This is a genomic window from Burkholderia sp. KBS0801 (assembly GCF_005937855.2).
GTDB classification, from domain to species: domain Bacteria; phylum Pseudomonadota; class Gammaproteobacteria; order Burkholderiales; family Burkholderiaceae; genus Burkholderia; species Burkholderia ambifaria.
On the sequence record NZ_CP042177.1, the window covers coordinates 1242453 to 1471049 of the forward strand.

The following is a 228597-nucleotide window of genomic DNA, read 5'->3' on the forward strand; positions in this document are numbered from 1 at the left end:
CGATCCGCTGAACGCGATCGTGGGCCCGCGCCCGATCGGCTGGATCTCTTCCCGCGGCAGCGACGGCACGATCAACCTCGCGCCGTACAGCTTCTTCAACGCATTCAACTATCGTCCGCCGATCATCGGCTTTTCGAGCACGGCCGCGAAGGACAGCCTGCGCAACGTGCAGGAGACCGGCGAGTTCGTCTGGAACCTCGCGACGCGCGATCTCGCCGACAGGATGAACCAGACCTGTGCGGCCGTGCCGTACGGCGTCGACGAATTCGAACTCGGCGGCCTGACCGCGATCCCGTCGCGCCTCGTGAATGTGCCGCGCGTCGCGGAAAGCGGCGTCAACTTCGAATGCAAGGTGACCGACGTGATTCCGCTGCGCGATCACCAAGGCGTCGCCACGCCGGCCACGCTGGTGCTCGGCGAAGTCATCGCGGTGCACATTCGCCACGACCTGCTGAAGGACGGCATCTTCGACACGTTCGGCGCGGGCATCATTCTTCGCGCGGGCGGCCCGTCGGCCTACGTGCACGTCAGGCCCGACAGCCGCTTCGATATCGCGCGCCCCGACGCGTAACCCATCGCGCCGGCACGAGCCGGCAAGCGTCCCGAATCCACTGAGACCCCGCCGAGATCCCGGATTTCGCGGGGTCTCGTGCTTCGTATCGTCCGACATGATCGACGCCGAGCGAGACCGGCGCGGCCTCGATCCAAAAGCTCCCAGCCGTTGACGCATCGCAGCACACGCGGCCTTCATTCACCGCGCCGGCGGCGCCGATCGCCCGCCGAAACCCGCCATGGCAAATCTGCTCACCGCAATCGAGCGGCTTGGTCATCGACGTCGCGCGCCGCGAGGCATAGATTTCCAAGGTTGGCGTGCTTATCCGTGCGCCAGCCCGCGCGTGAGCCGGCAACCGGCCGCGCGTTTCCAACAGCGTGAGACACAATCGAGCGTGGAGACGACACGATGAGCCTGTCAGAGCCATTGCGTCTGCATGTGCCGGAGCCCACCGGGCGTCCGGGCTGCAGGACGGATTTTTCCTATCTGCATCTATCGCCGGCCGGCGCGGTTCGTCGCCCGCCGATCGACGTTGCTCCCGCGGACACCGCCCATCTCGCCCGCAGCCTCGTGCGCGTGCTCGACGACCACGGCGCGGCCCTCGGCCCATGGGCGCCGGACCTCGACGATGCGCGCCTGATCGCCGGGATGCGCGCGATGCTGAAGACGCGCATCTTCGACGCGCGCATGATGATCGCGCAGCGTCAGAAGAAAATCTCCTTCTACATGGTGAGCCTCGGCGAAGAGGCGATCGGCGCCGCGCACGCGATGGCGCTGCGTCACGGCGACATGTGCTTCCCGACCTATCGCCAGCAAAGCATCCTGATCGCGCGCGACGTGCCGCTCGAACGGATGATCTGCCAGCTGATGTCGAACGAAGGCGACCCGCTGAAGGGGCGCCAGCTTCCGGTGATGTACTCGGACCGCGAAGCCGGCTTCTTCTCGATCTCCGGCAATCTCGCGACGCAGTTCATCCAGGCGGTGGGCTGGGCGATGGCGTCGGCGATCAAGGGCGACACGAAGATCGCGTCCGCTTGGATCGGCGACGGCGCGACCGCGGAAGCCGACTTCCACACCGCGCTGACGTTCGCGCACGTGTATCGCGCGCCGGTCGTGCTGAACGTCGTCAACAACCAGTGGGCGATCTCGACGTTCCAGGCGATAGCGGGCGGCGAGGGTACCACCTTCGCCGGGCGCGGCGTCGGCTGCGGCATCGCTTCACTGCGCGTCGACGGCAACGACTTCCTCGCGATCTACGCGGCATCGGCCTGGGCCGCGGAACGCGCGCGCCGCAATCTCGGCCCGACGCTGATCGAATGGGTCACCTACCGCGCGGGCGCGCATTCGACGTCCGACGATCCGACGAAATACCGGCCGGCCGACGACTGGGCCCATTTCCCGCTCGGCGATCCGATCGCGCGCTTCAAGCAGCATCTGATCGCGAAAGGCATCTGGTCGGACAGCGCGCACGATGCGCTCACGGCCGAGCTGGAAGCCGAAGTGATCGCCGCGCAGAAGGAAGCGGAGAAGTTCGGCACGCTGGCCGACGACCGGATTCCGTCGCCGGCCTCGATGTTCGACGACGTGTACAAGGAGCTGCCCGCGCACCTGCGCCGTCAGCGTCAGGAACTGGGAGCGTGATCATGGCGCAACGGGAAACGACGACGGCATCGGCGCAGCCGATGACGATGATCCAGGCGCTGCGCTCCGCGATGGACGTGATGCTCGAGCGCGACGGCGACGTGGTGGTGTTCGGGCAGGACGTCGGCTACTTCGGCGGCGTGTTCCGCTGCACCGAAGGGCTGCAGGCCAAGTACGGCAAGTCGCGCGTGTTCGATGCGCCGATCTCGGAAGGCGGGATCGTCGGCGCGGCGGTCGGGATGGGCGCGTATGGATTGCGGCCGGTCTGCGAGATCCAGTTCGCGGACTACTTCTATCCGGCGTCCGACCAGATCGTGTCGGAAGGCGCACGGCTGCGCTATCGCTCCGCGGGCCAGTTCACCGCGCCGATGACGATCCGGATGCCGTGCGGCGGCGGCATCTACGGCGGCCAGACGCACAGCCAGAGCCCGGAGGCGATGTTCACGCAGGTCTGCGGGTTGCGCACGGTGATGCCGTCGAATCCGTACGATGCGAAAGGGTTGCTGATCGCGTCGATCGAGAACGACGATCCGGTGATCTTCCTCGAGCCGAAACGGCTGTACAACGGGCCGTTCGACGGCCATCACGAGCGTCCGGTCACGTCGTGGCTCAAGCATCCGGGCAGCGTGGTGCCGGACGGCTATTACACGGTGCCGCTCGATACGGCGGCCGTGGTGCGGCCCGGCAACGACCTGACGGTGCTGACGTACGGCACGACCGTGCACGTGTCGCTCGCCGCGGCCGAGGAGACCGGCATCGACGCGGAAGTGATCGATTTGCGCACGCTGTGGCCTGTCGACCTCGACACGATCGTCGCGTCGGTGCGCAAGACCGGCCGCTGCGTGGTGGTGCACGAAGCGACGCGCACCTGCGGCTACGGCGCGGAACTGGTATCGCTCGTCCAGGAGCACTGCTTCTACCATCTGGAAGCACCGGTCGAGCGGACGACGGGCTGGGACACGCCGTATCCGCACGCGCAGGAATGGGCGTATTTCCCCGGCCCGGCCCGGGTTGGCGAAGCATTGCGACGCGTGATGGAGGCCTGAGATGGGGATTCATGTGATCAAGATGCCGGATATCGGCGAAGGGATCGCCGAGGTCGAGCTGGTGGCCTGGCACGTGGAAGTCGGGCAGACGATCAAGGAGGACCAGCCGCTCGCCGACGTGATGACCGACAAGGCCGCGGTGGAGATTCCGTCGCCGGTGGCGGGCAAGGTGCTGGCGCTCGGCGGCCGGATCGGCGAGATGATGGCGGTCGGCAGCGAGCTGATTCGTGTCGAGGTCGAAGGCGACGGCAACCTGAAGCCGGGCGCGAAGGCACGCGATGCCGAAGCGGATGCGACGCCGCGTCCGGCGGCGGTCGACACGCCTGCCAGGTCATCGAAAGTCACCGAAGCCACCGAAGCACGTCACACCGCTGAGCGTGCACCGGCCGAGCCGCGTCGCGCGGAACACGCGGCGCCGCCGCGCGCGGCCTTCGCGCCCGGCGAACGGCCGCTCGCGTCGCCGGCGGTGCGCCAGCGCGCCTGGGACATGGGCATCGAGCTGCGCTACGTGCGCGGCACCGGCGAGGCCGGCCGGATCCTGCATGCGGACCTCGATGCGTACGCACGCACGGGCGGCACGGCGGCGGGTGGCTCGCAAGCGCGCGGTTACGACGAGCGCAATGATGAAACCGAGGTGCCGGTGATCGGCCTGCGCCGCGCCATCGCGCGCAAGATGCAGGAAGCGAAGCGCCGCATTCCGCACTTCAGCTACGTCGAGGAGATCGACGTCACCGAGCTCGAATCGCTGCGCAGCGAGCTGAACCGACGCCACGGCGACGCGCGTGGCCGGCTCACGCCGCTGCCGCTGCTGATCCGCGCGATGGTGATCGCGCTGCGCGACTTCCCGCAGATCAACGCGCGCTACGACGACGAAGCCGGTGTCGTCACGCGTTACGGGGCGGTGCACATGGGCGTCGCGACGCAGACGGACAGCGGCCTCACGGTGCCGGTGCTGCGTCATGCGGAAGCGCGCGACGTGTGGTCGATCTCGGCGGAAATCGCGCGGCTCGCCGACGCCGTGCGCGCGAACCGCGCGCAGCGCGACGAGCTGACCGGCTCGACGATCACGATCTCGAGCCTCGGCGCGCTCGGCGGCATCATGTCGACGCCGGTCATCAACCATCCGGAGGTCGGCATCGTCGGCGTGAACCGGATCGTCGAGCGGCCGATGATCCGCGACGGCGCGATCGTCGCGCGCAAGCTGATGAACCTGTCGTCGTCGTTCGACCATCGCGTCGTCGACGGCGCGGACGCGGCCGAATTCATCCAGGCCGTGCGCGGGTTGCTCGAGCGCCCGGCGCTGCTGTTCGTGGAGTGAGTGCGATGCCGAACGAACACACCACGCTGCTCGTGGTCGGCGGTGGGCCGGGCGGTTACGTCGCCGCGATTCGCGCGGGGCAGCTCGGCATTCCGACGGTGCTGGTCGAGCGCGAACGGCTCGGCGGCACATGCCTGAACATCGGCTGCATTCCGTCGAAGGCGCTGATCCATGTCGCCGACGCGTTCGAGCAGGCGTGCGCGCAGGCCGGCGAAGGCATGCTCGGGATTCGCGTGCGCGCGCCGGAGATCGACATCGCGAAAAGCGTCGCATGGAAGGACGGGATCGTCGACCGCCTCACGCGCGGCGTCGGCGCGCTGCTGAAGAAGCACGGCGTGCGCGTGCTGCAGGGCGACGCGCGCGTCGTCGACGGCAAGACGGTCGATATCGTCGCCGGCGGCCACACGACGCGCATCGCATGCGAACACCTGTTGCTCGCGACCGGTTCGGAACCGGTCGCGCTGCCGTCGATGCCGTTCGGCGGGCACGTCGTATCGTCGACCGACGCACTGTCGCCCGCGTCGTTGCCGACGCGGCTGGTCGTCGTCGGCGCCGGATACATCGGGCTCGAACTCGGGACCGTCTATCGCAAGCTCGGCGTCGAGGTCAGCATTGTCGAGGCGGCGGAGCGCGTGCTGCCCGCGTACGACGCGGAACTCGCGAAGCCGGTGGCCGATTCGCTCGCGCGGCTCGGCGTCGGCTTGTGGCTGGGCCACACGGTGCTCGGTTTGGCGAGCGACGGCGCGGTGCGCGTGCAGGCGCCCGACGGCGCGCAGAAGACGCTGCCGGCCGATCGCGTGCTGGTCGCGGTCGGCCGCCGGCCGCGCGTGGACGGCTTCGGGCTCGAAGCGCTGCCGCTCGATCGCAACGGCCGCGCGCTGCGCATCGACGACGCATGCCGGACCTCGATGCGCAACGTGTGGGCGATCGGCGACGTCGCTGGCGAGCCGATGCTCGCGCATCGCGCGATGGCGCAGGGCGAGATGGTGGCCGAGCTGATCGCAGGGCGGCGCCGCAAGTTCACGCCCGCATCGATCCCCGCGGTGTGCTTCACCGATCCCGAGGTCGTCACGTCCGGCTGGTCGCCCGACGATGCGAAGGCGGCCGGCGTCGACTGCATCAGCGCGTCGTTCCCGTTCGCGGCGAACGGGCGCGCGATGACGCTGCAGGCGACCGACGGTTTCGTGCGCGTCGTCGCGCGGCGCGACACGCATCTGATCGTCGGCTGGCAGGCGGTCGGGCGCGGCGTGTCGGAACTGGCCGCGGCGTTCTCGCAGTCGCTCGAGATGGGCGCGCGGCTCGAGGACATCGGCGGCACGATCCACGCGCATCCGACGCTCGGCGAAGCGATGCAGGAGGCGGCATTGCGCGCGCTGGGACACGCGTTGCACGTGTGAACGGGCGGCGGCGTCCGTTGCCATCCGTCGCCGTCCGGAGCATCGCTGCGGCGCCGATCCGGACGACTGGTGCGATCGCGCTCGAGCGTGCGCGCCTCGCGGGTCGTTGTTGACCCTCTCGCGTGAACCGTTCATCGTGTCGGTATCCCGTCCGATTCATCGGCTTCGAACGGGCGGCTCCGGCGCGATGCGGCATTGGGATGTTCAGCGTACGCGCGGCTGCCGCTCACGGCTGGCCTGCACCGGCCATACACGGAACAACCGCACATGAAACTGCTGCTCGTCGGCGCGACCGGACTCGTGGGGCGCCACGTCCTCGACCTCGCGCTGGCCGACGCGCGGGTGGACCAGGTCGTCGTGCTCGCGCGCCGGCCGTTGTCGCCGCATCCGAAGATGCGCGCCGTGACGGTCGACTTCGATCACCTGCCCGAGGCGGCCGACTGGTGGCAGGCCGACGCGGTGATCTGCACGCTCGGCACCACGATGCGGGTCGCGGGCTCGCAGGCCGCATTCCGCCGCGTCGATCACGACTATCCGCTCGCGGTCGCGCGTCTCGCGCACCGGTCCGGCACGCCGACCTACGTGCTGAATTCCGCGCTCGGCGCGGACCCGGCGTCGCGCATCTTCTACAACCGCGTGAAGGGCGAAGTCGAGCGTGCGCTCGCGGGCATCGGGTTCACCTCGCTCACCTGCGTCCGGCCGGGCCTGATCGGGGGCAGCCGCGACGAGTTCCGGTTCGGCGAACGGATGATGGCGCTGGCGCTCGGTACCGCCGGGCCGCTGTTGCCGCCGAAGTGGCGCGTGAATCCCGCGCCGCGCATCGCCCGCGCGCTGCTCGATGCGGCGATCGATGCGCGCCCGGGCGTGCATGTCATCGGATCGGAACGGCTTGCGTGAACCGGCGCGGGCGACGTGCCGCCGACGTTGCGGGACGGATGAACGAACGGACGTCAGAAAGAAGAACGCGTCCGGTGCTTCGCCGTCGCCGCCGTCGCGAGGCGTCGCGAGCTGGAATTCGACCGTATGGCTCAGCTTGCTCGCGAGCAGCCTGCGCATCTTGTTGACGGCAAGTGGAAGCAATGACCAATCGACGCTCCGATGCACTTGCACCCGCAAGACTGTTTCGTCATACCAACCGATTGCACGAACACGGCGTGCACGCTGACCTACGATGAAGACATCGCGTCCTTCGTCTGCCGAACCGTGTGTACTCACTACCGCGCCCCCGATGAAGACCCGGGCATCAGCGAGCTGAAGCTCGGCATCGGCGACCTGTTTCGCCGCGATCCGTGGGAACCCGACGTGTATCCCGATTACGCGGCGCCCATCGCGCGTGCCGACGGCGACGGCCTCGCGGTCGTCAGCGCGGTGTTCGGCTTCTGGCCGAAGTTCATGCAGCCCGTGCGTCTCGACGAGAACGGCCGCAAGCGAAAGAAGCTCGATACGGTGAACGCGCGCGCGGAAACGGTCGGCTCGTCGCGGCTCTACAGCACCGCCTGGCGCAACGGCCAGCGTTGCCTGATTCCGGTGCGCTGGATCTTCGAGCCGTGCTACGAGACGGGCCGCAACGTGTGGCACCGGATCGGCGTCGACGGCTGGCAGCCGTGCTGCGTCGCCGGTATCTGGCGCAGCTTCGTCACCGCCGACGGCCGCGAGCGAATCGGCATGACGATGCTCACGGTCAACGCCGACGATCACCCGGTGTTCGCGCGCATGCATCGGCCCGGCGACGAGAAGCGGGGCGTCGTGATCCTGCGCCGCGACGACTACGACGCATGGCTCCACGCACGCGACGTCGAGGCCGTGCGGCGCTTGCTGACACTCCTTCCCGCCGACGACCTGGTGGCCGAGCCCGAGCAGGCGTCGCCCGCCGGCACCTGAGCTTTCATTTTTCCTACGTCCAGCCAGCGACTCGCAGGTCGCACGTATGCGGTTTTCCGACACGATTTCATAAATCGTCGGATACCGGGTAATCCCCGATATCACCCAAGTTGTATATACAAGATCATCCACTGGCAATGTCGGCACACGTCGTGCCGCTTGCGCGCCAGCGTGCAGACCGTGCGTGCGTGGCGCATGCCGGCGATCCACGGCGCACCGCATCCCACGAGCCGAACGGGCATCTCGTCAAAACCATTTGTGATCCTCAGTATCTTGGAGATTTTCTCGTGTCAACGAATCCCAGTGGAAAAGCCGGCGGCCTGATCGAGGTACGCTCGATCGATTTCATTCCCGACGCCGAACGCCACGGCGGGCTGCTGAGCCAGTTCACGCTGTGGCTGTCGGCGAACATGCAGATCACGGCCATCGTCACGGGGGCGCTCGCGGTCGTGCTCGGCGGCGACGTGTTCTGGTCGCTGGTCGCGCTGCTGCTCGGCCAGCTCGTCGGCGGCGCGGTGATGGCGCTGCACGGCGCGCAGGGGCCGCAGCTCGGTTTACCGCAGATGATCTCGAGCCGCGTACAGTTCGGCGTCTACGGCGCGATGATCCCGATCGTGCTCGTGTGCCTCATGTACATCGGCTTTTCCGCCAGCGGCTCGGTGCTTGCCGGGCAGGCCGTCGCGCAACTGCTGCACGTCGACGACGCGGCCGGCATCCTGCTGTTCGCGGCCGTGATCGTCGTGCTGACGGTGTTCGGCTATCGCGCGATCCACTTCGTCGGCCGGATCGCGAGCGTGGTCGGCATCATCGCGTTCGTGTACATGTTCGCGCAGCTGTTCGCGAACCATGACGTCGGCGCGCTGCTCGCGAACAAGCACTTCTCGCTCGCGAGCTTCCTGCTGTCGATGTCGCTGTCCGCGTCGTGGCAGATCGCGTTCGGCCCGTACGTCGCCGACTATTCGCGCTACCTGCCGCGCTCGACGTCGTCGGTCGCCACGTTCCTCGCGGTCGGCCTGGGCGCGGTGATCGGCGCGCAGGCCGCAATGGTGTTCGGCGTGTTCGCGGCCGCGCTGGCCGGCAACCAGTTCGCACACCACGAGGTGTCGTACATCGTCGGTCTCGGCTCGACGGGGGCCGTCGCCGCACTGCTGTACTTCAGCATCGCGTTCGGCAAGGTGACCGTGACCACGCTCAATGCCTACGGCAGTTTCATGTCGATGGCGACGATCGTCAGCGGCTTTCGCGGCAAGCATGCGGTGTCGTCAAAGAGCCGTCTCGTCTACATCTTCGGGATGATCTGCGTGTCGACGCTGATCGCGCTCGCCGGCCGTCATTCGTTCCTGAAGGAATTCACCGCGTTCATCCTGTTCCTGCTCGCGTTCTTCACGCCGTGGAGCGCGATCAACCTGGTCGACTATTACTGCTTCACGCGCTCGCGCTACGACGTGCCGGCGCTGTCCGATCCGGATGGCCGCTACGGCCGCTGGAACAGGATGGCGATCACGATCTACGTGGTCGGCATCCTGGTGCAGTTGCCGTTCATGTCGACGCACATCTACACGGGCGCGCTCGTCGACGCACTCGGCGGCACCGACATCTCGTGGATCCTCGGTCTCATCGTGCCGGCCGTGCTGTACTACGTCGGTGCGCGTGCGTCGCGACGCAGCATCCCCGAGCGTCTGATCCTGCCGCTCGAGCGCGGCGAGGTTCAGCACTGACGCATCGTTTCGCCCGTCGGGCTGGCCTTCCGCCGGCCTGAGCGGCTCCGCCGCGCCGAACCCGGCGCCACCGGAAGCCGCGCTGCACACACCTTCGTTATCCGCGATGCCGGCATGGCAGACCACCGTGCCCGGCATCGCTCCATTCTCTTTTCATTGAATAGTATGACTAAGCAAATGAACGCGCGAGACAATCGTTCCCGGGCGCGATCGGCGCATGCCGGTCTTCGCGTGGCCGTCGCGGCCGCATGCATGGGTGGATCGGGCGCCGCGCTCGCGCAGGACGGCGTCACGCTGTACGGCGTGATCGACGAATTCGCGCAGTACGTGAATACCGGCAACGGCTATACCGCAGCGATCGGCTCGGGTGGACAGTGGGGCAGCCGCTTCGGGATGAAGGGCGGCGAGGATCTCGGCGGCGGCCAGAAGATCGAGTTCGCGCTCGAGAACGGCTTCAACCCGAACGACGGTTCGCTCGCAAGTTCGGGCAGCATGTTCAATCGCCAGGCGTGGGTCGGCATCGCGGGGCAGTGGGGCAAGGTACGCGCGGGCCGCCAGAATTCGCCGCTGTTCAACGACCAGGGTGGGCAGGATGCGTTCGGCGGCGTCACGCAGGCGTCCGGCATGGACAACCTGACCGTATTCGCGTTCCGCACGAGCAATACGCTGTCGTACCAGAGCCCGGAGATCGGCGGCTTCCAGGGCGGGTTGTATTTCGGGTTCGGCGATGCGGGCGGCGTGCGCTCGGCGGGCTCCAGCCGGCAGTTCGACCTGACCTACGAGCACGGGCCGTTCGCGGCGTTCGTCGCGGGGCAGTGGCTGAAGAGCACGACCACGACCGATCGCACGATCATGGCCGGCGCATCGTACGCGATCGGCAAGGCAACCGTGTACGGCGGTTTTTCGGCGGTGAAGTGGGCCGATCTCGGGATCGATTCGCGCGTGTACGGGTTGTCGCTCAAGTATCAGGTCAATCCGGCGAACTATGTCGCGCTCGGCTATGCGTATCTGCATGACCAGACGTCGCAAGGCAACAACGCGGACCAGCTCGGGCTGATGTACGAATACGACCTGTCGAAGCGCACGAGCTTCTATGGCGCGCTGTCGTACCTGCGCAACCGCAACCAGGCCGGCTACACGCTCGCGGGCGCGGCGAATCCCGGCCTGCCGCTCGCGTATCCGGGCGCGAATGCGCGCGGCGTGCAGCTCGGCATCGTTCACCGCTTCTGACGGTGTATCGGGCGCCGGGCCGTGCGGGCCGGCGCCTGCCTCCTTCCTTTCGCGCAGGCGCGCAAGCGCGCGCCTACGTCCCCAGCCGTTCCGCGAGCGAGTGCTGCTGCATGCAGCGCTCCATCGCGTCGAGGAACGCGTGCTCGGCCGCGTTCATCTTGCGGTCGCGATGCCACAGCAGGAACACGTCGACGTCGACGAGGCCGTCGTCGGGCGGCAGCCGCCACAGCCGTTGCTGCGCGATGTCGTCGCGCACAATGTGCTCGGGCAGGCAGCCGATCCCGTAACCGGCGAAGATCAGCCGCCGCACTTCCTCGAGGCTCGGCGACGACGCGACGATGCGCCCGGTGAAACCCTTCTGGTCGCGGAACACGGTGAGCGGCGACAGGCTGTCGCCGATCTGGTCGCTCGTGAACGATACGAAGTTCTCCGCGAGCAGATCCTCCATTCGCAACTGCGTTTGCCCGAACAGCCGGTGATGGCGGCCGCAGTAGATCGCGTAGCGCTGGCGCAGGAAGCAGCGCATCTCCAGCTTGTCGTGCGGCGTGCGGCACAGCCCGAGCCCGGCGGTGGCCGTCTTCTGCAGCAGCGACGACAGGATGTCCGACGAGCGCATCACTTCGATCTGCAGATCGATGCGCGGATACGCGCGATGGAAGTCGGCGAGGAATGCGTCGTAGACGGGCGACTCGATGCGGCTCACCGTCAGCAGCCGGATCGAACCGGTGAGGTCGGCCGTGCTGTCGTCGAGTTCCGTTTCGAGCCGCGACACGCCGCCGTAGATGTCGCTCGCGATCCGGTACACGGCTTCGCCCGCGGGAGTGGGCGCGAAGTGCGCGCCGCGCCGCTCGATCAGCTTTCGCTCCAGTGTGTCTTCCAGCCGCCGCAGCGCCTGGCTCACGGCCGGCTGCGTCACGTGCAGGCGCGCGGCCGCCCGGCTCACGCTGCGTTCCTGCATGATCACCAGATAGGTGCGCAGCAGGTTCCAGTCGAGGCGGTCGTTGAGGAAGGGCGTGAGGTCGGCGCGCATCGGGTCTCCGGGCGAAGCATCGGGGCGGTCATTAGCTGGATTTATACGCTGAATAATAACTTGAAATTTGACTAATGATTTGCGGTCGCCGATAAAGGAGGGGCGCCGCACCGTGCGGCGCGAGGCCGCGACAGACGGCCGGCCACCACGATATCGCGCGTGCCGCGGCGCGCGTCAGGAGCCCGCATGACCCAGTCCCTTCCTTCCGCCCGCCAGCCGGCGCGTGCCGCGACGGCCGCGTTCGTCGGCACGATGATCGAGTGGTACGACTTCTACATCTACGCGACCGCCGCCGCGCTCGTGTTCGGCGAACTCTATTTCCCGTCGCATGACCGCTTCGTCAGCACGATGGCGTCGTTCGCGACGTTCGCGGTCGGCTTCTTCGCGCGCCCGCTCGGCGGCATCGTGTTCGGCCATCTCGGCGACCGCATCGGCCGCAAGAAGGCGCTGATGACGACGCTGATGATGATGGGCGTCGCGACCGTGTGCGTCGGGCTGCTGCCCGACTATTCGCAGGTCGGCATGCTCGCGCCGGTGCTGCTGATCGTGCTGCGCGTCGTGCAGGGGATCGCCGTCGGCGGGGAATGGGGCGGCGCGGTGCTGATGGCGGGCGAACACGCGCCGCAGGGCCGCCGCACGTTCTTCGCGTCGTTCGCGCAGCTTGGCAGCCCGGCCGGGCTGATCCTGTCGCTGATCGCGTTTCGCGCGGTCACGTCGATGGACAAGGCCGATTTCCTCGCATGGGGCTGGCGCCTGCCGTTTCTCGCGAGCTCGGTGCTGCTCGTCGTCGGCATCCTGATCCGGCTCGGCGTGAACGAGTCACCGGAATTCGCGCGCGTGAAGGAGGCGAACCGCACCGTGAAGCTGCCGGTCGCCGAAGTGCTGCGCTCCGCGTCGGGGCTCGTGCTGCTCTGCATCGGCGCGAACACGATCGGGATCGCGGGCGTCTATTTCACCAACACGTTCATGATCGCGTACACCACGCAGTACGTCGGCGTGTCCCGCTCGCTGATCCTCGACAGCCTGTTCGCGGTCGCGATCATCCAGTTCATCGCGCAGCCGCTCGCCGCTTGGATCGCCGAGCGTATAGGCGGCGTGCGTTTCCTGAAGATCGCCGCGCTGCTCGCGATGCTGTCGCCGTACCCGATGTTCATGCTCGTGCAGGGCGGCACGTCCGGGTCGCTCGTCGCCGGCATCGCGCTTGCGGTCGTGTGCATGGCCGGCTTCTATTCGGTGATCGCCGGCTTCGTGAGCGGCGTGTTTCCCGCGCACGTGCGCTATTCGGCGATCTCGCTCGCGTACCAGGTTTGCGGCGCGATCGCGGGCGGCCTGACGCCGCTCGTCGGCACCTGGCTCGCGCATCGCTTCGCGGGCCAGTGGTGGCCGCTCGCGGTGTTCTACACGTGTCTCGCCGGCATCTCGCTGCTTTGCATCGTCGCGCTCGACGCGCGACGCGCGGGGCGGCCGGCCGCGGCCGAAGCGCTCGGCTCGCACTGACCCTCGACGAACGAATTCATCGGAGTGCAAATGAAAGACCTGCTGGAAATCGACGGTGCCCGCCTGTGGCGGAGCCTGGCCGACATGGCGCGCATCGGTGCGACGCCGCGCGGCGGCGTGCGGCGCCTCGCGCTGACCGACGACGACCGGCGCGGCCGCGACCTGTTCGCGCAGTGGTGCCGCGACGCGGGGATGACGGTAAGCGTCGACGCGGTCGGCAACCTGTTCGCGCGGCGCGACGGCGCCGATGCGCAGGCCGCGCCGGTGCTGATCGGCAGCCATCTCGACACGCAGCCCGAAGGCGGGCGCTTCGACGGCGTGTACGGCGTGCTCGCCGGGCTCGAAGTCGTGCGCACGCTGAACGATGCGGGCATCGTGACCGACAAGCCGCTCGAGATCGTGTCGTGGACCAACGAGGAGGGCGCGCGTTTCGCGCCGGCGATGCTCGGCTCGGCCGTGTTCACGGGCGCGCTGCCGCTCGACGACGCGCTCGCGAAGCAGGATGCCGAGGGCATCACGCTCGGCGCCGCGCTGGACGCATGCGGCTGTCGCGGCACGCGCGCGCCGGGCGGCGCGGTCGACGCGTATTTCGAAGCGCATATCGAACAGGGGCCCGTGCTCGAGGCGAACGGCACGACGATCGGCATCGTCACGGGCGGGCAGGCGATCCGCTGGCTCGACGTGCGCGTGACGGGCGTGGCCGCGCATGCGGGCACGATGCCGATGCCGTATCGCAAGGACGCGTATTTCGCGAGCGCGCAGATGGCGCTCGAACTGGAACGCATCGTCGCCGGCCACGCGCCGCGCGGGCTCGCGACGATCGGGCAGGTCGGCATCCGCAACGCGTCGCGCAACACGATCGCCGGCGACGTGACGTTCACCGTCGACCTGCGCCATCACGACGATGCGCAAGTCGATGCGATGGAGCGCGCGCTGCGCGACGCATGCGCGCGCGTGGCCGCTGCGCGCGGCGTGCAGGTCGCGATCGATACCTGCTGGCGCAGCCCCGCGACGCCGTTCGACCGCGGCTGCGTCGAGCTGGTCGCGCGGGCCGCGGAGGCATTTGGTTATACGAACGAACGGATCGTCAGCGGCGCCGGTCACGATGCGATCCTGCTCGCGCGTCGCGTACCGACCGCGATGGTGTTCATCCCGTGCGTCGACGGGCTGTCGCACAACGAGGCCGAGGACGCGCTGCCCGACGACGTGACGCGCGGCACCAACGTGCTGCTCAACGCGGTGCTCGCGCGGGCGGGCGTCGCGACGCGCGTGGCGGCAGCGGCAGCCGCGCACGATGCATGACGCGACGAATCGACGAGGACCGACGATGAAAACCTATTTCCACCCCGAACAGTTGCTGCACCATCCGCGCACCTACCTGTCGCGCGGCAGGATGCGCGAGCCGCAGGAAGTGCCCGAGCGCGCGGCTCGGCTGGTGGCGGCGGTGCGTTCGCTCGACTTCGACGTGCGCGAGCCGGCCGACCGCGGCACCGCGCCGATCGCAGCCGTGCACGACATGAACTACCTGCGCTTTCTGGAGGAAGCGCACCGTGACTGGAAACGGATGCCCGACGACTGGGGCGACGAAGTGATGTCGAACGTGTTCGTGCGCGATCCGAATCCGCTGCGCGGCGTGCTCGCGAAAGCCGCGCGCTATCTCGCCGACGGCAGCTGCCCGGTCGGCGCGAACACGTGGCGCGCCGCGTACTGGTCGGCACAGAGCGCGCTCGCGGCCGCGGCGGACGTCAACGACGGCGCGCGCGACGCGTACGCGCTGTGCCGCCCGCCCGGCCATCACGCGCGCCCCGATGCGGCCGGCGGCTTCTGCTACCTGAACAACGCGGCAATCGCCGCGCAGGCGCTGCTCGGCCGGCATCGGCGGGTCGCGATCCTCGATACCGACATGCATCACGGGCAGGGCGTGCAGGAGATCTTCTACGGCCGCGACGACGTGCTGTACGTGTCGATCCACGGCGACCCGACCAATTTCTATCCGGTCGTCGCCGGCTACGAGGAAGAGACGGGCGCGGGGCCCGGCGACGGCTACAACCTGAACTTGCCGATGCCGCACGGTGCACCCGAGTCGACCTTCTTCGAGCGACTCGACGACGCGCTGCGCGCGCTCGCGCGGTTCCAGCCGGATGCGCTCGTGCTCGCGCTCGGCTTCGACATCTACAAGGACGACCCGCAATCGCAGGTGGCCGTCACGACCGACGGGTTCGGCCGGCTCGGCGGCGCGATCGGTGCGCCCGGCTTGCCGACGGTGATCGTGCAGGAGGGCGGTTATCACCTCGAGAGCCTCGATGCGAATGCGCGTGCGTTCTTCGGCGGGTTCGCCGCCGCGCGCTGATACGTCGAGAAGGCGGCCGCCATGCGCGGCCCGTCAGCGACAACGCCCGCGTCGGCATCCCGGCGCGGGCGTTGTTCAATTGGGGTGCCGCGTATCGGCACCCTGCGGATCGCGGTGCGCTTACGAGTTCGCGGCAACCGGCGCGCGACGGCGTTGCATCCTCTGCATTGCGACCAGCGCGAGCCCGGCGGCGGCGATCAACCCGCCGACGAGCGGCACGGCCGCGTAGCCGAAGCCGGCCGAGATCGCCGCGCCGCCGGCTGCCGCGCCGAGCGCATTGCCAAGGTTGAACGCGCCGATGTTGACGGCCGACGCGAGGCCGGGCGCTTCGTGCGCGGCACGCATCACGCGCATCTGCAGCGGCGGGACCACCGCGAACGTCGCGACACCCCACACCAGCAGCGTGGCCGCCGCGCCGACATGCGTGCGGGCGAGCAGCGGGAACCCGGCCATCGTCACGATCAGCAGCACCAGGAAGCCGATCAGCGTGGCGTCGAGCGAGCGGTCGGCGAGGCGGCCGCCGGCGATGTTGCCGATCGAGAAGCCGACGCCGATCAGCACGAGCATCGCGGTCACGAAGCCGGGCGTCGCGCCGGTCACGTGTTCGAGCGTCGGGGCGACGTACGTGTAGAGCGTGAACATCGCGCCGGCGCCGAGTACCGTGGTCGCGAGCGCGCCGAGCACGACGGGGCGCGTGAGCACCGACAGTTCGGCACGCAGGTTCGGCATCTTGCCGGCCTCGCCCCTCGGCAGCGCGGCGAACAGGCCGGCGATCGCGATCAGGCCGAGCGCGGCGGTGGCCGCGAACGACATGCGCCAGCCGATCATCTGGCCGAGCCAGGTCGCGGCCGGCACGCCGCCGACGTTCGCGATCGTGAGGCCCATGAACATCGTCGCGACCGCGCTGGCCTGCCGTTCACGCGGCACGAGGCCGGCCGCGACCACCGAGCCGAGCCCGAAGAACGCGCCGTGGTTCAGGCTCGTGACGAGTCGGGCGAGCAGAAGCGTCGTGTAGTCGGGCGCGATGGCCGACAGCAGGTTGCCGATCGTGAAGATCGACATCAGCGCGATCAGCGCCGAGCGGCGCGACCAGCGCGCGAGCAGCAGGGTCATCAGCGGCGCGCCGACCATCACGCCGATCGCATACGCGCTGATCAGCATGCCGGCCTGCGGAATCGACACGTGTACGCCGTCGGCGATCACGGGCAGCAGGCCCATCGGCGAGAACTCGGTCGTGCCGATGCCGAACGCACCGGCGGCGAGCGCCAGCAGCGGCAGCGCGGCGCTGCCGCCCGGGCGGGGAGGAGAAGAGGTCGTGGGGTTCACGCGATGCGCTCCTGTAAGCATTGGGCAACGGCATCGGCCGTTGTGCACAGGGTGAAGTGTGCCTGCATGACTTTTGCGGGAAAAGCCGCATCCGGGCGAAATTATCTTGATTTCATGTCAACAATGCGGGGTTGGGGGGGCGCGGCTGGCAGCGTCAGGCCGCTCGGGCGACGGGGTAGGCCCCCGGCCCGTGCTGACGCAAATGCACGATCCCTCCCGCCGATCCTGCACCGAAGCGCTCCCGGACAAAAAAAGCCCCGGTCACAGGGGGACCGTGACCGGGGCGAGAAGGCATCCTCTCTTTGGCACGAGGGTTGGATGCGGGCGCAGTATATTTCGGGGCATAACGATTCGAAATGACGTTAAACGGTCGTTTTTGGCGTCAATTTAAAAATAGCGACGCGGCAGCGCCGATTGTCATGAATCTGAAAGAATTTTCGTGCGTTCCAGCCGATGTTTACGTGGGATGACGGCGAAGCCGGCCGTCGTCACGCGACGCTACGGAATCCGTCGCAGGTGCGCCGGTTGAGTTCGCCGGCGCTCGGTCAATCCGCGTGGCCGGCCGCGTCGCGCACGGCATCGAGAAACCGTGCGACGACGGGGGAAGCGGGCGCCGCCGCGCCGTCGAACACGAACTCGATGTCGAAGCGGCTCGCGAGTTCGTCGAGCGCGACGAGCCGGACCGTGCGCGGGCACGTCGGCGACGCGCTTTCCGGCACGAATGCGCAACCCATGCCGGCCGCGACGAGCCCGATCAGCGTCGGGATATCGCTGCCGACCTGCGCGATGCGCGGCGTGAAGCTCGCGCGTTCGCACTGCGCCATCAGGAAGCGATGGTGCGCGGCGGAGCGCTGCGCGTCGAACCACACGAACGGTTCGTGCGCGACGTCGGCGAGCGTGCGCGGCGCGTGAAAGCGCCCGCCGGGCGGTGCGGGCATCGCCAGCACGAAGCGGTCGCTCAGCAGCCGCACGCCCGACAGATGCGGTGCCTCGTCGCGGCGCCACGCCATGATGCCGCCGTCGAGCTGGCCGCGCATCAGCGCCGCCGCCTGCTCGGCCGACAGCATCGGCGCGATCGACAGCTTCACGTCCGGACACGCGTCGCGAAACGCCTTGAGCACGTTCGCGACGACCGGCAGCGGCAGGCAGTTCGGCAGCGCGCCGAGCCGCAGTTCGCCGAGCTGGCCGGCGGCGCTGCGCAACGCGCGTTCGCGGCTGTCCTGCAACGTCGCAAGCAGGCCCGTCGCATCGTCCAGGAAACTCGCGCCGGCCGCCGTGAGCGTGACGCCCGTCGTGCGGCGGATCAGCAGCGGTGTCCCGATCGCGTCCTCGAGCTCGCGGATCTGCCGCGACAGCGCAGGCTGGACGATGCCGGCCGCGCGGGCGCCGGCCATCACGCTGCCGGCTTGCGCGACCGCCACGAAGTAACGCAGGTGACGCAGTTCGATCTGGCGCATGCGGTGTCGGCTCCGGTTTCGATTCAGTTGGTATGCCTGTCAAGCATAACAATGGTTATCCGTTGGTATTGGAAAGCATGGCCCGCGTGCCGTACGATGGGCACCGTTGCCGGGCCTGTTCACAGGCCGCGTGCGTTTCCCTTGTCCCCACCGTGTCCCGCACCATGCCGCTTCATATCCCGACCCCCTACATCCGTTCGCAAATCGCGTCGCGCCGCCTCGGCACGAACATTCGGCTGAAGCTCGACGCGCTGCAGCCGTCCGGTTCGTTCAAGTTGCGCGGCATCGGCGCGGTTTGCGAAGCGCGGCATGCGGCCGGCGCGCGCCGGTTCGTGTCGTCGTCGGGCGGCAATGCGGGCATCGCGGTCGCGTATTGCGGTCGTGAACTCGGTGTGCCGGTGCTCGTCGTCGTGCCGGAAACCGCGTCGGCCCGCGCGCGCGAGCTGATTCGTGTCGAAGGCGCGGAGGTGATCGTGCACGGCGCGAGCTGGGTGGAGGCGAACGCGTTCGCGCTGGCGGCAGTCGGCGCGCAGGACGCGTTCGTGCATCCGTTCGACGACCCGGTGCTGTGGCAAGGGCACGCGACGATGATCGACGAGATGGCGCTGACCGGCCCGAAGCCCGACGCGGTCGTGCTGTCGGTCGGCGGCGGCGGGCTGCTGTGCGGCGTGCTCGAGGGGCTCGCGCGCAACGGCTGGCACGACGTGCCGGTGGTCGCGGTCGAGACGGAGGGCGCCGACAGCTATGCGCGCTCGGTCGCGCACGGGCGCCCGGTCGAATTGCCGGCGATCACGAGTATCGCGACGACGCTCGGCGCGAAGCGGCCGTGCGACGCGGCGGTCGAATGGGCGACGCGGCATGCGATTCATCCGGTCGTCGTGTCGGATGCGCAGGCGGTGGCGGCGTCGTTGCGGTTCCTGGACGAGCACCGGATCGTCGTCGAGCCGGCGTGCGGCGCGGCGCTGGCCGCGCTCGAGCAGTCGGTGCCGGTGCTCGCGTCGGCGTCGGACATCGCGGTGATCGTGTGCGGCGGCGTGACGGCGACAGTCGAGCAACTGCAGACGTTGAACGCGACGTTGCGGTAACGCGCTGACGCCCCAGCCTACGTCACGCGGCGCAGCGGGACGACGCTGCAGAAGAAGCCGTAACGGCGCCTGTGCAGTCAGTTCGCGGCGGGCGCGCTGGCGCCGGACGGCGCGGACGAGGCGAGGGGAGCGGCAGCCGCCGGCGCAGGCGCTTTGTCTGCTGCCGTCGAAGCGGCGCTCGACGCCACAGGTGCGGATGCCGCGGATACGGGCGTAGCCGATACCTGCGTTGCGGCCACCGTCGTGGCAGCCACAGGCGTCGCAGCAGCCGGCGTCGAAGCAGCAAGCGTCGAAGCAGAAGCGGGCGTCGGAGCGGCAGACGCAGGTGCTGAAGCCGGCACCGGACCCGAAGCCGGCGCGGCCCCCGGCACGACCCCGCGCATCGCCCCCGGCGCGACCACGGCCGATGCCGGTGCGGGCACGGCCGGCACGACGGGCGTGCCCGGCGTCGGCGCGACGCTCGGCACCGACAGCGGCACGGGCGCCGCCGGCGGCGTCGGCACGACGGGCGTCGTCATCTTCATCGGCTCGCCCTGCGGCGTCGGCGCGGGTTCGGGCAGCGGCGCGACGGGTTCCTTCTCGGCCGCCTTCACGGTGGCGCGGTCGCGGCGGGCGGGATCGATCTTCAGGAAATGCTCGACCAGATTGAAGAAGCGCTCGTAGAACACGCCGGCGGGAATCGTCTCGCTCGCGGTCTTCACGAGCGCGTCGTCGCTCGAGCCGATCGGCAGCGACAGCGACCCGAACACGCTGAGCCCGACGCTGGCCGACGTATTCGACTTCTTCAGCGTGTAGCGGTCCTGCACCGCGTTCACGTACGCGATGCTCGACGTGCCGTCCGCGTTCGCGTCCGCGCACACGACGTGAAACTCGATCACGACGTGCATGTCGTTGTTCGGCTGGAAATTCTTGCTGCCGTCGACCGCATCGTTGCGCGACGACGACACGACATAGCCCTGGCTCAGCAGCGCGCGACGCGCGGCCTCGCAGGCCGCGTCGGATTTCGAGCGAAAGGTGTGCGCATACGGGCTGCTCGTCGCGTCGAACTGTTCCTGCTGGTAGATCGGCTTGGGCGGCGACGAGCACGCCGCCAGCACGGCCGCGGCCGCGAGCGCGCACGAAACGGAAAACAGGCGAAATCGGTTGTGCATGGCGTCTTTCAAAAGGCTCGGCGAAATACCGTGCGGGGCGGCGGGCGCCGCCCACGCGATGCCGCGCAACGGCTGTGCCGGTGCACGGCGCTTGGCAATCTCGTATGGCCGGGGCGTCATTATAGTTTCGTTTGATGTCGCGCTTGCTTCAGCCGGCCGGCGCCGGCGGCGCGACGGCGAGCAGTTGCGACACGAGCGGATGGTGTTCGCCGCGCCGCGAGCGGATCGCGTGGATTTCCTCGGTCACGTCACCCCCACGGCCGAGCCGGCGCAGCCCGCGCAACAGCGACGCGTCGTTCGCGCCGAGTTCGCTGAGCGGAAACACGCCGAGGCCGCGGGCCGCGAACACGGCCATCAGCGCGCTGTCCTCGAATTCCCCGGCCACGCGGGGCATGATCCGTTCCCGTTCCAGCCACAGGTCCAAGCGTGCGCGCAGCGCCGAATGGGCGGTCGGCAGCAGCACCGGCAGCTCGGCGAGGCAGTGGGGGAAGCGCTGCCGCGCGGCGGGCGTGACAAGCGCCGCGGGGCCGTACCAGTCGACCGGCGACGCGACGAGCCGCTCGCTCGTCACGCGCAGATTCGACCCCGAAGGCGCGCCCTGTCCGGCCAGCACGAGATCGAGATGATGCAGCGCCAGTTCCGCGAGCAGCGCGTCGTGCTCGCCCTCGTGACACAGCAGCCGAAGCGTGGGCGTGTCGAGCACCGGCGCGAGGATCGCATGCGCGGCCAGCTTCGAGATCCCATCCGCGAGACCGACCGCAAGCCGAACCGTCGGCTGGCTGGCCGCCGCGCGTACTTCGTCGGGGATCAGCCGGCCCATCTCGAAGATGACCTCCGCGCGTGCATACGCGGCTTGGCCCGCGTCGGTCATCGTGACGCCGCGCCCGGCCGGGCGCAGCAACTGGTGGCCGAGCGACTTCTCCAGGTCGCGGACCTGCGCGCTGATCGTCTGCACGGCCATGCCGAGCCGCTCGGCGGCGCGCGCGAAGCCGCCTTCCTTCACGACGACCCAGAAATAGTACAGATGGCGAAAATTCAGCATCGAATCGATATTTCGGAAAAAACGAACCAAAGATCAGATTCTCGCTGATTTTTCCGAAGCGATGGAAGGCCTATCATCGGACTTTCCAACATTCGAATCGGCCCTATTCATGGACTATCTGCTGACGCTTGCCGCCGACCCCGCCGTCTGGGCCGCGCTCCTGACGCTCGTCGTGATGGAAGTCGTGCTCGGCATCGACAACCTGATCTTCATCTCGATCCTCAGCAACAAGCTGCCGGAAGCGCAGCGCGCCCGCACGCAGCGCCTGGGCATCGGGCTCGCGCTCGTGATGCGCCTCGCGCTGCTCGGCAGCGTTGCGTGGATCGCGAGCCTCACCGAACCGGTGTTCACGCTGTTCGATCACGCGTTCTCGTGGCGCGACATGATCCTGCTGTCGGGCGGCCTGTTCCTCGTGTGGAAGGCGACCACCGAGATCCATCATCACGTGTCGCATGACGCCGACGGCTCGGGCGCGTCCGGCGGCGCGGCCGGCCTGACGGTCTGGGCCGCGATCGGCCAGATCGTGATGCTCGACATCGTGTTCTCGATCGACAGCATCGTGACCGCGATCGGCATGACCGAGCACGTGCCGATCATGTTCGTCGCGGTGATCGTCGCGGTGAGCGTGATGCTGTTCGCCGCCCAGCCGCTCGCACGCTTCATCGACCGCAACCCGACCATCGTGATGCTCGCGCTGTCGTTCCTGGTCGTGATCGGCATGACGCTGATCGCGGAAGGTTTCGGTTCGCACGTGCCGAAGGGTTACATCTATGCGGCGATGGCGTTCTCGGCGTTCGTCGAGGGTATGAACATGCTGGCGCGTCGTGCGAAGGCCAAGCGCGCGGCACGCGGCGAAGCTCACTGAGCAAGCGGGCGGGCGAGGGCCCGCCCTCGATTCGGAATTCTCAACGAAAGGAGAAACGCGATGAAATGTCCGGTCTGCAAGACACCCGACCTCCTGATGGCCGAGCGCCAGTCGATCGAGATCGACTACTGTCCGACGTGCCGCGGCGTGTGGCTCGATCGTGGCGAACTCGACAAGCTGATCGCACGCGAAACCGGCGAGGTGCCGGCACGCCGCGACGAGCCGCCGGTGCGGCACGACGCACACGCGCCGCGCGGGCGTGACGACGGCTGGGGGCGCGACGGCCGCCCGCACGACGACCGTTACCGGCGCGACGGCCAGCGTCGCAAGAAGTCGATGTTCGACCTGTTCGATTTCGATTGAACGCGACGGCGCGCGGCTATCACGCCGCACGTTGCAAAAAGCCCCGCCAGGTGTGATGCCTGGCGGGGCTTTGTCATGCGCGTGACGTGCTGAACACGCGCCGGCGCTTACGCGTTGCCGGCCGTCACGTCGATGCGGCGCGGGCGCGTTTCCTCGCGGCGCGGAATCGTCAGCGTGAGCACGCCGTCGCGCAGGCTCGCATCGATTTTCGACGTGTCGAGATCAGGGCTCAGCACGAACGTGCGCACGAAGCGCGGCGCGCGGACTTCGGCATGGCGCACGCGCAGGTCGGCCGGCGTGTCGATGCGCGTGTCGGCTTCGATCGTCAGCGTGTTGTCGTGCACCTTCACGTCGAGGTTCTCGCGCGGCACGCCGGGCAGGTCGGCGCGCAGCGTGACGCGCCGCGCGTCCTCGACGATATCGACGGCCGGCGTGAGCGCGGGCCCGCGTGCGGCTTCCGCGGCTGCCGCGTGGATGGCACCGTTCCGGCGTTCGGTCACGTTCTGGCTCTGGCTCGTATTCATGTCGTTCTCCTGAAGGTTACTGAACGGTGATCGCACGCGGCTTCGCTGCCTCGCGCCGGCCGACGCGAATCAGCAGGCAGCCGTTTTCATAGCGGGCGCTGACGTTGTCGGCGTCGGCGTTCTGCGGCAGCTCGACGACGCGACGGAACGCACCGTGAAAGCGCTCCTGCGCGTAGGTGCGCAGGTCGTCGCCGGCGTCGTGCGGCACGGGCTTGCGCTCGCCGCTGATCGTCAGCAGGTCCTTGTCGATCGATACGTCGAAGTCGGCCGCGGCCATGCCGGGGGCGAATGCGACGATCTCGATCGCGTCGTCGGTCGCGCCGACGTTCAGCGCGGGAAACGCGTTCGGCCGCACCGCGCGGATGCCGGCCGGATGCTCGCCGAACAGGCTCGCCACCTGCCGCTGCACGCGGGCGAATTCGTCGAACAGGTCGTAGCCGTAATGGATGCCGCTCATGAAGGTCCTCCGGAACATGAGTGCGAAAGACGCGACGACGCGACGCCGACGGCGTGTGCGATGCGCGGTTTTCCGCTGAGTCGAAACGGGGGCAGTGCGCGTGACGGGCACTGCCTGGCAACGGGTAATTAGAGGTCGCCGCGGCGGTTTTCAAGAGGGAAATTGCAACCGGCATCAATGCGTGGCGATGCGAATCGATGCGACAATCGTCGCGCTATCCACAGACCACGGAGACGGGACGGAAATGGACATTCAACGCATCGCGATCGTCGGCGCCGGCGTGATCGGCGCGAGCTGGGCGGCTTTCTATCTGTCGCAGGGCTTCGACGTCGTCGCGACCGATCCCGCGCCGCAGGCCGACGCGCGGCTGCGCGACGCACTCGCCGCGTTTCTCGGCGAACGCGCCGCCGAACTTTCCGCGCGGCTGTCGTTCGACGCCGATCTCGTGCGCGCGCTCGACGGCGTCGATTTCGTGCAGGAGAACGGCCCCGAGCGGCTCGACCTGAAGCGCGCGTTGTACCGGCAGATGGACGACGTGCTGCCCGCGCGCGTGCCGATCGCGTCGAGTTCGTCGGGCCTGAAGATGTCGGAGATCCAGACCGCGTGCGACAAGCATCCGGAACGCTGCCTGATCGCGCATCCGTTCAACCCGCCGCATCTGATTCCGCTCGTCGAGCTGGTCGGCGGCGACGCGACCGACCCGGGCGTGATCGCGCGCGTGAAGGCGTTCTACGACGCGCTCGGCAAGCAGACGATCGTGCTCAACAAGGAAATGACCGGCCACGTCGCGAACCGGCTCGCCGCCGCGCTGTTTCGCGAGGTGTATCACCTGGTAGGCGAAGGCGTGGTGAGCGTCGCCGATGCGGACAAGGCCGTCGCGTGGGGCCCGGGCCTGCGCTGGGGGCTGATGGGGCAGTGCCTGACCTATCACCTCGGCGGTGGCGCGGGTGGGATCGCGCACTTCCTCGAACACCTGTCGGGGCCGATCACGACGTGGTGGGACGACCTCGGCACGCCGTCGTTCGATCCGGCCGTCGATCGCAAGCTGAACGACGAACTGCGCGCGATCCAGGGCGAGCGTTCGATGCAGGAGCTGGCGGCCGAGCGCGACCGGCTGCTCGTCGAGCTGATCGACGCGCGGCGGCGCAGCTTCCTGCCCTGAGCGCTCGCTACAGTTCGGCGGCCGCCGCGATCAGCGTCGCCTCGAGCGCGAGCGTCGAGCGTGACGCAGCCGCGGGCCGGTCGATCACGTATTCGAGTTCGCCGAGTTCGGGCAGCCCCGCGTCGAGCCGTGCGAGCCCGGCCGGAATCACGTAGCCGGCGAACGCGCTGACCCCGAGCCCCGCGCTCGCGGCCGCGCGCAGCACCGCGATGCTGCTGCTCACCACGGCGATCCGGTAAGGGCGGCTGACTGCCTCGAGCGACTCGAGCACGCGGCGGCGCGACACGCTCGGCTCCGGATGCAGTGCGAGCGGCAGCACGGTCTCGTGGCCGGTGATCCGCGAATCGGGGCCAGTGCACCAGTACAGCGGTTCGCTGCGGATCACGCGGCCGCGCCGGCTGCCCGCGACGCGCTTCGCGAACACCAGATCGTGGCGGCCTTCGTCGAGCGCATCGAACAGGTCGCCCGACAGCCCCGTCGAGATCGCCAGCTCGACATCCGGATTGCGCTGCACGAAGCTCGCGAGCGCGGCCGTCAGGTGCGCGCTCGCGAAATCCTCCGACATCGCGAGCCGCACCTTGCCCGACAGCGGCGGCCCGCACACCGACGTGACGGCCTCGTCCATCAGTTCGAGAATGCGCACCGCGTAGCGGAACAGCGCGTCGCCGTGCTGCGACAGGTGCACGTTGCGAGTATCGCGCTCGAACAGCGGCCGGTCGAGCAGCTCCTCGAGGCGGCGGATGTGCTGGCTGACGGTCGACTGCGACAGGCTCACGCGCTCGGACGCGGCGGTGAAACTGCCGGACTGGGCGACGGCGACGAAGCTGCGCAGCAACTCGGGCGGTAAGGGACGCATTGCTAAATCCACTGAATCGGTTTCGACAACTTCATAAATGGCCGGATTTTGCGGCGCTAGTATCGGATCACGCGCTGGTGCGGCCCATGCAAGGGGGCACATCGGACGCGTAGCCCGTGTCGCGCCGCCAGCTCCATCGGTCAGTCTAAGCCATCCGGCGTCCGGCCCGAAACCGCATCATCCCATCGACCGCCCGAGAACGCGCTCGCACGACGAGCCGCCGGGTCGCGGCGCCCCGCCGCAGGAGACAGACTGTCCGCGCCCGGGACCGGCGTGCGGGCCTGGCTTCCGCACGCGTCAGGCGCCCGTCACGAAGAGACTGGAGACGACTTATGATCATCTACGGAACCGCGCTGCTGGCGTTCTGCCATCTGGCCGGGCTGTTCCTCGGCGACCTGCTGGGCGCCGCGATCGGCGTGAAGACCAACGTCGGCGGCGTCGGCATCGCGATGCTGCTGCTGATCTGCCTGCGCCTGTGGCTGCACCGGCGCGGCTGGCTGCCGAAGGAGACCGAGGCGGGCGTCGGTTTCTGGGGCGCGATGTACATCCCGGTCGTCGTCGCGATGGCCGCGAACCAGAACGTCGTCGCCGCGCTGAAGGGCGGCCCGGTCGCGCTGCTGGCCGCCGTCGGCGCGGTCGCGATCTGCGCATGCTGCATCGCGGTACTCGTGCGCACCGGGCGCGACGACACGGCCTTCATGGGCGTGCCGCAATTCGAAGAACAGTGAAGGAGGCCGCCATGTTGCAGATGCTCGAAAAAACCGTCGCCCACAACGGGCTCGTCGCGTCGTTCGCGCTGGTCGGCCTGATCATGTGGGTGTCGTCGATCGCGTCGCGCAAGCTCACGTTCGGCCGCGTACACGGCTCCGCGATCGCGATCGTGATCGGCCTTGTGCTCGCCTATGTCGGCGGCGCGTTCACCGGCGGCGAGAAGGGGCTCGCCGACGTGCGGCTGTTCGCCGGTGTCGGCCTGATGGGCGGCGCGATGCTGCGCGATTTCGCGATCGTCGCGACCGCGTTCGAAGTGCAGCCGACCGAGGCGCGCAAGGCCGGCCTCGTCGGCGTCGTGTCGCTGCTGCTCGGCACCGTGCTGCCGTTCATCGTCGGCGCGAGCATCGCGCGCGCGTTCGGCTACACCGATGCGGTCAGCATGACGACCATCGGCGCGGGCGCCGTCACCTACATCGTCGGCCCCGTCACGGGCGCGGCGATCGGCGCGAGCTCCGACGTGATCGCGCTCAGCATCGCGACGGGGCTGGTCAAGGCGATCATCGTGATGGTCGGCACGCCGGTCGCGGCCAACTTCATGGGCCTGAAGACGCCACGCTCCGCGATGATCTTCGGCGGCCTCGCCGGCACCGTCAGCGGCGTGAGCGCGGGCCTCGCCGCGACCGACCGCCGGCTCGTGCCGTATGGCGCGCTTGTCGCGACGTTCCATACGGGCGTCGGCTGCCTGCTCGGCCCGTCGCTGCTGTTCTTCACGACGCGCGCGCTGGTCGGCGCATAGCCGCCGCCTGCGATTCGGGCGGGCCGCGCGCGCAGCCGGTGTGCGCGGTTTCGGCCGCGCCGAATCCATCGCGGCGCCCTCTGAGTCGCATTCTTCAACATCATCAATCGACGGCGGCGCCAGGCTTAGAATGCCGCTGGACCATCGAAGCGGGAGAACTGTTCATGACGGGATGGAATCACGCGCGGCAGGCGCGCGATGCACGCCTCGCGGCCGGCGCGGCGTACGCGCAGGGCAAGCGGGTCGATGCGCGCGACACCGTCGCGTTGCTCGAAGCGGTGCTGCGGCCCGGCGACCGCGTTTGCCTCGAAGGCGACAACCAGAAACAGGCCGACCTGCTCGCGACGGCGCTCGCCGACGTCGACAACGCGAAGATCCACGACCTGCACATGGTGCAGTCGGGTGTCGTGCTGCCCGAGCATCTCGACGTGTTCGAGCGCGGCATCGCGAAGCGTCTCGACTTCGCGTATTCGGGCCCGCAGTCGCAGCGGATCGCGAAGCTGCTGTTCGGCGGCAAGATCGCGCTCGGCGCGGTGCACACGTATCTCGAGCTGTTCGCTCGCTACTTCATCGACCTCACGCCGCAGGTCGCGCTGATCGCGGCGGTCAGTGCCGATCGTGACGGCAACCTCTACACCGGCCCGAACACGGAAGACACGCCGACCGTCGTCGAGGCCACCGCGTTCAAGGACGGCATCGTGATAGCGCAGGTCGACCGCATCGTCGACAAGGTGCCGCGCGTCGACATTCCCGGCGACCGCGTGCATTTCGTCGTCGAGGCCGGCCGGCCGTTCTACGTCGAGCCGCTGTTCACGCGCGACCCGGCCGCGATCACCGAAACGCAGATCCTGACCGCGATGCTCGCGATCAAGGGCATCTACGAACCGTACGGGATCAGGCGCCTGAACCACGGGATCGGCTTCAACACGGCCGCGATCGAGCTGCTGCTGCCGACCTACGGCGCGAAGCTCGGGCTCAAGGGCAAGGTCTGCACGCACTGGGCGCTCAACCCGCACCCGACGCTGATCCCCGCGATCGAGTCGGGCTGGGTCGAGCAGATTCACTGCTTCGGTTCCGAAGTGGGGATGGACGACTACATCCGCGCGCGCTCCGACGTGTGGTTCACGGGCCCCGACGGGTCGCTGCGCTCGAACCGCGCGTTCTGCCAGACCGCGGGCCTCTATGCGTGCGACATGTTCATCGGCTCGACGCTGCAGATCGACCTGGCGGGCCATTCGTCGACGGTCACGGCCGAGCGGATCGCCGGCTTCGGCGGCGCGCCGAACATGGGCAGCGACGCGCGCGGCCGGCGTCATCCGAGCGAGCCGTGGCTGAAGGCCGGCGCGCAAGCCGACCCCGACACGCCGGCGGCGCTCAGGCGCGGCCGCAAGCTGGTCGTGCAGATCGGCGAGACGTTCGGCGACAAGAACGTGCCGATGTTCGTCGAGAAGCTCGACGCGCTGAAGCTCGCCGACAAGCTGCAGCTCGACCTCGCGCCGATCATGGTCTACGGCGACGACGTCACGCACATCGTCACCGAGGAAGGGATCGCGAATCTGCTGATGTGCCGCGACAAGGATGAGCGCGAGCACGCGATCCGCGGCGTGGCCGGGTATACCGAGGTCGGCCGCGGCCGCGACCGCCGGATGGTCGAGCGGCTGCGCGAGCGCGGCGTGATCCGGCGTCCGGAGGATCTCGGCATCGATCCGCTCGACGCCGACCGCCGCTGGCTCGCCGCGCGCTCGATCAAGGATCTCGTGCACTGGTCGGGCGGCCTCTATGCGCCGCCGGCCCGGTTCCGCAACTGGTGAGGAAGAGGGCATGGAACAGTTGAACTACCGCTTCACCGCGCGCGAGCGCGCGCAGGGCGAACGGGCCACGGCGCTCGTCGGCGTGGTCGCGTCCGGCAATCTCGAGGTGCTCGTCGAGCGCGTGCTGCCGGGCAATGAATGCGAGATCGACATCCGCACCGCGGCGGTCGGTTTCGGCGCGGTGTGGCAGGCCGTCGTGTCGGACTTCGTCGAACGGCGCGCGCCGGGCGGCCTGAAGCTGTCGATCAACGACGGCGGCGCGCGGCCCGACATGGTGTCGCTGCGGCTCGCGCAGGCCGTGCGCGCGATCGAGGGGGACGCATGACGACCGACATGATTCATGACGCGCCCGCGTTCGTCGCGAACGGCGCGAGCTGGTACGAAGCGTCGGCGCGCCAGCGCGTCGACGGGCTGCTCGACGCGGGCAGCTTCACGGAATTTCTCGGGCCGGGCGAACGCGTGACGAGCCCGCATCTGCCGCTGTTCGACCTGCCGCAGCAGTTCGACGACGGGATGGTGGTCGGCCACGGCCGGCTCGATGGCAAGCCGGTGTTCGTCGCCGCGCAGGAAGGCCGCTTCATGGGCGGCGCGTTCGGTGAAGTGCACGGCGCGAAGCTCACGGGGCTGCTGCGGGCGGCGCGCGAAGTCGGCACGCCGGTGCTGATCCTGTTCGATACGGGCGGCGTGCGGCTGCAGGAAGCGAACGCGGGCGAGCTCGCGATCGCCGAGATCATGCGGGCGCTCGTCGACGCGCGTGCGGCCGGCGTGCCGGTGATCGGACTGATCGGCGGACGCTCCGGCTGCTACGGCGGCGGCGGGCTGCTCGCCGCGTGCTGCTCGGCGCTCGCGGTGTCCGAGCAGGGGCGCATCAGCGTGTCGGGCCCCGAGGTGATCGAGACCAATCGCGGTGTCGAGGAGTTCGACGCGAAGGATCGCGCGCTGATTTGGCGCACGATGGGCGGCAAGCATCGACGGCTGATCGGCGGCGCGGATCGTTACGTGGCCGACACGCCCGACGCGTTTCGCGCGGCGGCGCTCGAGCTGCTCGAGCGTGCGCCGACATTCGACGTGGCGATGCTGCGCGCGGAGCAGGCGCGTCTCGAAGCCCGCGTCGAACGGTTCGGTGGCTGCAAGGACGCGCTCGACGTGTGGCGCGCGCTCGGCGCGGACACGCCCGAAGCGATCCCCGGGTTGCCCGACGACGAATTCGCGAAGCTCGCCGACCAACTGCAGGAGCAGAAATGAAACGACCCTCACGCTCACTTCGTTCGCTGTCGACCGGAGTTGGCGCTTCAGCGCTTACTCCGGTCCCATGCATGGCTCCCCCCGAGGGGGCGCCTGCCTTCCCTGGGGCGGCCCGGCGGGAGGCAGCATGACGCTCGATGAAGTCCTGACCTCGCTGTTTCCCAAAGGCCATTCGATTACGCGCAGCGGCGGCCTGCTGACGGGCCACGCGCAGCCGACCGGCACGCGCGTCGACGTGATTGGCGTGGCCGACCGCTTGCCATTCGGCATCGACGAAGCGCTGACGCTCGCGTCGCAGGTGCTCGACACGATGGAGCGCGGCGGCGACACGCCGATTCTCGTGCTCGTCGACAGCGACAGCCAGCGCATGAGCAAGCGCGACGAACTGCTCGGCCTGAACGAAGGGCTGTCGCATCTCGCGAAATGCCTGATGCAGGCGGAGCTCGCCGGGCACCGGACGATCGGCGTGCTGTACGGCCATACGGCCGCGGGTGCGTTCATCGCGACCGCGCTCGCGACGCGTACGCTGCTCGCGGTGCCGGGCGCCGAGCCGGAGGTGATGGACCTGCCGTCGATGTCGCGCGTGACGAAGCTGCCGATCGACGTGCTGAAGGAGATGGCGCGCTCGACGCCGGTGTTCGCGCCGGGGCTCGACAATCTCGTGAAGATGGGCGCCGTCGACGCCGTGCTCGACCCGGCCCGCGCGCTCGACGCGCAGGTCGGCGAATGGCTCGGCAGGCCGGCCGAGCGCGGCGATGGTCGTGCGGCGCGCGGCCGGCCGGTCGCGGCCGACGTCGCGCGTCGCGTCGAGGCACTCGCGCGTGCCGCACGCTGACACACCGCTGCGCCGCCACACGCTCGTCACGCTGACGGCGGCCGGGTGGGGCGCGGCATGGGCGCGCGATCCCGCGCTGGCGGCCGATCCGCTCGTGCAGGCGTGGGCCGCGACCGGCCGGCCGCTGATCGTGCGCCGCGCGTCGCCCGACGAGGCCGACGCGGGTCGCATTCCGCTCGGCTTGCCGCTGCCGCCTTCCGCGGGCAAGCGGCGCATCGCGCTGAACGTCGCCGCCGACGCGGTGGCGGCCATCGGCCCATTGCCTGCGCTGGCCGACGTGCTCGCCGTCGCACCTGACGCATGGCACGCGACGTTGCGCGAGCTGGACGCGCTCGGCGCGCGCTGCGGCGTGCCGGGCCGCGTGTTCGGCAGCCTCGCGTGGCAGGCGCTGACGGGCGAGCGCTACCTGAGCGCGTCCTCCGATCTCGATATCGTGTTTCCGCTGCCGGCCGCCGCGTCGCTCGCCGCGCTGCTCGACGGCCTGGCGGCGCTGGATGCGCGTGCGCCGATGCGTATCGACGGCGAACTGCTGCGCGACGACGGCGCCGGCGTGAACTGGCGCGAACTGCATGCGCGGCTGCCCGAAGTCGCGGTCAAGACGGCGATCGCCGTCGAATTGATGTCCGCCGACGCATTCACGGGAGGCGAGCGATGAGTGCGGGAGCCGCCCGCCGCGCAACGGCGCCGTCCGACGCCGAGCGCATCGCCGCGCTGGCCGAGCACAGCCTCGTGCTCGAAATCGACACGTATCCGAAACCGGGGCTCGTCAGTCACGTCGACACCGGCAGCCATGCGGACATGGACGCCGCGACGTTCGCTCGCAGCGCGGCCGTGCTGCGGCCGTATTTCGCGGAGCTCGCCGAAGCCGGCGCGCGCGACGCGGACATGGCCGTGCTGCGCAAGATCGGGCTGCGCGCGGAGCACGCGATGCTCGCCGCGACCGGCGGCGTCAACACGCATCGCGGCGCGATCTTCGGGCTCGGGCTGCTGTGCGCGGCTGCCGGCCGCCGCACGGTGCCCGGCACGGCGGCATGCGCGATGACGCTCGGCGCGTTCGTCGCGCGGCGCTGGGGCGCCGAGATTCTCGGCGGCCCGCGGCTGCCCGACAGTCACGGCGAGCGTGCGAGCCGCCGTTACGGCGTCGGCGGCGCGCGTCGCGAGGCGGCCGACGGGTTCGCGACCGTGTACGGCGTCGGGTTGCCGGCCCTGCGTCGCGCGCGGCGCAGTGTCCCGGGCGATCCGGAAGCCGCGCGTGTCGACGCGTGCTTCGCGCTGATCGCCGCGCTCGACGATACGAATCTGCTGCACCGGGGCGGGCAGGCCGGACTCGACTTCGCGCGAGCCACGGCACGCGCGTTCGTCGCCCGCGGCGGTATACGCGCCCGCGGCTGGCGCTTGCGCGCGGCGGCCGCGCACCGCGCGTTCGTTGCCCGCCGGCTGAGCCCGGGCGGCGCGGCCGACCTGCTGGCGATGAGCGTGTTCGTCGATGCGCTCGAAGGGGACGAGGAGGCGCGATGACGCTTGCGATCCTGTGTTCGGGGCAAGGCGCGCAGCGCGCCGACATGTTCGAGCTGACCGGCGCGGTGCCGCAGGCCGATGCGCTGTTCGCGCACGCCGGCCGGCTCCTCGGCGACGATCCGCGCAACTGGGTCCGGCACGCCGAACCGGACGCGCTGCACGAGAACCGCGCCGCGCAGCTCCTCTGCACGCTGCAGGCGCTCGCGGCGGCCGCGTTGCTCGATACTGTGTGGCCGCGGCGTCGCTGTGTCGCGGGATACAGCGTCGGCGAAGTCGCGTCGTGGAGCGTCGCAGGGATGATCGATCCGCACGACACGCTGGATCTTGCCGATGCACGCGCGCGCGCAATGGACGCCGCGAGCGGCGGCGATGAGCGGATGGCGTTCGTGCGCGGGCTGACGCGCGCGCGGCTCGCGCAGCTCTGCGACGGACGCGATGCCGCGATCGCGATCGCCAATCCCGGCGACGCGTTCGTCGTGGCCGGGCGGCAGGCCGACGTCGCCGCGGTGGCCGACGACGCCGCCCGCGACGGGGCGCTGCGAGTGGCGCCCGTGTGCGTGCGGATCGCGTCGCACACGCGCCGGCTCGCGGCGGCGGTCCCCGCGTTTCGCGCATCGCTGGCCGCCGTGAACGTGCGCCGGCCACCGCCCGGGACGCGACTGTTTTCGGGGATCGATGGCGCGTCGGTGCTCGATGTCGGCGCGGGGCTCGACAAGCTCGCGCGGCAGATCGCGGAGCCGGTCGAGTGGGCGGCTTGCCTCGCCGCATGCGTCGAGGCCGGCGCGACCGCGTTTCTCGAACTCGGCCCTGGTCGCGCACTGGCCGAGATGGCGGGTGGAGCGTATCCGGCGCTGCCGGCGCGCAGCGTCGCGGATTTCCGTTCCGTCGACGGTATCGCGAGCTGGCTCGCGCGCATCGCGGCCGGCTGACCGGCGGCGCGCAAGCGTCGGCAAGCGCCCCGCAGGCACTACGCAGCCACCGCGCAGCCACACGCAGCCACATGCAGCCACACGCAGGGTGCCCCGCACGGCGTCCCACAAGCGCCCCGACAACGCGGCAAATCGACTCGGAAACCGCTCGGTTAGATAGCCATTCCGCCGCGGGTGTTGCGCCGGCGCAGCACCCTTTCAGCAGGTGCTTGCCACGCGAATTGGCGTCGCTACAATGGCGCCCGCCATGAGACCAGCCGCCTTCCTCCTCGCCGCGCTCGGCTGCGCGGCGAGCGCCCACGCCAGCCCGATTCCGTCCGACGCCGCGTCGGTCGGCACGTACTTTTCGTATGACAATGCGGCGGCCGACGCGACCGTCGACCTGATCGGGCAAGCGCAGCGCCGCGTGCTGCTGGCCGGCTATGCGTACGTGCCGCCCGCGGTCGCAGCCGCGCTGCGTACGGCGCGCTCGCGCGGGATCGAAGTGCGGGTCGTGCTGGTGCGTTCGTCGCGTGCCGGCAAGTACAGCGGCGCAGGCTATCTGAAATCGGCCGGCATCGATGTCGCGATCGACTCGCGCCACGGCGATCCGGCGCCGCGCTTCGTGATCGTCGACGACAGCGTCGCGCTGACGACGCTGTCCGACGATGCCGCCGCGCGCGCGGAAACGGTGAACGTGTTCCAGCGCGCGCCGGAGCTCGCGCAATCGTACGCGCAGTCGTTCTGGCGGCTGTACCGGCAGGCCGGCGGCCTCTGACCGGCGAGCCCGCCCGGGCGAACTCCACCGTCCCTTTCCGCGCGGCCAGCCCCGGCCGCAATCCGCACGCCACCGACGCCGGTGTGACCCCGCTTGCATCGGCGCGTCCGATGAACCATGCTCGTTGGACAGGCGCCGGCGCGGGTATCACGCATGCGGCGCCACGCAGGGAGCCGATCGTGACCGAGTGTTTTGCCGATCGCGCCGACGCGGGTCGCCGGCTTGCGGACGCGCTGCACGACTATGCGGGGCGTCGCGACGTCGTCGTGCTCGCGCTGCCGCGCGGCGGCGTGCCGGTGGCATACCAGGTCGCGCTGGCGCTGCACGCGCCGCTCGACGTGCTGGTCGTGCGCAAGCTCGGCATGCCGTCCGATCCCGAATTCGCGATCGGCGCGATCGCGACCGGCGGGGCGATCCATCTGCAACACGCGGCGATTCGCGCGATGGGCGTGACCGATGGCCAACTGGCCGACGTGATCGCGCGCGAAACCGTCGAACTGGAGCGCCGCGACGCGCTGTATCGCGGCGGCCGGGCGCCGCTGCCGGTCGACGGCCGCGTCGCGATCGTCGTCGACGACGGCGTCGCGACCGGCGCATCGATGCGCGTCGCGCTGCAGGCGCTGCGCGAGCGCCATCCCGCGCGCATCGTGGCCGCCGCACCGGTCGCGCCGGCCGGCGCGCGGCACGTGTTCGACGACGGTCTGGCCGACGCGTTCGTGACGGTGTCGCAGCCGTATCTTTTCTTCGGGATCAGCCAGTTCTATGCGCGTTTCGACCAGACCGGGGACGACGAGGTGCGTGCGCTGCTCGAGGCGTCCCGCGCGCAGGACGACGACATCACGTCCGCCTGACCCGGCGCCGGCGCGCTGCCGGCCGAGCGGCTTCGGCCTGCGCGAACACCCGCTGCAGCGCCGGATGGACGTCACCGCGCCAGCGGTCGCCCGTGAACAGCCCGTAGTGATCGCAATCGTCGATATCGACACGATGGCGCTCGCCCGCCGCGAGGCCGCCGCACATGTCGAGCGCCGCATGCGTCTGGCCGGCGCCGGTGACGGCGTCGCAACGGCCTTCCACCGTCAGCAGCAAAACGCCGCGCAGCGCGGCCGGCTCGACGTGCCGGCCGCCGACGTCCCACGTGCCGTTCGGCAAACACATTCGCTGGAACACAATATCGACGGTATCGAGAAAGTATTCGGCCGGCATGTCGAGCAGCGCCGTGTATTCGCGCAGCGCGCGCCGCGCGTCCGCCAGCGCCGTCAGGTCAAAGCGCGACGCGGCGCGCGCGTACTCCTCGATCAGCGTCAGCAAGCGTTGCGGATACAGCAGCGCGATTTCGCCTTGCTGGAGATAGGTCGGGAACACATGCCGGCCGCGGCCGGGGAAGCAGGGCGGCACGATGTCGATCAGATGGCGGCGGCACCACGTGAGCGAACGCGACGCGGCGGTCGTGCCGAGCGCGCTCGGGTTGACGCGTGCGTCGAGCGGGCCGCCGATCAGCGTGACGCTCGCGGGCGGCGCGAGGCCGCGCGCGGCGCGCAGCGCGAGGGCGCCGAGCGCGGGCACGGTGGCCTGGCACACGGCGACGACGTGCAGCGGCCGGGCGGCGCGGGCGAGCGCGTCGACGAAGCCGTCGAGCGTCGCCACGTATTCGTCGAGCCCGAAGCGGCCGGCCGCGAGCGGCACGTCGCGCGCATTGACCCAGTCGGTCACGCACACGTCGCCGTCCGCGAGCAGCGCCTCGACGGTCTCCCGCATCACCACGGCCGCGTGACCGGCGAGCGGCGCGCACAGCAACATCGTGCGCCGGGTGTCGTCGCGCGCGAAGCGCCGCAACTGGCAGAACGGCGTGCGCGCGATGATCCGCTCGTCGACGGCCGGCCGCCGGATCTCGAAGCGCGGCGGCCCCACGGCCGGCCCGAGCAGCGGCTCGAACAGGTCGTCGTAGCACGACGACGCGGCGTGCGGCAGCGTCGCGGCAGGCCACACGTCGAACGCGTGACGCGTCGCTTCGCGCCACGCGCGCATCCATTCCCGCTGCTGCTCGACGACGGCATACCACATGGCAAACCTGGCGCGGAAGGGGCGTGAATCTGCATTATGGTCACTCCGGCCGCACAGCGGGTGTCGAAAAAATCGTCACCGGGTGACGTGGATCAAGCATGCAGCGGGGCATGCGTCGCGCTAGGCGACGACGCACGGCGCTGCTACAGTCGTCGCTCCCATTCCCCTCAAGCGGAGCTTTGCAATGAAGCTGATCGGCATGCTGGATTCCCCGTTCGTGCGCCGTGTCGCCATATCGGCGAGGCTGCTCGACCTGCCGTTCGAACACGAGTCGGTCTCGGTGTTCCGCCACTTCGACCGGTTCCGGACGTTCAGCCCGGTCGTGAAGGCGCCGACGCTCGTGACCGACGACGGCACGACGCTGATCGATTCGTCGCTGATCGTCGATTACCTCGACCATTGCGTCGCGCCGGAGCGGCGCCTGCTGCCCGACGCCGCCGACGCGCGGCTGCGCGCGCTCGTGCCGGTCGGTTTCGCGCTGGCGGCGGCCGAGAAGACGGTGCAGGTCGTGTACGAGCAGGCGCTGCGGCCGGCCGACAAGCAGCACGCACCGTGGCTCGAGCGGGTGCTGAGCCAGCTCGAGGCCGCGTACGGCGAACTCGAGCCGCTCGTCGCGGCCGCGAACGGCTGGCTCGGCGGCGCGCGCCTGCTGCAGTCCGACGTGACCGTCGCCGTCGCATGGCGTTTCACGCAGTTCATGACCGCCGATTACCCGGCGCTCGCGCGGATCGATCCGGCCCGTTATCCGGCGCTCGCCGCGCATTCGGCGCGCGCGGAATTGCTGCCGGCGTTCGTCGAGACGCCGCTCGACTGAAGCCGGCGTCGCTCGCGGCGGCGCGGGATCGACGGGGCGGGGCGCGACCGGCGTGCGTGGGGCCGCATCGGGACCTGGGCCGGCGTCCGGCGCGGCTCGCCCCGGGCGGTCCTTGACTGCCAGGCCGGCCGTTTTCCCCGGCCGTTCGTCGCAGCGTACGCAAAACCACGGCGCGTGCGTCCGTTTTATGGTCCCCCGATCGCCCCTCGCGACCCGCTCGGCCCCGTCCGGCAAGGCCCGGCCGATTGTTCTCGGCCGCTGACAAGTGACTTCGCATTCGTGCCGTTTATCCGGAGGCACCCGGTCCCTAGAATCCACTCCATCGAATACGCATTGCCTGATGGAGCCGAAGATGAGAGCCCTGATCGAATCGAGCCTGTACCACCCGTCCGTCGTGTTGCCGCTTGCCGCGCTGACGCAGCTGATGGTCGAGCGCGATTTCAATCTCGGCCAGGTCGGCCTGATTGTCGCCGCGCGCGGCGCGCAGGCTGCCATGTCGCGTTCGCGCGCACTGATCTTCTCCGGCAACGGCGAAGCGCACGCATGAACGCCGGTGCGCCGCACAGGCGAAAAAAAAAGCCCGGCCGGCGCAAGCGCCGGTCGGGCCGATCGGATTCGATCGAGCCCCGGCTTCGGCCGGGGCTTTTTCATTCATGGCGCTCAGGCACGGGCGGCCGACACGACGCCGTAGATCTCCGTGTCCTCTTCCTCGCGCAGCTGGCGCACCAGCTGGTGGGCTTCACGATGCGACGCGACGGCCGGCGGCGAGCCCTTGAGCGGCTGGCGCGCGGTTTCGGCGAGCGCGACGACCGACACGATGCCGATCACGGCGGCGCCCATCATGTAGTACGCGGGCATCATCAGGTTGTGGGTCACGTCGACGAGCCACGCGGTGACGAGCGGCGTCGTGCCGCCGAAGAGCGACACCGACACGTTGAAGCCGATCGCGAGCGCGCCGTAGCGGATCTCGGTCGGGAACAGCGCCGGCAGTGCCGACGGCATCACGCCGGTGAAGCACGACAGCAGCACGCCGAGGATCAGCAGCCCGCTGAACACCGACGCGGTGGTGCCCGCATGGATCAGCATCATCGACGGGATCGACAGCACCAGCAGGCCGACGCAGCCGGCCAGCATCACGGGCTTGCGGCCGATCTTGTCCGACAGGCGGCCGGCGGCGAGCGTCAGCGGCATCATCAGCACCATCACGATCAGCACCAGCACGAGGCTGTGCGATTCGTCGAAGTGCAGCGTCGACGACATGAAGCTCGGCAGGTACGACAGCACCATGTAGTCGGTCACGTTGAAGATCAGCACGAGGCCGACGCAGAGCAGCAGCGCGCGCCAGTTGCGCAGCAGCGTTTCGCGAAAGCGCGTCTTCGGCACGGCCTTGTCCTGCGCTTCGCGCTCTTCGGCCTGGCGCTTGAACGCCGGCGTCTCCTCGAGCTTCATCCGGATGTACAGGCCGATCAGGCCGAGCGGGCCCGCGATCAGGAACGGCACGCGCCAGCCCCACGACAGCAGCGCTTCCTGCGACAGCGACGCGGTGAGCAGCGCGACCACGCCGGCCCCCATCACATAGCCGATCAGCGTGCCGAACTCGAGGAAGCTGCCCATGAAGCCGCGGCGCTTGTCGGTCGAGAATTCGGCGATGAAGGTGGCGGCGCCGCCGTATTCGCCGCCGGTCGAGAAGCCCTGCACGAGGCGGGCGACGAGCAGCAGCACGGGCGCCATGATGCCGATCGACGCGTAGCTGGGGATCAGGCCGATCGCGAAGGTGCCGACGGCCATCATGATCATCGTCGCGGCGAGCACGCGCTGGCGGCCGATGCGGTCGCCCAGCGGGCCGAACACCATGCCCCCGAGCGGGCGCACGAGGAACGCGGCTGCGAACGTGCCGAAGGTCGCGAGCAGCTGCGCGGACGGGCTGCTCGACGGGAAGAACACCTTGCCGAGCGTGACGGCGATATAGCTGTAGACGCCGAAGTCGAACCATTCCATCGCATTGCCGATGGCCATCGCGCTGACGGCGCGCTTGAGCAGGCTCTGGTCGACGACGGTAATGTCGTCCGCGGCGAGCGGGGCCTCGGACGAAGCGGAGGAAGAAGCAGCGGTCGGGCTGACGTGTGTTGCGGTCAAGGTCATGCACTCCTTTGACTGCGCCGGAACGGGCGAGCCGTCCGACACGGTTTGCCGGCGAGCGCGATGTCGTGTGCTGCGCGTCGGGGCAAGCCTTTAAGCGCTTACTGCACTGGGGGCAGCAAGAGGCCGTAAGGGATTGCTTCGACGCGGGCCCGATGGGCCGTCGCGACGGTGCGCTCATGAAGAATGGGCCGCGTGATGCGAGCGGCGGATGCCGGTGCGGACGGGGTCCGGCGTTCCGGCAACTGCCCCGGAGGGGCAACGAAACGAGAAAAGCGGGCCTGTCGGGCGGGCTTTCCTGTGGATGCAATTCCGGTCGAAGCACCGGCCCGCAACGCGCGGGCGGACTTCTCTCGAAATCGAATAGACAGAGATTGAATGTTGAAACAGGCGACATGATAGCACGATGACAGACGATCGTGCAAATTGCCCGGAATCCCCCGTGGGGCGGGGGTTCCGGCGCGCTCGGCTCCGGTATGATCGGCGGCGCGCGGCGGCGTCGCGCGGCCCGCCGGGCGACAGGAGAATTCACGAGGAACCGGATGACCGAATTGATGAAGATCGCGGCGCTGTTCGCCGTCACCGCGCTGGCCGAAATCGTCGGCTGCTACCTGCCGTGGCTCGTGCTGAAGGGCGGGCGGCCCGTGTGGCTGCTGGTGCCGGCCGCGTTGTCGCTCGCGCTGTTCGCGTGGCTGCTGACGCTGCACCCGAGCGCCGCGGGGCGCACGTACGCGGCGTACGGCGGCGTGTATATCGCGGTGGCGCTGATCTGGCTGCGGGTGGTCGACGGCGTCGCGCTGACGCGCTGGGATGCGGCGGGCGCGGTGCTCGCGCTCGGCGGGATGGCTGTCATCGCGCTGCAGCCGCGCGCGTAAGCGCGGCTGCAGGCGGGACTTTCGAGACTTTCGAGACGCGGAGGACGCCGCGTCAGGCGGCTTCGGCGGTATCCACCTCGGTGGACTGGCGCCACACGCAGGTGCCCTTGACCGACTTGTCGAGCTCGTCGAGCTGGGTCTGGTGGGCGGCGAGCTCGTCGTCGCTTGCCGCGAGAACCGGCAGGGCGAGCGACGCGAGCGACACGCGCTGGCCGTTCGCCGCGCCGCCATCGGCGCCTGCGTCGTCGAGCATGTCGATCACGAGGCTGTCCTGGCCGCGCGTCATCGCGAGATAGACCTCGGCGAGCAGCTCCGAGTCGAGCAGTGCGCCGTGCAGCGTACGGTGCGCGTTGCTGATGCCGAACCGGTCGCACAGCGCGTCGAGCGAGTTGCGCTTGCCGGGGAACATCTGCTTGGCCTGCACGAGCGTGTCGATCACGCCGCCGCAATGCTCGGTGAACGGCGGCAGGTCGAGCCGTGCGAATTCGGCGTCGAGAAATCCGAGGTCGAACGGCGCGTTATGGATGATCAGCTCGGCGCCTTTCACGAAGTCGCGAATCTGGTCGACGACTTCCGCGAACTTCGGCTTGTCGCTCAGGAACTCGGTGGTGAGGCCGTGCACGGCCAGTGCGCCCGGATCGCTGTCGCGCTCGGGGTTCACGTAGATGTGCAGGTTGTTGCCGGTGAGCCGCCGGTTCAGCAGCTCGACGCAGCCGATTTCGATCAGGCGGTCGCCCGTGCGGGGGTTCAGGCCGGTGGTTTCGGTATCGAGAATGATCTGGCGCATGTCGGATAAATCGGGAAAGACAATAGGGTGGCCTGGATTCAGGCCACGAGCGATTCGACGCCGCGATTCGCGAGCGCGTCCGCACGTTCGTTTTCGGGATGGCCGGCGTGGCCCTTCACCCAGCGCCACTCGATCTCGTGTTGTACGACGAGCGCGTCGAGCCGCTTCCACAGGTCGGCGTTCTTCACCGGCGTCTTCGCCGCGGTGACCCAGCCTTTTTTCTTCCAGCCGTGGATCCACTCGCTGATGCCTTTCTGCACGTACTGCGAGTCGGTATGGACGATCACGCGGCACGGCCGCTTGAGCGCTTCGAGCGCGCCGATCACGCCCATCAGCTCCATGCGGTTGTTGGTCGTGTTGGGCTCGCCGCCGAACAGCTCTTTTTCGCGGTCGCCGTAGCGCAGCAGGGCGCCCCAGCCGCCGGGGCCGGGGTTGCCCTTGCAGGCGCCGTCGGTATAAATGTCGATGGTGTCGGTGGTCATGAGTGTTCTTGATGGGTGGTCGGGGTGGCCGCCGGCGTGAGGCCCGGCGCGAGCACGGGCTTTTTCATCTTGATCTGGCCGACGAGGCGCATGCCGCGCACGCGCTTGACGGCCGTGACCATGTAGACCGCGCCGAAGATCGGCCACCAGCGGTCGCCGGCGGCTTCCATGAAGCCGTAGCGGGCGAGCCATTTGTCGGTGACGAGCGGCGGCCGGTAGCAGCCGAAGCGGCCGCGCTCGAGATCGAAGCCGAGCAGCTTGATCCAGTCCTTGAGCCGGATGAACGCGATCTGGTCGCGCGCGGCCGGCACGAACGGGCGGTTCGCCATGCGCCCGAACGATTGCCGCATGCCCCACAGGCTCAGCGAATTGAACCCGGTGATCACGAGCTGGCCTTCCGGCATCAGCACGCGCTCGGCCTCGCGCAGCAGGCGGTGAGGGTCGGACGTGAATTCGAGCGTGTGCGGCATCACGATCAGGTCGACGCTCTGCGACTCGAACGGCAGGTCGAGCAGGTCGCACCACGTCGTGCTGCGATCGGCCGGCGCATGTTCGGGCCCGCGCGCCTCGCGCGCCCATGGATACTGGTAGGGCGCGCTCGCGCCGCTCGCCGGATCGAGCACGAGGCCGCGATACGGCATGCGGTTCTCGCGCAGCGCGTCGAGCTGCGGCAGGCCGAGCTGGAGCGCGTGAAACCCGAATACGTCGGACACGATCCGGTCGAGCTGCGCCTGCTCCCAGCCCAGCACGTAGCGGCCGGGCGGCGAGTCGGTCCAGGCGGGCCAGTCTATAATTTGTGGATCGGACATAACGTTGATTGCGCGCCCATGAACGAGCTGGAATACGTGCCGGTGCCGGCATTCGAAGACAACTACATCTGGCTCGTGTCGGACGGCCGCGATGCGATCGCCGTCGATCCGGGTGAAGCCGCGCCGGTACGCCGTGTTCTTGCGGAACGCGGCTGGCGGTTGACCGCTATTTTACTCACGCACCACCACGCCGACCATGTCGGCGGTGTCGCCGCACTGCGAGATAGCCAACCGGACGATGCGCCGCTCGTGGTTTACGGCCCCGCAGCCGAGGCGATCGGCGTGGTCACGCGGCCGCTCGCGGGCGGCGATCGCGTGACGCTCGACGCACCGGCGCTCGCGTTCGACGTGCTCGACGTGCCCGGTCACACGCGCGGCCACATCGCGTATTTCCAGGCGGCCGGCGCAGGCGCGGCCGGCGCAGGCGCGGCCGGCGCAGGCAAGGCCGGCCAAGGCGCGGCCACGCCGCACGTGTTCTGCGGCGACACACTGTTCTCGTGCGGCTGCGGCCGCCTGTTCGAAGGCACGCCCGCGCAGATGCTCGCATCGCTCGACGCGCTCGCGGCGCTGCCCGGCGACACGCGCGTGCATTGCGCACACGAATACACACTGTCGAACATCCGCTTCGCGCTCGCGTGCGAGCCGGGCAATGCAGCGCTCGCCGCGTGGCGCGACGACGCGCAGGCGCTGCGCGCGCGTGGCGTGCCGACGCTCCCCACCACGATCGCGCACGAACGTGCCGTGAACCCGTTCATGCGCGCGGACAGCGCGGCGATCCATGCGACGCTCGAGGCCGAGCTGCACGAAAGGGTGCCGGATCGTCTGGCGGCATTCAGGCTGATGCGCGAGTGGAAAAATCGTTTCCGATGACGCATTCCGGAGGACTCCAAACCTCAGGTGGCGCCTGTAAAAATTGCTCCAAATGTAGGATTTCGCTGAGTTTTCGGTGTTTTTATTGACGTGAAGCACGCACTTCCGTAGTATCGCCTGCAATTTCCAGCCGTCGGAAGCCGAGATTTTCATGCGACTTATATTGAGTGCGATGGTGGTCCTGCTGCTCGCCGCTTGTGCGAGCCAGGCTCCTGTCGCCAACAACGCCGCCGATTCGCAGGCGACGTCCACCTACCTCCGTAAATCAGCCACTGCCAAAGAAACTGTCGACGTCGACAAGCAATCCGTCGGCGACCTGACCAGTGCGGACTCCGATCTCTGGGGCCGCATCCGTCGCGGCTTCCAGATGCCCGACCTGCAGAGCGACCTCGTCGACATGCAGACGACGTGGTACACGCAGCGTCCCGATTACGTGCAGCGCATGACCGAGCGCTCGCAGAAGTACCTGTATCACATCGTCGAGGAACTTGAGGCGCGCCACATGCCGACCGAGCTCGCGCTGCTGCCGTTCATCGAATCCGCGTACAACCCGCAGGCGCTGTCGGTCGCGAAGGCGGCCGGCATGTGGCAGTTCATGCCGGGCACGGGCCGCACGTACAACCTGAAGCGCAACATGTGGCAGGACGAGCGCCGCGACGTGCTCGCGTCGACGAGCGCCGCGCTCGACTATCTGTCGCGTCTGCATGACATGTTCGGCGACTGGTATCTGGCGCTGGCCGCCTACAACTGGGGCGAGGGCAACGTGCAGCGCGCGATCGCGCGCAACCAGGCGGCCGGCCTGCCGACCGACTACCAGAGCCTGCGGATGCCGAACGAGACGCGCAACTACGTGCCGAAGCTGCAGGCGGTGAAGAACATCATCGCAAGCCCGCAGCAGTACGGCCTCGCGCTGCCGGACATCCCGAACCACCCGTATTTCGTGACGGTCACGACGTCGCGCGACATCGACGTGGCGGTGGCCGCGAAGCTCGCGAACCTGTCGCTCGACGAATTCCGCTCGCTGAACCCGTCGTTCTCGAAGCCGGTGATCCTCGGCGCGACCGAGCCGCAGATCCTGCTGCCGTTCGACAATGCAGCGGCGTTCGAGAAGAACCTGAAGGCGCACAACGGCCAGCTGTCGTCGTGGACCACCTACACGGTCAGCGAGCGCGCGCGTCCGGCCGCGATCGCCGAGAAGATCGGTGTCGACGCCGATACGCTGATGTCGATCAACAAGATTCCGGCCGGCATGCGCCTGAAACCGGGTTCGACGATCGTCGTGCCGCGTGGCGACGACGACGACGAGGACATCAGCGCGGACGTCGCCGAAAATGGCGTGCTCGCGATGGAGCCGGACGTGCCCGACACGCGCAAGATGCTGATCCGCGTGCGCCGCAAGCAGTCGATGGCCGCACTCGCCGGCCGCTACGGCGTGTCGGTCGGCCAGCTGAAGGCATGGAACCGCACGCATCGCGATATGGTGATGCCGGGCCAGGCGCTCGTGCTGCACGTGCCGGTCGGTCGCGCGGTGCCGGCCGAGCCGGGTCCGGAGCGGATCGCGACGTCGGCGGCCGGTGCGCATATCGAGCGCGCGAGCCTGTCCGTCGGCGGCAAGTCGCGTGGCGCGAAGCACGCTGCCGCGAAGCCGGCGGCCCGCGCGGCGAAGGCGGCCCCCGCGAGGGCGGCCCCCGCGAAGGCGGCGCCGGCCAAGGCTGCTGCCAGCAAGAGCAAGAAGAAGTAACGCGATCGCGGTCGCAACGCGGCGGTCCAACCGGGCCGCGCGATTGCGTTATCATCCGACGAAACGCGAGGCAACGCCGTCACCGAGGTGACGGCGTTTTCATTTGTGCGCGGCGGCGCGGCCGCTGTCGCGCGGGACGTGGAATAACAAGGAGAGGCGATGTCATCGGTGCAGGCGAGGGTGCTCGCGCTGTTTGCGCTCGGGTATTTCGTGTCGTACGTGTTCCGCGGCGTCAATCTCGGCTTCGCGCCGTTCGTCACGCACGAGCTCGGGCTGTCGGCCGCCGATCTCGGGCTGCTCACCAGCCTCTATTTCCTCGGCTTCGCCGGCGCGCAGATTCCGGCCGGCGTGCTGCTCGACCATTTCGGCCCGCGCCGCGTGACGGCCGGGATGCTGCTGTTCGCAGCCGCCGGTGCCGCGGTGTTCGGCGTCGCGCACGACCTCGGCACGATGATGATCGGCCGGCTCCTGATCGGCGTTGGCGTATCGGTGTGCCTCGGTGCGGCGTTCAAGGCGCTCGCGCAGCATTTTCCCGTCGGCCGGTTGCCGCTCCTCAACGGTCTCGTGATGGCGGTCGGCGGCCTCGGCGGCGTCGCGGTCGGCTCGCCGCTGACCTGGCTGCTCGGGCTCGTGAGCTGGCGCGCGATCTGCGGTGGCCTCTCGGTGCTGACGATCATCGTCGCCGCGGCGATCGGCTTCGGCGCGCCGGAAGCCGAACAGCCACGCCACCAGGGCGGGCTCGTCAGCCAGTTCAAGGGCACCTGGCACATCCTGAGCAGCCGCGCATTCTGGAAGATCTCGTCGTTCTCGGTCGTCACGCAGGGCGTGTTCTACGCGATGCAGTCGCTGTGGGTCGGGCCGTACCTGCGCGATGTCGCGGGGTTCGATGCGCAGCACGCTGCGCAGCTCGTGTCGGTGCTCGGCTTCGCGATGATGGCCGGCTGCGTCGGCTTCGGCGCGGCGGCGCGCATGCTCGAGCGGCGCGGGGTGTCCGTCCAGGCGTTTTGCGGCGTCGGCATGGCGCTGTTCGTCGCGACGCAAGCGGCAATCGTCGCACGCGTCCCGCTGCCGCCGGCCGTACTATGGGCGGCGTACGGAATGTTCGGCGGCGTCGGGATTCTGACCTATGCGGTGCTGGCCCGTCATTTCCCGGCCCATCTGATCGGCCGCGCGAACACGACGCTCACGCTCGTGATCTTCGTGCTGATCTTTGCGTTCCAGATCGGCATCGGCGCGGTGCTGTCGTACTGGCCGGCGATCGACGGCCATTACCCGGCCACCGCGCACGTCAGCGCGTGGAGCGCGCTGCTCGCGCTGCAACTCGCGAGCGCGGTCTGGTACGCGTGGCCCGAGCGCGGCGCTGGCAAGCAGGGTGATCCGGCGGTACGCTGACGGGTAGGGCGGCCTGCGCAAACGGGGCCGCAGCAGCGCGCGCGGCACGCGGTCGCCGCAGTGTCAGACGCGCCGCATGCATGATCGGACGGCCATATCAATTGAAGATAGGGCCATTTTCGGGCTATAATTTGAAAGTTTGTGCTGATCAACCTCGCACCCTAGCGCCTACCTCACTCATCCCGTTCATCCGCCGCACGCCGCCTGTCGGGCGATGCCGCGAAGCCTCGTGCGCCACGCGCCGGGTTCGCGTCTCGACAACGCAGGTCGCGTCCAGCTAGCGACTCCGCGCGCCCACGCAGCGCGGCGCTCGCGCGGCAGGGTAAACAGGTCGGCAGCAGGGTGTTCCCCAAGGAGCCTCCCGTGTTGCCGTCTTTTTCTCCCGCCTTGCTTGCACTCGCCGACGGCACGGTCTTTCGTGGTTATTCGATCGGGGCCGAAGGCCATACGATCGGTGAAGTCGTGTTCAATACCGCGATTACCGGCTATCAGGAAATCCTGACCGATCCGAGCTACGCGCGTCAGATCGTCACGCTCACCTACCCGCATATCGGCAACGTCGGCATCAATGCCGAAGACGTCGAAGCCACGAAAGTCCATGCCGCCGGCCTGATCATCCGTGATCTGCCCACGCTCGCATCGAACTTCCGCATGGACCGCACGCTCGGCGACTACCTGCGCGACGAAGGCGTCGTCGCGATCGCCGGCATCGATACCCGCAAGCTGACCCGTATCCTGCGCGACAAGGGCGCGCAGAACGGCTGCATCCTGGCCGGTTCGGACGACGAGGCGAAGGCGATCGAGCTCGCGCGCTCGTTCCCGGGCCTCGCCGGCATGGATCTCGCGAAGGTCGTGTCGACTACCAAGCCGTTCGAGTGGAAGCAGACCGAATGGCGCCTCGAAGGCGGCTACGGGATGCAGGAATCGCCGAAGTACCGCGTCGTCGCGTACGATTTCGGCGTCAAGTACAACATCCTGCGCATGCTCGCGGAGCGCGGCTGCCAGGTGACGGTGCTGCCGGCGCAGGCCAGCGCGGCCGACGCGCTCGCGCTGAATCCGGACGGCATCTTCCTGTCGAACGGCCCCGGCGATCCGGAGCCGTGCGACTACGCGATCGCGGCCACGAAGGAATTCATCGAGCGCGGCGTGCCGACCTTCGGCATCTGCCTCGGCCACCAGATCATGGGCCTCGCGGTCGGCGCCAAGACGCTGAAGATGAAGACGGGCCACCACGGCGCGAACCATCCGGTGAAGGATCTCGGCGACGGCCGCGTGGTCATCACGTCGCAGAACCACGGCTTCGCGGTCGACGCGGATTCGCTGCCGGCCAACGCGCGCGTGACGCACGTGTCGCTGTTCGACGGCACGCTGCAGGGCTTCGAGCTGACCGACAAGCCGGCATTCTGCTTCCAGGGCCACCCGGAAGCGTCGCCCGGCCCGCACGACATCGGCTATCTGTTCGACCGTTTCACCGCCCTGATGGACGCGGCGCAGCAGCGCAACGCCTGACGCCACTGAAGCAACCGAAGAACGGGAGATTCGCATCATGTTCGGCCACGCACTCGGCATCACGGATATCTGGACCTACGTGTTCGGCGTGATCTTCATCATCCTGCTGCCGGGGCCGAACTCGATGTACGTGCTGTCGCTCGCCGCGCAGCGCGGCGTGAAGGCCGGCTATCGCGCGGCCTGCGGCGTGTTCGTCGGCGATACGGTGCTGATGGTGCTGTCCGCCGCGGGCGTCGCGTCGCTGCTGAAGGCGAATCCGCTGCTGTTCTCCGTCGTCAAGTACGGCGGCGCAGCGTATCTGCTGTACATCGGCGCCGGGATGCTGCGCGGCGCGTGGCGCAAGCTGCGCGCACGCGCCGATGCGCCGGCCGACGCGCCGCTCGGGGTCGACGGCGAGCGGTCTTTCGACCAGCCGTTCCGCAAGGCGCTGATCGTGAGCCTCCTGAATCCAAAGGCGATCCTGTTCTTCATCTCGTTCTTCATCCAGTTCGTCGACCCGGCATTCCCGCATCCCGCGCTGTCGTTCGTCGTGCTCGGGGCGATCGCGCAATGCGCGAGCTTCCTGTACCTGAGCACGCTGATCTTCGCGGGCGCGCGGCTCGCCGAGCATTTCCGCCGCCGCCGCAAGCTCGCGGCGGGCGCGGCGAGCAGCGTGGGCGGCCTGTTCATCGGTTTCTCGGTGAAGCTCGCGCTCGCCACCATGAGTTGAGCGCAGCCGGCCGACCCGCGACAACGCCACGACAAAGATTACTTACTGAATTCACAAGCCATGCCAAAACGCACAGACATCAAAAGCATCCTCATCATCGGCGCCGGCCCGATCATCATCGGCCAGGCTTGCGAGTTCGACTATTCGGGCGCGCAGGCTTGCAAGGCGCTGCGTGAAGAGGGCTACAAGGTCGTCCTCGTGAACAGCAACCCGGCGACGATCATGACCGACCCGAACACGGCCGACGTCACGTACATCGAGCCGATCACGTGGGAAGTCGTCGCGCGCATCATCGAGAAGGAGCGCCCGGACGCGATCCTGCCGACGATGGGCGGCCAGACCGCGCTGAACTGCGCGCTCGACCTGCATCACCACGGCGTGCTCGAGAAATTCGGCGTCGAGCTGATCGGCGCGTCGCCGGAAGCGATCGACAAGGCGGAAGACCGCCAGAAGTTCAAGGACGCGATGACCAAGATCGGTCTCGGCTCCGCGAAGTCGGGCATCGCGCACTCGATGGAAGAAGCGACCCAGGTGCACGCCGAGATCATGGCGTACACCGGCGGCAGCGGCTATCCGGTCGTGATCCGTCCGTCGTTCACGCTCGGCGGCTCGGGCGGCGGCATCGCGTACAACCGCGAAGAGTTCGAAGAGATCTGCAAGCGCGGCCTCGACCTGTCGCCCACGCGCGAACTGCTGATCGAGGAGTCGCTGCTCGGCTGGAAGGAATACGAGATGGAAGTCGTGCGCGACCGCGCCGACAACTGCATCATCGTGTGCTCGATCGAAAACCTCGACCCGATGGGCGTGCACACCGGCGACTCGATCACGGTCGCGCCGGCGCAGACGCTCACCGACAAGGAATACCAGATCCTGCGCAACGCATCGCTCGCGGTGCTGCGCGAGATCGGCGTCGACACGGGCGGCTCGAACGTGCAGTTCTCGATCAACCCGAAGGACGGCCGCATGGTCGTCATCGAGATGAACCCGCGCGTGTCGCGTTCGTCGGCGCTCGCGTCGAAGGCGACCGGCTTCCCGATCGCGAAGGTCGCGGCGAAGCTGGCGGTCGGCTACACGCTCGACGAGCTGAAGAACGAAATCACCGGTGGCCAGACGCCGGCGTCGTTCGAGCCGACGATCGACTACGTCGTCACGAAGATTCCGCGTTTCGCGTTCGAGAAGTTCCGTGAAGCCGATTCGCGCCTGACCACGCAGATGAAGTCGGTCGGCGAAGTGATGGCCATCGGCCGCACGTTCCAGGAATCGTTCCAGAAGGCGCTGCGCGGCCTCGAAGTCGGCGTCGACGGTCTCGACGAGAAGTCGACAGACCGCGACGAGATCGCGATCGAGATCCACGAGCCGGGCCCGGATCGCATCTGGTACGTCGGCGATGCATTCCGTATCGGCATGACGGCCGAAGAGATCTTCGCGGAAACCGCGATCGATCCGTGGTTCCTCGCGCAGATCGAGCAGATCATCCTGAAGGAAAAGGCGCTGTCGGGCCGCACGCTCGCGTCGCTGACGTTCGACGAGCTGCGCTTCCTGAAGCAGAGCGGCTTCTCCGACCGACGCCTCGCGAAGCTGCTCGGCGCGACGCCGGAAGACGTCCGCAAGCGCCGCGTGGAACTGAACGTGCGCCCGGTCTACAAGCGCGTCGACACCTGCGCGGCCGAGTTCGCGACGAAAACCGCGTACATGTACTCGACCTACGAGGAAGAGTGCGAGGCGCAGCCGACCACCAACAAGAAGATCATGGTGCTGGGCGGCGGCCCGAACCGGATCGGCCAGGGCATCGAGTTCGACTACTGCTGCGTGCACGCGGCCCTCGCGATGCGCGAGGACGGCTACGAAACGATCATGGTCAACTGCAACCCGGAAACGGTGTCGACCGACTATGACACGTCCGACCGCCTGTACTTCGAGCCGCTGACGCTCGAGGACGTGCTGGAAATCGTCGACAAGGAAAAGCCGGTCGGCGTGATCGTCCAGTACGGCGGCCAGACGCCGCTGAAGCTCGCGCTCGACCTCGAGGCGCATGGCGTGCCGATCGTCGGCACGTCGCCGGACATGATCGACGCGGCCGAAGACCGCGAACGCTTCCAGAAGCTGCTGCAGGACCTCGGCCTGCGCCAGCCGCCGAACCGCACCGCGCGCGCCGAAGAAGAAGCGCTCGCGCTGGCGGCCGAAATCGGCTACCCGCTCGTCGTGCGCCCGTCGTACGTGCTGGGCGGCCGCGCGATGGAAATCGTCCACGAGCCGCGCGACCTCGAGCGCTACATGCGCGAGGCCGTGAAGGTGTCGAACGATTCGCCGGTGCTGCTCGACCGCTTCCTGAACGACGCGATCGAATGCGACGTCGACTGCATCTGCGACGGTGAAGCGGTATTCATCGGCGGCGTGATGGAGCACATCGAGCAGGCGGGCGTCCACTCGGGCGACTCGGCATGCTCGCTGCCGCCGTACTCGCTGTCGAAGGAAACCGTGGCCGAGCTGAAGCGCCAGACGGGTGCGATGGCGAAGGCGTTGAACGTGGTCGGCCTGATGAACGTACAGTTCGCGATCCAGCAGGTACCGCAGGCGGACGGTTCGAAGCAGGACATCATCTACGTGCTCGAAGTGAACCCGCGCGCCTCGCGCACGGTGCCGTACGTGTCGAAGGCGACCAGCCTGCCGCTCGCGAAGATCGCGGCGCGCGCGATGGTCGGCCAGAAGCTCGCGCAGCAGGGCGTGACGAAGGAAGTCGAGCCGCCGTACTTCAGCGTGAAGGAAGCGGTGTTCCCGTTCGTCAAGTTCCCGACCGTCGATCCGGTCCTCGGGCCTGAAATGCGTTCGACCGGCGAAGTGATGGGTGTCGGCCAGACGTTCGGCGAAGCGCTGTTCAAGTCGCAGCTCGCGGCCGGTTCGCGCCTGCCGGAGTCGGGCACGGTGCTGCTGACCGTGATGGACGCCGACAAGCCGAAGGCGGTCGAAGTCGCGCGCATGCTGCACGACCTCGGCTACCCGATCGTCGCGACCAAGGGCACGGCTGCCGCAATCGAAGCGGCCGGCGTGCCGGTGAAGGTCGTCAACAAGGTGAAGGACGGCCGTCCGCACATCGTCGACATGATCAAGAACGGCGAGATCGCACTCGTGTTCACGACGGTCGACGAGACGCGCCAGGCGATCGCCGATTCGCGTTCGATCCGCATGAGCGCGCAGGCGCACAAGGTCACGTACTACACGACGATGTCGGGCGCGCGCGCGGCCGTCGAAGGCTTGCGCTACCTGAAGGATCTGGAAGTCTATGATTTACAAGGTCTTCACGCTCGCCTAAACTAAGCAGTCAGTTTCCTGTCGAAGCAACACGTGCCGCGGTTAAGCGGTGTTTCCGGTTCACCGGAAATGCGCTTAATCGCGGTGATTTTTTTTATAGCCGTTATTATCGATTGAGCCGTTTATGAGCACCATTCCGTTGACAAAGCGTGGCGCAGAGCAACTGCGCGATGAATTGCAGCGCCTCAAGTCCGTCGAGCGGCCGGCCGTGATCAACGCGATCGCGGAGGCCCGCGCACAGGGTGATCTGTCCGAAAACGCCGAATACGACGCAGCGAAGGAAAAGCAGGGCTTCATCGAGGGCCGTATCGCGGAACTCGAATCGAAGCTGTCCGCCGCGCAGGTCATCGACCCCACCGTGCTCGATGCCGAGGGCCGCGTGGTCTTCGCGTCGACGGTCGAACTCGAGGATCTCGAGTCGGGCGACACCGTCAAGTATCAGATCGTCGGCGACGACGAAGCCGATATCGATCACGGCCTGATCTCGGTCAGCTCGCCGATCGCACGCGCGCTGATCGGCAAGTCCGAAGGCGACGTCGCGGCCGTGCAGGCGCCGAGCGGCGTGCGCGAGTACGAAATCATTTCCGTCAGCTACATCTGAAGCCGGGCGACGTGATGCCGCATCGCGTGTTCCGTCTGCTGTCGGCCGTGTGGGTCGGCAGCCTGCTGACGATCGGGTATGCGGTCGCACCCGTGTTGTTCAAGACGCTGGAGCGGATGACGGCCGGTTCGGTCGCCGCCCAGCTGTTTCGCATCGAGGCGATCCTCGGTGTCGTGTGCGGCGTGCTGCTGCTCGCGCTGTCGAATCAGCAGGTGCGGCGCGGCAGCGGCGATTATCGTCGCGTGCGCTGGATCGTCGCGGCGATGGTCGCGTGCGTGCTGGTCGGGTATTTTGCGCTGCAGCCGTTCATGAACGCGCTGCGCGTGGCCGCGATGGAAGCGGGCACCGATATCGCGAACTCGCCTTACGCGAGCCGCTTCGGGATGCTGCACGGCGTCTCGAGCCTGTTCTATCTCGTCGAGAGCGTGCTGGGGCTGATGCTGATCTGGCGTCTGCCGGCGCGCGACGCCTGAACGGCCTGAACAGCCTGAGCGCCGCACGGGCAGGGCACGGGATGCCCCGTGCCGCCCGGCAGGATTACTTGTCCTGGTGCGGCCGCTTCGTGCTCGCCTGACGCTTTTTCGCGCGCTTCACCGTGCCGCCCGCCGTCACGCGCTCGTTGCCGCGCACGACGACCTTGGTCGGCTTCGGGCGACGCACGGGGCTCGCGTTCGGCGACACCTTGACGACCTTGACGGTGCGCGGTGCGCGGCCTTTCCTGTCGTCGCTCGCTTCGGCCGCGCTCGGCAGCGTGCCGGCACGACGGCCGCGGGCCGGGGTTGCCACGGCGGCCTCGGGCTTCCAGATCACCAGCAGCTTGCCGATGTGCTGGATCGGCGCGGCGCTCAGGCGGTCGCAGATCTCGTCGTAAATGGCGACGCGCTCGTCGCGCTCGTCACCGAATACGCGGATCTTGATCAGCTGGTGCGCGGCGAGGTGCACCTTGATTTCCTTCAGCACTGCGTCGGTGAGCCCTTCGGCGCCGATCAGCACGACGGGCTTGAGCGCATGGGCCTGGGAGCGCAGCGCGGAGCGCTCGGCGGGGGAAAGCGAAAGGGCGGGCATGGAAATGTCGAAATCTAGATAAGGGGCGCTGCGTCAGAAGCGAATCGCGGGAAGTTACCGCATCAGCCGCGCGCCGAAACCACGTAAAATCGCGGCTTGGGCCTCGAAAGGGGCCGCAGCCGCGCGAAGAAGACGCGTATTATCCGCCAAAAGCACGGCTTCACGAAGCAAATAGCAGCAATCTCTCTCTCGAATGGCAAAAAACCGCTTCAACCAGCACTGGCTGCACGACCACATCAACGACCCGTACGTCAAAATGGCGCAGCGGGAGGGCTATCGCGCGCGCGCCGCGTACAAGCTGAAGGAAATCGACGAGCAGGACAAGCTGATCCGTCCGGGCCAGGTGATCGTCGACCTCGGCGCGACGCCGGGCAGCTGGAGCCAGTATGCCCGCAACAAGCTCGCGCAGGGCAAGAAGCGCGACACGCAACGCGAAGGCGGCATCGACGGCACGATCATCGCGCTTGACCTGCTGCCGATGGAGCCGATCGCCGACGTCCACTTCATCCAGGGCGATTTCCGCGAGGACGACGTCCTCCGGCAGCTCGAAGATGTTCTCGAAGGTCGCGCGGTGGACCTTGTTATTTCCGACATGGCCCCCAACCTCTCCGGCGTAGCCTCGGCGGACGCAGCACGCATCGAGCATCTGTGCGATCTGGCGCTCGAATTCGCGCAGAACCATCTGAAGCCGGATGGTGCGCTGCTCGTGAAATGCTTTCACGGCAGCGGCTACAGCCAGATCGTCGAGAAGTTCAAGCAGCAGTTTAAGGTGGTCGCGCCCCGCAAGCCGAAGGCGTCGCGCGACAAATCGTCCGAAACATTCATTTTGGGCCGGCAGCTGAAGCAACCGCGGTGAACGCGGAGCGCGGTGCCGCAAACGGGCTCCGGCCCTTGCCAGACAAGCGAAGCGCTATCGCGGCGGTTGTCAATGCTTATGGCAGGGGTGGTCGGACTGGATTAGAATGACCGAGGAGCGCCGCAAGGAAAATGTAGGCGCTCGTCTACGAGTGAAGGAGTGGTGCTTTGAACAACAATATGTTTTCGAAGGCAGCAGTGTGGCTGGTGATCGCACTGGTGCTGTTTACGGTGTTCAAGCAGTTCGACAAGCCCCGCGTCCAGGAAGGTGTGTCCTATTCGCAGTTCATGGACGACGCCAAGAACGGCAAGGTCAAGAACGTCATCGTGCAGGGGCGCAACCTCACCGTCACTCCGTCTGATGGCCAGAAATACCAGATCGTGTCGCCCGGCGACATCTGGATGGTCGGTGACCTGATGAAGTACGGCGTGCAGGTCAGCGGCAAGGCGGACGACGAGCCGAACGCACTGATGTCCGCGCTGTATTACCTCGGGCCGACGATCCTGATCATCGTGTTCTGGTTCTACATGATGAGGCAGATGCAGGGGGGCGGCAAAGGCGGCGCATTCTCGTTCGGGAAATCGCGCGCGCGGCTGATCGACGAGAACAACAACGCGGTCAACTTCTCCGACGTCGCGGGCTGCGACGAAGCGAAGGAAGAAGTGTCCGAGCTCGTCGACTTCCTGCGCGATCCGCAGAAATTCCAGAAGCTGGGCGGGCGCATCCCGCGCGGCGTGCTGCTCGTCGGCCCTCCGGGTACCGGCAAGACGCTGCTCGCCCGTGCGATCGCCGGTGAAGCGAAGGTGCCGTTCTTCAGCATCTCGGGTTCTGATTTCGTCGAAATGTTCGTCGGTGTCGGCGCGGCCCGTGTGCGCGACATGTTCGAGCAGGCGAAGAAGCACGCACCGTGCATCGTGTTCATCGACGAAATCGACGCGGTCGGTCGTCATCGCGGCGCCGGCATGGGCGGCGGCAACGACGAGCGCGAGCAGACGCTGAACCAGATGCTGGTCGAGATGGACGGCTTCGAGGCGAACTCCGGCGTGATCGTGATCGCCGCGACCAACCGTTCCGACGTACTCGACAAGGCGCTGCTGCGTCCGGGGCGTTTCGACCGCCAGGTCTATGTCGGCCTGCCGGACATCCGCGGCCGCGAGCAGATCATGCGCGTGCACCTGCGCAAGGTGCCGATCGCGAACGACGTCGATGCAGCGGTCATCGCGCGCGGCACGCCGGGTTTCTCGGGCGCCGATCTCGCGAACCTCGTGAACGAAGCGGCGCTGTTCGCCGCACGTCGCGGCAAGCGCATCGTCGAGATGCAGGATTTCGAGGACGCGAAGGACAAGATCTTCATGGGTCCGGAGCGCAAGTCGGCGGTGATTCGCGAAGAAGCGAAGCGCGCGACGGCTTACCACGAGTCGGGTCACGCGGTGATCGCGAAGCTGCTGCCGAAGGCCGACCCGGTACACAAGGTCACGATCATCCCGCGCGGCCGCGCGCTGGGCGTCACGTGGCAGCTGCCCGAGCATGACAACGAGACGTACTCGAAGGACTACCTGCTCGATCGCCTGGCGATCCTGTTCGGTGGCCGCGTGGCCGAGGAGCTGTTCCTTAACCTGATCAGCACCGGCGCGTCGGACGACTTCAACAAGGCGACGCAGACGGCACGCGCGATGGTGGCCCGTTTCGGCATGACCGACGCCCTCGGGCCGATGGTCTACGTCGACGACGAGAGCGACAACGGTCCGTTCGGCCGCGGCTTCACGCGCACGATCTCGGAAGCGACGCAGCAGAAGGTCGATGGTGAAATCCGTCGCGTGCTCGACGAACAGTACAACCTTGCGCGCCGCCTGCTCGAAGAGAACCGCGACAAGGTCGAGGCAATGACGGCCGCACTGATGGAGTGGGAAACGATCGACGCCGATCAGATCAACGACATCATGGAAGGGCGTCCGCCGCGCTCGCCGAAGAGCTCGCCGGCTGTCGGCGGCGACTCGTCGGGTGGTGGCACGACCGCCGAAGTGAAGCCGGCCAACGCGCCGGCGCCTGCTTCGCCGGCCTGAGCGCCGCTGTAGCACCGTTCACGGGCTGGTGTGGCTTCACACCGGCCCGTTTTGCATTCATCAACGCCTCCCGCCCGTGTCCGATTCCGCTGTTTCCGCGTTCATCCCCGCGCCGCTCCAGTGCGGCCGTTTCTCGCTGACGTTCGAACGCCCGCTCGTGATGGGCATCCTGAACGCAACCCCCGATTCGTTTTCCGATGGCGGCCGCTTCCTCGCGCGCGACGATGCGTTGCGCCAGGCCGAGCGGATGATCGCCGAAGGCGTCGACCTGATCGACATCGGCGGTGAGTCGACGCGTCCCGGCGCGCCGCCGGTGCCGCTCGACGAGGAACTCGCGCGCGTGATCCCGCTCGTCGAAGCGCTGCGGCCGCTGAACGTGCCGCTGTCGATCGACACCTACAAGCCGGCCGTGATGCGCGCGGCGCTCGCGGCCGGCGCCGACCTGATCAACGACATCTGGGGGTTTCGCCAGCCGGGTGCGATCGACGCGGTGCGCGAGGGCAACAGCGGGCTGTGCGCGATGCACATGCTCGGCGAGCCGCAGACGATGCAGGTCGGCGAGCCCGATTACGGCGACGTCGTGACCGACGTACGCGACTTTCTCGCCGGGCGCGCGCAGGCGCTGCGCGACGCGGGCATCGCGCCGGAGCGGATCTGCGTCGATCCGGGCTTCGGCTTCGGCAAGGCGGTGGTCGACGACAACTACGCGCTGCTGGCCGCATTGCCGGACACGGCGCCCGCGCGGCCCGACGGGCGCGCGTATCCGATTCTCGCGGGCATGTCGCGCAAGTCGATGCTCGGCGCGGTGATCGGCGGCAAGCCGCCGACGGAACGCGTCGCGGCAAGCGTGGCGGCCGCGCTGTGCGCAGTCGGGCGCGGCGCCGCGATCGTGCGTGTGCACGACGTCGCGGCGACGGTCGACGCGCTGAAGGTCTGGAACGCCGTGCGCGAAGCCGCGCGGCAACGATAAGTCAGAATTCAGAAAGACGAAGGAGGAAGATTCGCCATGGGACGTCGATATTTCGGCACGGACGGCATTCGCGGCACGGTAGGCGAGGCGCCCATCACGCCTGATTTCGTGTTGCGTCTCGGCTATGCGGCCGGCAAGGTACTGGCCGGCACGGCCGACGTCGCGGCCGGTGCGCGTCCGACGGTGCTGATCGGCAAGGACACGCGCGTGTCGGGCTACATGCTCGAGGCCGCACTCGAGGCCGGGTTCTCGGCGGCCGGCGTCGACGTGATGCTGGCCGGCCCGATGCCGACGCCGGGCGTCGCATACCTGACGCGCGCGCTGCGCCTGTCGGCCGGCGTCGTGATCAGCGCATCGCACAACCCGTATCAGGACAACGGCATCAAGTTCTTCTCCGCGGACGGCAACAAGCTGCCCGACGATACCGAAGCCGCGATCGAAGCGTGGCTCGACAAGCCGCTCGAATGCGCATCGTCGGACCGGCTAGGCAAGGCGCGCCGCCTGGAGGACGCCGCCGGCCGCTACATCGAGTTCTGCAAGAGCACGTTCCCGGCCGCGTACGATCTGCGCGGGCTGAAGCTCGTGATCGATTGCGCGCACGGCGCCGCGTACCAGATCGCGCCGCACGTGTTCCACGAACTCGGCGCGGACGTGATCCCGATCGGCGTCGCGCCGAACGGCTTCAACATCAACGATGGCGTCGGCGCGACGGCGCCCGACGCGCTCGTGCGCGCGGTGCGTGCGAACCATGCGGATCTCGGCATCGCGCTCGACGGCGATGCGGACCGCCTGCAGGTCGTCGATTCGACGGGCCGGCTGTACAACGGCGACGAGCTGCTCTACGTGCTCGTGAAGGACCGCATCGCGACGGCCGGCAAGGTCGACGGCGCGGTGGGCACGCTGATGACGAACCTCGCGGTCGAGGTCGCGTTGCAGCGCGAGGGCGTGCCGTTCGTGCGCGCGGCGGTCGGCGACCGCTACGTGCTCGAGCAGTTGCGCGAACGCGGCTGGCAGCTCGGCGCGGAAGGCTCGGGCCACATCCTGTCGCTCGACCGCCATTCGACCGGCGACGGCATCGTGTCGGCGCTGCTCGTGCTCGCCGCGCTCAAGCGCAGCGACCGCACGCTCGCGCAGATGCTGGACGGCGTCACGCTGTTCCCGCAGAAGCTGATCAACGTGCGGATGAAGCCGGGCGCGGACTGGAAGGGCAGCGCGTCGATTCGCGCGGCGATCGACGCGGCCGAAGGCGCGCTCGCCGGCAGCGGCCGCGTGCTGATCCGCGCGTCGGGCACCGAGCCCGTGCTGCGCGTGATGGTGGAGGCGCAGCAGGCGGCCGACGCGACCCGCCACGCGGAAGCGATCGCCGACGCGGTGCGGATCGCGACGAGCTGAGCCGAACCTGCGACAGCGCGCGACGCTCCGGGCGAGCGCGCGCTGCCGCTGCGATGAATCGACCTGCGGCGCCTTCGGGTGCCGCAATTCATCAGACGCAAAGGTTTGCGCTATTAAATAGAAGGGGCTTCGGCGCGGATTTCATCTGACAGAAGAAATCATCCGACCCTGAGCAGAAGCGACGTGCAGAGCAGGGCATGGCCCGCCTGTTTTTCGCCGCGCGACATGATCGCCCGCACACTCGTCCGAAGGGTGTCCACACCGTCCTTGCCGGACCGGCAATTCTTGCCGCCGTCCCCGCCGCGCGTGGCCTCCGCGGCCCATCGCACCACCCCGACTACACCCTTTCAACCAGTCATGTTACTGTCACGCCAGTTTCATCGTTTGTCACATTATCGTCATGAGGAGCCCCTAACCTTCGCGGTGCCGTAGTCATCCGCTCACACACTGGAGGTCTCATGAAATTGATGCAAACCGCGATTGCCGGCCTGGCTGGCGCGCTTTTCGCCGTTGCCGCGCACGCTGCCGACATCACGGGCGCAGGTAGCACGTTCGCCATGCCGATCTATACGAAATGGGCTGCCGACTACCAGCAGTCCGGCGGCGCGAAGGTGAACTACCAGGGTATCGGTTCGTCGGGCGGCCTGAAGCAGATCAATGCGAAGACGGTCGATTTTGCCGGTTCGGACGCTCCGCTGAAGGATGAAGAGCTCGCGAAGGAAGGCCTGTTCCAGTTCCCGACGGTGGTCGGCGGCGTGGTGCCGGTCGTCAACGTGCCGGGCGTTAAGGCCGGCGAACTGACGCTGTCGGGCCCGGTGCTCGGCGACATCTACCTCGGCAAGATCAAGAAGTGGAACGATCCGGCGATCGTTGCACTGAACCCGAAGGTCAAGCTGCCGGACACGGACATCGCGGTCGTTCGCCGCGCTGACGGCTCGGGCACGAGCTTCATCTGGACGAACTACCTGTCCAAGGTGAACGACGAGTGGAAGTCGAAGGTCGGCGAAGGCACGACGGTCAACTGGCCGACGGGCACGGGCGGCAAGGGCAACGACGGCGTCGCGGCCTTCGTGCAGCGCCTGCCGGGCGCGGTCGGCTACGTCGAGTGGGCGTACGCAAAGAAGAACAACATGGTCTACACCGCGCTGAAGAATTCGACGGGCACGGTGGTCGAGCCGAAGACGGAAACGTTCAAGGCCGCCGCGGCCGGCGCGAACTGGTCGAAGTCGTTCTACCAGATCCTGACGAACCAGCCGGGCAAGGATGCATGGCCGGTCGTCGGCGCGACGTTCGTGCTGCTGCACGCGAAGCAGGACAAGCCGGAGCAGGGCGCCGAAACGCTGAAGTTCTTCAGCTGGGCGTTCAAGAACGGCGAGAAGGCGGCCGACAGCCTGGACTACATCTCGCTGCCGCCGGCAGTCGAGGCGGAAATCCGCAAGCAGTGGAAGACGAAGGTCACGGACGCATCGGGCAAGCCGGTCGCCGCGGAGTAAGCATTGCAGCGGTTCACTGCCCGGCCGTGCCGGTCGGGCAGTGTGTGCGGTAAGGCCGGGCGTCACGGCGCCCGGCGATCCAGAACAGGCACCCATGTCTGAAATTTCCTACACGTCCTCCCGGTCCCCCGACGCCGCGTCGCAACGCGCGCCGAGCCGCCTCGGCGACGTTCTGTTCGGCGGCCTCGCATGGCTTGCCGCGATCGTGACCCTGCTGTTGCTGGGCGGGATCATCGTTTCCCTGATCATTGCGTCGATGCCGACCATCCAGAAGTTCGGCCTCGGCTTCCTGTTCCAATCCGAGTGGGATCCGAACTCGGATATCTACGGCGCGCTCGTGCCGATCTACGGCACGCTCGTGACGTCGATCATCGCGCTCGTGATCGCGGTGCCGGTCAGCTTCGGCATCGCGCTGTTCCTCACCGAGCTGTCGCCCGTGTGGCTGCGCCGCCCGCTCGGCATCGCGATCGAGCTGCTCGCCGCGATTCCGTCGATCGTGTACGGCATGTGGGGCCTGCTCGTGTTCGCGCCGATCTTCGCCGAATACTTCCAGAAGCCGATCGGCCGCATCTTCAAGGACGTGTGGGTGGTCGGTCCGCTGACGTCCGGCGCGCCGATCGGCATCGGCATCCTCGCGGCCGGCGTGATCCTCGCGATCATGATCATCCCGTACATCGCGTCGGTGATGCGCGACGTGTTCGAAGTCACGCCCGTGCTGCTGAAGGAATCGGCGTACGGGATCGGCTGCACGACATGGGAAGTGATGTGGAAGGTCGTGCTGCCCTATACGAAGACCGGCGTGATCGGCGGCGTGATGCTCGGCCTCGGCCGCGCGCTCGGCGAAACGATGGCCGTGACCTTCGTGATCGGCAACACGAACCTGCTCGACAGCGTGTCGCTGTTCGCGCCGGGCAACAGCATCACGTCGGCGCTCGCGAACGAATTCGCGGAAGCGCAACCGGGCCTGCATACGTCCGCGCTGATGGAACTGGGCCTGATCCTGTTCGTGATCACGTTCATCGTGCTGTCCGTCTCCAAACTGCTGCTGCTTCGTCTCGAGAAGGGAGAGGGCAAGAAATGAGCGAGCCCATCATGAATTTCCCCGGGCCGAACGGCGCCGCGCTCGACGCGATGCGCAACCGGCTGCAACGCAGGCGCAAGGTTACCAACGCGATCGCGCTCACCGCGTCGCTCGGCGCGATGGCATTCGGCCTGCTGTGGCTCGTGTGGATTCTCTACACGACCGTGCACCTCGGCGTCGGCGGCCTGTCGCTGCAGTTGTTCACCGAGTCGACGCCGGCACCGAACACGGAAGGCGGCGGTCTGGCGAACGCGATCGTCGGCAGCCTGCTGCTGTGCGGTTTCGGTACGCTGGTCGGCACGCCGATCGGCATCCTCGCGGGCGTCTATCTCGCCGAATACGGCCAGAAGAACCTGCTGGCGAGCACGATCCGCTTCATCAACGACATCCTGCTGTCGGCGCCGTCGATCGTCATCGGCCTGTTCGTGTACGCGATCGTCGTCGCGAAGTCGGGACGCTTCTCGGGCTGGGCCGGCGTGATTGCGCTCGCGCTGCTGCAGATTCCGATCGTGATCCGCACGACCGAGAACATGCTGAAGCTCGTGCCGAACGCACTGCGTGAAGCGGCCGTCGCGCTCGGCACGCCGAAGTGGCGCATGGTGCTGAAGATCACGCTGCGCGCGTCGGTCGGCGGGATCGTGACGGGCGTGCTGCTCGCGATCGCGCGGATCGCCGGCGAAACGGCGCCGCTGCTGTTCACGGCGCTGTCGAACCAGTTCTTCTCGTGGGACATGAGCCAGCCGATGGCGAACCTGCCCGTCACGATCTACAAGTTCGCGATGAGCCCGTTCGCCGAATGGCAGTCGCTTGCATGGGCGGGCGTGTTTCTGATTACGCTTGGGGTGCTCGGACTCAACGTCCTGGCGCGCTCGATCTTCTCGAAAAAGTAACGGCGGAGCGATCCGATGAATATGGCAGAAAGCCACCTGAATTCCGTCGAGCGCACCGCTGCGCCCGCCGGCACGCACGACGCGGTGCATGGCAGCCCGCTTGCGCCGCTGAACGCGAAGATCGAGGTCAACGACCTCAACTTTTTCTACAACAAGTTCCACGCGCTGAAGAACATCAACCTGCGCATTCCCGAAGGGAAGGTGACGGCGTTCATCGGCCCGTCGGGCTGCGGCAAGTCGACGCTCCTGCGCACGTTCAACAAGATGTACGCGCTCTATCCGGAGCAGCGCGCCGAAGGCGAAATCCTGATGGACGGCGAGAACCTGCTGACCACCAAGCGCGACATCTCGCTGCTGCGCGCGCGCATCGGCATGGTGTTCCAGAAGCCGACTCCGTTCCCGATGTCGATCTACGACAACATCGCGTTCGGCGTGAAGATGTTCGAAAAGCTCACGCGCTCGGAGATGGACGACCGCGTCGAGTGGGCGCTGTCGAAGGCCGCGCTGTGGAACGAAGTGAAGGACAAGCTGAACCAGAGCGGTTACGGGTTGTCCGGCGGCCAGCAGCAGCGACTGTGCATCGCGCGCGGCATCGCGATCCGTCCGGAAGTGCTGCTGCTCGACGAGCCGTGCTCGGCGCTCGACCCGATCTCGACCGGCCGCATCGAGGAGCTGATCGCGGAGCTGAAGAGCGACTACACGGTCGTGATCGTCACGCACAACATGCAGCAGGCCGCGCGCTGCTCGGACTTCACGGCCTACATGTACCTGGGCGAGCTGATCGAATTCGGCGAAACCGAAAAGATCTTCATCAAGCCGGTGCGCAAGGAAACGGAAGACTACATCACTGGCCGTTTCGGCTGATGACGGAGAACAACAACCATGTCGGATAAACATCTGTCGAGCCAGTTCGACGCGGACCTGAATGCCGTGTCGTCGAAAGTGCTGGAAATGGGCGGACTCGTCGAGTCGCAGATCGTCGGCGCGATGCATGCGCTGAACGAATTCGACCGCGACGCGGCCGAGAAGGTGATCACGGCCGAGGAAACGCTGAACGCGATGGAAGTCGACATCGACCAGGAGTGCGGCAACATCATCGCGCGGAGGCAGCCTGCCGCGCGCGACCTGCGCCTTCTGATGTCGATTTCGAAAACGATTACGAACCTCGAGCGCGCCGGCGACGAGGCCGAGAAGATCGCGAAGCGCGTGCGCCGCCTGGTCGACGAACCGGCCGCGCGCACGGTGAACATCGCCGAGATCAAGGTGTCGGGCGAGATGGCCGTGACGATCCTGCGCCGCGCGCTCGACGCATTCGCGCGCCTCGATACCGTGGCCGCCGCGCAGATCGTCAAGGACGACAAGGAAATCGACCTTGAATTCCGCGCGTTCGTGCGCAAGCTCGTGTCGTACATGCAGGAAGATCCGCGCACGATCTCGGTCGGCCTCGAATACCTGTTCATCGCGAAGGCGATCGAGCGGATCGGCGACCACGCGAAGAACATCGCGGAGTTCATCATCTACATCGTGAAGGGCACGGACGTGCGGCATCAGCCGCGCGACACGCTCGAGCGCGAAGCCAACAGTTAACACCACGCACAGGAAGAACAGAGGTGCCGATGCCCAGCAACATTCTCGTCGTTGAAGATGAGCCCGCGATTTCCGAACTGATCTCGGTGAATCTCCAGCATGCCGGTCACTGCCCGATCCGCGCGTACAACGCGGAGCAGGCGCAGAACCTGATCAGCGATGTACTGCCCGATCTCGTGCTGCTCGACTGGATGCTGCCGGGCAAGTCCGGCATCGCGTTCGCGCGCGACCTGCGCAACAACGAACGGACCAAGCACATCCCGATCATCATGCTGACCGCGCGTGGCGACGAGCAGGACAAGGTGCTCGGCCTCGAAATCGGTGCGGACGACTACGTGACCAAGCCGTTCTCGCCGAAGGAACTGATGGCGCGCATCAAGGCCGTGCTGCGCCGCCGCGCGCCGCAGCTGACCGAGGACGTCGTGTCGATCAACGGGCTGCGCCTCGATCCGGCCACGCATCGCGTCGCCGCGCACGGCGACGGCAGCGAGATCAAGCTCGATCTCGGCCCGACCGAATTCCGCCTGCTGCATTTCTTCATGACGCATCCGGAGCGCGTGCACAGCCGCACGCAACTGCTCGACCAGGTGTGGGGCGATCACGTGTTCGTCGAGGAGCGCACCGTCGACGTGCACATCAAACGATTGCGCGCGGCCTTGAAACCGGCCGGCTGCGATGCGATGATCGAGACCGTGCGCGGTAGCGGCTACCGGCTCGCCAAGCACGCGTAACGTATTCGCGCATGCCGTGTGCCACGGCATGCCGTTCATTCTTTCGGGCGCTGAATCATGAACATCATCTGGGCGCGCTTTCTCGTGTCGCTCGTGCTGCTCGTGCTGATCAGCGTATTGGTCGGCGTGTTCGCCGGCCCGACCGCGGCCTGCGCGTTCGCGGCCGTGATGCTGGTCGCGCAGGGCTTCTTCAGTACCTTCCATACGCAACGCCTGTGGCGTCTGCTCGATGCGCCCGTCTATGGCGAGGTGCCGAGCGCACCGGGCATCTGGGGTGAAATCTATTACCGGCTGCACAAGCTCGCGAAGCAGTGGCATGCGCAGGTGCGCCAGGTCGAGCAGCAGCATTCGCGGTTCATCCAGGCGATCCAGGCGTCGCCGAACGGCGTCGCGATGCTCGACGACCACGACCAGATCGAGTGGTGCAACGCGATCGCCGAGGTGCATTTCGGCCTCGATGCGAAACGTGACCTGCGCCAGCACATCACGAACCTCGTGCGTCATCCGGAATTCGTCCGCTACCTGAACGCGCAGCACTACGATGAAACGCTCGTGATGCGCGGGATGGGCGACTCGCGGCAGAACGTGCTGGAGGTGCAGGTATTTCCGTACGGCGAGAACCGCAAGCTGCTGCTCACGCAGGACATCACGGAGCTCGAGCGGACCGATGCGATGCGCCGCGACTTCGTCGCGAACGTGTCGCACGAACTGAAGACGCCGCTCACCGTGCTGTCGGGTTTTCTCGAGACGATGCGCGAGCTGCCGCTGAACGAGGAAGATCGCGCGCGCTATCTCGAGATGATGGAGCAGCAGGCGTCGCGGATGCGGCACATCGTCACCGACCTGCTGGTGCTCGCGAAGCTCGAGGGCGAAAGCAGGCCGCCGGTGGATCACGCGATCGACATGCGCGCCGTGTTCGACCATCTGAAGGAGGATGCGCAGACGCTGTCGAACGGGCATCACGAGATCGCGTTCGCGATCGACGAGACGCTCGGCGTCACGGGCGCGCAGACCGAAGTGTTCAGCGCGTTCGCGAATCTCGTCACCAACGCGATCCGCTATACGCCGGACGGCGGCAAGATATTCGTGTCGTGGCGGCGCGAGGGCGCGCAGGGCGTGTTTTCCGTCACCGACAGTGGCTTCGGCATTCCGGCCGCCGACCTGCCGCGGCTGACGGAGCGCTTCTATCGCGTCGATCGCAGCCGTTCGCGCGATACGGGCGGCACGGGGCTCGGCCTCGCGATCGTCAAGCACGTGCTGCAGCGGCACGACTCGCACCTGTACGTGCAGAGCGAGGAAGGGCGCGGCAGCACGTTCACTGCGCGCTTCCCGGCGTCGCGGATCATCGCGATCCGGCCGGCGGCGTTCGAAGCTTGAGCGCGTGATCGTCTGATACGGTTCGTGCGCATCGCATCCGCGCACGACCGAAAACGAAAAAGGCACAGCCCGCGTGAGCTGTGCCTTTTTCGTTTGATGCGCGCCGCGCGCCGCCTGCCTACGAACAGAACTTCGCGAGCAGACCGAGTTGCGCGTTGCGCAGCGTCTTGCCCGCGCGGCGGCGCCGATAGTGACCGTCGCTTTGCATCAGCCATGCCGACTGGTTGTCGCCGAGGCAGACCGACAGCCCTTCGGCGATCACGCGACGCTTGAGCTTGCGCTCGCGGATCGGGAACGCGACTTCGACGCGGCGGAACAGGTTGCGGTCCATCCAGTCCGCGCTCGACAGATAGACTTCCTCGGCGCCGTCCGCGTGGAAATAGTAGATGCGGTGGTGTTCGAGGAAGCGCCCGACGATCGAGCGCACCGTGATGTTTTCCGACAGCCCCGGCACGCCCGGCTTCAGCGCGCACACGCCGCGCACGATCAGGTCGACCTTGACGCCTGCCTGCGACGCTTCGTACAGCGCGGCGATCACCGTCGGCTCCAGCAGCGCGTTCATCTTCGCGACCACGCGCGCGCGCTTGCCGGCGCGCGCATTGTCGATCTCCGCGCGAATCGATTCGATGATGCGCGGATGTAGCGTGAACGGCGACTGCCACAGCTCGTGCAGCGTCAGCTCGCCGCCGATTCCGGTCAGTTGCTGGAACACGTGGTGGACGTCCTCGCAGATCTTCTGGTCGGCCGTCATCAGCCCGAAGTCGGTGTAGAGGCGCGCGGTGCGCGGGTGATAGTTGCCGGTGCCGAGGTGCACGTAGCGGCGCAGCGTCGCCTTGCCGCTCTCCACGACGCGGCGCACGATCAGCATCATCTTCGCGTGGCACTTGTGACCGACCACGCCATACACCACATGCGCGCCGACGGCTTCGAGCTGCGACGCCCAGTTGATGTTGGTTTCCTCGTCGAAGCGCGCGAGCAGTTCGACGACGACGGTCACTTCCTTGCCGTTGCGCGCGGCGGCCATCAGCGCGTCCATCAGCGGCGAATCGGTGCCGGTGCGGTAGATCGTCTGCTTGATCGCGACGACGCTCGGGTCCTTCGCGGCCTGCTGCAGCAGTTCGAGCACCGGCTGGAAACTTTCGTACGGGTGGTGCAGCAGGATGTCGCCGTCGTCGATCGCGTCGAACATCGCCGGTGCATTGGCGATCACGGGCGGGATCGATGCGGTGAACGGCGCGAACTTCAGGTCGGGGCGATCGACGAGATCGGGGATCTGCATCAGTCGCACGAGGTTCACGGAGCCGGCCACGCGATAGCAGTCCTTCTCGTCGAGCAGGCTTTCCTCGAGCAGGCGGCGCACGATATGTGCCGGCGTGTCGGCCGACACTTCGAGCCGCACCGCGTTGCCGAGGTGGCGCGCGGGCAGTTCGCCCTGCAGCGCGACGCGCAGATTGGTGATTTCGTCTTCGTCGACGAACAGCTCGCTGTTGCGCGTGATGCGGAACTGGTTGCAGCTCTTCACGACGAGTTGCGGGAACAGTTCGCCGACGAAGCGCTGCATGAACGTGCTGAGCAGCACGAAACCGTGCTCGAAGCCCGACAGCGCCTGCGGCATGCGCACCACGCGCGGCAGCGCGCGCGGCGCCTGCACGATGCCCATTACCGCCTGGCGGCCGAACGCGTCGCGGCCTTCGAGCTCGACGACGAAGTTCAGGCTCTTGTTCAGCACGCGCGGGAACGGGTGCGCCGGATCGAGGCCGATCGGCGTCAGCACCGGCAGCAGTTCGTCGAGGAAGTAGCGGCGCGCCCATTCGAGCTGCTCGTCGTTCCACGTGTCGCTCGCGTGGAAGTAGATGCCTTCCTGTTCGAGCGCCGGCAGCACCGTTTCGTGCAGCATCGTGTACTGGCGGTGCACGAGCCGCTGCGCGCGCTCGACGACGAGGTCGTAAGCGTGCTGTAACGACATGCCGTCGGGCGTCAGGGCGCCGGGGTTGTCGCGGATCTGTTCCTGAAGGCCGGCCATCCGGACTTCGAAGAATTCGTCGAGATTGCTGCTGGTGATGCAGATGAAGCGCAGGCGTTCGAGCAACGGGACTTGCGGGTCGGCAGCCTGGGCCAGCACGCGCTCGTTGAACCCGAGGATGCCGAGTTCACGATTGAGAAGCGGATAACGGACGGACATCGGCAGAGTAGGGGATGATTCGGGCGATGATTCGAAAGGACGCTCGGAAACTCTCACGGTACGATGACGTGCTGATGACGATTATGTATTTATATCGGGAAATTCTACGCCGCAACCGTTTCATCTCATAAATGTTTCGGCCATATACAATCTACCCGGGTACATGCCCGTGAAGCGTGGCTAAGGCAAGCGTTCCACGCTTAAAATATCGCCTTTGATTGATCGTCCAGCGTGGCCGCAGCGGCTGCCGCGGGCGAACGCGCACGGAGCCCCCTTCTGATGGTTACATCCCCCCACTTGCTGGCTGCCGTCGATCTCGGCTCGAACAGCTTCCGGCTGATCGTCGGGCGCGTCGAGGAAACCCCGGCGGGCAGCCAGATCTATCCCGTCGATGCGCTGCGCGAGCCCGTTCGACTGGCCGCGGGCCTGTCGAGCGACAAGATGCTCGATCGCGCGTCGCAGGAGCGTGGCTGGGAGGCGCTCAAGCGGTTCGGCGAGCGCCTGCGCGATTTCCACCCCGATCACGTGCGGGCGGTGGCGACCAACACGCTGCGCGTCGCGAAGAACGCGGCCGAATTCCTCGGCGAGGCCGAAGCGGCGCTCGGTTTTCCGATCGAAGTGATTGCCGGCCGCGAAGAGGCGCGCCTGATCTACGCGGGTGCCGCGCATTCGGTGCCGGCGAGCGCCGGCAAGCGGCTCGTCGTCGACATCGGCGGCGGCTCGACCGAATTCATCATCGGCTCGCACTACACGCCGATCGTGATGGAGAGCCTCTACATCGGCTGCGTAAGCCACAGCCGTGCGTTCTTTCCGGCCGGCAACGTCGACGAATATACGATGCGGCAAGCCGAACTCGCAGCCAAGCGCGAGATCCAGATCATTTCCAGCGAGTACAAGAGGGCCGGATGGGACCAGGCGATCGGTTCGTCCGGCACCGCGCGTGCGCTCGCGGAGCTCGTCGAGGCGAACGGCTTCAACGACGCGGGCATCACGCACGGCATTTCGCGTGGCGGGCTCGAACGCCTGAAGCGCGCGCTGATCAAGTCCGAGAACGTGAACCGGCTCAAGCTGATCGCACTGAAGCCCGACCGCGTGCCGGTGCTCGCCGGCGGCCTCGCGATCATGCTCGCGGTATTCGAGGAGCTGGGTGTCGACTATGTCGATACCACCGATGGTGCGCTGCGTCTGGGCGTGCTGTACGACCTGCTCGGCCGGACCCAGCACGAGGACATGCGCGCGGTGACCGTCGAGGGTTTCACGCGCCGCTACGGCGTGGATCGCGCGCAGGCCGAGCGCATTGGTGCGCTTGCGGTGCGGTTCTACGACGAGCTCGATGAAGCCGACGACGAAGCGCGCGAGGAAGGCCGGATGTTCCTCGGCTGGGCCGCCGCGTTGCATGAGATCGGGCTGTCGATCTCGCACAGTTCGTATCACAAGCATTCGGCCTATATCGCGAGCAACGCCGACATGCCGGGTTTCTCGCGCACCGACCAGGCGCGCCTTGCCGCGCTCGTGCTCGGGCACGCGGGCAAGCTCGGCAAGCTGTCGCAGGCGCGCGACGTCGAATGGCCGCTGTTGTTCTGCCTGCGGCTCGCGGCGCTGCTGTGCCGGCGCCGGACCGATGCCGGGCTGCCGGACATTTCCGTGTCGCAGATGAAGAAGGGCGGGTATGAAGTGCGCCTGCCGAGCGCATGGGTCGAGCAGAACCCGCTGACCGACTACAGCCTCAGCCAGGAAGCGGCCGAGTGGGAGAAGGTCGGCATTCCGTATCGCGTGGTTTATACGGGCGCGTAACGAGGCGCGCTTCCGGCGAGCGGCATCGGCGCGACGCGCTCAGTCCGAGCACACGATCGCGGTCAGGAACGGGAACGCCTGCTTGACGGTCGCGTCGCTGCCAGCCTTGCGCACGGCCTGTTCGACGGCACTCTTCGTGCCGCGTACCACGACGCCATACGCCCAGTTGCCGATCGGCGTGCCGTCGCCCGGCTGGAAGATCGGGTCGTTCGCCTGGTAGCCAAGCACGACGTAGACGCCGAAGCCGTAGGCGGTCAGCGGATGGTTCGTGCGGAATGCGTTCACCGAATTCGCTTCGACGTGCATCGGCTCCGACTGGATGTCGCCGGCCGCGAGCAGCGGCGCGACGAACTTGTGGCCGTTCGAATGGCAGTCGAGCGCGTCGTCGAGCGACTTGGCCGACGCGGCGCCAGACGCGCCGAATGCGAGCAGCGCGCCGAACAGGGCGGTCTTGAGAACGTTGTTTTTCATGCTCGGTTGCGGGTTGGTCACGGATATTATCGCGTGTTCTCGCAAGATTCGTGCGTGGGGGGAAAGGCGGCGACGATGGGAAAGCGTGGGGGCACGTTGGAAAGGCGGTGTAGGAGCGGTCGATTGCAGAGCTTTGTTTGCGACGGTTCGTTTCGAGTTCGTACATGCCGTATCGAAGTTGACATCGTTGAAGGATCGGATTGTCAAAAATGGCATGAATAAAGGCCAGACACCCAATGAAAAACTCCACAAGGACCACCTGCACATTCCTGCAAATGATCCGGAAATTTATTAACGCGAGTCAAATCGTGAAGCGCGCATGCGGATTAGGTGCACTGCTGTTTGGGCTCGGTGTATTGAGCTTGCCGGCGATCGGTGCGGCGCAGGACCTCGAGAGAGCAGGATGCCACGCAATTCGCCTGAAGCGAGCTATTACGCTCTCGGGGCAGTACGCGGTCGACTACGATGACGAGGCTATCGGCTCCGACATTTGGTTCGCGTGACCTGCCCCCGGTTTTAGTCCGGACTGCAGTTAGAGTCCGAGGTTAAAAGCTGCTGCTTTGCATCGTGCGCCCGAGCGAACTGCACTGGCGTCAGATAGCCGAGCGAACTGGACCTATCCGTGATTTCGTGGGCGGGGCATATCATGAGGTGTAAAAGTCATGGATATGCCAATGAAGAAGAAAAGGCAAACTGTAGCGCGTCAGGCAGCGGCCCGAGGGCCGCTGCCTGAACTGCCCAAGGAACTGCTGGACCAGTTGGTCAAGGGGCCGATGTCGCCGGCTGAGGTGCAGGATCTGATGCTGGCCTTCAACAAGGCGGTCATCGAGCGTGCAATGGGCGCCGAGATGAATCTGCATCTGGGCTACCCACCGGGCCGGCCTAAGCCGCCCGGTCAGGACAACGAGCGCAACGGCGCCAGCGGCAAGACGGTCATCACCGATCGTGGCCCGGTTCGGGTCGATGTCCCCCGCGATCGAGACGGCAGCTTCGAACCAATCCTGATTCCCAAGCACGAGCGCCGCTTCACCGGCTTCGACGAACGCATCATCGCGATGTACGCCCGCGGCATGAGCGTGTGCGAGATTCAGGGATTTCTGGCCGAGCACTATGGCACCGAGGTCTCGCCCGACTTCATCAGCTCGGTCACCGACGAGGTGATGGCCGAGGCGCTGAGCTGGCAGAACCGTCCGCTTGAGCCGATGTATCCAGTGGTGTTCTTCGACGCTTTGCGGGTCAAGATCCGCGACGACGGCGTGGTCAGCAACAAGGCTGTCTATCTGGCCTTGGGCATCCAGGCCGACGGCCAGCGAGACGTACTGGGCCTCTGGATCGAGCAGACCGAGGGGGCCAAGTTCTGGCTCAAGGTGTTCAACGAACTGAAGACGCGCGGCTGCCAGGACATCCTGATCGCCGTGGTCGACGGCTTGAAGGGGTTGACCGAGGCCATCAGCGCAGCCTATCCGCGGACAACCGTTCAGACCTGCATCGTGCATCTGATCCGCAATAGTCTCGAGTACGCCAGCTACAAGGACCGCAAGGCGCTCGCCGCGGCGCTGCGTCCGATCTACGCAGCCGCTAGCGAAGAGGCGGCAAGGCAGGCGTTACAGGACTTCGCTGATGGCCCGTGGGGCGAGAAATATCCGACCATCGTGCAATCGTGGCAGCGCGCCTGGGAGCACGTCGTGCCGTTCTACGTGTTCCCTCCGGAGATTCGGCGCGTTGTGTACACAACGAATGCCATTGAAAGTCTGAACATGCAACTGCGCAAGATCATCAAGACGCGTGGTCACTTCCCGAATGACGAGGCGGCGATCAAACTGCTCTGGCTGGCGCTGCGCAACGTGCTGGCCAAGACCGTGCGGGCCGCCTTCGACTGGAAATCAGCGATGAATCAGTTTGCTATCCTGTTCGGCGAGCGATTTATGCAGGCGCGTGGATAACCCGTGTTGTTCAACCGCCTCACCCACAAAAATGCGGGCAGGTTCAGCGAACTATGAGGCCGCTCGGTGTTGTACTCGATACGCCATTCCTCAATCAGCCGCTTGGCGTGGCGCATCGAGACGAACCAGTGCTCGTTCAGGCATTCATCGCGGAACCGCCCGTTGAAGCTCTCGATATAGGCATTCTCCACCGGCCTGCCAGGCCGAATGAACGATAGCGTCACGCCGGCTTCGTAGGCCCATGCATCCAGCACCTTACCAGCGAACTCCGGCCCGTAGTACATGCAGAATGTCAGCCATCAGGGGTAACGGGCATTGTCGACCGTGATGGATGCGGGTAAGCCTCGCATCTCCTTGAGCCGCTCGAGCACTTGCTGCACTCGTAAGCCCGGCAGCGATGTATCGACCTCGATGACCAAGCACTCGCGCGTGTAGTCGTCAACCACGTTCAGGCATCGAAACCGCCGACCATAGGCCAGCCCGTCAGAAACGAAGTCCATCGACCAGCTCTGATTCGGGCCTGTTGGCAACGGCAGCGGCGTGCGCTCGACAGCCGCAATACGCTTGCGTCGCCGCTTGCGCACGCTCAGTCCCGCCTTGCTGTACAGGCGCCAGATGCGCTTGTGGTTGGCGAAGCAGCCATCCCGCTGCAACAACACGTGAATTCGGCGATAGCCGTAACGGCGCTTTTGCGCGGCGATGGCCATCATCCGGCCAGTCAGCGCTTCGTCGTCAACTCGGCGGCGTGATTCGTAGTGGAACAGCGAGCGCGAAATCCCTACCAGCCCGCAGGCCCGGGTAACACCCATGGCGCGTTCGGTCATCAAGATTCGGACCGCTTCGCGCTTGGCCTGCGGGCTTGCTACTTTCGGGCCAACAGGTCCTTCAGCGCGGCGTTGTCGAGCATTGATTCGGCCAACAGGCGCTTGAGCTTGTTGTTCTCCTGCTCCAGTTCCTTCAAGCGCTGCGCTTCGGAGACCGTCATCCCGCCGAACTTCGCTTTCCAGTTGTAGTAGGTCGCTTCCGATATGCCGTACTTGCGGCACTGCTCCGCCGGCTTCAGGCCAGCCTCGGCTTCCTTCAAGATGCCGATGATTTGTTCTTCGGTGAATCGCTTTTTCATTGACGTTCCTCTCTGGAACGGACTCTACACCGTCACCGTACTAAACGCGGGGAGCAGGTCAGAACCACAAGTACTCGTCAGTTGCGGCGCGCCCACCCGTTACTGCTATTTGTGGGGTGTATGGTTCCGGGCCGCTGGTTCGATGGTGTGCGACCCGCTGCAGCGAGCCATGAGGTGCTGACGCTTCGCGCGCAGCTTCTCCGCTTTAATGCGATTGCCATATTTACCGGCGAGTTCCGCTTTTGCTTCTATTATGTGTATTTTTTTCTCGTAGCCGTAGCTGTCGCACTGGCCGGCGAATACCGGAACGGCGGCCGACAAAAGAAGAATCGTGGGAATCTTTTTCACTATCCTAACCAACATAAATTGTTAAATTTAAGATTAAGGGAGTAGGAATCAAATTTGACTCCGGGAGCTCGGATTCTCACAACCATCCAGGCAGAGACACGTAAGGCGAGTCCGTCCTCCGCCATAAATATTGATGCCTGACAATTCTCGTGAAAATAAGAATAGGCCTAAATTGGTGGGCACTACCGAAGCGAGCGGGTCAGAGCCGGAAAAGTTTCGGTAAGGGATGGTTGCGGAACCGCGAAAGGTCAAGTAAGTGGTTTGGTCGGGAGCTGAATCTCTTGGATTTCTTGGGCAGCGCCGAACTCTCGTCTTCGGTCTTTCATGAGCCTCCGGCCGTAGGCTGCATTGCAGAGTAGATTTGCTCGGCGTTCGAGGCTTGAGCGCCACGAGCGATCGCGCCTCGATTTAATCAACTCACCCAATGACCGTTACGCCGTAAGCGTCGATGTAAGGCCGTCTGGACTTCGAGGGAAGAACGGCAAAGATGCTTGCACTCAATGGGGGCCGAGCTTGACCGGCACATCCCGAGGCCATGTCCCGCCCCCAGGGCGGCTACGCTATAGCTCGCTCCATCACGATGACGTCACCGATGAATCTCGGAATGCTTGTGCGATACATGACTTCGAAACCCTCCCGGTGCCAGAACGCGAAAGCTCGCGGATTCGTCGAAATCGAGGCTAGCTGCATCTTCGAGCAGTTCCAGCCTCGCGCCATTTCCTCGATAACGTTCAACGCGATCTTTCCGTAACCCCGACCCTGGTGCGCTTGCGAGAACAGCAGCAATCCAATGAATGCACAGTCGTTCGCGGGATGTGATCGAATCACGTCAGCGCAGCCCACCATGTCTGTGTCGACATAGAATCCAATCGTGAATTTATCTGTCGCCACCTTTCCAGCGAGCATACCGTTGAAAAAGTCATCGACGTCGGCGTTAGAGGGTGGGCGACCTTCGACTAGAACGGTGTACGAAGGCGCCTCCATAAAGACGCGCAAAACATCGGCTAAATCGCTCGCTGAGTCGCGGGTGATGGCACGAATGGTAAGCATAAGAGCCTTATAAATTACTGGTCGCCGCTGATTCTAGACTGCCGCGCAGTCATGTATGGTGTTCGGCGCCTAGCTCCGCAGCGACGTGCCGTGACAGGAGTTGATCGATGCGATTGATCGGGTGCTCGGCGATGCACGCCAGTACATAACGCAGATATGCTTCCGGATCGATGTCGTTCAACTTCGCCGTGCCAATCAAGCTGTAGATCGCCGCAGCACGTTCGCCGCCGGAATCCGCGCCCGCGAAGAGGTAATTGCGGCGGCCAATGGCCACGCCGCGCAGCGCGCGCTCGACGGGCAGGTTGTCGATTTCTCACGCGCCGTCGTCGATTCATCACCAGTTCGAGCTGTTGGGGCGGGCCAAAAACTGGCCCGAACCCCACCGATCGTGCGCGACCTGGGTCCAAGCATCGCAGTCACCGACGCCAACGGCACACCGCTCGCCGCGATCCTGACTGGCGCGAACGTCAACGATGTCACGCAGTTGCTGCCGCTGATCGACGCGATTCCATCGATTCGCGTCCTGCGCGGCCACCCGATTCAACGGCCTCGCGTGGTCTATGCCGATCGCGGATATGGCTCCGAGCGACATCGGTGAGCCCTGCGCAATCGAGGTATCCAACCGGTGATCGCAAAGCGCCGGACCGAACGCGGCAGCGGACTCGGCAAATATCGTTAGTTCGTTGAACGCACGCACTCCTGATTCCACAATTTTCGTTGTCTACGCACTCGCTTCGAGCGACGTGCTGACTTTCACGAAGCACTCCTGAAACTTGGTTGCTCGCTTGTCTGTTGGGACATCTTCAGGCGTATCGTGCCCCTTTTTGAACTGGCCTCTTAGCGCCAATCAGCACGTACGCGGACTTCGCCGCTGGCCGAAACGGTACCAAACCAGGGCGCGCCTGACGTGTCGGTCGCTAGTTGCTTTGGATCGAGCGGGAAGCGCAGGTCCATATCGAGGGCCCCCTCGTACGCGAATGCGCCGCCGAGGGTCTCGCGCCACCTTAGCGTGGCGACGTCATACACGGTGCCGGCGCAATTGTCCGGGCGGTCGTCGAGCCCAGTGCCGTCATAAAAGCGGACGATTGACGGCACTGCAACCACTGTTGCACCACTCTTGTCGACGAATTTGCAACGTAGCCCGTCGGCGGTTTGCACACTGGGCGCGAGCACGTCTACCGACACCTTGGTCGCCTTCGACGCGCCATACTGGCGGATTGTGAGCGGCACGACGATCTCTGCATCCTGGCCGATCGAACCGGAATATTTGCCCATCGCGGCGGGGTCGCGCTCGTCGATCGCGACGCCGAATGTGAGACGTTTCAATTCCGTATCTTCGAAAAAAGACACCCGCATGTCGACGGCCGTTCCACCCGTAGATTGCACGATCGCGCCGATGGTTTCGCCGAGCGGCTTCGCTTCGGCGTCGCCCAGCAGCGAATCCAGCAGATTCGACGTGACCACCAGTTTCGTTGTGCCTAAGGCAGTCGCAGAGACCTTCGACAACTTCTGCCCGCCAGCCGTCTTGAACCATACATCGGATTGCTGAGAAGGCGGTACGATGAACGATATGTTGTCCATCGTGGCCGTGGAGTTGGCGGATATCGGGCATTCCATGTTGCCGTCCGTGATACGGCATACGGGCGGAACGGATACGAGCATTTTGCCGTTCGACACGCTGATGGTGCCGCTGATCGGTGACAGCGTGAGCGTCCGGGAGGCGGTAGGCGTCACCGTCGTTCTGTAAAGGAACTGGCTGGAGTATCCGCAAAGGCCCATGTTCGAGAAGTTTCCATTCAACCACCAATCCGAAAGCTGCTGACCGCGGTCTCCAAGCATGATAGAGGAGTAGAACATATGCGCACCGAACGTCATCGGTGACTGGTTCAGGAAGGCGTCCGCCACCATCTTTCTGGCGGTCTGATCTTGCACTTGAGTACCCGGCCCGCGAACGAACTGCCCCAGCGAGTTGCTGGTTTGCTGCGTAAATTGATCAATTGACGCGATTTGCATGCCGTTGATGATGTAGTCCGCGCTGAGACGATTCAGTGTGTTCTTGCTCGAATAGGGAAGATTGGGGAAGCGCACATCCTGGCTATTCGGAACAACGATCGAGCGCAAGCCGCCGCTCGCCGACAGCCATGCGCCGACAGCGACGTCCGGGAAAGAGTCCCAGGTGGTAGCTTCCTTGAAGATGATTGCCAGCTGCGTCAGTTGGGGATTCGTTTTGTGAATGCGCCCGACGAGTGCGCCCGTCGTACCAGCGGGAATGTCAGGCAAATAAAGATAATCGCCCACCTCAATCACTAACGGCGCATAAGAGTGGTCGGAAATCGTCGGCGAACGGCTGCACGGAACGCTGAACGGGTCGTCGGCCGCGGCATGGGCAGAGACAGCATGACCGAGCGCCAGCGCGCCGCTCAAGCAAAAGCGAATCGCAGCGCGTAGAAAAAGTGGTTTGAGATTTGACATTTCAATGCAATGGCGAGGAGAGGAGTAGACACATTCGGTGGAGCGCACATGATTTATTGCCGCCATCCGGATTCAGGTCGACACGCAACGCACGTTCGACCACGAGCGGTTGAGCGGAGGGGGCTGCGATGAGGACCGGATAACCGAGTCGTCCCGCTAATCACACGCAAAATGGCTTTCGTATGCTAACGGAGGGGCGCGCGATCAGAATATGAGAACCGTCCTAAATGCATCCCGCGGATATCCGCGCAATGCCCGCTCGGCCTGCCGGCGGAGTCGGGGAAGGTCTCGACGATAGCTGCTGAATCGTTGCGAGAGAACGCACGGAGCGTACGCCTTCCGCGCTCGCGCTACTGGAGCGTCGATCAGTTGTATCAGTCTGCGATTGAGCGCGAGGCCGTGTGAATGTTCTCGCGCGGACTACCGCGACGCGTTCGTTCGCGCCCGGATCCGTGCAGACCGGCCGTTGTGCAATGGCACCTGCAGGCGTCGGGCATGTCTTCTGGCTTGACGATCCGTAGAGACCGCGCACACGGCGCGGCACTCACGTTGCATACCGGCATCTTGTGCGCCCTCGAGCGACGCACGCCGGGACCGGCCAAGGCGTATCGCACCCATCGCCGTGTGGCCCATTCAGCGCAGGTGAAAACACACGCGGACGTGTTTCGGCGGCGCGTTGCGGGTGCGCCGCGAAATGCACCGACCATCGTGGTCGTGATGCGTGTTGTCTTCGGTTCCGGCGCACCTGCCGGTTTCGCACGTCCAAATCATCGCGTCCTCGGCAAACCTTTTTCTGTTGGCTTACTTGCCGGAGAGGGATGCGCTCGGGTGTGACTGTCATCCGTCAGCACGGGTGCTGGGCCGCATGAGCGTGTGCCGTTCGAAGCGGGTCAAGGATTTTTTTAGGCCCATTCTTATATTACATTGGCCTTTCAATTGAAATAATTCGTTTCGCCGCCGTGATCTGGCAAACCCATTGAACCGGCAGTTGGTAGGACGGGCGGTCCAGAAGCATCCCCGGGTATGGGATGTCGTCTGGTCATCCAAGTTAATTGATGAACACCTTTGAGAGATCGATATGAAGAAAACTGCATTCCGCCTCGCAGTGGCATCCGCACTCGCAGTCGCGTTCGCGGTTCCGGCCATCGCCGCAACCGTGGGCCCGGAAGAAGCACGCGTCAAGTGGACGGCATCCGTTGTCAAGAAGTCCGACGTGACGCTGAGCGTCTTCGCGGAAGGTAGCACGACGCTCGATTTCGAGTGGAACCCGTCGAGCGAAGCATTCTCGACGCAGGACCGCACGCTGACCGTTCTCGCGGCGGGTTACGAAGGTGGCACGGGCTACAAGATCCAGGCGCAAGTCACGAAGAACACGCTGAATGCCGTTGCAGGTGGCGTGAAGGATTCGCTGAAGGTCGGCGTCGATCTCGGTGGCGTCGAGCTGAGCGAAACCCTCACCGACATCCTGTCGGGCACTGGCGGTGACGCGGCGCCGTCGATCGCGGCAAATGGCCTGCAGAACATGAATCTGTCGAAGGTCGGCCCGAACAAGACGCCGAACGGCTCGTACCACCAGGCGAATGGCGTGCCGGTGAAGTTCTCGATCGCAGAAGGCACCGACAAGGACGGAAACGCGCTGACTGGCACAGGTCTGTCTGGCGTCTCCGACGGCCGTTACAACGGCGACGTCGAAGTGCGTTTCGTCGCGAGCTGGGAAACGCCGACCGCGTAAGTTGCGCCGAATGCCTGCGTAGATTCGGTCGAAGCAGGCATTGACTCCGGTAATGCCGGACCTCGCGGTCTAGGGGTTCGGCATTTTCTTTTTCTTTTCTTTCGGAGGACACGATGAAGCCACTCAAACTCTTGGCGCTGGCGGCCGCGCTGATGGGCGCGCAGCATGCATCGGCCATTGGCATCGGATCGTTGACGACCGAAATGCAGGAAAACGAGTTCTACGTCGTCAAGCAGATCAAGAACGACGACTCGGTAGCCAAATTCGTGTCGACGGAAGTCCAGGAGATTACCAATCCGCGGCAATTGAAGGTGCTGCATGAGCAGAAAAAGGATGTGCTGATCTCGCCCGCAACGGTGTTTCTGCCGCCGCATCGAACGGCGGACGTCAAGATCTACTACCAGGGCAAGCGGGACGACAAGGAGCGCTACTACCAGTTGTCGTTCATTGAACAGGCCGTGTCGTCGCAATCGAACATCAGTGATGGCGTCAGCTTGTCCGCGAAGCAGCGCATTCGGTTGAGTTCGATCCTCGTCGTGCGCCCACGAACGATCCACTTCAAATTCGAACACGACGGCAACGGGCGTGTGAAGAACATCGGAAATACCTTCGTCCATGTCACGGCCACGGGGAAGTGCGAAGAAAAGGCCGCGACCGAACCGAAGGCTTGCAGCCGATCCACTTTCCTGCTCCCGGGCGAGTCGGGAGACATGCGCAAGGAAAAGGGCTTGGTATCCCTTCAAGGCATTGGCGTCTGGAAAGGCAGCGACTACCAGTATTTCCCGATGAATGCCGCACCGTCGAAGGTCGTAGCGAAGTAACCGAATCACGGTTATGTGACTTGGATAAACAGAGATTCAATTTGGACTGCGAATGAAAAAGTCGACAATGACAGCAATTAACGTCGCCGTATCCCTTGCGGGAGGATGGGTGTCGTCGGCTGTGCTTGCGGCGGATCATTCGGTGATGTTCGATCGGAGGGCGCGGGCAGTCGAGACGCCCGAAGCTGACAGGGGGCGCGACGAGTCCGCATACGCCGTCGATGTCGACGCGATCACGGCCTCGGAATACGCATCGGTGTCCGTGCCAGCGTCGGACATGGAACCAGGCCGCGATGCTCGCTCGTTGAATCCGGAAATTGCCGATCGCGCGCCCGATCCTGCGGAGGGTGCACATGCCGATGGCACATTGGCTGCTGGTCAGTACGCCTTTCCTGACAACCTGCTCGGTGCACTCGAGCAGGGTGTCGACGTGCCGGTGCGGCTCAAGATCGATAGCGGTTCGGAGGAAGCGGGCCGGGCGACCGTCAAGTACGATGGTCGCACGCTGAAGCTGGTGGACTTCAGCCTCGCGAAGATCGCCATCACGGATGCCGCGAAGCAAAGGATTGCGGATCGCTACGGCAAGCCGCTGCGCATGGTCGCGGAAACGTCGAGCGCACGCGAGGACGTATCTGACGTCCAACTGGAATTCAATCTCCGGACGTTCGAACTGGTTGCACAACTGCCGAGGGATGCCTATGCAAGCGAAGGCGCGCCGCGCTTGCATATGCTGCCCGACAGTACCGAGAAGCATCCGAGCGGTGTGCTGAATTACGACATGTCGGTCGTGAAGAACGCCAGAGCCGATGCGAACGGCTACCTCCACATGCAGTCGGTCAGCGCAATTGGTGTCAATCACGCGTATGTTGAGGGCGACATTCGCAGCGGTGACGATTTCAACCTGTATGAAGCGCGGCTGGAACGTGACTACCGCGGCGTATCGATCACGGCCGGCTATCTGAGCACCTGGTCGATGAATGCGCTGGGGCAGACAACGTTCCTTCCGGGCGGGCGCTTTCTTGGCGTCAGCGCAGGCACCGCAAGCCGCTCGGAGTTGAACGACGGCTCGCTGGCGCGCACGCCAATCTTCGCGTTCATGCCTGCATCGGGTGAAGTGCAGATTCATCGCGACGGCAAGCTGATCAACGTTCAGCATCTTCCCCTCGGCAACCAGGAAATCGATACGCGCCAGTTGCCAGTCGGGACTTACCCGATTCGCGTGGACGTCGTTGTCAACGGTCGTGTGGTGTCGTCCCGCAATGAGCAAGTGTACAAGCCGAGTAACGGCGGAACCGGTGCGGACACGCAGTATCAGTTCTATGTCGGCCAGTATGTTGCGAACAACGTTGGGGGACGTGGTGCGATCAGCCGACAGCTCGTCGGCGCGAGCGGCAAGATGGCGACTCGGTTCGGCACGTTTAACGGCAGTGCATATTATTTTGACGGTCTGGCCGCCGCCGAACTGCGTTATCAACGGGGTTTCAAGCACGGTAACGTAGGCATCGACACGGGAGCGACGAGCGACGGCGGTTTTCGCGTGAATGCGAATGGCGCGGCGAACATCGGGCCTGTCGGCGCGTGGGCGAACTACATGCTGACGACGGGCAGCACCGCGAAGAACGGCGTATACAATCAGCGCACACTGAGCTTCGGTTCGAACGTGAACGTTGCGCGTATGTTCGGCTGGACCAACAACGCGACGCTCAACGTGAGCGGCAGCGTATACGGCGGCGGTGGTCAGGACTACCGCATCGACTGGAGCCAGGACATTTACTCGAACAAATGGGTGCGCGTGATGCTCAATGGCGGCCAGATGTTCAGCCGGAATAGCGGCGGCATGGGCCGTAAGTGGAACAACGCGTTCTACGTCGGCCTGAATGCGACGTTCTCGTTCGGCGACGCAGGCATCGACTATTCGCGCTCGCTCGATACTGAGCAGATCGGCGCGCACGTCGGCTGGCGGCCGGAGCGTATCCCGGGCGTCGACTATCTGTCGGCAGGGGTCAACCGCTCGCGTTCGCTGTCGAGCGACTATGGCAATCCGTCGAGCACCCAAGCGAACCTTGGCGCGCAGGGCCACAACCGCTGGTTCGGCTGGCAAGGTAACGTGAACATCGACGATACCGGCGACGCCAGCGGCACCGCCGCGATGCAGGGCAGTGTCGGGTGGAACACGCGCGGCATCGGGTTCAACAGCAAGAAGGGCGAAAGCGGCGTGATCGTCGGCGTGGACAAGTCGGCGCGTGGCAACCTCGAGATGGTGTCCACGAATGGGGCGTTGGCGCTCGATTCGCGTTCCACGTTCGTTCCGCTTACGGGATACCGCGAACACCGCGTGACGATCCGCACGCGTCGTGACACGCCGGAAAACTTCGATATCCAGGAAGGCGACGCCAAGCTCGTGCTGTATCCGGGCAACGTCGCGTCGATGATGCCGAAGGTCCGACGGCTGGTAACGGTGTTCGGCGTGCTGACCGAGAACGGTTTGGTGAAGCCGAACACCGAGATTCGCAACCACATCGGCAAGGCAACGACTGCGGCCGACGGCGGTTTCGTGATCGACGTCGATACCGCCTATCCGGTCATTCAATACGAGACGGGCACCGGCGGAACGTGCGAGATCGACTTTGACCTCAGCAAGGCGCAAGGCGCGCTGTGGGTTGATCAGATCGAGTGCAAACCGAAAAGCGTGGCCGATGCGCGCCCGGTTCGGCGTCGCGAAGGCTGATACCAGACCAAAATGGAGGAGACGTATCCATATGCGCGGCCGACGCAGTCGGTCGCGCGTCTATTTTTGTCGGGTAACGCGCGATGCCGGGCCGACCGGCTGAGTTGTAGCGGGTGAGATGCGTATGCGCGGACCAGTAACCAGTGAGGAATCGATTGAGGCAATTCGCAGCGTTCGTGATGTTGGTCTGGTCTTGCATAGCGCAGGCATTGTCCGTTGGCGACATGACCTATTTCATGGGGTCCGGGAAAGACTATCTCGTTCGCGAGGTCGTGAACGACAGCGACCAGACGCGCGTGTACGGCGTGTCAGTGGAGGAAAGCGCTCCGCCGTATGGCGACGTCGCGACCTGGAAGCCGAAAGGCGGCGATCTGATGTACGCACCGAAGCAGCTCGTGTTACGCCCGAACAAGAGTGGGTGGTTGCGTCTCTATTTCAAAGGTGTAAGTGACGACTCGCCACGCTATTTTCGCGTGACGTTCCGCGAGGAGCGCGCGGTTTCGATCGATACAAATGCGGTCAAGGTGAAACCGCGTCTCGAGTTGCAGACAATCCTGGTCGTGCAGCCGAGGTCACCACGGCAGGCTTATCGGGTCGATGGGACGCTATTCGTTAATACGGGGAACACGGTCATGCTGGCAACCGCGCATGGCGAATGTGCGCTTTTGATTGACTGCATGCGAGACCGCTATTTGTCGCCTGGCGAATCACTCGATCTGGTCGGGTTGAATCCAGTGGGCGGCTCAGTCAGGGTCGTCTTGGCAAACGGGACAGATACGCATGAAGTGAAAGTGGTGCCGGTGAATTAATTTTCCCCGTGTCGTCTCATTCGCAAATTGGCCTTCCCCTGTTCTCCCGGACGGGTTCACTAGCCCGCAATACCATGGTGGAACTGAAACGGGCTAAGGAAGTTCAGCGTTTGGCCGTTGACACGGCGTGCACTCGCGCCTGCATGTTCACCGTCTCCAGCAATGAAATCGCCTGTTTCGGCAACGTGGCGTCCGACGCGTTTTAGGACAAATCTTATGTCGAGCGATGCCCAAGGTCCGTACGATATAAACCGCTCACGCCGTCTCTTGTTCCAATTCTGGTGTTCCTTGCGTCGAGACCGGGTCTGGGACCATTCGTCCATATGCAATTCCGGGCTGTACGGACACACCTTCGCGCTTTGAGGCTCGGCGCTCATTCGTTACGCGGACTACTTGTTTAGGTGAACATGGGGCCTAGATGAATCAGATTTTTCGAGTCATATGCAACAGATAGTCTGGGTCAGGAGTGGAGATACCGCAGGTCGCACACGCTGGCGCGGACTGCGTGGCGTTGCATGCGCGGGAATCGTAGCGACGCGCATGACGAAAAACTTCATCGCTTTTTGTGCGAGTTGGTCAATGCTTGGTTGTGCCGTGCTGCTTGCGTGCGTCATGGGATCGCGCGAAGCAAGTGCAGCAAACGCCTGCTGGAAGCCGTCCCTGACCGAAGAGGAGCGCCAGTGGATCAGTGCGCACCCCGTCGTAAACATCGCTGTCGAAGCCAACTGGCATCCGATCGAGTACATGCACAACGGGAAACAAGCGGGTCTCGTCGCCGGCTACCTTAGTGCGATCTCGAAGATGACCGGTTTGGTATTCAAGACAGTGCCGGGTACGGAATGGGGGTATGCGTACGACGCGCTCTCAGCCGGCAAGGTTGATCTGTTGCCGGGCGTATGGCGTGAACTGGTGCCGGATCGCATTGGCTCTGGTGCGCTCGTTAGTTTGCCGTACTTGGTTGGCCGCTTGACTGCCGTCACGCGCAACGATTCCGCGATGATCTTCAGTCTCAAGCGCCTCGAGGGCCGCCGTGTTGCGATCAAGGGGCGCGGCGCCGTCGAGTATTTCACGCGCCACAGCAGCGTGATGCTCGATATTCAGACGTACGAAAGCGAGGAGGAGGCGCTCGCCGCCGTCGCCAGTGGCGCGGCCGATGCGGCGCTCGGCGTCGACGTCACGATCCTGCCGATCGTGCGCCGACAATTCCCCGGCAAGCTCTACATGTCCGGCATGCTTGCCGATCGTCCCGTATCGCTTGCGATGCTTACACGCAGTGATCTGCCGATACTTGCGTCAATTATCGACAAGTCGCTCGCGGCGATTCCGGTAAGCGAATCGGCGGAAATTACGCGGGACTGGGTGGAACTGGGCGACTATGGTAAGCCGACAATCCGCTCGATTATTTATTACCGCGCGCCGCAGGTACTTGCGCTTGGAATGGCACTGCTCACGTTGTTGGCGCTCGCATATCTAGCGTTGAGGTCCCGTGCCGCAGCGATCCGCAGCAAGCGCGACAAGGCGATGTTTCTCGCGTTTGTCAGTCACGAGATCCGCACGCCGATGTATACGGTTCTGTCGTCGCTGGAATTGCTGCAGCGTTCGCGGCTGACTGGGAAGCAGGCGAATCGCGCCGATGCGGCGATTTCGGCATCCGAGACGCTGTTGACGCTGCTCGATGACATTCTCGAATACTCGCGCCTCGAATCGAGCAAGGTACGGCTGGCGCCGCAAACGGTCGAGCTCGGGACGTGGGCACGGCAGACTATCGACATGGTGCGCTGCCGGGCCGACGCGAAGGGCCTGGCACTTGTGCTCGACGTGGCATGCGAACCGGCGCTGCGGCTTGTGCTCGATCCAGTTCGCGTGCGCCAAATCGTGTTGAATCTGCTTGTCAACGCGATCAAATTTACCGCCGCTGGGTCGGTCATGCTGTATGTAGACTTCCTACCTGACCCGCAGGGAAAACGCGGCACGCTTACTTTGGAGGTGCGCGACAACGGCATCGGCATCGCCCCCGAGCGGCTAAAGCGAATTTTCGACGCGTACTGGCAGGCGGCGCACTTGCCTCACGTCGAAGTCAATGGGAGTGGGCTGGGTCTGGCGATCTGCCGCGAACTCGTCAAATTGATGCGCGGGACGATCGCCGTCGAAAGCTCGCCATACGTTGAAACGAAAATGACTGTGCAATTGCCAATTGCGATAGTGGATGATGCCGTAGTTGAACGTCAGGTGATGGTTGCGCCGGTGGCGACCGATATGAGCAATGTACGCTCGCATATCGACGCACCGCGTATTTTGATTGTGGACGATCACGAGACAGTGCGGCGAGCGATCGTGCAGCAATGCGACGAACTGGGCTGTATCGGGATCGTAGCCGCGACGGGTGAAGAGGCCATGCAGCGAATCGCGCAAGGCCGTATCGATCTCATACTGCTCGACTGCAATCTACCAGACATCGATGGATATGCGCTGACACAGATGATCCGTCAGCATGAGTCGATGGTATGGTCCAAACACGTTCCCATCATCGCGATCTCGGCGGCTTCAGATGATGCGCACAAGGTGCGATGCTTCGACAGTGGCATGGATGGTGTGCTCGGCAAGCCGCTGCGGCTGCAGGCATTACGTCAAATGATCACGAGCTGGTGTACGTCGTATGTAGACGCTCCCGATGTGGTGCCGGCCGACCCTCGCGCCGACGATCTCGTAGATCTGCGGTCGACGTTCGAGGGCGAGATCGGGCGGGATTTCGACTCGCTCATTTCCGCGTTGCTGGCGAACGATTTGCACGACGCGCTGCACGCCGTGCATCGAATTAAGGGCGTGTCACTGGTGGCAGGCGCGGACGCGATGGTCGAAATTGCGACGGGCATTGAGGAACGCCTTCGAAGACTCGGTGACTCGAAGGCGTTGCGCGGTTGATTTTCGGCGCCACCTATGCGGATGCGTCGCCGAGACGCCGTTCGTCTGCAGCGCGGTTATCCATATCGGTGCGATGCTGGTGCGACAGGACGTCGTACAGTGCGTAAACGTCGGGCGCAATGCCACCAGAGCTCGCTTGCAACCGCCGTTCGATTTTAGACGCCAACTCGCTGGTTGCACTATGACCGGCGATTGATGCGGCGCCTTTGATGCGATGAGCCGCGTGAAGCGCGCGCGCGGAATCGCCGGCTGACAACGCGTCGCCGAGCGCGTCGAGATCGGCGTCAACGCAGTGTAGGTAGGTCTTGCGGAAGTCGGAGTGTACCGATTGCGAAGGAGTGGTGGGCGCGGTGCACCGCTCCAGGTCTAAAGTGGGGCACCACAGGTCGATGATCTGAAGCAGCGCGTCGAGTCGCAAAGGCTTGCTGAGCACGCCGTCCATGCCATTGTCGAAGCAGCGTTCACTATGTGCGCCGTCCGTCGATGCCGAAATCGCGATGATCGGAGTGCGCGACCGCTCGCGTCGCTGTTCGCTGGCGCGCATGCGTTGCGCGACTGTATAGCCGTCGATGTCTGGCAGGTCGCAGTCTAGCAGCACCATGTCGTAGTGAGCACACTCGAAGCGTTCGAGTGCTTGCCCGCCGTTGGCGGCAACAGCTGAACGGCATCCAAGCGCTTCAAGCTGATGCTCGATGGCGTGCTGTACGGCCTCGTGATCGTCAACGACGAGAATCATGGGGCCTTTGGCGCTTCGCACCGGTGCTTCGACGGCGAGCGGACTAGCGACGCGCGGAAGTGACGGCGTGCCGGGTGTTGCCGGCATGGTAGTGCCGGGCTTTGGGGTGGCCCGAACACGCCGCGCAGGCAAGATTACCGTGAAGACTGTGCCCTTGTCGGAACTGCTGTCAACAGTAATCTCGCCTTTCATCAGATCGACAAGTTCGCGGCAGATTGACAGACCGAGCCCGCTTCCGGTCACGCGTCGGCCGCCGGGTTCTTCGACGCGCTGGTACGGTTCGAAGATGTAGCGTTGACGTTCGGAAGGGATGCCGACCCCAGTATCACGGACTTCAAGTAGGAGCGAGCCGCCGCTTTCGGGATTGCCTTCGAGGTAATCGACGTGCACTTCCACCGAGCCGGTCGACGTGAACTTGATCGCGTTTACGAGCAAGTTCAGCACGATCTGCCGAGTGCGCACTGGATCGATTAGCAGGCATAGTTCGGCCGCACACTCGAGTTCGAGCGAGAAGTCGAGGTGCTTCTCGTCGATGCGCCAGCGGACCATTTCGACGCTGTCCCTTATCCACGGGCCGACCTGCGTGGGTTCGAGTGCGAGGGCTACATTGCGCGACTCGAGCCGGGAATAGTCGAGTATGTCGTCGAGGAGCGTGAGTAGCGATTCCGATGCCGCAACCGCGGCGTCGGCCTGACTTGCTTGTTTTGGCGCAAGCTTTGCGCGCTGCAGCAACTCCAATGACGATAGGATCGTATGCATCGGCGTGCGGATTTCGTGACTGATGAACGCGAAGAACATGGCTTTTTCGCGCGCGTTGCCGATAGCGGCGGCGCGCGCACGCCATGATCCCACTGCGATCGCCACCAACGCGAACAGCAAGGCGCAGCCGGTAGCGACTTGCCAGCGGTGGTAGTAAAGGATCGACTGAAAGGTTGGTTTGCCATAGTCGGCTGATTGGAGCCATCCGCGTGGGATACTCTCAGTTTCGCGCGCGGGGATTGCCGCGATTGATTTGTCGAGTATCGATGCGAGTATCGGATTGTCTCGGCGCGTCGCCAGGGACAGCGCGTAGGGCCGATCTGGCAAGCCACCTGACAGAAACAACTCGCCTTGGAATTGCCGGCGGACCAGCGGTAGGATCGACATGTCGGGACCGATGGCGACGTCGGCCTTTCCATCGGCGACGGCGGCGAGAGCGCTGTACTCGTTGTTGTAGCTCAGCAACGTCACTGGAACGCCGCTATTCCGTATCGCGTATTCCAGCGCGCCGCCGCGTTTGATTGCAATACGGCGGCCGGCGAGACTCTCAAAATCGGTGAACAAGTTGAGGCTGGCAGGAGCGACCACGACCACAGTGCCCACAAAATAGGGCCGGCTCAGGCTGGTCGTGTTGCGATAGCGCGAAGAGTCTGCGCTTGCCGACACATCTGGAACCATGTCGATGTCTCCAGACAACAATGCACTATAGGCATTGGGCCACGCTACACTTTCGACATATTCGAAACGCAATCCGCTAATGCGGGACACGGCGTCGAGATACGACGGCACGATGCCGACTGCTTTCCCGTGTTCACGAAACTCGAACGGGCGCCAGTCGGGATCGACGTAGGTTCGCACCGTCGGGTGCGCTGCAATCCATGTTTTTTCCTCAGCCGTGAACTGTGGCTCCGGGGCCGCCCAGCCGAGCGAGGAAAGCAGCCAGGCCATTACGCCAGCCAATATTGCACATCGCTTCAACTTCACGTTGATCACGTTCTCCACCGAATTGTTGGCCGGACGAACGCGTGATGGTTCGTGGATCTTTGTCGGACCCGGTGCACGTCGCGATACTCCGGAAAACGAACCCACCATCATATGTCCGTCGTTGCGCGAACGCAACGCAGCCGGCGGCCGAGGCAGATATGTCTGCTTTCGCTGCTTGGCTCGGAGGCTTAAAAATTGTTTCTAAACCCTGTAAACTTGCAGAACAAACATAGCGGCATGGCGCGGACGGGAGGGGTTTAATCGCTCGTCGCCGCATTGCGACGATTTAAGGGGTAACAATGAGGTCAGAGCAGCAGCCGATCCAAGTCGTGATCCTCGACGACCATGCGGTCGTTCAGCTCGGGATCGCCAGTTACCTGACCGGGAAGGCCGACATCAATGTCGCAGGGAGCTTTGCAAGATCGCGTGACTTGATCCGCTGGCTCGAGGCGAATCACGCAGATGTTGTCCTGCTCGACTACTCGCTTGGCCCGGGTGAGATCGATGGCCTCAATCTCGTCACGCTAGTCAATCGGCGCTTTCCGGACTGTCGAATTTTAATGACATCCAGCAGCGATACGCCGGCAACAGTGACCATGACGATGCGCGCTGGCGCGCTTGGTTTTTTCGGCAAGAGCGAGAGTCTCAGAGAACTTGCGAACGCTATCCGCGTCGTTGCAAGCGGTCGTTCCTATATTAGTGCCGAGCTGGCGAACCGCATTATGTCGGGTGCGGCGCCGGATCCGCGCGTGGCCGACCCAGCAAGCTCAAGTGAAGTTAGCGGACCACGATCGGATTCCGGCCCGTCAGCCGACTTGCGCCTCAGCCCGCGGGAGCATGAGGTGCTGCGTTGTTATCTCGCGGGCATGTCCGTGTCCGACATCGCGTTGAAATTCTCCCGAAGCCGCAAGACGATCAGTGCGCAAAAGCAATCGGCGTTTCGCAAGCTTGGTATCCGCAGCGATGCTGAGCTGTTCGCGTCCCGCAAGCTGCTCGAGGAGACCTGAGCGCCGACCGACCACCGGGCGGCATTGCCGCGTGACATCCAGGCCCGCCCCAAGCAAGGGGACATTCGCGGACGCTACTGGGAGCGTGTGACGAAGTCCGACGATCGGTTGGTCGAGGGGCAGCGGAAGGTCCAGTCGCTAGCCTCGAATGCCGAGGCGTTGCGGCTGCCCACCGGCTGGGTCAACTGGTTGAGCGTAGGTCTTGGCGTAGCTTTGTCCGCCGAGCCTTGTCAGATAGGGCGCAGGTACTGTTGCATCATCGGAGTGTGGGCTGAGATAGTGTTGGGTTGTCTAGTTCCGGGGCGGTCAGCCGTCTTGGTGTCACTGGCCCGGAACGCGCTCTCGCTCTGCTGGCGACCATTGTATCCGGCCCCATAAGCAGTGACATCACATCGAAACCTTAGCTGGATCGTCGCTGAATGGAAGTAGGGATGCGAAACTGGGAGGGGCGAGATGGATCGATGTGGATCGACCTAGGCTGAATCGGGTTACATGATGGTTACATGAACCGAATAAAGAAAAAGGGGTTACACGCTTTTGGCATGTAACCCCTTGATTCCTTTGGTCGGAGCGATAGGATTCGAACCTACGACCCTCTGATCCCAAATCAGATGCGCTACCAGGCTGCGCTACGCTCCGACGAGCCAAAGATTCTATCGTCTAATGGGTGACCGGGTCAATCAAGTTATGCATATCGCGCACATCATCACGAACCGTTCACCATTGGCGACAATTCAGAGTGTGTGAGCGTCCGGCACGCACCTGCGCGACCGGATCGTTCGCCGATGCATGGAGAGACATCATGATGAACCTGATCCTGTGGCGCCACGCCGAAGCCGAAGACTACGCGGCAAACGACCTCGCGCGCCAGCTGACGAGCCGCGGGCGCAAGGAAGCGCAGACAATGGCCAAATGGCTGCGCGGCCGGCTCGAGTCGAACAGCGTGATTCTCGCGAGCCCGGCGGCACGTACCGTGCAGACCGTCGAGGCGCTGACCGACCAGTACCGGACCGTCGATGCGCTCGCGCCGGGCGGTAACGTCGACGACGTGCTGACCGCCGCCGGCTGGCCGGACGGCATCGCGCCCACGGTCATGATCGTCGGACACCAGCCGACGCTCGGCAGCGTCGTCGCGCACCTGATCGCCGGCAACGGTGACAGCTGGAGCATCAAGAAGGGCGGCATCGTGTGGATCGCAAGCCGTACGCGCGACGGCAGTCGTCAGGCCGTGCTGCGTGCGTTGTTGCCGCCGGACCTTGTGTGAAGGGGTTTTGCGGCATTGATCATACGGTTTCGCAAGCTTTCTGCTAAAGTCAATTCGGCGACACGTCATTGAATGGACACGGTCGTGCCACAGAATGGTAACGGCCGGTTACTACATTGGCTGGCATGTCGTCCTATTCCTTACGATCAGGAAAGCCTAATGCGAGAACTGCCGACGCCTACGCTCCCTTTTGCCTCGCTTCCCCTCGACACGACGCGGCGTCACCTGCCGCGCGCTGCTGAAACCGTCACATCCGAGTACCGTCTGCGTGCCGCATGGGCGCGCACGGAAGACGAACTGCGCGAGGCACAGCGCCTGCGTTACACCGTCTTCGCCGAAGAGATGGGCGCGCAACTCAGCGGCCCCTCCGGTCTCGATGTCGATCCGTTCGATGCCTATTGCGACCACTTGCTGGTGCGCGATCTCGACACGCTGAAGGTGGTCGGCACGTACCGCGTGCTGCCGCCGCACGAGGCCGCGCGTGTCGGGCGTCTGTACGCGGAAGGCGAATTCGACCTGTCGCGCCTGACTCACCTGCGCGGCAAGATGGTCGAGGTCGGCCGGTCATGCGTGCACAGCGACTACCGCAGCGGCGCCGTGATCATGGCGCTGTGGGGCGGCCTCGGCGCCTACATGATGCAGAATGGCTACGAGACGATGCTCGGCTGCGCGAGCGTGTCGATGGCCGATGGCGGCCACTATGCGGCGAACCTGTATCAGTCGCTGTCGGCCAACGCGCTGACGGCGCCCGAATACCGCGCGTTCCCGCATACGGCGCTGCCGGTCGACGAACTGCAGACGGGCACCGTCGTCGCGCCGCCGCCGCTGATCAAGGGCTATCTGCGCCTCGGTGCGAAGATTTGCGGCGCGCCGGCCTGGGATCCCGACTTCAACTGCGCGGATTTCCTGACGCTGTTCCGGCTGTCGGACATCAACGCCCGTTACGCTCGTCACTTCCTGGGCTGAGCAGACCGTATCGCGCGCCGCGCCCGTCGCGGCGCGCACGCATGCGAACGCCGTCGCGTGGCACCCCGCCACCCGACGGCGTTCGGCTATTCGGACGATGTCGGCCTATCCGGCCCTGTTAATTTGAACGGTACGCGGTGACCACCGTGCGAGCGGGCGCACGTTCGGGGCGGGTCCCGCAGGCGGCGACCCGGACGACAGGGCGGCTTGCCTAGTGCTTGCGCCGCCAGTCGAGCAGATGGTGTTCGGCCATCCAGTGATGGACCATCCCTTCGCCGCCGTGGCTGCGCTTGTATTCGCGCGATTCGAAGTACGACAGGGCGACGAGCACCATCAGGCCGACGAACAGGCCGATCAGGCCAGCGATCTCTTCAGACGACATGGCAGCCTCCTTTCAACGGGCACAGCGCCATGGCTTCATAATAGAACATCCGCGGGGCGACCCCTAACCCGGAATTCCGCTAGACTCGGCGCGGTCCCGGCGCGCGATGGGCGCGCCGTTTTCCGGAGAGCCTTCCCGATGACTCGTTTCATGCTGGCCGTGCTGGCCGCGTCCATTCTTGCCGGCTGTTCCAGCGATCCGCACCAGGCCCGTCGCGGCCACCCGCCGCAAGATCCGGCCGATTACCACGGCGTGCCGACCGACATGACGCCGCCGTCGATGCTGGGCGCGCCGGCGCCGGCACCCGCACCCGCGCAATAACGTCCGGCCCGCGTGGCCGTCAGGCGCCGGCCGCGGGCGCGTCGGCGCCGATTCGCCGCACGAGCGCCGGCAGATAGCGTGCGAGCGTCGCGCCGCGCGCGACCATGAACAACAGCAGCGCGAACCACAGCCCGTGATTGCCGAACGGGCCGACGATGGTCAGCGTCGCCGCGATGAAGATCGCGAACGACGCGACCATCGCGCGCATCAGCGATTGCGTCTGCGTCGCGCCGATGAACACGCCGTCGAGCAGGAATCCCCACACGGACACGATCGGCGAGATCGCCGCCCACGGCAGGTATTGCAGCGCGACCGCGCGGATCTCGGCCTGGTCGGTCAGCTGCGCGACGATCCATCCGCCGGCCGCCCAGTAGACGAGCGCGAACAGCAGCGCACCGAGCGCGGACCACAGCAACGTGACGCGCACGGCCTGCCGGAATGCGGCGCGGTCGCGCGCGCCGGCCGCGGCGCCGACGAGCGCCTCGGCCGCATGCGCGAAACCGTCGAGCCCGTACGCCATGAACGTCTGAAAATTCAGCAGCAAAGCGTTGGCCGCGAGCGTCGCATCGCCCTGTTTCGCGCCGAGATGCGCGAACCACCCGAACGCGCCGAGCAGGCACATCGTGCGCAGGAAGATGTCGCGATTGAGTACGATCAGCCGCTTGAGCGCCGCACGGTCCGCCAGCGCACGCGCGGCGATGGGCGCGAGGCCCCGCGGCCGCAGCTGCCACAGCATCCAGGCGCCGAGCGCGAAGCCGCATGCGTCGGCGGTCGCGGTCGCCGCACCGATCCCGGCAATGCCCCAGCCGAAGCCGTACACATACAACAGCACGGCACCGATGTTCACCGCATTGATGAAGACCTGCGCGATGAGCGCGAGCCGCACGCGCTGCACGCCGAGCAGGTAGCCGAGCACGACGTAGTTCGCGAGCGCGAACGGCGCGCTCCAGATCCGCGCGTGGCCGTAGGCCAGCGCGGTTGCGCGAACCGCGTCGCTGCCGCCCAGCGCGGACAGCGCGAACGACAGCAGCGGCACCTGCAGCGCGAGCACCGCGGCGCCGAGGGCGAACGCGACGATCAGCGCGCGCAGCACGTTCAGGCGGATGCCGGCGGCGTCGCCGGCGCCGTGCGCCTGCGCGACGAGGCCGGTCGTGCCCATGCGCAGGAAGCCGAAGCCCCAGAACACGAAATTGAAGAACAGTCCGCCGAGCGCGACGCCGCCGAGATACTGCGCGCCGTCGAGGTGGCCGGCGACGGCCGTGTCGACCGCGCCGAGGATCGGCTGGGTCAGGTTCGCCAGGACGATCGGGAACGCGAGCGCGAGGACGCGCCGGTGCGAGACGGCGCCCGATCCGGTGCCGACTGCGTGCGGTAATGCGGAATCGGACATGGCGGACGCGTCAGGCGCGTTCCTGCACGCAGACCCACGGCGACACGACGACCGCCCACAGCTCGGGATTGCGCGCCGCGAAGTCGGCGGCCGTTTCCGCTGGCATGCGCGCGACGAGGCCGGACGACAGCCAGCGCGTGACCTGTTGCGCATCGTCGCTGGCAATCGCTTCCGCGACGCTGACGAGATCGAGATCGCGCGCGACCGACAGCAGCTTGCCCTGCGCGAAGAAGCGCTCGAGATCGCACCAGTCGATCTTGGCGGTTTCGCCGAGGAGTTTGGCGTAGAGCGGGCTGTGCGACGCGCCCGCGGCGGATTCGTGTTGGTGGGAGGACATCGTTGTGCGTTGGAAAGACTGCGTGGCGCCACTATAAACCATCCGGACGACCGGCCGGCGGCCCGGCGCGGCCCACGCGGTTCAAGCGTCGCGCAACGCGCGGCGGACGATCTTGCCGGTCGCCGTCATCGGCAGGCTGTCGACGAACGCGATCGCCCGCGGGTACTCGTGCGCGGCCAGGCGCGTGCGCACGTGCGCCTGCAGCGCCTGGACGAGCGCGTCGTCGCCGACATGGCCGGGGTTCAGCACGACGAACGCCTTGACGATCTCGGTGCGCGTCGGGTCGCGCACGCCGACGACGGCCGCCATCCGCACCGCCGGATGCGTGAGCAGGCAGTCCTCGATCGGCCCCGGGCCGATCCGGTAGCCGGCGCTCGTGATCACGTCGTCATCGCGGCCGACGAAGCGCACGAACCCGTCCGCGTCGATCGTGCCGGTGTCGCCGGTGAGCAGGTAGTCACCCGCGAACTTGTCGCGCGTCGCGGCGGGATTGCGCCAGTATTCGATGAACATCACCGGGTCGGGGCGGCGCACCGCGATGCGTCCCTCGACGCCCGGCGGCAGCGGCGTGCCGTGCTCGTCGACGATCGCGACCGTATGGCCGGGCACGGCCTTGCCGATCGCACCGGGCTGCGCGTCGAACAGCGCGGCGCACGACGATAGCACCATGTTGCATTCGGTCTGTCCGTAGAACTCGTTGATCGTCACGCCGAGCGCGTCGCGTCCCCAGGCCGTCAGTTCGGTGCCGAGCGATTCCCCGCCGCTCGCGACCGATTTCAGCGCCAGCGTGTAGCGCTCGCGCGGTGCCGGCACCGCGCGCATCAGCTTCAGCGCGGTGGGCGGCAGGAACGCGTGAGTCACGCCGTGCCGCGCCATCAGCGCGAACGCGGCCTCGCCGTCGAACTTCTCGAAGCGGCGCGCGAGCACGGGCACGCCGTGATGCCACGACGGCAGCAGCACGTCGAGCAGGCCGCCGATCCACGCCCAGTCGGCGGGCGTCCAGAACAGGCGCGCGTCGCGCGGAAAGCATTGCTGCGACATCTCGACGCCCGGCAGGTGACCGAGCAGCACGCGATGGGCGTGCAGCGCGCCTTTCGGCTTGCCGGTCGTGCCGGACGTATAGATGATCACCGCCGGATCGTCGGCGGCGGTGTCGGCCGGCACGAAGTCCGGCGATTCGGCCGCGAGGGCCGCGTCGTAGCGAAGCACGCCCGGCGCGTCGGGCACGTCGTCGCCGATGCAGTAGCACGTGCGCAGCGTCGGCAGTTGCGCGCGCAGCGGCGCGATCTTCGCGTAGCCGGCCGCGTCGGTGACGAGCGCGGCGGCTTCGCTGTTCGCGAGCCGGTATTCGAGCGCGTCGGTGCCGAACAGCGTGAACAGCGGCACCGCGATCGCGCCGAGCTTGTACGCGGCGAGATGGGCAATCGCCGTTTCGGGACCCTGCGCGAGGAAGATGGCGATCCGGTCGCCGCGTTGCAAACCCGCACGCGCAAAGCTGTTCGCGAGCCGGTTAGAAGCATTCCTCAGGTCGTCGAATGTGATGCGCGACACGTCGCCTCGCGACGTTTCGTGGATCAGCGCGAGGCGTCCGCGGCCGTCGGCCCACTTGTCGCAGACGTCCACCGCGATGTTGTAGCGGGCCGGAACCTCCCACCGGAAGCGGGAGAGCAGGTCGTCGTAGCGCTCGGCGGCGGGCAGCATCGCGGGTCTCCTTCATGTCGATCGACGGATCCGGTCGATGGTTTACATCAACATTTCACGCGACCTAACCACAATGGCGTGCGAGAGATAGGGAATGTGCGGACTCGTCCAACGGGTGCGGCTCAGTGCACGATTCCGCAATGACGCATAAGATCACGACAAAACAGTGATGTAACCATGGATTTGCTTTTGATAGCTGCGGGGTTCAGCCTGTTCGGAATCGGGGCGCTGGTGGTGTTTGCCAGCCGCGTCGATCCGTTGTCCGGCCGTTTCACCGGCCGTCTGCGCAAGCGCTGACACAACCTTCCCGATTCTCCTCGCGACGACATGCGATGCATGCCGCCATCGCGTGTCGTCCTGTCGATGCCGGGCGCGTTCAGCGCGCCGGCAGGTAGCGTGCCGGATCGATCGAGCGGCCGCCGTAACGCAGCTCGAAATGCAGCGCGACGCGATCGCTGTCGCTGTTGCCCATCTCCGCGATCGTCTGCCCCTGGGTGACCGACTGACCTTCCTTCACGAGCAGCGCACGGTTGTGTGCGTACGCCGTCAGGTAATCGGCGTTGTGCTTGAGGATGATCAGGTTGCCGTAGCCGCGCAATCCGTTACCCGCATAGACTACCGTGCCTGGCGCGGCGGCCAGCACCGGCGAGCCTGCGGCGTTCGCGATATCGATGCCCTTGGATTTCGAACCGTCGAACGTGCGCACCACGTTGCCGGCGGCCGGCCAGATCAGCGCGATGCTGCTGGCCGGCTTGACGGCCGATTCGACCGGCGCGGAAGGCGCGGGGCGACTGCGCCCCGCGCTGCCGGTGCCGGTGGTCGACGCGGTCGTGGTGCCGGGCGGCGGCGCGACGCGCAACACCTGGCCGACCTCGATCGCATCGGGGTTCGTGATCTGGTTCCAGCGCACGATGTTCGCCATCGACGTGCGATTCTCGCGCGCGATCTTGTAGAGCGTGTCGCCGCGCTCGACGCGGTAGTAACCGGGGCCGACGGGCGCGGAGCCGCACGCGACGAGCAGCGCGGCGCAGGCGGCCGCGACGAGTCGCTTCGTTGTTGTTCCGAACATTGAACCTCGCAAAACCCTGCCGCGTGATGCGGCAGGCAATACAAAACGTCAGATTTTAACGGGTTCGACCCGAGCGCCGCAGTTTCGCACCCTCGCGCGCCGTTTCGGCGCGCGAGGGCATCAGCCCGCGAGCGGCAGCACGCGGATGCGCAGCGTGGCCGTTTCGGTCGCGCCCTGCGCGAGCATGCGCAGCCCGAGACCGTTGTGGATCGCGTCCGGCAGGCCGAGCCATGGCTCGACGCAGTAGAAGTCCGATTCCGGCTTTTCGGTCCAGGTCGTGACCGCGTACCACGGGATCGAGCCCGGTACGTCGAGCGCGATCTCGATCGTGCGGCGGCGACCCGGCATCACGATGCGCACCGGCCTGGACGGCGCGCCGTCCAGGCAGTGGAAGCGGTCGAGGATGTCCGGATCGTCGAGCGTGTAACGCGCGTCGCCGCGTTCGGGCGCGCTGATGGAGCCGTCGGCGTTCTGCGCGCAGCGGTGCGTGGGCGGCAGCTCGAGCGTGGTTTGCGCGCGCTCGCCGTGCGGCAGCGCGAAATAGAAATGGTGGCCCGCGTAGTAGGGCAGCGGCGCGTCGCCGCGGTTGGTCGTGGTGAGTGCGACCTCCAGCGTGTGCGCGTCGGCGAGCCGGTAGGTCGTTTCGAAGCGGAAATCGAACGGGTAGCTCGCGTGCAGCGCTTCATTGCCTTCCAGCGTCATCGTGAGTGCGGCGCCGTCGGCCGACGGTTGTGCCGCGAACGGCAGGTCACGCGCGAAACCGTGCATCGGCAGGTCGCGGACCACGCCGGCGGCATCGCGCCAGCGGCCCAGTTCGCCGTCGACGCGGTGGCGGCCGAGGAACGGGAACAGCAGCGGATTGCCGCCGCGCACGCGCGCGAGGTTGCTCCAGTCGGCCGTTTCCGGCCAGAAGATGATCGGCTCGCCGTCGACGTGCCACGACAGCAGGCGGCCGCCGAATTGCGGGGCGACCCGAACGAGCGACGGGCCGGCGTGAAGTTCGTGAATGTCGTGCTGCTGGAAGATCGGCATGGCGAATCGGTATGAACAGGGTGGGTGGCGGGCGCGATGGCGCGCTCCATTATCGGGCCGCGACGCGGTCGGGGAAAACCCTTCTCGGGGAAATCGCGAGTTTTTCAGATTGTCAGCTGTCGGGATAATGCCTCTAAACCGGTGAGGTTGCCGGGTCATGACACTTCGAGGAGCGGCCATGGATCTGGCAATGGCAATGGGAATCGCACTGTTCGGCATGTTCACCGGCAGCACGGTATTGTTTTTCTACCAGCTCGGCCGCTGACGGCAATTTCTGCCGGAATCGAAAGGCCCGCCATGCAAATGGCGGGCTTTTTGCTTTCCGAACGCTTACAAATTGCAAGCGTTTGTGTGCATTGCCGCAATAAGCTGCCAAATGCCTTGGCGCGGTAATCCTGGCTGGGCATAATCGGGGCGCGTTTTTTCGGACGCGCGCTGCGTCGTCCGCTTGTTCACCCGATTGCTCATCACTAAAAGGACCGACGCGTGAGTCTCTGGTTTCTGGTATTCCTGAGCGTCCTGCAGGGCGTTACCGAACTCTTCCCCGTCAGCAGTCTCGGCCACACGCTGCTCGTGCCGGCGTTGTTCGGCATGCACATCGACAAGCATGCGCCGCAGTTGTTGCCGTTCCTCGTCGCGCTGCACCTCGGCACCGCGCTCGCGCTGTTGTGGTATTTCCGTGCGCGCTGGATTGCGCTGATCAGCGGCTTCTTCGCGCAACTCGGCGGGCGCAAGAACGACGACGGGCACCTGATGTGGGCGCTGATCATCGGCACGATCCCGACCGGGATCGTCGGTTTGCTGCTCGAGAAGCGCCTCGAGCGCGTGTTCCACGATCTGCGGATCGTCGCGGTCGCGCTGATCATCAACGGCGTGCTGCTGTGGGTCGGTGATCGCATCCAGCGCAGTCGGGCGCACCAGGCACCTGAGAAGATGACGTTCAAGCAGGCGTTCTTCGTGGGCCTCGCGCAGATCGGCGCGCTGATTCCGGGTTTCTCGCGCAGCGGTCTGACGATGATCGCCGGCAATGTGGCCGGGCTGACGGCGGAGAAGGCGGCGGAGTTTTCATTCCTGCTCGGCACGCCGATCATTTTTGCCGCGGGCGTGCTCGAGTTGCCGAAGCTCTTTCATGCGCGCGACCAGTTCATGGACGCGCTGCTCGGCGGCGTGCTGACGGCGATTGCCGCTTATCTGAGCGTGCGGTTTCTGATGCGCTATTTTGAAGGGCGCGGGCGGTTGGCTTCGTTCGGCGTGTATTGCGTGATCGCCGGCGTGTTCTTCCTCGGCTGGTTCATGCTGCATCCGCAGCCGGTTTGACGGTTGCGGCGCCGGTGTCGCGTGATATGGCGCGATGATCGGGTATAATTTCGGGCTCGGCTTCATGCCGGGCCCGTTTCGTTTCGGGGCTTTGAGTTCGTGGTTGTTGGGGGGGCTCGAAGCTTCGTGCGTCAAATGCGGCCCGGGTTTTGTGGCCGTGTCTTGTTCCCTCGACCGCCCTTAGCTCAGTTGGATAGAGCAACGGCCTTCTAAGCCGTAGGTCACACGTTCGAATCGTGTAGGGCGGGCCAATGGAATCAATGAGTTAGCCCGGTTTTTTGGACCGGGCTTTTTGCTTCTGCGGATGGCCGGAACCAATCCGGAACCTAGTTCGCTCAACGTTGCGGTCTAACCGACTTTACGAATGCGGCATAGGGATTTTCAGCGGGCAAGGGCGGCGGCGCGTCAATGGCTTGTCGTCCGCGCGGACTAAGGCCGAACGCATCGAGTAGCCGGGCCGATTGGGCGCGCGCGTCGCTCAGTGCGCGCAGCGCCGGATGTGCTTTGCTTCCGCCCGACCCGGTCGCAATCGTCAACCCTTCACGGTCCAGCGTCTCGCGTAACTGCGCCTCCGTTGCCAAGGTTTCGGCCAGCAACTCAAGCGCGCGCAGGTCGGACGCGCTCAATAGACCCAAGCTCACGACGAGCGGCGCGACGCGGACCCATTCCGCAGCCGCACGCGATGACATGCCAGCCGGCGGTGGCGGCGCAACGGTCAATTGATCGACCGTGATGCCCTTGAGCCGGTCGGCACGCAACGTACCCGAAAGCGCCTTCGCGGCGTTCGATTTCTGCGGCATGATTCGCTCCCGAAAAATGGTTTTGGTGCTGACGTTGCAAAAATTCGCGTTGCGCCACGATCACTGACGCGATTACGCTAGAGATTACCTACCCCCTACCCATCCTCATACGACCGCACGACCGGCCCGAAAAGACCGTCAACACGGCTCGCTCGCGTCAGCCAAGGCAAAGTGCCAGCGCGCACGCCAACCGCTCAAAACGCCCGCAATTGCTCCGCTACGTTGCGCTCGGTCTCAGCCACCTGTATCCGCAAAATTAGAGCCGCTAGACCCAACGCCGCTACCCAATTACTTGCTCCACGCTACGCCTGCGGCGCGTCCGTCGAACGTTCTCGGGGACGCCCGCCTTGCCTTGCACTGGTGGCTCAATATGGTCCAGCCCCCATCGAGCTTTGGCCGCCGCCCTGCGTAATGCGCGATGCGTGTGCCACTTACATGCTCAGCCCGTCCGGCGTTCGCACATGACGACGTGCAGTTGTGTCGGTCACCACATACGACACCCATACGGCCGGCCCATTATGCGCAATTGCCCCGGCGATATCACCCGACGAAATCACAATTAATCAATAAAATCAATTACTTGCATTGAGGTTAACTTGAATCGCTCCAATCTTGATTCATTGCGGCTTTCCAGGGAGCGCTGCAAAGATCGTAAGGAATATTCGGCGATGTTCGTTCTGGCCGCGAGAGGAGCGTTGTCCGTGTTCGGTCAGGACATTCAATTTTGAACCAGGGTTCCTTCATCGGCCAAAGTGGCAGTCCGCATTTCACTCTTCGATGGAAATTTGTGCCTTCTGCATTTCCCTTAGAGAGTTGCCACGCCATGGCAAGGGTGCTGGCTGGTGCGATGTTCCGCATCTATCGGTAACATATCGGGCAAGCAGGCTGATAGAAACAGACTGCCCCTGGCGGACCCGCAATGTGGCGCTGCAGGCATGGGGTTAACCGCGCAGGAGACCATGAAGGAACACTTATATGTATATCCAAAGAGTAAAAATAAAGAATTTCCGATCATTGACGGATGTCGAAATAAACCTTAAGGATTATACCGCGGTCGTTGGACTTAATGACTCTGGGAAAAGCAACTTTCTTCGCGCATTAAATCTTTTCTTTAATGATCAAACCGATGTTGGAAGTGCGCTTCTCTTCGAAAAAGACTTCAGTCAGCAAGCTAAAATAATTGGGAAAAAGGCGAGGCAAATTGAAATTGAAGTTGAATTTTCGCCACCCAATAACTATGCCGACAGCGATCCGGTTATATGGCAAAAAATTTATCGAGCTGACCTGTTGACGCCATTCCAAGAATCAATATTTCGAACGTCGGGGAAGGATTTTTCAAAAGGATCTCGGACGGAATATTGGGTAAGGCATATCGCATTTGAATACGTTCCGGCGATTCGAGGGAAGGCATTCTTCGCAACCCTGAAACGTCGTCTGTACAACACGTTGGCAGAAACTGTCGCGCCGAAGCTCACTCTTGCGTCGGGTACTTTTTTAGCGGACCTCCGTAAGGAGGTTAAAAAGATTGAATCCGAATCACATCGATTGTTACAGCTGAAAACGGAATTTTCGCTGCCGGTCGATCTAGGTGATTTCTTCGAAATGCTCGATTTTGATTCTGCCGACGATCATTCGAGCACGGCGCTGCAATATCGCGGAGATGGAATTCAAGGGCGGCACATTCCCCTGATACTGAAATTTCTCGCGGACCAAAGGAAAAGCAATTCCGCAAAGGGTAAGCCTCCGTCGGAAACAATATGGGGATTCGAGGAGCCCGAAAATAATCTCGAGCTAACAAAGCAGATTGAAACTGCTGACGAGTTCGCCGAGTACGCAAAATCCGTTCAAATTTTAGTTACTACACATTCTCCTGCGTTTTACGGAAAAGCTAAGCAGGCAGGCGGAATATGTGTTGCCTCCAGAGAGGCTGGAAAAACGTCATTTTCTGAGAATATTTCGGCCGAGAAGATGGACGCTCATCTTGGGCTCATGCCGTTCATTCAGCCATACATCGAAAAGGCAGTCGAAGAGAGAAAAAAATTAATCGCGACCGTTAAGGAGCTAAAAGCCCAATCGCTTGTTCTAGATAAACCTGTGCTATACGTCGAGGGTTCGAGCGACAAATTGATCATCGACGCAGTTTTGAACGCTACTGCCGGCGAGCACAAGGATGCGTTCGAGGTGGTCGCGAAGGATGGCCTTGGTGGTGGCGTAAACTGGATAGTCGGGTGCTGCGTTGCTAGGGCCGCGATGATCGATTTGAATCGCAAGACAGCGGCGTTACTCGACGATGATTCGGCCGGTCAGGAAGGGGCCAAAAAAATCGACGAATATGGGCACGCTATCAATCGTCACGGAAAGATTAAGTGCATTTTCGTTGGAAAGAGCAATGCGGATGATGAGATAAGAAAAATCAAGAAGAGTGGAATTGTTGTTCCGTTTGCAATTGACGAGCTCTGCGGTGCATCTGCTTGGGAATTTGCGGAGACCAAAGGCTGGTTAATTGAACGGGGGGAGGAAATGCTGGTGAGTAACGTTAAACTTTTGAAAAAAGACAAAACGTTTTCCGATGTAATATCCGGAAAAATTGATGATCCACATGCGCGAAGGCTAATCGAATACAAGCTCGACGGAATCAGAAAAGGCAGTTTTGCGAAGCACGTCGCGAAAGCGATTGATGACGGAGCGGAGATCCCGAAGTCGCTCATGGTATTGGTCCAGCAGATTCGAGATTATTTTGGAAATTGATAATGGATGGCGTTGATTCTTGCATTATTGCCCTCAGGGTGCTGCGAAAATAGAAGCCTGGCCGATAAAGACGTTGGATTTTCTCGGCGGTTTGGCGGGAGCGCCAGCGTGAGCAAGTGGCCGTTGCCGTGATTCTATTGACGGCAACGTGCCGATACACAACTTTGCGCGTTAATTCTAGAGGGATCTAAGATTTTAGTTCGTTTCGAAATCAATCGTGGGTGAAGGGGCAGCATCCATGAACGGAAAGTGCCGCCGATGCTGATTCCCACGGCAAGCGTTAGTATTCGCAAGGGTACACTCCAACGTATTCGTAGAGATTGCTCGCAAAAGAAGCGCATTAGCGCGGGACCGAAGCGACGTAACCTTTCGGGCTGAACTTCAGTGGGGCATTTCACGGGGGTGGGCTTTACGACTTGGTACGGCGTCCTTCCCCCGCACCGAATCAAAAGAGAATGCTATAGCTGCCACGCGCCTCGACAAGATACAGGCACTCCAAAAGTCCTTTCGGCGAAGATGCTTACATGATTGGCGCTCCTACTTACATAAGTAAAACGCCTTCTCGATTCGGCCTGCCCCGTGCCTACAAATCGTCCTGCATGTCCGACATGTCGCCGCTGTAGAACGCCGCCGCCCGTCAGGCACCGTCCATAGCAGGGTCTCCGTTCCCGCGTTCGTCGCCGTCGTTCGCACCTTGGACGGCGGCGCGCTTACGCTTGACGTGATATGCCGTCGTAACTGCATGCGCGACCATGTCGAGCGCCGGTTTAGCGTCGCCGTTGCGGTCGGTCCAAACCTTCGGGGTCAGCGTACCGGCCAGCGCGACGGAATCGCCGTCGTCGAGCGCCAACAGCGCGGCCTTCGCGCCGTCCGAGAATGCAATCACGTTCACGAACAGCGCTTCAACGTCGCCTACGGGTACGCGCACCTTCGCGACGACGAACGCCTTGCCGCTCGGGCCGATACGCTCCGTCGGCTTGTTGTACAGCTTCCCGTTTAGGAGGCCGTCAATCATGTGCGCCTCCCGTCGCCCATTCCTCGAACGTCCCGCCGAACACGTCTCGCATTGCGGCATCTACGCCAGGCTTGGCTTCGTCGGTAGCCATCCAGTCGAGCATCACGAAGCTGACTGCCCAATACAACGGCGCGGAGTCGAACTCGATGTGCCCATCGCCACGGCGCATGGCCGACCATTCGAGACTGTACCCCCACAGCAAATGCAGCATCGAATCACGTCCTGGCTCTACATCCCGCGCATCAGCCGGATTCGCACCGATCAGCATCAGTCGCTGTTCCAGCGTTGTGCATGCGTCGATTTCGTCGAAGGCGCACATCAGCCGCTCACCGACTAAGCTGAGCCGATAACGCATGTGTGGCTCGCCCCCGGCGATGATTCGCCGGGCTTCGCGGCGGCACCGCGCCATCAGGTTGCCGAAATGGAGCACGTTAGATGCCCCACCACTGATGAGACCGTTAATCATTTAGCACCTCGCACCATGGAAAAGACGCTTTCCCGAAAACTCCCGAATTGTCCCGAAACGGGAATTTCCGGGAGGTCCACGTTTCCCGAAATTTCCCACCGCCCCTATAAGGGGCGGGGGATTTCGGGAAGGACGGCCGGGACGCGGCACACAGGTCACTTGCGCCATAACCAACCGTCCTTTAGGCCGTAGATCCGGCCCGCGACCAGACCGGTAATCGCCGCCTTTGCGCGCTCCTTTCGTCGCTTGGAATCAACCGGCATGTGCGCGGCCACAATGGATACCGCAGCGTCGAATTCGATGCATGGGCGTCCGAATGGTGCGCCGCCCTTATTGAAATCGCGGGATTCTCGCAGCGGCTGCGCCAGGGCATCCATAGCGATGCGTTGATTGTTGCCTTGGGGCAGCTTCACGCACTCCACCGTGACGGCGCTATCGTCGCGCGTGACGACACAGGACGTAATCGGCTCACCGTCTTCATCCTCGCCTACATCGATTACGCGAAGCGAGAACGCATACCGCTCGCCGTCCGCGCCATCCTTGACCTTCGCGGCCGACCATGCGCGCCCGCCGTCGCGTTTCACTTCGATAGCGGCGTCGAGCGCTGCGATCAAACTGGAATGACCGCGCAATCCCTTGGTCGTGTCCTTACCGGTGTGATGCACTACGAGAACCGTACCGCCGATACTGTCTTGCAGGATTTTCAGGTTCGTGATGATTTCGTTCATATCCTTCGAACTATTCTCATCGGCACCGGGCGCGGCGCGATTCAACGTATCGATGACGAGCAATCCCGCGCCGCCGCCGGCCCGAATAGCGTCCACAAGGTCGGACACATCGGACAGGTCGCGCACGTCGAATGATTGCGTAATGAAGTGCAAGCCGTCCGGCAGCGGGCGATGGTTGCGTGCGCTCCACGCCTTCACACGTTTGCTCAGGCCGGCTTCCCCTTCAAGGGCGACATAAACGACGCGCGTCGATGCGACGCGTTGACCGAACCACTCGGAACCTTCGGCGATGGCGGTGCAGAGGTCGAGCACGAGGAATGATTTTCCCGAACCGCTCGGGCCGTATACACAGACCGTTCCGCCGGCAGGAATCACATCGCGCACAAGCCAGCGTTGCGGCGGCGCATTCATGAGGTCGTCAGCCGATTGCAGCCGGTAGCGCATGGGCGGCGTCTTGGCGGCGCGCAGCAAGTCCGCGAGTGCGTCGCTACCGTACTCGGCTTCAAGGTCGTTCGCGTCGTAGTTCGCCGGCTTGTCGGCCGGCATCTCGACCCATGCACCGCCGATTTCTCGGGCGATAGCTTCGGATTCCGGCTCTTTGCCACGGTCAGACACAATTACGACGCGCGCGGCCGGGTAGCGCTCGCGCAACGACTTCGCAACCGTGCCGATGCGACCGGCACCGAACGCGACTACGGCAGCGGCTTGATAGTCGGCTTTCGCACAGGCCCAAGCCTGCCCGATACCCTCGCCGACATAAACCACGCCGTCCGGGACAATTTCCCCGATGACGAACATGCCGTCGCTCTGGAACGACGCGCCCGGCGCGCTCAGTTTCTTGCCTTGACCTGGCGGCGGCACGTATTGAACCGTGCGCAATTGGCCGTCCAACGAATACGCGGGCACGACGAGATAGCCGCCGATGCGTTGACCGGCGACCGTTTGCGAATCATCGACCGGGACGACGCGCAACGCGGCCGGATTTCCGCGTTTTGCGACGATGTAGGGATGCTCCGCGCTCGCGGGCGGGTAACTCGCGAACGCGGCAGCAACGTCAAAGCGCGCCTTTGGGGCGTTCGGTTGGACCGTTATCGCTTGACTCGATACGAGCGCCTTTTGCACGCCGTTAACGCGCGTCCGCTCGTCGTTCCAGCCGGCCTCCTTCGCCATCGAGAACAACGTCCCCGCGCCGATACCGCCGTCGGGCTTGATGCTCTTCCAGACGGAGCGGGCGTCACGTTCGCCGCCAAAGTTGTCGCCGGTCGCCGACCACTCAAGGAAGTCATCTTCCGACAGCCCGGCTGCCTTTGCAGCCATGCCAGCGCGCACCCACTCGTTGCGCTCGCAACTTGCGTCGAGCGCGAACAGTGCCGCGCGCGCGCGGCCCGGTTCGTCGTATCGATTCATCGCGCGCCACCTTCCGCGCGCGTGCGCAGCCAGCGGACGACCTTCCGGCGGTCGGATGTCGTGAGGTGATAAACGCCGCGCTGCACTTCGATTCCATCACGGTCGATGCAAGCGACGCGCACGCAGGGCAAGGCGAGCCCCTTTGCGCGCAGGCTCGCGATAAGGTCCGGGCCGTTGCTGCACCCTGCGAAGGCGTCCAATTCTTCGCGCGACATCGGACGGCGTTGCAGCATGGTCAGCGCGCGAAGCTGACGGAGGTTAGCGGTTCCGGTAAACTCGCTTCGACGTTTGGCGCTCGATTCGGCTTTGCTGGGTCGGGCGTTTTTCATTATTGGCCCCCGACCAGCTTTTCGATGGCATCTGCGGGCCACATGAGGCGACCGTTCGGCAGTTTGACGGGGCGCACCGTGAAGTACGCGCCGGTTTGGCAATAGCGCTTGCGGATAGATTGCGGCCGGATCGACAGGAGTGCTGCCAGTTCCTCCGTCGTAAGCGGGCGGTTCGCCTGAGTCGCCGCGAGAAGGGTAGTCGTCATTTTCGTATCACCATCCCACCGTCGTAAACGGCATAGAGTTGAGGTGATACGGATTTTTTTACGTGCTTCCGGATTTCCCGATAGGCGCGCGCTCTCACGCGCTTCTACGCGCCTTAACGCGCCTTACCGAGTCATTTCGCGCGTCTCCGCGCCCCGCTCATTCGGTCGCGCAGATTCTTCTTCGTGAAAACGTCAGGTACTTGGGACGCTTCGTACCGTTTCCCACGATATTGCACGCCATCCGATGAATAGCCGACCAGAATTCCCCATCCTTCTTCGGCCATCTTCGTGAGCGCTCCCCATACGCTTTCTGGGCTATTGGATCGGGGCGCGCGCCTCTTGGCTTCTTCAATCTCCGCAGATAGAGGCGTAACACGGGTTCCGATTCGGCAGATTGTCGCCGGCGGGCGAGCGGTCCCTTCTTCAAGCGCACGTCGAGGCTCAACGGGCGGGAGGGCGTTCGAGATTTCGGGGCGCTCGGCAACGACACGCGCGGCGAACTCTCGCAGGCCGGCGGCGCTCATGCCGACCGACGACAAAGTGATGGTTAACGCTTGCTCTGGCGGTTCGATGAACACATATTCGCCCGGCCGTCCGTAATCGTCTTCGGGTCGCTCCGCTACAGAAATAGTGGCTTCGCCCGCCTTGAGCAGGTCGTCTACCTGAGCAGGATAGAGGGCTACGGTTTGATACGGCGCGGCGCACACATACACGAACGGATTACTCGGCGTCCCGTTCTCCGCATCCCACGTGTACCGAGCGAACTTGGTGCCGTGCGGCGGTGCGCATCGCAGGCAGGTCGGCGGCGTCTTGCCTTGTGGAGCGCGATACATGTCTAGCACGTCGCTCAGAATGCGGTGCGGCGTCCATGCTTCGCCGGTCAGTTCCATAAGCAACGATGCGGCGTCGTCGAGCGTATTCCAACGCAATACCTTATCGAACGGACGCGTGCCGCTTGTAAAATCGAACGTAGCCATGCCGCGCCTCCATGAAGGCCGTTCTTGGTTAGGCGGGTTCGATGCGCGAACATCGTTCCCGCCGCTTCGTTTGATTCTACCGGCTAGGCACTGCGCGGCGAGAGTCCGGCGTCATCAGGGCGCTATTTGACGGCGTGCAAGTTAGGCTGCGCGGCCTTCGCATCGAATTCGATGCAGGCCTGTTCCAACATCCACGCTTCGATTTTGTCGTGCCACTTGCGTAGCAGGTCGAGCGGGCGGCGGCGGTAGTGCTTTTCCGCGATAGCGGATGGCTTGTGACCTTGAATTTGGGCGATGACACCGACCGGAACCTCAACCCACTCGGCCAGCGTTCCGAACGAGCGCCGAAGGCCGTGCAGGCTCAGATGAGGAAGGCCGGCTACTGCTAGCGCTTGGTTATGCGCGATGCGCGGCTCGGCGATTTTTCCGTCGGCCGATTTTTTGCTCGCGAAAACCCAAGGGGAAGGCGACCATGATTCGCCCTTGGCGGTCAGGTCACGCATTTGACGGACGTTCGGCGGCGTGTCGTTCAAGCGTTTGAGTTCCCGCAGGATGCCCGCGAGGTACGGCGTGAGGGGGATGACGCGCGAACCTTCGACCTTGTCGGCGATGGACAGGCTGCGCCACTGGAAATCCACGTCGGCCCATTTGAGCGCGGCCATTTCCTCGCGGCGCGCGCCCGTAATGAGCAGCGCTTGCAGATAAGTCGCAATGACCGGGTTACCTAGCGTGCGGACGGCGTCGAACCAAGCTGATAGCTGCTCCCGTTGCAGGCAATCATCTTTCGCCTTGGTGCGCGGCACAGCGGCGCGCACGGCGCGAGCAGCGTATGCGTTCGATGCAATAAGCCCGGAATATTCCGGCTTGTCGCTGCACCAACGGATGAAGGCACGCAGCTTGCGGTAGCTTTGCTCCGCGTTCGTCGGGCGCGTCTGCGCCTCGGTTTCGAGCCATGACGTGATGACCGCAGCGGTCAGGCGCGACAGCTTCACCTCCATGAGCGCGGCGAGCGGCCCGGCAACCGTCACGCCTTTTCCGCGCTTTCTCGGCGCACCCCCAGCATGGGCCAGATTCTCATGGTCGAATAGATGGCGCTCGCTCCATCGCGACCGGTTTGCGTCAAGATAAGCCACCCACGCTTGGCGCATGGTCACATCTTGTCGCTTGGCTTCGGCTTTTCGCGCTTCGTAGGCGGCGGCCTGTTCTGCCGCCTGTTCACGCGGATCTACGCCACTGTCGAGAAGCGTTTTCAGGCGGCGTGCTTCAACGCGTGCTTTCTCGATGCTCCACGCGGATGGGTCGCCAATCGAGATGCGCACAAGAGAGCCGCGCAACTTCGCTTGGAGCACATACCGTTTTGTGCCGCCTGCGTTTGCGCGGAGACCAAGACCGGGCGCGCCGCTGTCCCACAGGAAGGCTTCGGATTTTCCTTCGGGGCAGGTGTGTGCTGCTATCTTGCCCGCCGTGAAATTGACCTTTGCCATTGTCGCTTCCCTTGCTTAGGGTAGATTCCGGAACCCATCCGGAACCCGATTCTGGCAATTCTGGTCAACCTGTGTCAACGGGCAGGTGAGGTGATAATTTGATGAAATCCTTATCTGGAGCGGGTTTGGAGGATTTTTTGCAACGTTCGTCAACGCCGAGAAATGTCCACTTTTTCGGCCTTCTAAGCCGTAGGTCACACGTTCGAATCGTGTAGGGCGGGCCAGAATTCTTCGCTTATTCAAGCGCTTATCCACGAGAGCGACTGCGGTTAAGTTGGCCCCATTCGCTGTTCGCAGTGAATGGAGTGTGAATGAATTCTACCTTCTGCGGCCGGGTCGGCCGCTGAGATGCAGCGCCGTTATTATTTCCCGAGTGCTTGGGTGATGAGAGTCCCCCCAACGCCCAATGCAGCACCCATGACGGCCGCGAGTAGGTTGACGAGGATGTCATCGCGCTTGCGCAACCAGAACGATTTCCGACCATCGCGGCGGATACCATAAAAGACGGTATCCCTCTTTCGGTGCGGCCTAAATGTGTCAAAAGCCATCGCCATGCCGACACAGGCTAGAGCGGCGGAGGGCACCGCGAGCCACGACTTGTAGTGAACCACGGCCTCAGTGACGCCAAGCAAAGGTAGGCCACCAGATGCAGCCGCATACCATACTCGATCTCGACCCGGGAGAAAACGTTAGGACCACTCCGCTGGCGTGCAGCCCGGCGCCGGATCGGCAATGCTCGCATCCATTCAAAATTGCCGCTGAACTGTCACTTCGGTCATCCGTCGCTCACTGCAGGTAGCGGGCGCGCTGCTTTGCGACATTGCATGGTTCATTACCCGATCCAAGCGCAAGTGCGTACGTGCGAGCCGATTCCGAGAGACGGTAGCTTGCCGTGACACCGACGAAGCTCACGTCGAGGATCGACTTTTCGACCAGTTGCGCAATGCAGTCGAGCGCGGTCGTGCGGTCGACACTGTCGTCGCAAACGACGGAGTACATCGAATCCAGCGTGAACGCATGGTCAAACCGTGCGATGCGACGAACGACGGCCTGTTCGTTGTGCGTGAGCCGCTGGAAACTCCAGTCAAATGCGGCGCGCAATGTTCGGTGTCGCGGTTGCGCCGTGCGATAACCGCCTGCGAGAAGCAGAAAGCGTTCTTCGAGACGCTGGTGCACCCCTTCGATACCCAACACGGACGCACGCCCGGCGGCGAGCTCGATCGCAAGAGGAAGCCCGTCGAGCCGGCGACAGATTTCAGCGACGAGTCTGAGTTGATGCTCGTCGTCAACTCGCACGCCGCATCGGCTTGCGCGCTCAAGAAACAGCTCGACGGCAGGCGACTGCATCAGCTTGTCGCGGCACGACTCGTCTGCCGGTAGCGCTAGCGGTTCGACGCGGAACACAGTCTCGGGCGCGATGCGAAGGCGCTCGCGGCTCGTGAGCAGCACGCGCAAGCTATGCCATTGGCCGATCAGCCGTTCCACGAGGTCCGCCACCTCGTCAACGATGTGCTCTGCATTGTCCAGTACGAGCAGTGTACCGGCGGGCCGCGAGGGCGCGGGCCCGATCTGCGAGACGGCCGCGAGCGATCCCGCTTCCTCGAGGTCGATGAATACGACATCTGACGTGCCGGCGGCGGTCGTGCGGTGCGCATGTTCAATGGCGAGGCAAGTCTTGCCGACGCCACCTGGCCCCGTCAGCGTGACCACGCGGCTGAGCGCAAAGCGACCCTCGATTTCATCAAGAGCCGTGGCGCGACCGAGCAGCGTTCTTCTGCCCGGCAATCGATGCCTCGGCGGGGTCATTGTATCCGCGTTGCGGAAGAGCGGCGCATGCCGCTCATTCGGTACGTCGCGTCCGGGCTCCGCTGACATGCCGTCGAATACCTTGAATCGGTAGCCGCGCCCCGGTACGGTGTCGATCAGTTGACGATGGTCGCCGAGCGCTTTACGGACCGCGCTCAGATGCACATGGATGTTGTTTTCTTCGACGAACACACCGGGCCATACGGTGTCCATCAGTTCGTCCTTGGACACGATGCGCCCGGATGCAAGCACGATCACCGATAGAATGTCGAACGCGCGCGAGCCGAGCGGCACTTCGCGTCCCGCCTTGTACAGCGCACGCATGCCGAGGTTCAGTTCGAATTCCCCCAGCGCGATGACGGAATGCTCGGGGGTACTTCGATACTGCGGCCTGGCCGGCTGTTCCATCACCGTGTTCATAAGCATCGTCTTACAAAGTGTGAATGGGTTGCACCTGCCGGCGGGACTCGGTGCGCGTGAGTTTCGCACCGTCATCTTATGAAGCGGCGGCTTTTCGGAGCGTTGCGATACCGTTAACGTTTGTTAATGTGCGCGGTCGGATGCCGCCGAGCCCCGCTGGCAAAGGGCGGCAGGTAGCCCACGCGCGCCTTGATTAAAAAAATTTAATACGGGGCGGTCGCTTCGTCTGTCCCGACGAGGCGATAATGAAAGGTCAGCGCGACGGTGCACTATTTCGCCCGACCTGCACACGTCGGCGGCCTTTCTGTCAGGTCGCACACGACGCGTGACCGACGGGCCGCGAATCCAGAAATGAAAATCCTCTTGGTCGAAGACAATCAGCAGGTGGCGGGCTTTCTGAAGAAAGGCCTGCTTGAAACCGGCCACGTCGTCGATTGGGCCGACAACGGCCGCGACGGCATGGCGCTCGCGATCGGGGAATCCTACGACGCGATCGTGCTCGACCGCATGCTGCCGGGCGGTATCGACGGACTCAAGATCGTCGCGGCGCTGCGCGCGGCGGGCAGCAAGGTTCCCGTGCTGATCCTCAGCGCACTCGACGAAGTCGACGAACGGATTCGCGGGCTGAAGGCGGGCGGCGACGATTACGTCGTCAAGCCATTTTCGTTCGGCGAGGTCGTTGCGCGGCTCGAAGCGCTCGCGCGGCGTTCGCAGGACAACGGCTTCGACACGAAGCTCAAGGTCGGCGATCTCTGCATCGACCTGCTGTCGCGGAAAGTGGCGCGCGCGGGCAATGCGATCCTGCTCAAGCCGCGCGAGTTTAAGCTGCTCGAATATCTGATGCGCCACGCGGAGCAGGTCGTCACCCGCACGATGCTGCTCGAAAACATCTGGGAATACCATTTCGATCCGCAAACGAACGTCATCGACGTGCACGTGAGCAAGCTGCGCCAGAAGATCGACACGGGCTTTGACCGCTCGCTGCTGCGGACCATCCGCAACGCGGGCTACATGCTCACTGCCGCCGACTGACCCAGAGCGTCTCGCGAGATAGGAACCATGATGCTGACGGGCTACGACGTAACGACATTGAGCGACGATGGTCAGTTCGTGCTGTCGCGCCTGACGAGCCCGGGGGCGTCGGACAGCTGGCTGACGGTCACGTTGTCGGCATCGCAGCCGCAGCCGGAAAGCCACGAGCGTCTGGAGCACGCGTATCAGTTGCGCGGCATGCTCGACGGCGCGCATGTCACGCGGCCTCACGCGCTGCTGCGCGACGAGCGCAACGCGACGCTCGTGCTCGAGGATCCGGGCGGCAGATCGCTTCGCGTGGCGCAAGCGGGGCCGTTGCCGATAGGCCTGTTCCTTACCCTTGCCGTCAACCTCGCGTCGGCGCTGCGCTCCCTGCACAGCCGCGGCCTCACGCACAACGACATTCGGCCGGGCAACATTCTCATCGACGATGCGACCCAGGCCATCGCGCTGACGGGTCTCGGCCTTGTCTCCCGTGCGCCGCGCGAGCGTCCGCGCGACGGCCCGCCCGCGATCGCCGTCGAAGCGCTTCCCTATCTGTCGCCCGAACGCACGGGGCTGATGAACCGCTGGTCTGACTCGCGTGCCGATCTGTACTCGCTCGGCGTCGTGTTGTACGAAATGATGACGGGGAAGTTGCCGTATCGGGCCGCTTCGGCGGCGGAATGGCTGCATTGCCATACGGCGCAAGTGCCCATTCCGGTGGCCGAATGCATCGACGGCGTGCCCGCGCAACTGAGCGCGATCGTTGCACGCCTGCTGTCGAAGGACGCCGCGCAGCGCTATCAGACCGCAGCAGGGCTCGAACACGATCTGCGGCGCTGTCTCGACGCATGGCGCACATCGGGCAACGTCGAGGCGTTCGCGTCGGGTGCCTCCGATGCGCCCGATCAGCTGCAACGGCCGTTTCGTCTTTATGGACGCCAGAAGCAGCAGCACAAGCTCGAAGCCGCGCTGGAGCGCGTCGTGCAGAGTGGCGAGACTGGCGTGGCGTTGGTGTCGGGATATTCGGGCATCGGCAAATCGACGCTCGTGAGCGGGTTGCGCATGACGCCTGCTGCGTCACGCGGATGGTTCGCATCGGGCAAGTTCGAACGCTACAAGCGCGACATTCCGTACGCCACGCTCGCGCAGGCGTTCCAGACGCTGATCCGCGAGCTGATCGACGACGGCATGCGCACACACGCGGACCTGCGCCAGCGCCTGCACGATGCGCTCGGCGCGAACGGCCAGCTGATCGTCGATCTGATTCCCGAGCTGGAGGCGATCGTCGGGCCGCAGCCGCCCGTGCCCGAACTCGCGCCGCAGGAAGCACGCATGCGCTTTCTCGCCGTGTTCACGCGTTTCATCGCTGCGTTCCCGTGCGACGGCCAGCCGCTCGTGCTGTTTCTCGACGACCTGCAATGGAGCGACGCGGGCACGTTCAGCGTACTCGAACAGCTGTGCGGGCCGGGCGCGCGCAACGTGTTCGTGGTCGGCGCGTATCGCGACAACGAAGTGGGTGTCGCGCATCCGCTCAGACGCACAGTCGATCTGATCCGGCAGACGGGCACGCGCGTCGACGAAATCATGCTGACGCCGCTGCAACCTGACGACGTCGCGCATCTGATCGGCGACGCCCTCACGACCACGCGGCCCGAACTGGAGGGCCTGAGCCGTCTCGTGTTTGAGCGCACGGGCGGCAATCCGTTCTACGTCGTGCAGTTTCTGCAATTTCTCGCCGACGAGCGTTTCCTCGCGTTCGATCTCGACTGCCGCATCTGGACGTGGGACAACGAAAGGCTGCGCGAAGCGCGTTTCGCGGACACCATCGTCGATTTGATGGTCGGCAAGATCGAACGGTTGCCGCGCGGCACGCAGGCGTTGCTCGAACAGTTCGCGTGTCTGGGCGGCCGCGCGACGTCGCCGCTGCTCGCGCGCATCAGCGGCCTGGACGAGGCGCAGGTGGCCACGACCCTCGCCGATGGCGTCGAGGCCGGCCTGCTGTACCGCAGCCGCGAAGGCTATGCGTTCGTGCACGACCGCGTGCACGAGGCGGCGTATGAACTGATCCCGCCGCAGTTGCGTGCGCAGGCGCATCTGCGGATCGGCCGGATTCTCGCGGCGCAGCCGGCTACGGACGAAGCGCGCAGCATCTTCGAGATCGTCAACCAGTACAACCGCGTCATTCCTCTACTCGACGATCCCGCCGAACGCGCGCGGGTGGTGGACTTCAATCTCGAGGCGGGCCAGCGCGCACGCGCGTCGGCGGCGTACGGCTCGGCGCTCGCGTACCTCTCGACGGGCAGCGAACTGCTCGGCGAAGCAGGCTGGGACGCGGACTATGCCCGCAAATTCCAGCTGGAATGCCAGCTCGCCGAATGCGAGTTTCTGACGGGCGCCATGGAAAGCAGCGAACGACGGCTGTCGATGCTCGACACGCGCGCGCGCACGCTGGCCGACCGCGCGGCCGTCACGTTTCTGCGCGTCACGCTCTACACGGCGCTCGATCGGATGAACCTCGCGGTGCAGACGTGCCTCGACTATCTGCGGCACGTCGGCATCGGCTGGGATCCGCATCCGGGCCGCGACGCGGCGCGCGCAGAATACGACACGCTGTTGCAGGGCATCGGCGGCGCGCCGATCGAAACGCTGGTCGATCTGCCCTTGCTCGACGACGCGGGACTCGCCGCGACGATGAACGTGCTGACGGCCGTGTTGCCGCCCGCGTTCTTCAGCGATGAAAACCTCGTGTGCCTCGTGCTGTGCCGGATGGCGAACCTGAGCCTGCTGTACGGCAACAGCGATGCGTCGTCGCTCGGCTATGCGTATCTCGGCATGGTCGCGGGTCCGCTGTTCGACGACTACGATGCGGGCTACCGCTTCGGCCAGCTCGGCCTCGCGCTCGTGGACAAGCGCGGGCTGGACCGTTTCAAGGCGCGTGTCTACATGTGCTTCGCGTATCACGTGACGCCGTGGACGCGGCCGATCCGTACCGGTTTGCCCTTGCTGCGCCGCGCGTTCGAAGTCGCGAGCGAAGGCGGGGACCTGACCTACATCGGTTTCAGCAGCTGCTGTACGGTCACGACGCTGATCGCCGCGGGCGAGCCGCTCGCGGAAGTCGAGCAGGAAGCGCAGCGTCGCCTGCAGATCGTTCAGGCCGCGAAGTTCGGCCTCATCGTCGACATCATCACCGCGCAACTCGCGCTGATTCAATCGTTGCGCGGCAACCTCGACGCGCATGACACGCTTCCCGATCGCTTCGATGACGCGGCGTTCGAGCAGCGCCTCGACGGCGATCCGAGTCTCGCGATCGCGGCGTGCTGGTACTGGATCCGCAAGCTGCAGGCGCGCTATCTGGCCGGCGATATCGAAGGCGCGATGCATGCGGACAGCAAGGCGTCGCCGTTGCTGTGGACATCGTCGGGTCATTTCGAAATCGCCGAGTATCAGTTCTTTGCGGGGCTCACGCGCGCAAGCTGGCACGACGGCGCGCCGGAAATCGCCAAGGCCGGGAATCTGGACAAGCTCGCCGCGCATCAGCGGCAGCTGGCGCTGTGGGCCGAGCACTGCCCGAGCAACTTCAGCAGCCGCGCGGCGTTGATGAGCGGCGAAATCGCTCGCATCGCGGGCCGCGAGTTCGAAGCGATGAACAGCTACGAAGAAGCGATCCGTCTCGCGCGCAAGCATGATTTCCCGCACGACGAAGCGCTCGCGCACGAGATTGCCGCGAAGTTCTATCTGGCGCGCGGCTTTACGACGACGGCGGCCGCGTATGTCCGCAACGCGCGCCGCGCGTGGTTGCGCTGGGGCGCGATCGCGCGCGTGAAGTCGCTCGATCGGCGTTATGCCGAGCTGCTGCGCGAGCTCGTCGAGCAGGCGCCGGCGCCCGGCGTCGTCGCCGAACAACTCGACGTCGATACCGTGGTGAAGGCGTCGCAGGCGATCTCCGGCGAACTGGTTCCCGAGCGTCTGATGCGCACGCTGATGACGATCATGCTCGAACACGCGGGCGCGCGGCGCGCGCTGCTCGTGCTGCCGCGCGCCGACGCGTTGTGGATCGAAGCAACGGCGGTGGCGGGGCGCGAAGGACCGGAAGTGCACTTCGACAGCAGACCGGTGAATGCGCAGGATCTGTCGAGTGCCGTGCTGCTCGAAAGCATTCGCACGCAACGCGCGTTGCTGATCGACGATGCGATCTTCGACCAGACCTGGTCGGCCGACGAGCATTTCGCCGCGCAGCATTCGCGTTCGGTGCTGTCGCTGCCGCTCGTCAAGCAGTCGAAGCTGATCGGCGTGCTGTATCTGGAGAACGAACTCGCGCCTGGCGTGTTCACGCCCGCGCGTCTCGCCGTGCTCAGGCTGCTTGCGTCACAGGCGGCCGTGTCGCTCGAAAATGCGTCGCTCGAAGAGAAACATGCGTTGCTTGCCGAGAAAGATGCACTGCTGCATGAAGTGCATCATCGCGTGAAGAACAATCTGCAATTGATCAGCAGCCTGCTGAATCTTCAGGCGGAGCGCGTGACGAACAAGGCCGTTGCCGAACTGTTCGCCGACAGCCGCAACCGCGTACGCTCGATGGCGATGGTGCACGAGAACCTCTATCGCGCGGGCAACTTCGCGCGCATCGCGATGACGGCGCACGTGAAGACCTTATGCGGTCATCTGGCGCGCGTCTACGACATGGGGCGACTAGGCGTCGACCTGCAGATCGACGTCGACGACATTCAACTCGACATGAACCGCGCGGTGTCGTGCGGTCTCGTCATCAACGAACTGGTGTCGAATGCGCTCAAGCATGCATTTCCGGATCAGCGCGGCGGCGTGCTCAAGGTCGAACTCAAGGCGATCGACGACCAGCGCTGCGCGTTGATCGTCGCCGACGACGGCGTCGGCCTCGCGCCCGGCTTTTCGTTCGAACGCGATGAAACGCTCGGCTTGCGCCTCGTTCACGACCTCGTGCTGCAATTGCGCGGCCGCATCGATATCGCGCAGCAGCACGGCACCACTTTCACCATTCAATTCAATGCAGCAGAACGTTGACAGCCACACGCCATGACCAGCGCGCAGATCTTGATCGTCGAGGATGACCGCATTGTCGCACGCGATATCGCGCAACAGATGAGCCGCGCGGGCTATGTCGTGGTCGGCAGCACGGGTAGCGGCGAAGAAGCGCTCGCGCTGGTCGAGACGCTGCCCGCAGGCAGCAAGCCGGATTTGGTGCTGATGGACGTGCGGCTCGAGGGCGAACTGGACGGCATCGACACCGCGCGGTGTATCCGCGAAGCGCGCGACATTCCCGTCGTGTTTCTCACCGCCTACGCGGACGAAGAGACGATCCGCCGCGCGACGGCAGCGGAACCGTACGGCTACGTGCTCAAGCCATTCGACGACATGCAATTGCGTACCGTCGTCGAAATGGCGCTTTACAAGCACGGCGCCGAGCGGCGTTTGCGCGAGAGCGAGCAGCGCTATGCGATCACGCTGTCGAGTATCGGCGACGGTGTGCTGTCGACGGATGTGGATGGCTTCGTCACCTTCGTCAATCTCGCCGGCGAAGCGCTGACGGGCTGGTCGCGCAGCGAAGCGACGGGACGGCGGCTGGGCGAGGTCTTCAGTCTGCACGATGAGAACACGCACGCACCGATCGAGGATCCGATGGCCGCCGTGCTGCAAACCGGGAGCGACGGCGGGCTGCCCGCGCGCGCCATTCTGCGCGCGCGCGGCGGCAGCGACCTGCCGGTCGAATGCACGGGCACGCCGATGACGGACGAACGCGGCGTGCGGCAGGGCATCGTGATTGTGTTTCGCGACGTGACGCAAAAGCGCCGCGCGCAGGAAGCGGAAATTCTTCGTGAGACCAATGCGCGACTCGAAATGGCGATGTACGGCTCGAATGTCGGCGTGTGGGAAATCGACATGCCCGAAGGCGATCACAAGCGCGGCTTCGCTCGCTATTCGAACATCTACGAGTGGCTCGGCTTCGACACGCCGCAAGCGCGCCTCGATTACGAAGCGTACATGAGCGTGCTGCATCCCGATCATCGCGACAGCACGGATCGCGCGGTCGCATCGTTCCTCGAAAGCGGCGACGGCCTGTTCGAGCTGGAGAACCGGCTGCGGCATCGCGACGGCACCGACCGCTGGGTGCTGGTGCGCGGCACCGCGCGCCGCGACGCGATGGGCAAGCCGGTGCGCTTCGTCGGCAGTCTGGTCGACATCACGGAACTGAAAATGACCGAGCAGGCGCTGCGCGCGAGCGAGGAGCGCTTTCGCGGCACCTTCGAAAACGCCGCGGTCGGCGTCGCGCATTGCGATCTCGATGGGCGCTTTCTGCGTGTGAATCATCGGTCGGGCGAGATCGTCGGCTGGCCGCGGGACGCGTTGCAGCACCGACGGCTTCACGATCTGATTCATGCCGATTTCAGCGTGGCGAGCATTGAGCGGTTCCGCCTGCTGACGGAAGGCAAGCTCAAGCATTATTCGGAGGAAGTGCCGCTCGTCAGGTTCGACGGGGAGCGCGTGTGGGTAACGCTGTCGGTTGCGCTTCAGCACGACGCGTCAGGTCAGACGGCTCACGTCATCGTCATCATTCAGGACATCTCCGAGCGCAAGGCGCTGGAAGAAACGGTGCGCGTCGCGAAGGATGCGGCGGAAGCGGCCAGCCGCGCGAAGGACCAGTTCCTCGCCAACATCAGCCATGAGCTGCGCACGCCGCTCAACGGCATTCTCGGCTATGCGCAGATACTCCAGCGTGACGTGCGGCTCGACACGCGCCAGCTGGCGAGCGTCGGCGTGATCGAGCAGAGCGGGCAGCATCTGCTGACGCTGATCAACGATATTCTCGACTTCGCACGTCTGGGCGCCGGCAAGCTGGAACTGCAGGTCGGCGAAGTGCCGCTGCGCGGGTTTCTCGAGACGATCGCGGAAATCGTCGCCGTGCGCGCGCAGCAAAAGCGCCTCGTGCTGAACTATGTGGCGGCGCCGGATCTGCCTGCCGTGGTCCGTGTCGATGAGCGCCGGCTACGCCAGGTGCTGCTCAATCTGCTCGCGAATGCCGTCCAGTTCACCGACCGCGGCGAGGTCACGCTGTCGGTCAGCCGAGGCGCGGCCGGGCGCCTGCGCTTCGAGGTGCGCGATACCGGTATCGGCGTGAGCGCCGACCGGCTGGAAGCGATCTTTCAACCGTTCGAACAGGCGGGCGATCACACGCGACGCAGCGGCGGGGCTGGGCTGGGTCTCGCGATCAGCCAGCAACTCGTGCGCATGATGGGCGGCGAGATCGAAGTCACGAGTTCGGCCGGAGAGGGCAGCGTGTTCGGTTTTGAACTGGATGCGCCCGCGTCGGCGGCGTGGCCGTGCGAGCGCATACCGCGTCTCCAGGCGGACCGCCTTGATGGCGCGCGCCGCGTCATTCTGGTGGTCGACGATGTCCCCGCGAACCGCACGCTTCTGGCGGAAGTGCTGGGACAGGCGGGCTTTCGGGTGATCGAAAGCAGCGATGGGCGCGATGCGCTCGACAAGGCTGCAGCGTGCGCGCCCGACCTGATCGTTCTCGACACGGTGATGCCCGTGATGGGCGGCATAGAGACGCTGCGCCATCTGCGCCGTTCGCAAACATTGGGAGCGACGCCCGTGATCGTCGTATCCGCCGACGCTTCCGAACAGAACGCACGCGCGAACATCGACGCGGGCGCAAACGTGTTTCTGGAAAAGCCGCTCAATCTCGACCGCCTGTTGGGCTCGATCGCAATGCTGCTCGGCCTGGCGACACTGCAGGGAGCCGGCCCGGCCTGCGAAGCTAACCGGCCGATGATCATCCCGCCGCGCGAGGACATGGCGGCGCTGCACCGCTATGCACTGCTCGGCTCGATGCGCGACATCAGCCGGCACGCCGATCGTCTTGCGAGTTCGCATGAAAAGTATGAACCGTTCGCCGCGCGTTTGCGGCACCTTGCCATGACCTACGAATCGCAGGCCCTGCTTTCGTTGATCGAACATCATCTGAACAACGAAGGGAGTTGACGATGCGAGAGCACAACAAAGACGCGCCCGTCGTGCTCGTGGTCGACGACACGGCGGCGAATCTGGCGCTCGTCGTCGATACGCTGGAAGCCGAAGGGCTGAGCGTGGCCGTCGCGCGCGACGGCCACGAAGCGCTGCGCCGCGCCGAACTGGTCAAGCCCGACCTGATCCTGCTCGACGTGATGATGCCCGGTCTCGACGGTTTCCAGACCTGCCGCGCGCTCAAGGACAATCCCGTCACGCGGGATATCCCCGTGATTTTCATGACCTCGCTGACGCAGACCGAGGACAAGATCACGGGTTTCCGCGTCGGCGCGATGGACTTCGTGACCAAGCCGCTGCAAATGGAAGAAGTGGCCGTGCGCGTGCAGATGCATCTGAAGCTGCATGCATTGCAACGCTTGCAGCAGGAACAGAACGCGAGGCTCGAAGAAGAGATCAAGACGCGCGTCCAGGCGCAGGACGCGTTGATCGAAGTGCTGGACGGCGTTCGCAATGTGTCGAACGCGATTGCGCACGATCTGCGCACGCCGCTCACCGAACTGCGTTCGAGACTCGAGGTGCTGCTGCTCGGGCTGCGCAAGAAGGGCGACGAAGACACGCTGGGCCAGCTCGAAGTGGCGATGGCCGACGTGGACCGCGTGATCGGTATTTTCAATGCGCTGCTTCGTCTCGCCGAGATCGATGCGGGCGTGCGGCGCTCGGGTTTTGTCAAAATCGACGTCGTGACTATCCTGTCGGATGCCGTCGAGTTCTATCAGCCCGTCGCGGAGTTGCGCGGCATTTCGCTGACGCTGTTGCTATGTTCGGAAAGGGAGGTGCTGGCCGACGTCGACCCGTTGCTGCTTGCGCAAGCGATTGGTAACCTGATCGACAACGCGCTGAAGTACGCGCAGGACAACGGCGAGGTCGAGGTGTCGCTGTGTGAGCGTGACGACCGTATCGACGTCACGGTGTCGGATGACGGACCCGGTATCCCGCTCGCCGAACGGTCCAAGGTGACAGAGCGGTTCTATCGCGGCGACCGAAGCCGGGGAACCCCTGGCGTCGGACTCGGGCTCGCGCTCGTCAAAGCGGTGGCGACGCTGCACCATGGTTTTTTGGAGTTCGCTGACAACGAGCCAGGCCTTGCTGCCACCATGACGATCCTCCGGTTCAGCTAGTTGGGAGCCACGGGGTTCAAGAGGGCCATTTCAGAAAATGTGTACCCCGCTGCGGTACAAGTGCCACCGGCAGGCCGCAACATCGATCAGTTCAGTCGCTCCCGCGGACGTCTGCAAACCGACACATTGCTGACGTAGAAGCGAGCCTCGTCGAACGGCGGCGATGGGTCGATCTGCGCGGGTCGCGTGCGCCGGGCGGCGGCCGGCCGAATTCGGCCAGAAGCCGCCGGTTGCCGTAGCAGGGGATACGGTCAAGGCCGGTGTGACAAAGGGTTCGCTCATGAACAGAGTGCCGTCTCTAGGCACGGTGTAGTATTCCTGACTAACAACAATCGGGGATGCCGTGAACCTGCGACAAATTGAATACAGCATTGCGCTGTATCTATCAGCAGCCCTCGCATCTGCCCCATGCGTGGCGCACGTAATGGAATTTCAGCCGCACGTTGAGGAGCCAGGAAACAGGTTCATTGACAAGCCCGAAATCAACCCTTCTCCTGAGCACGTTCTTGTCATTCGCGGCCTCAAGAGCCGGAATTTTCCAACTAAGACCGGGACGGAAATTGGGTCAGCCTCAGTCCATTTGTGTCACTAATCGCTGACCAGCAATAGTCTCTCTTTTGGGGAGCTGTCTCGCATCCGCGGAGAGGCTGCCGAATGGGCACGCCAACTGAGACAGTACTCAGATGAAACGCTATATGGTCCTAACGGACGACAAGACAACAGCGGCCGGTACGGTACAGGCTAAGGCCACCCACGCTCTGCAGTGGACCAATGTCCACGTTGCACATGAGAGATGACGTTGTGTGCCAGCCTGCCATTCGACCGGACCGCCGGGTCAGTGCGGCGACAACGTGCTCGCCACGCAATGAGCCGTCGACTTCAACGAACAGGTATTCCTGCGGGTAGTTGTCCACGATCGTGAGCGTAGCGATCACTCAAATCATCGATCCACATGCGCCGACGCAACGTCGCAATCAAACCAGCCGATCACACCGCTCACCAACCAAACGCAACGCCGCCTGATTTCACAGACCCTCGCATGGTTCGTCCCTGCAGCAGTCCTGCCGAATTTCCGGCAAGGCCGTCGCGCATCCATTCCCGGGAGAACATCATGCGATATCCGTTGCAGTACTCCGACGCACACGCGTCTGCGCCGCATCCATCCGACCTCGAACCCGACCCACACTCACCGGCGCCGCGGCCGGACATCGAGGAGGCGTGAGCCATGAGCAACGAAGCACTTGACCCGCTGCTGCGGCAGTTCGCGGAAAAGCGACTGGGGCGGCCACTCGAGCCGGGCGAAGAACAGGCACTGCTGGAGCGACTGCCGAGCAGGCACACCAACCAGCTGGCGCCAACCGCCGGCACCGCCATACAGGCACCCGCCGCGAACCCGCCGCAGTCGCAGCCACAGCCGCAGCCGAAAACCCGCCAGGAGGCGCGCGAGCAGATCAAGCATTTCCTGCAGCTCAACCAGCAAAAGGCGTACGAGAAGATGCGCGGCATCCTGCAGACAATCGATGCGCAGAACGAAACAACCCTCGGCATGCTGGCGTCGGAACAGCGAAAGGTGTCCGGGGTACTCGACGCGCACGAGCTGCCGCCCGACGCTCAGGCATCCGGCGCGGCCGACATCCAGGACAGCACACGCGAGGCAATGGCGTTGATTGGCGAACAACTGACGGGTCTCATCCGGCAGGAAATCGATGCGTGCTTCCGGCAATACGTCGACGTACTCGCCGTCCGGCTCGACGCGATATACGACCGCCTCCAAAGTATCGGCGCCAGTCCGACCGAATTGTCGGAAAAAACCGCGCCGGATGCCGCCGCCAGCGCGATCGTTCACGACACCCCCGGCCCAGCGTCCATGTAGTAGCACACGGGTCATGCGGCTGAACGCGAAAAACGGCCAGCCCCGATGTGCGCCTTCTCAACTACGTGAACCAAGGAGCAACAAATGACTGAAAAGTGTCAAGTGTGCCAAGTCAATCCCGCGATTACGGATGCGGTCACACAGGTCAACGTCAAGGTGGTCGCCGAAGCGCCGGCAATGGCGATGGGCTCGCTGTACCAGGCCCAAAGTCATTCGCTGAGCATCCTGTTCGAGAACGCGGTGCAGCAGCAGTCGCAGGCCGCGATCCAGTCGCAGACGTCGACGAACGTGGGGACGATGCAGCTCTACACGATCGGGCCGGAAAGCGCAGGCGCGGCCGCCACGGAAATCGGCTCGAACGGGATCATCTCGCTGCTGGCCGACGTGATCGCGATCGGCAAGGCGGTGGCTCGTCCGTAAGGCGCCGTCGCAACACCGTGGTTGAGCGGCGGCGCAAGCGGTACGAACCGCCAAGGCCGCCGCGCCGCGGATCCGCAGCACGGCCGCCGCGCGCAGCACAGCGGTGCCGTGTGGTGTTCCGGAGCAACTGACAGAACTGACAGAACGGGCAGAGCCGATTCGATGCGGCGCCCAATCGCAAACCAGGAGAAACTCGATGGGAAACGAAAACGATACGACCATTGGCGACCCGACCGACGCCTGCGACTGCAAGACCTGCGCGGTCAATGCCGCGATCACCGACGCGGTCACGCAGACCAACGTCAAGGTGGTGGGCGAAGCGCCCGCGATGGCGACGGGCTCGCTGTACCAGGCCCAGAGCCATTCGCTCAGCGTGCTGTTCGAAAACGCCGTGCAGCAGCAGTCGCAGTCCGCGGTGCAACTGCCGACGTCGACGAACGTGGGGACGATGCAGCTCTACACGCTGGGGCCGGCGAGCGCAGGCGCCGCCGCGACGGAAATCGGCTCGAGCGGCGTGCTTTCCGTGCTGGCTGACGTGCTCGCGATCGGCAAGGCGCTCGCCTGACGCGCAACCCGGCGTTGACGCCTGGCGGCCGCCGCGGTGGCGGCCGCCAGGCACCCGACGTCGTGCCGACGCCCGCGAAGGCGGGCGCCCGCGCCGCATCGACGGCCGCGCGGCGCGCTTCGCCGACCGACCCACTCATGCTTTCGCCGTGACCGCGTCGACTGCGCCGCTGCGGCGAGCAACAACAGGAGTAACGACATGCCGGAACAGGCCTCCGCCGCGATTGCCGATGCAGTCACGCAAGCCAACGTCAAGGTGGTGGGCGAAGCGCCCGCCGTGGCCTTGGGCACGCTCATGCAGTCGAACAGCCACGCGTCCGCGATCCTGCTTCACAACGCGGTGCAGATGCAGGCGAACCAGGCGGCGTCCAACCTCGCCGCCACGACCGTCGGCATCATGCAGCTCTATGCCGGCTCGCCGGCGGCGGCGGCTGCCGCGGCACGATCGTCGAACGACAGTTTCGTGTCGCAACTGGCCGCCGTCGCGCAGTTGATGAACGCCATCGGTCACTGGCGCGGCTGATCTGCACCGCGCGCCGCGTAATCCTGCGCGCAACCTCCTCACGCCGCGGCGCCGCACGACGACGTGCGCGCCGCGGCATCAATTGGCGTCGGCGATATACCGGAGCCGCTCCGGTTTCTCGATCGTCACACCGTGTGCGTGAAGCCGGATCAGGCCGTCGCGCTGCATCTTCTGCAGCGTGCCGTTCAATCGCGGACGGCTGACGTTGAGCATCGCGGCCAGGATGCTCTGATTCTCCGGCAGCGGCACCTCGACGTCGTTCCCTTGCATGCGATTCAACAGATGGCGCGCGAGCCTTGCCTCGAGCCGGTACAGGCACGCCGACTCGGCGAAGTCGCTCAGCTGGTGGATGTGCAGGCACAGCTGCTCGTAGATGCGCTCCATGAAATCGGCGTTGGCGCGCAGCGGTGCGAAGTGCTGGCGATGCAGCAGCGAAATGCGGCAGTCGTGACTCAACTGGGCGGTGAAGCTGCGCCGGTGCGCGCGAAGGAGGGTGCTTTCACCGATGAGTTCTCCCGGCACCGAATGGCCGAGAATGATTTCGCGTCCGCCGGGTTCGTGCAGTGTCTTGTAGACGCGGCCGCGGTGTACGAAGGCGACGAAATCTTCCGGGTCGCCCTTGAAGAACAACATTCGGTTGCCGTGTTCGGGCCAGGGCATGAGATGCCGCTCGACGTGGGCGAGCAGGCTTTCCGGAAGATCGGTGAGTATCCGTATAGTGCGCAGCGTTTGAGCGTTAGCAAGGGCAGGCATGTTTTCCGTGCGAGGTTGTTTGACGATGCGGCCACCTAGCGGAAAACGCTGCTTCCGGTACTGCGTGAAAAAATAATGAAGATACCGAAATAATCGACGATCAGTCCGGAAGCGACGGCACTTTGGCGGCAATGACGTTCGGGCGACCGACATCGATAGCGGCGTGCCGGCGCGCGAACGCGTCGCGACGCTAGTCGTTCTTTTTTCATCGCAATGCCGTTATTTACGCCCGGGCGGAGTGCCTGATACGGCGGAACGGGCGACGCTCGTGGGTTAAAAATTTCCGTTCACAATAATCAAGAAAATTGACCAAAACGATTATCTCAATAACGGTGTTACGCGGGTAACAGCGCCGTTCTCGGCATCAAATCGATTCTGTGTTTTCCATAAAAACGGAGGGCACGGAATGACAACCTCGAACCCGCACGCTGCCCCGCCGGCCGCGTCACAGGCGCAGCAGCTCGATCGTACGTGGCGTGAAATGCAGGGGAAATTGCGGCGCCGCGCGCGCCTCTTGTGCAAGGGGGATATTTACCGTGCCGACGAATTGCTTTCGGATACCGCACTCAAGGTTCACATTTACCTGCAGCGTTCGCCCGAGCGCGTTCGGAACCTGGCCGGCTTTCTCTTTCTGGCGCTGAACCACGCATTCCTCTCTGGCGCGCGCCAGCGTCAGCGCGAAAACGGCATGCTCGAATACGACTCCAGCTGGGACGACGATCACATCGCCGAGCTGGCGGGCCACGCACCGTCGATGGAGCAGCAGTTGCTGCTCCGACAGCAACTGCTGCGTCTCGACCAGGCGCTGTCGATGCTCCCGCAGCAGCAGCAAATCCTGTTCACGCTGAAGTTCGAGGAGGACATGCCCTATCCGCATATCGCGGCGACGCTCGGCATCAACGAGCCGCTTGCCAGAAAGCGCGTCGAGCTGCTGCGCAAGAAATTGCGCGACGGACTCGCTTGAGCGCGTTCACGAATGCGGGGACGCAGCGTTCCTAACGGCATACGCGGTGTCGATGGCCTGCCAGCCCGCCCGTTCCTTCAACCGCATGCCGGAGCCGAGATTCGAGGAGGCCTCGTGGCAGACAAAGTCAATGAGCAGGTTACCGACGCACTGACGCAGACCAATGTCAACGTCGTGGCCGGATCCCCGGCCCAGGCGCTGGGCACGCTTTACCAGATGTTCAGCCAGGCGGTCGGCATCTCCGCACAGAACATGACGCAGCAGCAGGCGGCGCTGAACCAGATTTCGAACGCCGTCGTGTCGAAAGCGGTGGCGATGATCCTGTCCGTCGAAGCGTCGCCGAAGGCGGCGTCGGGCGGCTCATCGGGCGGCGCGCCGCATGCCGCGACGGGCGGACCGCAGACGGGTTCCACGCATTAGCACGTGCAGACTCTCGGGATACCTGAACCATGAATATGAAAGGCCTTTTGGGCGGGCGCGGCGACGACGCGCCGCAGACGCCGCGCGATGTCGACGACGCCGCAGCCGAAGCCGAAGCCGAAGCCACGACGCCAGCCGATGTCGCGCCGGTTCCCGCGGCGTCGAAGGTCGGCGCGCGCGCGTGGCCGGTCAACCGGCTGCGCAGGTTCACCGATGCGTTGAAGGCGCCGAACCAGATCGCGGGCGGGCCTGGGCCAGGCGGCTCCGCGCTGCAGACCGTGCAGGCGATCAACGCGGAGGCGGCGTCCTACGCGACGACGCAGATCGCGGTCGGCCCGAACATGTTGATCACGCAGGCGGGCGGCATGGTTGCGCAGGCGGCGGCCAACTACTTCGAGGCGTCGACGTCGCTGGCGATCGCGGGCAAGAGCGTGCTGATGAAGGATCTCGCGCAGAAGACCATCGACGAGAACGTGTCCGGAATGGCGATGGATGCGATGGGCCTGCTGTTGACGGACCTGTTCGTCGCGACCGCGGCACTCGTGGCGGGTGCCGCGGAAGCGATCGAAGGAGAGGCCGCGAGCGTCGCGCTCGACAAGATCGACGAGAGCTTGCAGAAGTATCAGGCGCTGTTGGACAAGAAGGGCGCGTAGTGCGAGCCGGTGGCGGCGGACTTCCAGCCTGCCGATCCTCGGGAGCGAGCGGAGAAACAATAAGTAGATCGACAGATCAAGAAATGGCTACCGTGTGCACCAGCGCGATCGCCTGCATGAACGACGACGGAGAAGCGGCCCGCGTCGGCCACGATAGGCCGATCCATTACCGAGTCGAAGACGAACGTCCCGGGCAATCATCCCCGTGAACACAGATCGATTGACTCCGGTATGCGCAGCGACAAAGAATCAATCGACACGATCCGCCGCGCCGTCAGCCCGGAGGCGGGAAGTGAGCAGCGGGGCCGACGCACGTCCGCTTCCCGAACACGTCGCGGCTCCGCCACCAGCAGTCCCATCGAGTCATGCGAGGAACCCATGCCCTACATCATTCAGAACGTACAAGGTCCCGCGCCGCTGTCGGTTGGCGAGCGCATCTGGGGTGACGCGACGGAAATCGATTTTGGCGCGATGACGAGCTGCATCGCGCTCGTCGAGCAGACGCCGGGCAAACCGGCGTCGGTGCGCGCGATCCATCTGTCGATCGTCAGCGGAGATGGCACGCCGGTCTACGATCCAGCGTCGAACGTGGCCGGACAGGTCGGCGCGATCATGCAGCCGACCGGCAACCTGCGTGCGTGCCTCGGGCGCATCGAAGTCTGGCAGGGCAGCGAGTCGCAACAGCTGCGGGATTTCTTCGCCGGGCTGATGCAGAGCCTCGACATGACGACCTGGGTTCCGCTGCCCGATGGCAACCTGCGGGTGCGGTTCAACGGCGGTGTGATCCAGTATCGGGAGGGCAGCGGCGCGTGGATCGACGTGTAGGCGGCCGGCGCCCGCCACGCGAAAAGGGCACCGGCCGATGCCATTCAGGTGATCGTGGCGAAACTCAAGGAAACGACGTCCGCGAGTCGCACGCTCACGTCTGCGTTCGCAGATCGAATATGCGGGTCATCGGTGTCCACTTCAGACCGGCCGGTGTCCACGGCGTCGGGGCCTGAAATGTCCACATCACGTCTTCCCAAGCACGAACCGTAGGATTTGCTTCCGCTGCTTTGGCCATGCGTTCGGCATCGAACACCGCGTCATCGGTATCCATCACCATCGTCATGCGCGTGCCGAGGCGGAAAATTTCCATACCGCGTACCCCATGCTCGCGTAGATGCCGCAGCACGTCGGGCCATACGGCACGGTGATGCTCCTCGTAGCGAGCGATCAGATCAGGATCGTCTTTCAGATCCAGTGCGAGACAGTAGCGCATAGCGACCTCATGTTGGAAAACGCCCGAAGAGCGTGAACCGTCGACTGTTCAGGATCACGCATCAACGGGTAACGAAATACGTGCCGCGCGTTTGCCCGGCACGGCGCCGCCTTGACGGCGACAGACCTGAGCCGCAATGTCCAGCGCGTGCGAGCGCATGTCGATCAGGAGCGAGAGCGCCTCGTCGAGCAGATCTTGTTGCTGCGCCGATAGCTGCAATTCGCTTGTGCGATCGCGCGGCGCCGATTGGGGCGGGTTCATGTTCATGGGTGACGATTTCCGGAGATGTGTGGGAGCAGGGCGGAATATCACATGATCGGGCCGCGCAGCCACGGCACGAACTCGCGGTCGCCCATGCCGTTCTGCTCGCTGCAGGTGCGCGCGCCCGACGCGACGTCCAGCATCAACCGGAATAGTTGCGCCCCCGCCTGCCCGACGGAAAGCGAACCGTCGACGATCTCGCCGCCATTGAAATCCATATCCGTGCGCATCCGCTCGAACAGTCCGGTGGTCGTCGCCAGCTTGATGGTGGGAACCGGCTTGGAGCCGAACACTGAGCCGCGCCCCGTCGTAAAGCACACCAGATTGGCGCCTCCGGCGATCTGTCCGGTGGCGGATACCGGGTCGTAGCCGGGCGTGTCCATGAAGACCAGGCCCGATTCCGATACGCGGTCGGCGTAGTCATAGACGGCGTTGAGCGTGCTGCTGCCGCCCTTCGAAACCGCGCCGAGCGACTTTTCGAGAATGGTCGTGATGCCGCCGGCCTTGTTGCCGGGCGAGGGGTTGTTGTTCATGTCGCCGCCCGATTCGCCCGCATACCGTTCCCACCAGCGCAGCTTGTCGAGGAGCCGCTCGGCTACGACGCCGGACGCGCGTGCGGTCAGCAAATGTTCGGCGCCGTAGATTTCCGGTGTCTCGGAAAGGATGGCGGTGCCACCGTGGCGAACGAGCAGATCGACGGCTGCCCCGAGCGCGGGATTCGCGGTGATCCCCGAGTAACCGTCCGAGCCGCCGCATTGCAGGCCCACTTTCAGCCGCGCGGCGGGAACTTCGGTACGCGTCATGCGATTGGCTGCCGTCAGCATTTCCCGGACGATCGCGACGCCGCGCGCGACGGTTTCACGCACGCCGCCTTCATTCTGGACGACGAGGGTCCTGACCGGGGAAGCGTTCGTCGTTTCAACGGACGTTGCAAGGTCACCGACCTGGTTCACCTCGCAACCGAGGCCCACCAGCAGCACGGCCGCGAAGTTCGGATTGCACGCGTAGCCGGTCAGCGTGCGGCGAAGTACGGCGATGCCGTCTCCGGTTGCGGACATCCCGCAGCCGCTCTGATGCGTGATCGCGACCACACCGTCCACCGATTCGAACGGAGCCATCGCGTCGCCCTTGAACGCGTCCGCAATCGCGTGACAGACGCTGGCGGAACAGTTGACGCTGGCGATGACCCCGATGTAGTTGCGTGTGCCAACCTGTCCGTCCGCCCGCACGAAACCCTGAAACGTCTCCAATCGGTCTGCTGGCGCGAGCGCGTGACCGGCATCGATGTGCGCGGCACGATGCGCGTGATGCTCGGGCATGCCGACGTTGTGAACGTGAACGTGCTCGCCGGGCGCAATATCGTTCAGCGCGACACCGATCGTTTGCCGGTACTTGATCACCGGACTGCCTCGCACGATGCGACGGGTCGCTATCTTGTGGCCCGCCGGAATGGAGGTCACAGCGATGGTCGACACGCCATTCACTTCAATCGACGTGCCGGCCTCGAGCGTTCTCAATGCCACCGCTACGTTGTCGTCGCCATGAAGCATGACGACCATCCGATCATTCATGATGCATTTGCCTCTTTGGTTGAGGGTGTCACGCCATGCCGCGCGAGCGTATCGCGTAGCCGAGTCTGATCAGGCGCGACCCCGAGCGAATCGCCCAGTTCGATCAGCGGCAGAATTCGCCGCCGGACCTTTTCGACATGGTTGCCGGCAATGTCCGCGATGTGATGGTCGAGATACGGATTGAGAAACCGTTCGCGCACGCTTGCAACGTACTGTTCTGCGCGAACGCGCATCCCGAGCGCATCGAACACGGGCAAGACTTCCTCGCCCCAGACGCCCTCGATGCCCTCGCGCAGCGTCGTGTCGTTCATCGCGTCGAATACGGTCTGCGCGCTGCTGCGGCGCTGCACGAGCCATTGGTCGGCGAGCCACGTATGCCCGACGTTCAGGAAGAACAGCTTGAGCCGCTCGTGGCTGAGCAGGTCGTCGGTCACGACGATATGTTCATGCGTGCACGGCAATTCCATGCCCGGATGTCGTTCGATGGCCCAGAGCGCGTAGGGCTCGGCCACGGCGCCCACCGGTTCGATCGGTTCGGACACGATCCGGTCGACCAGCGAGTTGACCCAGATGCATCGTTGCGACAGATACGTGACGAAGGGCGCGGGCAGCGCCCATTGTTCAGCGAGGTCGATGACCAGCGCGCGTAGCGTGTCGCCGTTGCGCGCGACGAGTTCGCACGGAAAGATCGACATGCCCGTACCGGGCCGTGCGCGCCATCGTGCATGCAGCAGCGTGAGCAGCTTGGCGGGGAAGCTGCGCGGGACATGACTCTCCAGCGCGAGCAGGGCAGGCGAATCGCGCTCGTCGAGACGATAGCCTGCATCGCCGGTGTTCGACACAATGACGCGGACGTCATGCATCACCGCATGCCGGATCATCCCCCAGTCGCGGTCGGCGATCCACGCGGCGCGCACGGCGCGGCAGTGGACGACCGTATCCACGATCGCGCCGTGTTCCCTGCCGCGGATCTTCACCGGATAACTACCTGACTGGGCCAGTGCGGCGATGCGCGCATGGTTTGCCGGGTTGTCGGTGGTCTGCACCATGCGGATCCCGCCGATCGCATCGCCGCGCTCCAGCGCCTGCGATACGAACAGGGCAACGTGGGCCTGGAGAAACCGGCTGGTGCCAAACTGAAGAATCGGTTCACTCATCTCGAACGGTTCCCGCGAATTCGGTCAGCACTCGACCAGCGCCTTGACGACGGTCTGCCCGGGCTCCAACAGTTTCGGGAACTCGACGGGAACGTCCGACAGGCTCATCCGATGCGTATTGAGCGCCTTGTCCGGAATGCGGCCGGCGCGCATCGCGTCGAGGACGGTCTCGAAGTCTTCGGCGGTGGCGTTGCGGCTGCCGAGCAGCGTTGCTTCGCGCTTGTGAAACTCCGGATCGGAGAACGTGATCTCGCCCGGGACAATCGAAATCAGCACGTACTTGCCGCCGTGCGCAATGAACTCGAAACCGCGATTCATGGCCTTGACGTTACCCGTCGCATCGAACACAACGTCGAAAAACTCGCCGTTGGTCATCGTCGACAATTCGTCGACGTCGTTCGGCCCCGTCTGCACCGTCGCAACGGCGAAGTGTTCGCGGCAGAACGCAAGGCGATCGGCGCGTGTGTCCAGACAGGTGACGTGTGCGTCTCTCAGCTGGGCGAACAGCATCGCCGCCATGCCGATCGGCCCTGCACCCACCACGAGGATCCTTTGGCCTGCGGACACGGCGGCACGCCGCACCGCGTGCGCGCCGATGGCCAGGAATTCGATCATCGCCGCCTGGTCCAGCGTCACTCCTTCGGCCTTGTGCACGAACTGCGCGGGCACCGACAGATATTCGGTCAATGCGCCGTCACGATGCACCCCGAGCACCTTGATGTTGACGCAGCAGTTGGTCTTGCCCTGTCGGCACGCGATGCACTGTCCGCACGACAGGTAGGGCATCACGTAGACCGCGTCTCCAGGCGCGACATGCGCGCCGGGATCGGCCTCGGCGACGATGGCGGACAGTTCATGGCCCATGACGCGCGGATATTGCAGGTAGGGTTGATTGCCCGAATAGATGTGCATGTCGGTGCCGCAAATACCGACTCGTTGCACGCGCAACAATATCTCCCCTTCGGCGCGGGAAGGCGGCGCGCGATCTTCGTGGCGAAGTATGCCGGGCGATTCGCAAATGATGCTGAGCATGGTGACGTCCTCGTTATTGAGCGTGTTGATCGCCGGACGGCCGATCGATTCTGTAGAAGTGGCATGCATTGCCGCCGAAAACGCGCGCGCGTGCGTCGGGCCCGAGGAAGCGGTCGCAGCATTGTTCGCACCATGCGAGCCAGGCCCCGTAGTCACCAAATTGACCGGCAAGGCGCGAGACGGGCCAGTCGCTGCCCCAGATCAGCCGGGACGCGCCGAACCAGTCGCAGACCGCGCGCACGTACGGCTCGACGCGCAGGAGATCGGGATGCGGGCCGGCTTCCGTCCACATTCCGGAGAGCTTGCAGTGCACGTTCGGATGCGCGGCGAGTTCGCTCATCGCGGCGTGCCACGCTTCACTTCGGCCCGATGCGATGGGTGGCTTGGCGGCGTGGTCGATCACGATGCGCAGGCGAGGGTAGCGGCGCGCGAATGCGAGCAGCGCGGGCAGATGGCGCGGCGTGACCAGTGCATCGAAAGCGAGATCGTTCGCGAGCATGGCGTCGATGGCCGGCTCGAGAATTGGATCGTCGATCCAGTCGTCATCGGCAAGATCCTGCAGCATCGGACGAATGCCACGGAATTTCGGATCACGGGCGAGCGACGCGATATCGGCCGGCGCGCCCGCGGATTTGAGGTCCACCCATCCGACGACGGCCGACACGAAGCTCGTCCGGGATGCAACGTCGAGCAGATAGCGCGTGTCTTCTTGAGTCGGTAGCGACTGGACAACAACAGTCCGCTGCACACCGGACTGCGCAAGCAGCGGTTCGAGATCCTGCGGACCGAAGTCCCGATAGATGGCATCCAGCGTTTGCGGGGGCCAATAACCGTCGCGACTGGCCATCTGCCAGAAGTGCTGATGAGCGTCGATCCGGAATATCACGCGCACACCTCCGGAACCGGCGCGGCTGCGGCGATCAGCCCATCGCGTTGCAACGCAGTCCAGAGCTCCGGCGGGAGCGGTGTGTCGAGCCAGGCGATGTTCTTCTGCAACTGCTCGATACTGCGCGCCCCGACCACGCAGGACACCACGGCCGGGTGGGCCAGCGGAAACTGAAGTGCGGCCGCGGCAAGCGGTACGCCGAAGCCGGCACATACGTCGGCGAGACGCGCGACCTTTCGGACCACTTCGGCCGGCGCATCCGCATAGTTGAACTTGCCGTTTCCGACCAGCACGCCCGAGTTGAAGACGCCTCCGGCGACGATCCGAACATCGTTGCGCACGCATCTATCGAGCAACGGCGAAAGCGCCTCCTGTTCGAGCAGCGTGTAGCGGCCCGCGAGGAGCACGACGTCGAGATCCGCCTCCTGCATCGCGTCGACGGCAACTTCCCACTCATTGACGCCGAGTCCGATGGCGGAAACGGCACGCGCATCGCTCAGTTCGGCGAGCGCCCGGAATCCGCCTCCGCGGGTCAGCTGTTCCCAGTAGTGGGCATGCCGATCGCCGTGCGTGGCGGCGCCGATGTCGTGAACATAGAGGATGTCGATCGTCCGCATGCCGAGGCGTTGCTGGCTGTCCTCGTACGAGCGCATGATGCCGTCGAACGTGTAGTCGAAGTGAGGCCGGAAGGGCAGAGGGTGCGCCCAACCGTCGTCGCCGGGTTGAACCGTATCGTCGGGCCGCATGAGCCGGCCGACCTTGGTGCTCAGTACATATCGTTCGCGCGCCCGCGTCTGCAGCGATTGTCCGATGCGCCGCTCCGACAGCGTGTAACCGTAGAACGGCGCGGTGTCGAAATAACGGATGCCGGCCTCCCACGCCCAGTCGACGAGCGCATCGGCCTCGGCGGTCGACATCGACTTGTAGAGGCCGCCCAGTTGCGAGCAACCGAAGCCCAGTGTGCTCATGACCAATCCGCTACGGGGTAGCGCGTGCGTTGCAATGGCTTTCATGGCGTGTATGTGAATGGAGGAGGTGCCGACGGGCGGCCCGGCAGAGCGCCGCCGCGACGGCGCGTTCGTCAGTACAGGACGTTCTTCGCTGCGGGCGAGTCGAGATTCTGCTTTTCGACCATCAGCACGCCCGTATCCACCTGCTTGGAAACAGGCTTGCGCCCGATCACGTTGACGAGGGTCTCGATGCCCTTGTAGCCCATCTGGTACGAGCTCTGAACGGCGATGGCCTGAATCGTGCCGTCTCGAACGAATCCCTGGAGGTCCTGATTGCCGTCGAAGCCGATCGCCACGACCTTGCCGCCTTTGCCCGACTGCTGCAGCGCGCGTCCCATCCCGACGGCGGTCGGTTCATTGGCGCCGAAGATGCCCTTGAGGTCCGGGTTCGCCGACAGGACGTCGGTCGTCTGGTTCAGCGCATTCGCCATCTGCGACTGCGAATAGAACGGCCCCACCACCTGCAGCTTCGAATGCGCGGCGATGTACTTGCGGAATCCGCCGACGCGGCCGACTTCCGAACCGGCGCCCGGCACGTACGACATGACCGCGACCTTGCCGGTCTGCCCGACCCGGTCGATCATCGCTTTCGCACAGAGTTCGCCGGCTTTCGCGTTGTCGGTCGACAGGAACGACTGGTAGTACTGCTTGCCGGCATCGGATACGGTCGAGTCGATCAACACCACCGGAATATGCGCTTCCCATGCTTTCTTCATGGCCGGCACGAGTGCGTCCGGATCCGACGGCGCGAGGACGATGCCGGCGACATGCCGGTTCACCGCGTTCTCGACCATGTTGACTTCGTCGGCGATCGCCGATTCCGCGGCGGGGCCCTGGAACGTCATCGTGTATCCCTTCGCATTGGCCATGGCGGCGGTGGCGCCTTTCTGCACGTTCTGCCAGTAGTTCGAATTGGCCGTCTTCACGATCACCGCAATTTCGCCTCCGGCGGCCTGCGCATGCGCGCCGAACATCGCGCACAAGATTGCCGCCGCTGCCAGTACGGATAGTTTTTTCATGTCTCGCTCCTTGATGGTGGTTGGAACTTCGTCTTGTGACTACAACTTCCGGTTGCGGAGTTGATCGATCCACACGGTGCCGAGAATGACGACGCCGATGATGATCTGCTGGATGAAGCTCGACACGCCGTTCATGTTCAGGCCGTTGCGCAGCACGCCGATCACGAATGCGCCGATGGCGGTGCCGGAGATCGTGCCGACGCCGCCCATCAGCGACGTGCCGCCGATCACCGCGCTGGCGATGGCGTCGAGTTCGTACATCACGCCTTCGTTCGGCTGGGCCGTGACGAGACGCGACATCAGTACGCAACCCGTGGCGCCTGCGAGCAGGCCGGACAGGACGTAGGTAAACAGCTTGACGCCTTGCACGTTCACGCCGGACAGACGTGCCGCTTCCGCATTCGATCCGACCGCGTAGATGTGGCGGCCCAGCGACGTTCGCGACAGCAGCACCGACACCGCCACGAACAGCACCACCATGATGACGACGGGGTAAGGAATGCCGGGAAAGATCGTGTCGGGAAAGCCGTCGGCCCCGATGTGCGAAATTTTGAAGAGGGCGCCGTTGCCGAGTTCGCCGAACGCGTCGCCGAGCCCCGACACGGGTCTGGCGCCGGTAATCTGCAACGCGAGCCCGCGGGCGACCAGCATCATGCCGAGGGTGGCGATGAACGGCGGCAGCCCCATGTGCGTGACGCAGATCCCGTTGACCCAACCGCATGCAGCGCCGACCAGCATGCCGCCCAGCATCGCGACGGGTACCGGAATGCCGGCCTTGACGAGCAGCGCGGCCGCGACGCCGGCCAGTGCGAGGACCGATCCGACCGACAGATCGATGCCGCCGGTAATGATGACGCACGTCGCGGCCACGCCGAGATACGCGATCGACGTCACCTGAAGCGAGACGGTCATCAGGTTGCCGACGGAGAAGAATGCGGCGCTGGTCAGCGAAAACGCGACGATCAGCACGACCAGGCTGCCCAGCGCGGCAAATTTCTGGATCAGGTCGCGGCGTCGCTGCCGTGCCTGTTTATCGACGGCTGGCGTGCGGCCCGATGTGATGTCAAGCATGACTTCTTCCTGATGCATGATGCAAGATCTCCTCCTGATTGGTCTTTCCGGTTTCAAGCACCGCGGCGATACGTCCTTCGTGAAACACGGCAATGCGATCGGTCATGCCGAGCAACTCGGGCAGTTCCGAACTGATAAGGACGACGCCGACGCCATCGGCCGCCAGGCGGTCCATCAGCCCGTAAATCGCGTATTTCGCGCCGACGTCGATGCCGCGCGTCGGCTCGTCGAAAAAGAGGATGCGCGAGCCGCGGTATAGCCATTTGCCGATGACGATCTTTTGCTGATTCCCGCCGGACAGGTTCCGCGCGATCTGCGCGACCGTCGGTGTGCGGATGCCCAGTTCGCGCACGTAACGCTCGGCGATGGCCGCTTCGTCGGAGAACCGCAGGAAGCCGCGCGACGAGATCGCCGCGACGTTGGCCAGCGTGATGTTTGCGGCGACCGGCATCGCCAGCGCGAGGCCGTCCTTTTTCCGGTCTTCGGACAGGTAGGCAATCCCGTGGCGAATGGCCTCGCGCGGCGAGTTGATCTCGACCGGCGTATCGCCCAGCAGGATCGAGCCGGCATCGGGCCGCTCCGCGCCGAAGATCGCGCGGGCGACTTCGGTGCGTCCCGCACCCATCAGCCCTGCGAAGCCGAGAATTTCACCCTTGCGAAGTTCGAACGACACGGGGCCGAACGTGCCGGTTCGTTGCAGGTCGCGCACCTTCAGCAGCACGTGATCCGTGGGCGTGGATCGGCGCGGCGGGTAGGCATCGTCGAGTGGACGGCCCACCATTCGGGCGACGATCTCGTTCACCGACGTCGATGCAAAATCGCTCGTGGCAATGTGGCGCCCGTCGCGCAGCACCGTGACGCGATCCACGATTTCGGCCATCTCGTCGAGTCGGTGCGAGATGTACAGGATGGCGACGCCTTCGCTGCGAAGCTCCTTGATGATGCGAAACAGCTGCACTGTTTCCGATTCGGTCAGCGACGACGTGGGTTCGTCCATGATGAGCACCCGCGCGTCGAGTGACAGCGCCTTCGCAATTTCCACCATCTGCTGCTGCGCGATCGAGAGCGCGCCGACCAGCGTCGTCGGCGACACGTTCAAGCCGATTCGTTGCAGACACAACTGTGCGGCGCGGTTCAGCGCGCGGTAGTCGACGAACGGGCCGCGCTTGGGCTCGCGCGCCAGGTAGATGTTCTCCGCCACTGACAAGTGGGGCACCAGGTTCAGCTCCTGATGAATGATCGCGATGCCTGCGGCTTGTGCGTCGGTGGCGGACGAAAACTGCACGGGCGCCCCGTCGTAGAGGACGACGCCGTCGTCCGCGCGGTATTGCCCGCTGATGATTTTCATCAGCGTCGACTTGCCCGCGCCGTTCTCGCCGCAAACGGCATGAACCTCTCCCGCTCGTAGATCCAGATCGATGCCGTCGAGCGCCACGACGCCGGGGAAGCGCTTGCCCACGCCCTGCAGCTGCAGGATGGTTCGAGCAGTCGGCCCGCCGCGCGAAAGGGGGGGCGATGGCCGCAAGTCGGCAGGGGTCATGCGTGTCTCCGTTGGTCACTGGCGCAGGCATCGAGCGGCAACTGGTCAGTCCAGTTGCGATGAATTCAAGGATGGAGCGCACATCTGGTCAAGCCAATTGTGATTATGTTGAAGTGACCATACCAATGGTGTAAACCCTTGTTCCGGGTCTATCCCATGCTGGCCGGGCGTTTCGCCGCCGTGGTAGACTCCGCGTGAACGCGAAGCTCCGGCCATTTCGGTCGACCATTTTTCGGATCATGAAGCAGACAGAACCAAAGCGGCTTTACCAATCCGTGGCCGCGCAAATCCTCGCATTGATCCGTCAGGGTGGAATTCCTGCTGGTGGGCGACTGCCGCCCGAGCGCGAGCTCGCGACCACGCTCGGCGTCTCGCGCCCGTCGTTGCGCGAGGCCTTGATCGCCCTCGAAATCGGCGGGCAGATCGAGATACGGCTTGGCTCGGGGGTCTACGTTCGCGATCCTGGCGAGACCGACGGTGGCGGGGTGCCCGCGTTGGGTGAGAGCCCGTCGGAGCTGATGCAGGCGCGCGGTGCCATAGAGGGTTCGGTGGTTGTGCTGGCCACCGCGCGATTCTCGGCAGCTACGCTGGACCGTTTGCGTCGCACGGTGGAGCGCATGAAGCGGCTCGCCGTCGCGGGCAAATCGCCCGTCGACGCGGACCGGCAGTTTCATATGCTCATTGCGGAGGTGGCAGGCAACTCCGTGTTGAGCCGCTTCGTGGGCGAGTTGTTCGATAGCCGACACGACCCGATTGCCGCCGCGATTCGCGGACATTCGGAAAGCCCGGAAACCTGGGCCGCCGCGGTGCGGGAGCACGAGCAGATCCTGAAGGCGTTGCAAGCGGGAGATCCGATCGCGGCGCAAACGGCGATGCGCGCCCATCTTCAAGCGTCGGAGGAGCGCTGGATCGGCGGCGCATTGCAGCACGGGATTGCGCCCTGACGACGCCGATGCCGGTCCCGCGAAAGCGCTGACGTCCAGCCCGCGCAGGCATGCGCGCAATGCCGAAACGCGTGCATTCATCTCGCGTTCGGCAGGCTCGCGGAATCCCCCTGTCGCCCCCAAGCCGCCCCGTTCTGACGACAAAGCGCAATTCATCTGATAATACGCGCGGCGATCCACGCGAACGAGCAGTCGCGCGAATCCCGCCGAACCGTTGCACAGGCAACCAGGCGGCAGCATCGCCCCAATTGCGTCGTCACCCGCCGCAATCCGGAAAACGAAACGGCGTCAGGCCCACCTGGTCGTTCGGAATGTGCCCAGCGCCGTTCAAATCCCCACACGACGCCCGCGCGACGCGGCGTCGCAACCAGGAGGTGAACGATGATCACGCTGACCGTCAACGGTGGCGAACGGCATTTCGACGGCAATCCCGACATGCCGTTGCTCTGGTATCTGCGCGATGTCCTCGGGCACACGGGCACCAAGTTCGGCTGCGGGATGGCGCTGTGCGGCGCCTGCACCGTGCATCTCGACGGCGTCGCGATCCGGTCGTGCATTACACCCGTCGCGGCCGCCGCGGGCAAGAAGGTGACGACGATCGAGGGTCTGTCGACGGACGTGAACCATCCGCTGCAGCAAGCGTGGCAGGAACTGAACGTCGCGCAATGCGGCTACTGTCAGTCCGGGCAGATCATGCAGGCCGCGTCGCTGCTGAAGACGAATCCCCATCCGAGCGACGCCGACATCGACGACGCGATGTCCGGCAACATCTGCCGCTGCGGGACCTATACGCGCATCCGCGCGGCGATCCGGCTGGCGGTGCGCCGCGGAGGTGCCGCATGAACGCGCCGGAACTCTCCGTCCACAATGAAAGCCGCCGCGCATTGCTGCTCGGCTTCGCATCCGGCGGACTGCTGCTCGCGTTCGGCGTGCCGTCGCTTGCGCGCGCGGCCGCGCCCGTGCAGCCGCCGGTCAGCCCGAATCCGCAGTACGGCGGCGCGGGCATGCCGCACGGCTTGCGTGACGATCCGCACCTGTTCGTCGCGATCGCGCCCGACGGCACGGTGACGGTGACCTGCATTCGCTCGGAGATGGGGCAAGGCGTGCGCACGAGCGTCGCGCTCGTGGTTGCCGACGAGCTGGGCGCGGACTGGGCACGCGTGAAGGTCGCGCAGGCCGTCGGCGACGAGCCGCGCTACGGCAACCAGAACACCGACGGTTCGCGCAGCCTGCGCCAGAGTTTCGCGGCGCTGCGCCGCGCGGGGGCGGCCGCGCGCACGATGCTCGAGCAGGCCGCGGCGGCGACCTGGGGCGTCGACGTGCGTCAAGTGAAGGCGACGGTGCACGAGGTCGTCGATACGAAAACCGGGCGCAAGCTCGGCTTCGGTGAACTGGCCGCGAAGGCGGCCGCGCTGCCCGTACCCGATACGCAGAGCGTGGCATTGAAGGCGCCGGCCGAGTTCCGCTACATCGGCAAGGGCGAAACGGCATTGATCGACGGACGCGACATCGTCGGCGGCCGCGCGCACTACGGGATCGACACGCGGCTCGACGGCATGCTGTATGCGGTCGTCGCGCGTCCGCCGGCCTATGGCGATACGGTCGCATCGTTCGACGCGTCCGCCGCGGAAAAGCTGCCGGGTGTCGTCAAGGTCGTGCAGCTCGCGTCTGCGCCGCTGCCGTCCGGGTTCCAGCCGCTCGGCGGCGTGGCCGTGATCGCACGCGACACGTGGACGGCCATCCAGGCACGCGCCCGACTGAAGATCGACTGGAAGCGCGGGCCGCACGCAGGCTACGATTCGGCGGCCTACCGCAAGACGCTCGAAGCGGCGGCCGCGCAGCCGGGCGACGTGATCCGCGATGACGGCGATACGGCCGCGGCGCTCGCGGGCGCCGCGAAGCGGGTGCGTGCGACGTACTACATTCCGCATCTCGCGCACGCGACGATGGAGCCGCCCGCGGCCGTCGCGCGCGTGGCCGACGGCCGCTGCGAAGTCTGGACCTGCACGCAGGCGCCGCAGACCACGCGCGACGAAATCGCGAAGGCGCTCGCGCTGCCGAGCGAGCGCGTCGCGGTCAACGTGACGCTGCTCGGCGGCGGCTTTGGCCGCAAGTCGAAACCGGACTACGTGGTGGAGGCCGCGCTGCTGTCGAAGGCGGTGGGGGCACCCGTCAAGCTGACGTTCACGCGCGAGGACGACATCGCGCACGACTATTTCCACGCGGTGTCGCTGGAAGCGTTCGATGGCGGCCTCGATGCGGCGGGGAAGGTGGTCGCGTGGCAACATCGCACGGTCGCGCCGTCGATCCAGTCGACCTTCAGGGCCGGCGTCGTGCACGAGCAGCCGGGCGAGCTCGCGCAAGGCATCGCCGATCTTCCGTTCGCAGTCCCGAACGTGCGGATCGAGAACCCGGCCGCGCAGGCGCATACGCGGATCGGCTGGTTCCGTTCGGTGTACAACATTCCGCATGCGTTCGGGATCCAGAGCTTCGTGTCGGAACTCGCGCACGCGGCGGGCCGCGACCCGAAGGATTTCCTGCTCGACCTGATTGGGCCGGCGCGGCGTTTCGAGCCGCACATCACGGTGAAGAACGTGAACTACGGCGAGGATCCGGCGTTGTATCCGGTCGATACCGGACGGCTGCGGCGCGTGATCGAGACGGTTGCGCGCGAAGCCGGCTGGGGCCGCAAGCTGCCGAAGGGGCGCGGGCAGGGGATCGCCGCGCATCGCAGCTTCGTGTCGTACACGGCGGTCGTGTGCGAAGTGCAGGTGTCCGCGGACGGCGCGATTTCGGTGCCGCGCGTCGACATCGCGATCGACTGCGGGCCGCAGGTCAACCCGGAGCGCGTGCGCTCGCAGCTCGAAGGCGCGGTGGTGATGGGGCTCGGCATCGCGCTGCACGGCGAGATCACGTTCAAGGACGGGCAACCGGAGCAGAGCAATTTCAACGGCTTCCAGGTGCTCCGGATGAACGAGGCGCCGCGTGAAATCCGCGTGCATCTGGTCGCGCCGGACGACTATGCGACACCGCTGGGCGGCGTGGGCGAGCCGGGCCTGCCGCCGGTCGCGCCGGCGCTGACCAACGCGATCTTCGCGGCAACCGGCACGCGGATTCGCAGTCTGCCCATCGCCGATCAGCTCGCGAAGCAGAAGGCCGGTTGATACGCTGTCGCGCGCCGGGTGCGGCGCGCGCACGGCTTTGCGGCGCCGCTGGCGCCGCGCACCGATCGAACGCCTGAGCTCGCCGCACGGCGGCGCGAAGCCGGAGCATTGTTGTTTGCGAACGATCGTGCTAAATTCTGCGCCAGCACTTGCAGTCACCGACCCAATCATCCGGGCCGGCAACCGGCGCCCACGCGCGCGCCGGCGCGCCGCCCGACCGCGAAGCATGGGACCAGAGTAGGCGCTAAAGCGCTAACTCTGGTCGACCGCGAAGCATGGGACCAGAGTAAGCGCTAAAGCGCTAACTCTGGTCGACAGGAGACAGACGTGATGGAGCATGCATCGATCGAGCGAGCGCCGATCGACCGGATCGCGCACGCGCGGCCGTCGGCGATGGGGAAAACGCAGGCCATGCGGAGGGCGTCACGATGAGCCTGCTGATGTCGCGACGCGATCTCGCGTTCCTGCTGTACGACTGGCTCGATGCCGACGCGCTCGGCGCGCTGCCGCGCTATGCGGAGCACAGCCGCGAGACCTTCGACGCGGTGCTCGATACCAGCGAGCGGATCGCGGCTGACCTGTTCGCGCCGCATGCGGCGCGCGGCGACCGCGAGGAGCCGCGGTTCGACGGCGAGCGCGTGACGCTGATCCCCGAAGTCGAGCCGGCCGTGCGGGCCTTCGCGGCGGCCGGCCTGATCGCCGCGGGCCAGGACGAAGCGTTCGGCGGGATGCGGTTGCCGAAGCTCGTCGAAGCCGCATCGTTCCTGTTCTTCCAGGCCGCGAACATCGCGACCGCCGCGTATCCGTTCCTCACCGTCGCGAACGCCAACCTGCTGCTCGCGCACGGCAGCCCCGCGCAGATCGACGCGTTCGCGCGTCCCGAGCTGGAAGGGCGCTTCTTCGGCACGATGTGCCTGTCGGAGCCGCAGGCCGGCTCGTCGCTGTCCGACATCGTCACGCGCGCCGATTTCGAGTGCGCGTCGCCGCTCGGCCCGCGCTACCGGATCACCGGCAACAAGATGTGGATTTCCGGCGGCGAGCACGAGCTGGCGGAGAACATCGTCCACCTCGTGCTCGCGAAGATTCCCGACGAACAGGGCCGGCTTCCGCCCGGCACGCGCGGCATCTCGCTGTTCATCGTCCCCAAGTACCTGCCGACCGACGACGGCGCCGCGCGCGGCGAGCGCAACGACGTGGTGCTGGCCGGCCTGAATCACAAGATGGGCTATCGCGGCACGACCAACTGCCTGCTCAACTTCGGCGAAGGCACGCGTCATCGTCCGCAGGGTCGCGCCGGCGCGATCGGCTATCTGGTCGGCGAACCGAATCACGGCCTCGCGTACATGTTCCACATGATGAACGAGGCGCGCATCGGCGTCGGCGCGGGCGCGGTGGCGCTCGGCTACACCGGTTACCTGCACGCGCTGGACTACGCGCGCAACCGGCCGCAGGGGCGTGCGCTCGGACCGGCCGGCAAGGACGCGGCCGCGCCGCAGGCGCCGATCGTCGCGCATCCGGACGTGCGGCGCATGCTGCTCGCGCAGAAGGCGTACGTCGAAGGCGGGCTCGCGCTGATCCTGTACTGCGCGCGGCTCGTCGACGAAGCGCGCGCGCACGGCGATGCGGCAGTGCGCGCCGAGGCCGCGCAGCTGCTGGACATCCTGACGCCGATCGCGAAAAGCTGGCCGTCGCAGTGGTGCCTCGCGGCCAACGATCTCGCGATCCAGGTGCATGGCGGCTATGGCTATACGCGCGACTATCCCGTCGAGCGACTGTATCGCGACAACCGCCTGAACCCGATCCACGAAGGCACGCATGGCATCCAGGCGCTCGACCTGCTGGGCCGCAAGGTCGGCCAGGACGACGGTGCGCTGCTGCGCACGCTCGATGCGCGAATCGGCGCGACGGTCCAACGCGCACGGGCCGCGGACGGCGACGCGCGCTCGCATGCCGATGCGCTCGCGCAGCGCTGGGCGCGGCTCGTCGAGCTCACGCGCGCGCTGGCCGCGCTTGACGATCCGCAGGTGCGGCTCGCGAATGCCAGCGTCTACCTGGAGGCGTTCGGCCATCTGGTCGTCGCGTGGCTGTGGCTTGACGTGACGCTTGCCGCGCACGGGCACGACGGCGATTTCCACGACGGCAAGCGCGCCGCCGCGCGTTACTTCTTTCGCTGGGAACTGCCGAAGGTGGATGCGCAGCTCGATCTGCTGGCGAGCGTCGATACGACGACGCTCGAGATGCGCGACGCGTGGTTCTGAGCGTCGCGATGCACGGATGACGGTGCCGCGGTGCAGGCCGGTGTGCGTGCGCCGCGCGTTGCTCGCGCGGGCGTGTCCCGCTGCCGTATCGATGCGCGGCGACGTCGCGCAAGGAGAGAGGAAAGCATGAAAGCCCTGATGTGTACCGCATTCGGCCCGATCGACCGCTTGCGTATCGACGACGTCGCGATTCCCGAACCGGCCGCGGGCCAGGTGCGGATTCGCGTGAAGGCGGCGTCGCTCAATTTCCCCGATGCGCTGATCGTCCAGGGGCTGTATCAGGTGAAGCCGGCGCTCCCGTTCTCGCCCGGTGCGGAATTCGCCGGCGTGATCGACGCGGTCGGCGACGGCGTGAGCGCATGGCGGCCGGGCGACGAGGTGGTCGCGTTCACCGGTCACGGCGGCTTCGCCGAGCAGTGCGTGGCCGACGTGCACCAGATCGCGGCGCTGCCGCCGGGGATGACGTTCGAGCAGGGCGCGGCGCTGGTGCTGGCCTACGGAACGTCGCTGCATGCGCTGCAGCAGCGCGCGCGTCTGCAGCAGGGCGAGACGCTGCTGGTGCTGGGTGCGGCGGGCGGTGTCGGGCTGGCGGCGATCGAGATCGCGAAGGCGCTGGGCGCGCGCGTGATCGCGGCCGCGTCGAGCGCGGACAAGCTCGCGCTGTGCCGCGACGCCGGCGCCGACGACACGATCGACTATGCGTCCGAGGACCTGCGGCGCCGTGTCGACGAACTGACGGGCGGGCGCGGCGCGGACGTCGTCTACGATCCGGTCGGCGGCGCGTACAGCGAGGCGGCGCTGCGCGCGACCGCGTGGCGCGGCCGGTTCCTCGTGGTCGGTTTCGCGGCCGGCGAGATTCCGAAGATCGCGCTGAATCTGGCGCTGCTCAAGGAGCGCGATATTCTCGGCGTGTTCTGGGGCGATGCGGTGCGGCGCGATCCCGCGGAGCACGCGGTGAACATGCGCCAGCTGGCGCAATGGTTCGCGGCCGGCAAGGTGCGGCCGGCGATCACCGAGCGCGTGCCGCTGTCGAGTGCGGCGGACGCGATCACGCGCATGGCGAACCGGCAGGTCAAGGGCAAGGTCGTGATCCTGCCGGACGCGTGATTACGCTGACAACGGACCATGCGGCGGCGGTCCGATGCGCGGCGGGCGGGAGTGCGGCGGTGCGTCATGTGCCGCCGTGCACCTCGCCACCGCTCCGCCGCGCACCCGCTCAGCGGAGCAATGAAGCCACGCTGGCCAGATCGGCCCGGCCGCATGCCGGACTCGCCTGCGCGTTGCCCAGGAAGTCCGGCAAGGTCCGCGCCGGCAGCGAAATCACGAAGCGTGCGCCGCCGAGCGGCGAATCCTCGAGTCGCACGTTGCCGCCGTGCACGAGCGCGACGCGCCGCACGATCGCCAGCCCGAGGCCGAACCCCCCGGTCTGCCGGTCGCGGCTCGAATCGAGCCGCTGGAACGGTTCGAACACGCGCGCGCGCTCGGCGGCCGGAATGCCGGGGCCGTCGTCGTCGACGCTCAGCACCAGCGCCCCTGACGCATCGTGCGTCGCGGACAGCAGGACCGTGCGCGCCGCATAGCGCGCGCTGTTGCGGATCAGGTTGAGCAGCGCGCGAGCGACGAGTTTCGGGTCGCACACGTGGGTGGCGGGCGCGCCGGTGGTCGACACGCCGAGCGTGATGCCGCGGTCGGCGAGGTCGTTCGCGACGTTGCCGGCGACGCTGTCGATCAGCGCATCGACGACGACGTCCATCGGCGCGAGCTCGCTGGCGCCTTGTTCGAGCCGCCCGATCGTCAGCAGCTCGGTCACCAGCTCGTCGAGTTCGCGCACGTCGCGCCGCAGTTCGTCGCGGCGTTCGCGCATCCGGCCGCTCTCGTCGGATTCGGCGAGCAGCGCGAGCCCGAATTCGAGGCGCGCGAGCGGCGTCTTCAGCTCGTGCGAGATCCCGTGCATCATCTCGCGCTGCTGCTTGATCGACGCCTCGATCCGCTCGGCCATGTCGTTGAATTGCTGCGACAGCTCGTAGATGTTCGACCGGCCGGACAGCTTCACGCGGGTCGACAGGCGGCCCGCGCCGAACGCATGGGCGGCGGCCTGCAGCCTGCGCAGGTCGCGCCAGTGATACGAGATCCACAGCACGACCGCGAACAGCGCGGCGAGCGCAAGCAGCAAGTAGGCGTAGATCTTGATGTCGAGGTCGAAGGGCTGGATCGGGCGCGCATGCAGCACGGAACCGTCCGCGAGCGGCATGTAGTAATCCTTGCCGTCGTAGCCGATCGCGATCTTGCCGGCGTCGAGGTCGCGCAGTGGCGCGCCGCTCAATTGGGCGCGGGCTTCCGCCATCGTCACGAAGTCGAATCCTTCCTTGCCGTGCTTCGCGAGCTCGCGCAGCGCGAGCGTGCGCTGCGCGCCCGGATGGCGTTCGAGATAATCGTTCAGCACGAACGCGTAGGTCGTCAGCGAGTCTCGCTGCGCCTGCGCCGCGCGTTCGTAGAAGATCCGGTCGAACGAGAACTGGATGAACGCGATCGATCCGGCACCGCACAGGATCACGATGAGGTACAGCCTGATCAACGGGCGCAGCATTTATTCGTCCCACGCGGAAGGGCTGAACAGGTAGCCGCGGCCCCAGATCGTCTTGATCTTGTGCGGCTCCGACGACGCATCCTCGAAACGGCGCCGCAGCTTCGAGATGCCGGAATCGACCGAGCGGTCGAGCCCGTCGAACTCGATCCCGCGCAACTGCTTCAGGATGTCGTCGCGGCTCAGCACGGTGCCGGCCGCGCGCGCGAGGATCAGCAGCAGGTTGAATTCGGCCGTCTTCAGGTCGACCGGTTCGCCGCGCCACGTGACCGTGCGGTTCGGCGGCGAGATCGTCAGTTCGCCGAAGATCAGCGCGTCGGGTGCGGCGGCGCGGGTTTCCGTCGCGGCCGGCCGTGCCCGGCGCAGCAGCGCGCGGGCGCGTGCGACCAGCACGCGCGGCTCGATCGGCTTCGTCACGTAGTCGTCGGCGCCGGTTTCGAGGCCCGCGACCTGGTCGTAGACGTCCGCGCGCGCAGTGAGAATCAGCACCGGGACGTTGGTGAATGCGCGAATGCGCCGGCACACTTCCATTCCGTCGAGATTCGGCAGCATCAAATCGAGTATCACGAGCGCGGGCTCGTGCTCGCGCACCGCCGCGACGGCCAGGTCGCCACGCCGCACGACCGTCACCGTGAATTCATAGTTGTCGAGGTATTCGCGCACGAGCTGCGCGAGGCGGTCGTCGTCCTCGATCAGCAGCACACGGTATTTGAGCGGATTGTCGTACATGGTCTCCTCGATATGCGCGCGTCGTCCCGGCTCCCGGCACGCGGGCGCGCGGCGCGGCACGCGAATTCTAGCCGGCGTTACGGCGCGCCGGGCAGCAGGACGACAATCGCGAACAATCAAACACAATTGAGCACAGATTCCCCGGAGATTACGGACAACACCGCTGCACGGCGGAACCTAGACTGCGGGCTCCGTCACTCATATCTCAATATTGTGCGCTCAACCCTTCGCCGTTCCCGCTATTGCGTGCCGCTTGCCGGCCTGACCCTTGCCGCGGCCGCTCACGCGGAAAACCAGTATTCGATTTCGCTCGGCGGCGGGTTCGCGCCGCGCTACCCGGGCAGCAACCAGTATCGCGGCGTCGTCGCACCGGGGCTTTCCGCGAAGTTCGGCAAAGGCTTCTTCATCGATAGTCGCGAAGGCGCCGGCTACCGGCTGGACCTGCCGCACGGTGCGTTCGTGTCGGCGGCGGTCAGCTACGACCCGGGCCGCGCGGACGAGAACCGCTTCGACCTGGCGGGTTCCGACTACCTGAAGGGGATGGGCCGGATTCCGGGCTCGGTGCTCATCGGCGTGCGGGCCGGCGTGACGCTGCTCGACGCGGCCGAACTGAGCGTCACGGTCGACACGCCGGTGACGCATACGTCGCGCGGCGTGTCCGGGCATGTCGACCTCGCGGTGCCGGTGTTCAAGACCGCGCAGCACGAGATCGTCGTGACGGGCAGCGTGCATGCCGGCACCGGCCGCTATACGCAGACGTTCTACGGCGTGACCGATGCGCAGTCGATGACGAGCCGCTTCCGGCCATATTCGACGAGCGGCGGGATCGACAGCGCGACGGTGTCGGTCGCATGGAACTGGAACCTGTCGCGGCACTGGTCGGTGCTCGCGACGGGCGGCGTGACGCGGCTGCTCGGGCGCTACGGCGACAGCCCGATCGTCCAGTCGCGCAGCAACTACTACGGGATGGCCGGCGCGACCTACAAGTTCTGAACGAAAGGCCGGCGCGCGCTTGCCGCACGCGATGCGTGGGCGTCGCGCCGTTGCCGCGCATCGCGTGCGGTAACATGCAGGCGGCTTCGGCACCACGCCGGGCTCGCGACGCCGGTGCGCCGAATCGATTCGAACGCGTCGCGCAACGCCGCCGTGTGCCGGCCGGCATCCGTCAGGAAGCGGCCGGTGACGCGCGACACCCATCACGCATGCAATGCCCGGCCGTGCGCGACTGCCGTACATGGATCGCCTGGCCGCGACAAGGAGAAGCCAGTGAAGAACACGATCGCGATGCTCGTTGCACTCGTTGCGAGCGCAACCTTTGCAGGATGTGCGGACATGAACACGAAGCACCCCAACGCGACCGCCGGCGGCGCGGCGCGAAACGCCGCGCCGATGTGCAGCGCAGACGGCGCGCCGGACGATGCGCTGATCGGCAAGACAGAAGCCGAGGCGACCGCGCTGCTCGACGGGTGCCTGTGGCGCGTGCTCGAGCGCGACGGCAAGTCGTTGCCGGGCACGATGGACTATCGCGAGGAGCGCCGCGACCTCGGCATTCGCGACGGCAAGGTGATCTGGGTGCGGCGCGGATGATCGATGAGGCCGGCGGGGCCGGCCAAGCCGCATGCCGTTTGCCGGCCGCGATGGGCGTGCGAATCCGTGCGCGTTACTTCGAGATATACCAGAGCGCGTCGGTGCTGACGCGCGCGGCCGGCGCCTGAGGTGTGGCGGCCGGCGGTGGCGTGTTCGACGTCACCGCGGTGGGCCACGTGGCCGGTGTGTTCGACGACGGCGACGAGGTTGACGCCGGTGCGGTATTTGCCGTGTTCGCCGTCGCTGCCGCGCCCGACGTCGACGGCGTGTTCAGATACCACAGCGCGTCGGCCGACGCCGTGCGCTTGGCCGATGCATTCGCGTGCGGTTTGCCCGCAGGCGTCGTGGCAGCCGTTGTCGCCGCCGAACGTGATGCTCCCGCCGCGGTTCCAGCCCCTGCCTGCGTCGTTGCGCCCGCCGCGCCGCGCTGCGCGCGCGCCTCGAACGGCCCGAGCTGGAAGATCAACGTTTGCGCGGGGCGCGTCAGAACGGCATACGGGAATTGCAGCTCCCACGACATCAGCACGCGGCCCGACGACGTTTCGGTGAAGATCGCCGGCACATGCTTCATGTCGCTGAACTGCACGTAGATCCGCGCGCCGTCGTCGAACACCTGGATCGGCTTGGCCTGGTCGGCGCCCGTGACGGTCCAGCCGAAGTTGTACGTGCCGGCCGGGCCGGCGGGGCCGCCTTGCGGTGGCGGCGGCGGGGCGGCCGGTGACAGCGTGCGGGCCCGCGCGGCCGGCGGCGCGGATACGCTCAGGCTCGCGAATGGGTTGTACGCCTGCACCTGCTGCGGCGGCGTAAAGGAGGGAGGCAGGATGGGCATGGGAGTATCCGGCGAATCCGGCATGGTCCGGATTGCATCATAGACCTTGCGGGCATACGCGAGGCGCTTGTCGGGCGACGCGGCGTTGTACGCGCCGATCGCGGTCCAGTTGGCGCCGAGCTGGCGGATGTTCTGCGACAGGATCCACGCGCCGACGTACGCGTTGGTGCACGCATCGAACAGGCTTTCCCGCGTGATGCCTTCGCGCGCGAGCGTCGGCAGCCAGGTGCTGTTGATCTGCATCAGCCCGATGTCGACGGTGCCGTTCGTGTTGGTGTTGACCGCGTTCGGATTCATCCCCGATTCGACCTGCGCGATGCCGCGCAGCAGGCTCACGCTCACGTGCTGGAACGTGGCTGCATCGTCGAGGCAGTCGGCCCACGCGGCTCCGTGTAGCGCGCACGACAGCGCGATCGTCGCGGCGATCTTCGGCGTGGCGTGGCTGAGCGAACGGGCAGTATGACGCGGCATGGCAGGATGGGGCGGGATCCGGCCGCCCGGTGCAAGGAAATTACGCAGACGCGAAGTGTGCCATAGCGCGCAGTCAAATGGCTCGCGTCAAACTTTCCTTTGCATTTGCCGCTGCGTTTATCGCGCATTTTCCGCTGGGCGGGGATCGTCGCGCGACCGAATGGGATCGGTAAAAACGGCTGATTTTCGCGCGCATGCCGACGCCCGAGCGGAGTCGCAATACTGACGCCGCGCGTCAGTTGTGCCGTGAATGCGGAATACGGTGATGAATCGTGCAGCGATGTGAAACGAACATGGCGCGGCCGCCGCTGCGCGGCCCGGAAACGGCGGCGGCGGCCGTAGCCGCCGTCCTGGCGAATCCGTGATCTGGAATCCGCGAGGCGACACCGACCGGCCAGCCGCGTGACACCGCGACACCGCGCCACCGCCCGCAGCCGGCCCCCGTCGCTCAGAAGCGGTGACGCAGCCCGAGGTTGACCATCGTCTGCGAACTCGTGCCCGCATAGCCGTACGACGCGATCGACGCCTGCGCGGCCATCGATCCGCCTTTGCCGTCGCCGGTCTGGCCGCTCGCATGCTGGTACGCGGCGCTCAGGTACACGTCGGTGCGCTTCGACAGGCTGTAGTCCGCGCCGGCCGACACCTGGTGATAGGTCGCCGACGTATCGCCGCCCGAGCGCGTATAGCTGTAGCCGACGCCGACGAGCAGCGCATCGGTTGCCTGGTAGTTCACGAAGCCTTGCCCGGTGTTGTAGTGCTCATTCGAGTCGAACGCCGAGCTTGCGTCGCGACGGTACTGCGCGTTGCTGTAGCCGAGGCCGAACGTGAACGGGCCGGCGACGTACTGGCCCGCGATGCGGGCGATGCCGATCGAGTGCGCGCTTGCATAGCCGCTGTTGATCGGGCCGTCGAAGGTGCCGTCCGACGAGCTGGTCCAGCCGTCGCGCAGGCCGTTCGACGCGGGGCTGTTGGTCGCGTGGAAGTAGCCGCCGGCGACGCTGAACGGCCCGTTGTTGTACGACACGGCTGCCGAATACGACTGCGCGGCGCCGGTGCTGCCGGCGATGCCGCCGAACGAGTACATCGCGGAGAACTGCAACCCCGAATACACGGCCGACGTGTACTTCACCGCGTTGTCGACGCGGAAGCTGTTGTCGTAGTTGTCGACGTCGCCCGGCGTCGCGAACACGCTGCCGAGATAGTTGTCGGCGGTGATGCCCTGCACGAGGTCGACGAGCGGATCGTACTGGCGGCCGAACGTGAGGGTGCCGTAGCGCTCGCTCGTCAGCCCGACGAATGCCTGCCGGCCGAACAGGCGGCCGCCCTGGCCCTGCCGGCCGTTGCTCGGGTCGAAGCCGTTCTCGAGCTGGAACAGCGCCTTCAGCCCGCCGCCGAGATCTTCGGTGCCTTTCACGCCCCAGCGGCTGCCGGAGAGGTTGCCCGCGCTGCTGTTGCCGAGCATCCATGCGTTGTCCTTGCCCTGCGCGTGATTCACGTACGTGATCGACGTGTCGATCACGCCGTACAGCGCCACGCTCGACTGCGCGTGCGCGCCGGGGATCGCGGCGAACGACGCGAGCGAAATCAGCGAGAGGGTCGTGCGTTTCATTTCATCTCCTTGCCATGGGGTGCTGGAACCGGAATGGCAGGAGACTACAGAGCCGCCGTCGAACGGCAAAAATGGAATTCTCCGATGTGACCTAAAGCAGACAGGTGCATGCTGCGCAAAGGCCTGTTGAGAGATTCAGATTATTGAGCGCTGTGTGCTAATCGACGTGAATTTCAAGATAGTGCGATCCGCGTATTGCCGGATTCGTGATAATTCCAGGGGATTTTCGATGGGATTTCGCTAAAACCGCGTTTGTCATGGATTCGTCAATTCATTATTTAATGGAATCGAATCGCGCGATGCGGCCCGAATATGCTATTGCACGCGTCCCACTCGTTTCATGCAATCGTCGCGCGTCGCGCTCGCTCGCCGGTGTGGTGTTCGCCTGGGCGCGGGCCTGTCGGCCAGCGCCCGACACGTTCGTGAACCTGTCCCCGGCCGGGCTCGCGCTGTTCGACGCGGCGCTCGACTGGGCAGCGGGGCGGCGCTGATGCAGCGCGGCGCGGCGGCGTGTGCCGGGCGGTGCGCGCGCAGCGTCGGCGGCAATCGGCATTGAGTGCGAGAATTCGCGCTTCGGCCGGCGCGCGCCGCGCCGCTCACCAGGGAACCCGCATGGACAGTCACATCGCGCCGGTGGCGCTGCAGAAAGCCTACCGTCTCCTCAACCACGGCCCGACCGTGCTCGTGTCGGCCCGCCACGACGGTGTCGACAACGTGATGGCCGCCGCGTGGGCCTGCGCGCTCGATTTCCTGCCGCCGAAGCTGACGGTCGTGCTCGACAAGTCCGCGAAGACGCGCGAGCTCGTCGAGCGCAGCGGCAGGTTCATGATCCAGGTGCCGACGGCCGCGCAGCTGCAGCTCACGCATGAAGTCGGCAGTCACAGTCTCGCCGAGCGGCCCGACAAGCTGCGCGACGCGGGCGTCACGCTGTTCGACGTGCAAGGCCACGACCTGCCGTTCGTCGCCGGCTGCTCCGGCTGGCTCGCGTGCAAACTCATTCCCGAGCCGCACAACCAGCAGACCTACGACCTGTTCATCGGCGAGGTGGTCGGCGCGTGGTCCGACACGCGCGTGTTCCGCGACGGTCACTGGTATTTCGAATCGGCCGATCCGGCGCTGCGCAGCCTGCATTACATCGCGGGCGGCAACTTCTATGCGATCGGCGAATCGCTGCACGTCGATCCGGGTCAGCCGGACCCGCAGTAAGCCGCCGGCCGGCGGTCGGCCGCAGTTCCAGGCGCGCGGCTCACGCGCGCTTTGTCAATGCCGCGAGCATTGCGTCGGCGAACGCCTGCGTGACGCGCGGCAGCGTGCGCCCGCGCTTCACGACGAGCGCGATCGGCCGCACGAACGCGGGATCGTCGATCGGCTTCGCGACGAGGTCGGGCTCGGCGCGTACCTCGCGCGCGGTCGCCGGCAGGATCGTCACGCCGAGCCCGCCGCGCACCATCGCGACGGCCGTCATCATGTAGGTCGGTTCGCACGCGATGTCGGGCGTGCAGCCGGCCGCGTCCAGTGCGGCATCGACCACGCCGCGCACGCTCGTGCCGCGCGCGGTCAGCACGAGCGGCACGGCGGCGACGTCGGCGGTGCGCACGCGCCGCTTGCGCGCGAGCGGATGATCCTTCGGGCACACGGCGACGAGCCGGTCGGCGCCCACGTACAGCACCTCCAGCGACGCATCGAACGCATCGCCGCCCGTCAGGCCGAGATCGGCTTCCTCGTTGCGCACCAGCGCGGTGACGAGGCTCGCGACACCGTCGCGAATCTCGAAACCCGCACGCGGCACGTCGTGCCGGAACGACTGGATCAGCTCCGGCAGCAGGCTCGACGCGAAGGTCGGCAGGCACGCGAGCCGCACCGTGCCGCTCGCGCCTTCGCCGAGCGCGCGCGCATCGCGCAGCACGCGCTCCATGTCGTCGAGCGAGCGCTGCAGCAGCGGCAGCAGTTCGCGCCCGGTCTGCGTGAGCGCCACGCTGCGGCTGTTGCGGTCGAACAGCCGCGCGCCGACGATTTCCTCGAGCCGCCGGATCTGCACGGTCAGCGCCGGCTGCGACAGGTGCAGCCGCGCGGCCGCCCGCGTGAAGTTGCCGGCGTGGGCGACGGTGACGAACGCGCGAATGTCGCGAAGATTCAGATCCATAACGATTCGTGATTGCTGCGATCAAATCATTTCAATTGTGCTATCGCTGCGCCGACCTTACGCTCGTCTCCAACAAAAGACAAGGTAGGAGACACGGATGCTGCCGTTACTCGGGCTTGGCACGATCGTCGTGCTGCTGGCCGCGATTCTGTCGAAGCGGATGTCGCCGCTCGTCGCGCTCATCATCGTGCCGATCGCGGCGTCGCTGATCGGCGGCTTCGGGCTGCATACGAGCAAATTCGTGATCGACGGGCTGAAGGGCCTCGCGCCCGTGGTCGGGATGTTCGTCTTCGCGATCCTCTATTTCGGGACGATCACCGACGCCGGCACGCTCGATCCGATCATCGACCGCATCCTGCGCGCGGTCGGCACGCGGCCCACGCGCATCGTGATGGGCACGACGCTGCTCGCGCTGCTGATCCACCTCGACGGCTCGGGCGCCGTCTGCTTTCTCGTGACGATTCCCGCGGTGCTGCCGCTGTACGACCGCCTGAAGATGGACCGGCGCGTGCTGGCCGCGGCCGTGTCGATGGCCGCGGGGATCAACTTCCTGCCGTGGACGGGGCCGATGATCCGCGCGTCGGCGTCGCTGCACCTGCCGGTGTCGGCGCTGTTCAATCCGCTGATTCCGGTGCAGGCGATCGGGCTCGTGTTCGTGTTCGGCGTCGCGTACTGGCTCGGCCGGCGCGAGGAGAAGCGGCTTGGCCTGTCGCGCGACGATGCGTCGATTCCGCTGCCCAAACGCGAGCTGACGCCCGACGAGCAGGCGCTGCGCCGGCCGCACCTGTTCTGGTTCAACCTGGTGCTGACGCTCGTCGTACTCGGCACGATGGTCGTGATGGGCGAGAAGATTCCGCCGGCGATCATGTTCATGGTCGGGCTGTGCGTCGCGCTGATGGTGAACTACCCGAACGTCGACATGCAGCGAAAGCGCATCGACGCGCACGCGCGCGCGGCGCTGATGATGGCCGGCATCCTGCTCGCGGCCGGGGTGTTTACCGGGATCATGCAGGGCAGCGGCATGCTGAAGGCGATGGCGCAGGCGGCGGTCGGCTTCGTGCCGCCGTCGATGGCCGGCCACATTCCTGTCGCGCTCGGCCTCGCGTCGATGCCGCTCAGCATGCTGTTCGATCCCGATTCGTTCTACTTCGGCGTGCTGCCGGTGATCGCGGAGGTGGCCGGCCAGTTCGGCGTGCCGGCCGTGCATGTCGGGCAGGCCGCGTTGCTCGGCCAGATGACGACCGGCTTTCCGGTCAGCCCGCTGACGCCCGCGACGTTCCTGGTCGTCGGCCTGTGCGGGATCGAGCTGGCCGAGCACCAGAAGTTCACGTTCCCGCTGCTGTTCGGCGCCTCGATCGTGATGACGATCGCGTGCGTCGTGCTGGGCGTTTTTTGATTGTTCCCGGCGCGCGCGCCGGATGACGGTACCGACATGACAGCAAAGCCACCACACGAACGGCGCGTGCGCATCGGCGCGGGCGCCGGCTACTCGGGCGACCGGATCGAGCCGGCGGTCGAACTGGCCGAACACGGGCAGCTCGACTATCTCGTATTCGAATGCCTGGCCGAGCGCACGATCGCGATCGCGCAGCAGGCGCGGCGCAAGGATCCGTCGCTCGGCTACGATCCGCTGCTCGACGCGCGCATGCAGGCCGTGCTGCCGGTGGCCGCGGCCAAGGGCGCGCGGATCGTGTCGAACATGGGCGCGGCCAACCCGCGCGCGGCCGCGCGGCGCACCGCGCAGATCGCGCGGTCGCTCGGCCTCGCGGAGCTGAAGGTCGCGGCGGTCGAAGGCGACGACGTGCTCGACGTCGTGCTGCGCGGCGCGTTGCGTTTCGAGGAGTCGGGCGACGAAGTCGCCGCGTATCGCGAGCGCATCGTATCCGCGAATGCGTATCTCGGCGCCGCCCCGATCGTCGACGCGCTCGCGGCCGGCGCGGACGTCGTGCTGACCGGGCGCGTCGCCGATCCGTCGCTGTTCGCCGCGCCGCTGATCCATGCGTTCGGCTGGCGGCTGGACGACTGGGACACGCTGGGGGCCGCGACGGTCGTCGGCCATTTGCTCGAATGCGCGGGGCAGGTGACGGGCGGCTATTTCGCCGACCCCGGCTACAAGGACGTGCCGGATCTCGCGCGGCTCGGCTTCCCGATCGGCGAGGTCGCGGCCGACGGCTCGGTCGTGATCACCAAGGTGCCGCACGCGGGCGGCCGCGTGAGCGCGGCGACCTGCAAGGAACAGCTGCTGTACGAGATCCACGATCCGGCGCACTACCTGCAGCCCGACGTCGTCGCGGATTTCACGCGCGTGGCCGTCGTAGAGGAGGCGCCGGACCGCGTGCGCGTGACGGGCGGGCGCGGCACCGCGCGCCCCGACACCCTGAAGGTATCGGTCGCGTATGTCGACGGCCATATCGGCGAAGGGCAGATCTCGTACGGCGGGCCGGGGGCGCTGGCGCGCGCGCGGCTCGCGCTCGACATCGTCCGCGAGCGGCTCGCGCTGACCGGCGTGGCCGCGACCGAGTTGCGCTTCGATCTGATCGGCGTCGACGCGCTGTACGGCGACGCGACGCCCGCCGTGCGCGGCGAGCCGGCCGAAGTCCGCGTGCGGGTGGCCGGCCGGGCGACGACTGCCGACGAGGCCGCGCGGATCGGCAACGAAGTCGAGACGCTGTATACGAACGGGCCGGCCGGCGGCGGCGGCGCGTTCAAGTCGACGCGCGAGGTGATCGCGGTGCAGTCGGTGCTGCTGCCGCGCGCGGCCGTGACGCCGTCGTTTTCATTCGTGGAGGCCTGATGCAACTGCGTGAACTCGCGCATGCGCGCACCGGCGACAAGGGCAATACGCTGAACGTGTCGGTCATCTGCCGCGATCCGCGTCACTACGAACACCTGCGCGCGCATCTCGATGCGCGGGCGGTGAAGACGTGGCTCGCGGGCATCGTGCACGGCGACGTCGTGCGCTACGAACTGCCGGCGCTCGCCGCGTTCAACTTCGTGCTGCGCGATGCGCTCGGCGGCGGCGTCACGCGCTCGCTCGCGCTCGACGCGCACGGCAAGTCGGTCAGTTCGGCGCTGCTGGCTATCGAGGTGCCGGAGCCGGCGTGATGATGTGACGGGGTGCGTCGCGGGCGGCGCGTACGCTCATGGTCACGTTCGCGGTTGCGGAAATCGGCCGTTCGCGGCGCCGCGCCTGCGTGCTCGACTGGTTCGCCCGGGACGTGCAGGCGTGGCTCGGCGCGAGAGTCCGGAGGCCGAAGCCGTTGCATCCGCAAACTTTTTTTTGCATGGTCTGACCAGTCTAACCTCAAGTTGCCGCACGGCCGGTCGTTAAACCCGTTTGCGTACTCATTTGACTGTCCGATAACAACGCGCAACCGGAGATCGTCGTCATCATGCTGTCATCAATTCGCGCCCGGATCGTGGCGACCTGCGTCGCCATCGTCGTCACGGCGCTCGCCGTCACCGGCGGCCTCGTGTACGACGTCGTCAAGCGACACAACGACGAAACCATCGACCGGAACCTGCAGTCGGTGCTGGCCGGCCACGCGCTGGCGCTCGACGAGTGGGTCGCCGGCCGCGCGCAGCAGACGCAGGCGCTCGCGGATACGCTGGCGATCGGCGAAGGCGATCCGCTGCCGGCACTGACGCTGCTCGGCAAGTCGGGCGGGTTCCAGGTGCTGACGCTCGGCCTGCCGGACCACACGGCCTTCTCGAACATCCCGCTCGCGCCCGGTTACGATCCGACCGCGCGCCCGTGGTACAAGCAGGCGGTCGAGGCCGGTCGGCTCGTCGTCACCGCGTTGTATCAGGACGCGTCGACCGGCAAGCCGGCGTTTGCATTCGCGGTGCCGATCATGCGCGGCGGTGCGCTGAAGGGCGTGCTGGCGGCGAGTCTCTACATGGAACGAGCGAGCGCGATCGTCGCGTCGATGCACCCGACGCCGGCGAGTTTCGCGTTTCTCGTCGACCGCGGCGGGCGCCTCATCGCGGGCGCGAAGACCGACCTGATCATGAAACCGGCCGTGCAGCTGTCGCCGGAACTGACGCCCGAGCGCCTCGCGAGCCTGCAGAGCGCGAGCGAGCCGGTGGCGATCGCGGTGGACGGCGTGACCAAGCTGTTGCGCGCGCAACCGATCGCCGGTACCGACTGGTCGCTCGTGATGGCGCTCGACCGGTCGGACGTGACGGCCGGCATGCGGGCCGTCGCGACGACGACGCTCGTGGCCATCGTCATCGTGGCCTGTATCGCGGCCGCGCTCGTCGGCGCGCTGACGAACGCGGCATTCAAGCGCGTGCTGCTGGTGCGCGATGCGCTGACCGACGTCGCCAGCGGCAGCGGCGACCTGACGAAGCGGCTGCGTGCGGACGGCCACGACGAGGCCGCGCAGATCGCGCGCGCGTTCAACCTGTTTGCGGAAAAGATTTCGGCGATCCTGCTGCAGATCCGCGGGTTCAGCGAATCCGTGAGCGTGGCGAGCGCGGAGATCGCGCAGGGCAACCAGGACCTGTCGGGCCGCACCGAGCATGCGGCGTCGAGCCTCCAGGAAACCGCGGCGGCGCTCGAGCAGATTGCCGGCACGGCGCGCAACTCGGCCGATGCCGCGACGCAGGTGAACCGGCTCGCGGAATCGGCGTCGGGCGTCGCGATGCGCGGCGGCGAGGTGGTGAGCCAGGTGGTCGCGACGATGGGCGAGATCACGGCGGCCTCGAACGAAATCTCGAACATCATCGGCGTGATCGACGGCATCGCGTTCCAGACCAACATCCTCGCATTGAATGCGGCCGTCGAGGCGGCACGCGCGAACGAGCACGGGCGAGGCTTCGCGGTCGTCGCGGGCGAGGTGCGCACGCTCGCGCAACGCAGTGCGCAGGCGGCCAAGGAAATCAAGCAGCTGATCCAGGCATCCGTCGACAAGATCGAGGGCGGGTCGGGGCTCGTGCACACGGCGGGCGCCACGATGGACGAGATCGTCGAGGGCGTGCGCGGCATCACGAGCGTGATCGCGGAAATGACGGTGGCGGCGAACGAGCAGAGCACCGGCCTCGCGCAGGTGAACCAGGCGGTGTCGCAGCTCGATCATTCGACGCAGCAGAACGCGGCGCTCGTCGAGGAGTCCGCCGCGGCCGCGGCGCTGTTGCGCGAACAGGCGGCGCAGCTCGCGCAAATAGTGGGTGAGTTCAAGCTGGCGCAGCCGCAAACGGCCGATACCGCGCGAGTGTGATGCGGCGTGCGCTTGCGATGCCGTGCCGTGCGTGTACGCTACGGCCTCGCGGGCATCGCCCGCGCGTGCGGCAGGGGCCGCGCGCATCGACCGGATCCTGGAATGAAGAACGAGATCGTAACGCCTGAGGGCGTGAAGGGCGCGGCCATGCGCGGTGGATGGTTCGCGGCGACCCTCGCCGCACTGTCCGCCGTCGCGGCATTCACCGCGCTCGTCGCGGCATCGCCGGCCCATGCCGCCGAGCCGGTGCATCCCGAGCGTCAGCTGCAAAAGTTCATCCACGACACCTACGGCAAGTGGCGCACCGATCGCAAGGGCTGGCAGTCGGACGCGGGTGATTTCATTTACGCGTCGTGCGGATCGCTGCGCGTCGCGACGGCCGACGGCCCGCGCACGCTGCTCGCGATGTGCGGCGAGACCGAGGACGCCGTGCAGAACGGCATGCCGGGGATGGATTCCGATGCGACGCCGGGCACCATCGACCTGTACGTGCTTCGGCCTTCGCAGGACGGCACGACGCTCGAACCGGCGCTGCAGAAGACGGGCATCGTGTCCGGCGGGCGCGGCGAGCCGGGCACGGTGAGCATCCAGCGGCTCGGGCCGCACCTGTTCGGTTTCGTCGTCGGCAACAGCGACTCGCGGCAAGGCTATACGCAACGCATGCGCTCGATCTGGCTGCCGTACGGCGACGCGCTGGTGCTGGCGGCAGCGCGCATCGACGAAGCGCTCGACAATGCGGAATCGACCGAATGCGCGAACGATCCGGCACGCTGCGAGGAACGCCGTTTCGTGATCGCGCCGGACACGAGCGTCAACGACAGCGTCTATCCGCTGATCGTGACCGAGACCGGCATGCGCGGCAATCGCGCGATTCACGCGCGCCATACGGTGAAGTTCGACGCGGCGCGCGGCCGCTACATCGTGCCGAAGGCCGTGCGCGACGGGTATTGAGCGGTCCATGCTGGGTACTGCGGAACCGCGGATCCGGGCGGCGTCGCGCCGCCCGCCCGTCACACGTACACGTAGCGCACCAGGTGGAAGAACACCGGCGCCGCGAAGCAGATCGAGTCGACGCGATCGAGCATCCCGCCGTGGCCCGCGATCATCGAGCCCCAGTCCTTGGTGCCGAGCGAGCGCTTCACGGCCGACAGCACGAGGCCGCCGACGAAGCCCGCGATCACGATCGCGAGCGAGATCCCGAACGCCGCGCCGAAGCTGAACGGCGTCACGCGATACAGCGACGCGCCGCACAGCGTCGCGAGCAGGCCGCCGCCGATGAAGCCTTCGACCGTCTTCGACGGCGACAGGCGCGGCGCGATCTTGCGGCGCCCGCACAGCTTGCCGACCACGTACTGCAGCACGTCGCTGATCTGCACGACGAACAGGAAGAAGAACAGCAGCAGCGCGTTCTGCCCCGCGTAGCGCGGAATGTCGAGGATCAGCACGGCCGGCGCATGGCTCAGCCCGTACACGCATACCATCAGCGCCCAGTTGATCTTCGCGTTGCGGCTCAGGAATTCGCGCGTGTCCTGCGTGAGTGCCGACACCAGCGACATCGCGAAGAACAGGTGCACCGGCACGAAGATCGAGTACATCCCGTACCAGTTGATCCCGAGCAGCACGTACTGCACCGGAATCGCGACGAAGAACGCGATGAAGAGCGTCGTATGGTCGCTCGCGGTGGTCGGCGTGAGCGTGATGAATTCGCGCAGCGTCAGGTACGACAGCAGCGCGAACACCAGGTACGTGACGTTGTTGCCGAGGCTGATCGCGATGACCATGATCGCGATCATCGCCCACCACGCGCGGATGCGCTGATTCAGGTTGACGACGGTCGCGCTGGCGCCGCCGCTGCGCGCGCCGAGGATCGCGCCGATGACCGTCGCGAGCACCAGCACGCCGGTGACGCCCGCGACCAGTTCCCAGAAGAGAGTTCGCATGAAGAGGTCCGGAAAAGGAAGAGAAGGGCGCCGCGATCAGCCGGCCGGCCGCTGCGGCGGCGCGAGCGCGACGATCGCGTCGCGCATGCGGGTGAGAAAGGTCGGCTTGTCTTCGCCGGCGCCGAGCGCGTCGTTCGCACCGAAGTGCACCTTGCAGATCAGCGGCACGGGCCAGATCGCGCCCTTCGGCATGATGCGCTGCAGGTTCTCGAGATAGACCGGCGCGAGCGCGACGTTCGGAAATTCCGTCGCGAGATGGAACAGGCCGCTCTTGAATGGCTGCGGCAACACGTCGGCGCCGCGCGTGCCTTCCGGGAAGATGATGATCGAGTGGCCTTGCCGCAGCGCGTCGCGCACCGGGTCGAGCGGGTGGCCGCCCCGAGGATTGCCGCCGTTTTCGCGATGCCGGTCGATCAGCACGACGTTCAGCAGCTTCTGCGCGATATGGCGCTTCAGGTCGCTGCTGTCCCAGTAGTCGCGCGCGGCGACCGGCCGCACGACCGCGCGCACGTCGCGCGGCAGCGCGGCGAGAATCGCGAGCGTGTCGATGTGGCTCGTGTGGTTCGAGAAGTAGATTTTCTGCGTCGGCGACGGCGGCGCCCGATGCCAGACCGGATACGCGCCGGCGACGAGCCGGACGATCGACAGCAGGAAATCGCGCTGCCAGACGTTCAGGATGTTCATCGGCGCCGCGCCTCCTGCCTGCATGCCCGCGCGGCCGCGCAGGCGCGGCAGGCGGAATCCCGGAATGCCGGCGCGGCAGGATGCGCACCGGACGGCCATTGTTTAAGTTTTTTCAAATTCGTGGCTGCCTGTCGCAGGGCCGCGATAATCGGACGATGCGCCGGCGGACGTCGCGGCGCGGTCGCCGGTCGGCGGCGTGATAATCGGCTGTTGCACGAGCGCCCGTTTGCAGTTTGAATGGATCTTGCTGCGATCGGGCCAGCGGATTATCGCGAGTTTCCGTCAAAAACGCCAGATTGCAGCGGCGCGGCGCCAGCGGCGTGCTGCTTGACGCGTCGGGGCCGCTCGGCGACGATGACGGCCACCTGTCGAAAGCCGTCGATGCCGACGGTTGCGCCGCCCGGGGCATGGCGGCTGGAAACGTGTCCGAATGAGCAGAACCAATAAAACGATGAGCCTCTACGCACTCAAACCGAAATTCCAGAACCGTCTGCGTCCGTTCGCGGATTCGCTTGCCGAACGCGGCGTCACCGCCAACCAGGTCACGCTGTTCGCGGCCGGCGGCTCGATCGTCGTCGGCGCGCTCGCGGGGCTCGGCGTGTTCGCCCGCGTGCTGTTCCTGCTGATCCCGATCTGGCTGTTCGCGCGGATGGCGCTCAACGCGATCGACGGCATGCTCGCCCGCGAACACGGGCAGAAGAGCACGCTCGGCGCGTACCTGAACGAGCTCGGAGACGTCGTGTCCGATGTCGCGCTCGTGCTGCCGTTCCTCGCGATTCCCGCGTTCGCTCCGGCGGACGTCTGGCTGTTCGCGCTGATGGCGGTCATCGTCGAATGCGCGGGGCTGATCGGCCCGCTCGCTGGTGCGACGCGCCGCTACGACGGCCCGTTCGGCAAGAGCGACCGCGCGCTCGCGCTCGGCGCGTTCGCGCTGTGGATCGGCTTCGGCCTGCCGGTCGGCAGCGTCGCCGCGTGGCTGTGGCGCGTGCTGATCGTGCTGTCGATCGTGACGGTGGTGCGGCGCGTGCAGGCCGGCGTCGCCGAAGCGGGCGGCTGACGGCCAACGGGTGGGCCGGCGCCTGAGGGCGGCGCCGCATGATTCGAACAACGAAACGAGAGAAACGCATGAGCGCACGCACGGCCCGCGAGGCCGACTTCATCACGCACGACGGCGAAACGCTGTTCTATCGTCACTGGCCCGCGACGGGCCCGCGCTGCCGCGGCGCGATCGTGCTGCTGCATCGCGGCCACGAACATTCCGCGCGCGTCGCGCATCTCGTCGACGAGCTCGACCTGCCGGACTTCGCGTTCTTCGCATGGGATGCACGCGGCCACGGCCGCTCGCCCGGCGCGCGCGGCTACAGCCCGAGCGCAGCTGCATCGGTGCGCGACCTGCAGATCTTCGTCGAGCATATCCGCGACACGCACGGCATCGCGATCGAGGACATGGCCGTGGTCGGGCAGAGCGTCGGCGCGGTGCTCGCCGCCACCTGGGTACACGATTACGCGCCGCCGATCCGCTGCCTCGTGGTCGCGTCGCCGGCGTTCCACATCAAGCTCTACGTGCCGTTCGCGCGGCCGGGGCTGCGGCTGATGCACAAGCTGCGCGGGCTGTTCTACGTGAACAGCTACGTGAAACCGAAATTCCTTACGCACGACCCTGAACGGATCGCGAGCTATGCGGCCGATCCACTGATCACGCGGCCGATCGCCGTGAACATGCTGCTCGAGCTGCACGACACCGCCAAGCGGATCGTCGCCGATGCGGCCGCGATCACCGTGCCGACGCAGCTGCTGATCTCGGGCGCCGACTGGGTCGTCCATCGCGGCCCGCAGGACCGCTTCTTCGAGCGGCTCGGCGCCGTGCGCAAGGAGCGCATCGTGCTGCCCGGCTTCTATCACGACACGCTCGGCGAGCGCGACCGCGCGCAGGCGCTCGCGCCGCTGCGCACGTTCGTGCTGCGCGAGTTCGATACGCCGAGCCCGCGCGTGTCGCTCGCCGACGCCGACCGGCGCGGCGCATTCCACGACGAATACGCGGCGCTCGGCCGGCCGCCCGCGAACCCGTTCGCCCGCGCGTACTGGGCGATCACGCGGGCCGGGCTGAAGGCCGGCGGCGCGCTGTCGGACGGCATCGCGCTCGGGCTGCGGCTCGGCTTCGATTCGGGCTCGACGCTCGACTACGTGTACCGCAACCGCGCGCAGGGCCGGCTCGGCGTCGGCGCGCTGATCGACCGCACCTATCTCGATTCGCCGGGCTGGGTCGGCATCCGTCAGCGCAAGGTGCATCTGCAGGAGCTGATCGGCGCGGCGATCGGCCGGCTGCGCGGCCTCGGCGAACCCGTGCGGATCGTCGACATCGCGGCCGGGCACGGACGCTATGTGCTCGACGCGATCGCGACCGCCGCCGAACGCGACGGCGCGGCGCCCGACGACATCACGCTGCGCGACTACAGCCCGCCGAACGTCGAGGCCGGACGCGTGCTGATCGCGCAGCGCGGCCTCGAGCCGATCGCGCGCTTCGAGCGCGGCGACGCGTTCGACGAGGCGTCGCTCGCGACGCTCGAGCCGCGCCCGACGCTCGCGATCGTGTCGGGGCTGTATGAACTGTTCGGCGAGAACGCGCTGATCGAGCGCTCGCTGCGCGGGCTCGCGCAGGCGGTGCCGCCCGGCGGCTATCTCGTCTATACGGGGCAGCCGTGGCATCCGCAGCTCGAATTCATCGCGCGTGCGCTGAACAACCACCGCGGCGATGCGACCTGGGTGATGCGCCGCCGCTCGCAGGCCGAGATGGACGAGCTCGTCGCGCGCGCCGGTTTCCGCAAGCTCGACCAGCGCATCGACGAGATGGGCATCTTCACGGTGAGCCTCGCGCAGCGGGTCGACGCGTCGTGAGCGCGCTCGGCGGCGGCGCGGGCGGCGGCCTGGCCGAGCCGGCGGCCGGCGCGCGCGATGCGTCGTTCGCGCTGCGAGTCGGCTGGCTCGCGGCGATGGGTGCGGTGTTCTTCTCGACCTACGGCTTCGCGAACTGGCTCGCCGCGCGCCGCGCCGAGGTGCCGAGCTTCGCGTTCGGCTGGGAGCACGCGATTCCGTTCGTGCCGTGGACCATCGTGCCGTACTGGTCGATCGACCTGCTGTACGCGCTGTCGTTCTTTTTCTGGACCCGCCGCGACGATCTGCTCGATCACGTGAAGCGGCTGTTGACCGTGCAGCTGATCTCGGTCGCGTGCTTCATCGCATGGCCGCTGCGCTTCGGCTTCGAGCGGCCCGATGCGGGCGGCGTGGCCGGCGCGCTGTTCACGCTGCTGATGGGGTTCGACAAGCCGTTCAACCAGGCGCCGTCGCTGCACATCGGCCTGCTCGTCGTGTTGTGGGCCGTCTATGCGAAGCATCTGCGCGGCACCGCCGCGCGCATCGTGCTGCATGCGTGGTTCGCGGCGATCGGCGTGTCGGTGCTGACGACTTATCAGCATCACATGATCGACGTGCCGACCGGCGCGGCCGTCGGCTGTCTCGCGTTGTTCCTGTTTCCATTGCGTGACGGCGCCGGACGGTTGCCCGGTGCGGCCGCTTTCCCGTCCTCCGCCGGACGCGCGCTGGCGCGCCGCTACGCGCTCGGCGCTGCACTGGTCGCGCTCGCGGCGCTTTGCTTCGTGTCGCGTGCGCCGGGCCTGGCGCTTGCGGTCGGGTGGGGTGCGCTGGCGCTCGCGTGCGTTGCGTGGATCTATTGGCGCGGCGCGCCGGGCGCGTTCCAGAAGGACGATGCGGGCAGCGTGCCGGTGTCCGTCCGCTGGCTGCTCGCGCCGACGATCGCCGCGGCGTTCGTCAATTCGCGGTTGTGGACGTTCCGGCAGCCGGCGCCGGCGCGGATCGACGAGCGCGTGTCGATCGGCCGCACGCCGACCACGCGCGACGTGCGGCGCCACGGCTTCACGGCGCTCGTCGACCTGACGGCCGAGATGCCGCGCTGGGCCGCGGCCGACGCGTCTCTCGCGTATGCGGCGGTGCCGCAACTCGACCTCGTCGCGCCCACGCCCGCGCAGCTCGCGGCGGCCGTCGGGGCACTCGAGCGCCTGCATGCCGAAGGGCGCGACGTGCTGGTCTGCTGCGCGCTCGGCTACGGGCGCAGCGTGTTGTGCGCGGCCGCGTGGCTCGCCGCGCGGCGGGGGCTCGGCGATGCGCGCGACGCGCTCGCGGCGGTACGGGCGGTGCGGCCGCGCGCGGTATGGTCGGACGACGGCGTGGCCGTGCTGCAGGACTGGATCGACCGCCGGCGCGTGACGGGAGGGCCGTGATGCGCGACCTGTCCGCACCGTTCCGGATCGCCGCTGCCCGCGGTGCGCTCGATGCGGGCGCGTGGGCGATCGCGGCCGCGCTGGCCGCGGCCGGCGCCGGCTGGTGGATCGCGTCGGGCTGGGCGCCGTCGACGCTCGCGCGCGTGCTGCTGGCCGTGGTCAGCACCGGGTCGGGGATTGCCGCGCTGTGGTATGCGGTGCGCATCGAGATCGACCGGCGGCTGTTCGCCGCGCTGGCGCGGGCGGCGTCGTGCGATGCGTCGGTCGCCGAGGGGCTCGCCGCGCTCGATCGCGCGCTTGTCGAACTCGGCTGGATCGATGCAGGGAAGGCTGGACGCGCTTTGGACGACCGTGTGCGTGGCGCGGTCGGGCTGTGCCGTGCCGCCGTGCTGGTCGCGATCGTGCAGTGGATCGTGGTCGGGCTGGCGATCGCGGTGCCGTGGGTCGGTTAGGCGTGCGTGCGCGAGGCGGCGGAGTGTGCCACCGAGCGAGAGCCACGCATGGAAGAAGGTGCGTGTCGGGTAATGATTGCCGAATCAAAGCCAAAATACGGAATATCGGAAATATTTACCCGTTGATTGTTGCTTTGAACCTGACAATATTCAAAGACTGTCGGCTAATCGAATTTATTGTGAAAGGTATTTATAATATCGGCTCGGCAGAAATCCCGCCTTAATACAATCAAGGGCATGCTGCATGGGCCATACCGCACTTTATAAGACGTTGCGTCTGGGCGACGCGCAATACAATCGTCTTGTCAAACTGGATACGCCACTCGGCGTCGACTGGTTACTGCCTCTGTACGTTAAAGGAACGGCCAGATTAGGACGTGACTATGAATTCGTGATCGACGTCGTGTCGCCGCGCGGTGGCCAGATCGAACTCAAGGCGCTGCTGGCCAAGCCGGTGACGCTCTGGATTCAGCAGGTCGACGGTACGTACATGCCGATTCACGGTTACGTTCACCGCTTCAGCCGGCTGGGATCCGATGGCCCGCTCACGTACTACAAGCTGGCCTTTTCCTCGTGGCTTTACTTCCTGTGCCTGCGTCGCGACATGCGCGACTGGCAGGAGCAGAACGGTGAACAGATTCTCACCGACGTATTCAACGAGCATGCGCAGGCACGCGGAGCGTTCCGCTTCGACCTGCATGGTGCGTTACCGTCGTATTCGAATCGCGTGCAATGGGAATACGATCTGAATTTCGTCCACCGGAGCATGGAAGAGGCGGGTGTATTTCCCTACTTCGAACAAGCGGACGACGGCCGATCCCACACGATGGTCGTGACGGACGACGCCTACTTCGTTCCGCCGCTCAGGCAACCGGTCGTCGAGTTCGGCCGCATGGAAATCGGCGGCGAGCTGGACGGATTCGCTCAATGGAAGGAACAGCTTCAGATCGAGAGTGCGCAACTGACGTCGCGCTCGTTCGACTACAAGCGGCCCGATCTTCCCCGGCAGGTTCAAGGCGTGACCGACGTCCACGGCAATTTGCCGACCGACGGCGAGGTCTACGACTATCCGGGTGCCTACATGTGGTCCGATCGGGAGCAGGGCGAACGCCTCGCGCGGATTCGTCTTGAAGAGAAGATGTCGCGAATGAAGCGCTTTCACGGTGTGGGCGGCTTGCGCTGCGCGATGCCGGGAAGGCGTTTCGAACTTCGCGGTCATCCGGTTCACGATGCGGGCAACCAGGCCGATCGAGAGTTCGTGCTGCTTGGAGTCGACTGGTTGATATGCAACAACGTGCCGGGTCTCGATGGTGTGGAGGCCTTTCCCGATGGGCTGGCTGCCGAGGTTTCCGAGGCGAAGGCCGGAGCGACCGTGCGTCATGCGGACGGCAGCGAAGGCTTCTTTCAGGTGAAGGTCGAGGCACAGCCGCGCAACGTTCCGTTTCGCAGTCCGTTCGAGCACAAGAAGCCGGTCATGCAGTTGCAGAACGCGATCGTTGCCGGACCGGGTGGTGAAGAGGTGTACACCGACTCGCTGAATCGCGTGAAGGTGTGGTTTCACTGGAACCGCCGCAATGACCAGGACGAACGCGCGTCGTGTTGGGTGCGGCCGACTTTTCTCGATGCCGGTGCGAACCGCGGTGGCATCCAGCCATTGCGCAAGGGCGATGAGGTCGTCGTCGGTTTCATGGAAGGCGATTGCGACCGGCCCGTCATCATTGCAAGGATGTACGGGGGCGCGACCCAACCGGTGTGGCACTCGAACGGACTGCTGTCGGGCTACCGGTCGCGCGAGTACGGCGGGACGGGCTACAACCAGCTCGTCATGGACGACTCGACGCAGCAGAATCGCGTTCACCTCTATTCCAGCAGCTATCAGTCTCATCTGCATCTCGGCTACCTGATCCAGCATACGGACAATGCACGCGGCGCATTCCTCGGCAATGGCTTCGATCTCAAATCGGACGCGTATGGCGCCATTCGTGCGGGGCAGGGGCTGTTCGTTTCGACGCATTCGGCAACGGCTCACCAGCCTCTGAACGTGACTGCCGCGACCGAGCAATTGGCGAGTGCGGAGAGCGTGGTGGAACTGACGTCCCAGGCGAGTGCGGCAAATCAGGCCGAGAGCCTGGACGAAGGGCACGACGCGCTGAAGCGATTCACCGATGCAACGCAGTACAACGTGGCCGGCGGCGCAGGCAGCGGCGGTCGAACGGGAGGTGGCGGCACGGGTAGCGCAAACGGGTTCTCGTCGCCGATCATGCTGATTGCGAGCCCCGCGGGCGTGGGCGTGTCCACGCAGGACTCGGCGCAGCTCACCGCGAACCAGCAAGTCAATATCGTCAGCGGCAGAAGTACGCACGTCGCCGCCGGGAAATCGCTGATCGCGAGCGTGATGGAAAAGATCAGCCTGTTTGCTCAGAACGCGGGGATCAAGCTCTTCGCCGCCAAGGGGAAGGTCGAGATTCAGGCGCAGAGCGACGAGATGAAGCTTGCGGCGCTCAACGACGTGACGATCACGAGTTCGAGCGGGCGTGTCGTGATCTCCGCGGAAAAGGAGATCTGGATCGGCGCCGGCGGCTCCTATATCAAGATCGCGCCCGACCTGATCGAGAACGGCACGAGCGGCCAGATCCTCGAGAAATGTGCATCGTGGGACAAGCCCGGTGCGTCATCGATGCGCCTGCCGTCGCCGATTGCGAGTGTACAGAAAGGGTGCGCGTGGAAGACGGCGTCGGCGGCGGCCGACAGTGCGTCGAGCGTCGTGCTGGAGTAGTCATGATGAATACTCCGAACAATCGTGTCGCGGATCGTGCGGATGGCCTGAGTGCGTCTAGCGAGAACGCAGTGATCGACGCCACCGCCAGTGTGCTGCACGCCTATTTCGACAAGCATCCTGAAATGCGTTGTCTTCTGGTTGTCGATCCGTCGCAGCGCGATGTGCCGTCAGACGACGGATCGGCATTCAGCGATCTGAAGCGCACGATCGTGACGATCGCGCACGACGGATTTCCGGCTGAACAGCACCCTTACCTCGTTGAACTGGATTTGCGGTCGCCGGCAGGCGCCACGCTGCTGAAGGAAAGCGTGCGGCTCGCATTCGAAGACCGGCGTACTGCGTCGATGGCGCAGGGCCTCGGACAGCGAATCGGCGGATGGTTGGCGAGCACTGCTTCCGCCGACGAAGTCGCCGGACACTGGTCGACGCAAGTGTTGCAGTACGACGAGCGCGGACGGCTGTGTGCGCTGCGCTTTTACGACACGCGCGCGCTGGGTTTGATCTGGCCGCTGTTGACCGAGCAACAGCAGCAGGCGCTACTCGGGCCGGTGACTGTCTGGCATGCGCTCGACGTATGCGCGAAACCGCGAGCGTATGGCCGTGGCGTTGGATCGAGCCGGGCGTGTTCGCTTACCGCCGCGCAATGGCCGGAAGTGCATCGCCACGGCCTCGTCAACCGTGCGCTCGCATTGCACGCGTTGGCGGCAGGCCGTCAGCCGACGCCTGCGGAAGTGGACGCGGCCGTTGCGGCCGCGGCGCGAGCGGAGCAATACGGGCTGCAGGATCGTGACGACCTGATCGCGTTCATCGGGCACGCGCTCGACTGGCATCCGCAGTTCGATCGGCATCCCGAGATTGAGAAGGTGTTGAAGCAGTTTTCGCCGGACGATTTTTATACCGCGGCGATCGGCCACCTTCAGCCTGACGACATCGACGAAATTCGACAAGGGGCGTGGTACGGACAGGCGGCCTCGCTATCCAACCCGCAACGCCGACCGAGCCCCGATACGAGATACGAATAAAAGAAATGGCGACCACTGAACGAGAATGCGCGAATTGCCAGAAGACCGGGCTGCCGATCCTGCCTGTCCGCTATACCGTTTTGCCGAACAAGGTTCCGGCAAAGCTGCCGGATGGCATTGGCGGGAAAGGCATCACCGATGTTCCACTGACGACGCACCGTTACGGGCTGCGTACCCTGCGCGATGGATGGGTGTACCTGTATTACGTCCAGAGTGCCCGAGGTCCCAAGCGGTGGGAGGTGTACAAGGTGACGGAAGACGGGCGCCTGTGGAAACAATCGCGTCCGCTGCCTGACGAACCGTCTACGCATCCCGCGTGCGCCCAGTGCGCGATTGCGGTGCCGATGGACTTGATCGCGATCGAGCGTCCGGAAAAATGCACGGACCGTGTCTACATCGCATTTTCCGAGCACGCATGGGTCGAGGATACGTTCAAGCGATACGAGGAAAATCCGGCATTGCGCGAGCAGCGCATGCAATGGATCGAGCCGTCCAAATGGATCAACGGCGGCAACGACCCGAAGAAGCATGCGGTCGTTGCAACGCGTGAGCGGATCGATGATGTCGTCGAGTACATGCCGGCGCTGGACCCCAAACTGCTCGTCCCGCAGGACCAGCGATTGACCGACGAGACCGGCGCTTACGACCCGAAGCTGATGGGACGGGAGTCGACCCGCTACCCGCTGCATATCCGACAGGCGTCGCCACTGTCGACGAGCGAAGCGCTGGTCAAACTGATGAACACGATCGGCTCGACCGGGAAAGGGCAATCTCATCCGCCCATGATGCTCGCGTTGTGGGACGGCATCGGCAACGTTCACGAACTGAACGATTTTCGTAACGATGCAGGCAGCATGTTGTCGCTGTACGTGAAGGAGCAGGGCCGGCAGATCGACGCGATGCTCTCGATCGATGCAGCCGAGGTGGCCGTGCGCAACGGTGCGGTTGCGTTCAAGAGCCGCATGCGCTCCGCCCTGCGGGCCGGCTGGGAAGGCATGCTGAACAACCCTGGCGCGATGGACGGCATTCCGAGTTACGCCGTCGTCTCGCCCGAGCAGCAGGCGGCGTCGGACCGGCGGATCGAGCAAGCGGGCGTGATCAGCCCCGAGGAAGCGAAGACGATCGGCGATGCCGAGTGGCCCAAGTACGAGGGCAAACTGAATCTGCGCAAGCTCGGCGCCTTCCGGCCATGGTTCACGTCTGTTCAGGATGCGGTCAAGGCAATTCAGGCGCGCCGTACACCCGACGTGAAGGCATGGCTGAAGGCGCCCACGTTCATCGCTGCGCTGCACGACTATCACGAAGAAAACGCGGACGACGGCCGGGCGTTCGAGAAAGTCGTGATCGAGGCGATCAACGGATTGCCGTCGGAGGATCGTGGTGCGGCCGTCGTCGAGGAACTGGTCAACAACATGGATCCGACTTTGCCGACCAGTCTCGTGTGGCGTGCGTTCGCCTACAACCAGAAGCAACCGAAGGTCGAGATCAAGCAGCTGCTGGCCGAGGCGATTGCGAACAAGACGACCAAGGCCGACACGGTCAGCGACATTGCCGACAAGGTCAGCAAGGTTCTGGAGCAGTTGAAGAACTTCGTCGATTTCCGTGACAAGATGCAGGAGGTGCATGAGCATCAGAGTCCCGTATCGGTATCGGAAAAGTATTTGAAAAGCCTTCAGGGCGATGCGCTCGTCATCACGATGGGCAATGCACTGTTCAAATGGACGGGGCTTGGCGTTCTCGGCGATTGCGCCGGTACGTTCATGATTCGCGGTGCGCTGATGTTGCGCATCGGCATCAGCAAGGCGGACACGATCGATCTCGTCAGGCAGGCGATCAAGGTCGAACCTGAGTTGCGTCTGAGGTTGCAGCAGGGATATCGGACGTTGCGCAGTCAGGGCGTCGCGGCGAAAGACGCGTTCGTCAGGACGATTCAGTCGCTCGCCGAACACGAAGGCGGGCAGCTCTATCGCGCAAAATGGAATGCGGTCAAGTTGACGCAGGAAGGCAAGGCGGTCAATCTCGGTGTGCGGATCGGCGGCACGCTGGCCGTGATCGAGTTGCTGAGCTTCGGGTGCGCCCTTGCGAAGGCGGACAAGAAGGGCGAAGACTACGCGATGTTGGTGGCGGGGGGATTCTCGTCGATGTCCGCTTGCCTGCAGGCTTCGACGAAGCTGATGACGGGATTGTCGAAGGACGCGGGGCGGACGTTGAGCAATCTGAAGGCGATTACCGGGTATTTTGGCGGGGCGTCTTCGATGATTGGGATGGTGCTGGATGCAGGGAAGGGATTTGAAAGCACCGGAAAGAGGCAATATGGTTTGATGTCGGCATACTTCTTTAAGGCGATGCTCGGACTCGGTGCGACAGGAGCAAATTTCCTTACGGCATTGACCTCATCTGCTCCGTTGATCGCCCGTATTACCGGTGGACGCGGCGTAGTGTTTATCGCGAAAGTTGGAGTAGGTATTGCGGGCGCGACGGCTCGATCGGGCGCAATGGCTGCGGGTGGTGCGGGGCGGGCGGCAGCCAATGCTGTCGGTAGGGCAGCCGTCGGAGCAGCTGCAGAAGAAGCCGGAATTATAGTTACGGAGCGTGCTGCCCTTCTATTGATCGGTCGTGGGGTTCTATTTCTCGCTGGCTGGGAAGTTGCTGTGGCACTTGTGGTGCTACAACTTTTAATCGCGTATTTTTCAGATAACGACCTCCAAGCATGGTTTGAGAAGTGCTCGTTTGGCAAAGGGCAGGATAATCCGCCATGGGCGATAGATAAGCAACGTGAGGAGTTTGAGAAGGCTCTCGCTGCTGTTGGTTTGAAGTCGAACTCCGGAGTGCAATAAATATGATCGAATTGAAAGATTCATCTGTTGTCAAAATGCGCGGTCGTATTGAAAACCTGCGTAAGACGCGAGGTGGCAGTGATTTTATTTTCAGCAAAGTTGATCGCACTGAAATGGGCGCAACTGCGATTGCAGCCGGGCTGGTCGGTTTGGGAGGTGTTGCAGTAGGGCTGAGCGGGATGGCAATGGATACCACCGAAGAGGCTGATCTGCTCGAGTTTGATCTTGATGGGAAGCCAGTGAAGGCATGGGTATGGTGGTCTGTGTTTGCAGAGGGAGATGAGGTAGAGGTTGTTGCTGAGCGTTTGGGGGATGTCTGGCAGGTCTTTGGTATTCGACGACTTTCAGACAAAATTGTGGCGCTCCATCCGCACTGTAGTCGAGGCCGATTCGCACACTATCGAGCTTCATTTAGATGGGGTGGGATGATTTTTTTATCGATGCTGATGATCATGTATTTCATTTTTGCATGCTTTGCAATTTTCAAGGGTGGTGTCCCAATTGAAAATCTGATAATCGGATGCCTGATATCCAGCCTGGTGTCGGCGGCCGGTTTTGCATTTATAACGTATCGGATCTCGAGAAAAATGATGGGCTTTGTTCGTCTGGCCGAGGGAATCTTTGAGGGATTTGGGTGGAAAGATGTTAAAAATATCGATCTCCCGGCCATCACGAAGAAGAATAAGCAACCGGGCGAGCCGGGCGCATTGGGGGTGCTGTATTTCCGCTACTAATGTCACGTCACGAATGCAGTCGAAATTGCTGCGCGGGCGTATCTGCAACCTGCGCAAAATGCGTTGCAGTCAGGATTTCTTCTTTACCGATGCGGACCGCACCAAGATGGGCGCGACGGCAGTTGCAGCCAGTTTGGTCGGCCTCGGTGGAGTTGCCGTCGGACTAAGTGGTATGGCAATGGATACTACCGAAGACGCTGACCTGCTTGAGTTCGAGCTTGAAGGGAGGTCGGTGAAGGCTTGGGTTTGGTGGTCAGTATTTTCAGAAGGTGACGAGGTCGAGATTGTGGCTGAGCGTTGGGGTGATACTTGGCAGGCATTCGGCATCCGGCGATTGTCGGACAAAATTGTGGCGCTTCATCCGCATTGTAGTCGAGGTCGCTTTGCTCATTATCGAGCTTCATTTAAATGGGGCGGGGCATTTTTTGCGGCTGCGATCTTTTTTGCATATTTTATAATTGCGTGCTTCGCTATTTTTAAAGGCGGCGTGCCAATTGAGAATTTGATCATATCATGCGCGCTGGGGACTTTGGTGTCGGCGCTGGGCTACGGGTTCATTACTTATCGCGTTGCCCGTAAGATGGTGGGCTTCGTTCGGCTGGCCGAAGGAATTTTTGAGGGATTTGGCTGGAAGGACGTTAAAAATATCGATCTCCCGGCCATCACGAAGAAGAATAAGCAACCAGGCGAGCCGGGCGCATTAGGGGTGCTGTATTTCCGCTACTAATGTCACGTCGCGAATGCAGTCGAAGTTGCTGCGCGGGCGTATCTGCAACCTGCGCAAAATGCGTTGCAGTCAGGATTTCTTCTTTACCGATGCGGACCGCACCAAGATGGGCGCGACGGCAGTTGCAGCCAGTTTGGTCGGCCTCGGTGGAGTTGCCGTCGGACTAAGTGGTATGGCAATGGATACTACCGAAGACGCTGACCTGCTTGAGTTCGAGCTTGAAGGGAGGTCGGTGAAGGCTTGGGTTTGGTGGTCAGTATTTTCAGAAGGTGACGAGGTCGAGATTGTGGCTGAGCGTTGGGGTGATACTTGGCAGGCATTCGGCATCCGGCGATTGTCGGACAAAATTGTGGCGCTTCATCCGCATTGTAGTCGAGGTCGCTTTGCTCATTATCGAGCTTCATTTAAATGGGGCGGGGCATTTTTTGCGGCTGCGATCTTTTTTGCATATTTTATAATTGCGTGCTTCGCTATTTTTAAAGGCGGCGTGCCAATTGAGAATTTGATCATATCATGCGCGCTGGGGACTTTGGTGTCGGCGCTGGGCTACGGGTTCATTACTTATCGCGTTGCCCGTAAGATGGTGGGCTTCGTTCGGCTGGCCGAAGGAATTTTTGAGGGATTTGGCTGGAAGGACGTTAAAAATATCGATCTCCCGGCCATCACGAAGAAGAATAAGCAACCAGGCGAGCCGGGCGCATTAGGGGTGCTGTATTTCCGCTACTAATGTCACGTCGCGAATGCAGTCGAAGTTGCTACGCGGGCGCATCTGCAATTTGCGCAAAACGCGTTGTAGCCAAGACTTCTTCTTTACCGATGTGGACCGCACCAAGATCGGGGCGACGGCCATTGCGGTCGGTCAGGTTGGGTTGAGCGGAGTTGCTGTTGGGCTGGGTGGTATGGCAATGGATACTGCTGAAGAGGCGGATTTTCTCGAATTCGATCTCGAAGGAGAACCTGTTAAAGCATGGGTTTGGTGGTCAATATTTTCAGCAGGTGACGAGGTCGAGGTTGTCGCTGAGCGTTGGGATAATTCGTGGCAAGCTTTTGGAATCCGTAGAATCTCGGACAAAATTGTTGCCCTTCATCCGCATTGTAGCCGGGGGCGTTATGCGCACTATCGAGCGTCGTTCAAATGGGGAGGCATATTTCTCGCGTCGGCACTGGTCGTGGCATATTTTATGATTGCTTGCTTTGCGATCTTCAAAGGTGGAGCTCCAATCGATAGTTTGCTTATAGGGTGCGCACTGGGGAGCCTGGGAACTGCTGCAATTTTCTCGCTGATCACTTATCGTGTTTCGCGAAAAATGATGGGCTTCGTTCGGTTAGCCGAGGTAATCTTCGAGGGATTCGGCTGGAAGGATGTTAAAAACATCGATCTCCCAGCCATCACGAAGAAGAATAAGCAACCAGGCGAGTCGGGCGCATTGGGGGTGCTGTATTTCCGCTACTAACTTCATATCACGACCGCAGTCTCAGTTGCTGCGCGGGCGCCTCTGCAACCTTCGCAAGACTCGCTGCAGTCAAGACTTCTTCTTTAGCGATGCGGACCGCGCCAAGATGGGCGCGACCGCGATTGCTGCTGGCGTGGCCGGTCTAGGCACTGTTGCAGTCGGGTTGAGTGGTATGGCGATGGACACTACTGAGGAAGCAGATTTGCTTGAATTTGATCTTAATGGTGATTCGATCAGGGCCTGGGTGTGGTGGTCGATATTTTCGGAAGGTGATGAAGTAGAGGTTGTTGCAGAGCGTTTCGGTGGTACGTGGCAGGCGTTTGGTATACGGCGACTCTCGGATAAAATCGTTGCACTTCATCCGCATTGTAGTAGAGGTCGCTTTGCACATTATCGTGCGTCGTTTAAGTGGGGTGGGATCTTCTTTGTGTCGGCAATGGCTGTACTATATTTTATATCGGCATGTTTTTTGATGTTGAGGGGTGGAATGCCGGTTGAAAATCTTCTTATATCGATTTCGCTGGGAACTCTGGTGTCGGCGCTGGGTTATGGGTTCATTACCTATCGCGTTGCCCGAAAAATGATGGGCTTCGTTCGTCTGGCCGAAGGAATCTTTGAAGGATTCGGCTGGAAGGACGTCAAAAATATCGATCTCCCGGCCATCACGAAGAAGGACAAGAAACCCGGCGACCCCGCCGCGCTGGGCATCCTGTATTTCCGCTACTGACCAGCATCCGGATCACGTTACGAGCAAGGACTCGAATTCATGATGAATCTCATCCGTGTCGGCGACGACACCGACCATGGCGGCAAGGTAATCACCGGTTCGTCGAAGATGCGCTTCGACGGCCGATTCGTGGCGCGCAAGGGCGACGAAGTGACGTGTCCGCAGCATCCCGAGATCAAACCGAACCTGATCGTCGAGGGCGACGAATCGATGACTGACGATGGCATTCCGATTGCCCGGCACGGCCATCGCGCGACTTGTGGATGTTGTTTGATTTCGAGCCTCGTCTGATCGGCATAGGTGACCGTTCGACCGTTCCGCAAGACTTGTCGCACCGCGGCGAGATCAGACGAGCGGCGTCGCTCCCGGTCGTGGCGCACAACGCCAAATTTCCCTGCCGTTGTTGGCGGACATGACGACCAACTGCACGAAATTCGTTGCGGACATATGTGCAGTGAAAAAACGCTCCATCACACCGACGAACGCATTCAGACTCGTTGCCGCGAACGCCTGTTCGTCAACGGTCAGCGTCACCTCCAGGCCGCGTACAAAGCTCGGCATCGGCTCTCCCGACAGCCAGAGTTGCCTGACGCGATGACCCAGGTTCGTCAATCCATCGATCAGGTTCGCGTGCGTGCCCGACTGCACCGCAAATTGGCGGAGCAGACGTTTCAATTCTGCAAGCCCCGAACGGGTCAGTTCGATCGAATGCGGCGCGAGTTGCGCGATGAGCCGCCATACGGCGTCGCCTTCTTGCGGTAGACGGGCAACCGCAGTGGGCGAGTCGAGCATGTCGATGCGCGACACGATTGCGCCTTGTTCGTTGACGAGATCGCCATTGGGCGCACTCGCCCGTATCGTCCGGGGGAGATCGCCGTTCGTGCACGTCATGTTCGCGGTGATCTGCTCGATCCCGGTGTCGGACGCAGGGCGACCATCGAGTCCGACCAGACTGATCGCAGCCTCGGCTTTTCCCGAAGAAGTCGTCGCTGCGCGTTGGACGGAAATCCAGTAGGGGCCGGTCGGCCCGCTGACACCGCCATGCATGAGCGACGTGAACGGCGGAATGACAGCCGCCCTCGACACGTCTGTCGTGGCGCGTACCGTGTCGACAGACCAGATCGCGACCTGCGCTGCATCGGTGTTCTGCGACTGCACCGGATACGTGCCGGTCAGCGAGTCTCGTTTGAGCGGCACCGACGTTAGCCGGAACAAATTGACGATCGGCGTGCAGAAGAGCTTCAGGTTATCTGCCGACAACGCGCCCAGCCGCTGGGCTTCCCGGGAGTCCGGATGTACGCCGCGGATCGCGAGGTGCAGCGTCAGTTTGTGATCCGGGCCTGCTGCATCGGTCAACGCACCGAGATCGACGTCAACGAAATCGAACTTTTTCGAGTATGCGAAGTATTCGCCGAGCAATCGCAGGGCCGGGGCTCCGTCGTCCTCCTCGATCAGCCGCTCGGTGTCGTCGTGGCCTACCGGTGCAAGCGGCGAAGCGTGCAATGCGGTCCACCGCTGTTGCGCGTCTTCGACGAACGCTGCCGCGGTCCGCATTGTCATCGAATCGAGGATCGTGGCGACGACGTCCTCAGCACCGTGGATATGCACACGCAGCGGACTCGGAATGGACGCGATACGAAAATCAGGCCGCGTAACCGCGAAAGTGATCGAGAGCAGACCGGATGTGCTCGGTGGCAATACCGCATAAGACGGAACGCTGGTTGCCGGCCCGTACCGCGCGTGCTCGATGCGTATGGGCGCAAGCGTAACGTCGTAGACAGTACGGAAGCGGCAGTCCTCCGCTTTGCTCGAGAGTTCGGTGTTGCGGCGAATCGACGACGGTTCGGTCAGCTTGTCGAACACGTCGCCGATGTCGAACCGGGCAATCGCACATGCCGGGACCGGTCGCAGGTATTGCGGGCACAGCATGCCTGCGAGCGACGTGGTGAATTCGGGATACTCGTCACTGAGCCGAGTGCCGATATTCGCGGCAAGAAGCGCGAATGACTGCAGCATTCGCTCGATATGCGGATCTTCAGAGCGGTCTCCGTTGATCCCGAGGCGGACGGCAATTTTGGGATAGCGCGCCGAGAAGGAGGCAATTGATGCGCGCAGCAGGCCAAGCTCTCGTTCGTAGTGCGGAAGCAGATGATCCATTGCGTGAAGTGGCGAACCGATCGAGCGACAAAGGCGCGTACTCTTTGCCTGCTCGGTTGCGCCACATGATGTCGGGCGTGTCGGTGCTTGGGATCGCAATGATAACCATAAAATTACATATTGCTGTCATCGCATGTCGATCTGCTTTCTGTTTCGCCGGATGCCGAAACGGGCGACGCGACATTCCGCCTTCGCATCACACCTGCGCCGCCCGCCGCGTCCGCGTGCGCTTCACCTCATACATCTCCCGATCCGCATGTTCGATCAGCGCGTTCATGTCGGTGCCGTCGTCGGGCAGCATCGCGATGCCGACGCTGACGCCGAGCCGCAGCGGATGCCCGTCGAATTCGAACGGCTCGCCGACCTTCCGCGCGAGCCGGGCGCGTTGCGCATCGACGTCGTCGCGGCCGCCGACGTTCGGCAGGATCACCGCGAACTCGTCGCCGCCCACGCGCGCAACCGTATCCGAGCGCCGCACGGCGCCGAGCATCCGCATCGCGATCTCGCGCAGCGCGGCGTCACCGGCGCGGTGGCCGAGGCCGTCGTTGATCGGCTTGAGCCCGTCCATGTCGATGTTGAGGATGCCGAGCCGGCCGTTCGCGCGCAGCGCCGTGTGCATCGACTGGCGCAGGCGGTCGTAGAACAGTGCGCGGTTCGGCAGGCCGGTGAGCGCGTCGTGCGTCGCGCGCAGGTACAGCTCGTTGGCTTCGTTGCGCGCCGCGTGGAACATCGCGGCGGCGATCAGGTCGGCCATCAGCCGCAGCGTGCCGGCGTCGGCGGCCGAAAAACCGTCGACGTCCGGCGACATCACCTTCAGCACACCGACCGTCGTGTCCGCATGCGTGAGCGGCATCACCAGCATCGAGCGCAGCCCGACCCGGCGGCACGCGTCGCGATCGACGCGCGGGTCGGTTTCCGAATCCGTGCAGCGCAGCAATTCACCGCGCGTCACGCACAGGCCGGACAGGCTGCCCGAGCGGCGCAGCCGCAGCCCGAGCATCCCGGCTGCGGAGCCCGACGCGGCGCGGTACACCATGTCGTCGCCTTCGGCGAATTCGACCGCCGCGCCGCTCGCGCCCGTGAGCTGCGGCACCTGTTCGGTCACGTAAGCCATCACGCTGCCGAGATCGAGGCCGAGTTTCGCGATCTCGGCCTGCGCGGCAATGATGCGCAGCAGCGTGTCGGGGGACGGCGTGGCGGTGTCGACGAATTGATCCAAGTCAGTTTTCCATGAAGAAAGCGCGGCACTCGGCGCGAGCTTGCGGTAGCATACGCGCCGCTCGCGCGGCAGCGCATTCCGGGCGGCCCGCAAGGGGTCGCAACCGGCATTCGGCCGGTAGTCGGGTGTTCGACCGGCCAGTCCGGCGCGCCGGCAGTATGCCGGTCGGTCCGGCAGGCAGCAACGGCGTAATTCTTGCCATTCAATCGCGGCGCGCAGCATTTCCGACCGAATTGAGTTGTTTTTCGCTTCGTCAGCGCGAATCACGGTGAGTTTCGCCCTGATTTTGAGATAGTGTGACGAATGTGCGAGCGCCTGTGCCAGGCGCGCGCACCGTCTGACGAACCGGCAGCCCAAGAGTTCGCCGCGTCGTTTCGATAATTGCATTCAGGCCAGACATTGAGGGGAAGCAGTGGGGATGTGCACTCGCGGGCATAGCTGCTGTGCGCGCGTCGGTCGCGACGCGCTTGATAACCGGATGATCACGACGATGCGGAGCCGCGCATGAAGCCGGCCGTTTCGCTGTTCGTCCTGTCGGTGGCTACGTTCGGCGCGCTCCATGCAGCCGCGCTGTCGGCCGCACCGATGCCGGCGGTGCCTGCCGCCGCGTCGGCGTCCGCCGGGACTCCGGCCGCGCCGTCGCCCGCCAGCGGCGCGGTCGTGCCGAGCGCCGCCAGCGCAGTGTCCGCCGGGCAGCCGACGACGACCGTGCACCTGCCGTTCGCGTCGCTCGGCGCATTCGATCCGATGCGCCTGCGCGGCGCCGACGACGCGCGCACGATCAACGCGGGCGTGCGGCTCGACCGCGTGGTCACCGGCGCGCGGCTGCGTCTGACCTACGCGTATTCGCCGTCGCTGGTGTTCCCGATGTCGCACCTGAAGGTGTCGATGAACGGCGAGGTGATCGCGACGGTCCCGTTCGACGCGACGCGCGCGGGCCGCACGGTTACGCAGGACATCCCGATCGATCCGCGCTACTTCTCCGATTTCAACCAGATCGGCCTGCGCCTGATCGCGCATTACACGCTCGATCACTGCGAGGACCCGTCGAACTCGGCGCTGTGGGCCGACGTGAGCCCGACGAGCGAACTGATCCTCGACGAATCGCCGCTGCGCCTGCCGAACGATCTCGCGCTGCTGCCCGCGCCGTTCTTCGACCGGCGCGACAACGGGCTGCTGCGGCTGCCGTTCGTGCTGCCGGCCTCGCCCGATTCGGCGACGCTGCGCAGCGCCGGCGTGCTCGCGTCGTGGTTCGGCGCGCAGGCCGACTACCGGCAGGCTCGCTTCCCGGTCGCGACGACGCTGCCGGCCGACGATCAGGCGGTGGTGGTCGGCACGGCCGCGACGCTGCCTGCCGGCCTCGCGCTGCCGTCGGTCAACGGCCCGCTGCTCGCGGTGGCCGACAACCCGGCCGCGCCAGGCCGCAAGCTGCTGGTCGTGACGGGCCGCACGGCGGCCGAGGTCGACGACGCGGTCGCGGCGCTGGTGCTCGGCCGTGCGGCGCTGTCGGGCCCGGCGGCCACCGTCGCGCACGTCGATCTCGGCGCGCCCCGCAAACCGTACGACGCGCCGCGCTGGCTGCCGGTGAACCGGCCGATCACGTTCCGCGAGCTCGTGTCGGACCCGCGCGAGCTCGAAGTGCGCGGCACGACGCCCGACGCGATCCGCCTGAACCTGCGCGTGCCGGCCGATCTCCATTCGTGGAACGGCTCGGGCGTGCCGATCACGCTGCGCTACCGCTATACGGCGCCGACGGTGCAGGACGACTCGACGCTCGCCGTCGAGATCAACGAACAGCTCGTGAAGTCGTACCGGCTCGGGCCGGCCCATGCGGAAGACGCGCGCGGGCGGATGCAGCTGCCGCTGCTCGCGGTGCCGGAAGGGCGCGTGACGAGCGATGTGGACATCCCGGCGTTTCGCGTCGGCAGCGGCAATCAGCTGCAGTTCCGCTTCACGCTCGATTCGCAGAAGACGGGGCTCTGCTCGAGCACCGCGACCGGGCCGCAGCGCGCGGCGATCGATCCCGATTCGACGATCGACTTCTCGCACTTCGTCCACTACGCGCAATTGCCGAACCTCGCGTTCTTCGCGAACAGCGGCTTCCCGTTCACGCGCTTCGCCGACCTGTCGCAGACGGCCGTCGTGATCCCGGACCGACCGTCGCCGCAGGAGCTCGAAGCCTACCTGACGATGCTCGGCCACATGGGCCAGTGGACCGGTTTCCCGGCGCTGCGCGTGGAGGTTGCGCGGCCCGGCGACGTCGCCGCGCTGGCGGGCCGCAAGGACCTGCTCGTGATCGACGGCTCGCCCGCGTCGCCGCTGCTGTCGCACTGGCGCGCGGCGCTGCCGCTGACGATCGACCAGCAGGGCGGCACGGGCGCGACGCGGGTCGCCTTCTCGGTGAAGGAACGCTGGCGCAACGGCATCGGCATGGCCGACGGCGGCGCGCATATCGAGCAGACGGGCTCGCTCGCCGCGCTCGCCGGCTTCGAGCTGCCGGGCAGCCATGGACGCAGCGTCGTCGCGCTGACGGCGACCGACCAGACGCGCCTGGCCGATCTGCTCGACGTATTCGAGAAGCCGGGCCTCGTGTCGCAGCTGCAGGGCGACCTCGCGCTGGTGCGGCCGGGGCAGGTCGACAGCCTCCGTGTGGGCGAGCCGTACGTGGTCGGCTTCGTGCCGTGGTATGCGCGCGTGTGGACGCAGGCGGCGCGGCACCCGGTCGTGCTCGGCGTGGTCGGCGTCGCCGCGGGGCTGCTGCTCGCGCTCGGCGTGTTCAGCGTGCTGCAGAGAATCGCCGCGCGTCGACGGGGGATGTAACGGATGGCGTGGGCATTCGCAAGGCGACGGGCAACGCGGCCGGCGCGGCGCGTCGGCACGACACTCGTGCTGGCCGTCGCGGCGGCGTGCGCGGCGACCGCGACCGCCGGGCGCGCGCAGGCGGCGCAAAGCGGCGCGGCCGACGCGCAGTGCGGCGCGGCGTGGCCGCGCTGGGACGCGTTCAAGCGCGATTTCGTGTCGGCCGACGGCCGGGTGATCGACGTCGGCTCGGCCGATTCGCGCACGGTATCGGAGGGGCAGGCGTATGGACTGTTCTTCGCGCTGGTCGCGAACGACCGGCGCACGTTCGACACGATCCTCGCATGGACCGAGAACAATCTCGCGCAGGGCGACCTGAGCGCCCGTCTGCCGGCGTGGCTGTGGGGCCGCGCGCCGGACGGCGCATGGCGCGTGCTCGATGCGAACGCGGCGTCGGACGCCGACCTGTGGATCGCGTACACGCTCGTCGAAGCCGGCCGGCTGTGGCGCGAGCGCAGCTACACGGCGCGCGGCGCGCTGCTCGCGAAGCGCGTGCTGGACGACGAGACGGCCAGCGTGCCGGGCCTCGGCCTCACGCTGCTGCCCGGGCCGACCGGCTTCAAGCTGGCCAACGGTCAATGGCGCGTGAACCCGAGCTATTCGCCGCCGCAGTTGATCCGCGGGCTCGCCGCGCGCCTGCCCGACGATCGGCGCTGGGCCGCGCTCTCGGCCAGCACCGGCCGCGTGCTGCTCGACACCGCGCCGAAGGGCTTTTCGCCGGACTGGGCGCTGTATCGCGCGGGCGCCGGCTTCGGGCCCGATCCGCAAACCCGCGCGGAAAGCGCGTACAACGCGATCCGCGTGTACTTGTGGGCCGGCATGCTCGATCGCGCCGATCCGCTCGCCGCGCCGCTGCTCGCGCGGTTCGCACCGTTTGCCGACTACATCGCCGCGCATGGCGCGCCGCCGGAGAAGGTCGACACGACGACCGGCGTCGCGGGGCCGAACGACGGCAACGGCGGCTTCTCCGCGGCGGCCGTGCCGTTCCTCGACGCGCGCGGCCAGCGTGCGCTCGCCGATGCGCAGGCCGCGCGGGTCGATACGCTCGCGCGCCAGTCGGCGCCCGGCTACTACACGAGCGTGCTGACGCTGTTCGGCCTCGGCTGGCGCGAGGGCCGCTACCGGTTCGGCGCGGACGGATCGCTCGACGCGCGCTGGGAGGGGCGTCCATGCGTGGCCCGATGAAGCGCACCGCACCGCGCGTCGCGGGGTTCGCGTGGCTCGCGTCGTCGGTCTGCGCGGCGGCGCCGGCCGCGGCTGCCGGCACCGCCGCCGCCGTTGCTCCGCCGCCGAAAACCGTCGCGCCGAAAGCCGCGCCGGCCACGGCGGCAGCCACGATCGATCGGGCCGACGCGCAGCGCCAGCTCTCGACCGCCCGCATGTGGGGCGCGAAGCATCGCGACGACCTCGCGCGCGACGCGCTGCGCAAGGGGCTCCTGATCGCGCCGGACGATCCCGAACTGCTCGCGGAGCAGATGCGCGTGCTGTTGAGGCTCGGCGATGCGCAAGGCGCGCAGGCCGCGCTGGCACGCCTGCAGGCGCGGGCGCCCGCGGCGCCCGGCACGCGGCGGGCGGCCGACGAATACCGCGTCGCGACGAGCGGGCGCGGCGAGATGGCGCAGATCCGCCTGCTCGCGCGCAGCGGCCGCGCCGACGAAGCGGCCCGGCGGATCGTCGCGCTGTTTCCGAACGGCGCGCCGTCCGGCGCGCTCGGCGCCGAGTACTACCAGATCGTGTCGAATGCGCCGGGCGGACGCGAGCCGGCGATCGCCGCGCTGCGCCGCGCGGTCGCGGCCGACCCGCAGGACGTGAGCGCGGCGCTGGCGCTCGCGCGACTGCTGAACCAGCACGACGACACGCGCGCGGAAGCGAACCGGATCGCGTGGTCGCTCGCGACGCGGGCGGACACCGACCATACGGAAGCGATGGCGCTGTGGCGCCGCGTGCTGCAGTCCGCGGGCGCCGATCCCGCGTATCTCGACGCGTTGCATGCGTATCTGGCGCTCGTGCCGGACGACACCGAATTCCGCGATCGCGCTGCCACCCTCGACCGGCAGCGCGACGCGCAACGCCGGCTCGAACGCGATCCCGACTACATCGCGCAGCAGCGCGGCCTGCAGGCGCTCGCGCGCGGCGATCTGGCCGGCGCCGATCCGCTGCTCGCGCGCGCCGCGCAGGCGCGTGCCGACGACGCCGATGCGCTCGGCGGGCTCGGCCTGCTGCGCCTGCGCGAAGGCCGGCACGACGAAGCGCGTGCGCTGTTCACGCGCGCCGCGGCGCGCTCGACCGACCAGCGCGGCAAGTGGCAGGGCCTCGCGCGCACCGCGCAGTTCTGGGGGCTGCTCGCGCAGGGCCGCGCGGCGGCTTCGGCGGGGCGGCCGCAGGATGCCGAGCGCGCGGCGCGCGCCGCACTCGCGATGCAGCCCGACAGCCCCGACGCGAAGCTGCAACTCGTCGATGCGCTGCTCGCGCAGCGCGACTGGGCGCGCGCGGAGCCGTTGCTGCGCGAACTGCTGGCTGCACGTTCGCCGACCCTGTCGGCGGTGCGCGGCACCGCGATGCTGTATGAGAACACCGGCCGCGCGGATCGCGTCGGCCCGCTGCTCGATGCGCTTCAGGGTCGCGTGACGGGTCGCGACGATCGCCGCGTGCTCGACGGGCTGCGCGCCGACCTGCTCGCCAGCCAGGCGCGCGCGCTCGCCGACAAGGGCGAACGCGGGCCGGCCGCGCAACGCTACGAAGCCGCGGTGCGTGCGGCGCCCGATGCGCCGTGGACGCGTTTCGCGCTCGCGCGGCTGTATCGCGACATGGGGCTGCCGCAGCTCGGCCGCACGGTGATGGACGACGGGCTCGCGCAGAGCGACACGCCCGAGATGCGCTATGCGACCGCGCTGTATCGCAACTCGCTCGACGACATCGCCGGCGCGCAGGCCGCGCTCGCGGGCGTCGACGACGCGCACCGCTCCGACGGCATGCGTGCGCTCGCGCGCAAGCTCGACGCGGAAGGTGCGCTGGCCGACGCGCGCGGCGCGCTCGGCCGCGGCGATCGCGCGGCGTTCGCCGCGTCGCTCGCGCATGCGCAGGCGAGCGCGCCGGACGATCCCGACATGCTCGCGGCGATCGGCGCGCAGTGGATCGACGCGGGCGACCCCGAGCGCGGCCTCGCGCCGTTGCGCGTCTGGATCGCCGCGCATCCCCGCGAGGCCGATACCGACGTCCGGTTGCGCTACGGCGATCTGCTCGGCAGCGCCGGGCGCGACGACGCGCTCGCCGCGTGGCTCGACGCGCTGCGCCGCGAGCCGGCGCTGACAGCCGCACAGACCGCGCGCATCGAGGATCAGTCGCTGCGGCTCGTGCTGCGACAGACGGACGACGCGATCGCGCGGCAGGACTATGCGCGCGCCCGCACGCTGCTCGATCGTGCGAGCGAGGCCGGCCGCGCGGACAAGCGCTACGCACTGGAACTGGCCGACCTCGAACGCGCGCAGGGGCACTACGACGCGGCGCGCGACGCGCTCGCGCCCGTCGTCGCGCGCACGCCGGACGATGCCGATGCGCAGCTCGCGCTCGCACGGATCGACGAGGAAAGCGGTCATCGCGCGGCGGCGCTCGCGCGCGTGCAGAGCGTGCTCGCGCGCACGCCGGACGACGACGTCGACACGCGGCTGTCGGTCGTGCGCCGCCTGAACGCGCTGCGCCGCCCGGACGAAGCCGCGCAGGTGACCGGCCCGCTACAGGCCGCGTATCCGGCGCGCGCCGACGTGACGGTGGCAGCCGGGCGCGTGGCCGAGGCGCAGGGCCGCTACGACGATGCCGCGTCGCTGTACCGGCTGTCGCTGTCGCAGGAACGCACGAGCGGCGTCACCCCGGGCCGCGACGGCCGCACGCCCGCGCAGGCCGCGTTCGCGGATCTCGAGCAGCGGCGCGACCCGGAGATCGAGACCGGCTGGCTGCCCGCGTACAAGTCGGGCGACGAAGGGGTGTCCGCGTACCGCGCGCAGCAGGTGCCGATCTACGTGCAGGTGCCGGTGCGCTACGACGGCCATGCGTTCCTGCAGCTCGACACCGTGCATCTGGACGCGGGCACGCTCGATACGAGCGACCCGAACGCGTATTCGCTGAAGACCTTCGGAACCTATGCCGCGCTCAACGCGCCGCTCGGGCTGCCTGCGCCGTTCGCGCCGAATCCGTCGGCCGCCGACTTGATTGCGCATCCGCGCGGCGACCTGCACCAGCCGACGACGGGCGTCGCGCTCGGCGCCGGCTATCGCACGGACGCGTGGCGTGTCGATCTCGGCACGTCGCCGCTCGGTTTCCCGGTGCATTACCTGGTCGGCGGCGTGCGCTACCGCTTCGACGCGGGCCCGGCGAGCTTCACCGTGAACGCGTCGCGCCGGCCGGAAACGAGCAGCGTGCTGTCGTATGCGGGGATGCGCGACCCGTGGACCGGTGCGGTATGGGGCGGCGTGCGCCGCGACGGCGTGAACCTGCGTGCGGCGGTCGACGTCGGCCGCGTGAACCTGTTCGCGGAACTCGGCGCGGGCGTGCTGTCCGGCCGCAACGTCGAGCGCAACGCGGAAGTCACACTGCGCTCCGGCTTCACGGTGCCCGTGTACGAACGCGCGACGATGCGGGTGAGCACGGGGCTCGTCGGCAATGCGTGGCATTACGCGCAGAACCTGCGCTACTACACGTACGGGCAGGGCGGCTACTACAGCCCGCAGCGCTACCTGTCGCTCGGCGTGCCGATCGAGTGGGCGGGGCGGCGCGACGCGCTGTCGTGGGACCTGACCGTCACGGCCGGGATCTCGAACAGCTATGAAAAGGATTCGCTGTTCTACCCGACCTTCGCGGGCCAGCGCGCCGCGCAGGAGGCCGCCGGGCTGGTCTACACGGGCAGTTCGACGCGCGGCGTGTCGTTTTCCTACGGCGTGAACGGCATCGTCGAGTATCGCGTGAATCCGCACCTGAGCGTCGGCGCGCAACTGCATGTCGACCGGTCGCACGACTATGCGCCGAGTTCGGCGCTCGTGTACCTGCGCTATGCGTTCGACGCTCGCGCGCAGCGCAGCTGGCTCGTCACGCCGACGCCGGTGCGGCTTTATTCGGATTACTAGGGTCTGCTTGCTTATGGAACGCGTGAATACGGAAATCGATGCAACCCGTCCCGCGCTCGGCGCCGCCGGCCTGCTGGGCCGCCTGCGCGCGCTGCTGCGCACGGGCACGGCCGGCGGCCGCGCCGGCCCGCTGAGCCGGCTCGCGATCGACGGGCTGCCCGATGCGTGGACGCAACTGGAAGCGGGCGGCCTGTACGCGGTCTATGCGGCCACCGGCACGCCGGCGTGCGACGCGCTGGTATGGGAAAGCGCGCGGCAGTCGCGTACGCGCGACGTGACGGTCGTGCTGTCACGCGACGCGGCGCGCGTGGCCGCGCAGATGCAGGCGCGCGGTTTCGCGGGCGGCGCGCAGCCGGCCGGCTGGCCGCGTAACCTCAACGTGTTGGCGATGCCGCCCGCCTCGGTGCCCGCGGCAGCCGACGGCGATGCCGCGATCGAACCGGGCGCGCCGCGCCATGCGGCGCCCGCGCCGTTCGCACGGCTCGCGGGCGGCTTGCGCGCGATGAAGCGCTACGGCTTTCGCACGCGCTCGCTGTATTTCATCGAAGGCGCGCAACGCTGGTTCAGCTGGGACGATCCGGCCGCGCTCGCGGAAGAGGCGCACGCGCTCGCCGACTGGTGCCGCACGCACCGGATCGCGCTGGTGCTGCTGGTCGATCCCGAGATCGCGCGCACCGGCGCCGCTCCCGACACCGACGATCCGCCGCTCGTGCGCGTCGCGAATCGCGCGCCGCGCAGCGGCTTTCACGGCGTGTGCTCGGGCGTCGCGCAGTTGCAGCGCACGCACGGCGAGCTGCTGTGGGTCGTCGATTTCTGGCGCGCGGGCGACACGCTCGCGGCCGGCGAAGTGCGGCCGCTGCGCTTCGCGCCGGGCGGCCGGCTCGCGGCAATCGTCGACGGCGGTGCCGTCCAGCCGTCGCGCGGAATGAAGCTCGCGACCGACGAGGATCGCGTCGTCGCCAGCCGTGCGGCGCTCGACGATGCGGGCCGCGTGCCCGCCGGCTGGGAAATCGTCGAGGATAACGCAGCGGTCGTCGCTGCCTGTGCGCACGCGCAGGCAGCGACCGCGGTGCTCGCGTTCCGCTCGCATCCGCAGCTCGAGGCGTTGTGCGCGGCCGTGCACGCGCTGCGACGCCAATGCGGCGGCGCGCTGAAGATCGCCATCGTCGAACGCGGCGAGGTGCTGCGCCAGCAGTTCGAGATGCTGTTGCTGAGCGTCGGCGCGAACCGCGTCGTCGCGCGCGACCTGCCGCTGTCGCGGATGCAGGCCGCGGTGAACGCGCTGCACGGGCAGCTCTATGCGCGGCCCGTCGCACCCGACTATCGCGCGGCGCTCGCGGCCGCGCTCGGCGATTCGGTGCTCGGCTATTTGCCGGTCGGCGCGTTCTGCCTGCGCATTCGCGCGGTGCTCGATCGCGGCGCCGTGCTCGCGCTGCCGCATACGCTCGCGAAGATCGCGCTGCTGCCCGGCGTGTCGCACGTCGACGCGCTGCGGCACTGCCGGCCGCGCCGTGCCGGTGACGTCGTGACCGCCGACGCCGCGCATCTGTACGTGTTCCTGTTCGCGTGCGAACCGGTCGATGCCGAGGACGCGCTCGCGCGGATCTTCGACGTGCCGGTCGATACGCTGTCCGATCGCGTCGTGTGTCTCGGGGCAGGCAGCATCGACACCGAGCTCGATGCGCTGAAGACCGAAAACCGGCGCGCGCCGATCGCCGACTACAGCGACCTGTTCGCGACGGCGAAGCCAGCGGGCGCGACGCGCGTGCCGGCCGAACGCGCGGGCGAGGGCGTGGGCGCGGAGAATGCCGAACCGGGTGGCATGACCGATCGGAACATCGATATATCGCCGCAGCCCGTGCGCGACGAAGAAACCGTGCCGGCCGCCGCGGCGCAAGCACCGTCTGCCGACATTCCCGCCGCGCGGGCGCGCGGCGCCATCCGCAGCGCGATGCCGCTGCGCAAGCCGGAGGGCGCATGATCGCCGAACTCGTCATCGGATTCATCGTCGGCATCGCGATCGCGGTGCCGGTGTGGATCGTCGCGCAGCACCTCGGCATCGGCCGCGGCTTTCATGCGCCGCGCGGACTGCACCGGCGCGACGCGGTGCCGTGCGAACTCGTGCCGATCGCGCTGCGCGGACGCCTGCTGCCCGACGCCGAGCGCGCCGACGAGGTCGCGCGATGAAGACGATCGCCATCACGTCGACCACCGGCGGCGCGGGCCGCACGACGCTCGCCGGCGCGCTCGCGGTGCTGCTCGCGCGCCGCGGCCGGCCGGTCGTCGCAGTCGAGTTCGACGCGCAGAACCTGATGGGCGCGACGCTCGGGCTCGACACGCTGGCCGAACACGGGCTCGCGCACAGCCTGCTCGCGGACCCTGCTGACGCCGCGCCGTGGCACGCGCATACGTGGCGCAATGCCGACGGCGTGCTGTTCGTGCCGTACGGGCAGGTCGACGCGGCAGGCGCCGCCGCGTGCGATGCGCGGCTCGCGGCGGAGCCGGACTGGCTGTCGCGTGCGCTCGACGAGATCGCGCTGCCGGCCGAGGGCGTCGTGCTGGTCGACACGGCCCGCTATCCGTCGCCGCAGGCCGAGCAGGCGATTCGCCGTGCCGACCTGACGCTCGTCGTCGTGCCGCCCGAACCGGCCGCGTGCGCGACCGTCGCCGCGCGCCTGGACGCGCTGCGTGCCGGCCGCGGCGACCTGCAGATCGTCGTGAACCGGCTGAACCCCGCGCGCGACATGCAGCGCGATGCGCTCGCGATGCTGCGCGCGGTTGCGGGACCGGAGTCGATGCTCGAACAGCGCATTCACGTCGACGCGGCCGTGCCCGAAACGCTCGCGCGCGGCAGCTGGATCTTCGACGACGCACCGTATTCGCAGGCGTCGCACGACCTGAACGGCGTCGCGAACTGGGTCGATACGTGGCTCACGGCGGCCGCGGCCGGCCGTGCGGGAGCGTCGCGATGAAAGCCGCGTTCGCGTCGCGCTGGCGCGCCAAGGTCCGACGCGCGACCGACTGGTGCGCGCGCGGAATCGGGCTGCCTGCCGAGCGCACGCTGCTCGACTGGCTCGTGCGGCTGTTCTTCCATGCGCCGCCGCCCGGCCGGCCCGACCCGGTCCGCCGCCGGGCGCGCACCGCGTTCCTCTGGCTCGCGCGCGAGTGGGGCGTGCTGCAGCCGCTGAGCCCGCGTGAATGGCTGTGGCGCGCGATCGTGCGCGCGCCGCGCGCGGCCGGCGAGCAGCCCGCGCGCGATCCGCTCGCGTGGTTCGACACGTTCGTCGTGCCGGTCTACGTCGCGGTGCGCGCGCTAGGCGCACGCATCGGCGCACAGCTCGAGCGTTTGCCGTGGGCGCGCTGGGGCGGCTGGCTCGACGCGCGCGCGAACGGCGTCGGCCGGCACCGCTGGCTCGCGCCGCTGCTGCTGAGCGCGGGCGGCCTCATGTGGGCCGCGGCCGCGATGTCGCCGCTGATGCCCGGCGCGCAGTTCGCGTTCTTCGCGATCGTCGCGGTGCTGGCGCTCGCGCTGCGCCGCCTGCCGGGCCATCTGCCGACCCTCGCGCTGGCGTCGCTCGCGCTGCTCGCCACGCTTCGCTACGTGTGGTGGCGCACGACCCAGACGCTCGATTTCCGCAGCCCGGTCGAGGCGGTCGCCGGCTACCTGCTGTACGGCGCCGAAGCCTATACGTGGATGATCCTGCTGCTCGGCTTCGTGCAGACCGCGTGGCCGCTCGACCGGCCGATCGTGCCGCTGCCCGACGACCCGGACAGCTGGCCGAGCGTCGACATCTACATCCCGACCTACAACGAGCCGCTGTCGGTCGTGAAGCCGACCGTGTTCGCCGCGCAGAGCATCGACTGGCCGACCGGCAAGCTGCGCGTGTACCTGCTCGACGACGGCAAGCGCCCCGAGTTCGCGGCGTTCGCGCGCGAGGCCGGCATCGGCTACCTGACGCGCGACGACAACCTGCACGCGAAGGCCGGCAACATCAACCGCGCGCTGCCGAAGACGCACGGCGAATACATCGCGATCTTCGACTGCGATCACGTGCCGACGCGCTCGTTCCTGCAGACCACGATGGGCGTGTTCCTGCGCGACCCGAAATGCGCGCTGGTGCAGACGCCGCACCATTTTTTCTCGCCCGATCCGTTCGAGCGCAACCTCGGCACGTTCCGCGAGATCCCGAACGAGGGCAATCTGTTCTACGGGCTCGTGCAGTCGGGCAACGACCTGTGGAACGCGACGTTCTTCTGCGGATCGTGCGCGGTGCTCAAGCGCACCGCGCTGGAGGAGGTAGGCGGCGTCGCGGTCGAGACCGTGACCGAGGACGCGCACACCGCGCTCAAGCTGCATCGCCGCGGCTATACGTCGGCGTACCTGCCGACCGTGCAGGCGGCCGGCCTCGCGACCGAGAGCCTCGCGGGCCACGTGAAGCAGCGCACGCGCTGGGCGCGCGGGATGGCGCAGATCTTCCGCATCGACAACCCGTTCCTCGGGCGCGGGCTCGGCTTCATCCAGCGGATCTGCTACGGCAACGCGATGCTGCATTTCTTCTACGGGATCCCGCGGCTCGTGTTCCTGACAATTCCGCTCGCGTACCTGTTCTTCCACCTGTACTTCATCAACGCGTCGTCGATTGCGCTCGCGAGCTACGTGATCCCGTACCTGGTGCTCGCGAACGTCGCGAACTCGCGGATGCAGGGGCGCTATCGCCATTCGTTCTGGGCCGAGGTCTACGAATCGGTGCTCGCGTGGTACATCGCGCTGCCGACCACCGTCGCGTTCTTCAGCCCGAAGCACGGCAAGTTCAATGTGACCGACAAGGGCGGCAAGATCGACGAAGGCTACGTCGACTGGTCGACGTCGAAGCCGTATCTCGTGCTGTTCGCGCTGAACGTGCTCGCGATCGCGGCCGGGCTGTGGCGGCTCGTGGCCGACCAGGGCGACGAGGCGTCGACGATCCTGATCACGCTCGGCTGGACCGTCTACAACCTCGCGATGCTCGGCGCGGCGCTGGCGGTTGCGCGCGAGACCAGGCAGGTGCGCGTCACGCACCGGATCGCGATGCGCGTGCCGGCGACGCTGCTGCTCGCCGACGGCTCGACGGCCGCGTGCTTCACGAGCGACTACTCGACCGGCGGCCTCGGCCTCGAAGCGGTGCCGGGGCTGCCGCTCGCGATCGGCGACACGCTGACGGTGTGCGTGACGCGCGGCGACCGGCCGTTCCCGTTCCCGGTGCGCGTGAGCCGCGTGACGCCGACCCACGTCGGCGTGAGCTTCGAGGCGCTGACGCTCGAGCAGGAGCGCCAGCTCGTGCAGTGCACGTTCGGCCGCGCGGACGCGTGGCTCGACTGGCACGCGAGCACGCGCACGGACACGCCGCTGCGCGGGCTGAAGGAAGTGCTGCGCGTGGGCCTGGACGGTTACGTACGGATGTGGAAGGGTGTGGCGCGCGGCGTGCAGTCGATGCTGGCACCGAAGCTCGATCGGGCGCGCGACTGACGCGACGCCCATCACGGAGTGGTTTAGATGACGTTCTGGAATCTGTATTTCATCCTGAAGTTCGCGCTGTTCGCGACCGGCCACCTGCAGCCGCTGTGGCTCGCGAACCTCGCGTTCGCGCTGGCGCTCGCGGCGAGCGCGCCGGTCCGGCAGCGCGGATGGCGCATCGTGCGGCAGCTCGTCGCGATCGCGATCGCGGTGCCGCTGCTCGCGCGCGAACTGCATGCGCCGCCGCTCGCGCGTCTCGCCGAAGCCGCGCGCGAGGTCAGCACGTTCCGCCTCGACTACTGGATGGAGCTGTTGCCGCGCCTGTTGCCGCCGGTGCTCGTGCTGACGGTGGTGGGCGTGCTGATCGTCTATTTCATCGTCAACCGCTGGGTGCGCGTCGCGACCTTCGTGCTCGCCGTGCTGATCGTGATGCCGATGTGGCAGGCCGGCAACGGGCTGATGGCGCGCGTCGTCGCGCCGCAGCAGCAGGTCGGCGCGACGGGCGGGCGCTCCGACCAGCCCGAGGATCACAACGCGGCACTCGCGACGTTCCGCGCGCAGGAGTCGCAGCGGCAGGTCGCGTTCGGCCATCTCCCGGGCGATCCGTCCGCGCAGTTCGACGTGATCGTGCTGCACATCTGCTCGCTGTCGTGGGACGATCTCGATGCGGCGAAGGTGCGCAACCATCCGATGCTGAGTCACTTCGACTATCTGTTCAACAACTTCAGCACGGCCGCGAGCTACAGCGGCCCGGCCGCGATCCGCGTGCTGCGCGCGAGCTGCGGGCAGGAAGCGCACGCGGACCTGTACAAGAGCGCGCCGCAGCAGTGCTACCTGTTCTCGCAGCTCGCGTCCGCCGGCTATACGGTGCAGTCGCTGCTGAACCACGACGGCCACTTCGACAACTTCCTGCAGGTCATTCACGACAACATCGGCGTGCCCGACGCGCCGATGATCCCGAACGCGGCCGCGCCGGTTGCGATGCATGCGTTCGACGGCACGGCGATCAAGGACGACTACGGCACGCTCGCGAACTGGTACGCGCAGCGCGCGTCGGTGCCGGGCCCGGTCGCGCTGTACTACAACACGATCAGCCTGCACGACGGCAACCGCGTGGTGGGCAGCCCGCTCGCCAGCATCGATTCGTATCCGCAGCGCGCCAACAAGCTGATGAGCGACTTTGACCGCCTCGCCGATCTGATCGCGCAGTCGGGCCGGCGCGCGGTGATCGTGTTCGTGCCCGAGCACGGCGCCGCGCTGCGCGGCGACAAGAACCAGGTGGCCGGCCTGCGCGAGATTCCGACGCCGCGCATCGTGCACGGCCCGGTCGGCGTGCGGCTCGTCGGCTTCGCCGGCAACCATGGCCAGACGACCGTGATCGACCAGCCGACCAGTTTCCTCGCGCTCTCGCAGCTGCTGTCGAACCTTGTATCGAACAGCCCGTTCAAGCCCGGCGCGACGCTCGCGCAATACGCGGCCGACCTGCCGCGCACGCGGATGGTGGGTGAGAACGAAGGCACGGTGACGATGCAGACGAGCGCGGGTTACGCGGTCAAGACTCCGGATGGCGTATGGATCGACGAACAGTGATCAACATCGGCGAAGGTGACGACGATCGCCTGTCGCAGCCGAACGACGTGCTCGGCCTCGCGCGGCATCTGCCCGCGCTGGACCCGGCCCGTTATGTCGACGAGCAGGCGCGCCGCGCGTTCGTCGAATCGCTCGAGCGCTGGCCGACGCTTGCGAAGCTGATGGGATTGAAGCGGTGAGCGCTCGGCGGCCGGCGTGAATGCCGGCCGCCGTGTGTGGATGGGGATGGACCGACCGGTGCCGGCTTACTGCGCCTTGCGCGCCGGCTGGCGTGTCCACTCGTTTTCCTCGCCCGGCACCTTGCCGAAGGTCTGCTCGGCCCACGCGTTGCGGGCCGCCTCGATCTTCGCGCGCTCGCTCGACACGAAATTCCATTCGATGAACCGCTCGCCCGGCAGGTGCGCACCGCCGAGCAGCATCACGCGCGCGCCGTTCGCGCTCGCGAGCGACACGTTCGCGCCGGGTTCGAGCACGGCCATCGTCGCCGGCGCGAGCGGCGCGCCGTCGATCGTGAGGTCGCCATCGACGAGATACACGCCGCGCTCGTCGTGCTCCGCGTCGAGCGCGAGTTGGCCGCCCGCCGCGAATTCCGCATACGCATAGAGCGTCGGCGAGAACACGGCGACCGGCGACGTGAGCCCGAACGCGGTGCCCGCGATCACGCGCACGCTCGCGCCGTCGCGCGTGAACGATGGCAGCGTGTCGGCCGCGTGATGCGCGAACGCGGGCGCCGTGTCCTCGTGCTCGACCGGCAGCGCGACCCAGGTCTGGATCCCGTGCACGGGTTGCTCGAGCGGCCGATCCTCGTCGGGCGAACGCTCCGAATGGACGATGCCGCGTCCGGCTGTCATCCAGTTCACGTCGCCGGGCACGATCTTCTGCCGGAAGCCGAGGCTGTCGTGATGCATCAGCGTGCCGTCGAACAGATAGGTGACGGTCGCGAGACCGATGTGCGGATGCGGCAGCACGTCGATGCCGCTGCCGGCGGGCAGCACGGCCGGCCCCATTTCGTCGAAGAAGATGAACGGGCCGACGAGGCGCGCGGCGCGCGCGGGCAGCACGCGGCGCACGACGAGGTTGCCGATGTCGCTTTCGCGCGGCGTGAGTACGGTCTTGATCGATGCGGACATGGTGAGACTCTCGTGTTCGGTGGGTCAGGCGATCGCCGTGTCGATCGCGATCGGGTGCGTGAGGATCTTGTGCACCGGGCATGCGTTCGCGATCTGCAGCAGGCGCTCGCGCTGCTCGTCCGACAGGTCGCCGTCGAGCGTGATGCGCCGCACGATCGTGCTGCCCGCGCTGCCGGCTTCGTGCGCGAGCTTCACGTGCACTTCGGCGAGCGGCCAGCCCTTGCGTTGCGCGTACATCTTCAGCGTGATCGCGGTGCATGCGCCGAGGCTCGACAGCAGCAGCGCGACCGGCGCCGGCGCGGCGTCGCCGCCGCCAAGCGCAGCCGGTTCGTCGGCGCGCCATTGATGAACGCCGTCGGTGAAATGGACCAGGTAATCGACCGAGCCGATGCTCGCTTCGACGGACAGTTCGCTCATTGCAAATCCAGGTTGGGAAAGGGGAGGCGGGCCGGCAGCCGGCCCGGCATTACGGTTCGAGCAGACGCTGCAGCCGCAGTTCCTCGAAATCCAGCTCCGATTCTATGCGGTGCAGCACCGCGTCGTCGACCCGCCCGTCGCGGTGCAGGTCGAGCAGCGCGTCGCGCGACACGCCGACCAGCTCGAGCTCCACGCGCAGCATCCGCGCACGCACGCCCGCCGGTTCCGCGCCGTCGCGATGCGCGCTTTCGTTGAACGCGACGCGGCTTCGATATTCGGTCAGCAGCCGGTCGAGCGATGCGGGTTCGAGGTCCGAGCCGCGCTGCTCGCGTGCGTCGAGCTCGGCGAGCGCCGCGCCGAACGTATGCGCGCGCACCGCGTGCTCGGACATCGTCTGCCGGGTGGCCGGGCGCAGCTTCAGCACGCGGATCAGCGGCGCGAGCGTGCCGCCCTGGACGACCAGCGTCGCGATGATCAGCAGGAACGTGCTGAACAGGATCAGGTCGCGGCCGGGGAAATCGCTCGGCAGCGCGATCGCGGCGGCGAGGCTCACGACACCGCGCATGCCGGACCAGCCGAGCACGACGGCCTCGCGCCACGACCACGGCGGATGGCCCGCGCGCCGTGCGCGCAGACGGCCCGGCAGCCACATCGCGACGAACACCCACACGACACGCGCGGCGATCGCGGCGGCCGTCGCCGGCAGCGCGACGCGCAGGCCGGCCATCAGCATCGCGCCTTCGTGGTTCACGCGCGCGAGGATCGCGTGCAGCGCGAGGCCGATCAGGATGAACACGAGCGCATCGAGCACGAACACGATCGCTTCCCAGGTCGCCTTCGCCTTGATCCGCATGTCGGCGTCGAACACGCGATGCTGGCGCACGCCGAGCACGAGGCCGCAGGTGACGACCGACAGCACGCCGGAGCCGTGCACGGCTTCCGCGATCCCGTAGCTGCCCCACGCCATCGCGAAGGTCACGACGATCCCGAGCATCGGCTCGCGCAGGCGCTGCAGCACCCAGCACATCGCATGGCCGCACGCGAGGCCGACCGCGATGCCGATCAGCGTGAGCGAGAAGAACAGGCCGGTGGCGCTCGCGGTCGTGATCGAGACGGCAAGTGCGGCCGACACGGCCATCTGATACAGCAGCAGGCCCGACGCATCGTTGACGAGGCTTTCGCCTTCGAGCACCGCGACGAGCCGCGCGGGCAGCGGGTGACGCTGCAGGATCGCCTTCGCGGCGACCGCGTCGGGCGGCGACACGATCGCGCCGAGCGTGAAGCACGCGGGCCAAGGCAATGCCGGGTTCACCGCATGCACGGCGAGCGCGACCGCCACCGTCGTGAACACTACCGCGCCGAGCGCGAGCGATGCGATCGACGCGAGCTCGTGCCGGAATTCCTTCCACGCGGTGTAGAAGCCGCTCGACATCAGAAGCGGCGGCAGCACGGCCGCGAGCAGCAGCGCCGGGTCCATGTCGGGCACGCGCTTGCCGGCAACGGCCACGACACAGCCGCCGAGCAGCAGCACGACGGCCGGCGGAATCGAGATCCGTTCGGCGAGCCATGTGAGCGCGCCCGCGCCGCAGATCAACAGCAGCAGGTAATGGAACAGCTCGACGTTGCTCATGCGCGGTGCGTGCGGGAAGCGTGCATCAGGACGGCGTGCGTTCGTTCGTGCTGCCGCCCGGCAGCGGGCCGAACATGTGCTGGCTGCACTTCGCGTCGCGCCATGCGGCGTTCAGCCGATGGCCCGCGAGCATGCGCCGCGCGACGGGCAGGATCTGTTCGCCGGCCAGCATGCCGAGCAGGCCGATGAGCGCGATGACCGGCGGCGCGGGCGAGTTCACGCCGATCACGCCGTAGATGACGCCGGCGAGGATGCCGGCGAACAGCGAGAGGACATACGGTTTCATGGTGGAGCGTCCGGTGATGGCGAGCGACGCCGCAACGGCGCCGTCAAAGTCTTGAGAGCGTATCGGGTTTGCGTGAAGAAAAAAAGAGCGAGGGGCCCCGAACGCACGTCGTTTCCGGAATCGCATCGATTCCGTTTCTTGGGTGGTCACGCCGAGCGTTTGCCGATTAAATACGTCGCGCCGGGTCCGATCCGGCGTGATGCATTTGCGGCTCCTCCCGTTCTCACGGCCGAGGCAGGCCTCCTTTTTTTCGTTCACAGGACTCCACGCGCCATGAGCAATCCGAAACTTGAAGTTCTCACCCCCCAGAACAGCCAGCTGATCTTCATCGACCAGCAGCCGCAGATGGCGTTCGGCGTGCAGTCGATCGATCGCCAGGTGCTGAAGAACAACGTCGTGGGCCTGGCGAAGGCCGCGAAGGTATTCAACATCCCGACCACGATCACGACGGTCGAAAGCGACAGCTTCTCGGGCCACACCTATCCCGAGCTGCTCGACGTGTTCCCGAACCAGAAGACGCTCGAACGCACGTCGATGAACTCGTGGGACGACCAGAAGGTGCGCGACGCACTGGCCGCGAACGGCCGCAAGAAGGTGGTCGTGTCGGGCCTGTGGACGGAAGTCTGCAACACGACGTTCGCACTGTGCGCGATGCTCGAAGGCGACTACGAAATCTACATGGTCGCCGACGCATCGGGCGGCACGTCGCAGGCCGCGCACGACATCGCGATGCAGCGCATGGTGCAGGCCGGCGTGGTGCCGGTCACGTGGCAGCAGGTGCTGCTCGAATGGCAACGCGACTGGGCACGCCGCGACAGCTACGACGCGGTGATGGCGATCGCGAAGGAGCATTCGGGCGCGTACGGGATGGGTGTCGACTACGCGTACACGATGGTCCACAAGGCGCCGCAACGCACCGCGACGCCGCACGAGTCGATTCCGCCCGTGCCGGCGAAGTAACGGACGATCGGCCGCGTTCGCCGCGGCCGACGCATGCGGCGGCCGCGGTGTTTAGCCGGCCGCCGCTCGCTCAGGCTACGGGCAACGCCCACGGCGCGTGCGCGAAGTGATCGGCGAGGAAATCGAGCAGCACCGTCACGCGTGCGGCGCGCAGCAGCCCGGGCGGCGTGACGAGATTGACGTTGACATCGGCGATTTTCCACTCGGGCATCACTTCCTCGAGGTCGCCGCTCTGCAGCGCGTCCCACGCGAGGAACTCGGGCTGCAGCGCGAGGCCGTGACCGGCGAGGAGCGCGGGGGCGATCACGTCGGCATTGTTGGTGCGGATGCGTCCGTGCACGGACACGCCGACATCCTCGCCCGAAGCCGGATTGCGAAAGTGCCAGTGCTCGGGCGTCGGCAGGTTCGTGTACGTGAGGCACACGTGCTGTTCGATGTCGCGGGGATGCGTGGGACGGCCATGCCGGTCGAGATATGCGGGCGATGCGACGAGCGGACGGCGCACCGCGCACAGGCGGCGCGAGCGCAGCGATGAATCGCTCAGCTCGGCGATGCGGATCGCGACGTCGAACCCGCCGGACACGATGTCGACGATGTGGTCGGTCAGCACGAGGTCGATGTCGACGCGCGGATAGCGCTCGAGAAACGCGGGCAGCAGCGGCGACAGATGGCGCAGCCCGAACGACATCGGCGCGTTCACGCGCACGAGACCGTGCGGTTCGAGCGCTTGCGCGCAGGCCTCGCTCTCGATCAGTTCCGCATCGGCGAGCAGGCGGATCGCGCGGTCGCGCAGCAGCTCGCCGGTCGGTGTGAGCGACAGTTTGCGCGACGTGCGGTACAGCAGCATCGCGCCGAGGCGCTTTTCGAGGCGCGCGATGGCCTTCGACACGGTCGGTTGCGAGATGCCGAGCAGTTCCGCGGCTTTCGCGAACGAACCGGTCTCCGCGACGCGCGCGAAGATGGCCCAGGCTTCGAGATCAGGAAGATGTTGCATGGCCGGACAGGGTGACAGGGAAGCGAAGTGGAAGCGAAGGTAGCGAAGCATGCGGCCGACGCGATGCGGGTCATTCTAATCCGGTCGGGAGAAAAATCGTTATGGAATCTTATCTATCGTCGCTGGCGGCCGGCCTGTTGATCGGCGTCGTGTACAGCGTGATCAAGGTGCGCTCGCCGGCGCCGCCGCTGATCGCGCTGATCGGCCTTGCCGGCATGCTGGTCGGCGCGCAGGCCATCGGGCCCGTGCGTCACTGGCTCGGCTTCTGACTGTTTCGAGGACATGTTAATGACCGCAACCGATACCCAACCGGATCTGATCCTGCACAACGGGCGCATCACGACGCTCGATCGTGCGAACCCCGTCGCCGCCGCGGTGGCGATCAAGGACGGCCGCTTCGTCGCGGTCGGCAGCAACGCGGACGTGATGCCGCTCGCGGGCCGCGCAACGAAAGTGATCGATCTCGACGGCCGCGCGGTGCTGCCGGGCCTGACCGACAACCATACGCACGTGATTCGCGGCGGCCTGAACTACAACATGGAGCTGCGCTGGGACGGCGTGCGCTCGCTCGCCGTCGCGATGGAGATGCTGCGGCAGCAGGTCGCGATCACGCCCGCGCCGCAATGGGTGCGCGTGGTCGGCGGCTTCACCGAGCATCAGTTTGCCGAGAAGCGCCTGCCGACGATCGACGAGCTCAACGCGGCCGCGCCCGATACGCCGGTGTTCATCCTGCACCTGTACGATCGCGCGCTGCTGAACGCGGCCGCGCTGCGCGTCGTCGGCTATACGAAGGACACGCCGGAGCCGCCGGGCGGCACGATCCTGCGCGATGCCGCGGGCAACCCGACCGGCCTGCTGCTCGCGAACCCGAACGCGACGATCCTCTACGCGACGCTCGCGAAGGGCCCGAAGCTGCCGTTCGAGTACCAGTACAACTCGACGCGCCACTTCATGCGCGAGCTGAACCGGCTCGGCGTGACGGGCGTGATCGACGCGGGCGGCGGCTCGCAGAACTACCCCGACGATTACGAAGTGATCCGCCAGCTGCACGACGCGGGCGAGATGACGATCCGCATCGCGTACAACCTGTTCACGCAGAAGCCGAACGCGGAGAAGGAAGACTTCGTGAACTGGACCAAGAGCGTCAAGTATCACGACGGCACCGACTACTTCCGCCACAACGGCGCGGGCGAGATGCTGGTGTTTTCCGCGGCCGACTTCGAGGACTTCCGCGTCGCGCGTCCGGACCTGCCCGCGCAGATGGAGGACGATCTCGAAGGCGTGGTGCGCGTGCTCGCGCAGAACCGCTGGCCGTGGCGCATGCATGCGACGTACGACGAGACGATCAGCCGCGCGCTCGACGTGTTCGAGAAGGTCAACGAGGACATCCCGCTCGAAGGGCTGAACTGGTTCTTCGATCACGCGGAGACGATCTCCGAGCGATCGATGGACCGGATCGCGGCGCTCGGCGGTGGCATCGCGGTGCAGCACCGGATGGCGTATCAGGGCGAGTACTTCGTCGAGCGCTATGGCGCGCAGGCGGCCGAGGCGACGCCGCCGGTCGCGAAGATGCTGTCCAAGGGCATCAAGGTGTCGGCCGGCACGGACGCGACGCGGGTGGCGTCGTACAACCCGTGGGTGTCGCTCGCCTGGCTCGTGACGGGCAAGACGGTCGGCGGCACGCGCCTGTATCCGCAGCGCAACCTGCTCGATCGTGAAACCGCGCTGCGCATGTGGACCGAGTACGTGACGTGGTTCTCGAACGAAGTGGGCAAGAAGGGCCGCATCGCAGTCGGTCAGCTCGCGGACCTGATGGTCCCCGATCGTGATTTCTTCACCTGCGCGGAGGACGATATCGCCGACACGACCGCGTTGCTGACGGTGGTGGGCGGCCGGATCGTGTGGGGTGCCGGGCCGTTCGCGTCGCACGATATGCCGATTCCGCCCGCGATGCCGGACTGGTCGCCGGTGCGCACCTACGGCGGCTATGGCGGCTGGGGCGCGACGCAGCGCGAGGGCGCGCCGCTGCAGCGCGCAGCAGCGGCCGCTGCCGCGTGCGGTTGTTCTACCGCGTGCGGCATGCACGGCCACGCGCATGCGAGCGCGTGGGGCCGCACGTTGCCGACGTCGGACGCGAAGGGCTTCTGGGGCGCGTTCGGCTGTTCGTGCTGGGCGGTCTGACATGACGACCCTGACCGGCCGGTGCAGCCCCGCGTGGATTCGCGCGCTCCTGTCGCAGGCGTGGGTCGGATCGCTGGTCCGGCTCGCGCTCGTTTCGGCGTTCCTGATCGGCGGGGTGAACAAGGCGATGCACTTCGGCGATGCGGTCGCGGAGCAGGCGCATTTCGGCCTGCACCCGCCCGCGCTGTGGGCGGCGCTGGCGATTGCGGTCGAGATCGGCGGCTCGCTGTGCGTGGTGTTTCGCCGCTTCACGTGGCTCGGCGCGGGCAGCCTCGGGATGCTGACGCTCGTCGCGATGGTCGTGGCGAACGATTTCTGGAATCGCTCGGGCGCTGAACACTTCATGGCGCTGAACAGCTTTTTCGAGCATCTGGGCTTGATTGCGGCGCTCGTGCTCGCGACCATCGTCGACGATGCGCGGCAACCGGCCGCCGACGGCCATGTGTGACCGGGATTGCCCGAGTCGATCCATCCTCTGATGAAACAACAAGGACCTCCGTTATGAAAACCCTTCGTTCCGCGCTGCTGGCGCTGACGATTGCTTGCGGTCTCGTCGCCGCGCCCGCCGCGTTCGCGAAACCGCCGGTGCCGCCCGCGGTCACGCCGACGCTGGCCGTCGGTCCGCAGTACGACACCACGCACGTCTGCGTCGCGCCGGAAGATTTCGACCGCTTTACCGACAGCTTCGTCGCGACGTTCGGCGGCAAGAAGTCGAAGCAGGGCGTGTTCCAGGTCACGCCGACGCCGAGCCAGACGATGTCGCAGCTCGTGCTCACGCCGGTCGGCACGGTGTCGGTGTTCGGCTTCAAGACGCCGATTCCGTATCCGTTCTGCGAGGAGCGCACCGGTTATCTCGTCACCGACATGGACGTCGCGGTGAAGTCGGCGCGTGAGCACGGCGCGGACGTGATCGTCGATACGTTCCCGGACCCGATCGGCCGCGATGCGATCATCGCGTGGACGGGCGGCGTGAAGATGCAGCTCTACTGGCATACCCAGGCGCCGCACTACGACGCGTTGCAGACCATCCCCGAGAATCGCGTCTACGTGTCGCCGCAAAGCGTGCGCAAGTTCGTGCACGACTTCGTCAAGTTCTCGAAGGGCAAGGTGGTGTCCGACAACCTGAAGGCGCCGGGCGTCGAGATCGGTCGCCCGAACGACACGTACCGCCGCATCCGCATCGAATCGGGCTTCGGCAAGATGACCGTGCTCGTGACGGATGGCAGCCTGCCGTACCCGTTCGGGCGCGAGATGACCGGCTACGAAGTGCCCGATCTCGGCGCGACGCTGAAGCGGGCCGAAGCCGCCGGCGTGACCGTGCTCGTGCCGGCGTTTACCGCCGACGGCCGCGACGCGGCGCTCGTGCAGTTCCCGGGCGGCTACGTCGCCGAGATCCACGCGAGCGCGGCGCGATGAAGCACGAGGACACGATCCTTGCGGCGGTGGCCGGGTTCGTCGATACGCTGAGCTTCGTCGCGCTGTTCGGCCTGTTCACCGCACATGTGACGGGTAACTTCGTGCTGATCGGCGCGGGCATCGCGGGCTTCGGCCAGGGCGTGGTGCTGAAGCTCAGCGTGTTTCCCGCGTTCGTGTGCGGCGTCGTCGCGGCGAGCCTGATCGCGCGGTCGATGTCCGGGCGGCCCGAGTGGCAGGGCACGCGCGCACTGCACACGGTGCAGGCCGTGCTGCTGCTCGGCTTCTGCGCGGCCGGCCTGTGGGCGACGCCCGTCACGCAATCCGATAGCCTGCCGGTGCTCGTGGCCGGCATCGTCGGCACGTTCGCGATGGGCGTGCAGAACGCGCATCCGCGCGTGATGGCGCGCGCCGGCGTGCCGAACACGGTGATGACGGGCAACGTCACGCAGGCGATCCTCGATGTCGTCGACCTGTTGTCGGCCGGCACGACGGACAGCGTCCGAGCGGTGGCACGCGCGCGCTTCGGCAAGATGCTGCCGGCGATCGTCGCGTTTGCGCTCGGCGCGGCCGGCGGTGCGCTCGGGTTCCGTTACGTCGGCTTTGCGGCGCTGCTCGCGCCTGTCTGTGCGCTGGCGATGCTTGCGCTGGGTTCGTCCCAAGCGGCCGTACCGGCCACGCAGGAGCGCGCATGATCGGGCGGAGGCCGGGCAGGCAACGGACACATCACGGCTGCCGCTTCGAGCGGGCCGCACGCCTGTCGATCGTCGCGGGGCTGTTGGTCGCGGGCGCCGACGCGGCGTTCGCGCAGACGCCGGCAGCATCGACTTCGACGCCGGCGCAAGAACCGGCGCCGGCTTCGACTGCGCCATCGGTTTCTACATCGGCAACGACGCCCGTGGCGACCACTGCAACGACGTGCACCGCCAAGCGCCCGACGGTGCTGTTCAACCGCTGGCAGGAAGACTGGTCGGTGCTCGCGAATCCATGCGTGCCGCGCGCGCCGCTCGACGGGCTGAAATACATCCCGCTCGGCAATGATCCGGCATCCTATCTTTCGATCGGCGTGAACCTGCGCGAGCGGCTGGAGACCAACGACGCGCCGCTGTTCGGGATCGGCTCCGCGCAATCGGATACGTACCTGATCCAGCGCGTCGAAGTGCATGCCGATGCGCATCTCGGCCAGCACTGGCAGTTCTTCGTGCAGCTGCAGGATGCGCGCGCGTTCGGCAAGAACACGGTGTCGCCGGTCGACCGGAACCCGCTCGATCTCGAGCAGGCGTTCGCGACCTACACGGGCGCGCTCGGCGGCGGCACGGTCAAGGTCCGCGTCGGCCGACAGGAGATGGCGTTCGACTTGCAGCGCTTCATCGCCGCGCGCGACGGCCCGAACGTGCGGCAGGCTTTCGATGCGGTGTGGGCCGATTACGAATACGGGAAGTGGCGCTTCATCGGCTATGCGACGCAGCCGGTGCAGAACCGCAACGCCTCCGATTTCGACGACGTGTCCAATCGCAATCTCACGTTCAGCGGCGTGCGCTTCGAGCGGCAGTCGGTCGGGCCGGGCGACCTGTCCGGCTACTGGTCGCGGTACAACCGCAAGAACGCGCGCTTTCTCGATGCGAGCGGCCCCGAGCATCGCGACGTGTGGGACCTGCGTTACTCGGGCACGCAGGGCCGTTTCGACTGGGATCTCGAGACGATGCTGCAGAGCGGGACGGTCGGCAGCAATACGATCGGCGCGTGGGCCGTCGGCTCGATCGCCGGCTACCGGCTCGACGCGCCGTGGTCGCCGCGCATCGCGCTGCAGGTCGATGCGGCATCGGGCGACCGGCATCCGCACGACGGCCGCGTCGGCACCTTCAACCCGCTGTTTCCGAACGGCTATTACTTCACGTTGGCCGGCTTCACGGGCTACTCGAACCTGATTCACGTGAAGCCGTCGGTGACGCTGAAGCCGGCGCCGAACCTGTCGCTGCTCGGCGCGCTCGGCTTCCAGTGGCGCGAGACGACCGGCGACGCCGTCTATCAACAGGCGAACGTCGCGGTGCCTGGCACCGCGGGCAAGGGCGGCTCATGGACGGGGATGTACGTGCAGCTGCGCGCGGACTGGACGATCGCCGCGAACCTGATCGGCGCGGTCGAGGCCGTGCATTTCCAGGTCGGCGACGCGATCCGGCAGGCGGGCGGGCACAACGCGGACTACGTCGGCGTCGAACTGAAGTATGGGTGGTAGCGCGCGGCGGCCACGTGTTCTGCCCGAGCGGGCGGCCGCCGCTGCCGAATGCGGGCGCGACGATGCTGGCGATCGCGCTCGATGACGCCGGCCGCGCGCGCACGAGCAGGCGGCGCATGAAAAAGGGCGACCCCGCGTGAGCAGGGCCGCCCTTCGTTCGTCGGGGCCGGCGGCATGGCCGCCCCGTTCGCGGTGATGGCGATGCCGTTACAGGTTCGGCGACAGCGCGAGCGCGTTCGTCAGGTCGCCCATCGGCTGCGCGCCGTTCGCTTTCAGCGCGTCGTCGCGTTGCTGCAGCCCCGCGAGGCGCGGCAGCGAGAAGCGGCGCGTGATGAAGCGCAGGATCGAACCCGTGTCGTACTGCGTGTGGTCGACGAAACCCTTCTTCGCATACGGCGACACGATCAGCGCCGGAATGCGGGTGCCCGGGCCCCAGCGATCGGCGGTCGGCGGCGTGGCATGATCCCAGAAGCCGCCGTTCTCGTCGTACGTGACGACGACGACCATGTTCTTCCACTGCGGGCTTGCCTGCAGGTGCGCGATCACATCGGCGATGTGCTGATCGCCGGAGGCGACGTCCGTGTAGCCAGGATGTTCGTTCAGGTTGCCCTGCGGCTTGTAGAACGCAACCTGCGGCAGCGTGCCCGCGTCGACCGCCTTGATGAACTCGGCACCGTTCGCGCCGCCGTCGAGCAGGTGCTGCGCGCGGTTCGCGGTGCCCGGCGCCTGGTTCGCGAAGTAGTTGAACGGCTGATGGTGCGGCTGGAAGTTCGGCGTGGACAGATCGGCGCCGTAGATCACGTTCGACGTGCCGTTCTGGCTCGCCTGCAGCGCCTGGCCCCATGCGCCGCCATACCATGCCCACGAGACGCCCGCGTTGGTCATCAGGTCGCCGATGTTGGTCGCCGTCTGCGGCGGCATCGTCGACGGATTGGCCGGATCGGCGAGCAGCGGGTCGCCGCCCGTGGCGGCCTTGTTGCCGCTCGGCTGGTACGCCGGCTGCATCGTGTTGACGCCATAGAAGTCAGGCGTCAGCGCGCCGTCGTTGACGAACTTCGGCGGGCCGCTCAGTGCGGAGGCCGGCGAGTTCGTGGCGACCTTCAGCGACTTGCCGTCGGCGTTCAGGACTGCGATCTTGCCGGCCGCCGGGCTCTTGTCGGCATTGGCGTAGAACGGCGCGCACGCGCAGATCAGGTACTGGTGGTTCAGGAACGAGCCGCCGAACGCGCCCATGAAGAAGTTGTCGGCCAGCACGTACTGCTGCGCGATCTTCCACAGCGGCAGCTTCGACGGATCCGCCGTGTAGTGGCCCATCGTCAGGCCGCCCGCATCGGTCCATGCGGCATACATGTCGTTCTTGCCGCCGTCGATCTGCATCTGGTCCTGGTAGAAGCGGTGCACGATGTCGCGCGTCGCGATGCTCATCGACTGGTTGAAGCCGTTCGGATCGTCGATCGCGAACGGCGCGTTCGGCAGGTTCGCCGTCATCGCCTCGGTGACGGCCGGCGTGATGCCGGTCGCGGTCAGGCCGCCCCAGATCTTCGGCAGCGTCGCCATCGTCGAACCGTCGCGATCCTTCTGCACCGAGTTCGCGGCCGTCGCGTTCTGCAGACCGTTCGCACCCGGGAAGTTGCCGTACAGGTTGTCGAAGCTGCGGTTTTCCGCGTAGATGACGACGACGTTCTTGACTGCCGACAGGCCTTGTTGCGTGACATCGTCGCCGCCGCAGGCGGTCAGGCTGAGCGCGGCCGCGAGGGCGATTGGTGTGTAGCGAATCCAGGCGTGCTTCTTCATGCGATGTTCTCTCTTTCGTCGTTTGTCGCGTGTGGGAACCGGTTGGCGCAGGGCCGGCGCATGATCTTCGAGGCATCGGCCGGCTGCGCGCATTATCGGGAATCGATTTGACAGGCAGGTGTAGGGGTGCTTTCGATTAACTGTCGGTCGAACGTCATGTAACAGTCACGGAACTGACATAAGCTCCGGCCGATTGCCCACCGCTACAAGAACGACGATGCACACCCTTCTGAAATCCGTCGCGTCCGCGCGAGCGCTGATCTCTGCCGCGGCAACGCTGACACTCATTGCGGGATGCGCGGCGCTCGCCGGTTGCGATGCGCGGCCCGGCGCGAATGCGCCGGCCGTGCCCGTCGTCCCGGCGGCACAGGCTGCTCCGGCCGCTCCGGCCGCTCCGGCGGTCGCGCCCGCCGGTCAGCCGCAAACGCGCGCGCAGGTATTCGAGGGCGTCAAGCAGATGACGGCACTCGGCAAGCAGTTGTTCTTCGATCCGTCGCTGTCGGGGTCCGGCAAGCTCGCGTGCGCGTCGTGCCATAGCGCCGAGCACGCGTTCGGGCCGCCGAACGCGCTGTCGGTACAACTCGGCGGCGACGACATGCACCGCACGGGCTTTCGCGCGGTGCCGTCGCTGAAGTACCTGCGCGGCATTCCCCCGTTCAGCGAGCACTTCCACGATTCACCGGACGAGGGTGACGAAAGCATCGACGCGGGGCCGACCGGTGGGCTGACCTGGGATGGCCGCGTCGACACGCGCGATGCGCAGGCGCGCATTCCTCTCACGTCGCCATTCGAGATGAGCAGCTCGCCGGCGCGGGTTGCGAAGGCAGTTCGCGCCGCACCCTATGCCGATGCGTTCCGCCACGCGTTCGGCGACCGGGTCCTCGCCGACGACCAGGCGACCTTCGGCGCGGTGCTGCGCGCGCTCGACGCATTCCAGCAGCAGCCGGCGCTGTTCGATCCGTACACGAGCAAGTACGACGCGTATCTCGCCGGCCACGCGCAGCTCACGCCTGCGGAGCTGCACGGGCTGCAACTGTTCAACGACGAGAAGAAGGGCAACTGCGCGAGTTGCCACGTGAGCCAGCGCACGCTCGAAGGCGGTCCGCCGCAGTTCAGCGATTTCGGCCTGATCGCGATCGCGGTGCCGCGCAACCGCGCGCTGCCGGTCAATCGCGATCCGCGCTTCCACGATCTCGGCGCGTGCGGCCCCGAGCGCACCGACCTGAAGGGCCGCGACGAATTCTGCGGGTTGTTCCGCACGCCGTCGCTGCGCAACGTCGCGTTGCGCAAGACGTTCTTCCACAACGGCGTGTACCACTCGCTCGAGGACGTGATGCGCTTCTACGTCGAGCGCGACATTCATCCGGAGAAGTTCTATCCGGTCGTGCACGGCAAGGTGCAGATCTACGACGATCTGCCGAAGCGCTACTGGCCGAACATCAACCGCGAGCCGCCGTTCGACCGCAAGCGCGGCGACGCGCCCGCGCTGAACGCGACCGAGATCAAGGACGTGATCGCGTTCCTGGGCACGCTGACTGACGGATATCAACCGGCGGCCGCGTCGGCTGCGCGCTAGAAGGCGTTCCTGGCGGCACGCATGCTATGCTCGCTCGCTGACGGGCGTGGCGCGTGCCGGATGGCCGGCCCCCGGATGGCCGTCCCCCCGATTCGCCGGCCGCGCGCCGCGCCTTCGATCGAACATCCAAGGAGAACAACACATGTCGATGCGTGCATCCCTTTCCATCGTCACGCGCGTGCTGGCCGGCGCCGCGTGCGCAGCCGCGATGCTGCCCGCCCACGCACAAAGCAACCTGGGCTTCCTGAACGACACGCCGCTGACCTACTTCAGCAAGACCGACCGCGCGTCGCTGACCAAGGCCGTCGCGCAGGTGCGCGACGAAGGCAAGGACGGCGAAACCACGACGTGGCAGAGCAACGGCCGCGGCACGCAGATCGATGCGAAGCTCACGCCGTCGACGTCCGAAACGGATGGCAAGACCTGCCGCGAAATCGCGACCGAAATCTCTGCGAAGGGCCAGTCGATGATGCTCAAGCCGATCTTCTGCAAGACCGCCGCGGGCAAATGGCAACTGCAGAAACGCTGAGCTCGGTGCGATGAAGCGCAGCGGTGCGCCGCGCACGGTATCGTGCGGCGTCGTGATTCTCGACGGGGCCGGCCGCGTATTCCTCGCGCATGCGACGGATACCACGCACTGGGACATCCCGAAGGGGCAGGGCGAGCCCGGCGAGTCGCCGGCCGACGCGGCGCTGCGGGAGCTGCGCGAGGAAACCGGCATCGAGTTCCCTCCGGCGCGCCTCGTCGATCTCGGCCGCTTCGCGTACCGCCACGACAAGGACCTGCACCTGTTCGCGGTGCAGGTCGCCGACGACGAGATCGATCCCGCGCACTGCACGTGCACGTCGCTGTTCCCGAGCCGTCGCGACGGCTCGCTGATTCCCGAGATGGACGCGTATCGCTGGACGGCACCCGCCGACGTCGATACGTATGCGAGCCGCAGCCTCGCGCGGCTGTTTCGGACGACGCTGTCGCTTGCGGATCTGCACCGGCGGTTGACGGGCGGGTGAGCGTTATGGCTTCGATGCCGTGCACGCAATAAAAAACCGACCGCGAGGGTCGGTTTTTTTCATCATCGCGCGACGTCGGCGCGAAGCCGCACGCCGCGCGCGCCGCAGGCCGTCAGGCCGGCTTGCCCCAGCTGTCGCGCAGCCCGACGATCCGGTTGAACACGGGCTTGCCCGGTTTCGAATCGACCCGGTCGGCAACGAAATAGCCGTGACGCTCGAACTGCAAGCGCGTTTCCGGCGCGACATCGCCGGCGCCCGGCTCGACGTAAGCCTGCGTGATCTTCTTCGAATCCGGGTTCAGCGCCTCGAGGAAGTTCGCGCCGCCCGCGTCCGGGTGCGGCTCCTTGAACAGCCGGTCGTAGATCCGCACTTCGGCCGGCTGCGCATGCTTCGCGCTGACCCAGTGGATGTTGCCCTTGACCTTGTACGTGTTCGCGCCTTCCGTGCCCGACTTGCTGTCCGGGAAGTAGTTGCAGTGCACGGCCGTCACGTTGCCGTCGGCGTCCTTGTCGAAGCCCGTGCATTCGATCACGTAGCCGTAGCGCAGGCGCACCTTGTTGCCCGGGAACAGGCGGAAATAGCCCTTCGGCGGGGTCTCGACGAAGTCCTCGCGTTCGATCCACAGCTCGCGCGAGATCGGGAACGTGCGCACGCCGCGCTCCGGATGATGCGGATGCACGGGGGCCGTGCACGCTTCCTCGAGGTCTTCCGGATAGTTGTCGATCACGAGCTTCAGCGGATCGAGCACGGCGACCGAGCGCGGCGCCTTGTCGTCGAGATCGTCGCGCAGCGCACCTTCGAACACGCTCATGTCGATCCACGAATCGACCTTCGTCACGCCGATCCGCTCGCAGAACAGGTGGATGCTCTCCGGCGTGAAGCCGCGGCGGCGGATCCCGACGATCGTCGGCATGCGCGGATCGTCCCAGCCTTCGACGTGACCTTCGGTGACGAGCTGCAGCAGCTTGCGCTTGCTGGTGATCGCGTACGTGAGGTTCAGGCGCGAGAATTCGATCTGTTGCGGCAGCGGCCGCGTGAACACGCCGGCATCCGCGAGTTCGTTCAGCACCCAGTCGTACAGCGGGCGGTGATCCTCGAACTCGAGCGTGCAGAGCGAGTGCGTGATGCCCTCGAGCGCATCCGAGATGCAGTGCGTGTAGTCGTACATCGGATACACGCACCATGCGTCGCCGGTGCGGTAGTGGTGCGCGTAGCGGATCCGGTAGATCACCGGGTCGCGCATGTTCATGTTCGGCGACGCCATGTCGATCTTCGCGCGCAGCACGTGCTCGCCTTCCTTGAACTCGCCGGCCTTCATCCGGCGGAACAGGTCGAGGTTGTCCTCGGGCGAACGGTCGCGGTACGGCGACGGCTTGCCGCCTTCGGTCAGCGAGCCGCGGTTCGCGCGCATTTCGTCGGCGCTCTGGCTGTCGACGTACGCCTTGCCGCGCTGGATCAGCAGCTCGGCGAATTCGTACAGCTTGTCGTAGTAGTCGCTCGCGAAATACTGATGATCGACCGCATCCTTGCGCCAGTCGAAGCCGAGCCAGCGCACCGCGTCGACGATCGAGTCGACGTACTCGACGCTTTCCTTTTCCGGATTCGTGTCGTCGAAGCGCAGGTGGCACACGCCGCCGTAGTCGCGCGCGACGCTGAAGTTCAGGCAGATGCTCTTCGCATGGCCGATGTGCAGATAGCCGTTCGGCTCGGGCGGGAAGCGCGTTTCGACGCGGCCGCCCCATTTGCCGGTGCGGTTGTCGTCGTCGATGATGTTGCGGATGAAGTTGGAAGCCGCGGGGGCGTCGTTACGTTCGGTGCTCATGCGGTTGGCGTCAGGTTGTGTCGGCGCGTCGCGCCGGTTTAATCCCGTAATTCTACCTGAGCGGGGTCCGTCCCGCGCGGGTTGCCGCGCTGCAAGGCGCGGGGAGCGCTGCGTCCCGCAATATCTCGATAATGTGTCCGCTGTAACACGACGTAAATCGGATTGCCCGGCGCATTCGGCTTTTCCTATGATGGCTTCACCGATTCAATGCCGTCGGCGGCCTTTTTGCTGGCGGGAGGAAGCCAATAATCCATGATGAAGAAGACCACTTTTCTCGTTCGTACCGCGGTGATCGTCGCGGCCCTGTCGCAACTCGGCGCATGCGCGATGACGCATACGCAACGTAATGCCGGTATCGGCGCGGCCGCGGGCGGCGCGCTCGGCTATCTGATCACGGGCGGCCCGGTCGGCACGGTGGCCGGCGCCGCGGCAGGCGGCCTGGTCGGCGCCGGCGTGCGCTGATCGACGCCGGCGCGCATGCGCGCCGGCCGGTCGTGACGGCGTTCGCCGCGCGTCCCGACCTTGCACATCCCTTCCGCGATTCGACAGGCAACATCAGGGAGGAGCGGGTGTGCGACACTTCGTCGACGTCACATAACGACTTCATGCGTCGACGAACCCTCCATGAGCAACTTTCCCGTTTTCGTGCTGCCGGGCTACGGCAACTCCGGTCCGTTCCACTGGCAAAGCCGCTGGGAGCGCGCCGACGCGCGTTTCGTGCGCATCGCGATGCCCGACTGGGACCATGCGTTCCGCAACGGCTGGTGTCTCGCGCTCGATCGCGCGGTCGAGGCCGCGCCGGGCCCGGTGTTGATCGCCGCGCATAGCCTCGGCACGCTGACAACCGCATGGTGGGCGACCCGCTACGCGCGGCCGGCCGCGCTCGCGAAGGTGCGCGGCGCGCTGCTCGTCGCGCTGCCCGATCCGGCCGGGCCCGGGTTTCCGCCGGACGCGCACGGCTTCGGGCCGGTGCCGCACGAACGGCTGCCGTTTCCGACCTGCGTGGTCGCGAGCAGCGACGATTCGTACGGCTCGCTCGCGTTCGCGCGCGGCTGCGCGCACGCGTGGGGTAGTGCGTTCCATGACCTCGGCCCGCGCGGCCACCTCAACGCGGACAGCGGGCTCGGCGACTGGCTTGAAGCGCGCGGCTGGCTCGACGCGATGGGGACGACGGACTGACCGCCGGTTGTGGTTCATCGAATCGGACACCTTTGTTAACCAAGTGCGAATTTCATGCGATGCCTCGCGGCCCGGTGTGCGCCTTGCTGCCCGTACGATTGGCTTGGGCGCGGCGTGCAACCGACTGCGTTTTGTGACCAACCCCATGACTTTCTGATCGGCCGGGCCGATAAAGTGACGGCCTGTTCAATTCGATTGGAAGGAGGGGCCATGTCGAGCGGCTCGAGGCGGAATCAGCAGGTCGGTGGAAAAAAATCGTCGGCGACGAAACGAATCGTCGTCGATCTCTCGAGTCAGCGCGTGGAGGCGTTTGAGGGGGCAGCGCGGGTGTTCCGCTTCGATTGTGTGACGGGAGACAGCGAGCATCCGACCGATCGTGGGGCGTTCCGCATCAGGGAGAAATACCCGTCCTATCGCAGTCGTGCCTATAACGTGCAAATGGATTACGCGATGTTCTTCACGGAAGACGGCAAAGCGCTTCACCAGTACCACGGGCCGATGCCGCTGTCGCTCGTGAGAATGGCGCGCAATACCGTCAGCGACTGGTTCGGATCGCACGGCTGCGTGCGCCTGGCCGAGGCCGATGCGAAGCAACTGTTCGACTGGGCTCCGAGGGGAACTGTGGTGCAGGTATTATGAAGATCGCATCGGCAACGCGATTCGTGATCCCGTGTCTGGCGATGCTGGTCGGTCTGCTCGCCGGTTTCGGCTGGCGCAGCGTCGCCGACTGGACCGACAGCCCCATACGGATCGATCCCGGCACCGACTTGCTCAGCGTGCTGCCCGACGAGGTGATGTCGCTGACCTATACGACCGCCGCGCTGACGCTGACCGCGCAGCGCTCACAGCCCGCGGCGCGGTTCGCCGTACAGGTGACTTATGCGGACGGCCGTGCCCCCCGGCAATGCGTGGCGTCGCCGGATCTGGCCGCGCATCTGGAGTCCCTTTCGACGATCGTCGCGCAACGACAGGTCGATCTGGCCGACGTCGCGCGCGAATTTCCACGGCAGATCGGGCGGCTGGATATCCGTGGTCGCATCGCGTCCGAGCCGCCGCCGGTCGTCTTCCTGGCCGCGGCGGATTCGGACGCGGTCGCCGTCGCCGTCGACGGTGTGTGGGTTGGGCACGGCGGTTACGCGGCAGTCGTGCGTTCGCCATCGCGTGCGGCGCTTGCGGCGCTGGCCGGCGGATGCGATACGCTGGCCCGGCGCTGACCGGACGGCGGGCGCCCTCCGTTCCAGCCCGCCGCCGCGTCGCTCAAATCGCCTGTTTCGCCTTCAACGCGGCAATCCGCTCGTCGTCGTAGCCGAGCATGTCGCGCAGCACGTCCTCCGTCTGCGCGCCGAGCAGCGGCGGGGCCGTGCGCGCATCGGGCGGCGTCGCGCTCATCCGGATCGGATTGCGCACGAGCTTCACGTCCGCGCCGCACGGATGCGGCAGCGACACCTGCATCCCGCGCGCGATCACCTGCTCGTTGTCGAACACTTCATCGAGATCGTTGATCGGCCCGCACGGCACGCCGGCCGCTTCGAGCGCGGCGATCCAGTCGGCCTTGGCGCGCGCCTTCACCATCTCCGCGAGGATCGGCACCAGCGTGTCGCGATGGCGCACGCGCGACGGATTGGTCGCGAACCGTTCGTCGTCGGCCAGCTCGGCGCGGCCGCCGGCCTCGACGAACTTGCGGAACTGCCCGTCGTTGCCGACCGCGACGATGATCCAGCCGTCGCTCGTCTGGAAGGTTTGATACGGCACGATGTTCGGGTGCGCGTTGCCCCAGCGCACCGGCGGCTTGCCGCTCGCGAGGAAGTTGGTATTCATGTTCGCGAGCAGCGCGACCTGCACGTCGAGCAGCGCCATGTCGATGTACTGGCCTTCGCCCGTGCGGTCGCGGTGCGCGAGCGCGGCGAGCACCGCGATCGTCGAATAGAGGCCGGTCGCGAGATCGGCGATCGCGACGCCGGCCTTCTGCGGGCCGCCGCCCGGCTCGCTGTCGCGCTCGCCGGTGATGCTCATGAAACCGCCGATGCCCTGGACGATGAAGTCGTAGCCCGCGCGATGCGCGTACGGGCCCGTCTGGCCGAAACCCGTGACCGAGCAGTAGACGAGATCGGGCTTCACCGCGCGCAGCGATTCGTAGTCGAGCCCGTATTTCGCGAGCTGCCCGACCTTGTAGTTCTCGAGCACGACGTCGCTTTGCGCGGCGAGCTCGCGCACGATCTGCTGGCCTTCGGGCGTCGCGATGTCGACCGTGACCGAGCGCTTGTTGCGGTTCGCCGCGAGGTAGTAGGCGGCCTCGGCGGTGTCGGCGCCGGCTGCGTCCTTCAGGTACGGCGGCCCCCAATGGCGTGTGTCGTCGCCGGCGCCGGGGCGCTCGATCTTGATCACGTCCGCGCCGAAATCGGCAAGGGTCTGCGCGCACCACGGGCCCGCGAGCACGCGGGTGAGGTCCAGCACGCGGATATGGCTCAGGGCACCCATCGTCGAATCGTCTCCTTTCATGGCTTGGCGTCGCCCGGAGAAGCCGCGGCGCATGCCGCGTATCTTACGGCGAATCGGCAGCGGCAGTGCCCCGGCAGTGCCGGCCGGATCGCCGCGCCACTTTGCGGGGATTCTCCGGGCGCACGGCGATCGCAAGCGAATCTACACGGCATGACACCTGTTCTTTCGAGCCGCACGGCCACGTTTTTTAACCAAGTGCGGATTTCATGCGATCGCCTCGGGTGCGGCGAGTGGCTTGCTGCTCATACGATTGCCGTGGGGGCAACATGCGGCCTGCTGCTTTGGGCGACAAACGCCATGGCCTTGCGATTGGTCGGGTCAGTAAAGTTATGGCCTGTTCAATTCGATGGGAAGGAGGGTGCTGTGACCTGTCCTAGCTTTTACGCCACGTTCCGCGAAAATATGACGGCCTTGGGTTTGGACGCTCCGGCCAGCTTCTTTGGCACGTACCAAACGGCCGTTGGCACGCTTACGTTGATGCTTCAACCGCTTGCAACGCTGGGTGCCGACGCGACTGTCGCCGAATTGATCGGCGCCACGGTGGGACTCGAAAAGCTCATGGTCGTGGGTGCAATCGGTGCGTCGTTCTATATCGGGGCCGTGATCGGCAGCCTGATCGTGGCGACTGATAAGGCGATGGTCTGTACGAGCGGCATCGACGCGCGCCGAAGGGCGGGGATGTGGGCGGCACGACATGGCTTGTCGATTCCCCTCGCTGTGTCCACGGTGCTATTTCGCCACCCGGAAGTGATGCAGCCGGGATCGCGGCAGTGGCCGTACGCGCCACTTTCCCGCGCGCGGGTGGTCGCATGAAGTGGCTCGCGGACAAGGCTGCCTTGTTTGCATCGGCGCTCGTACTTGCTGGCCTGGCATGGGCGGTCTTGCATTTCGCCGGGCAGTGGTATTTCGCGATCGGAACCACGCTTGCCGTTGCGCTGCTGTTCATCGACAACCACAGGCTCAGGACACGCTTGCGCGAACTGGGCGACAAGCCGCGCGGTCGGTAAGGGGCCGCGGCCGATTCTCTCGCGGCCTGGCGCGGCGGCTATGCGGCGAGCGTGAGTTCGCCGTCGCTCGCCGCGCTTGCAACGTTGGCCGGCGGCCGCGATATGGTGGCCCGGTGCTGACCAGGCGCGCAGAGGGGCACGACGCGGGCCAAATACGGCCAAATTCGGGCCCCGGCCGGACCGAACCGGCCCCGCGCGGGCCCGTCGGCCGCGCCCCCGGATCTATCCCGTATAATCGATCGTTTAAGAAACCTGCCGTCGCGCGCCCCGCCTGGGGTGCCGGCGTTTGAAGCCGTCCTAGCCGACTGTCCCCGCACGCCATGAAAGCTGCCGAAATCCGCGAGAAATTCCTCAAATTCTTCGAATCGAAGGGCCACACGATCGTCCGCTCGTCGAGCCTCGTGCCCGGTAACGACCCCACGCTGATGTTCACGAACTCGGGCATGGTCCAGTTCAAGGACGTGTTCCTCGGCACGGACCCGCGTCCGTACTCGCGCGCCACGACGGCGCAGCGCAGCGTGCGCGCGGGCGGCAAGCACAACGACCTCGAGAACGTCGGCTACACGGCGCGCCACCACACGTTCTTCGAGATGCTCGGCAACTTCTCGTTCGGCGACTATTTCAAGCACGACGCGATCCGCTTCGCGTGGGAGCTGCTGACCACGGTCTACCAGCTGCCGAAGGAAAAGCTGTGGGTTACCGTCTACCAGGAAGACGACGAAGCCTACGACATCTGGGCGAAGGAAGTCGGCGTGCCGACCGAGCGGATCATCCGGATCGGTGACAACAAGGGCGCGCGCTACGCGTCGGACAACTTCTGGACGATGGGCGACACCGGCCCGTGCGGCCCGTGCACGGAAATCTTCTACGACCACGGCCCGGAAGTGTGGGGCGGCCCGCCGGGGTCGCCTGAGGAAGACGGCGACCGCTACATCGAGATCTGGAACCTCGTGTTCATGCAGTTCAACCGCGACGCGCAGGGCAACATGACGCGCCTGCCGAAGCAGTCGGTCGACACCGGCATGGGCCTCGAGCGCCTCGCCGCGGTGCTGCAGCACGTGCACAGCAACTACGAGATCGACCTGTTCCAGAACCTGATCAAGGCCGCCGCGCGCGTGACGGAGATCAGCGACCTCACCAACAACTCGCTGAAGGTGATCGCCGATCACATCCGCGCGTGCTCGTTCCTGATCGTCGACGGCGTGATTCCGGGCAACGAAGGCCGCGGCTACGTGCTGCGCCGGATCGTGCGCCGCGCGATCCGCCACGGCTACAAGCTCGGCCGCAAGGGCTCGTTCTTCCACAAGCTGGTGGCCGACCTCGTCGCCGAGATGGGCGCGGCCTATCCGGAGCTGAAGGAAGCCGAGCAGCGCGTGACCGACGTGCTGCGCCAGGAAGAAGAGCGCTTCTTCGAAACCATCGAGCACGGGATGTCGATCCTCGAGGCGGCACTCGCCGACGTCGAGGCAAAGGGCGGCAAGGTGCTCGACGGCGAACTCGCGTTCAAGCTGCACGACACCTACGGCTTCCCGCTCGACCTCACGGCCGACGTGTGCCGCGAGCGCGGGATGACGGTCGACGAGCCGGCATTCGACGACGCGATGGCGCGCCAGCGCGAGCAGGCACGCGCGGCCGGCAAGTTCAAGGCCACGCAGGGCCTCGAATACACGGGCGCGAAAACCACCTTCCACGGTTACGAGGAAATCGCGTTCGACGATGCGAAGGTCGTCGCGCTGTACGTCGACGGTTCGGCCGTCAATGAAGTGAAGGCCGGCCAGGATGCGGTCGTCGTGCTCGACCACACGCCGTTCTACGCGGAATCGGGCGGCCAGGTCGGCGACCAGGGCGTGCTCGCGAACGCCGCGACGCGCTTCGCGGTGGCCGACACGCTGAAGGTGCAGGCCGACGTGGTCGGCCATCACGGCACGCTGGAGCAGGGCACGCTGAAGCTCGGCGACGTGCTGCGCGCGGAAATCGACGCGCACCGCCGCGCCCGCACGCAGCGCAACCACTCGGCCACCCACCTGATGCACAAGGCGCTGCGTGAAGTGCTCGGCGCGCACGTGCAGCAGAAGGGCTCGCTGGTCGACGCCGAAAAAACCCGTTTCGACTTCGCGCACAACGCGCCGATGACCGACGACGAAATCCGTCGCGTCGAGCAGATCGTCAACAACGAAATCCTCGCGAACGCGCCGGGCATCGTGCGCGTGATGCCGTACGACGAAGCGGTGAAGGGCGGCGCGATGGCGTTGTTCGGCGAGAAGTACGGCGACGAAGTGCGCGTGCTCGACCTCGGCTTCTCGCGCGAACTGTGCGGCGGCACGCACGTGCATCGCACCGGCGACATCGGCTTCTTCAAGATCGTCGTCGAAGGCGGCGTCGCGGCCGGCATCCGCCGGGTCGAGGCGATCACCGGCGACAACGCGGTGCGTTACGTGCAGGAACTCGATGCGCGCGTGAACGAAGCCGCGGCCGCGCTGAAGGCGCAGCCGTCGGAACTCACGCAGCGCATCGCGCAGGTGCAGGACCAGGTGAAGTCGCTCGAGAAGGAGCTGGGCGCGCTGAAGTCGAAGCTCGCGTCGAGCCAGGGCGACGAGCTCGCGCAGCAGGCCACCGAAGTCGGCGGCGTGTACGTGCTGGCCGCGACGCTCGACGGCGCGGACGCGAAGACGCTGCGCGAAACGGTCGACAAGCTGAAGGACAAGCTGAAGAGCGCGGCGATCGTGCTGGCGGCCGTCGAAGGCGGCAAGGTCAGCCTGATCGCGGGCGTCACGCCCGATGCGAGCAAGAAGGTCAAGGCCGGCGAGCTCGTGAACTTCGTCGCGCAGCAGGTCGGCGGCAAGGGCGGCGGCCGTCCGGACATGGCGCAGGCAGGCGGCACGGACCCGGCGAACCTGCCGGGCGCGCTCGCGGGCGTCAAGGGCTGGGTCGAAGAACGTCTTTGATCGTCACGCTTGATGCGATGCGGGCTTGCCGGCCCCATCGCATTGCATGAAAAAAACGACCCGATCGGCGTTGGCCGGTCGGGTCGTTTTGCTTTGTGCTGGCGCTGCCGGTCAAGGCCCGGCTCAGGCTGGCGCTACCAGCGGCGCCTTGGCTCCATCTCCAGGCTGCCGTGCGGCGGGCTCGCCCAGCGCATCGCGCAGCGCGGCGAGCGCCGCCGACGCGTAACCCTGCCGCCACGCGAGCAGCGTGTCGATCCCTTCGAGTTCGGCGATCGTGTGGGCCGTGACGTTGCCGGTCTCGGGCTGCAGATCGAGCACCGACCTCGGCGCGACCGCGACGCCCGCGCCGGCCGCGACGCACGCGACGATCGCGTGATACGAACCGAGCTCGAGCACGCGCGCGGCTTTCACCCCGTGCGCCGCATACCACTGCTCGACGTATTTCCGATACGTGCAGCCGCGCTCGAACGCGATCAGCGTCGGCAGGATCACGTCGCGCGGCGTGCGCACCGGCGGATGGCCGCGCGGTGTGAGCAGCACGAGATCCTCGCGGTAGACCGGCACCGTCTCGAACGTGTCCGGCAGCGTGTCCGGTGAGGGCGGACGCGCGAACAGCGCCGCGTCGACCTCGAAGTCGCGCACCCTGTCGATCAGCCAGCCGGTCGTGCCGGTCACGAGTTCCAGCGATACGTCGGGCCACGCATGGTGATAGCGCGCGAGCACGGTCGGCAGCCGGCTCGCGGCCGTGCTTTCCATCGTGCCGAGCCGCAGCCGCCCGCGCGGCGTGTCCTCGCGCACCGCGTCGCGCGCCTCGTCGGCAAGCGCGAGCAGCCGCTCCGCGTACGGCAGCAGCGTGTGCCCGGCCGGCGTTAGCACGAGCCGGCGGCCGTCGCGCACGAACAGCGCCGCGCCGAGTTCCTCCTCCAGCTGCTTGATGCGCGTCGTCACGTTCGACTGCACGCGATGGAGCTTCGCCGCCGCGCGCGTCACGCCGTTCTCGCGCACGACGGCCCGGAAAATCGCCAGCGCCGCCAGGTCCATGATTCTCTCCGGGAGATATGTGGATTCTGAATTATTCATTTTTAGAGAACGTTTGGTCAAGCTACGATACAACCGTTCCGATTTCCATTCCGGCCGGCGCGCACCGCGCGCGGCCCATGCCGCCATGTCCCGTTCCGATGCGCCGAGTGCCGCCGCCGACACCCACTTCTCCGATGACGCCGACCGCCGCGCCCGCGCGGCCGCGCTCGCCTGCATGATCGGGCTCGCGGTCGCGCTCGGCGTCGGCCGCTTCGCGTTCACGCCGCTGCTGCCGTTGATGCTCGCCGACGGCTCGATCGGCCTGAAGGCCGGCAGCTGGCTCGCGTCGGCGAACTACGCGGGCTATTTCGTCGGCGCGGTCAGTTGCGCGGCGGTGCGGGTCGCGCCCGCGCGGATGGTGCGCTTCGGGCTCGCCGCCACCGTGCTGCTGACCGCCGCCATGGGCGTCGGCCATCTGCTTTCGGCGTGGCTCGTCGTGCGCTTCGTCGCGGGTGTCGTCAGTGCATGGACGTTCGTGTTCGTGTCGCAATGGGGGCTGCGGCGGCTCACCGAGCTGCACGCGCCCGAGTGGAGCGGGGTGATCTACGCGGGGCCCGGTGTCGGCATCGTGCTGACGGGGTTGATCGGCGGCGCGCTCGCCGGCCATCGCGCGGCGCCCGGCTGGCTCGGCTTCGCGGCGCTGTCGGCGGTGCTGTCGGTCGCGATCTGGCGCATATTCGGCACCGCGCCGGCGCAGGCAATTGCGCCGCAGGCCGCGCACGCCCGGCATGCGGCGACCGCCGCGGCACCGCACGACGTGCGGCGCCATCGGGCCGACGCCGCGTGGCTCGTCGTGCTGTACGGGATGCCGGGCTTCGGCTACATCATCACCGCGACGTTCCTGCCGGTGATCGCGCGCGCCGCGCTGCCGGCCGGCTCGCCGTGGCCGGACCTGTTCTGGCCGATGTTCGGCGCGGCGCTGATCGTCGGCGCGATCGCCGCCGCGCGGCTGCCCGGCCATTGGGACAATCGGCTGCTGCTCGCCGCCGGCTGCACGACGCAGGCGCTCGGGATCGCGGCGGGCATCGTCTGGCCGAACGCGGCCGGCTTCTCGGTCGGCAGCGCGCTGCTCGGCCTGCCGTTCACGGCGATCACGCTGTTCGCGATGCGCGAGGCGCGGCGGCTGCACGGCGAGCGCGCGGCCGGGCTGATGGGCTATGCGACCGCGTCGTACGGGGTCGGGCAGATTCTCGGTCCGCTCGTCGCCGCGCCGCTGACCGCGCGTTTCGGGTCGTTCTCGCCGGCGCTGTGGGTCGCGGCGGGCGCGTTGCTCGTCGGGGCCGCCGGCTTCGCGGCGACCGCCGCACGTGGGCGCGCGCGACCCTGACGCGATCGGGGCCGGATCGTCTGCGGCGCGGGCAAACTCGCTAGAATGAAGCCTTTCCCGCGCCGAGCGGGCGTGAGGCGGCCCGCGGGCCGCCGCCGGCGTCCGCCAGATCCCCATCGATGACCACCGCCGACTACCGTTTTTGCCCGCGCTGCGCGAACCCGCTCACCGAGCGCGCCGATCCCGAACACGAGGGCGGCCGGGTCCGCCGGGCCTGCCCGGACGACGCATGCGGCTACGTGCACTGGAACAACCCGCTGCCGGTGGTGGCCGCGATCGTCGAACTCGACGGCAAGATCCTGCTCGCGCGCAACGCGGCCTGGCCGGAAGGGATGTTCGCGCTGATCACCGGCTTCCTCGAGAACGGCGAGACGCCCGAGGACGGCATCGCGCGCGAGGTGTTCGAGGAAACCGCGCTGAAGGCCGAGCAGGTCACGCTCGTCGGCGTCTATGAATTCATCCGCAAGAACGAGCTGATCATCGCGTACCACGTGCGTGCATCGGGCACCGTCGCGCTGTCGCCGGAACTGCTCGAATACCGGCTCGTCGATCCGCCGCTGCTGCGCCCGTGGCGCGCCGGTACCGGCTACGCGCTGGCCGACTGGATGCGCGCGCGCGGCCTCGATTTCGAATTTGTCGATCGAGCGGGGCAGTGACGGCCCGCGCCGCTCCCGGTAGTTCACCCGCCGCGGCGCGCACGGTCGCGTCGCGGCATCTCGCCGTTTCCCGGCGTGCCATCCCGCGCGGCCGCCGCGCGGCGTCCCACTCGTCCTGACCGCCATCGCCATGTCCGACAAGCCGCAGCCGCGTCCACGCGACGCCTATCGCCACTTCCTGCCGATCACGACCCGCTGGATGGACAACGACGTCTACGGGCACGTGAACAACGTTGTCTATTACAGCTACTTCGACACCGTCGTGAACGAATACCTGATCCGCGCGGGCGTGCTCGACGTCGAGCACGGGCAGACGATCGGGCTCGTGGTCGACACGCAATGCAACTACTTCGCGCCGCTCGTGTTTCCGCAGTCGGTCGACGCGGGGCTGCGCGTCGCGAAGCTCGGCACGTCGAGCGTGCGCTACGAGGTCGGGCTGTTCGCGGCAGGGGAGTCCTCGCCGGCGGCGCAGGGGCATTTCGTGCACGTGTACGTCGATCGCGGCACGCGCCGCCCGGTGCCGTTGCCGGACGCGCTGCGCGCGGCGCTCGAACCGCTCGCCGGCTGACAGGCGCGTGGCGGTGCACGCGTTCGCGCTCCAGGCGTTCAACGGCCTCAGCTACGGGTTGTTGCTGTTCATGCTGTCGGCCGGCCTGACGCTGATCTTCAGCGTGCAGGGCGTGCTCAACTTCGCGCATGCGAGCTTCTACATGCTCGGCGCATACGTCGGCTACAGCATCGCGGCCGGTGCGGGTTTCTGGCCCGCGCTCGTGCTCGCGCCGCTCGCGGTCGGGCTGCTGGGCGCCGGCTGCGAGCGCTGGCTGCTGCGCCGCGTGCAGGCGCGCGGCGGCCACACGAGCGAACTGCTGCTGACCTTCGGCCTCGCCTACCTGATCGGCGAGGGCGCGAAACTCGTATGGGGCCTCACGCCGCTGCCGGCCCCGGTGCCGCCGCTGTTCGACGGCGCGCCCGTGACCGCGTTCGGCCTCGCGCTGCCACGCTACCGGCTCTTCATGATGGCGATGTCCGCGGCGATGCTGGTCGCGCTCGGCGTGCTGCTGCGCGCGTCGCGCATCGGGCTCGTCGTGCGTGCCGCACTCACGCACCGCGCGGCCGTCGAAGCGCTCGGCTACGACGTGCCGCGCGTGATGACGGGCCTGTTCGGCGCGGGCACCGCACTCGCGGCGCTGGCCGGCGTGATCGGCGCGCCGCTCGCGGTGATCGAACCGGCGCTGGCCGAGACGGTCGGGTCGGTGGTGTTCGCGGTCGTCGTGATCGGCGGGCTCGGCTCGCTCGGCGGCGCGTTCGTCGCGTCGCTCGCGGTCGGCTTCGCGCAGACCTTCGCGGCGTCCAGCGACACGTCGCTGCGCGACCTCGCGCAACGGGCGGGCGTCGCGCTGCCCGACAGCGTCGCGGCCGTATCGATCGCACAACTCGCGCCGCTGGTCCCGTATCTGCTGCTCGTCGCGGTGCTGGTCGCCCGTCCGCGCGGCTTGTTCGGCGAGCGTGTCGATGGGTAGCCGCGCGCGGGCCGGCGCGCGGCGCTGGGTGCTGTTCGCCGCGTGCGTCGCGCTGCCCGCGTGGCTGTGGCCGCATGGCGCGATGCTCGGCTATCTCGCGCAGACGGCCGCGCTCGTCGTGCTCGCACTGTCGTACAACCTGCAGCTCGGCACGACCGGGCTGCTGTCGTTCGGTCACGCCGCGTTCGCGGGCCTCGGCGCGTTCGCCGCCGCGCACTGGTTCAATCATGTCGGCGGCCCGCTGCCGCTGCTGCCGCTCGTCGGCGGCGTGGCCGGCGCCGGCTTCGGGTTCATCGCCGGGCTCCTCGCGACACGCCGCGCGGGCACCGTGTTCGCGATGATCACGCTCGGTCTCGCCGAATGCGTCGCGGCCGCCGCGTGGAGCGTGCCCGCGTGGTTCGGCGGCCTCGGCGGCGTGCCGATCGACCGCGCGAGCGGCACGCCCTGGGGTGGCTGGCATTTCGGCGCGCCGGCGCAGGCCTACACGGTGATCGCCGCGTGGTGCATCGTGTCGGCGATGGCGATGCACGCGCTGACGCGCACACCGCTCGCGCGGCTCGCGAACGCGGTGCGCGACAACCCCGCGCGCGTGGCGGCGCTCGGCACCGAGCCGCGCCGCGTGCGGCTCGCGATGGTCACCTGCGCGTCGTTCTTCGCGGGTATCGCCGGCACGCTGACACTGATCGACGTCGAGATCGCGACGCCCGACAGCTTGTCGATGGCGCGCTCGGCGACCGTACTGATCGCCGCGGTGATCGGCGGCACCGGCACGTTCTTCGGGCCGGCGGCCGGTGCCGTGGTGCTGACCGCGCTGAGCGTGGTCGTCGCGGGCGTGTCGCGTGCATGGGCGTTGTATCTCGGCGTGCTGTTCGTCGCGGTCGTCGTCGCGGCGCCCGGCGGGATCGCCGGCGTCGCGCAGACGCTCGTGCATGCGTTGCGCCGCGACGCGCTGGCCGCCGAGCGCTGGCGCGTACTGTGCGGCGTCGGCGCCTGCATGTTCTGGGGCGTCGCGATCATCTGCGCGGCCGAGCTCGGCTATGCGTGGCGCTTCGCGCAGGACGACGGCGCCGGCATTGCGTTCGGCGCGTGGGGCATCGACGCCGATGCGCCGGCCGGGTGGATCGTCGCGTGCTCGGCGGCCGGCATCGGCACGCTGCTGTGGGGCTGGCGCGCGCGCTTGATGCACCCCGGGCACGGCAAGCGGGAGGACGGGCGATGAACGGCAACGCGATCGCGCTCCATGGGATCGTGCAGCGCTTCGGCGCGCAGACGGTGCTCGACGGTATCGAGCTGAGCGTCTGCGCCGGCGAGCGTCACGCGCTGATCGGGCCGAACGGGGCGGGCAAGTCGACGCTGTTCGGCGTGATTGCCGGCGCGACGCGGCCGACGCGCGGGCGCGTCGTGCTGCACGGCGTCGAGCTGCGCGGACGCGGGCCGGTCGTCGCGAGCCGGCTCGGCATCGGCCGCAGTTTCCAGCAGACGAGTGCGTTCGCGCGGCTCTCCGTGTTCGACAACCTGCGCTGCGCGGCCCTGCATGCGCCGGACGAGCGGCGGCGCTGGTGGAACCGGCTGCGCGAATCGGCGTCGGTCGATCGCGCGGCCACGCGCGTCCTGCACGACATCGGCCTCGCTGCACGGCGCGACGCGCCGGCCGGCGAACTCGGCTACGCGGAACAGCGCGCGCTCGATCTCGGCATCGCGCTCGCGAGCGGCGCGCGCACGCTGCTGCTCGACGAGCCGACGGCCGGCATGAACCGCGACCAGGCCGCGCGGATGATCGCGCTGATCCGCGCGACGACGCAGGGCCGCACGGTGCTGATGATCGAGCACGACATGGATGCGGTGTTCGGCTTCGCCGAGCGCGTGACGGTGCTGGTGCGCGGCGCGGTGGTCGCGACCGGTGCGCCCGACGCGATCCGCGCGGACCCGGC

Annotated in this window: 199 protein-coding genes, 3 tRNA genes and 3 pseudogenes (2 of these 205 running past the window's edge); 138 read left to right on the top strand and 67 right to left on the bottom strand. The window is 66.1% G+C overall.

Translation table 11 applies throughout. The features are described from left to right. From FFI87_RS06065 to FFI87_RS06115, 9 genes are all read left to right on the top strand, one after another. Window positions 1-571 carry the 3' portion of a flavin reductase family protein gene (locus tag FFI87_RS06065; RefSeq protein ID WP_138847987.1) on the top strand. The gene continues 56 nt to the left of window position 1, outside the view, so only the last 571 of its 627 coding nucleotides appear in the window; its start codon lies beyond the left edge, outside the window; the stop codon is at window positions 569-571. 390 nt (window positions 572-961) lie between these two features. Further along, entirely contained in the window at window positions 962-2194 is a 1233-nt protein-coding gene (locus FFI87_RS06070; protein ID WP_138847986.1) for a 3-methyl-2-oxobutanoate dehydrogenase (2-methylpropanoyl-transferring) subunit alpha, read from the top strand. A gap of 2 nt (window positions 2195-2196) precedes the next feature. After that, on the top strand, window positions 2197-3240 hold the full coding sequence (locus FFI87_RS06075; RefSeq protein WP_138847985.1) for an alpha-ketoacid dehydrogenase subunit beta: 1044 nt from the start codon (window positions 2197-2199) through the stop codon (window positions 3238-3240). 1 nt (window position 3241) lies between these two features. Further along, complete coding sequence (locus FFI87_RS06080; protein ID WP_138847984.1) at window positions 3242-4558, top strand: dihydrolipoamide acetyltransferase family protein; 1317 nt, start codon at window positions 3242-3244, stop codon at window positions 4556-4558. Window positions 4559-4563: 5 nt separating this feature from the next. Continuing rightward, window positions 4564-5955, top strand: coding sequence for a dihydrolipoyl dehydrogenase (lpdA, locus tag FFI87_RS06085; RefSeq protein ID WP_138847983.1), 1392 nt, complete (start codon window positions 4564-4566; stop codon window positions 5953-5955). A 267-nt stretch (window positions 5956-6222) separates the two neighbouring features. Next, a complete protein-coding gene (locus FFI87_RS06090; RefSeq protein WP_138847982.1) occupies window positions 6223-6852 on the top strand; it encodes an NAD(P)H-binding protein in 630 nt (209 codons plus the stop codon). A 306-nt stretch (window positions 6853-7158) separates the two neighbouring features. Beyond that, on the top strand, window positions 7159-7836 hold the full coding sequence (locus FFI87_RS06100; protein ID WP_041489915.1) for an SOS response-associated peptidase family protein: 678 nt from the start codon (window positions 7159-7161) through the stop codon (window positions 7834-7836). A gap of 287 nt (window positions 7837-8123) precedes the next feature. Next, window positions 8124-9554, top strand: coding sequence for a purine-cytosine permease family protein (locus tag FFI87_RS06110; protein ID WP_012363514.1), 1431 nt, complete (start codon window positions 8124-8126; stop codon window positions 9552-9554). A gap of 165 nt (window positions 9555-9719) precedes the next feature. Continuing rightward, on the top strand, window positions 9720-10784 hold the full coding sequence (locus FFI87_RS06115) for a porin (RefSeq protein WP_138847981.1): 1065 nt from the start codon (window positions 9720-9722) through the stop codon (window positions 10782-10784). 73 nt (window positions 10785-10857) lie between these two features. Here FFI87_RS06115 and FFI87_RS06120 read toward each other — a convergent pair whose 3' ends face one another. Further along, on the bottom strand, window positions 10858-11814 hold the full coding sequence (locus FFI87_RS06120) for a LysR family transcriptional regulator (RefSeq protein WP_138847980.1): 957 nt from the start codon (window positions 11812-11814) through the stop codon (window positions 10858-10860). 186 nt (window positions 11815-12000) lie between these two features. On the opposite strand from FFI87_RS06120, the gene FFI87_RS06125 reads away from it, so the two are divergent. Genes FFI87_RS06125 through FFI87_RS06135 form a run of 3 tightly spaced genes read left to right on the top strand, consistent with a single transcriptional unit; the run spans window position 12001 to window position 15661 of the window. Beyond that, a complete protein-coding gene (locus FFI87_RS06125; RefSeq protein WP_138847979.1) occupies window positions 12001-13311 on the top strand; it encodes an MFS transporter in 1311 nt (436 codons plus the stop codon). A 30-nt stretch (window positions 13312-13341) separates the two neighbouring features. Further along, entirely contained in the window at window positions 13342-14613 is a 1272-nt protein-coding gene (locus FFI87_RS06130) for a Zn-dependent hydrolase (RefSeq protein WP_138847978.1), read from the top strand. 25 nt (window positions 14614-14638) lie between these two features. Beyond that, window positions 14639-15661: a histone deacetylase family protein gene (locus FFI87_RS06135; protein WP_138847977.1), complete on the top strand. Its 1023-nt coding sequence runs from the start codon at window positions 14639-14641 to the stop codon at window positions 15659-15661. Window positions 15662-15781: 120 nt separating this feature from the next. Here the strand turns inward: FFI87_RS06135 and FFI87_RS06140 are convergent, their stop codons facing one another. Together FFI87_RS06140 and FFI87_RS06145 are read right to left on the bottom strand one after the other, a co-directional pair. Next, window positions 15782-16987, bottom strand: a complete 1206-nt coding sequence (locus FFI87_RS06140) for an MFS transporter (protein WP_138847976.1) — start codon at window positions 16985-16987, stop codon at window positions 15782-15784. A gap of 545 nt (window positions 16988-17532) precedes the next feature. Continuing rightward, entirely contained in the window at window positions 17533-18444 is a 912-nt protein-coding gene (locus tag FFI87_RS06145; protein WP_138847975.1) for a LysR family transcriptional regulator, read from the bottom strand. Between the two features lie 164 nt (window positions 18445-18608). On the opposite strand from FFI87_RS06145, the gene FFI87_RS06150 reads away from it, so the two are divergent. Continuing rightward, the gene (locus FFI87_RS06150; RefSeq protein WP_138847974.1) at window positions 18609-19529 is read left to right on the top strand and encodes a pyridoxal-phosphate dependent enzyme; all 921 of its coding nucleotides are present in this window, start codon (window positions 18609-18611) and stop codon (window positions 19527-19529) included. A 77-nt stretch (window positions 19530-19606) separates the two neighbouring features. Here FFI87_RS06150 and FFI87_RS06155 read toward each other — a convergent pair whose 3' ends face one another. Further along, complete coding sequence (locus tag FFI87_RS06155; protein WP_138847973.1) at window positions 19607-20680, bottom strand: DUF2242 domain-containing protein; 1074 nt, start codon at window positions 20678-20680, stop codon at window positions 19607-19609. Between the two features lie 148 nt (window positions 20681-20828). Then, complete coding sequence (locus tag FFI87_RS06160; RefSeq protein ID WP_138847972.1) at window positions 20829-21722, bottom strand: LysR family transcriptional regulator; 894 nt, start codon at window positions 21720-21722, stop codon at window positions 20829-20831. Between the two features lie 109 nt (window positions 21723-21831). Here FFI87_RS06160 and FFI87_RS06165 point away from each other — a divergent pair, with 109 nt between their 5' ends. Both FFI87_RS06165 and FFI87_RS06170 read left to right on the top strand, forming a co-directional pair. Next, the gene (locus FFI87_RS06165) at window positions 21832-22587 is read left to right on the top strand and encodes a TerC family protein (protein ID WP_138847971.1); all 756 of its coding nucleotides are present in this window, start codon (window positions 21832-21834) and stop codon (window positions 22585-22587) included. Window positions 22588-22647: 60 nt separating this feature from the next. After that, the gene (locus tag FFI87_RS06170; RefSeq protein ID WP_012363525.1) at window positions 22648-22950 is read left to right on the top strand and encodes a zf-TFIIB domain-containing protein; all 303 of its coding nucleotides are present in this window, start codon (window positions 22648-22650) and stop codon (window positions 22948-22950) included. A 107-nt stretch (window positions 22951-23057) separates the two neighbouring features. Here the strand turns inward: FFI87_RS06170 and FFI87_RS06175 are convergent, their stop codons facing one another. Then, window positions 23058-23474: an Hsp20/alpha crystallin family protein gene (locus FFI87_RS06175; RefSeq protein WP_138847970.1), complete on the bottom strand. Its 417-nt coding sequence runs from the start codon at window positions 23472-23474 to the stop codon at window positions 23058-23060. Window positions 23475-23490: 16 nt separating this feature from the next. Then, entirely contained in the window at window positions 23491-23931 is a 441-nt protein-coding gene (locus FFI87_RS06180; protein WP_138847969.1) for an Hsp20/alpha crystallin family protein, read from the bottom strand. Window positions 23932-24175: 244 nt separating this feature from the next. Here FFI87_RS06180 and FFI87_RS06185 point away from each other — a divergent pair, with 244 nt between their 5' ends. Further along, complete coding sequence (locus FFI87_RS06185) at window positions 24176-25093, top strand: 3-hydroxyacyl-CoA dehydrogenase NAD-binding domain-containing protein (RefSeq protein ID WP_012363528.1); 918 nt, start codon at window positions 24176-24178, stop codon at window positions 25091-25093. 7 nt (window positions 25094-25100) lie between these two features. Here FFI87_RS06185 and FFI87_RS06190 read toward each other — a convergent pair whose 3' ends face one another. Then, window positions 25101-25949: a LysR substrate-binding domain-containing protein gene (locus FFI87_RS06190; RefSeq protein WP_138847968.1), complete on the bottom strand. Its 849-nt coding sequence runs from the start codon at window positions 25947-25949 to the stop codon at window positions 25101-25103. Window positions 25950-26281: 332 nt separating this feature from the next. On the opposite strand from FFI87_RS06190, the gene madL reads away from it, so the two are divergent. The 11 genes from madL (at window position 26282) to FFI87_RS06245 (ending at window position 35402) form a co-directional block, all read left to right on the top strand. After that, a complete protein-coding gene (madL, locus tag FFI87_RS06195) occupies window positions 26282-26677 on the top strand; it encodes a malonate transporter subunit MadL (RefSeq protein ID WP_012363530.1) in 396 nt (131 codons plus the stop codon). A gap of 11 nt (window positions 26678-26688) precedes the next feature. After that, window positions 26689-27456, top strand: coding sequence for a malonate transporter subunit MadM (gene madM / locus FFI87_RS06200; RefSeq protein ID WP_012363531.1), 768 nt, complete (start codon window positions 26689-26691; stop codon window positions 27454-27456). 164 nt (window positions 27457-27620) lie between these two features. After that, window positions 27621-29267 carry a malonate decarboxylase subunit alpha gene (mdcA, locus tag FFI87_RS06205; protein WP_138847967.1) on the top strand — a complete coding sequence of 549 codons (1647 nt, stop codon included), beginning with the start codon at window positions 27621-27623 and terminating at the stop codon, window positions 29265-29267. 10 nt (window positions 29268-29277) lie between these two features. Next, window positions 29278-29592 carry a malonate decarboxylase acyl carrier protein gene (gene mdcC / locus FFI87_RS06210; protein ID WP_006754569.1) on the top strand — a complete coding sequence of 105 codons (315 nt, stop codon included), beginning with the start codon at window positions 29278-29280 and terminating at the stop codon, window positions 29590-29592. Continuing rightward, window positions 29589-30512, top strand: coding sequence for a biotin-independent malonate decarboxylase subunit beta (locus FFI87_RS06215; protein WP_138847966.1), 924 nt, complete (start codon window positions 29589-29591; stop codon window positions 30510-30512). Before mdcC ends, FFI87_RS06215 begins: the two co-directional genes overlap by 4 nt. Before the next feature lie 127 nt (window positions 30513-30639). Further along, window positions 30640-31347, top strand: a complete 708-nt coding sequence (mdcE, locus tag FFI87_RS06220) for a biotin-independent malonate decarboxylase subunit gamma (RefSeq protein ID WP_138847965.1) — start codon at window positions 30640-30642, stop codon at window positions 31345-31347. Then, window positions 31334-32002: a malonate decarboxylase holo-[acyl-carrier-protein] synthase gene (mdcG, locus tag FFI87_RS06225; RefSeq protein ID WP_138847964.1), complete on the top strand. Its 669-nt coding sequence runs from the start codon at window positions 31334-31336 to the stop codon at window positions 32000-32002. Before mdcE ends, mdcG begins: the two co-directional genes overlap by 14 nt. Then, a complete protein-coding gene (gene mdcB, locus FFI87_RS06230) occupies window positions 31999-32865 on the top strand; it encodes a triphosphoribosyl-dephospho-CoA synthase MdcB (protein WP_138847963.1) in 867 nt (288 codons plus the stop codon). Before mdcG ends, mdcB begins: the two co-directional genes overlap by 4 nt. Continuing rightward, window positions 32862-33794 carry an acyltransferase domain-containing protein gene (locus FFI87_RS06235; RefSeq protein ID WP_138847962.1) on the top strand — a complete coding sequence of 311 codons (933 nt, stop codon included), beginning with the start codon at window positions 32862-32864 and terminating at the stop codon, window positions 33792-33794. Before mdcB ends, FFI87_RS06235 begins: the two co-directional genes overlap by 4 nt. Window positions 33795-34029: 235 nt before the next feature. Continuing rightward, window positions 34030-34551 carry a phospholipase D-like domain-containing protein gene (locus tag FFI87_RS06240; RefSeq protein ID WP_012363539.1) on the top strand — a complete coding sequence of 174 codons (522 nt, stop codon included), beginning with the start codon at window positions 34030-34032 and terminating at the stop codon, window positions 34549-34551. 179 nt (window positions 34552-34730) lie between these two features. Next, a complete protein-coding gene (locus FFI87_RS06245; protein ID WP_138848495.1) occupies window positions 34731-35402 on the top strand; it encodes a phosphoribosyltransferase in 672 nt (223 codons plus the stop codon). On the opposite strand, the gene FFI87_RS06250 is transcribed toward FFI87_RS06245, so the two are convergent. Then, window positions 35389-36612 carry a polyhydroxyalkanoate depolymerase gene (locus FFI87_RS06250; RefSeq protein ID WP_138847961.1) on the bottom strand — a complete coding sequence of 408 codons (1224 nt, stop codon included), beginning with the start codon at window positions 36610-36612 and terminating at the stop codon, window positions 35389-35391. The genes FFI87_RS06245 and FFI87_RS06250 overlap by 14 nt on opposite strands. A gap of 184 nt (window positions 36613-36796) precedes the next feature. Here FFI87_RS06250 and FFI87_RS06255 point away from each other — a divergent pair, with 184 nt between their 5' ends. Next, window positions 36797-37426 (top strand): glutathione S-transferase family protein, encoded by a 630-nt coding sequence (locus FFI87_RS06255; RefSeq protein WP_138847960.1) that lies wholly within the window; start codon window positions 36797-36799, stop codon window positions 37424-37426. Window positions 37427-37778: 352 nt separating this feature from the next. Further along, window positions 37779-37973 (top strand): hypothetical protein, encoded by a 195-nt coding sequence (locus FFI87_RS06260; protein ID WP_138847959.1) that lies wholly within the window; start codon window positions 37779-37781, stop codon window positions 37971-37973. 113 nt (window positions 37974-38086) lie between these two features. Here the strand turns inward: FFI87_RS06260 and proP are convergent, their stop codons facing one another. Further along, a complete protein-coding gene (gene proP, locus FFI87_RS06265; RefSeq protein WP_138847958.1) occupies window positions 38087-39568 on the bottom strand; it encodes a glycine betaine/L-proline transporter ProP in 1482 nt (493 codons plus the stop codon). 539 nt (window positions 39569-40107) lie between these two features. Here proP and FFI87_RS06275 point away from each other — a divergent pair. Further along, window positions 40108-40440 carry a YnfA family protein gene (locus tag FFI87_RS06275; protein WP_011656489.1) on the top strand — a complete coding sequence of 111 codons (333 nt, stop codon included), beginning with the start codon at window positions 40108-40110 and terminating at the stop codon, window positions 40438-40440. A 52-nt stretch (window positions 40441-40492) separates the two neighbouring features. On the opposite strand, the gene dnaQ is transcribed toward FFI87_RS06275, so the two are convergent. Genes dnaQ through FFI87_RS06290 form a run of 3 tightly spaced genes read right to left on the bottom strand, consistent with a single transcriptional unit; the run spans window position 40493 to window position 42518 of the window. After that, window positions 40493-41227, bottom strand: a complete 735-nt coding sequence (gene dnaQ, locus FFI87_RS06280) for a DNA polymerase III subunit epsilon (protein WP_138847957.1) — start codon at window positions 41225-41227, stop codon at window positions 40493-40495. Between the two features lie 38 nt (window positions 41228-41265). Further along, on the bottom strand, window positions 41266-41709 hold the full coding sequence (rnhA, locus tag FFI87_RS06285; RefSeq protein ID WP_006758689.1) for a ribonuclease HI: 444 nt from the start codon (window positions 41707-41709) through the stop codon (window positions 41266-41268). Further along, window positions 41706-42518: a class I SAM-dependent methyltransferase gene (locus FFI87_RS06290; protein WP_006750294.1), complete on the bottom strand. Its 813-nt coding sequence runs from the start codon at window positions 42516-42518 to the stop codon at window positions 41706-41708. The genes rnhA and FFI87_RS06290 overlap by 4 nt, the downstream gene beginning before the upstream one ends. Window positions 42519-42536: 18 nt before the next feature. Between FFI87_RS06290 and gloB the strand changes: the two genes are divergently transcribed. The 8 genes from gloB (at window position 42537) to FFI87_RS06335 (ending at window position 53122) form a co-directional block, all read left to right on the top strand. Beyond that, on the top strand, window positions 42537-43388 hold the full coding sequence (gene gloB / locus FFI87_RS06295) for a hydroxyacylglutathione hydrolase (RefSeq protein WP_138847956.1): 852 nt from the start codon (window positions 42537-42539) through the stop codon (window positions 43386-43388). A gap of 151 nt (window positions 43389-43539) precedes the next feature. Continuing rightward, window positions 43540-45129, top strand: coding sequence for a transglycosylase SLT domain-containing protein (locus tag FFI87_RS06300; protein ID WP_012363546.1), 1590 nt, complete (start codon window positions 43540-43542; stop codon window positions 45127-45129). Between the two features lie 159 nt (window positions 45130-45288). Next, a complete protein-coding gene (locus FFI87_RS06305; protein WP_138847955.1) occupies window positions 45289-46521 on the top strand; it encodes an MFS transporter in 1233 nt (410 codons plus the stop codon). Window positions 46522-46884: 363 nt separating this feature from the next. After that, complete coding sequence (gene carA, locus FFI87_RS06315; RefSeq protein ID WP_006750298.1) at window positions 46885-48030, top strand: glutamine-hydrolyzing carbamoyl-phosphate synthase small subunit; 1146 nt, start codon at window positions 46885-46887, stop codon at window positions 48028-48030. Window positions 48031-48067: 37 nt separating this feature from the next. Continuing rightward, window positions 48068-48739, top strand: coding sequence for a leucine efflux protein LeuE (gene leuE, locus FFI87_RS06320; protein ID WP_138847954.1), 672 nt, complete (start codon window positions 48068-48070; stop codon window positions 48737-48739). A 60-nt stretch (window positions 48740-48799) separates the two neighbouring features. Next, complete coding sequence (gene carB, locus FFI87_RS06325; protein ID WP_012363549.1) at window positions 48800-52054, top strand: carbamoyl-phosphate synthase large subunit; 3255 nt, start codon at window positions 48800-48802, stop codon at window positions 52052-52054. A 118-nt stretch (window positions 52055-52172) separates the two neighbouring features. Further along, window positions 52173-52649 (top strand): transcription elongation factor GreA, encoded by a 477-nt coding sequence (gene greA, locus FFI87_RS06330; protein WP_006758682.1) that lies wholly within the window; start codon window positions 52173-52175, stop codon window positions 52647-52649. A gap of 14 nt (window positions 52650-52663) precedes the next feature. Beyond that, window positions 52664-53122, top strand: a complete 459-nt coding sequence (locus FFI87_RS06335) for a DUF4149 domain-containing protein (protein ID WP_059523468.1) — start codon at window positions 52664-52666, stop codon at window positions 53120-53122. Window positions 53123-53186: 64 nt separating this feature from the next. On the opposite strand, the gene FFI87_RS06340 is transcribed toward FFI87_RS06335, so the two are convergent. Beyond that, entirely contained in the window at window positions 53187-53714 is a 528-nt protein-coding gene (locus FFI87_RS06340) for a YhbY family RNA-binding protein (protein WP_012363551.1), read from the bottom strand. A 193-nt stretch (window positions 53715-53907) separates the two neighbouring features. Between FFI87_RS06340 and FFI87_RS06345 the strand changes: the two genes are divergently transcribed. The 11 genes from FFI87_RS06345 (at window position 53908) to phoR (ending at window position 66154) form a co-directional block, all read left to right on the top strand. Further along, on the top strand, window positions 53908-54570 hold the full coding sequence (locus FFI87_RS06345; protein ID WP_012363552.1) for an RlmE family RNA methyltransferase: 663 nt from the start codon (window positions 53908-53910) through the stop codon (window positions 54568-54570). A 167-nt stretch (window positions 54571-54737) separates the two neighbouring features. Next, window positions 54738-56633: an ATP-dependent zinc metalloprotease FtsH gene (gene ftsH, locus FFI87_RS06350; protein ID WP_011656500.1), complete on the top strand. Its 1896-nt coding sequence runs from the start codon at window positions 54738-54740 to the stop codon at window positions 56631-56633. 28 nt (window positions 56634-56661) lie between these two features. Beyond that, on the top strand, window positions 56662-57603 hold the full coding sequence (gene folP / locus FFI87_RS06355; RefSeq protein ID WP_175756112.1) for a dihydropteroate synthase: 942 nt from the start codon (window positions 56662-56664) through the stop codon (window positions 57601-57603). A gap of 36 nt (window positions 57604-57639) precedes the next feature. Further along, window positions 57640-58995, top strand: coding sequence for a phosphoglucosamine mutase (gene glmM / locus FFI87_RS06360; RefSeq protein WP_138847952.1), 1356 nt, complete (start codon window positions 57640-57642; stop codon window positions 58993-58995). Window positions 58996-59453: 458 nt separating this feature from the next. Then, window positions 59454-60488 carry a phosphate ABC transporter substrate-binding protein PstS gene (gene pstS / locus FFI87_RS06370; protein WP_105833742.1) on the top strand — a complete coding sequence of 345 codons (1035 nt, stop codon included), beginning with the start codon at window positions 59454-59456 and terminating at the stop codon, window positions 60486-60488. Window positions 60489-60582: 94 nt separating this feature from the next. Then, window positions 60583-61569, top strand: coding sequence for a phosphate ABC transporter permease PstC (pstC, locus tag FFI87_RS06375; protein ID WP_012363556.1), 987 nt, complete (start codon window positions 60583-60585; stop codon window positions 61567-61569). After that, entirely contained in the window at window positions 61566-62459 is an 894-nt protein-coding gene (gene pstA / locus FFI87_RS06380) for a phosphate ABC transporter permease PstA (RefSeq protein ID WP_006750310.1), read from the top strand. The genes pstC and pstA overlap by 4 nt, the downstream gene beginning before the upstream one ends. A 15-nt stretch (window positions 62460-62474) precedes the next feature. Continuing rightward, window positions 62475-63323: a phosphate ABC transporter ATP-binding protein PstB gene (gene pstB / locus FFI87_RS06385; RefSeq protein ID WP_011656506.1), complete on the top strand. Its 849-nt coding sequence runs from the start codon at window positions 62475-62477 to the stop codon at window positions 63321-63323. 18 nt (window positions 63324-63341) lie between these two features. Next, complete coding sequence (gene phoU, locus FFI87_RS06390) at window positions 63342-64046, top strand: phosphate signaling complex protein PhoU (RefSeq protein WP_006750312.1); 705 nt, start codon at window positions 63342-63344, stop codon at window positions 64044-64046. A 29-nt stretch (window positions 64047-64075) separates the two neighbouring features. After that, window positions 64076-64777, top strand: a complete 702-nt coding sequence (phoB, locus tag FFI87_RS06395) for a phosphate regulon transcriptional regulator PhoB (RefSeq protein ID WP_006750313.1) — start codon at window positions 64076-64078, stop codon at window positions 64775-64777. Between the two features lie 57 nt (window positions 64778-64834). Continuing rightward, the gene (phoR, locus tag FFI87_RS06400) at window positions 64835-66154 is read left to right on the top strand and encodes a phosphate regulon sensor histidine kinase PhoR (protein ID WP_006750314.1); all 1320 of its coding nucleotides are present in this window, start codon (window positions 64835-64837) and stop codon (window positions 66152-66154) included. 118 nt (window positions 66155-66272) lie between these two features. Here the strand turns inward: phoR and ppk1 are convergent, their stop codons facing one another. Beyond that, the gene (gene ppk1 / locus FFI87_RS06405; protein ID WP_138847950.1) at window positions 66273-68336 is read right to left on the bottom strand and encodes a polyphosphate kinase 1; all 2064 of its coding nucleotides are present in this window, start codon (window positions 68334-68336) and stop codon (window positions 66273-66275) included. A 279-nt stretch (window positions 68337-68615) separates the two neighbouring features. Here ppk1 and ppx point away from each other — a divergent pair, with 279 nt between their 5' ends. Next, window positions 68616-70130: an exopolyphosphatase gene (gene ppx, locus FFI87_RS06410; protein ID WP_138847949.1), complete on the top strand. Its 1515-nt coding sequence runs from the start codon at window positions 68616-68618 to the stop codon at window positions 70128-70130. A 39-nt stretch (window positions 70131-70169) separates the two neighbouring features. Here ppx and FFI87_RS06415 read toward each other — a convergent pair whose 3' ends face one another. Next, a complete protein-coding gene (locus tag FFI87_RS06415; protein ID WP_006750317.1) occupies window positions 70170-70601 on the bottom strand; it encodes a hypothetical protein in 432 nt (143 codons plus the stop codon). Window positions 70602-70837: 236 nt separating this feature from the next. Here FFI87_RS06415 and FFI87_RS06420 point away from each other — a divergent pair, with 236 nt between their 5' ends. Together FFI87_RS06420 and FFI87_RS06425 are read left to right on the top strand one after the other, a co-directional pair. Continuing rightward, window positions 70838-71104, top strand: coding sequence for a hypothetical protein (locus tag FFI87_RS06420; protein ID WP_138847948.1), 267 nt, complete (start codon window positions 70838-70840; stop codon window positions 71102-71104). A gap of 165 nt (window positions 71105-71269) precedes the next feature. Beyond that, window positions 71270-72544 (top strand): IS256 family transposase, encoded by a 1275-nt coding sequence (locus tag FFI87_RS06425; RefSeq protein WP_409995110.1) that lies wholly within the window; start codon window positions 71270-71272, stop codon window positions 72542-72544. On the opposite strand, the pseudogene FFI87_RS34775 reads toward FFI87_RS06425, so the two are convergent. From FFI87_RS34775 to FFI87_RS34780, 4 genes and pseudogenes are all read right to left on the bottom strand, one after another. Next, window positions 72496-73667, bottom strand: a pseudogene (locus tag FFI87_RS34775) (IS3 family transposase). The gene FFI87_RS06425 and the pseudogene FFI87_RS34775 overlap by 49 nt on opposite strands. 105 nt (window positions 73668-73772) lie before the next feature. Next, a complete protein-coding gene (locus FFI87_RS06435; protein WP_138847946.1) occupies window positions 73773-74015 on the bottom strand; it encodes a hypothetical protein in 243 nt (80 codons plus the stop codon). Window positions 74016-74570: 555 nt separating this feature from the next. Beyond that, window positions 74571-75065 (bottom strand): GNAT family N-acetyltransferase, encoded by a 495-nt coding sequence (locus FFI87_RS06440; RefSeq protein WP_138847945.1) that lies wholly within the window; start codon window positions 75063-75065, stop codon window positions 74571-74573. A 49-nt stretch (window positions 75066-75114) separates the two neighbouring features. After that, a pseudogene (locus FFI87_RS34780) lies at window positions 75115-75378 on the bottom strand (transposase domain-containing protein); the annotation flags it as partial. A 54-nt stretch (window positions 75379-75432) separates the two neighbouring features. Here FFI87_RS34780 and FFI87_RS34785 point away from each other — a divergent pair. Next, window positions 75433-75663, top strand: coding sequence for a transposase (locus FFI87_RS34785; RefSeq protein WP_261378569.1), 231 nt, complete (start codon window positions 75433-75435; stop codon window positions 75661-75663). A gap of 239 nt (window positions 75664-75902) precedes the next feature. On the opposite strand, the gene FFI87_RS06450 is transcribed toward FFI87_RS34785, so the two are convergent. Then, window positions 75903-77537 (bottom strand): hypothetical protein, encoded by a 1635-nt coding sequence (locus FFI87_RS06450; RefSeq protein WP_138847943.1) that lies wholly within the window; start codon window positions 77535-77537, stop codon window positions 75903-75905. Window positions 77538-78615: 1078 nt separating this feature from the next. On the opposite strand from FFI87_RS06450, the gene FFI87_RS06455 reads away from it, so the two are divergent. The 5 genes from FFI87_RS06455 (at window position 78616) to FFI87_RS06475 (ending at window position 86549) form a co-directional block, all read left to right on the top strand. After that, window positions 78616-79269: a common pilus major fimbrillin subunit EcpA gene (locus FFI87_RS06455; protein WP_059599572.1), complete on the top strand. Its 654-nt coding sequence runs from the start codon at window positions 78616-78618 to the stop codon at window positions 79267-79269. A 113-nt stretch (window positions 79270-79382) separates the two neighbouring features. Next, complete coding sequence (locus FFI87_RS06460; protein ID WP_124901942.1) at window positions 79383-80090, top strand: fimbria/pilus periplasmic chaperone; 708 nt, start codon at window positions 79383-79385, stop codon at window positions 80088-80090. Window positions 80091-80142: 52 nt separating this feature from the next. Continuing rightward, window positions 80143-82818 carry a TcfC E-set like domain-containing protein gene (locus FFI87_RS06465; protein WP_138847942.1) on the top strand — a complete coding sequence of 892 codons (2676 nt, stop codon included), beginning with the start codon at window positions 80143-80145 and terminating at the stop codon, window positions 82816-82818. A gap of 224 nt (window positions 82819-83042) precedes the next feature. After that, window positions 83043-83627 carry a hypothetical protein gene (locus FFI87_RS06470; protein WP_138847941.1) on the top strand — a complete coding sequence of 195 codons (585 nt, stop codon included), beginning with the start codon at window positions 83043-83045 and terminating at the stop codon, window positions 83625-83627. A 540-nt stretch (window positions 83628-84167) separates the two neighbouring features. Further along, window positions 84168-86549, top strand: coding sequence for a response regulator (locus tag FFI87_RS06475; protein ID WP_138847940.1), 2382 nt, complete (start codon window positions 84168-84170; stop codon window positions 86547-86549). A 13-nt stretch (window positions 86550-86562) separates the two neighbouring features. On the opposite strand, the gene FFI87_RS06480 is transcribed toward FFI87_RS06475, so the two are convergent. Beyond that, entirely contained in the window at window positions 86563-89037 is a 2475-nt protein-coding gene (locus FFI87_RS06480) for an ATP-binding protein (protein ID WP_315852890.1), read from the bottom strand. A gap of 290 nt (window positions 89038-89327) precedes the next feature. Between FFI87_RS06480 and cblR the strand changes: the two genes are divergently transcribed. Continuing rightward, complete coding sequence (cblR, locus tag FFI87_RS06485) at window positions 89328-90035, top strand: cable pilus system response regulator transcription factor CblR (RefSeq protein WP_138847939.1); 708 nt, start codon at window positions 89328-89330, stop codon at window positions 90033-90035. A gap of 562 nt (window positions 90036-90597) precedes the next feature. Here the strand turns inward: cblR and FFI87_RS06490 are convergent. After that, window positions 90598-90674, bottom strand: a tRNA-Pro gene (locus FFI87_RS06490). Window positions 90675-90837: 163 nt separating this feature from the next. Between FFI87_RS06490 and sixA the strand changes: the two genes are divergently transcribed. Continuing rightward, a complete protein-coding gene (gene sixA, locus FFI87_RS06495; RefSeq protein ID WP_138847938.1) occupies window positions 90838-91299 on the top strand; it encodes a phosphohistidine phosphatase SixA in 462 nt (153 codons plus the stop codon). A gap of 159 nt (window positions 91300-91458) precedes the next feature. Beyond that, a complete protein-coding gene (locus FFI87_RS06500; protein ID WP_011656520.1) occupies window positions 91459-92265 on the top strand; it encodes a GNAT family N-acetyltransferase in 807 nt (268 codons plus the stop codon). 211 nt (window positions 92266-92476) lie between these two features. Here FFI87_RS06500 and FFI87_RS34425 read toward each other — a convergent pair whose 3' ends face one another. Further along, window positions 92477-92647, bottom strand: coding sequence for a hypothetical protein (locus FFI87_RS34425; RefSeq protein WP_006750326.1), 171 nt, complete (start codon window positions 92645-92647; stop codon window positions 92477-92479). 138 nt (window positions 92648-92785) lie between these two features. On the opposite strand from FFI87_RS34425, the gene FFI87_RS06505 reads away from it, so the two are divergent. Next, window positions 92786-92968, top strand: a complete 183-nt coding sequence (locus tag FFI87_RS06505; RefSeq protein WP_012363581.1) for a hypothetical protein — start codon at window positions 92786-92788, stop codon at window positions 92966-92968. A 19-nt stretch (window positions 92969-92987) separates the two neighbouring features. On the opposite strand, the gene FFI87_RS06510 is transcribed toward FFI87_RS06505, so the two are convergent. The 5 genes from FFI87_RS06510 to FFI87_RS06530 all read right to left on the bottom strand — a co-directional run bounded on the left by FFI87_RS06510 (window position 92988) and on the right by FFI87_RS06530 (window position 98497). After that, the gene (locus FFI87_RS06510; protein WP_138847937.1) at window positions 92988-94358 is read right to left on the bottom strand and encodes an MATE family efflux transporter; all 1371 of its coding nucleotides are present in this window, start codon (window positions 94356-94358) and stop codon (window positions 92988-92990) included. Window positions 94359-94368: 10 nt separating this feature from the next. Continuing rightward, window positions 94369-94695, bottom strand: coding sequence for a DUF2288 domain-containing protein (locus tag FFI87_RS06515; RefSeq protein WP_006750329.1), 327 nt, complete (start codon window positions 94693-94695; stop codon window positions 94369-94371). A gap of 81 nt (window positions 94696-94776) precedes the next feature. Beyond that, window positions 94777-96396 (bottom strand): acyl-CoA synthetase, encoded by a 1620-nt coding sequence (locus FFI87_RS06520; RefSeq protein WP_138847936.1) that lies wholly within the window; start codon window positions 96394-96396, stop codon window positions 94777-94779. Window positions 96397-96772: 376 nt separating this feature from the next. After that, on the bottom strand, window positions 96773-97465 hold the full coding sequence (locus FFI87_RS06525) for a peptidoglycan DD-metalloendopeptidase family protein (RefSeq protein ID WP_138847935.1): 693 nt from the start codon (window positions 97463-97465) through the stop codon (window positions 96773-96775). 120 nt (window positions 97466-97585) lie between these two features. Continuing rightward, window positions 97586-98497 (bottom strand): aldose epimerase, encoded by a 912-nt coding sequence (locus FFI87_RS06530; RefSeq protein ID WP_138847934.1) that lies wholly within the window; start codon window positions 98495-98497, stop codon window positions 97586-97588. Window positions 98498-98654: 157 nt separating this feature from the next. On the opposite strand from FFI87_RS06530, the gene FFI87_RS34700 reads away from it, so the two are divergent. The 3 genes from FFI87_RS34700 (at window position 98655) to FFI87_RS06540 (ending at window position 100065) form a co-directional block, all read left to right on the top strand. Then, the gene (locus tag FFI87_RS34700; protein ID WP_006750334.1) at window positions 98655-98762 is read left to right on the top strand and encodes a hypothetical protein; all 108 of its coding nucleotides are present in this window, start codon (window positions 98655-98657) and stop codon (window positions 98760-98762) included. Between the two features lie 221 nt (window positions 98763-98983). Next, a complete protein-coding gene (locus FFI87_RS06535) occupies window positions 98984-99814 on the top strand; it encodes an undecaprenyl-diphosphate phosphatase (protein WP_138847933.1) in 831 nt (276 codons plus the stop codon). Window positions 99815-99988: 174 nt separating this feature from the next. After that, a tRNA-Arg gene (locus tag FFI87_RS06540) sits at window positions 99989-100065 on the top strand. A gap of 84 nt (window positions 100066-100149) precedes the next feature. Here FFI87_RS06540 and FFI87_RS06545 read toward each other — a convergent pair. Next, on the bottom strand, window positions 100150-100614 hold the full coding sequence (locus FFI87_RS06545; RefSeq protein ID WP_138847932.1) for a phage terminase small subunit P27 family: 465 nt from the start codon (window positions 100612-100614) through the stop codon (window positions 100150-100152). A gap of 975 nt (window positions 100615-101589) precedes the next feature. On the opposite strand from FFI87_RS06545, the gene FFI87_RS06550 reads away from it, so the two are divergent. After that, window positions 101590-103362, top strand: coding sequence for an ATP-dependent nuclease (locus FFI87_RS06550; protein WP_138847931.1), 1773 nt, complete (start codon window positions 101590-101592; stop codon window positions 103360-103362). 637 nt (window positions 103363-103999) lie between these two features. On the opposite strand, the gene FFI87_RS06555 is transcribed toward FFI87_RS06550, so the two are convergent. From FFI87_RS06555 to FFI87_RS06585, 7 genes are all read right to left on the bottom strand, one after another. Then, window positions 104000-104377, bottom strand: a complete 378-nt coding sequence (locus FFI87_RS06555) for a single-stranded DNA-binding protein (protein ID WP_138847930.1) — start codon at window positions 104375-104377, stop codon at window positions 104000-104002. Next, window positions 104370-104843, bottom strand: coding sequence for a hypothetical protein (locus tag FFI87_RS06560; RefSeq protein ID WP_138847929.1), 474 nt, complete (start codon window positions 104841-104843; stop codon window positions 104370-104372). The genes FFI87_RS06555 and FFI87_RS06560 overlap by 8 nt, the downstream gene beginning before the upstream one ends. A 155-nt stretch (window positions 104844-104998) precedes the next feature. Beyond that, window positions 104999-106978: an AAA family ATPase gene (locus FFI87_RS06565; protein ID WP_138847928.1), complete on the bottom strand. Its 1980-nt coding sequence runs from the start codon at window positions 106976-106978 to the stop codon at window positions 104999-105001. Continuing rightward, entirely contained in the window at window positions 106975-107307 is a 333-nt protein-coding gene (locus tag FFI87_RS06570; RefSeq protein ID WP_138847927.1) for a hypothetical protein, read from the bottom strand. Before FFI87_RS06570 ends, FFI87_RS06565 begins: the two co-directional genes overlap by 4 nt. Next, entirely contained in the window at window positions 107307-107513 is a 207-nt protein-coding gene (locus FFI87_RS06575) for a DNA-binding protein (protein WP_138847926.1), read from the bottom strand. Before FFI87_RS06575 ends, FFI87_RS06570 begins: the two co-directional genes overlap by 1 nt. 131 nt (window positions 107514-107644) lie before the next feature. Then, window positions 107645-108490 (bottom strand): hypothetical protein, encoded by an 846-nt coding sequence (locus FFI87_RS06580; protein WP_138847925.1) that lies wholly within the window; start codon window positions 108488-108490, stop codon window positions 107645-107647. Window positions 108491-108612: 122 nt separating this feature from the next. Further along, the gene (locus FFI87_RS06585) at window positions 108613-109974 is read right to left on the bottom strand and encodes a tyrosine-type recombinase/integrase (protein WP_138847924.1); all 1362 of its coding nucleotides are present in this window, start codon (window positions 109972-109974) and stop codon (window positions 108613-108615) included. Between the two features lie 155 nt (window positions 109975-110129). Between FFI87_RS06585 and FFI87_RS34430 the strand changes: the two genes are divergently transcribed. Further along, window positions 110130-110198: transfer RNA gene (locus FFI87_RS34430), tRNA-Arg, on the top strand. Window positions 110199-110760: 562 nt separating this feature from the next. On the opposite strand, the gene FFI87_RS06590 is transcribed toward FFI87_RS34430, so the two are convergent. After that, entirely contained in the window at window positions 110761-112200 is a 1440-nt protein-coding gene (locus FFI87_RS06590) for an ATP-binding protein (RefSeq protein ID WP_261378564.1), read from the bottom strand. 351 nt (window positions 112201-112551) lie between these two features. On the opposite strand from FFI87_RS06590, the gene FFI87_RS06595 reads away from it, so the two are divergent. From FFI87_RS06595 to FFI87_RS06635, 9 genes and pseudogenes are all read left to right on the top strand, one after another. Beyond that, on the top strand, window positions 112552-113232 hold the full coding sequence (locus tag FFI87_RS06595) for a response regulator transcription factor (protein WP_012363588.1): 681 nt from the start codon (window positions 112552-112554) through the stop codon (window positions 113230-113232). Between the two features lie 27 nt (window positions 113233-113259). Continuing rightward, on the top strand, window positions 113260-118254 hold the full coding sequence (locus FFI87_RS06600) for an AAA family ATPase (RefSeq protein WP_261378565.1): 4995 nt from the start codon (window positions 113260-113262) through the stop codon (window positions 118252-118254). A gap of 78 nt (window positions 118255-118332) precedes the next feature. Next, window positions 118333-119403: pseudogene (locus FFI87_RS34795) on the top strand (PAS domain S-box protein); the annotation flags it as partial. A 42-nt stretch (window positions 119404-119445) separates the two neighbouring features. Beyond that, window positions 119446-121236 (top strand): PAS domain-containing hybrid sensor histidine kinase/response regulator, encoded by a 1791-nt coding sequence (locus FFI87_RS34800; protein ID WP_244108077.1) that lies wholly within the window; start codon window positions 119446-119448, stop codon window positions 121234-121236. Window positions 121237-121238: 2 nt separating this feature from the next. Then, entirely contained in the window at window positions 121239-122399 is a 1161-nt protein-coding gene (locus FFI87_RS06610) for a hybrid sensor histidine kinase/response regulator (protein WP_012363591.1), read from the top strand. A 1225-nt stretch (window positions 122400-123624) separates the two neighbouring features. After that, window positions 123625-124272 carry a hypothetical protein gene (locus FFI87_RS06620; RefSeq protein ID WP_138847920.1) on the top strand — a complete coding sequence of 216 codons (648 nt, stop codon included), beginning with the start codon at window positions 123625-123627 and terminating at the stop codon, window positions 124270-124272. Between the two features lie 84 nt (window positions 124273-124356). Continuing rightward, a complete protein-coding gene (locus tag FFI87_RS06625; RefSeq protein WP_006750338.1) occupies window positions 124357-124692 on the top strand; it encodes a RebB family R body protein in 336 nt (111 codons plus the stop codon). Window positions 124693-124888: 196 nt separating this feature from the next. Beyond that, window positions 124889-125257 (top strand): RebB family R body protein, encoded by a 369-nt coding sequence (locus FFI87_RS06630; protein WP_006757151.1) that lies wholly within the window; start codon window positions 124889-124891, stop codon window positions 125255-125257. Between the two features lie 198 nt (window positions 125258-125455). Next, complete coding sequence (locus FFI87_RS06635) at window positions 125456-125779, top strand: RebB family R body protein (RefSeq protein ID WP_138847919.1); 324 nt, start codon at window positions 125456-125458, stop codon at window positions 125777-125779. A gap of 78 nt (window positions 125780-125857) precedes the next feature. Here FFI87_RS06635 and FFI87_RS06640 read toward each other — a convergent pair whose 3' ends face one another. Further along, window positions 125858-126532, bottom strand: a complete 675-nt coding sequence (locus FFI87_RS06640) for a Crp/Fnr family transcriptional regulator (RefSeq protein ID WP_012363593.1) — start codon at window positions 126530-126532, stop codon at window positions 125858-125860. A gap of 406 nt (window positions 126533-126938) precedes the next feature. Here FFI87_RS06640 and FFI87_RS06645 point away from each other — a divergent pair, with 406 nt between their 5' ends. The 4 genes from FFI87_RS06645 (at window position 126939) to FFI87_RS06660 (ending at window position 129394) form a co-directional block, all read left to right on the top strand. Further along, complete coding sequence (locus FFI87_RS06645) at window positions 126939-127496, top strand: RNA polymerase sigma factor (protein WP_012363594.1); 558 nt, start codon at window positions 126939-126941, stop codon at window positions 127494-127496. 114 nt (window positions 127497-127610) lie between these two features. Beyond that, complete coding sequence (locus FFI87_RS06650; RefSeq protein WP_012363595.1) at window positions 127611-127916, top strand: RebB family R body protein; 306 nt, start codon at window positions 127611-127613, stop codon at window positions 127914-127916. A gap of 29 nt (window positions 127917-127945) precedes the next feature. After that, entirely contained in the window at window positions 127946-128569 is a 624-nt protein-coding gene (locus tag FFI87_RS06655; RefSeq protein WP_138847918.1) for a hypothetical protein, read from the top strand. A gap of 378 nt (window positions 128570-128947) precedes the next feature. Next, window positions 128948-129394: a hypothetical protein gene (locus FFI87_RS06660; protein WP_012363597.1), complete on the top strand. Its 447-nt coding sequence runs from the start codon at window positions 128948-128950 to the stop codon at window positions 129392-129394. 94 nt (window positions 129395-129488) lie between these two features. Here FFI87_RS06660 and FFI87_RS06665 read toward each other — a convergent pair whose 3' ends face one another. The 10 genes from FFI87_RS06665 to FFI87_RS06710 all read right to left on the bottom strand — a co-directional run bounded on the left by FFI87_RS06665 (window position 129489) and on the right by FFI87_RS06710 (window position 139377). Further along, window positions 129489-129830, bottom strand: coding sequence for an L-rhamnose mutarotase (locus FFI87_RS06665; protein WP_138847917.1), 342 nt, complete (start codon window positions 129828-129830; stop codon window positions 129489-129491). A 54-nt stretch (window positions 129831-129884) separates the two neighbouring features. Then, window positions 129885-130097 carry a hypothetical protein gene (locus FFI87_RS06670; protein WP_138847916.1) on the bottom strand — a complete coding sequence of 71 codons (213 nt, stop codon included), beginning with the start codon at window positions 130095-130097 and terminating at the stop codon, window positions 129885-129887. Between the two features lie 41 nt (window positions 130098-130138). Next, window positions 130139-131662, bottom strand: a complete 1524-nt coding sequence (locus FFI87_RS06675) for a UxaA family hydrolase (RefSeq protein WP_138847915.1) — start codon at window positions 131660-131662, stop codon at window positions 130139-130141. Beyond that, window positions 131659-132819 carry a mannitol dehydrogenase family protein gene (locus FFI87_RS06680; RefSeq protein WP_138847914.1) on the bottom strand — a complete coding sequence of 387 codons (1161 nt, stop codon included), beginning with the start codon at window positions 132817-132819 and terminating at the stop codon, window positions 131659-131661. The genes FFI87_RS06675 and FFI87_RS06680 overlap by 4 nt, the downstream gene beginning before the upstream one ends. 24 nt (window positions 132820-132843) lie before the next feature. After that, on the bottom strand, window positions 132844-133851 hold the full coding sequence (locus tag FFI87_RS06685) for a zinc-binding alcohol dehydrogenase family protein (protein WP_138847913.1): 1008 nt from the start codon (window positions 133849-133851) through the stop codon (window positions 132844-132846). A 13-nt stretch (window positions 133852-133864) separates the two neighbouring features. Continuing rightward, entirely contained in the window at window positions 133865-134737 is an 873-nt protein-coding gene (locus tag FFI87_RS06690; protein ID WP_138847912.1) for an amidohydrolase family protein, read from the bottom strand. After that, the gene (locus tag FFI87_RS06695) at window positions 134734-135750 is read right to left on the bottom strand and encodes an aldo/keto reductase (RefSeq protein WP_138847911.1); all 1017 of its coding nucleotides are present in this window, start codon (window positions 135748-135750) and stop codon (window positions 134734-134736) included. Before FFI87_RS06695 ends, FFI87_RS06690 begins: the two co-directional genes overlap by 4 nt. A gap of 68 nt (window positions 135751-135818) precedes the next feature. After that, a complete protein-coding gene (locus FFI87_RS06700) occupies window positions 135819-136766 on the bottom strand; it encodes an ABC transporter substrate-binding protein (protein ID WP_012363604.1) in 948 nt (315 codons plus the stop codon). A 39-nt stretch (window positions 136767-136805) separates the two neighbouring features. Further along, window positions 136806-137837: an ABC transporter permease gene (locus FFI87_RS06705; protein WP_041489791.1), complete on the bottom strand. Its 1032-nt coding sequence runs from the start codon at window positions 137835-137837 to the stop codon at window positions 136806-136808. Further along, entirely contained in the window at window positions 137830-139377 is a 1548-nt protein-coding gene (locus FFI87_RS06710) for a sugar ABC transporter ATP-binding protein (protein WP_138847910.1), read from the bottom strand. The genes FFI87_RS06705 and FFI87_RS06710 overlap by 8 nt, the downstream gene beginning before the upstream one ends. Before the next feature lie 239 nt (window positions 139378-139616). On the opposite strand from FFI87_RS06710, the gene FFI87_RS06715 reads away from it, so the two are divergent. From FFI87_RS06715 to FFI87_RS06735, 5 genes are all read left to right on the top strand, one after another. After that, a complete protein-coding gene (locus tag FFI87_RS06715; RefSeq protein WP_138847909.1) occupies window positions 139617-140321 on the top strand; it encodes a FadR/GntR family transcriptional regulator in 705 nt (234 codons plus the stop codon). 381 nt (window positions 140322-140702) lie between these two features. Further along, window positions 140703-141164 (top strand): (2Fe-2S)-binding protein, encoded by a 462-nt coding sequence (locus FFI87_RS06720; RefSeq protein ID WP_006754739.1) that lies wholly within the window; start codon window positions 140703-140705, stop codon window positions 141162-141164. Beyond that, window positions 141161-143485 (top strand): xanthine dehydrogenase family protein molybdopterin-binding subunit, encoded by a 2325-nt coding sequence (locus FFI87_RS06725; protein ID WP_138847908.1) that lies wholly within the window; start codon window positions 141161-141163, stop codon window positions 143483-143485. The genes FFI87_RS06720 and FFI87_RS06725 overlap by 4 nt, the downstream gene beginning before the upstream one ends. A gap of 428 nt (window positions 143486-143913) precedes the next feature. Next, complete coding sequence (locus FFI87_RS06730; RefSeq protein ID WP_138847907.1) at window positions 143914-145743, top strand: acyl-CoA dehydrogenase; 1830 nt, start codon at window positions 143914-143916, stop codon at window positions 145741-145743. Between the two features lie 126 nt (window positions 145744-145869). Continuing rightward, window positions 145870-146850, top strand: coding sequence for an NADPH:quinone oxidoreductase family protein (locus FFI87_RS06735; RefSeq protein ID WP_138847906.1), 981 nt, complete (start codon window positions 145870-145872; stop codon window positions 146848-146850). 109 nt (window positions 146851-146959) lie between these two features. On the opposite strand, the gene FFI87_RS06740 is transcribed toward FFI87_RS06735, so the two are convergent. Both FFI87_RS06740 and FFI87_RS06745 read right to left on the bottom strand, forming a co-directional pair. Continuing rightward, on the bottom strand, window positions 146960-148330 hold the full coding sequence (locus tag FFI87_RS06740; protein WP_012363611.1) for an ATP-binding protein: 1371 nt from the start codon (window positions 148328-148330) through the stop codon (window positions 146960-146962). Beyond that, on the bottom strand, window positions 148331-149056 hold the full coding sequence (locus tag FFI87_RS06745) for a response regulator (protein WP_011656558.1): 726 nt from the start codon (window positions 149054-149056) through the stop codon (window positions 148331-148333). A 246-nt stretch (window positions 149057-149302) separates the two neighbouring features. Here FFI87_RS06745 and FFI87_RS06750 point away from each other — a divergent pair, with 246 nt between their 5' ends. Together FFI87_RS06750 and FFI87_RS06755 are read left to right on the top strand one after the other, a co-directional pair. Continuing rightward, window positions 149303-150049 carry a MipA/OmpV family protein gene (locus tag FFI87_RS06750; RefSeq protein ID WP_138847905.1) on the top strand — a complete coding sequence of 249 codons (747 nt, stop codon included), beginning with the start codon at window positions 149303-149305 and terminating at the stop codon, window positions 150047-150049. 273 nt (window positions 150050-150322) lie between these two features. Next, window positions 150323-150643, top strand: coding sequence for a hypothetical protein (locus tag FFI87_RS06755; protein WP_041489793.1), 321 nt, complete (start codon window positions 150323-150325; stop codon window positions 150641-150643). Between the two features lie 73 nt (window positions 150644-150716). On the opposite strand, the gene FFI87_RS06760 is transcribed toward FFI87_RS06755, so the two are convergent. Both FFI87_RS06760 and FFI87_RS06765 read right to left on the bottom strand, forming a co-directional pair. After that, window positions 150717-151943, bottom strand: coding sequence for a transglycosylase SLT domain-containing protein (locus FFI87_RS06760; protein WP_138847904.1), 1227 nt, complete (start codon window positions 151941-151943; stop codon window positions 150717-150719). A gap of 448 nt (window positions 151944-152391) precedes the next feature. Continuing rightward, window positions 152392-153552 (bottom strand): porin, encoded by a 1161-nt coding sequence (locus FFI87_RS06765; protein WP_138847903.1) that lies wholly within the window; start codon window positions 153550-153552, stop codon window positions 152392-152394. Window positions 153553-154164: 612 nt separating this feature from the next. On the opposite strand from FFI87_RS06765, the gene FFI87_RS06770 reads away from it, so the two are divergent. Beyond that, window positions 154165-154758, top strand: coding sequence for a flavin reductase family protein (locus FFI87_RS06770; protein WP_138847902.1), 594 nt, complete (start codon window positions 154165-154167; stop codon window positions 154756-154758). 40 nt (window positions 154759-154798) lie between these two features. Here the strand turns inward: FFI87_RS06770 and FFI87_RS06775 are convergent, their stop codons facing one another. Continuing rightward, window positions 154799-155695: a LysR family transcriptional regulator gene (locus tag FFI87_RS06775; protein ID WP_012363619.1), complete on the bottom strand. Its 897-nt coding sequence runs from the start codon at window positions 155693-155695 to the stop codon at window positions 154799-154801. A 97-nt stretch (window positions 155696-155792) separates the two neighbouring features. Here FFI87_RS06775 and FFI87_RS06780 point away from each other — a divergent pair, with 97 nt between their 5' ends. The 5 genes from FFI87_RS06780 (at window position 155793) to FFI87_RS06800 (ending at window position 161868) form a co-directional block, all read left to right on the top strand. Beyond that, window positions 155793-157091: a CitMHS family transporter gene (locus FFI87_RS06780; RefSeq protein ID WP_011656566.1), complete on the top strand. Its 1299-nt coding sequence runs from the start codon at window positions 155793-155795 to the stop codon at window positions 157089-157091. A 36-nt stretch (window positions 157092-157127) separates the two neighbouring features. Beyond that, complete coding sequence (locus FFI87_RS06785; RefSeq protein WP_138847901.1) at window positions 157128-158489, top strand: acyclic terpene utilization AtuA family protein; 1362 nt, start codon at window positions 157128-157130, stop codon at window positions 158487-158489. After that, window positions 158489-158800, top strand: coding sequence for a hypothetical protein (locus FFI87_RS06790; RefSeq protein ID WP_138847900.1), 312 nt, complete (start codon window positions 158489-158491; stop codon window positions 158798-158800). The genes FFI87_RS06785 and FFI87_RS06790 overlap by 1 nt, the downstream gene beginning before the upstream one ends. A 287-nt stretch (window positions 158801-159087) precedes the next feature. Then, window positions 159088-160917, top strand: coding sequence for a methyl-accepting chemotaxis protein (locus tag FFI87_RS06795; protein ID WP_138847899.1), 1830 nt, complete (start codon window positions 159088-159090; stop codon window positions 160915-160917). A 102-nt stretch (window positions 160918-161019) separates the two neighbouring features. After that, window positions 161020-161868: a topoisomerase IV gene (locus FFI87_RS06800; protein ID WP_138847898.1), complete on the top strand. Its 849-nt coding sequence runs from the start codon at window positions 161020-161022 to the stop codon at window positions 161866-161868. A gap of 59 nt (window positions 161869-161927) precedes the next feature. Here FFI87_RS06800 and FFI87_RS06805 read toward each other — a convergent pair whose 3' ends face one another. Both FFI87_RS06805 and FFI87_RS06810 read right to left on the bottom strand, forming a co-directional pair. Next, complete coding sequence (locus FFI87_RS06805; protein WP_011656572.1) at window positions 161928-162857, bottom strand: phosphatidate cytidylyltransferase; 930 nt, start codon at window positions 162855-162857, stop codon at window positions 161928-161930. A gap of 36 nt (window positions 162858-162893) precedes the next feature. After that, complete coding sequence (locus tag FFI87_RS06810; protein WP_138847897.1) at window positions 162894-163541, bottom strand: lysophospholipid acyltransferase family protein; 648 nt, start codon at window positions 163539-163541, stop codon at window positions 162894-162896. Window positions 163542-163992: 451 nt separating this feature from the next. Between FFI87_RS06810 and FFI87_RS06820 the strand changes: the two genes are divergently transcribed. The 13 genes from FFI87_RS06820 (at window position 163993) to FFI87_RS06880 (ending at window position 178859) form a co-directional block, all read left to right on the top strand. After that, the gene (locus FFI87_RS06820; RefSeq protein ID WP_011656574.1) at window positions 163993-164598 is read left to right on the top strand and encodes a CDP-alcohol phosphatidyltransferase family protein; all 606 of its coding nucleotides are present in this window, start codon (window positions 163993-163995) and stop codon (window positions 164596-164598) included. 68 nt (window positions 164599-164666) lie between these two features. Beyond that, window positions 164667-166436, top strand: a complete 1770-nt coding sequence (locus FFI87_RS06825) for a bifunctional alpha/beta hydrolase/class I SAM-dependent methyltransferase (protein WP_138847896.1) — start codon at window positions 164667-164669, stop codon at window positions 166434-166436. Then, window positions 166433-167836, top strand: a complete 1404-nt coding sequence (locus FFI87_RS06830) for a phosphatase PAP2/dual specificity phosphatase family protein (RefSeq protein ID WP_138847895.1) — start codon at window positions 166433-166435, stop codon at window positions 167834-167836. The genes FFI87_RS06825 and FFI87_RS06830 overlap by 4 nt, the downstream gene beginning before the upstream one ends. Continuing rightward, window positions 167836-168288 carry a hypothetical protein gene (locus FFI87_RS06835; RefSeq protein ID WP_138847894.1) on the top strand — a complete coding sequence of 151 codons (453 nt, stop codon included), beginning with the start codon at window positions 167836-167838 and terminating at the stop codon, window positions 168286-168288. Before FFI87_RS06830 ends, FFI87_RS06835 begins: the two co-directional genes overlap by 1 nt. A gap of 244 nt (window positions 168289-168532) precedes the next feature. Further along, on the top strand, window positions 168533-171064 hold the full coding sequence (locus FFI87_RS06840) for a type VI secretion system Vgr family protein (RefSeq protein ID WP_138847893.1): 2532 nt from the start codon (window positions 168533-168535) through the stop codon (window positions 171062-171064). Window positions 171065-171066: 2 nt separating this feature from the next. Beyond that, entirely contained in the window at window positions 171067-172089 is a 1023-nt protein-coding gene (locus FFI87_RS06845) for a DUF4123 domain-containing protein (RefSeq protein WP_138847892.1), read from the top strand. Between the two features lie 5 nt (window positions 172090-172094). Further along, a complete protein-coding gene (locus tag FFI87_RS06850; RefSeq protein WP_138847891.1) occupies window positions 172095-174926 on the top strand; it encodes a T6SS effector BTH_I2691 family protein in 2832 nt (943 codons plus the stop codon). Window positions 174927-174928: 2 nt separating this feature from the next. Then, window positions 174929-175660, top strand: a complete 732-nt coding sequence (locus tag FFI87_RS06855) for a putative type VI secretion system effector (protein WP_138847890.1) — start codon at window positions 174929-174931, stop codon at window positions 175658-175660. Window positions 175661-175673: 13 nt separating this feature from the next. Continuing rightward, window positions 175674-176387, top strand: coding sequence for a putative type VI secretion system effector (locus FFI87_RS06860; protein ID WP_138847889.1), 714 nt, complete (start codon window positions 175674-175676; stop codon window positions 176385-176387). A gap of 13 nt (window positions 176388-176400) precedes the next feature. Further along, on the top strand, window positions 176401-177114 hold the full coding sequence (locus tag FFI87_RS06865; protein WP_138847889.1) for a putative type VI secretion system effector: 714 nt from the start codon (window positions 176401-176403) through the stop codon (window positions 177112-177114). 13 nt (window positions 177115-177127) lie between these two features. After that, a complete protein-coding gene (locus FFI87_RS06870) occupies window positions 177128-177841 on the top strand; it encodes a putative type VI secretion system effector (protein ID WP_138847888.1) in 714 nt (237 codons plus the stop codon). 4 nt (window positions 177842-177845) lie between these two features. After that, window positions 177846-178568, top strand: coding sequence for a putative type VI secretion system effector (locus FFI87_RS06875; protein WP_175710119.1), 723 nt, complete (start codon window positions 177846-177848; stop codon window positions 178566-178568). Between the two features lie 39 nt (window positions 178569-178607). Then, a complete protein-coding gene (locus tag FFI87_RS06880) occupies window positions 178608-178859 on the top strand; it encodes a PAAR domain-containing protein (RefSeq protein WP_138847887.1) in 252 nt (83 codons plus the stop codon). A 54-nt stretch (window positions 178860-178913) separates the two neighbouring features. On the opposite strand, the gene tssF is transcribed toward FFI87_RS06880, so the two are convergent. Both tssF and FFI87_RS06890 read right to left on the bottom strand, forming a co-directional pair. Continuing rightward, window positions 178914-180725 (bottom strand): type VI secretion system baseplate subunit TssF, encoded by a 1812-nt coding sequence (gene tssF / locus FFI87_RS06885; RefSeq protein ID WP_138847886.1) that lies wholly within the window; start codon window positions 180723-180725, stop codon window positions 178914-178916. A 196-nt stretch (window positions 180726-180921) separates the two neighbouring features. Next, complete coding sequence (locus FFI87_RS06890) at window positions 180922-181944, bottom strand: sensor domain-containing diguanylate cyclase (protein WP_138847885.1); 1023 nt, start codon at window positions 181942-181944, stop codon at window positions 180922-180924. A gap of 504 nt (window positions 181945-182448) precedes the next feature. Between FFI87_RS06890 and bcsB the strand changes: the two genes are divergently transcribed. From bcsB to FFI87_RS06935, 9 genes are read left to right on the top strand one after another with little or no spacing between them, the layout of a single operon-like run. Next, entirely contained in the window at window positions 182449-184764 is a 2316-nt protein-coding gene (gene bcsB, locus FFI87_RS06895; RefSeq protein ID WP_138847884.1) for a cellulose biosynthesis cyclic di-GMP-binding regulatory protein BcsB, read from the top strand. Between the two features lie 3 nt (window positions 184765-184767). After that, on the top strand, window positions 184768-185988 hold the full coding sequence (gene bcsZ, locus FFI87_RS06900; RefSeq protein ID WP_138847883.1) for a cellulose synthase complex periplasmic endoglucanase BcsZ: 1221 nt from the start codon (window positions 184768-184770) through the stop codon (window positions 185986-185988). Beyond that, a complete protein-coding gene (locus FFI87_RS06905) occupies window positions 185973-189920 on the top strand; it encodes a cellulose synthase subunit BcsC-related outer membrane protein (protein WP_138847882.1) in 3948 nt (1315 codons plus the stop codon). Before bcsZ ends, FFI87_RS06905 begins: the two co-directional genes overlap by 16 nt. Window positions 189921-189942: 22 nt before the next feature. Continuing rightward, a complete protein-coding gene (gene bcsE, locus FFI87_RS06910) occupies window positions 189943-191901 on the top strand; it encodes a cellulose biosynthesis protein BcsE (RefSeq protein WP_186381715.1) in 1959 nt (652 codons plus the stop codon). Then, complete coding sequence (locus FFI87_RS06915) at window positions 191898-192107, top strand: hypothetical protein (RefSeq protein WP_138847880.1); 210 nt, start codon at window positions 191898-191900, stop codon at window positions 192105-192107. The genes bcsE and FFI87_RS06915 overlap by 4 nt, the downstream gene beginning before the upstream one ends. Continuing rightward, a complete protein-coding gene (gene bcsQ / locus FFI87_RS06920; RefSeq protein WP_138847879.1) occupies window positions 192104-192892 on the top strand; it encodes a cellulose biosynthesis protein BcsQ in 789 nt (262 codons plus the stop codon). The genes FFI87_RS06915 and bcsQ overlap by 4 nt, the downstream gene beginning before the upstream one ends. Next, window positions 192889-195426, top strand: a complete 2538-nt coding sequence (bcsA, locus tag FFI87_RS06925) for a UDP-forming cellulose synthase catalytic subunit (RefSeq protein WP_138847878.1) — start codon at window positions 192889-192891, stop codon at window positions 195424-195426. Before bcsQ ends, bcsA begins: the two co-directional genes overlap by 4 nt. Window positions 195427-195453: 27 nt before the next feature. Continuing rightward, window positions 195454-197004: a cellulose biosynthesis protein BcsG gene (gene bcsG, locus FFI87_RS06930; RefSeq protein WP_138847877.1), complete on the top strand. Its 1551-nt coding sequence runs from the start codon at window positions 195454-195456 to the stop codon at window positions 197002-197004. Beyond that, the gene (locus FFI87_RS06935) at window positions 196986-197183 is read left to right on the top strand and encodes a hypothetical protein (protein WP_012363646.1); all 198 of its coding nucleotides are present in this window, start codon (window positions 196986-196988) and stop codon (window positions 197181-197183) included. The genes bcsG and FFI87_RS06935 overlap by 19 nt, the downstream gene beginning before the upstream one ends. 66 nt (window positions 197184-197249) lie before the next feature. Here FFI87_RS06935 and FFI87_RS06940 read toward each other — a convergent pair whose 3' ends face one another. Genes FFI87_RS06940 through FFI87_RS06955 form a run of 4 tightly spaced genes read right to left on the bottom strand, consistent with a single transcriptional unit; the run spans window position 197250 to window position 200467 of the window. Further along, a complete protein-coding gene (locus FFI87_RS06940; RefSeq protein ID WP_138847876.1) occupies window positions 197250-198134 on the bottom strand; it encodes a pirin family protein in 885 nt (294 codons plus the stop codon). A gap of 24 nt (window positions 198135-198158) precedes the next feature. Continuing rightward, on the bottom strand, window positions 198159-198551 hold the full coding sequence (locus tag FFI87_RS06945) for an OsmC family protein (RefSeq protein ID WP_138847875.1): 393 nt from the start codon (window positions 198549-198551) through the stop codon (window positions 198159-198161). A gap of 49 nt (window positions 198552-198600) precedes the next feature. Continuing rightward, a complete protein-coding gene (locus tag FFI87_RS06950) occupies window positions 198601-200181 on the bottom strand; it encodes a Na+/H+ antiporter (protein ID WP_138847874.1) in 1581 nt (526 codons plus the stop codon). A gap of 25 nt (window positions 200182-200206) precedes the next feature. Beyond that, window positions 200207-200467, bottom strand: a complete 261-nt coding sequence (locus FFI87_RS06955; protein ID WP_138848491.1) for a XapX domain-containing protein — start codon at window positions 200465-200467, stop codon at window positions 200207-200209. A gap of 273 nt (window positions 200468-200740) precedes the next feature. Here FFI87_RS06955 and FFI87_RS06960 point away from each other — a divergent pair, with 273 nt between their 5' ends. Continuing rightward, window positions 200741-201427, top strand: a complete 687-nt coding sequence (locus FFI87_RS06960; RefSeq protein ID WP_011656592.1) for a hydrolase — start codon at window positions 200741-200743, stop codon at window positions 201425-201427. 70 nt (window positions 201428-201497) lie between these two features. Here FFI87_RS06960 and FFI87_RS06965 read toward each other — a convergent pair whose 3' ends face one another. Next, window positions 201498-202421, bottom strand: a complete 924-nt coding sequence (locus FFI87_RS06965; protein WP_138847873.1) for a LysR family transcriptional regulator — start codon at window positions 202419-202421, stop codon at window positions 201498-201500. A gap of 101 nt (window positions 202422-202522) precedes the next feature. Between FFI87_RS06965 and FFI87_RS06970 the strand changes: the two genes are divergently transcribed. From FFI87_RS06970 to FFI87_RS06995, 6 genes are read left to right on the top strand one after another with little or no spacing between them, the layout of a single operon-like run. Further along, on the top strand, window positions 202523-202690 hold the full coding sequence (locus FFI87_RS06970; RefSeq protein ID WP_011656594.1) for a DUF1427 family protein: 168 nt from the start codon (window positions 202523-202525) through the stop codon (window positions 202688-202690). A 19-nt stretch (window positions 202691-202709) separates the two neighbouring features. Further along, the gene (locus FFI87_RS06975) at window positions 202710-204602 is read left to right on the top strand and encodes an amidohydrolase (protein WP_012371981.1); all 1893 of its coding nucleotides are present in this window, start codon (window positions 202710-202712) and stop codon (window positions 204600-204602) included. 1 nt (window position 204603) lies between these two features. Then, window positions 204604-205050: a DoxX family protein gene (locus FFI87_RS06980; protein WP_138847872.1), complete on the top strand. Its 447-nt coding sequence runs from the start codon at window positions 204604-204606 to the stop codon at window positions 205048-205050. Window positions 205051-205103: 53 nt separating this feature from the next. Beyond that, on the top strand, window positions 205104-206018 hold the full coding sequence (locus FFI87_RS06985; RefSeq protein WP_138847871.1) for a glyoxalase: 915 nt from the start codon (window positions 205104-205106) through the stop codon (window positions 206016-206018). Then, window positions 206015-206710, top strand: coding sequence for a YoaK family protein (locus tag FFI87_RS06990; RefSeq protein WP_138847870.1), 696 nt, complete (start codon window positions 206015-206017; stop codon window positions 206708-206710). The genes FFI87_RS06985 and FFI87_RS06990 overlap by 4 nt, the downstream gene beginning before the upstream one ends. After that, a complete protein-coding gene (locus tag FFI87_RS06995) occupies window positions 206707-208251 on the top strand; it encodes an alginate export family protein (RefSeq protein WP_138847869.1) in 1545 nt (514 codons plus the stop codon). The genes FFI87_RS06990 and FFI87_RS06995 overlap by 4 nt, the downstream gene beginning before the upstream one ends. A 207-nt stretch (window positions 208252-208458) precedes the next feature. On the opposite strand, the gene FFI87_RS07000 is transcribed toward FFI87_RS06995, so the two are convergent. After that, window positions 208459-210045 (bottom strand): acid phosphatase, encoded by a 1587-nt coding sequence (locus FFI87_RS07000; RefSeq protein ID WP_175693770.1) that lies wholly within the window; start codon window positions 210043-210045, stop codon window positions 208459-208461. 217 nt (window positions 210046-210262) lie between these two features. On the opposite strand from FFI87_RS07000, the gene FFI87_RS07005 reads away from it, so the two are divergent. The 3 genes from FFI87_RS07005 (at window position 210263) to FFI87_RS07015 (ending at window position 212631) form a co-directional block, all read left to right on the top strand. Beyond that, window positions 210263-211621 carry a cytochrome-c peroxidase gene (locus FFI87_RS07005; RefSeq protein WP_138847867.1) on the top strand — a complete coding sequence of 453 codons (1359 nt, stop codon included), beginning with the start codon at window positions 210263-210265 and terminating at the stop codon, window positions 211619-211621. 142 nt (window positions 211622-211763) lie between these two features. After that, entirely contained in the window at window positions 211764-212150 is a 387-nt protein-coding gene (locus tag FFI87_RS07010) for a hypothetical protein (protein ID WP_138847866.1), read from the top strand. Window positions 212151-212160: 10 nt separating this feature from the next. Next, window positions 212161-212631, top strand: a complete 471-nt coding sequence (locus FFI87_RS07015) for an NUDIX hydrolase (RefSeq protein ID WP_006754066.1) — start codon at window positions 212161-212163, stop codon at window positions 212629-212631. 112 nt (window positions 212632-212743) lie between these two features. Here the strand turns inward: FFI87_RS07015 and FFI87_RS07020 are convergent, their stop codons facing one another. After that, on the bottom strand, window positions 212744-214453 hold the full coding sequence (locus FFI87_RS07020) for a glutamine--tRNA ligase/YqeY domain fusion protein (protein ID WP_138847865.1): 1710 nt from the start codon (window positions 214451-214453) through the stop codon (window positions 212744-212746). 252 nt (window positions 214454-214705) lie between these two features. Here FFI87_RS07020 and FFI87_RS07025 point away from each other — a divergent pair, with 252 nt between their 5' ends. The 4 genes from FFI87_RS07025 to FFI87_RS07040 all read left to right on the top strand — a co-directional run bounded on the left by FFI87_RS07025 (window position 214706) and on the right by FFI87_RS07040 (window position 216846). Next, window positions 214706-214915: an ornithine acetyltransferase gene (locus tag FFI87_RS07025; RefSeq protein WP_006497729.1), complete on the top strand. Its 210-nt coding sequence runs from the start codon at window positions 214706-214708 to the stop codon at window positions 214913-214915. 162 nt (window positions 214916-215077) lie between these two features. Then, a complete protein-coding gene (locus FFI87_RS07030) occupies window positions 215078-215632 on the top strand; it encodes an RBBP9/YdeN family alpha/beta hydrolase (RefSeq protein ID WP_138847864.1) in 555 nt (184 codons plus the stop codon). A 210-nt stretch (window positions 215633-215842) separates the two neighbouring features. Next, window positions 215843-216271 carry a L,D-transpeptidase gene (locus FFI87_RS07035; protein WP_138847863.1) on the top strand — a complete coding sequence of 143 codons (429 nt, stop codon included), beginning with the start codon at window positions 215843-215845 and terminating at the stop codon, window positions 216269-216271. Between the two features lie 41 nt (window positions 216272-216312). After that, window positions 216313-216846, top strand: a complete 534-nt coding sequence (locus FFI87_RS07040; RefSeq protein WP_228890373.1) for a hypothetical protein — start codon at window positions 216313-216315, stop codon at window positions 216844-216846. A 43-nt stretch (window positions 216847-216889) separates the two neighbouring features. On the opposite strand, the gene FFI87_RS07045 is transcribed toward FFI87_RS07040, so the two are convergent. Beyond that, window positions 216890-218110 (bottom strand): CaiB/BaiF CoA transferase family protein, encoded by a 1221-nt coding sequence (locus tag FFI87_RS07045; protein WP_138847862.1) that lies wholly within the window; start codon window positions 218108-218110, stop codon window positions 216890-216892. 384 nt (window positions 218111-218494) lie between these two features. Here FFI87_RS07045 and FFI87_RS07050 point away from each other — a divergent pair, with 384 nt between their 5' ends. From FFI87_RS07050 to alaS, 3 genes are all read left to right on the top strand, one after another. Continuing rightward, window positions 218495-218944, top strand: coding sequence for a hypothetical protein (locus FFI87_RS07050; protein ID WP_138848490.1), 450 nt, complete (start codon window positions 218495-218497; stop codon window positions 218942-218944). Continuing rightward, complete coding sequence (locus FFI87_RS07055; protein ID WP_012363667.1) at window positions 218941-219138, top strand: hypothetical protein; 198 nt, start codon at window positions 218941-218943, stop codon at window positions 219136-219138. The genes FFI87_RS07050 and FFI87_RS07055 overlap by 4 nt, the downstream gene beginning before the upstream one ends. Window positions 219139-219458: 320 nt before the next feature. After that, a complete protein-coding gene (gene alaS / locus FFI87_RS07060; protein WP_012363668.1) occupies window positions 219459-222083 on the top strand; it encodes an alanine--tRNA ligase in 2625 nt (874 codons plus the stop codon). A 123-nt stretch (window positions 222084-222206) separates the two neighbouring features. Here the strand turns inward: alaS and FFI87_RS07065 are convergent, their stop codons facing one another. After that, window positions 222207-223124 (bottom strand): LysR family transcriptional regulator, encoded by a 918-nt coding sequence (locus FFI87_RS07065; protein ID WP_138847861.1) that lies wholly within the window; start codon window positions 223122-223124, stop codon window positions 222207-222209. A 124-nt stretch (window positions 223125-223248) separates the two neighbouring features. Between FFI87_RS07065 and FFI87_RS07070 the strand changes: the two genes are divergently transcribed. The 6 genes from FFI87_RS07070 to FFI87_RS07095 all read left to right on the top strand — a co-directional run. Next, window positions 223249-224490, top strand: a complete 1242-nt coding sequence (locus FFI87_RS07070; protein ID WP_138847860.1) for a YbfB/YjiJ family MFS transporter — start codon at window positions 223249-223251, stop codon at window positions 224488-224490. A 119-nt stretch (window positions 224491-224609) separates the two neighbouring features. After that, window positions 224610-225146, top strand: coding sequence for an NUDIX domain-containing protein (locus FFI87_RS07075; RefSeq protein ID WP_012363673.1), 537 nt, complete (start codon window positions 224610-224612; stop codon window positions 225144-225146). Between the two features lie 130 nt (window positions 225147-225276). Beyond that, entirely contained in the window at window positions 225277-225714 is a 438-nt protein-coding gene (locus FFI87_RS07080; protein WP_138847859.1) for an acyl-CoA thioesterase, read from the top strand. 13 nt (window positions 225715-225727) lie between these two features. Further along, entirely contained in the window at window positions 225728-226666 is a 939-nt protein-coding gene (locus tag FFI87_RS07085; protein ID WP_138847858.1) for a branched-chain amino acid ABC transporter permease, read from the top strand. Then, the gene (locus tag FFI87_RS07090) at window positions 226659-227885 is read left to right on the top strand and encodes a branched-chain amino acid ABC transporter permease (RefSeq protein WP_138847857.1); all 1227 of its coding nucleotides are present in this window, start codon (window positions 226659-226661) and stop codon (window positions 227883-227885) included. The genes FFI87_RS07085 and FFI87_RS07090 overlap by 8 nt, the downstream gene beginning before the upstream one ends. Beyond that, a protein-coding gene (locus FFI87_RS07095; RefSeq protein WP_138847856.1) for an ABC transporter ATP-binding protein crosses the window boundary here: on the top strand, window positions 227882-228597 show its 5' portion. It continues 34 nt past the right edge of the window; the window shows 716 of its 750 coding nt (coding positions 1-716); it begins with the start codon at window positions 227882-227884; its stop codon lies off the right edge, out of view. The genes FFI87_RS07090 and FFI87_RS07095 overlap by 4 nt, the downstream gene beginning before the upstream one ends.

What these genes read in the sequence shown, in the direction of transcription:
- mdcA (WP_138847967.1), top strand. Translation starts at nt 27,621, where the DNA reads ATGACGGGATGGAATCACGCGCGGCAGGCGCGCGATGCACGCCTCGCG.
- bcsG (WP_138847877.1), top strand. Translation starts at nt 195,454, where the DNA reads ATGACGTTCTGGAATCTGTATTTCATCCTGAAGTTCGCGCTGTTCGCG.
- FFI87_RS06785 (WP_138847901.1), top strand. Translation starts at nt 157,128, where the DNA reads ATGACAGCAAAGCCACCACACGAACGGCGCGTGCGCATCGGCGCGGGC.
- FFI87_RS06510 (WP_138847937.1), bottom strand. Translation starts at nt 94,358, where the DNA reads ATGTCCGATTCCGCATTACCGCACGCAGTCGGCACCGGATCGGGCGCC.
- FFI87_RS06795 (WP_138847899.1), top strand. Translation starts at nt 159,088, where the DNA reads ATGCTGTCATCAATTCGCGCCCGGATCGTGGCGACCTGCGTCGCCATC.
- FFI87_RS06800 (WP_138847898.1), top strand. Translation starts at nt 161,020, where the DNA reads ATGAAGAACGAGATCGTAACGCCTGAGGGCGTGAAGGGCGCGGCCATG.
- FFI87_RS06600 (WP_261378565.1), top strand. Translation starts at nt 113,260, where the DNA reads ATGATGCTGACGGGCTACGACGTAACGACATTGAGCGACGATGGTCAG.
- FFI87_RS06160 (WP_138847972.1), bottom strand. Translation starts at nt 21,722, where the DNA reads ATGCTGAATTTTCGCCATCTGTACTATTTCTGGGTCGTCGTGAAGGAA.
- FFI87_RS06745 (WP_011656558.1), bottom strand. Translation starts at nt 149,056, where the DNA reads ATGTACGACAATCCGCTCAAATACCGTGTGCTGCTGATCGAGGACGAC.
- bcsQ (WP_138847879.1), top strand. Translation starts at nt 192,104, where the DNA reads ATGAAGACGATCGCCATCACGTCGACCACCGGCGGCGCGGGCCGCACG.
- FFI87_RS06595 (WP_012363588.1), top strand. Translation starts at nt 112,552, where the DNA reads ATGAAAATCCTCTTGGTCGAAGACAATCAGCAGGTGGCGGGCTTTCTG.
- FFI87_RS06880 (WP_138847887.1), top strand. Translation starts at nt 178,608, where the DNA reads ATGATGAATCTCATCCGTGTCGGCGACGACACCGACCATGGCGGCAAG.
- leuE (WP_138847954.1), top strand. Translation starts at nt 48,068, where the DNA reads ATGTTCGGCCACGCACTCGGCATCACGGATATCTGGACCTACGTGTTC.
- FFI87_RS06440 (WP_138847945.1), bottom strand. Translation starts at nt 75,065, where the DNA reads ATGCTTACCATTCGTGCCATCACCCGCGACTCAGCGAGCGATTTAGCC.
- sixA (WP_138847938.1), top strand. Translation starts at nt 90,838, where the DNA reads ATGATGAACCTGATCCTGTGGCGCCACGCCGAAGCCGAAGACTACGCG.
- FFI87_RS06250 (WP_138847961.1), bottom strand. Translation starts at nt 36,612, where the DNA reads ATGTGGTATGCCGTCGTCGAGCAGCAGCGGGAATGGATGCGCGCGTGG.
- FFI87_RS06705 (WP_041489791.1), bottom strand. Translation starts at nt 137,837, where the DNA reads ATGCTTGACATCACATCGGGCCGCACGCCAGCCGTCGATAAACAGGCA.
- FFI87_RS06585 (WP_138847924.1), bottom strand. Translation starts at nt 109,974, where the DNA reads ATGGCAAAGGTCAATTTCACGGCGGGCAAGATAGCAGCACACACCTGC.
- FFI87_RS06505 (WP_012363581.1), top strand. Translation starts at nt 92,786, where the DNA reads ATGACTCGTTTCATGCTGGCCGTGCTGGCCGCGTCCATTCTTGCCGGC.
- greA (WP_006758682.1), top strand. Translation starts at nt 52,173, where the DNA reads ATGAGCACCATTCCGTTGACAAAGCGTGGCGCAGAGCAACTGCGCGAT.
- FFI87_RS06850 (WP_138847891.1), top strand. Translation starts at nt 172,095, where the DNA reads ATGGCGACCACTGAACGAGAATGCGCGAATTGCCAGAAGACCGGGCTG.
- pstS (WP_105833742.1), top strand. Translation starts at nt 59,454, where the DNA reads ATGAAATTGATGCAAACCGCGATTGCCGGCCTGGCTGGCGCGCTTTTC.
- FFI87_RS07035 (WP_138847863.1), top strand. Translation starts at nt 215,843, where the DNA reads ATGTCGAGCGGCTCGAGGCGGAATCAGCAGGTCGGTGGAAAAAAATCG.
- FFI87_RS06190 (WP_138847968.1), bottom strand. Translation starts at nt 25,949, where the DNA reads ATGCGTCCCTTACCGCCCGAGTTGCTGCGCAGCTTCGTCGCCGTCGCC.
- FFI87_RS06080 (WP_138847984.1), top strand. Translation starts at nt 3,242, where the DNA reads ATGGGGATTCATGTGATCAAGATGCCGGATATCGGCGAAGGGATCGCC.
- FFI87_RS06630 (WP_006757151.1), top strand. Translation starts at nt 124,889, where the DNA reads ATGGGAAACGAAAACGATACGACCATTGGCGACCCGACCGACGCCTGC.
- FFI87_RS06970 (WP_011656594.1), top strand. Translation starts at nt 202,523, where the DNA reads ATGGAATCTTATCTATCGTCGCTGGCGGCCGGCCTGTTGATCGGCGTC.
- FFI87_RS07010 (WP_138847866.1), top strand. Translation starts at nt 211,764, where the DNA reads ATGTCGATGCGTGCATCCCTTTCCATCGTCACGCGCGTGCTGGCCGGC.
- FFI87_RS06115 (WP_138847981.1), top strand. Translation starts at nt 9,720, where the DNA reads ATGACTAAGCAAATGAACGCGCGAGACAATCGTTCCCGGGCGCGATCG.
- FFI87_RS06725 (WP_138847908.1), top strand. Translation starts at nt 141,161, where the DNA reads ATGAACGCGCCGGAACTCTCCGTCCACAATGAAAGCCGCCGCGCATTG.
- FFI87_RS06980 (WP_138847872.1), top strand. Translation starts at nt 204,604, where the DNA reads ATGACGACCCTGACCGGCCGGTGCAGCCCCGCGTGGATTCGCGCGCTC.
- lpdA (WP_138847983.1), top strand. Translation starts at nt 4,564, where the DNA reads ATGCCGAACGAACACACCACGCTGCTCGTGGTCGGCGGTGGGCCGGGC.
- FFI87_RS06810 (WP_138847897.1), bottom strand. Translation starts at nt 163,541, where the DNA reads ATGAACATCCTGAACGTCTGGCAGCGCGATTTCCTGCTGTCGATCGTC.
- FFI87_RS06555 (WP_138847930.1), bottom strand. Translation starts at nt 104,377, where the DNA reads ATGATTGACGGCCTCCTAAACGGGAAGCTGTACAACAAGCCGACGGAG.
- FFI87_RS06425 (WP_409995110.1), top strand. Translation starts at nt 71,270, where the DNA reads ATGCCAATGAAGAAGAAAAGGCAAACTGTAGCGCGTCAGGCAGCGGCC.
- FFI87_RS06685 (WP_138847913.1), bottom strand. Translation starts at nt 133,851, where the DNA reads ATGCTCAGCATCATTTGCGAATCGCCCGGCATACTTCGCCACGAAGAT.
- FFI87_RS34700 (WP_006750334.1), top strand. Translation starts at nt 98,655, where the DNA reads ATGACACTTCGAGGAGCGGCCATGGATCTGGCAATGGCAATGGGAATC.
- FFI87_RS06790 (WP_138847900.1), top strand. Translation starts at nt 158,489, where the DNA reads ATGCAACTGCGTGAACTCGCGCATGCGCGCACCGGCGACAAGGGCAAT.
- FFI87_RS06740 (WP_012363611.1), bottom strand. Translation starts at nt 148,330, where the DNA reads ATGCTGCGCCCGTTGATCAGGCTGTACCTCATCGTGATCCTGTGCGGT.
- FFI87_RS06475 (WP_138847940.1), top strand. Translation starts at nt 84,168, where the DNA reads ATGACGAAAAACTTCATCGCTTTTTGTGCGAGTTGGTCAATGCTTGGT.
- FFI87_RS06805 (WP_011656572.1), bottom strand. Translation starts at nt 162,857, where the DNA reads ATGCGAACTCTCTTCTGGGAACTGGTCGCGGGCGTCACCGGCGTGCTG.
- FFI87_RS06590 (WP_261378564.1), bottom strand. Translation starts at nt 112,200, where the DNA reads ATGAACACGGTGATGGAACAGCCGGCCAGGCCGCAGTATCGAAGTACC.
- FFI87_RS06180 (WP_138847969.1), bottom strand. Translation starts at nt 23,931, where the DNA reads ATGAGCGGCATCCATTACGGCTACGACCTGTTCGACGAATTCGCCCGC.
- madL (WP_012363530.1), top strand. Translation starts at nt 26,282, where the DNA reads ATGATCATCTACGGAACCGCGCTGCTGGCGTTCTGCCATCTGGCCGGG.
- FFI87_RS06990 (WP_138847870.1), top strand. Translation starts at nt 206,015, where the DNA reads ATGAAGCACGAGGACACGATCCTTGCGGCGGTGGCCGGGTTCGTCGAT.
- phoR (WP_006750314.1), top strand. Translation starts at nt 64,835, where the DNA reads ATGAACATCATCTGGGCGCGCTTTCTCGTGTCGCTCGTGCTGCTCGTG.
- FFI87_RS06965 (WP_138847873.1), bottom strand. Translation starts at nt 202,421, where the DNA reads ATGCAACATCTTCCTGATCTCGAAGCCTGGGCCATCTTCGCGCGCGTC.
- FFI87_RS06090 (WP_138847982.1), top strand. Translation starts at nt 6,223, where the DNA reads ATGAAACTGCTGCTCGTCGGCGCGACCGGACTCGTGGGGCGCCACGTC.
- FFI87_RS34800 (WP_244108077.1), top strand. Translation starts at nt 119,446, where the DNA reads ATGACCGAGCAGGCGCTGCGCGCGAGCGAGGAGCGCTTTCGCGGCACC.
- tssF (WP_138847886.1), bottom strand. Translation starts at nt 180,725, where the DNA reads ATGGATCATCTGCTTCCGCACTACGAACGAGAGCTTGGCCTGCTGCGC.
- FFI87_RS06845 (WP_138847892.1), top strand. Translation starts at nt 171,067, where the DNA reads ATGATGAATACTCCGAACAATCGTGTCGCGGATCGTGCGGATGGCCTG.
- pstA (WP_006750310.1), top strand. Translation starts at nt 61,566, where the DNA reads ATGAGCGAGCCCATCATGAATTTCCCCGGGCCGAACGGCGCCGCGCTC.
- mdcE (WP_138847965.1), top strand. Translation starts at nt 30,640, where the DNA reads ATGACGCTCGATGAAGTCCTGACCTCGCTGTTTCCCAAAGGCCATTCG.
- bcsZ (WP_138847883.1), top strand. Translation starts at nt 184,768, where the DNA reads ATGGCGTGGGCATTCGCAAGGCGACGGGCAACGCGGCCGGCGCGGCGC.
- pstC (WP_012363556.1), top strand. Translation starts at nt 60,583, where the DNA reads ATGTCTGAAATTTCCTACACGTCCTCCCGGTCCCCCGACGCCGCGTCG.
- FFI87_RS06575 (WP_138847926.1), bottom strand. Translation starts at nt 107,513, where the DNA reads ATGACGACTACCCTTCTCGCGGCGACTCAGGCGAACCGCCCGCTTACG.
- FFI87_RS06560 (WP_138847929.1), bottom strand. Translation starts at nt 104,843, where the DNA reads ATGATTAACGGTCTCATCAGTGGTGGGGCATCTAACGTGCTCCATTTC.
- mdcC (WP_006754569.1), top strand. Translation starts at nt 29,278, where the DNA reads ATGGAACAGTTGAACTACCGCTTCACCGCGCGCGAGCGCGCGCAGGGC.
- FFI87_RS06780 (WP_011656566.1), top strand. Translation starts at nt 155,793, where the DNA reads ATGCTGCCGTTACTCGGGCTTGGCACGATCGTCGTGCTGCTGGCCGCG.
- FFI87_RS06940 (WP_138847876.1), bottom strand. Translation starts at nt 198,134, where the DNA reads ATGTCCGCATCGATCAAGACCGTACTCACGCCGCGCGAAAGCGACATC.
- carB (WP_012363549.1), top strand. Translation starts at nt 48,800, where the DNA reads ATGCCAAAACGCACAGACATCAAAAGCATCCTCATCATCGGCGCCGGC.
- FFI87_RS06905 (WP_138847882.1), top strand. Translation starts at nt 185,973, where the DNA reads ATGCGTGGCCCGATGAAGCGCACCGCACCGCGCGTCGCGGGGTTCGCG.
- FFI87_RS07045 (WP_138847862.1), bottom strand. Translation starts at nt 218,110, where the DNA reads ATGGGTGCCCTGAGCCATATCCGCGTGCTGGACCTCACCCGCGTGCTC.
- FFI87_RS06915 (WP_138847880.1), top strand. Translation starts at nt 191,898, where the DNA reads ATGATCGCCGAACTCGTCATCGGATTCATCGTCGGCATCGCGATCGCG.
- FFI87_RS06145 (WP_138847975.1), bottom strand. Translation starts at nt 18,444, where the DNA reads ATGCGCCAGATCGAACTGCGTCACCTGCGTTACTTCGTGGCGGTCGCG.
- FFI87_RS07030 (WP_138847864.1), top strand. Translation starts at nt 215,078, where the DNA reads ATGAGCAACTTTCCCGTTTTCGTGCTGCCGGGCTACGGCAACTCCGGT.
- FFI87_RS06240 (WP_012363539.1), top strand. Translation starts at nt 34,030, where the DNA reads ATGGCGCCCGCCATGAGACCAGCCGCCTTCCTCCTCGCCGCGCTCGGC.
- FFI87_RS06290 (WP_006750294.1), bottom strand. Translation starts at nt 42,518, where the DNA reads ATGTCCGATCCACAAATTATAGACTGGCCCGCCTGGACCGACTCGCCG.
- FFI87_RS07055 (WP_012363667.1), top strand. Translation starts at nt 218,941, where the DNA reads ATGAAGTGGCTCGCGGACAAGGCTGCCTTGTTTGCATCGGCGCTCGTA.
- FFI87_RS06680 (WP_138847914.1), bottom strand. Translation starts at nt 132,819, where the DNA reads ATGAGTGAACCGATTCTTCAGTTTGGCACCAGCCGGTTTCTCCAGGCC.
- FFI87_RS06130 (WP_138847978.1), top strand. Translation starts at nt 13,342, where the DNA reads ATGAAAGACCTGCTGGAAATCGACGGTGCCCGCCTGTGGCGGAGCCTG.
- FFI87_RS06340 (WP_012363551.1), bottom strand. Translation starts at nt 53,714, where the DNA reads ATGCCCGCCCTTTCGCTTTCCCCCGCCGAGCGCTCCGCGCTGCGCTCC.
- FFI87_RS06735 (WP_138847906.1), top strand. Translation starts at nt 145,870, where the DNA reads ATGAAAGCCCTGATGTGTACCGCATTCGGCCCGATCGACCGCTTGCGT.
- FFI87_RS06255 (WP_138847960.1), top strand. Translation starts at nt 36,797, where the DNA reads ATGAAGCTGATCGGCATGCTGGATTCCCCGTTCGTGCGCCGTGTCGCC.
- FFI87_RS06995 (WP_138847869.1), top strand. Translation starts at nt 206,707, where the DNA reads ATGATCGGGCGGAGGCCGGGCAGGCAACGGACACATCACGGCTGCCGC.
- FFI87_RS06420 (WP_138847948.1), top strand. Translation starts at nt 70,838, where the DNA reads ATGAAAAACTCCACAAGGACCACCTGCACATTCCTGCAAATGATCCGG.
- FFI87_RS06645 (WP_012363594.1), top strand. Translation starts at nt 126,939, where the DNA reads ATGACAACCTCGAACCCGCACGCTGCCCCGCCGGCCGCGTCACAGGCG.
- FFI87_RS06170 (WP_012363525.1), top strand. Translation starts at nt 22,648, where the DNA reads ATGAAATGTCCGGTCTGCAAGACACCCGACCTCCTGATGGCCGAGCGC.
- FFI87_RS06565 (WP_138847928.1), bottom strand. Translation starts at nt 106,978, where the DNA reads ATGAATCGATACGACGAACCGGGCCGCGCGCGCGCGGCACTGTTCGCG.
- FFI87_RS06660 (WP_012363597.1), top strand. Translation starts at nt 128,948, where the DNA reads ATGCCCTACATCATTCAGAACGTACAAGGTCCCGCGCCGCTGTCGGTT.
- FFI87_RS06820 (WP_011656574.1), top strand. Translation starts at nt 163,993, where the DNA reads ATGAGCCTCTACGCACTCAAACCGAAATTCCAGAACCGTCTGCGTCCG.
- FFI87_RS06455 (WP_059599572.1), top strand. Translation starts at nt 78,616, where the DNA reads ATGAAGAAAACTGCATTCCGCCTCGCAGTGGCATCCGCACTCGCAGTC.
- FFI87_RS06975 (WP_012371981.1), top strand. Translation starts at nt 202,710, where the DNA reads ATGACCGCAACCGATACCCAACCGGATCTGATCCTGCACAACGGGCGC.
- FFI87_RS07020 (WP_138847865.1), bottom strand. Translation starts at nt 214,453, where the DNA reads ATGAGCACCGAACGTAACGACGCCCCCGCGGCTTCCAACTTCATCCGC.
- ppx (WP_138847949.1), top strand. Translation starts at nt 68,616, where the DNA reads ATGGTTACATCCCCCCACTTGCTGGCTGCCGTCGATCTCGGCTCGAAC.
- madM (WP_012363531.1), top strand. Translation starts at nt 26,689, where the DNA reads ATGTTGCAGATGCTCGAAAAAACCGTCGCCCACAACGGGCTCGTCGCG.
- FFI87_RS06625 (WP_006750338.1), top strand. Translation starts at nt 124,357, where the DNA reads ATGACTGAAAAGTGTCAAGTGTGCCAAGTCAATCCCGCGATTACGGAT.
- FFI87_RS06770 (WP_138847902.1), top strand. Translation starts at nt 154,165, where the DNA reads ATGGACAGTCACATCGCGCCGGTGGCGCTGCAGAAAGCCTACCGTCTC.
- FFI87_RS07000 (WP_175693770.1), bottom strand. Translation starts at nt 210,045, where the DNA reads ATGAAGAAGCACGCCTGGATTCGCTACACACCAATCGCCCTCGCGGCC.
- FFI87_RS06515 (WP_006750329.1), bottom strand. Translation starts at nt 94,695, where the DNA reads ATGTCCTCCCACCAACACGAATCCGCCGCGGGCGCGTCGCACAGCCCG.
- FFI87_RS06165 (WP_138847971.1), top strand. Translation starts at nt 21,832, where the DNA reads ATGGACTATCTGCTGACGCTTGCCGCCGACCCCGCCGTCTGGGCCGCG.
- FFI87_RS06655 (WP_138847918.1), top strand. Translation starts at nt 127,946, where the DNA reads ATGAATATGAAAGGCCTTTTGGGCGGGCGCGGCGACGACGCGCCGCAG.
- FFI87_RS07075 (WP_012363673.1), top strand. Translation starts at nt 224,610, where the DNA reads ATGACCACCGCCGACTACCGTTTTTGCCCGCGCTGCGCGAACCCGCTC.
- FFI87_RS06710 (WP_138847910.1), bottom strand. Translation starts at nt 139,377, where the DNA reads ATGACCCCTGCCGACTTGCGGCCATCGCCCCCCCTTTCGCGCGGCGGG.
- FFI87_RS06825 (WP_138847896.1), top strand. Translation starts at nt 164,667, where the DNA reads ATGAGCGCACGCACGGCCCGCGAGGCCGACTTCATCACGCACGACGGC.
- FFI87_RS06235 (WP_138847962.1), top strand. Translation starts at nt 32,862, where the DNA reads ATGACGCTTGCGATCCTGTGTTCGGGGCAAGGCGCGCAGCGCGCCGAC.
- proP (WP_138847958.1), bottom strand. Translation starts at nt 39,568, where the DNA reads ATGACCTTGACCGCAACACACGTCAGCCCGACCGCTGCTTCTTCCTCC.
- FFI87_RS06135 (WP_138847977.1), top strand. Translation starts at nt 14,639, where the DNA reads ATGAAAACCTATTTCCACCCCGAACAGTTGCTGCACCATCCGCGCACC.
- FFI87_RS06075 (WP_138847985.1), top strand. Translation starts at nt 2,197, where the DNA reads ATGGCGCAACGGGAAACGACGACGGCATCGGCGCAGCCGATGACGATG.
- FFI87_RS06950 (WP_138847874.1), bottom strand. Translation starts at nt 200,181, where the DNA reads ATGAGCAACGTCGAGCTGTTCCATTACCTGCTGCTGTTGATCTGCGGC.
- FFI87_RS06610 (WP_012363591.1), top strand. Translation starts at nt 121,239, where the DNA reads ATGCGAGAGCACAACAAAGACGCGCCCGTCGTGCTCGTGGTCGACGAC.
- FFI87_RS07005 (WP_138847867.1), top strand. Translation starts at nt 210,263, where the DNA reads ATGCACACCCTTCTGAAATCCGTCGCGTCCGCGCGAGCGCTGATCTCT.
- rnhA (WP_006758689.1), bottom strand. Translation starts at nt 41,709, where the DNA reads ATGACCACCGACACCATCGACATTTATACCGACGGCGCCTGCAAGGGC.
- FFI87_RS06675 (WP_138847915.1), bottom strand. Translation starts at nt 131,662, where the DNA reads ATGAATGATCGGATGGTCGTCATGCTTCATGGCGACGACAACGTAGCG.
- FFI87_RS06730 (WP_138847907.1), top strand. Translation starts at nt 143,914, where the DNA reads ATGAGCCTGCTGATGTCGCGACGCGATCTCGCGTTCCTGCTGTACGAC.
- FFI87_RS07065 (WP_138847861.1), bottom strand. Translation starts at nt 223,124, where the DNA reads ATGGACCTGGCGGCGCTGGCGATTTTCCGGGCCGTCGTGCGCGAGAAC.
- FFI87_RS06775 (WP_012363619.1), bottom strand. Translation starts at nt 155,695, where the DNA reads ATGGATCTGAATCTTCGCGACATTCGCGCGTTCGTCACCGTCGCCCAC.
- dnaQ (WP_138847957.1), bottom strand. Translation starts at nt 41,227, where the DNA reads ATGCGCCAGATCATTCTCGATACCGAAACCACCGGCCTGAACCCCCGC.
- FFI87_RS06835 (WP_138847894.1), top strand. Translation starts at nt 167,836, where the DNA reads ATGCGCGACCTGTCCGCACCGTTCCGGATCGCCGCTGCCCGCGGTGCG.
- FFI87_RS06300 (WP_012363546.1), top strand. Translation starts at nt 43,540, where the DNA reads ATGCGACTTATATTGAGTGCGATGGTGGTCCTGCTGCTCGCCGCTTGT.
- phoU (WP_006750312.1), top strand. Translation starts at nt 63,342, where the DNA reads ATGTCGGATAAACATCTGTCGAGCCAGTTCGACGCGGACCTGAATGCC.
- FFI87_RS06695 (WP_138847911.1), bottom strand. Translation starts at nt 135,750, where the DNA reads ATGAAAGCCATTGCAACGCACGCGCTACCCCGTAGCGGATTGGTCATG.
- FFI87_RS06945 (WP_138847875.1), bottom strand. Translation starts at nt 198,551, where the DNA reads ATGAGCGAACTGTCCGTCGAAGCGAGCATCGGCTCGGTCGATTACCTG.
- FFI87_RS06580 (WP_138847925.1), bottom strand. Translation starts at nt 108,490, where the DNA reads ATGGCTACGTTCGATTTTACAAGCGGCACGCGTCCGTTCGATAAGGTA.
- gloB (WP_138847956.1), top strand. Translation starts at nt 42,537, where the DNA reads ATGAACGAGCTGGAATACGTGCCGGTGCCGGCATTCGAAGACAACTAC.
- FFI87_RS06640 (WP_012363593.1), bottom strand. Translation starts at nt 126,532, where the DNA reads ATGCCTGCCCTTGCTAACGCTCAAACGCTGCGCACTATACGGATACTC.
- FFI87_RS06955 (WP_138848491.1), bottom strand. Translation starts at nt 200,467, where the DNA reads ATGAAACCGTATGTCCTCTCGCTGTTCGCCGGCATCCTCGCCGGCGTC.
- FFI87_RS06935 (WP_012363646.1), top strand. Translation starts at nt 196,986, where the DNA reads ATGGATCGACGAACAGTGATCAACATCGGCGAAGGTGACGACGATCGC.
- alaS (WP_012363668.1), top strand. Translation starts at nt 219,459, where the DNA reads ATGAAAGCTGCCGAAATCCGCGAGAAATTCCTCAAATTCTTCGAATCG.
- FFI87_RS06525 (WP_138847935.1), bottom strand. Translation starts at nt 97,465, where the DNA reads ATGTTCGGAACAACAACGAAGCGACTCGTCGCGGCCGCCTGCGCCGCG.
- FFI87_RS06865 (WP_138847889.1), top strand. Translation starts at nt 176,401, where the DNA reads ATGCAGTCGAAGTTGCTGCGCGGGCGTATCTGCAACCTGCGCAAAATG.
- FFI87_RS06450 (WP_138847943.1), bottom strand. Translation starts at nt 77,537, where the DNA reads ATGTCAAATCTCAAACCACTTTTTCTACGCGCTGCGATTCGCTTTTGC.
- FFI87_RS06185 (WP_012363528.1), top strand. Translation starts at nt 24,176, where the DNA reads ATGGACATTCAACGCATCGCGATCGTCGGCGCCGGCGTGATCGGCGCG.
- FFI87_RS06530 (WP_138847934.1), bottom strand. Translation starts at nt 98,497, where the DNA reads ATGCCGATCTTCCAGCAGCACGACATTCACGAACTTCACGCCGGCCCG.
- FFI87_RS07070 (WP_138847860.1), top strand. Translation starts at nt 223,249, where the DNA reads ATGTCCCGTTCCGATGCGCCGAGTGCCGCCGCCGACACCCACTTCTCC.
- FFI87_RS06670 (WP_138847916.1), bottom strand. Translation starts at nt 130,097, where the DNA reads ATGAACATGAACCCGCCCCAATCGGCGCCGCGCGATCGCACAAGCGAA.
- FFI87_RS06760 (WP_138847904.1), bottom strand. Translation starts at nt 151,943, where the DNA reads ATGCCGCGTCATACTGCCCGTTCGCTCAGCCACGCCACGCCGAAGATC.
- FFI87_RS06960 (WP_011656592.1), top strand. Translation starts at nt 200,741, where the DNA reads ATGAGCAATCCGAAACTTGAAGTTCTCACCCCCCAGAACAGCCAGCTG.
- FFI87_RS06765 (WP_138847903.1), bottom strand. Translation starts at nt 153,552, where the DNA reads ATGAAACGCACGACCCTCTCGCTGATTTCGCTCGCGTCGTTCGCCGCG.
- FFI87_RS06550 (WP_138847931.1), top strand. Translation starts at nt 101,590, where the DNA reads ATGTATATCCAAAGAGTAAAAATAAAGAATTTCCGATCATTGACGGAT.
- FFI87_RS06070 (WP_138847986.1), top strand. Translation starts at nt 962, where the DNA reads ATGAGCCTGTCAGAGCCATTGCGTCTGCATGTGCCGGAGCCCACCGGG.
- phoB (WP_006750313.1), top strand. Translation starts at nt 64,076, where the DNA reads ATGCCCAGCAACATTCTCGTCGTTGAAGATGAGCCCGCGATTTCCGAA.
- FFI87_RS06415 (WP_006750317.1), bottom strand. Translation starts at nt 70,601, where the DNA reads ATGAAAAACAACGTTCTCAAGACCGCCCTGTTCGGCGCGCTGCTCGCA.
- FFI87_RS06150 (WP_138847974.1), top strand. Translation starts at nt 18,609, where the DNA reads ATGCCGCTTCATATCCCGACCCCCTACATCCGTTCGCAAATCGCGTCG.
- FFI87_RS06715 (WP_138847909.1), top strand. Translation starts at nt 139,617, where the DNA reads ATGAAGCAGACAGAACCAAAGCGGCTTTACCAATCCGTGGCCGCGCAA.
- bcsB (WP_138847884.1), top strand. Translation starts at nt 182,449, where the DNA reads ATGAAGCCGGCCGTTTCGCTGTTCGTCCTGTCGGTGGCTACGTTCGGC.
- FFI87_RS06520 (WP_138847936.1), bottom strand. Translation starts at nt 96,396, where the DNA reads ATGCTGCCCGCCGCCGAGCGCTACGACGACCTGCTCTCCCGCTTCCGG.
- FFI87_RS06155 (WP_138847973.1), bottom strand. Translation starts at nt 20,680, where the DNA reads ATGCACAACCGATTTCGCCTGTTTTCCGTTTCGTGCGCGCTCGCGGCC.
- FFI87_RS06125 (WP_138847979.1), top strand. Translation starts at nt 12,001, where the DNA reads ATGACCCAGTCCCTTCCTTCCGCCCGCCAGCCGGCGCGTGCCGCGACG.
- FFI87_RS06460 (WP_124901942.1), top strand. Translation starts at nt 79,383, where the DNA reads ATGAAGCCACTCAAACTCTTGGCGCTGGCGGCCGCGCTGATGGGCGCG.
- FFI87_RS34425 (WP_006750326.1), bottom strand. Translation starts at nt 92,647, where the DNA reads ATGTCGTCTGAAGAGATCGCTGGCCTGATCGGCCTGTTCGTCGGCCTG.
- FFI87_RS06840 (WP_138847893.1), top strand. Translation starts at nt 168,533, where the DNA reads ATGGGCCATACCGCACTTTATAAGACGTTGCGTCTGGGCGACGCGCAA.
- mdcB (WP_138847963.1), top strand. Translation starts at nt 31,999, where the DNA reads ATGAGTGCGGGAGCCGCCCGCCGCGCAACGGCGCCGTCCGACGCCGAG.
- FFI87_RS06720 (WP_006754739.1), top strand. Translation starts at nt 140,703, where the DNA reads ATGATCACGCTGACCGTCAACGGTGGCGAACGGCATTTCGACGGCAAT.
- FFI87_RS07015 (WP_006754066.1), top strand. Translation starts at nt 212,161, where the DNA reads ATGAAGCGCAGCGGTGCGCCGCGCACGGTATCGTGCGGCGTCGTGATT.
- cblR (WP_138847939.1), top strand. Translation starts at nt 89,328, where the DNA reads ATGAGGTCAGAGCAGCAGCCGATCCAAGTCGTGATCCTCGACGACCAT.
- FFI87_RS06570 (WP_138847927.1), bottom strand. Translation starts at nt 107,307, where the DNA reads ATGAAAAACGCCCGACCCAGCAAAGCCGAATCGAGCGCCAAACGTCGA.
- FFI87_RS07090 (WP_138847857.1), top strand. Translation starts at nt 226,659, where the DNA reads ATGGGTAGCCGCGCGCGGGCCGGCGCGCGGCGCTGGGTGCTGTTCGCC.
- FFI87_RS06870 (WP_138847888.1), top strand. Translation starts at nt 177,128, where the DNA reads ATGCAGTCGAAGTTGCTACGCGGGCGCATCTGCAATTTGCGCAAAACG.
- FFI87_RS06545 (WP_138847932.1), bottom strand. Translation starts at nt 100,614, where the DNA reads ATGCCGCAGAAATCGAACGCCGCGAAGGCGCTTTCGGGTACGTTGCGT.
- FFI87_RS06985 (WP_138847871.1), top strand. Translation starts at nt 205,104, where the DNA reads ATGAAAACCCTTCGTTCCGCGCTGCTGGCGCTGACGATTGCTTGCGGT.
- bcsA (WP_138847878.1), top strand. Translation starts at nt 192,889, where the DNA reads ATGAAAGCCGCGTTCGCGTCGCGCTGGCGCGCCAAGGTCCGACGCGCG.
- FFI87_RS06345 (WP_012363552.1), top strand. Translation starts at nt 53,908, where the DNA reads ATGGCAAAAAACCGCTTCAACCAGCACTGGCTGCACGACCACATCAAC.
- FFI87_RS06470 (WP_138847941.1), top strand. Translation starts at nt 83,043, where the DNA reads ATGACCTATTTCATGGGGTCCGGGAAAGACTATCTCGTTCGCGAGGTC.
- FFI87_RS06305 (WP_138847955.1), top strand. Translation starts at nt 45,289, where the DNA reads ATGTCATCGGTGCAGGCGAGGGTGCTCGCGCTGTTTGCGCTCGGGTAT.
- pstB (WP_011656506.1), top strand. Translation starts at nt 62,475, where the DNA reads ATGAATATGGCAGAAAGCCACCTGAATTCCGTCGAGCGCACCGCTGCG.
- FFI87_RS07040 (WP_228890373.1), top strand. Translation starts at nt 216,313, where the DNA reads ATGCTGGTCGGTCTGCTCGCCGGTTTCGGCTGGCGCAGCGTCGCCGAC.
- FFI87_RS07080 (WP_138847859.1), top strand. Translation starts at nt 225,277, where the DNA reads ATGTCCGACAAGCCGCAGCCGCGTCCACGCGACGCCTATCGCCACTTC.
- FFI87_RS06260 (WP_138847959.1), top strand. Translation starts at nt 37,779, where the DNA reads ATGAGAGCCCTGATCGAATCGAGCCTGTACCACCCGTCCGTCGTGTTG.
- FFI87_RS06465 (WP_138847942.1), top strand. Translation starts at nt 80,143, where the DNA reads ATGAAAAAGTCGACAATGACAGCAATTAACGTCGCCGTATCCCTTGCG.
- FFI87_RS06175 (WP_138847970.1), bottom strand. Translation starts at nt 23,474, where the DNA reads ATGAATACGAGCCAGAGCCAGAACGTGACCGAACGCCGGAACGGTGCC.
- FFI87_RS06620 (WP_138847920.1), top strand. Translation starts at nt 123,625, where the DNA reads ATGAGCAACGAAGCACTTGACCCGCTGCTGCGGCAGTTCGCGGAAAAG.
- FFI87_RS06215 (WP_138847966.1), top strand. Translation starts at nt 29,589, where the DNA reads ATGACGACCGACATGATTCATGACGCGCCCGCGTTCGTCGCGAACGGC.
- FFI87_RS06855 (WP_138847890.1), top strand. Translation starts at nt 174,929, where the DNA reads ATGATCGAATTGAAAGATTCATCTGTTGTCAAAATGCGCGGTCGTATT.
- FFI87_RS06335 (WP_059523468.1), top strand. Translation starts at nt 52,664, where the DNA reads ATGCCGCATCGCGTGTTCCGTCTGCTGTCGGCCGTGTGGGTCGGCAGC.
- FFI87_RS06635 (WP_138847919.1), top strand. Translation starts at nt 125,456, where the DNA reads ATGCCGGAACAGGCCTCCGCCGCGATTGCCGATGCAGTCACGCAAGCC.
- FFI87_RS06275 (WP_011656489.1), top strand. Translation starts at nt 40,108, where the DNA reads ATGACCGAATTGATGAAGATCGCGGCGCTGTTCGCCGTCACCGCGCTG.
- FFI87_RS06860 (WP_138847889.1), top strand. Translation starts at nt 175,674, where the DNA reads ATGCAGTCGAAATTGCTGCGCGGGCGTATCTGCAACCTGCGCAAAATG.
- FFI87_RS06665 (WP_138847917.1), bottom strand. Translation starts at nt 129,830, where the DNA reads ATGCGCTACTGTCTCGCACTGGATCTGAAAGACGATCCTGATCTGATC.
- FFI87_RS06120 (WP_138847980.1), bottom strand. Translation starts at nt 11,814, where the DNA reads ATGCGCGCCGACCTCACGCCCTTCCTCAACGACCGCCTCGACTGGAAC.
- FFI87_RS06700 (WP_012363604.1), bottom strand. Translation starts at nt 136,766, where the DNA reads ATGAAAAAACTATCCGTACTGGCAGCGGCGGCAATCTTGTGCGCGATG.
- FFI87_RS07025 (WP_006497729.1), top strand. Translation starts at nt 214,706, where the DNA reads ATGATGAAGAAGACCACTTTTCTCGTTCGTACCGCGGTGATCGTCGCG.
- ppk1 (WP_138847950.1), bottom strand. Translation starts at nt 68,336, where the DNA reads ATGTCCGTCCGTTATCCGCTTCTCAATCGTGAACTCGGCATCCTCGGG.
- glmM (WP_138847952.1), top strand. Translation starts at nt 57,640, where the DNA reads ATGGGACGTCGATATTTCGGCACGGACGGCATTCGCGGCACGGTAGGC.
- FFI87_RS06500 (WP_011656520.1), top strand. Translation starts at nt 91,459, where the DNA reads ATGCGAGAACTGCCGACGCCTACGCTCCCTTTTGCCTCGCTTCCCCTC.